Origin of the sequence: Thalassospira sp. A40-3, assembly GCF_015871485.1 — a bacterium.
In the GTDB taxonomy this organism is placed as follows: Bacteria; Pseudomonadota; Alphaproteobacteria; order Rhodospirillales; family Thalassospiraceae; genus Thalassospira; species Thalassospira tepidiphila.
On sequence record NZ_CP065428.1, the window covers coordinates 1,272,672 to 1,503,357 of the forward strand.

The following is a 230,686-nucleotide window of genomic DNA, read 5'->3' on the forward strand; positions in this document are numbered from 1 at the left end:
CGCCGCCCTTCGGCGTATTTTTGAAATCGGCACGCGGCTTCATGCGCGCGATATCAATGTTCTGATGTCAGGTGAAACCGGCAGCGGCAAGGAATATCTGGCCCGCCATATTCATGATGCCACCCTTGGCAAATCAAAGGCATTTGTTGCGATCAACTGTGCCGCCCTTCCCGAAGGTTTGATTGAAAACGAACTGTTTGGTCATGCCGGTGGTGCCTTTACCGGCGCGGCACGCGATGGTTTTGGCGGCCGCATCCGCGAGGCCAATGGCGGCACGCTGTTTCTCGATGAAATCGGCGATATGCCGCTGGCAGCCCAAGGCCGATTGCTGCGTGTCCTTGAAAGCCGCACGGTCGAGCCGCTTGGCAGCACCAAATCCGTGCCGGTCGATTTCCGCCTGATCTGTGCCAGTAATGTCGACCTGAATGCGGCGGTGGCCGAGGGCAAATTCCGCGAAGACCTGCTTTATCGCATCAAGGGCGCGCGCCTTGCGGTGCCGCCGTTACTCGAACGCAGTGATCTGGCTGATCTGATCAAACGGCTATTGGCGGCGTTGTCGGACGACTATGTCGCATGCAGTGATGATGTTCTCGCACTTTTGACGGCTCACCGTTGGCCGGGCAATGTGCGCGAACTGATCAATGTTTTGCAATATGCCGCGGTCTTTGCCGAAGACGGGGTGATTGAACCCCATCATCTGCCTGATGATTTCGTTGCGATGCAGGATGTTGCACCGCCATCGCCGGGCCAGACCATCGCACGGGCAGAGGCCGATGCCCTGCGCCAGGTCCTTGATGATCAGCAATGGCACATCAGCAACACCGCCAAGGCACTGGGCATTGGGCGCAACACGCTTTATCGCCGGATGGCCCGGCTTGGGATCAATCGACGTTAAAAATCGTCGAATTACCCGGCTTTTGCGAATGTTTTCATTGTAGGGCACACCGTTATTGTTTTAAGTAACGGCAGGGCTTTACAGGATATTTTCATGTGTGGAATTGCCGGTTTATGGCTGTCTGAACAAGCTGATGCAACGCGCTTGTGCGATCGTGTGTCGCGCATGAATGATGCGCTGTATCACCGTGGCCCGGATGGCGGTGATGTCTGGCTTGATGAGCAAGAAGGTATTGCTCTTGGACAGCGCCGCCTTGCCATCATTGATCTTTCCGATGCCGGCAAACAGCCGATGCATTCCGCCAATGGCCGTTATGTCATGGTCTATAATGGCGAAATCTATAACGCCCCGGAACTGCGTGAAAAGCTTGCCTCGGCCAACATCACGTGGCGCGGGCATTCCGATACCGAAGTCATCCTTGAATGCATTGCCCATTGGGGCCTGCGCGATACCATCAAGCGCCTGATTGGCATGTTTGCCATCGCCCTTTGGGACCGGCAGAAAAAGAAGCTGTTCCTTGTCCGTGACCGTCTGGGCATCAAGCCGCTTTACTGGTCGCGCTATGACGGCCATATCGGTTTTGCCTCCGAGGTCAAGGGACTGCTGGCAGGCGATGCCATCTCGCGCGAGGTCAATCAGACCGGCCTTGATGCCTATTTGCGCTTTGGTTATGTGCCATCGGGGCTTTCGATTTATGCCCATGCCAAGATGCTCAAACCCGGCCATATTCTTGAAATTTCATCGCATGATCAGGCGACCGAAAATGCCTATTGGTCGGTCGAGGATGCGGTCCTGAACGGTCAGACGCATGCCTGGAGCGGCGATGATCAAAGTGCGATTGACGCGCTTGAAGATTTGCTGCGCGACGCGGTGCAACGCCGTATGGTGGCCGATGTGCCGTTGGGCGCGTTCCTGTCGGGTGGAATTGATTCATCGACCGTCGTTGCCCTGATGCAGTCGGTTTCAGACCGGCCAGTCAAAACATTCTCGGTCGGGTTCGAGGACGAGGCCTTTAACGAGGCCGCCTTTGCCGGTGAAGTCGCCAAGCACCTCAAGACCGACCATACCGAGCTTTATGTCACGCCAAAGGATGCGCTTGATCTGGTGCCGAAGCTTTCGGAAACCTATGACGAGCCGTTCTTTGATAGCTCCGCCATTCCGACCTATCTGATTTCGGCCCTAACCCGCAAACACGTTACCGTGGCCCTTTCGGGCGATGGCGGCGATGAGACTTTTGGCGGCTATAACCGCTATTTGTGGGCCAAGCAGCTCAGTCGCGCGGCTGGCAGCATTCCATTTGGCAGTGGGCTTGTTTCGCGCGGGCTGACCATGCTTTCGCCTGATCATTGGGACAAGCTTATCGGGCTGATGCCGGGCAAAAAATCGACCAGTGCGATTGGCGATAAAATTCACAAGGCGGCACCGCTTCTGGCGATCCGTGATGATATTGATCGTTATCATGCGCTGATTTCGCTGTTTGATCCGGACAAGTTGCGCGGCAAGCATGCATCGAGCAAGAAATTCCGCGTGCCGGGCGAGAAGTTCTGTCGCAACCGTCATCTTGATTATGTGTCCTCCATGCAGGCCATGGATACGATGATGTATATGGTCGATGATGTTCTGACCAAGGTGGACCGGGCATCGATGGCCAATTCGCTTGAAGTGCGCGTGCCGTTCATTGATCACCGCGTGATCGAGTTTGGCTGGCGTTTGCCCGCCCGGCTCAAGATGAATGGATCGGTTGGCAAATATGCCCTGCGCCAGATCCTGTATAAATATGTGCCGCGCGAAATGATTGACCGGCCGAAAACCGGCTTTGGCGTGCCGCTGGCCCAATGGCTGCGCGGGCCGCTTCATGAATGGATGGGCGACCATCTGGCCAATGAAGCGCTTTATACCGACTTCGGTCTGGATCGTCGCCAGATCGAAAAGCTCCGGTCCGAACATATGTCGGGCAAGCGCAATTGGGGCCATCAGCTTTGGACGATTGCCATGCTTTCTGATTGGCAGAAACGCTGGCTGGCCTGATTTAGTCTTACATCTTGGCCTTACATCTTGCGTGTTACGCATTCTTTGAGCCCCGTCTGAACCTCAGGCGGGGTTTTTCATTTTCGTTCACGAATGAACGTTTCCTTTCCTGTGGTTGTTTCGGGTTTATCAGGCATAACTGAAGCATGTGCGTGCAAGTGACTCATGGCTGTGTCGAATAAATGTCACAATTCGAAACTTGAAAATTTTCGAAAATGAACTATTTTGAAGCTTAACGAGTTTCCCTTCTGTGATGAGAGGCCCCGATGGCTGGCACTTCAAACTATGACCTGATCATTATTGGCGGCGGCATTAACGGTGCCGGGATCGCGCGCGATGCGGCGGGCCGGGGCCTTAAAGTGTTGCTGTGTGAAAAGGATGATCTGGCAAGTGCCACCTCGTCGGCCAGTACCAAGCTGATCCATGGCGGGTTGCGCTATCTGGAGCATTACGAGTTCCGTCTGGTGCGCGAAGCGCTGACCGAACGTGAAGTATTGCTGGATAATGCGCCGCATATCATCTGGCCGCTTCGTTTCGTGCTGCCACATCGCAAGGATCTGCGTCCGGCCTGGATGATCCGTCTTGGCCTGTTCCTGTATGATCATCTTGGTGGGCGTAAAAAGCTTCCGGCGTCCGAGGGCATTTCATTTGCCAAGCACGTATCGGGTGCATCGCTGCGTGACGAGATGACCAAGGGCTTTGTCTATTCCGATTGCTGGGTCGATGATGCGCGGCTTGTTGTCCTCAATGCGATGGATGCCAAGGACATGGGGGCCGAGATTTTGACCCGTACCGAATGTGTCGGGGCAAACCGCGCAGGCGATGGTTGGAATGTGACGCTGCGCGATCAGGAAGCCGGCGAAAACCGTACGGTATCAGGGCGCATGTTGATCAATGCCGCCGGTCCGTGGTGTGCTGATCTGATCAATCCGGAAAACGGTGTGGTCAAATCCGACACCAAGGCCAATATCCGTCTGGTCAAGGGCAGCCACATTGTCGTGCCCAAGATGTTTGACCATGATTTCTGCTATATCTTCCAGAACGGTGATGGCCGCATTGTCTTTGCCATTCCCTATCAGGATGACTTCACCCTGATCGGTACCACCGATGTCGATTTCAAGGGCGACCCGGCCAAGGTCAAGATTGATCAGGACGAAATTGATTACCTGTGCAAGCTTGCCAGCGGCTATTTCAAAAAGCCGATCGCATCTGATGATGTCATCTGGACCTATTCCGGCGTGCGCCCGCTTTATGCCGGGGAGGGCGCGGAAGCAAACGCGTCCAAGGTGTCGCGTGACTACACCCTTAAACTGGAAGCCAACGGTGATCAGGCGCCGGCGCTGCATGTGTTTGGTGGCAAAATCACCACCTATCGCAAGCTTGCCGAACACGCGCTTCAGATCATTTCAAAGGAACTGGGCACCAAGGACACCCCGTGGACAGCAAATGCCGTGCTGCCGGGTGGGGATTTCCCCAATGCGTCCTATGAGGCGGCCTTTTCCGATTATGCCGCACGCTATGACTGGATGGATGCGGTGATGCTCAAACGTCTGCTGCGCGCTTATGGCACGCGGATCGACCAGATTGTTGGCGATGCCAAAACTGTTGGTGATCTTGGCAAATGTTACGGTCATGACCTGTACGAGGCCGAAGTCCGCTATTTGATCGAAAACGAATGGGTGCGTGATCTTGATGACCTGATCTGGCGTCGTTCCAAGCTTGGTCTGCGGTTGTCTGGTGATCAGGTTGCGGTCCTGCGCGAACGTCTGGCACAGGAAAAACCAGATCATAAATCGGTTGCCGCCGAATAAGCCATTGATCGCCTGCGAGCTGTCTGGCCTGATCGTCGGCTCGTTGGCCGGGCGCGGCAATGGGCTAGGCTCGGCTGGTGGAATGTCTGCCACCTCACAGTTTGGCAAGGGGCTAAACATCCGATTGGGTTTAGTCCCCAAACTGCGCTATGGTCGGTTTGTTTTCAACCGATTACCTCGACCGGTGCCCAATGCCACCCATCCTGAAATCCATCCTTGCAAGCACGCTCTTGCTCCTTGTGACCAACTCGGCTGCATGGGCGGCGGACGACGCGCCTTCGCTTGATACCTGGTCGATGGCCATCGGTTTGGTTGGCGGGTTGGCCCTGTTTTTATACGGGATGGATCACCTTGCCGGCGCGCTTAAAACCCTTGCCGGGGCAAGGCTACGCCGCGTTTTGTCTGGCATGACGCGCAATCGCATTTGGGCGGCAGTTTCGGGTGCGGTCATTACCGGGTTGGTACAATCTTCAAGTGTTACGACCGTGCTGGTGGTCGGGTTTGTATCGGCCGGACTGATGCCGTTTGCGCAATCGATTGCCGTGATCATGGGCGCCAATGTCGGCAGTACCCTGACCGCGCAAATCATCGCCTTTCGGATTGATGCCATTGCGCCGCTTGTCATCGCGATTGGCTTTGCCATGACAATGTTGGCCGATCGCAAGCGGTTTACGCTGATCGGCAAGGCAGTGCTGGGCATGGGGATGCTGTTCTTTGGCATGGGCATGATGAGTGATGCCATGGAACCGCTTCGGACCTATGGCCCGTTCATCGATGTGATGGGCCAGATGCGCAATCCGTTTCTCGCCATGCTGGTTGCGGCGGCGTTCACTGCGCTGGTGCAATCAAGTGCGGCGACCATGGGGATTGTCATTGTTCTGGCCGGGCAGGGGTTGGTGCCGCTTGATAGCGGGATCGCGCTTATTTTCGGGGCCAATATCGGTACCTGTGTTACGGCCCTGTTGGTGACGATTGGCAAGAACCGCGATGCGTTCCGAACCGCCCTTGGCCATATCCTGTTTAATGTGGTCGGGGTTTTGATCTGGCTGCCATTTATTGATCATCTGGTGACGCTTGTGGAGTTCATCACCACCGGGCGCACCGCCGAAACCGTCGATATTGCACGTGAAATTGCCAACGCGCACACCATTTTCAACGTCGCCAACGTCATCCTGATGATCGGCTTTGTCCCCGCAATAGCACGCCTGATTGAAAAGCTGGTCCCGGCCGAAATCGATACCGAACCGCGCCTCAGCCCGGAGCCGAAATACGTCATCCACGAACTGACCATAGCCCCGGCAGCAGCCCTTAGTTTGTTGCGTAATGAAGTCATGCATATGGGCGATGTGGTGATTGATGTCGTGCGCCGTGGGCGTGAAAACCTGCGCAACCCGACACGCCCGAAGCTTAAAAAGCTTGGCGAATTGGATGACGGGGTCGATAGCCTGCAAGACGCGATTGCGCTGTTTGCGGCGAAACTGCCGCGTGCGGAACTGCTGGCAGCTGACCTCAACCGCATGCAGAACGAGCTTGCGGTCAGCAACCATCTTGAAGCTGTTGGCGATCTGATCAGCGAGGAAATGGTCAAGCTGGTCGGCGAGTGGCTTGATATTCGCCACATGCCGTCAGACGAAAACCGCCAGAAAATGGCAGAGCTTTACGAGATCGCCGAAGATTGCCTGAAACAGGCGATGACCGCCTTTTCCGCCGAGGATCTGGAGGCCGCCAATCGTGTGCTGGGCCGCAAGGCGGAGTTCACCACCAAGCTTGATACGACCCTTCGCAAGGTCAGCGATGAAATCGGCCCGCGCGATCTTGATATTCGCCGGTATCGGATTGAGGTCGCAATGGTCGAACGTATCAACCGCCTGTATGAGCGCGCACGCCGGATTGCCCATGCGACAATCGCGATTAAAAATCAGCAGGAACCAGCGCCGACCGAACAGAACGCGGCATCGACCATTGCCGATGCCATGTAATGTTCTGGTGCCTTAACGGTCGGCAGGCGGGGTGTTGATGTCTTTTTGCATCACGGTGACGTCGCAGGCGCGATAGCCAAGATGGCGATAGAAATCCTGCGTCGCATGGTTATCTGCACGCACCATCAATTGCATGCGCCAGACACCCTGATCGCGCAGCCAGTTTTCCCCGACTTCCATCAGGCGGCGACCCAGTCCTGATTTCTGCAAACTTGGTGTGACGGCCATATAATAGACCCAGCCACGGTGCCCATCATGACCCGCCATGATGGAGCCGATAATGTTATCGCTGTTATCTTCCCAAACGAAAAGGGTGGCTTCGCTGCTTTCAAGCGCGAAGCGCACATCCCATTCCGGCGGATTATACGGGCGGTAAAGCCCGGTTTCCTGCCAAAGGGCTGTCAGTGCGGGGATATCATCAAGGGTCGCGGTTCTGGGGGCGGGTTTTGGGGCGTTGGTCGTCATGGTGCTTCTTTCATGGGGCGCGTTGCAGAAGCGCGTAACAATGCTTGGATTACGCAAAGCCGTCAAACCCAATTGCATGACAAGTCGATGAAGTTAAACGCCAAAACGCAAAACGCCCCCAAGGGGAGCCTTGGGGGCGCAGGCGGGTCCGGGGTATCGGTTGGGATGGGGGAAGTCCCCGGACCGGGGAAGGTCAGGTTTTGACGGAATTATCAGATGATCGGGCGACCGGTCACGCTGCTCAGTTCCATTTCGCGGACAATGTCGCCGGCCTGATTGGTGACGGTGGCGGTATAAGTACCGCGCGGGGTTTCGGTGATGTCGCCCAGTTTAAGCTCACCATTGCCAAACCGGATCACCATCGCATTGGCCAAAAGCATCATCTGATCGGCGGTGAATTTGCGATCAAAACGTGCGGCCTTGTCTTTGTTCGGTTTGCCGATCAGTTTGCGCAGGTCATGATGGGTGCCGCGATCCATGCGGCCGGTTTTTTCATCAAATTTCAAAACCTCGACCACATCGCCACTGGCATTGAGCAAGACAACATCAATCTTGCCAGCCTGTTCGGACACCTTGGCATCACCGGTCTTGAGGTTGGATTCACCCATCTTCAAAAGCATCGCATCAACCAGCGTGCGGGCTTCATCGGTGGTCAATGGCACGGCGCGTGCGCGGACTTCGCCATGGAACATGCCGCCTTTGCCGTGTTTGCCATGTTCGCCGTATTCACCGTGTTCACCGCGCATATATTCGCCTTTATGTTCGCGTTCGCCAGGCGATGCATATGTCGCTGCAAACGGGGTTGCGATCATGGTGGTGGCAATCAGGGCCGCAGCAAGTTTAAGGGTGGTTTTGCGTTTCATCGGGGACCTCATCAGGTTTGTGGGGGATCAATGTGTTGAAGCCCGTTATCGCCTATGATTGTCGCGAAATGATCCCGGCGAACGGGCAAAATGGTCGCAAGCTTTGCCAAAAGGCCGTTTTGCGACAATCTGATACAAATTGCCGTTTCTGCCGGAACTGACGACGCGTTAGGTTAGGCTTCACAGACGATTTTGATTTCAGGACCGCATATGAGCGACCAGCCCCACATTCTTGTTGTCGATGACCATCGTGATATCCGTGACCTTTTGGGGCGGTATCTGCGTCAACATGAATATCGTGTGACACTGGCATCTGACGGGCGCGAGTTGCGCAAGCTGATGGCGGATAACATCGCACCCGACCTGATCGTGCTCGATCTGATGATGCCGGGCGAAGACGGGCTGAGTTTGTGTCGCTGGCTGCGTGAAAACTATGATGTGCCAGTCGTGATGCTGACAGCCCTTGGCGAGGAAACCGATCGCATCATCGGTCTTGAGATGGGCGCGGATGATTATCTGGCCAAGCCGTTTAATCCGCGCGAATTGCTGGCCCGGATCAAGGCCGTGATGCGGCGTGCGCAAAGTCTTCCGGTCGGGCGCAAGGGGCCGCTTCCGGGCGGGCAGGTGCATTTTGACCGTTGGGTGCTGGATCGTACCCGCCATGAATTGCGCGATGCCAATGATGTGGTCGTGCCACTCAGTGCCGGGGAATATGGCCTGCTTTGTGCCTTTGTCGAACATCCCAACATGGTGCTTAACCGCGATCAGTTGCTTGATCTAACCCGTGGGCGCGAAGCCGTGCCGTTTGATCGCAGCATCGATAATCAGGTCAGCCGCCTGCGCAAGAAAATTGAACATGATGCCAAGAACCCGACCCTGATCAAGACCGTCTGGGGCGGGGGATACATGTTCACCTGCGAGGTGACCGAAAAATGACCAAGCGCCGCCTGATCAAACGCCTTTGGCCGCAAAGTCTGACCGCGCAGCTTGTCTGTCTGCTGTTGGGCGCAATCATCCTGACCCACATCGTCCTTGGTGTCATGCTGGCCGAAGAACGCCGGGATGCGGTGGCGTCTGAGCGGCGCGGTTATGCCCTGTCACGGGTGGCGGCAATTTCGCGCATTCTGACAACAACCCCGCGTGATAACTGGGCCGATGTGTTGCGCGTGGCGCAATCACCGCAAAACCGCCTGCGGCTGGTGCCGGAAAGTGATGTGGTTTCCGGTGACGGATTTACCTCGGACACGCTGAGCCAGCGTTTGAACGAGGCACTGGACCTTGAAACCGGGGTTCCGGCGCGGGTTGAAATCCTGTCCGAGGATGAATGCTGGACGGAACGTAAAACACTCCGGCGTGAAAAGGATGCGTTTCTGGAACGTGACCGTATGGAGCGATCCGGCCACGACGATGATCATCATGATCGCGATGATGACCGTGATGATGATCGCCGAGCCCCTTGGTCGTTGCGCTACCTTGACCGGTTTGATTGCGATACCTCGCCGGTGATGCGCCTTGTTGTGCCGATCAGGATCCTTGGTCCGGACGGGGAGCCAACCGGCACAGCGCCCGATGTCTGGCTGGAAGCCATGATTGGCGGGGTCGTCTCGCCGCCGTGGTTTGTGTTCGACAATCTTTTGCGTGTTCTGGCGTCCGGGCTTGTCATTGCCGTGATTGCCTTTTTCCTGGCGCGCCGAATTTCCCGGTCGTGGGACGTTTTGACAAAGGCAGCCGATCGTGTCGGGCGCGGGGATTATCCCGAACCGGTGCCTGAAACCGGTCCGATTGAAATCAGACGCGCCACAAGGGCCTTTAACCGGATGACTGCCCGCCTCAAACGCTTTGTCGAGGATCGCACAAGGATGCTGGCCGCCATTTCGCATGATCTGCGTACGCCAATTACGTCGCTGCGCCTGCGCGCCGAATTTGTCGATGATCCGGAAAACCGTGCGCGCATCATCGAAACCCTTGATGAAATGGAACAGATGGTCGAAGCGGCAATGACCTTTGCCCGCGAAGAAACCGCGAATGAGGAAACCCGCAAGATCGATCTGACTGCCCTTGTTGAATCCGCGGTCGAGGATCTGGCAGAAACCGGACGCCCAATCAGATATATTGGCGAGGTCGATACCCGGGTTTATCCGTGCCGGCCGCTTTCGATCAAGCGCGCCTTTGGCAATCTGGTGTCCAATGCCCTTAACTTCGGCGATACGGTCGAGGTCGCGGTGCGCGATGCCGATGATGGCGGCCTGTGGATCGAAATTGCCGATGACGGGCCGGGGATACCGGTCGAACAGCGCGAACAGGTGTTTGAGCCATTCTTCAGGATTGAAGCGTCACGCAATCGTGATACTGGCGGTATTGGTCTTGGGATGGCAATCGCACGCACCGCCGTCCGGGCGCATGGTGGCGAAATATACCTTGAAGACTCCCAGAAAGGCGGGCTTCTGGCGCGTATTTACCTGCCGCCGGCACAGCCGCAATAACGTTGAATTCAGTCGTTTTGAGACTGCGTAATTCCGGTGCCGGCAAAGTGCGACAGTTTTTTGACAGATAGCCCTTGCGCTTTAAGTGACCAATAGTCATTTGTTTGCCGGAAAATAACTGTTTCCAAATCAATAATTGCTAAATTGCATTGCTGTTCTATTTAGGGTCTGGATTTGAACCAACGGCAGTGCGACAATCAAGCAGACGAACGGACGGAGCGTGCCCATGACCAATAACCAGTCTTCATCCGGCGTGGTAACCCCGCTTCCCGGAACCAATAACGCGCAAGCCGCGCGTGGATTTGTGCGCTCTGTTAACGACTGGCTGATGGAATGTGCGCTTGATGATACCGACATCAGCGAACTTTTGTCTGGCATGGCCAGTCGTCTGGTCGCATCGGGAATCCCGATTGATCGCGTCATGGTCGCGTTCAAGACCCTGCACCCGCTGTATGAAGGTGTTTCCTATATCTGGACCAAGGAAAACGGCCAGGTTGTGCGTACCACCCACATGGGCGATGATGAAAAGGACCGCGATTGGGCTGAAAGCCCGATGAAATGGATGCTTGATAGCGATGTCAGCTTCATGCGCCGTCATCTTATTGGCCCCAGTGCGGTTGTCGACTTCCCGATCCTTGAAACTTTCCGCCGCCAACGGGGCACAGACTATTACGCCCTGATGACCCCGTTCGTGACCGATAGCGACAGCACGCTCAATAGCAACCGCATCTTCATGACCTATCTGACGCGGCGTCCCAGTGGCTTCTCGGACGAGGATCTGGCGATCCTGTCAGGTATTCAGCGCCGCTTTGCCGTGTCGTGCAAAATGCGCATCAACCATGAAGAAACCCGCACCATTCTGGAAACCTATCTTGGCACCGACGCCGGGCAACGTGTCCGCAATGGTCAGATCAAGCTGGGCGACAGTACCAAAACCCGTGCAGTGATCTGGTTTTCGGATATGCGCAACTCGACCTCGGTTGCGACCCATGTCGGTGATGATGCGTTCCTGGGCGAAATGAATGATTTCTTTGGTGCAACAGCCGGTGCCGTGCTTAAGCACGGTGGGCAGGTTTTGCGCTATATCGGGGATGCGACGCTTGCGATTTTCCCGATTGATGAAGACGAAACCAATCTTGAAACCGCCTGTTACGCAGCACTTTATGCCGCGGCCGAGGCCCAGTTGAACATCGATGCGCTGAATGCGCGGCGCGAAGAAGTCGGAAAACTGCCATTCGATTACGGCCTTGGCATGCATGTCGGGGAAGTGATTTACGGCAATGTCGGCGTTTCGGAGCGTGTTGATTTTACCGTGGTCGGGCAGGCGGCAAACGAAGCAGCCCGCATCGAACAACTTACCAAGCAACTTGGTCGGCGTGTTCTGGTCAGTTCGACCGTGGCCCGGTTCATTTCCTGCCCGACAGAGGAAATGGGCGCCTATGAGCTTCAGGGGACGGGTGTCAGTCTTAAACTGTTTGCCCCGGATTTCTCGGAGACCTGCCACCGTATCGAGCTGATGCGCAGCGCCTGAGCCTGATCAGGCGAGGCTGTCAAAATCCTTCACCACCGAACTGGCTGACGTGCCGACCTTGGAGAAGGTTGTCTGGGCGTCACTGACGGCATCGGTCGCAGCCTTGATGATCTTGGAATAAGGGTCGACTTCCTTGGTAGCCAGCATCTGTTGCATGGCGACGCCGGTGGTGGCGGATGCCATCGACATGATATTGCGCAGATAATCCGTCGAATCCTGCACCGCATAGGCGGCGGCCTGCGCAACCTTTTGATAGGCCACACCATTGGCACCGGGGATCGCACCGTTCAGAACCGCATGGTTGGTCGTGCCGACAGCCTGCACGATCTGCGGGTTCAATGCCGTGCTGAGCGGCGGGGTGCCCGGCGGATTGTCCGGGGCTGCAGGATCAGACGGCGATGCCGGTTTGTTTGCATCATCCTTGTCATCGGCCTTCTTATCGCCTTTTGCGTCGCCACCATCTTTCGCGTCTTTGGTGTCTGCGGCGTTTTTGTCGCCGTCACCATCCTTGTCGGCGGGGGACGCGGCTTTGTCCGGCTCATTGCCCTGATCTTTGTTTTCAGCTTTCGGATCTTCGTTCTGTTTTGCGTCGTCGTCTGCCATCGAAAACCTCATATGCAACGGGTCAAAAGACCGGTTTGATTATCTCTGTCGGGACGGGTCAGGAGCCATAAAATCTGCGGGCGCGTTATTCGCCGCTTTTGCCGCCGCCCATGCCACCGCCAGTACTTTCCAGGATCATACGGCAGGCGCTTGATGTGACGGCGTTGCCGATCTGCTGCAGGCCGCCTTGGGTCTGCATGGCGTTTTGCATCGACAAACTGATGGAATGTGCCATCGTCTGATACACAAGCCCCATGGCATGTGCCGGTGCTTCGCCCAGAACCTTGACGTTGTTCTGGGTCACTGCATCGGTGATTTGTGAGTTTACAGGGGTGTTGTCTGCCATTTCACGCCCTCATGTTTTGACCGTATTTGGTCCGGGCAGGACCAGACGGATCATGTGCCTAGCGGCGGGTTGCTGCCAAAATTACGAGTAGTGTCAAAAGCGCATCGCTGTTGTCAGACCGGCCGAGTTTGGCTGTTGCCTGCGCACCCGCCATGGTGTTGACGGAATAAAGCTGCATCACGCCCTGATTGGTGGCGGCTTGCGAACACATCGATGCCTGTTGCTGTGCCTGAACAGCGTTCTGGAACAGGATCGATGTTGAATGGGCCGCACTTTGGTAAATCGCACCCATCGCATTCGCAGGCGCGGAACCAAGAACACTGACCGCACTCTGGGTCACAGAGTCTGTAATCTGACCATTCACCGGGGTTGGAATTGCCATGTTATCCTCCGAAAAAGCGATCGGTCTGACCGCACATCTCTAGACGTCGCACGGACGTGATTGTGATCAATTAGAGTCTGTTGCGCCTAGCCCGCCTGGGCGGTGATCAGGGCAACAAGCTTTGACGTTGCTGTATTGGCAACCTGTTGCATGTTGCCTTGTGTCAGGGTTGCGTTTTCCATGGCAAGGCCGGTGGCATGTGAATGCGACTGCATGGCCATGGAAACCGCCTGTGCCGGGCTTTCACCCAGAATTTTGACGTTGGTCTGGGTGACAGCATCGGTAACTTGCGGGTTTACGATATCACTCATGTTACGTCCTTTGTCTGTTCGCCCTGGGCGCTGGCGGCGTAGTCAAACTTTTCCTTGTAGTCCGATCCATCCCCCATAAACATTGGGTCGGCCTGGCCAAGCCACGAACTGGTTTCGGTGTTATCTTGACCTTCACCTTTCTGATCGCCGGATTCTTGTGAATCTGCGTCTTCGAGGGACACGGTATCCGAATCCCCTGTCGCATCGAGGCCGTCGTAAGATGCTATTTCCCCTTCGTCCCAGTCTGCTGTGTCGTAAAAAAATTTGGCTTGTTGTCCTGGACCGACAGGGTGGCCTTTGCACATTCCATGGTGGTTGCAAGGCTTGCGACCGCCTGTTGCTGCTGTTCATTGACCATGTTGGCAAACAGGATCCCCTGTGCCTGGGCCTGCGACAGATAGGTCTGCATCGCGCCCATCGCCGGGCCATTGGCAATGACCGATGTGTTGGTTTGGGTGACGCTGTCGGTAATTTGTTCATCGACTTCGTTCGGATTGCTCATCGGGGTGATCCTTATTAACTACGACGTTTCATCATTTGCAGAATGCTCTGGGTCATGGTCGTCATGCCGATCATGGCATTTTGCTTTTGGGCCGAGACCATGTTCGCCATCAGGATGTTCTGCGATTGCGCCTGACCCATCATGGATTGCAACGCGGCGAAGCCTGGACCGGCCCCCATCGTGGCAACATTGGTCTGGGCAACGCTGTCAGTGATCTGATCTGAAACCGAGCACTGATGATCATCTTCATGGTGACTGGCGGGGTGGTGCTGGGATTTCTTGCCGTCTTGCTCAGGTGGTGCCGATGGCATGTCCGTCTCCTTGTCTGGAGGAATGGGCTGGCGGAAGTGCTACGTATCGGTTTGACGCCGAGCGCGGGCATTTGTGAAAGAAAAAGCCCGGCAAGCGCATGCATGCCGGGCGGGGTTGGCGGCGAAACCAGTGGGGATGTTTAGGACACGGCCGTACCGGTCGTGGCTTTAAGAGCCGACAACAGCGAAAGCATATTGTCGGGAACGTCGCTTGCGGCGAGTTTCGAGGTCGCAACGGCCCCCGCCATGGTGTTGACAGAGTAGACCTGGATGACGCCCTGATTGGTGGCCGCCTGAGAGGAAATGCCCACCTGATGCTGGCTGCTGACAGCGTTCTCATAGAGAATGCCATGAGAATGCGCCAGCGACTGGTAAAGCGAGCCCATGGCCATTGCCGGCGCATCACCCATGACCTCGACATTGGCTTGGGTGACGGCGTCGGTAATCATACCATTGACCGGAGTGTTATCAGCCATTGTGTATCTCCTGGTTACCTAAAGAAGTGCCGGAAGGAACGTAAGGCCCCGAACCGACCCTTTCCGCATGTCCTGCGGTCAGACAGATGACGGGGGACTTGGTGTCTTGTGACGATGGGCTGGCAAAAACTTGGATTGCTTGCAGAACCGTTGCCACAATGAAAACGGGCGGTCGCAGATCAATACGACCGCCCGGTGTGATACTGGCTGGACGGGCCGAAACCCGGATCAAAATCAGTTTCTGGTTGCCTGAAGCGTCGTCAGAAGCGTCAGCATATTGTCGGGCACATCGCTTTTGGCGATCTTGGAGGTCGCAACGGCGTCAGCCATGGTGTCGACCGAATAGATCTGCAGGATGCCCTGATTGGTCGCGGCCTGCGAGGTGATGCCGTTCTGCTGCTGGGCGCTGACGGCGTTCTGATACAGGATGCCCGTCGAATGTGCGAGGGACTGGAAGATTGAACCCATCGCCATTGCCGGGGCGTCGCCCAGAACTTTCACGTTCGCCTGGGTCACGGCATCTGTGATCTGACCATTTAGCGGAGTGTTATCAGCCACTGTTTATCTCCTGTTTGCCTAGGGAAATGCTGGAAGGAAGAGATGTTCCAAACCAGCCACTTTGCGTGTGTTGCGGTCAGACAGATGACGGGGGGCTTGGCGTCTTGTGACGCAGGGCTTTGCAAAAGAACGGATTGTTTTGCAAAGCCCTGATCAAATGAAATCGGGCGATCGCTGATGATTGCGACCGCCCGATTTGAAACTGGCTTTGGGGCCAAAGATGTTTTGAAAATCAGCCCTTGGTTGCCTGAAGAGCGGTAAGAAGCGACAGCATGTTGTCGGGTACGTCGCTTTTGGCAATTTTGGAGGTCGCAACAGAGTCTGCCATCGTGTCGACCGAATAGATCTGGATGACGCCCTGGTTGGTTGCGGCCTGCGAGGTGATGCCGATCTGCTGCTGTGCGCTGACGGCGTTTTCATAAAGAATGCCGGTGGAATGAGCGAGGGACTGGAAGATCGAGCCCATTGCCATTGCCGGGGCGTCGCCCAGAACTTTCACGTTAGCCTGGGTGACTGCATCAGTGATCTGACCATTTACCGGGGTCGGAATCGCCATTGTAAAGTCTCCTTCGTTACGCTTTGCGGTGTGCTGCTTGCTGTTGTGTTTCTGTCGGGGTTTCGCCGTCCCGTTTTCAGTCTATCGACGCTGGTGGTGTATCGTTGTGACGCGTCTTTTTTGCGAGTTGGTCGTTTTTTTTACGCACGTATTCTTATTGAATGCCCGAAGCCCTGAGATGTTCGCGGGCCAGCTGAACACGTTTGCGCACCGCGCAGTTGCTTAAGCCCAGGGCCGCTGCAATCTCGTCATAGGTGCGGTCCTGGACACAGCGCATCAAAAGCGGCTTGCGCAGTTTTTCCTGCATCTCAAGAAGGGCCGCTTCGAGCTGATCCAGTTTTTCACCAGCGAGATAAGATTCCTCGGGGCTCGGTGTGATCGGCGCTGTCATCGGGGAGGCCGGTGTGTCGGCAGCCCCATGGGTTTCTTCGCGGTATTCCGCCTTGCGCCGGTTTTGCCTGTGCAAATCAATGCAGGCGTTATGGACAATGCGCGATAACCAGGCGCGATGGTTGCGGATTTCATCCATGGATTCTTCGAATTTGGTCGATGCCTTGACCATCGCCTCGGACAGCGCATCTTGCGCGTCATCCATATTGCCCGACATCAGTTTCAGGCATTGCTTCAAAAGCGTGTCTTGCTGATCAATCCACAGCGGCCAGAAATTCGGTGCCGCCGGGCCCAAATCGGCATCCGTTTGCGGATGGGTTTGCGGCGTGGATTGCGGGGAGGAATATTGTCCGTCATCGGGGGCATTTGGTGCGGTCGGTGCCACCGGTGCTTGCGGGACCGGCACATGTGGCACCGGTTGGCGCAATGTCGGGCTTTCTGCCCCCGGCACAAGACCGCGCAGGATATCAAGCGGGTCGGTCGGTGTGCCGCCAGGCGTGCCAAGCGCACCGGCAATGATGTCTTCGGGGCTCGGGCCGCTGCGTGATGGTTCAAGACCCGGGAAGCCTGCCAGCGGGTTGAAGTCTGCCGGGTAACCGGGCGGCGGGCTGTATCGTGGCTGGACCTGGTCTGTTGCCGAGCCGGGGTTTGCGGTTGCGGCGGGGCGGGTGTCTGCCGGTTTTGCTGCTGGCGTCATCGATTGCATGATGGTGCGTGCATCAAGGGCGCTACTTGCCGGGGGCGTCAATCTGTCGTGACCGGCCTTTTGATCGGCTTCTTGATCTCCGGGGTCGTCGGCTGCGGCAAGCTTTGCCAGATAATCTTCGGCAATGCGCGCCCTTTGTTCGGGTTTTAACCGGGACCAGATTGACGTCACCTTGTCATCATCACCCAACGCCAGCGACAGGCTTTGTTCAAGACTTTTGGCAAAGCTGATCTCGGCTTCTGTCAGGGTTGCCTCATCCTGCGGACTGTTCTTTTCGTTCTGCACTATGGACCCCTCCGGTTGATTGAATGCAACCATAGGCTGATTAAGTTTTGCGGTAATCATTATGACGTAGCCGCAAAAGAATTGTGAATAAAAGTTTATATACATCCTATAGTTGTGTTTTCGTGCGCAACGGCGCAGCCGTCGCGATGCGGGCTGAGGATAGGTTGGGGACAGATCGTCGCGCTTTGATGCGCTTGTTATTGCCGTTCCTGTTCCGGGCGTTGCCCGGTTGCAGACATCAAGCTAGGTCTTTTTGCCGGATGTCTTTTGCTGGGGCGCGGGACCTGAAGATTGGGGGGCTTGTTCCTTTTTCGGATCCCTTGGCGGGAAGGCTTCGGCAAGGGCGGTTTCCACCTTCTCGGACAAGGCCTGCATGCGCAAGTCAATCTCGCGTGCGATGATGTTGCGGATTTCATTTGCGATATCGAACATGACCTGCTGGCCGTTCTGCATGTTTGGATCCGATGCCATATGCGGTGCCCCTTGTTGTGCCGCCTGAGGATGTGGGGTGGCTTGCCCTGTCTGCTGGCTGCCGATTGCGGGCTGCGGGGCCTGGGCGCCGGATTTCACGTTTTCGGCATGATTGGAAATGGTCTGTTTTTGATCAAGAACCTGGGCGCGGGCCCGTTCGGCGGCTTGCGCCATGGCCTGCTGGGTTGCCAGATATTCCTGATTGAACGCCTTCCGGACCGCGTCCTTGCGATCACTTGCCGTGGTTACATCGTTTTGCGCCTGCCCAGACATCAGGTGCCTCCTTTGCTGCTGCCAGTGCTGCCAGAGTTGTCACTGTTGTCACTATTGCCGTTCTTGCCTTTGCTTGTGCCCGTTGACGATTTGGCATTGCTGCTGCTGGTTTTGCTGCTGTCGCTGTTGTCGGTGTCACCATCATCGCCCGGGTCGGATGTTTTTGCCGCTGCGCCAGATTTCGCCGGCGTGGGTGTGGGCGCAGCTTTCGCCGCTGCTGGTGTCGACGCCGCTGCTGATGCCGATGCGCTTATATCTGCATCAAGCATAAAGGCCGGTGGGATGAACCCGTATTTTTCAAGATCGGCAGCATTGGGATCGGTTGGCAGACCGGTCAACCCGGTTTCAAGCCGTCCTCTGCTATCTGAGATCATGCTGGCAGCCCGGCAGGCCGACTGATCATGCTGGGCATTGCAGCTCAGGATCGCGGTTGGGGTGCTGGTTCTGGCCTGGGTCATCAGCTGGGCGGTGACATCAAAGCTGGTCTCGGCTTCATAGCGCACCAGAACAACAAGACCGGCCCCCTTGTCGCCTTCGCTGGGCGGGGTGATCTGCACCCAAAACGGGACGCTGGAATTGGGGGCGACCATCACATTGCCCGCAACGATGGGGCTGGGCAGGGTACCGACATATTCCAGATGGATCGGCACCGGTGCACGATCAGCAAAGATCAGACGGATCAACGCCACATCTGGGGTTGCTTCACTGCCCGTCGCGCCAACCGTCTGTTCAAGATGGATGGCATGCGGTGCGCCGCCATAAATCGGTACTTCGGACATCTGGGGGGCGGCGCCATCGGCATCGATTGCATCAAACAAAAGCGCGCGTAATTGTGACGGGGCCGCATTCGGTGCCGTAACCGAAAGTTCGGACTGCGCATCTGTTGATGCGCCGACATGCAAGGACCATTTGCACAAGGATTTTGGCACATCCGGTGCCAGCATTTTCGCAAGAATCGCTGTTTGCGCACTGGTCTTGGTCGGCGACAGGGGATAGCCCTGTTCCATGCTGATCGCCCAGTCCGGCGTATCGGCGGTGGTGTCTGCCTTTCCCTGAAGGGTCGGCATGGCGGTGCGGAACATGTCATCGCGGATGACGGGCCCCGTCATGTCGGTTGTGCTGCCGTCCGCATGGATCGTGGTTACGCCCCATTGCGCGTCCGTGGTGCCAGACTGGGTATTGGTGGCAGCCGAACCACTGTCAGTACTATACCAAGGGTCCATGTTTTCAAGCGGGCTGGTGTAGCCTTCCGTCGGCGCACTTGCGGTTATTGGGGTTGGCGATGACGTCCCGCCATCAAGCAGATAACGTTGAATGATCTGAAACGCGGTTTCCATTGGCTGTGGCTGCTGTGACGGCTGAGCCTGACTGCCTGATGCAGCTTGCTCAAAGCCCGGCAGGCCAAAGTCACGGCAAAGGGCTGCCATCATATCAACGGCGGCCTGTTCGGAGCTGATCGTGTCCGGGGCTTCGGTTGGTTCGCGCAGATTGTTTTCGGCGTCTGCCGCACCGGCCTCGGATGACGGTTGCCCGTTATCGGAATTGTCGCTGGATTTGGTCGAAGCCTTGGCTGGTTTGGGCGCGTCACTATCGGTCATGCCTGCACTCCCCAATGGTGTCTTGCAACACTCAAAAGGGCCGCCATCATGCCGCCCCTGATCTGCAAGAAGTTATAACGGTTCCTTGCAAACAGACGCATCGGGTAGGGGGAATGTGAAAAGATTGCGCTGCAATCCCCCATTGCACAGTCACAAACAAGCCCAGAAAACACAAAACCCGCCAAAGATGCAGCAGGCTGCGTCTTGGCGGGTCTTTGTTTTACAAAATGGTGCTGGTGATAGGATTTGAACCTACGACCTACGCATTACGAATGCGCCGCTCTACCAGCTGAGCTACACCAGCACGATTCATTTTGTGGCGCGGAAAATACGGACAATCACCCGCCTTGGCAAGAGGTTTGTTGTTCTTTTTGCCAACAAGTGCCGGACTTTCAGCCATGTCCTGAAATCAGGACAGAGACACACAATATCACATTGACCATGCTGTGATTATCCGGCTTAGATGTGCGCGATCAAAATTCATGTGCGGGGGCAAATCATGTGTCGTTGGCTGAGCTACATCGGGGATCCGGTTTATCTGGAAAAGCTGGTCTTTGAGCCGCGCCATTCACTGGTCGAACAAAGCCTGCACGCCGAACAGGCCAAAACACCGACCAATGGCGATGGCTTTGGCCTTGGCTGGTATGACGAACGCCCGACACCGGGGCTTTATCGCGAAATCCTGCCGGCCTGGAATGATCCGAACCTGCGATCCCTTGCCCATCACATTCGGTCCGGCCTTTTCTTTGCCCATGTCCGCGCCTCGACCGGCACCCACACCAGCCGCACCAACTGCCACCCGTTTTCCAACGGCCAGTATCTTTTCATGCATAACGGCCAGATTGGCGATTACCCGCTGGTGCGCCGATCCCTGGAAATGATGATCGAGGATGAGTTTTACGAAGGCCGACAGGGCTCCACCGATAGCGAGCTGATCTTTTGCCTGATGTTGACACTCGGCCTGCGCGATGACCCGCACCGTGCGATCCGCCGCACGATCGAGGTGGTCGAAAACGAAATGAAGGTGCGCGGTGCGACCTCACCGTTCCGTTTCACTGCCTGCCTGTCAAACGGCAAAAGCGTCTGCGCCATCCGCCACGCCAGCGACGATAAGCCGCCATCACTTTACTGGCGCAAACGCGATGATCACGTGATTGTCGTCTCTGAGCCGCTTGATACCGAAAGCGATAGCTGGAAGGCGGTTGCACCCAACCACACCCTGCATGTCGAAGGTGATCTGACCATCAGCGAAGAAGCCACGCTTGTTTGCTGATTAAGACACCACAACAATCTGACTGCGCGCCTTGACCAGCGCGCGTTGCAGGGCGTCGCTTGGCGCGGTGTTGAGTAATACAGTCTGAAAATCGCTGGCGTGGCCGTCGCGGCAGAGCGCTTTGCGGCCGACTTTCTTCTCGTCGATCATCAGGATCGCGTGATCGCAGCACGATACCAGTGCGCGACGGGCGCGGACTTCGTCCATGTTGAAGTCCAGCAAATCACCTTCGTCACTCATCCCGCCAACACTGACTATCCCGAAATCGGCGCGCATGCTGCCGAAAAAGTCCGCGCTATCGGCACCGATGATATCCAAGTCACGCGTACGCACCGTGCCACCGGCAAGGCGCAGCGTGACATTTGGCGCGTTTTGCAGCGCCATCACCACATGCAGGTTGTTTGTGAGAACCGTTAAGTTGCGATGCGACGCCAGATGCTGGGCGGCAAGTTCGGCGGTGGTGCCGGTGCCAATCGCAATCGTGCAGCCCTCCGGGATCAGATCGGCCACCTTGGCGGCAATCGCCATCTTGCCCGTGCGGTTCCAGACTTCGCGTTTTTCATAGGCCGAGTTATCCGGATCGGGGGCCGGGCCCGCCAGACCATGACGGCGAAACACACGGCCCTGTTCGTGCAGATCGCGCAAATCGGTGCGGATCGTCTGGACCGAGACGTTAAACCGGCGTGCCAGTTCCTCAACCGCCATGAAGCCGGTTGATTTGACAAGGGCGACGATGCGGTCGCGTCGGCGGTCAAGGGGCACTGCATCAGACGTTTTAGTCACAGCATTTCTTTCGTTCGAAAGTTGTTATTTCGCTTGTGATCCCAGTATAGACAGGCCGAAACGCTGCTGCATAGCCCGGTTTTCCTGTTGAAACATTTAATTCTTGGTGTTGTCACACAACTGAAATCGAAATCCCGATAGCTTCCGGATCGAAACATTTTCGAACGAAACCTTTTTTTCGATCTAAGGGATGCCGATCATGCGTAACGTTCTTCTTGCTGCGGTTGCCTCTGCCGCGATGATGCTGCCAGTTGTGGGTCAGGCTGCTGAAAAGCTGGTTCTTTATACCAGCCAGCCGAACAAGGATGCCCAGACCACTGTTGATGCCTTTATGGCTGCCAACCCGGATATTGAAGTTGAGTGGGTCCGTGACGGCACCACCAAACTGATGGCGAAACTGCGTGCGGAAATCGCTGCTGGCGACCCGCGCCCGGATGTTCTTCTGATTGCCGATACCGTAACGCTTGAAGGTCTCAAGCAGGAAGGTCAGCTGCAGGCCTATAAATCCGGCGAAGCAAGTGCCTATGAAGACGGTCTTTATGACGGTGAAGGCTATTACTATTCGACCAAGCTGATCACCAGCGGCATCGTTTACAACACCGCCGTCAAAGCGCCGACATCGTGGAAAGACCTTGCTGATCCGGCGGTGAAAAACCAGATCGCAATGCCAAGCCCGCTTTATTCCGGTGCGGCCCTTATTCACCTCTCCACCCTGACCGAGAACAAGGATCTGGGCTGGGATTACTATCAGGCACTGGCAGCCAACGAAGCACGCGCCAAGGGTGGTAATGGCGGTACTTTCAAGGCCGTTGCGTCGGGTGAAAAGCCTTATGGTGTGGTTGTCGACTTCCTTGCCATCCGTGGCAAAGCTGATGGATCGCCGGTTGATTTCGTCTTCCCGTCTGAGGGTGTGACCTATGTGACCGAGCCGGTCGCGATCATGAAAGATGCCAAGAACGTTGATGCCGCGCACAAGTTCGTTGATTTCCTTCTGTCCGAACAGGGTCAGGAACTGGTGCTTGATATGGGCTACATCCCGGCACGTAACGACATGGCGCTTCCGGCCGGTTTCCCGGCACGCAGCGAAATCAAGTTGATGGACTTCAATCCGGCCATCGCGCTGGAACAGGCCGAAGCCAACAAACAGAAATTCGCAGACATGTTCGGGGCTGAATAATGCAGGCTACAGGTCGCCTTCGCGGCGTTCTGCCTGGCATAATCGCCAAACCAAATGGCAACCGGTCTTCGGACCGGTTGCTGATTTGGTTGGTGGTGCCGGTATTTATTATTTCGATTTTGCCGATCCTGCGCCTTGGGTTTGAAGGCGTGATGGTCGGTGGTGTGCCTTCGTTTGATTATTTTCACGACGTGCTGGGCAATTCATCAACTTGGCGGGCCACGGCAAACAGTCTTTATACCGCCGGTCTGGGAACGATTATCTCCCTTTTGATCGGGGGTGCCTTTGCCTTTCTGGTGGCACTGACCGATATACGTGCCAAGGCGGCATTGGTGTTCTGTTTCATGATCCCGATGATGATCCCGCCACAGATTACGGCGCTCAGCTGGGTGCAACTGACCGGGCCCAGCAGTGCGCTTTTAAATGCCATTGGCATGGCCCCGCCGCTGGGATCGCCCCAGCCGCTTTATTCCGCCGAGGGCATCGCCCTTTTGTTGGGGATCCAGCATGCCTCCATCGTGTTTCTGACGCTGCGCGCCAATTTGCGCATGTTGCCACGCGAACAGATCGAAGCCGCCCGTCTGGCGGGTGCACGCGGCGGGCGTTTGTGGTGGCAGATCATTTTGCCGCTGACCAGTCCGGGCCTTATTGCCGGAACCGCCATGGCCTTTGTCACCGCGCTTGGCAACTTTGGCATTCCGGCGATGCTGGGCATTCCGGCAGGCTACCAGACGCTGCCGACATTGATTTATCAAAAGCTTGCCGGGTTTGGCCCGTCCGTTCTGGGCGAGGTTTCCGTCCTTGCCATGCTGATCGGGGCGATTGCGATTTGTGGCGTGGCGTTGCATCACCGCTTGCTGTCCAAACGTGACTATCGTCTGATGGGCATGGTCGGGCGTCCTTTGGATGTCAAACTCGGTGCGCGCCGAAGCTTGGTTGAAATGGTCCTTTGGGCGGTGTTGGTCGCCATTCTGGTCATTCCGCTTCTAGCACTCTTTACCACCGCACTGGTGCCGGCCTTTGGCGTCAAACTCACATTCGCCAATGCGACGTTCGAGGCGTTCCATGAAGTCATGTTCGTGCAGCCTTCCACCATTCGCGCGTTCCAGAACAGCTTTCTTCTTTCCGTGGGGGCGGCGGTGACGCTTGTTCTGATGTGCCTGCCACTGGCTTATGTGATGGTGCGCAGGCCATCGAACCTGACCAAGCTGATCAATCTTCTGGTTGAAGTGCCCTATGCGCTTCCGGGTGTGGTGTTGGCGATTGCGTGTATCTTGTTGTTCATCCGCATTCCGCTGATTGATGTCAGTTTGTATGGCACGCTTGCGATTATTTTCGTCGCGTATCTCGCACGTTTTCTGGTGATCGCGTTGCGTCCGGTGATGAACAGCTTTACCCAGCTTGACCCGGCCCTTGAAGAAGCCGCCCAGGCCTGTGGCGCCGGGTTGTCGCGACGCTTGCGCGATATCTTGTTGCCGCTTGCCGCCCCCTCTGCTGCGGCCGGGGCGCTTTTGGTTTTCCTGACCGCCTTTAACGAACTGACCGTTTCGGCCCTTTTGTGGTCGGCCGGGAACGAGACGTTGGGCGTTCTGATTTTCAATCTTGATGACAGTGGCGATACCGTTCTGGCTTCGGCCGTGGCGGTTCTGGTCGTGCTGGTGGTGATCGCGTTGATGAGCTGTTTTCAGCTTGCCGCGCGTCGTTTGCCCAAAGGAGTTGTACCGTGGCAGACATAAATCTTTCGCGCATTACCAAATGCTTTGGCGATTATCGGGCGGTCAATCAGGTCTCGCTTGATATTGCCGACGGTGAATTCGTGGCTCTGCTGGGCCCGTCCGGCTGCGGCAAGACAACGCTTCTACGCTTGCTCGCCGGGTTCGAGGAACCCGATCACGGCCAGATTTCACTCGGCGGGCAGGTCATGGCAAGTCCTGAAAACAACATCATGATCAGTCCCGAGGACCGCAATCTTGGCATCGTGTTTCAGTCCTATGCCCTGTGGCCGCATATGTCGGTCGCGCGCAATGTTGGCTATCCGCTTGAGGTGCGCGGGCTCAACCGGGCCGATCAGGATCGCAAGATTGCCGAGGCACTCGATATCGTCGCCCTTGGCCCCTATGCCGATCGCAGCCCGTCGGAACTATCGGGCGGGCAGCGTCAACGTGTGGCACTGGCGCGCTGCCTTGTCATGGAACCACGCGCGGTGTTGCTCGATGAACCGCTTGCGAACTTGGACGTCCATTTGCGTGAAACCATGCAGCAGGCGTTTCTGGATTTTCATCGCCGCACCGGGGCGACGATGATTTACGTCACCCATGACCAGGCCGAAGCCATGGCGATGGCGGATCGGATTGCGGTGATGGACAAGGGCCATATTCGCCAGATGGCAGCGCCCGAAACGCTTTATCGCGAACCGGCCGATCTGATGGTGGCGGGCTTTGTCGGGGCAGGGGCGGTCCTGCCAGTGCAAGGTGTTACGGTCGGAAGTAACGGCAATTGCTCCGTCCAGTTGGGGCAAAGCAGCATTACCGCGCGCATCTGCCCGAAACTGGCCGATGGCCTCGCGACGGTGAATACGGCTAATGCCGGTCTTTGCCTGCGGCCAGAAGACGTCTGGGTCACCGATGATGCGCCGTTGCGCGGCCAGGTCGATGATTGCGTTTATCTCGGTGGGCGTTTCCGCCTTTCGGTTCGGATTGGCGCGGATCAGACCTTACCGGTCTATGCCAACCGCCGGGCACGCATTGGCGAACAGGTCGGCCTTCAGGTAAATGACGGCTGGGTGTTTGACCGCATGTCGGGTGAGGCCGCCTGATGTCAGCCCGTATGCGTGTTCTTTCCGGTCTTGGCGAAAAGGGACCGGCCTGTTTGCGACTGGAATTCTTTAACCGCCGCTGGCTGCTTGATTGCGGGGTGGGGCCCGAAAGTGATCAGGGTTTTGATCCGGCGTGGCTCAATAAAGTTAACGCTGTTTTCATTACCCACGACCATATCGACCATATCGGGGCGGCGGGCGAAATCGTTGATGCCGGTTTGCCGATCTATTGCACCGAAGTCACCGCGCGCTCCCTTCCCAAGGGGGCCAATGTTATCCCGCTGCCGCCTTATGGGGAAATTCAGGTTGATGGCGTGACCGTGACCACCGGACGCACCGGCCATTCATTTGGCGGGGTGTGGCTGCATTTCGAACTGGGGGGCGGGGTGCTGTATTCCGGCGATTTCTGTCAGGAATCTGATTATTTCCTCTATGACACGCCACCCGACGCGGCAACAGTCCTACTCGATGCGTCCTATGGCATGGAACAACTGACCCAGCAGGTCCGCATTGACAGCCTTTTGACCACCATGACCAAGCTGGATGGGCAGATCCTGTTTCCCGTACCGCCCAGTGGCCGGGCGGCGGAAATGGCGTTGTTGTTTGAACGTCATGGCCTGACCGACTGGTCGATGGATGATCGTTGTTACGGGCAGGTCAAGCAGGTGCTTGATGCCCATGGATCGGATTACGTTGCAGGTGACGCCATCCGCCAGTTGCGCAGCCTTAAGGACAAGGCAAAGCATTTCAATCCGGATGCACGGTTGCTTTTGTGTCATGCGCCGTGCGCGACCTTTGGCAAGGCGCGTGAACTGATTGATCAATGGCAGGACTCTGGTCGCATGGGGGCAAGTGCGCATGTGATCTTCACCGGTTTCATGCCAATCGAGGCGCGCAAGATGGTCGAAAAGGGCCATGCCCATTTCCGGCGTTGGAACGTGCACCCGCTTGCCAGCCACGTGATTGATCTCGCCAATCAGTGCCATGCCATGCAGGTCGTGCCATTATTCACCAGCCGGCCAGAGGATTTTGGGCTTGTCGATGGGTTTGACGGGCGGCTACAGCTTGCAGATCGGTTCTATTTGTAATGCATGCGTTCTCCAACAAAGGTGATGTCCGGTCATGATCTATGCCGCTGAAAAGTTCGATTTTCCCAAGCTGCCGTTTGTCTTCATCCGGCACGGGGAAACCGATGCCAACCGGGCGGGCATCATTGCCGGGTCCAATGAACCGCCGCTGAATGAAACCGGGCGCGAACAGGCGATGGCGATTGCACCATTAATGGCGATGGCGAAATGGCATGCGGTTTATGTCAGTCCGCAGGACCGGGCACGCACGACGGCCAATCTGGTGTTGCCGGGTTATGACGCCAAGGTGCTTGATGGCCTGCGTGAACGTCATTGGGGTGATCTGGAAGGTCGCCCGATTGCGGAATTGTGCCCGCGCTTTGACACCCCGCCCAATGGCGAGGGGTTTGATGCCATGTGCCAACGCGTATCCTTTGCCATGCAACAGGCCCTGGCCGAGGTCAGTGATAACCTGACCGTGATCGTCGCCCATTCCGGTGTGGCGCGCTGCATTCTTTACATGACCGGGTTTGAGGCCGATGGCCCACGCGTGCCCAACGCCACCCCGATCCTGTTCCGCCCGATGGAAATCGGCTGGGAGTATGAAAATTTGACCGAAAACCTGATTAAGGAGATTTCTGCGTGACTGAACCCAAAGCCCGTGATGCGCGTGATGCAGTCGTGTTTGATATGGATGGCACGCTGGCGCATTTTGATGCCGATGCTTTGGGGCATCTGGTTCATGGTGTGGAAAAACAGTGGGATGCGTTCTTTGACGCCATGGACCACGCCAAACCGATTGAAAATATCGAACGCCTGCTGCGCATTCTGCATGCATCTGGCCATGCGATCCTGATCTGTTCGGGCCGCCCGGCGGGCTGGCAACACCGATCAGAAGCCTGGCTGCGTGCGCATGATATCCCGTTTGATGGCATGTATCTGCGCCCCATGGATGCCGATCACCGCACCGATGAAGAGGTCAAGGAAGACCTGCTGGCCAAAATCATCGAGGACGGTTTCAATCCGTGGCTTGTGGTCGATGATCGCAGACGGGTGGTCGATAAATGGCGCGATATGGGGCTGACTTGCCTGCAATGTGCACCCGGTGATTTTTGAGTGTGATTTCTAATCATCATACAAATAAAAAGACCGGCTTCGCGCCGGTCTTTTTTGTCTAACTATTCGAATAAGTGGCGATACTCGCCGTATCCTTCGGCCTCAAGATCCTCGATCGCAATAAAGCGAAGGGACGCCGAGTTGATGCAATAACGCAATCCACCGCGATCCTGAGGGCCGTCGGGGAATACGTGGCCCAGATGGCTGTCGCCATGTTTGGATCGGACCTCGATCCGGCGCATGCCATGGGTGTTGTCTTCCTTGGCGATAACATTGTCGGTTTCGACCGGCTTCACAAAACTTGGCCAGCCACAGCCGCTATCGAACTTGTCGCGCGATGTAAAAAGCGGCTCGCCCGAGACGATATCGACATAAAGCCCGTCTTCCTTGTGATCCCAGAAATCATTGCGAAATGGCGGTTCGGTACCGCTTTCCTGTGTCACATAATACTGTTCAGGCGACAGGTCGCGGATGGCATCCGGGTCTTTGTGATATTTGCTCATATTTCGTCACTTAGCCTTCTGAACTTCGGTCTGGCGATTTCCTGTTTGCAAAGATGGTTGGAATATCGCCGTTGTCCAGTGACTTCACACCGAAGTGACATCAAAGGCTGATCTGATCAGCCCTGATACTCAACCTTGGCACCAGGGCTGACGTTTGGTTTTGCCATCATAGGGGCGGGCAAGGCCGTTTTCGATCAGCTCAAGATCAAGCGGGCTGCCATCGATCCGCACCGACGCCACCACACGCCCGCCATAACGCCCCCATTCCGGTTCGCAGAATTGAACCGATGTCGCGGTTTTCAGGCGTTGGCGGGCATAGTCGCGGGCCTTTTGCGCCAGTTGCTTTTCGCTGTCGCATTGGCCGCGCATTTCAGGCGTGTCGACCCCGCGCACGCGCACCGACATATTGGCGATCTCATCAGGCAGGCCGGGAATGGCGACATAGATGGTGTCACCGTCATAAGCATAATTGCCGCGATGTTCGCGCAGCGGCCAGTCATAGCAGGCGGCAATGGCCGGCAGGCTGGTGATCATCGTTACGGCGGCTGTGCATGCCATGACGGCGCGCTTGGTAAATCGGGATGCGGGTTTTTTTGGCGTCATCTTGGGGCGTGTTTCTTAGAGTTTGAGGCGGGCAAGGATCTGGGCGGCGCGCTGTTCGACCGGGCCTTTGCGAATTTCGACCAGTTCATAGCCGCATTCATGATAGGTCCGGCACAGCACGACATATGTTCTGACGGCCTCGGAGAAGCTTTGTGTCCGTGCCGCATCGTTTTTGTAGATTTCCGACCAGGGCGGCAGGACAAACGCCACCCGGTGATAGCGATAGGTATTGATCGCGCGGATCAGATCGGGATTTTCCGGAAGGCCGCTTAGTCTTCGATGCGCCAAGGTGTCGGGCAGGCCGCGGTCACAGAAAACCGTGCGCGGATGATTTTGGATGTCTTCTTGCCAGGCACGGATGGAGCGTCGGAACATCAGCCCGGCATAGGCATCATTATCCTCCCACGGCAAGGCGGTGCCGCCGCGTTCAAGCTGCTCTTCGATGATGGCACGCGCCACCTCGGGGCGGGTGTCAAAGCCCCGGTCATCAAGATGATTGATCAATGTGGTTTTGCCCGTACCGGGACCGCCGGTAAGGACAACAAGGTTGGACGTTATGGGTGTTTGCATTCGTGTTCGTGTCTCCGCAAGCACGCCGTTCTGGTCGGGCTTTGCGGCAAGGGGATGGCAATATTGTTGTTGGTTTTGGGTAGTGGCGAGATCTGTATGATTTGCGCAAGACGCGCTTTTACCGCCTTGGCATGGCAAGTCAACGGCAAAGAAAATACGGTGCTGCTTGGTTGTCGGGGATTAGACGCAGCCTTCGATCAATGTGATTGCATCGCTGCCAGCATGAATGGCGATGACCGTGCCGTTTTCATCAATCTCAAAGCGGATGCCGTGCGTTTTGGCCTCATCCTGCCACCATGTGACATACCGCCCGTCCGGGCCAAGATATTCGTTTTCTTCCTCGATTAATGTCTGACCGGCAAAGGCGGCATAAACGTCTTCCTTGGTCGATCCGATGGAAAGGCCATTGCGGGTGCGCACGAGGCTTGTGGCAACGTCATGTTCGTCACCATAAAGCGACACCCGGGCAAGTTTGCCATCAAGAACCATGTACCCCAGTCCCGACGGATCCAGATCGCGTTGCAGATAGGTGCAGCTTTCATCATCACCGGCAATAAAGGTATCGAGGTTCGGGCCGATGACGTCGCGCAGTTCATCATCACTCATGCCGATTTTGGCCGGGCCATAGCCCTGTTCAGACAGGTTGGCAATGCCCGTAGCGATGGCATCGGTAATCACAAGGTCAATGATCGCCGTGTTGCCGTCATGGCGGATTTTGCGCGGTGTCACGGTCTGGTGCAGATGGACTTGTGGCCAGCCGTTGCCAGCAATCCAGTCATCGGGGAAAAGCAGGTTGCTTTGCGGTTGCAGGCACAGAAGGTCGGCCTTTTTCAAAACGTCCTTGTGGCGCGCCTTAAGCACGAGCGGAATATCCATGCAGATGGTTTGCGGGACATCCTCCATCCAGCTGACCGGGGCGCCCGGACCATCGCAATTCTCGGGATCGGGACGGAGTTCGCAATAGGACGGAACGATATTGTCCATGACGAAATCAAGCCGCATCGGCCCTTTGCCCGCTGAAAACACAAGCGTTTCAAGTGCTTCTTCGTTCGGGTCCAGCCATTCAAAGTGATTGATCGCCCATGCGCTGCTGGCGCGCATGTCCATGACCGCAAAGGCAGCCGGGCGGTCCATATCGGACATTTCCGCCGTGCTGTCATCGGTCGCACTGGCGTGCGCACCTGTTGCGATCAGGGGCGAGACGGCGACGAACAGGGCGCAGAGATATCGAAGGCTTGCGGGCATGTTTTACTCTCGGTCACAACATGTCTTGTTTTGTCTCAGAAGCTTACGCCAGTTTTGGAGAGCTTCACAGTGCAAACAATTGCATGACGATCAGCCTAGCCATGCGGTTTTTCGATGCGTGCAAGAATATGATCGGAAACCAGTTGTGCCGAAGGTGAAAGCCGATGGCCGCGCGCGGTGATCAGACTGTAGGGTTTGATTTCAATCGCGCCATCAAAGGGCAGTTCGGTAATCAGCCCGCCACTGGTCAGAAGGGTTGTGACTTCCTCGGCCATCGGGGCGATGGCGTTGGTGTCGGCAAGGGTCGCCAGCGTCACCAGAAGGGATGCAGAATTCAAACTCGAATGCGGCAAGGGCAGGTGGCGCGAAATAAACACATCCTCGATCGTGCGACGCATCAGGTTGCCGGGTGGCGGCAAGATCCATTCGAACTGGGCAAGGCGTGCCAGCGTGATCGGCTTGTTGCTTTCAAGCAGCGGATGACCGGTGCGCACCATCAGGCGGATTTTCTCGCTCCTGATTTCGCGGATGTTAAACAGGCGGGGGTCCATGTCTTCGGGCACGCGGCCAATGACAAAGTCATGATCACCCGCCAGCAAATCCTTGATCAGCAAATGCGATGGCCCGACGCCAACATGAGCCTCAAGCAAGGAGTTGACGGCCTGAACGCTTCGGATGGCAGGCACCACCAGTTCAACGGCCGCGGCGGTCACGGCCCCGATAAAGACAGTGCCACCGCCATGTTTGATATCCTCGATCTCGCGTTCGGCTTCGCGGATTTCAATCAGCATGCTGCGCGCCCGCCTGGCAAGAGCGCGTCCGGCATTGGTCATCTCGATCCCGCGCGCACTGCGGACGCACAAGCGTGCCTCAAGGATGGTTTCCATCTCAGACAATAGTCTAGAGGCAGCCGGTTGGGATGTCTTGAGCATGTCAGCTGCCAGACTGATCTGACCGGTCTCTTCCATCGCGACAATCATGCGCAGATGACTAAGCTTCAAGCCACGCTGAAACAGGTTTCCAGAGCGGAAAAGCAGGGATTTCGCGGAACTGAGCGGGAGCAGATTGGATGTCTTGGCCATGATGGATTCCTCCGGTATGGCGTGATCTTAGTATATCAATTTTGATATGCAAGTTTCGAAAATGTTTATTTGATTGTTATGTAGGGCGTCTGAATAATGGCGCCGTGTCCTTTGGGAAATAGGATGCAATATCAATTGAAAACAAAGACACGACGTATGCAGGTCACGAATGCCTGTGAAAGTCGGGCGTAAAGAATAATGGCATGTATGCCGTGTCTTTTAGGGAGGATAGCTATGAAACGTCTCGGTGCCGTAATGGCAGGGGTCGCCTTTGGCGCGGCCGCAATGATGAGCCCGATGATTTCCGGCGGTTACGCCCATGCCGATGAAAAAGGCTATGTCGGGATCGCAATGCCCACCAAATCTTCGGCACGCTGGATTTCCGACGGAAATTCCATGGTCGAGCAGTTTGAAGCTGCCGGCTACAAAACCGATCTTCAGTACGCAGAAGACGATATTCCTAACCAGCTGTCCCAGATCGAAAACATGATCGTTAAGGGCGTGGATGTCCTGGTGATCGCGGCGATTGACGGTACCACGCTTTCGAATGCGCTGGAAAACGCAGCAGCAGCAGGCATCAAGGTTTTCGCCTATGACCGCCTGATCGTTGAAAGCCCGAATGTCGATTATTATTCCACCTTCGACAACTTCCAGGTCGGCGTCCAGCAGGCCACCTCGCTGGTTGATGGCCTGATTGAATCGGGTAAGCCGCCCTATAATGTTGAACTGTTCGGTGGTTCGCCGGATGATAACAACGCGTATTTCTTCTATAACGGTGCGATGTCGATCCTGCAGCCGCTGATCGACGAGGGAACCATCGTGATCAAATCCGGCCAGATGGGCATGGACACGGTCGGTACCCTGCGTTGGGACGGTGCGGTTGCACAGGCCCGTATGGATAACCTTCTGTCGGCACATTACACCGATGAAGAAGTCGATGGTGTTCTGTCGCCGTATGACGGGCTGTCGATTGGTATCCTGTCCTCGCTCAAAGGCGTTGGTTACGGTTCCGGCGATATGAAAATGCCGATCGTGACCGGTCAGGATGCGGAACTGCCGTCGGTCAAGTCGATCCTGGCTGGTGAACAGTATTCCACCATCTTCAAGGATACCCGTGAACTTGCACGTGTAACCGTCTCGATGGTGGACAGTGTCCTTGCAGGCGAAAAGCCGACCATCAACGACACCAGCACTTACGACAACGGTGTGAAGGTTGTTCCTTCCTACCTGCTTGAGCCGATCATGGTTGATAAATCCAATTGGGAAGAAATCCTTATTGGTTCAGGCTATTACACCAAAGACGAAGTGCAATAAGCGCTTAGGCATTGAAGGTCCCGGCGTTTGCGCCGGGGCCGCTTTTCTGAACGTGCTCTAGGGCAACTCGCCCGACTGGTTTCCAGGAAAACAAAGACCAAAGCAGACGAAGACGCCGTTGCAGTGTCAATGGCAGTGGGAGGACCGGATGGATACCATCCTGGAAATGAAGAACATCACCAAGACCTTTCCGGGTGTGAAGGCACTGGATGATGTCAGCCTCAAAGTTGAACGCGGGGAAATCCACGCGCTTTGTGGCGAAAACGGTGCAGGTAAATCCACCCTGATGAAGGTGCTGAGCGGTGTTTATCCGCACGGAACCTATGAAGGTGACATCCTTTATGATGGCGGGGTGCAGGAATTCAAGGATATCCGCGACAGTGAAGAACGCGGGATCATCATTATTCACCAGGAACTGGCACTTGTGCCGTTGCTGTCGATTGCCGAAAACATTTTTCTGGGCAACGAAATCAGCGAAAATGGCGTGATCAACTGGCCGGCGACCTTTGCGCGCACCGGTGAGTTGCTGTCAAAAGTCGGTTTGAAAGAAAACCCGGCAACGTTGGTCACCAATATCGGTGTTGGCAAACAGCAACTGGTCGAAATCGCCAAGGCGCTTTCGAAAAAAGTGAAACTGCTGATCCTTGATGAACCGACCGCCAGTCTTCAGGAAAATGACAGCCAGAAGCTGCTCGATCTGTTGCTGGAATTCAAGGCGCAGGGCATTACCTCGATCCTGATTTCGCACAAGCTCAATGAAATCAACCGGGTGGCAGACCGCATCACGGTTATCCGTGATGGCAAGGCGATTTCGACCCTTGATGCGCGCGGTGGCAACATTACCGAAGACCATATCGTCAAGGACATGGTCGGGCGCGATATGGCGCACCGCTATCCGGAACGCACGCCAAGTATCGGTTCAGGAAAGTTGATGGAAGTCCGCAACTGGTCGGCAACCCATCCGCTGCATCCCGAACGCAAGGTCGTCGACAATGTAAGCATTGATGTTGCGGCCGGTGAGGTTGTCGGTATTGCGGGCCTGATGGGGGCTGGTCGGACCGAACTTGCCATGAGCATCTTTGGTCAGTCCTATGGCACCGATATTTCCGGTGAAGTCCTGATCAATGGCACGCCGGTCGATGTATCGACCGTGGAAAAGGCGATTGCATCGGGACTGGCCTATGTCACCGAAGACCGTAAGGAAATGGGTCTGATCCTTGAAGAAAGCATCACGACCAACATTACACTGGCGAACTTGCCGGGTGTTTCGGAAAACGGTGTTCTCAATGACGGGGCGGAGCGATCTGTTGCCGAGGAATACCGGGAAAAAATCAACATTCGAACCCCCAATGTCGCACAGAAGGTGATGAACCTTTCGGGCGGCAACCAGCAGAAAGTCGTTTTGTCAAAATGGCTGTTTGCTGCACCCGAGGTGCTCATTCTTGATGAGCCGACGCGCGGCATCGATGTCGGGGCGAAATACGAGATTTATACGATTATCAACCAACTGGCAGCCGACGGTAAGGGGGTCATCATGATCTCGTCGGAAATGCCGGAGCTTCTGGGCATGTGCGATCGCATCTACGTCATGAACGAAGGTGAGATCAAAGGACAGCTTGCGGCAAAAGACGCAAGCCAGGAAGCAATCATGCGCATGATCCTGAAAGGCTGAGGAACAGACAATGACGGATACTGAAACCAAATCAATCGGCTACTATCTGCGCACCCACATTCGTGAATACGGCATGGTTGTTGCGCTGGTTGCCATTCTGGCCTTCTTCCAGGTCCTGACCGACGGCATCATGCTCAAGCCGGTCAACCTGACCAACCTGTTCCTGCAAAACAGCTATATCATCATCATGGCCGTCGGCATGTTGCTGGTGATTGTTGGCGGCAATATTGACCTTTCGGTCGGTTCTGTCGTTGGCTTCATCGGTGCGCTGGCTGCGGTGATGATCGTCAATTGGGATTTGCCAACCGTTCTGGTCGTGCCGGTCTGCCTGATTGCCGGGGCCATCATTGGTGCGGCCCAAGGGTATTGGGTGGCCTATTGGCGCATTCCGTCCTTCATTGTGACGCTGGCGGGGATGCTGGTGTTCAAGGGCTTGACGCTAGCACTTCTGGGCGGGGCATCGGTTGGTCCGTTCCCCGACAGCTTCCAGGCGATGTCGTCGGGCTTTATCCCGGACTTCTTTGGTGGTCTGATCGAGGGACGCTTTAACGTCTTTTCGATGACGTTGGGTGTGGTCCTGGCGGCATTACTGCCGATCCTTGGTCTGCGTTCGCGCGCCAAGCAGGAGAAGTTTGCCGCAGTCGAAGAACCGATGGCCGTATTTGTCATCAAACATGCGGTGGCGGGGATTGCGATCCTGTTTGTGACCTATCTGCTGTCGACCTATCGCGGATTGCCGAACATTCTGGTGATCATGGCGGTTCTGATTGCGATCTTTACCTTCATCACCAACTCAACCACCCTTGGTCGTCGTATCTATGCGCTCGGCGGGAATGAAAAAGCAGCCAAGCTTTCGGGCATCAATACCAAACGCCTGACCTTCTTCACGTTCGCCAATATGGGCATGTTGGCCGCCCTTGCCGGGCTGGTCTTTGCCGCCCGTCTGAATACGGCAACGCCAAAGGCCGGTCTTGCGTTTGAGCTTGACGTTATTGCCGCTGTCTTTATTGGTGGCGCGTCGATGTCAGGCGGTGTTGGCAAGGTCATTGGTGCCGTCGTTGGCGCATTGATCATGGGTGTCATGAATAACGGGATGTCGATTATCGGTGTCGGTATTGACTGGCAGCAGGTGATCAAGGGCCTCGTGCTTTTGGCGGCTGTGATCCTCGACGTCTACAACAAAAACAAGGCGTAACAACACGATGACGCGGAACGATACGCATCGGGGTCACACCAACCGGTTTCACCATAATTGGTTTATGGCACCGGTTGCTGATGCGTGTCGTTCAAAGTCCTGTGTGCGACCATCCCAACCGCACACCACCGGATCCGTCACGATAATAAGTCAAAAAGGAAAACGGGCATGACGAAGTTCAAACCGGCACCCTGGCCGCGTACCCTCCGCTCGCAAGAGGGATGGTTCGGCGGAACCAGCAAGGACAATATCTATCACCGCAGCTGGATGAAGAACCAGGGTTTGCCATCGGATCTGTTTGACGGACGTCCGGTGATCGGCATTTGTAACACCTGGTCGGAACTGACCCCGTGTAACGCCCATCTGCGCGATTTGGCCGAACGCGTCAAACACGGCATTTACGAGGCCGGTGGTCTCCCGCTTGAATTCCCGGTTTTTTCAACCGGTGAAAGCACGCTGCGCCCGACTGCGATGATGTTCCGTAACCTGGCCTCGATGGATGTCGAGGAAATGCTGCGCGGAACGCCGCTTGATGGCGTTGTCCTGATGGTGGGCTGCGATAAAACCACGCCGTCGCTTCTGATGGGGGCTGCCAGTGTTGATATCCCGGCGATTGTTGTCACCGGTGGGCCGATGCTCAATGGCAAATGGCGTGGCGAGGATATAGGGTCAGGCACATCGCTTTGGCAGCTTTCCGAGGACCGCAAGGCTGGCAAGATCAGCACCGAAGATTTCCTTGAAGCTGAAATTGCCATGTCGCGGTCGCCGGGCTCGTGCAACACCATGGGTACCGCATCGACCATGGCCAGCATGGCCGAGGCGCTTGGCATGGCGCTTTCGGGCAATGCGGCCATTCCGGCCGTCGACAGCCGCCGTCGCGTGATGGCGCACATTACCGGTCGCCGTATCGTTCAGATGGTCAAGGATGACCTGAAACCGTCTGATGTTATGACCAAGGAAGCGTTCGAGAACGCCATTCGGGTCAACGGCGCAATCGGTGGTTCGACCAATGCGGTTATTCACCTGCTTGCCATTGCCGGACGTGTCGGCATCGATCTGTCGCTGGATGACTGGGATCGGTTGGGCCGTGATATCCCGACGATTGTGAACCTGCAGCCGTCTGGTGATTACCTGATGGAGGAATTCTTCTATTCCGGTGGTTTGCCTGTGGTGATCAAGGCGCTGGCCGAGGCTGGCAAGCTTCATAACGATGCCCTGACGGTATCGGGTGAAACCATGTGGGAACAGGTCAAGGATGTCCGCAACTGGAACGAGGACGTTATTCGTCCGTTCGAAAAGGCCCTGACGGCTAGTGGCGGCATCGCCGTTGTCAAAGGCAACCTCGCACCGAATGGTGCGGTCCTGAAACCGTCGGCCGCAACCCCGGAACTTCTGACCCATCGTGGGCGCGCTGTGGTGTTTGAAGACATCGATGATTACAAGGCCAAGATCTATGACGAGGACCTTGATATCGATGAAACCTGCATCATGGTTCTGAAAAACTGCGGTCCGAAAGGCTATCCGGGCATGGCAGAGGTCGGTAATATGGGCCTGCCGCCCAAGGTGCTGCGTAAAGGCATCACCGACATGGTCCGTATTTCAGATGCCCGCATGAGCGGCACGGCCTATGGCACAGTGGTGCTTCATACCTCGCCCGAGGCCGCGGCAGGCGGACCGTTGGCCGTCGTTAAGAATGGCGACATGATCGAGCTTGATGTCCCCAACCGTCGCCTGCATCTCGATATCAGTGATGAAGAGCTGGCCCAGCGCCTGAAAGACTGGAAAAACAGCGTTCCGGTTCCGGAAAGCGGCTATGCCTCGCTCTATTACAAATCGGTCATCGGTGCAGATCGCGGGGCCGACTTCGACTTCCTCGTCGGTCATCGCGGCAAGGCAATCCCCAAAGACAGTCATTGATTGATCCTGTCGGGATTTGATTTCCCAGATCACATGCCGCGGGGGGCGGTATGTGATCCACTCCAGACCGGCCAGTATTGAATTGCTGGCCGGTTTTGCTTTGTCAGGCGCGATTAGCAATACCGTTCATCGCCGATACAAGGTCGGCATAGGCGGTCACAACCGCATCCGCACCAAGCGATTTGGCCCGGGCGTCATCGACTTCCATGGCAGCGGCAATCGCATGAATGCCTGCCGCACGGGCGGCGTTTACATCATTGGCGTGATCGCCGACCATGATGGCGGTGTCGGTTGATTTATCAAAACCAAGCTGCCCCAGCACAAAGCCAAGGAAACGGCCATCAGGCTTTTTGACCTCAAAGCTGTCGCCACCAGCGATGACGCTAAACAGATCGGCAACGCCAAGCTTGGTAAGGATTGCCTTGCACGGCGCTTCGGGTTTGTTCGACGCCAGCGCAATAGTCCAGCCATCTGACTTCAGTTGGCGCAGGACCGTTTCGGCATTTTCAAACAGGCGGGTATAGGCGTAGTCGGTTTCGACATATCGCGCGTTGAAATCGATGTTGAGTTCATCAAGCATCGCGTCAGAGGGCTCTGATCCGCGTGCGGCAAAGGCGCGTTTGGTCAGCATCCATGTGCCATCACCCAGCATGGCTTCAATATCATGACGAACAAGTGGCGCATGCCCGTGGGCCGCCAGCAAATCATTCATCGCAAACAGGATGTCATCGACGCCGTCAATCAGGGTGCCATCAAGGTCGAACAGAATGAATTTGGCCATCGGGTGGGGCTCCTTGGATGTGAATTAGCGGCAGTGGTGACAAGTGCAGCATGGTTTATAGGAACTTAACGGAAACCGTGCCATTAACAATCGGTAACATCTGCTAACAGCTGGTAACAAAACGTGATTCTTTATGGGCTTTTGCTGTCCGGGAATATGTTCTAAGACTTGCTGCGAACGGGAATATTTGCATCACACTTCATCGTGATGGTGCCTGCAAAGGGGATGCTGCGGAATGGCGCAGCCAACAGGGTTATAAATGTCGCTTGAACTGAGTGTTGTTGTTTTGGCCGCCGGGATGGGCACGCGCATGAAAAGCGCAATGCCCAAAGTCATGCACAAGGTCGCGGGCAAGCCGATGGTGGGTCACGTGATTGATACCGCTTCCCACCTGAAGGCCGCAAAGACCATGGTCGTTGTCGGCCCGGATATGCCGGACCTGATCAAGACCGTTGCACCGCATCCAACCTTTGAACAAACAGATCGCCTTGGCACTGCGCACGCCGTTCTTGCTGCCAAGGATGGCTTGAAGGGGCTTACGGGCAATGTTCTGGTGCTCTATGCTGACAGCCCGCTTTTTACCGCCGAAACACTGGCCCGCCTTGTTGCCGCGCGCGAAGAAAATGATCATGCGGTGGCGGTTCTGGGCTTCCGGCCCGAAGACCCGACCGCTTATGGCCGTTTGGTCACAGATCAGAACGGCAACCTGACCGCGATTGTCGAGGACAAGGAATGCGACGACGCGCAGCGTCAGATCAATTTCTGTAATTCCGGTGTGATGTGTTTTAAGGCCGAGGACATGATCACAACCCTTGAGGCGATTGATAACGCCAATGCCAAGGGTGAATATTACCTGACCGATGCGGTCGAAGTGGCGCAAAAGAACGGCCAAAGCTGTGTCGCGGTCGAGGTGGACGAGGCAGAGACACTTGGTGTCAATTCCCGCACCCAGTTGGCCGTCGCCGAAGCCATCCTGCAAAATCGCTTGCGCGAAGCCGCAATGGCTGAGGGCGCGACGTTGGTTGATCCGGCGTCGGTATTTTTCAGTGCCGATACCAAGCTTGGCCGTGACGTCATTGTTGAGCCGAATGTTGTCTTCGGACCCGGTGTGACCGTCGGCGACAATGTCGTGATCAAGGCGTTCAGCCATCTTGAAAGCTGTGTGGTTGGCAATGGTGCCGATATCGGGCCGTATGCCCGTTTGCGTCCGGGGGCTGAAATCGGTGCCGGGGCGCGGGTTGGCAACTTTGTCGAGATCAAGAAGGCCGTGCTTGAGGCCGGGGCCAAGGTCAATCATCTGAGCTATATCGGCGATGCCCGTGTCGGTGCCAAGGCCAATATCGGCGCCGGGACGATCACGTGCAATTATGACGGTTTCCGCAAACAGCATACCGACATCGGGGCAGGGGCGTTTATTGGCTCCAACTCGTCGCTTGTCGCCCCCGTCGAAATTGGCGATGGCGCAATTGTTGGCGCGGGCAGCACGATCACCGGCAAGGTCGAAGCCGACGCATTGACCCTGACCCGGGCCGAGAGGATCGAGAAAAAGGGCTGGGCGGCCAAGTTTCGCGAAAAAATGCGCGAACTGACCGGCAAGAAATAGCCCAAAACAAAGATTTTGAAATTGCCGCCCACATTTACGGGTGGCCAGACGACACGCGATATAAAGCAGGAAGAAAACCAATATGTGCGGCATTATCGGGATTATCGGCAAAGACAGCGTTAGCGATCGCATTCTTGAAGGCCTCAAACGTCTTGAATATCGCGGTTATGACAGTGCCGGGATTGCGACCCTGGTCAATGGCGATATCGAACGCCGCCGCGCAGAAGGCAAGCTGATCAATCTTGCCAACCGTTTGGCGGACCAACCGCTTGCTGGTGATGTTGGTATTGGCCACACCCGCTGGGCAACCCATGGTGTTCCGACCGAAAACAACGCCCATCCGCATACCGATGGCAAGGTTGCCGTTGTTCATAACGGCATCATCGAAAACTTCCAGGAAATCAAGGCGGAGCTTACTGCCAAGGGGCGGGTATTTGCCACCGACACCGATACCGAGGTGGTCGTGCATCTGGTGTCCGATTTCCTTGATCAGGGCAAAAGCCCGCGTGACGCCGTGGCCGCGACCCTGCACCGCATTGAAGGTGCCTTTGCGCTGGTGATCATGATTGCCGGTCAGCATGACGTCATCTTTGGTGCCCGTCGTGGAACGCCGCTTGCCGTTGGTTTGGGCGAGGGCGAGATGTATCTTGGTTCGGACGCGATGGCGCTGTCGCACCTGACCAACAAACTGATCTATCTTGAAGAAGGCGACTGGGTCGAAATGACCCGCGATAGCGTTCAGGTGCGCGATGAAAATGACGAAGACGTCACCCGCGAAACCAAGCTGTCGGCGGTTTCGGGTGCCATGATGGGTAAGGGCAATTACAATCACTTCATGCAGAAGGAAATCTTCGAGCAGCCTGCGGTGATTGGCGATACCCTGCATGCCTTCATCAATCCGGCGACCCAGACCATCAAGCTGCCGGACATGCCGTTTTCCTTTGCCGATGCGTCGCGCCTGACGATTGTCGCTTGCGGCACGTCCTATTACGCCGGTCTGGTGGCAAAGCATTGGGTGGAACGCTATGCCGGTCTTGGTGTCGATGTCGATGTCGCATCCGAGTTCCGCTATCGCTGCCCTCCGCTGCCAAAGGGTGGCGTTGCCCTGTTTATTTCGCAGTCGGGCGAGACGCTTGATACGCTGGCTGCCCTTCGCTACGCCAAATCCAAGGGCCAGAAGATCGTTTCCATCGTCAACGTGCCCGAAAGCACGATTGCGCGCGAAAGTGACGTGGTGCTTCTGACCTATGCCGGCCCGGAAATCGGGGTGGCGTCGACCAAGGCGTTCACCACGCAGCTGACTGTCCTGGCTTGCCTCGCGGTGACCATCGGACGCGAAAACGGCACCCTTGCCAAGGACGAGGAAGCAGCAATCGTAACCGCACTCACCGAGGTGCCGAAACATGCTGCCGAGGTCCTGCATCATGATGAAGCGCTCAAGCAGCTTGCCCTTGATGTCGCCGATGCGCGCGATGTGCTTTATCTCGGTCGTGGTCTTGGCTATCCGATCGCGATGGAAGGGGCGCTCAAGCTCAAGGAAATTTCCTATATCCACGCCGAAGGTTATGCAGCGGGTGAAATGAAGCACGGCCCGATTGCCCTGATTGACCAGTCGGTTCCGATCATTGTCATTGCGCCGTCTGACGAGCTGTTTGAAAAAACCGCATCCAACATGCAGGAAGCGGCGGCACGTGGCGGACGGGTGATCTTTATCTCGGATGCGCCGGGGCTTGCCAAGCTGGGTGATATGGCCTCTGCCACGGTTGAGCTGCCCAAGGTCGCCGACTTCGTCGCACCGATCCTTTACACCATCCCGGTTCAGATGCTGGCCTATCATGTTGCAGTCCACAAAGGCACCGATGTCGATCAGCCACGCAACCTTGCGAAATCAGTAACGGTTGAATAATCACCGCGATTATTCAAAATTATCAAAAAATGCCGGATGCAATCGCGTCCGGCATTTTGTTTGCGCTTTATGGGATGGCGACACGAAAGGTGCACAAAAGTAACATTTCTTTGCAATAAGTTAACCGAAGGTTCGACACTATCGTTTGCGCAATGTAATCTCGTAGTGACGACGTCGGTTCCAAGCCACAAATTTTCAATGAGAGCAAAATGAAAGTTATCGTGACGGGCGGTGCAGGTTTTATCGGGTCTGCTGTTTGTCGGCTGATGACCGGGTTGAAGGGCTATGAAGTCCTTAATATCGATAAACTGACCTATGCGGGTGATCTGCGGACGTTGGCGTCAATTTCCGCACGCGATAACTACCATTTTGCCCATCAGGATATCTGCAACCGGGACGCCATTGCCAAACTGTTTGATGAATTCCAGCCCGATGCGGTGATGCATCTGGCGGCGGAAAGTCATGTTGATCGTTCGATCGACGGACCGGCTGATTTCATTCAGACCAATGTGGTTGGCACCTTTACCCTGCTTGACGTCGCACGCGCCTATTTTGAGAAGCTGTCGGCAGGCAGGCGAGCGACATTCCGGTTCCACCATATTTCGACAGACGAGGTTTATGGATCGCTTGGCAGCGAAGGGCTGTTCACCGAAGAAACGGCTTATGCGCCGACCTCACCTTATTCTGCCAGCAAGGCAAGTTCGGATCATCTGGTGCAGGCGTGGCACCATACCTATGGATTGCCCATCGTCATCAGCAATTGTTCCAACAATTACGGGCCGTTTCAGTTCCCGGAAAAGCTGATCCCGTTGATGGTGCTGAACCTGCTGCATGGCAGGAAGCTTCCGGTTTATGGCGAGGGTTTGAATACGCGCGACTGGCTGCATGTTGAAGATCATGCAGAGGCACTGGTCAAGATCCTGACCGAAGGCCGCATTGGCGAGAAATACAATGTTGGCGGCTGTAACGAACTGACCAATATCGATGTCGTGAAACGGATATTCGATACAGTCCGCGCGATCATACCGGACATCGCATTCGACAGTTTTGATGGCGCGGTGACATATGTAAAGGACCGTCCCGGTCACGATTGGCGCTATGCCATCGATCCAACCAAAATGCAGAATGAGTTGGGTTGGAAGCCGAAATACGATTTCGAAACCGGCCTGCGGCAAACCATTGAGTGGTATGTGAACAATCGCGCATGGTGGGAGCCGATTTTACAGAACAAATATGCCGGAGAACGTCTGGGAAGTGCCAAGGGGCAAGCCGATGCCTAGAATACTGGTCTTTGGCAAAAATGGTCAGCTTGCCAGGTGTCTGGCTGCATCCGCGCATGAATTTCCCAAAGCCCAACTGACCTTTGTTGGTCGGGAAGAATGTGATCTTGAGGATGCGTCCCAAATCGAGCCCGTTATCGACAGCGTGCACCCGGATATTGTTGTCAATGCAGCGGCCTACACTGCGGTCGATTTGGCTGAGCAGCAGGAAAATATCGCGTTCAAGGTTAACGGCGATGCGGTTCGCGCAATGGCGCAGGCCCTTGCCAAACGCTCCGTCTCGCTGATCCATGTCTCATCGGATTATGTTTTCGACGGGAAGGGAACAAAGCCTTATCGCGAGGAAGATGCTGTCTCGCCCTTGGGTGTTTACGGCAACAGCAAGCTTGCGGGTGAAGTTGCCGTAAAAGAGACACTCCAAAACTATCTGATTTTGCGCACATCTTGGGTCTATAGCCAGTTTGGGAAAAACTTCGTCAAAACCATGCTTAATCTGATGGCGCAAAGGGATGAAGTTCGAATTGTCGATGATCAGACCGGATGCCCGACAAGCGCCCATGATCTGGCACATGCGATTCTGGAGCTTTGTTGTGTGGCGATCTCTGCCGAGTTTGATAAATTCGGCACCTATCACCTGACCTCAGATCAAGAAATGACATGGTTTGAGTTTGGCAAAAGCATTCACAAGATCGCTTTGCAGGAGTGGGGTGAGGATTGGAAAGGCAAAGATTGTGTGGTTTTGCCAATCAAGTCCTCGGAATTTCCAACGGCGGCAAAAAGGCCAGAATACTCTGTAATGTCTTGCAGGCTTATCAATGATACGTTTGGTATCAAGTTGCCAAATGTAGAGGACAGCCTGACGGCTGTTATTAGAGGGCTTGGGAAGGAAAATTCGGATGCGTAAAGGGATCATACTGGCAGGCGGTACAGGATCGCGTTTGCACCCTTCGACACTGGTTGTCTCCAAGCAGCTGCAGCCCGTCTATGACAAGCCGATGATCTATTATCCGCTGACCACATTGATGCTGGCGGGAATCACAGACATCCTGATTATCAGCACGCCCCGCGATGTGCCGCTGTTCAAAGATCTGCTCGGTGATGGTTCGAAATGGGGGATCAGCCTTCAATATGCGGTTCAGCCTGAACCCCGCGGCCTTGCCGATGCGTTTATTGTCGGTGCGGATTTTGTTGGGAACGATCCGTGCTGTTTGATTTTGGGTGACAATATCTATTTTGGGCACGACCTGACGAAATTGTTGGGCAACGCCATGGCCCAATCCGATGGGGCGAGCGTGTTTGCCTATTACGTTCAGGATCCCGAAAGGTATGGCGTGGTCGAGTTTGACCGCAATGGTGTGGCCCTGGATATCGAGGAAAAACCGGCCAACCCCAAATCGAATTTCGCCGTGACGGGGTTGTATTTTTACGACTCAGATGTTGTCGACATTGCCAAATCGATCAAGCCGTCCAAGCGTGGTGAGCTTGAAATTACCGATGTTAACAAGGCTTACCTTAAGCGTGGCACGCTTAAGGTCGAGAAGATGGGCAGGGGCTATGCCTGGTTGGATACGGGAACGCACGCTGCGATGCTTGAGGCCGCCAATTTTGTCCGTACCGTCGAGAGCCGCCAAAGCCTCAAGATTGCCTGTCCTGAAGAAATCGCGCTGAGAAAGGGCATGATCACGGTCGAACAGTTTGAAAAGCTTGCGAGTGAGTTTGGCGCAAGCTCTTACAAGGCATATCTTCAGACGGTTCTGCGAACCTACGATATCCTGTGAGCGGAACTAGAATACCGGGTTCTCTCGATAGCTCGCAAAACTCATGGCTTTCTCGTCTTTTGCCGACAGCGTGACCTGGTTTTCGTCAAACGGCCAGTCGATGCCAAGGTCCGGATCATTCCACATGATCGCGCGTTCGCTTTCCGGAGCATAAGGTGCTGATACCTTGTAGTTCACTTCCGTGTTCGGCTCGAGCGTGACAAAGCCGTGGGCGAAACCGGCGGGAATGAATATCTGGTTCCAGTCTTCTGCGCTGATTTCAGTCGATACCCATTTCCCGAACGTCTTTGACTTGGCGCGAATGTCGACTGCGACATCCAGAATGCGGCCTCTGATGACCCGAACCAGCTTGTCTTGGGCAAAGGGCGGGCATTGAAAATGCAGTCCTCGCAGCACACCGACATTGCTCGATAAAGAGTGATTGTCCTGCACAAACTGCGGATCGATGCCAGCTTTGGCAAAGGCTTCCAGATTATAGGTTTCAGAGAAAAAACCCCGCTCATCGCCAAATTTCTTCGGGAAGATCAGCTTAACATCGGGAATTTCCAGCTCTTCAAATTGCATCCGTGCTGCCTTGTGCAGGGTAAAATAATTCGTCCAGACTATGGATAGCAGAAGCTTGGCCTTCGTGCATATGCGCATTTTTATAAAATTCTGAGCTTGGCAATTGAATGGGCGGTCGGCTTTATCAAAGCTGCGGCACCCGTCGTTGCGATTACTGATTCTGGTCCTTGCGAAATGGATCCGTTAGCGCGACGAGGGCAGAGAACTTTTTCATGAAGGGGGCGAATTCCGCGCCAAGATAATGATAAAGCGGCAAGACCGAAATTGTTTCCTCGATTACCGGTGCTGGTGTGTTGCCCAGGATGCCCTGTGTCAGCATGTCGTCGATATTGCTATCTGCGGACAGAAAACGCGTGATGCGCCCTTCGGCATAGGCCTGGTGCTTTTCGGTATTATACATCATTGGCTTGTGCGTGATGCCGGTTTTGGCCGTATCGGCATGGACGTACTTTTCCTGCCATATCACGCCGAGCGTAAAGGCAATCGGCGTTGACGGGTCTTGATCGTTCGGATTGCGCCAAAGCCGGTTTGCGATCTCGCGCAGGGCAACCGATGATCTGACAAAGGCGCGCGAATAGTTCTTTTCAGCTGCAACCGCACGCAGCAATTCACCGTCCACCAGACCTTCATTGAAATGCAAGGGGCCGCGACGCCCCGGCAGTTTGACGGCCTGAAGCGGGCAGCCGAGATCAGCATAGAGTTTCTGCAGGATGACAATCGACTTCTGCGACATCGGGTCATTTTCGACATAGGCGATCTTTTTCGGGCATTCGACATCAGCCTCATCGCCCCAGGCATCAGTGCTGATTGTTTGTGAAGAAAACAACCCGACAAGGGCCAGCAACAGAAAAGCGGGAGCGATCAGATCCTGTCGCTTGCCTGAAGGCCCGGACGTCAGGGCCGATGAATTTTTACTGCACGACATTTTTTGCAATCCGGGTGTTTGCGCGGTCATTGGACGTTATTTGTATTCTTTGGTTGGAGCTTAGACGTGAAACCCGCTTTTTCATAGGTGTTTGAACCATGCATCTTCGTCGCCTAAACCGGATCTGCCAAACAGCCCTTTGACAAAAGCAAGTGTGACAGTCCGATATATATTCTTCTGCGGCGTGGTGCGGGGGCTTGTATCCCGGGCATGAAAATGTTTTGATCAGCCCGCTTTAAAACGGGGGCGGATTTTTGCTGCGCTCCGCATGCGGAAATCGCCAAAAATCGTGACATTTCTGCGTCTTTTTACATCTCCCTATTGACTTTGAACTGGTACTCCAATAAATGCTGTTAGCACTCGCCGGGGGTGAGTGCTAATACGGGCTCATCCCGGTTAGTCTTAGTTATTAACGAGCCTTAGCTTAAACACGGAGTTGTCTAAAATGAAGTTCCGTCCGCTGCATGATCGAGTACTGGTACGTCGTGTCGAATCCGACACCAAAACTGCCGGTGGCATCATTATTCCGGATACCGCCAAAGAAAAACCGCAGGAAGGCGAAGTCATCGCTGTTGGTTCTGGCGTTCGCAAAGAAGATGGCTCGGTCGTAGCCCTCGACGTCAAAGCAGGTGACAAAGTCCTGTTTGGCAAATGGTCGGGCACCGAAGTCAAGGTCGACGGCGAAGAGCTGTTGATCATGAAAGAATCCGACATCATGGGCATCATGGACTAAGTCAGCCCGTTTGGGTGATTTGTCCACGTTCATCCGTCTCATAGAGAGGAAAGAATATTATGGCTGCTAAAGAAGTAAAATTCTCCACTGACGCACGTGCCAAAATGCTGCGCGGTGTCGACATCCTGGCAGATGCTGTCAAGGTGACCCTCGGCCCGAAAGGTCGTAACGTTGTTATCGAAAAGTCCTTTGGCGCACCGCGCGTGACCAAGGACGGTGTTTCGGTCGCCAAAGAAATCGAACTGACCGACAAGTTCGAAAACATGGGCGCACAGATGGTTCGCGAAGTCGCGTCGAAAACCGCCGATCTGGCTGGTGACGGCACCACGACCGCAACCGTTCTGGCACAGGCCATCGTTCGTGAAGGCAACAAGTCTGTTGCTGCCGGCATGAACCCGATGGACCTGAAGCGCGGTATCGACCTTGCGACCACCAAAGTGATCGAATCCATCCAGAGCCGTGCACGTAAAGTTGCCGGTCGCGATGAGATCGCACAGGTTGGTAACATTTCTGCTAACGGTGACCGTGAAGTCGGCGACATGATCGCAGAAGCCATGGAAAAAGTTGGCAACGAAGGCGTTATCACCGTTGAGGAAGCCAAAGGCCTGCACACCGAACTCGACGTTGTCGAAGGCATGCAGTTCGACCGTGGTTACCTGTCTCCGTACTTCGTAACCAACCCGGAGAAAATGGTCGCAGAAATGGATGCTCCGTACATCCTGCTGTTCGACAAGAAAATCTCCTCGCTTCAGCCGATCCTTCCGCTGCTTGAGTCGGTCGTTCAGTCCGGCAAGCCGCTTCTGATCATTGCTGAAGACATCGAAGGCGAAGCACTGGCAACCCTGGTTGTCAACAAGCTGCGCGGTGGTCTGAAAATCGCTGCTGTCAAAGCACCGGGCTTCGGCGACCGTCGTAAAGCCATGCTCGAAGACATCGCCATCCTTACCGGTGGTCAGGTTGTCTCCGAAGATCTCGGCATCAAGCTGGAAAGCGTCACCCTCGATATGCTTGGTACCGCGAAATCGGTTACCATCACCAAAGAAGAAACCACCATCATTGATGGTGCCGGTGAGAAAGCACAGATCGAAGCACGCGTTGGCCAGATCCGCGCCCAGATCGAAGAAACCACCTCTGACTACGATCGTGAAAAACTGCAGGAACGTCTCGCGAAACTCGCAGGCGGCGTTGCAGTGATCAAAATCGGTGGCGCTTCGGAAATCGAAGTGAAAGAACGCAAAGACCGCGTTGACGATGCCCTGCACGCGACCCGCGCTGCTGTTGAAGAAGGCATTGTTGCTGGTGGTGGTACGGCTCTGCTGTACTCCGTCAAGGCGCTCGAAGGCCTTGAAGGTGAAAACCACGACCAGACCATCGGTGTTGACATCGTTCGCCGTGCCCTGCAGGCACCGGTTCGCCAGATCGCACAGAACGCTGGCGTAGACGGCGCTGTTGTTGCTGGCAAACTGCTTGAGCAGGACGACGTAGAGTTCGGTTACGACGCTCAGAAGGGCGAATACACCAACCTCGTCAAAGCTGGCATCATCGACCCGGCCAAAGTTGTTCGTACTGCTCTGCAGGACGCAGCATCGGTCGCTGGTCTGCTTATCACCACCGAATGCATGATCGCCGAGAAAGCCGAAGACAAACCGGCTGGCGGTGCGCCTGACATGGGCGGCATGGGTGGTATGGGCGGCATGGGTGGCATGGGCTTCTAAGTCTTACCCAACCGACCTATCGCATAAGGGAAGGGGCTCGCCATTGGCGGGCCCCTTTTTTTTGTATAAGTGGCAATAAAAAAGAGCCCGCACACTGGCGGGCTCTTTGCTGAATTCAAAAGGTGTCAGCCAAACAGCTTTTTAAGCGTGCGGGGCTGACAGCGCAGATATTGCGGGGCGGCCTTGACTTCGGCGCCCAGCGTTGCGGCGGCATGCCACGGCCAGCGTGGGTCATAGAGAATGCCGCGCGCAAGGGCGATGGCATCGGCCTGACCGGTAAAGGTGATGGCTTCTGCCTGTTCGGCCTCGGTGATCAGGCCGACCGCAATTGTGGTCATGCCGGTTTCGGCCTTGATGCGGGCGGCAAACGGGACCTGATAATTGGGGCCGAGCGGGATTTGCTGATCGATATGCAGGCCGCCCGATGAAACGTCGATAAAATCGCATCCGCGGTCCTTGAGGAGTTTTGCCAGCGCGACGCTTTGATCGATATCCCAGCCTCCGTCGACCCAGTCGGTTGCCGAAATACGGATGCCGAGCGGATAGTCCGTGCCAACGGCCTTGCGGATGGCGTCATAGATTTCGATCACGATGCGCGTGCGGTTTTCAAAGGAACCGCCATATTCATCGTCACGCTTGTTGGCGTGCGGTGACAGGAATTGATGGAGCAAATAACCATGCGCGCCATGAATTTCAATCGCGTCAAAACCCAACCGGACGGACCGTTCAGCCGCCTCGACAAAGGCTTGGATGATTTCTGCAATGCGTGATTTTGTCATTGCCTCGGGGATTGGGTCGCCGTCACGGAATGGTACGGCAGAGGGGGCTGAGACCTGCCAGCCATTTTCATGGTCCGGGGAAAGGGCATGGCCCCCGAGCCACGGTTTTTCACAAGATGCCTTTCGCCCGGCATGGGCCAGCTGAACCGCAATCGGCATGTTGGAATGGCTGCGCACAGCTTTAAGCGTTTTACCAAGTGCTGCCTCGGTTTCGTCATCCCACAGGCCGACATCGCCATAGGTAATGCGTCCTTCGGGTTGGACGGCGGTGGCTTCGATAATCAGAAGACCGGCACCCGATTGCGCCAGATTGCCCAGATGCATGTCATGCCAATGGGTAACCTTGCCGTTATCGGCGGAATACTGACACATCGGTGCAATGATAATGCGGTTATCAAGGGATAGCTTGCCCAGTGAAAGCGGGGTGAAAAGAGTGCTCATATGCGTTCCTTTAACTCGGACGGTGGCGCGCGTGCGCCAATCAATGGGATGAAGCTAATCCGAGGGCGGGGCGGGCGCCAGCGTCATGTTGAATTTTTCCAGGGAATGGAATGCCAGAAGGAATTTGTTCAAGCAGGCGATCAGAAAAAATCAAAAATTCGCAAAAAAATGCATCGACCCACTTGCGGAAATTTTCACCCGATCTATCTCAAGATCGGAAAGGGGCATGGTGCCCCGATACGCGTCAAGGTTGCAGCCTGGTCTGGACTGATGGCGCAAGAATACTCGTCTGTAATGGAGGGTACTACAATGACTGGTCTTCAGACTCTTAATGGATCCCGTCGTCCGTCTTCTGCACCGACTTACGGTGATCCTTTCACTCTTATTTCCCGTGACGTTGACCGCATGATCGGTTCGATCTTTGGTCACCGTGCAGCCCCGTCGGCACAGGTATCTTCCGAAGAAGGCGAAGCGACCCAACCGTTGCTGAGCCCACGGATCGACATCTATGACGGCGAAGATCATTTTGAGCTTTCCGCCGAACTCCCGGGCGTTGAACAGGATGACGTCAATGTCGAAGTGCTTGACGGTGTTCTGACCATCACCGGCGAGAAGAAATTCAGCCGTGAAAGCAAGGATGGCGCCCATGTTGTCGAGCGCAGCTATGGCAGCTTCAAGCGGTCCTTCCGCCTGAATGACACCATTGATGCCGACAATATCACCGCATCCTTCAAGAACGGTGTTCTGTTGCTTACTCTTCCAAAGGTAGCAGAACAGAAGCCCGAACCGCGCAAGATTGCGGTAACCGGCTAAGGACTGTCTCTCCTCCCTGAGAAGCTTCCCCTGATAAGACTGACGGGCGGTTTAACCGCCCGTCTTTTTTTGTGTTCGCAGATTGGTGAGGCTTAGGTTGCTTAACGCCCGGCATAGCCGCTGCAATGATCAAGCGGCATGTCAAACAGACCTGTTTCATCAAAACGGTCGAGTGCATCTGTCCACGGTGTCAGGTCGATGTTCTGCGCCTTGAGCCAGTCGGGATTGTAATAGGTATCGCAATAGCGATCCCCGCCATCACAGAGCAAGGTCACGACCGACCCGGTTTGACCGGCTTTCTTCATTTCCGAGATCAGCGACAGGGTCGCGATCAGGTTGGTGCCCGTCGATCCGCCGCAGCGCCGCCCAAGATGCTTTTTCAGGTAATAGAGGGCCGCAAAGCTTGCTGCGTCGGGGATGCGGTACATGCGATCAACCACGGTCGGGTTAAAGCTGGGTTCGACCCGCGGACGACCGATGCCTTCGACGCGCGATCCCTTGCTGTTGGTGACCGAACAGTCGCCGGTTTCATACCCATCATAGAAAACCGAGTTTTCCGGGTCAGCCACGCAAAGCTCGCAGCCCTGACCAAGGCTTCGGCCATAACGGATATAGCGCCCGATGGTCGATGACGTGCCGCCCGTTCCGGCACCAACAATGATCCAGCGTGGAATGGGGTGGGGTTCGCGTTTGAGCTGATCAAAGATGCTTTCGGCGATGTTGTTGTTGCCGCGCCAGTCGGTCGCGCGTTCGGCATAGGTGAACTGGTCCATGTAATGGCCACCCAATTCGCGCGCCAGACGTTGTGATTCTTCATAAATCTGGCCGCTGTGATCAACCAGATGGCTTTCGCCGCCATAAAAGGCGATCTGATCGATTTTTTGCTGTGATGTGGATTTCGGCATCACCGCAATAAAGCGCAGGCCAAGAAGGCGGGCGAAATAGGCCTCTGACACGGCGGTCGAGCCACTGGATGCCTCGATGATCGGGGTGTCCTTGTTGATCCAGCCATTGCACAGCCCATAGAGAAACAGCGACCGGGCCAGACGATGTTTGAGGCTGCCGGATGGATGGGTCGACTCATCTTTTAGGTACAGGCCAATGTCACCAAGCTTTGGCAGATCAAGGCGGATCAGATGGGTATCGGCAGACCGGTTGAAATCGGCTTCAATCGTGCTGATGGCGTCGGCCACCCATTGGCGGTCATAAGGCATGAAACATCCTGACGTCTGGTTGGATCACTTTTGGCCAAGTTTGGCCCGGAATCGTCATCTGTTTAGGGCAATATAATACAAAAAACGACAGTAAAATTGTGCCGATACATTTTCAGAACCGATCAGCAATCGTCGATTTTATCAGATTGGGCTTGCTAACACTTTTTTCAAAGCTCACCTTTAAGATACAAGCTTCACGATTCTTTCGATTTGACGGGATGGCGCGAGATCATGGCTGACGACGATAAGGACCCGTTTAGCGTACGTATGGGGGCCTCTGACATTGGGGCGGCCTATGACGTGCCTGTGCGTGTGTCAACGGTGATTGGCAAAAGCCAGATCCAGGTCGCGCAATTGATGCGCCTGACCCGTGGTGCCGTGCTCGAGCTGGACCGTCGCGTGGGGGAGCCGGTTGATATCTACGTCAACAACCGACTGGTCGCCCGCGGGGAACTGGTTGTCGTCGACGAAAATCTGGGTGTGACGATTACCGAGGTTGTCAAAAGCGGCATGGTCATCGAAACCCACCACTAATTGCGAACGCACCGCAATCAACACATCCCACCGGCTCATGGCTGACGGTGGGATTTTTTTGTCCTCGGTGGAACTTGCAAGGTTTTCAGGCGTTTGTGGTTAAACCTCTTTGAAGACTCAAGTTCCGGTCCACTGTCTTTGATGACGGTTGGCGACCTCATTTAGCCGAGGGTTACCCCATGATTAATCTAGTGACATCAGGCCTTCTGGCTTTGATCGGTCTTGCGCTTGCTGTTGGCGGTGCATGGCTGATTGCGGTCGGCGGGAGCTTCTATTACGCGCTTGCCGGATTGGCGTTCCTGTTTGCAAGCTTTCTGGCCTTTTCGCGCAAGCCGGTTCTGTTGCCGTTTTATAGTGCCTTTACACTCGCAAGCCTGGTCTGGGCTGTGTGGGAGGCCGGGTTTGACTGGTGGCAACTGGCACCACGCGGCGGCCTGATCATTGTTGTCGGGCTTTGGCTTATGACGCCTGTTTTCCGCAGAACCCTGATCCGGGCGCCGCAGGATGAGGATGGCGCAACAGAGAATACGACACCGGTTCGGTCCTTTGTGCTTGAAGGCAGCGTCGTTATCGCCGTGATCGCTGCGGTCTATTCGATGATGAATAATCCCAATGCAATTGAGGGCACCCTGCCAACCAGTACGGTTGTCGAGAACCCGCAATATGGCGGCTCCGTGCCCGATGGCGATTGGCATCATTATGGTCGGACGACCTATGGGCAGCGCTATTCACCGCTTGATCAGATCAATACCGATAATGTTGCATCGCTTGAACAGGCCTGGGTCTATCAGACCGGTGATCTGAAACGCGAAAGTGACGTGCCTGAAACCACCTATCAGGTCACACCGCTTAAGATCGGCGAGACGCTGTATCTTTGTACCCCACACAGTTGGGCGATTGCGATTGATGCCAAAACCGGACAGGAAAAGTGGAAGTTCGATCCGGGCATTCCGCAAAATCCGGACCGTCAGCATCAGACATGCCGGGGTGTTACCTATTATAAAGATGCGGCCACCAACGAAACCGGCCCCTGCACCGAACGTGTGTTCCTGCCGACATCGGATGCACGCCTGATTGCCCTGGATGCGACAACGGGTGAAATTTGCCCGTCATTCGGGGACGAGGGTATCGTGCATCTCGAAACCAACATGCCCTATAACCCGGCAGGCTATTATTATTCAACATCGCCGCCGGTGGCCGCTGATGGCAAAATCATCATTGGCGGGGCAGTCAATGACAACAATTCCACCAAATCGCAGTCGGGCGTTATTCGGGCCTATGACATCAATACCGGCGAGCTGATCTGGAACTGGGATTCCGGCAATCCGGAACAAACCGAACCGATCCCCGATGATCAGACCTATGCTGCCAACTCGCCCAACAGTTGGTCTGTATCCAGTGCGGATGAGGCGCTCGGCATGATCTATGTGCCGTTGGGCAACAAGGTCCCTGATCAGTTGGGCATGAACCGCGATGAAAATGTGGAAACTTATTCCTCGTCGATCGTGGCACTTAGCCTTGAGACCGGTCAGGTCCAGTGGGTGCGCCAGACGGTGCATCATGATCTTTGGGATATGGATGTACCGGCACAGCCAGCCCTGCTTGATATCACCAACGCCGATGGGGAAACCGTTCCGGCACTGGTTGGCCCTACCAAACAGGGCGATATCTATGTTCTGGACCGCCGTACCGGTGAGCCGATCATTTCGGTGAACGAAGTGCCCGCACCCGGTGGTGCAATCCCCGAGGATCATACCGCCCCGACCCAGCCGGTTTCAGACCTGACATTTATGCCAGAGCCGCTTACCGGCAAGGACATGTGGGGCATTACCCTGTTTGATCAGATGGCATGCCGTATTGCGTTCCATCTGTTGAAATACGAAGGCCGCTATACGCCGCCATCTCTGGAAGGGACTCTGGTGTATCCGGGTAACTTCGGGACGTTCAACTGGGGCAGTGTTGCGGTTGATCCGGAACGCCAGATCATGTTTGGCATGCCGACCTATCTTGCCTTTACTTCGCGCCTGATCCCGCGGGCGGAGGTGCCGCCACGTGGTAGTGAAAAGGCCAGTGAAATGGGGATTAACCGGAACGAAGGTGCGCCTTATGCCGTTGAAATGGGGCCGTTCCTGTCGCCGCTTGGCATCCCTTGCCAGGCCCCGCCATGGGGATATGTTGCCGGTGCCGATCTGCGCACGGGCGAGATTGCCTATATGCATAAAAACGGTACGGTCGAAGACATGACCCCGTTGCCGTTGCCTTTCGAACTGGGTGTGCCGGGCATCGGTGGCCCGATCCTGACCAAGGGTGGCGTGGCGTTCCTTGGCGCGGCGGTCGATAACTATTTCCGTGCCTATGACGCCACGACCGGCGAGAAGATTTGGGAAACACGTCTTCCAGCCGGTGGTCAATCGACACCAATGACCTATGAAACCGATGACGGGACGCAATATGTGCTGATCGTCGCCGGTGGTCATGGATCAATTGGCACCAAGCCGGGCGATTATGTGATTGCCTATAAGCTTGCCGAGTAAGATCGGCCAAAACAGACCTTAAAGCGCACGGGCATCTGAGAGAAATCAGGTGCCCGTGTCATATCTGGCGCTTGCGACCCTATCCCGTTGCATCAAGGGCAAGGCGCTTTTCAACCCGTTGAATTTCCTCAGGCCGGAGCCTTGGTTCCAGCGCATCCAGTGCGGCCTGCGGGTCCAGTGGTTCTGCCTCGTTGGCACCTTCGGGAAAGGTGATCGGGCCGCGTGCAGCACGCCTTAGCCAGTAATAGGCGTCGGCGTAATTCTGTTTCACGCCCCAGCCACGTTCAAGCAGGGCACCGAACATGAACTGTGCGGCGTGCATGTTTTCGTTTGCGGCAATTTCAAAGTAATGGGCGGCTTCGACAAAGTTCTGGCGACCCCCGCGACCATGGAAATACTGCGCGCCGATCATATAGGCGGCATTGGCATTGTGCGGATCAATGCGCAGTGCCCGCTTGAAGTATTTCGTGGCCTGAAAATGATCGTAGGGCAGGCCAAATCCGTTGAAATGCATCAGGCCAAGATAATAGGTCGCCCCGCCGTGGTTGGTCTTTGCAGCCTTGCCAAACCAATTAGCCGCCATTTCGTATTCAGGCGCCCCCAGATCACCGCGAAAATACAGCAGGCCCAGCGCATATTGCGCATACGGGTCGTTTTCCTGTGCCGCCAGATGCCAGAAGGACTGCGCGCGCACGTAATCCCCAGCCTGATAGGCATAATAACCTGTCTGGTATTCCTTGCTCATACCTGCTGTGTTTCCCGCTGTTGGCAACAGCAGGCAGGCCAGCACGGCAAGCGCGAATAGGGGGTGTCGGCCCGAAGGGCTGGCCGATGAGGGGCTGGTCACGTGTGGGAACCGTCAGGAGTTTGTTTTAAACAGGGGTACGACCTTGCGGGCGCGTTTTTCGATGGCTTCAAGCACATTGACGATTTCAGCGCTTTGTTTGATGCGCTCACCGCTATGCAGGGCAACATATTGTCCGGCATTTTTGTGCTCGTTACCGAGCTTGATGACCGTGAAAAGAGGGGTTTCGTGGGTTGAACGGAAAATCGAAAACATCGCCATCCCGTCCAGATGATCAATGGCATAATCCTTCCAGGCGCCGCTGGCAACCTGTCGGGAATATGTGTTCATGAGTTTCATCAGTTCAGCCCGGTCAAAATGAACAAAGCTTTTGGCTTTGCGGTATTTGGCCAAATCGAACAATGTTCCCATGTGGTACTCCGGCAGCGTGTGTTCGGGGTTGTCCTTTGCCACAACGGGAAAATGACAGCCTGATGACACGGTAGCGCGGATTGACCGATGCCTCAAGTTTCAATGGATGAAAAACAGAGCAGGTTTTAGAGGCTGCGTGAACGGGTTGGCGGCCAATCAACGGTTTGCGATCCGGTGTTATAGGGATCCGGTGTGCGATAGCAACTGACCGCCGCAAGCGAGCGATAGCAATAAAGCGGCGGTTCAGGCACCGGTTCCTTTTTGCAATAGGACTTGCCGTCAATCTTGCGGATGGTCGAGCAATCCTGACCGGTCGATAGCGAAACCGCATGGTCAATCAGCGTCTTGTCGGAATTGATGATGCTGACCACGTCAAAGGCAATATACCATTCGCCGCCGGTAAACAGGCTGGTGCCGACAACATCGGACATCGTTGTTCCACAGCCCGACACAGTGGACCCCATCAAGGCTGCAAACAGCCCGGCAAGGATACGCTGTCGGATAAGGCGCCGTTTTGCGGGCTTGGTGTGTGCAGTCTCGCGACGTTTCATTGTGGTCTCCGTCCGCTCACCGGGCAAATATGACCGATGACAAGTTCAAATCTGTTCCCTTGGCATTTACCAAAGCAAGCCCTGTGCCGAACTGTGTTTTTGCCCCCGGTAAAACGACATGTGGCACTGATCTTGGGCGTTTTCAGCCCTCTGTATCACCGTCAAAAAGCATCCGGGTGCGTTGATGGTGGCGTTCAAACATTTCAAAGCCGTTTAAAACCGGCGATGTCGCGGGGAAAATGTGTATCTGGCAGGCAATTCTTTCCCGTTGGGTTTGCTGTGCCCGAATTGGGCCACATGGCGCTGATATCAGCCATGAAACGGTTATTGCGATCCCGCTTAATCCGAGGGCGGGGCAAAATAATCGTCGGAATAACCGGAATGGTGTCGAGCAGACTTGACCCTGTACCCGCTGGCGCGTTAAATCCTTGCCAGAAATTTTTCAGATAAGCGGGCAGGTTGCCCGCTTTATTGTGACCGGATTGGAGCCGTTTTCGTGGTTGATATTTTCCAGGAAGTCGAAGAAGACCTTAAGCGTGAACGCAGCGAAGAGCTGTGGCGCAAATACGGGAAATACGTGATCGGCGTTGCAGCGGCCATCGTGCTGGGTGTTGCCGGTCGTGAAGGCTGGAAAACCTATGAAACCAGCACAAGCATCGAAAACGGAACCCGTCTTGCCAATGCCGTCGAACTGGCACAGGACAGCGCAACCGACGAAGACGCTGCATTGGCCGCCCTTGATGCGATCATCGCTGATGGCAATGCCGATTTTGTCGCGCTTGGTCACTTCCAGAAGGCAGCCGTTTACCTTCGCGCGGATGCAACGCCGTCTGCAATCAGCGAACTCGAAGCGATCGCCGGAAATTCCGACATTGATCAGGTTTATCGCGATCTTGCGGTGGTTCAGATCGCAATGAACAGTGCCAGTGCCGAAAACGCACAGGACCTGATCGCGCGTCTTGAGCCGATCGCAGTGCCCGAGAATGCGTGGTACTACTCCGCACGTGAAATGATTGCACTTCTGCATATCGCGGGTGGTGAGGTCGAAGCCGCCAAACCGCTTCTGACCGAGATTGCTGATGATAACAGTGCGCCGGCCGGAATGCGCGCACGGGCAAGTGAAATTCTCAAGGCTGTTGGTGCCTGAGGTTCTTCGGGCATCAGTGGATCGCAAGCCGCGATCCATATGACGTGAGTTTTTTCAGGGGATACGGTTTTGACCACACGCGGTATTAAGTCACTTCTTTGCGTAATGGGCCTGACGGGCCTTTTGGCAGGGTGTTCAAGCTGGCTTGGCGAGGCAGAAGATCCGCCGCTTCCCGGCGAGCGTATTTCGGTCCTTGCCCTGCAAAGCACGGTTCAGCCCGACATTGAACTGACCGACCAACGCGTGATCTTGCCTGAACCGGAACCAATGGTCGACTGGCCGCAAAATGGCGGCTATCCGAGCCACGCACTCCATCACGTTGCGCTTGATAACGAAGTCCTCGAACAGGACTGGTCGATTGATATCGGCGAAGGGTCGATGGATGACAACCTTCTGCTTAATCAGGCGATTGTCGCGCGCGGTGTGATCTTTACCATCGATGCCAGCGCCGAAGTCCGTGCCTTTGCCGCATCTTCGGGCAAGCGCATCTGGTCGCTTGAACTAGCACCTGAGGACGAAGAAGACAGCACCCTTTTGGGCGGTGGTCTGGCCTATGAGGCCGGTGTCATCTATGCCACCACGGGCTTTGCCGAAATCATTGCCATTGATGCGCCAAGCGCCACGATCCTTTGGCGTCAACAGGTCACAGCACCTATGCGTTCTGCGCCGACTGTGCGCGGTGGCCGTGTGTTTGCCATTACCATCGATAACCAGACCGTCGCACTGAATGCGCGCACCGGTGAAACGCTTTGGAACCATCGTGGTGCGTCCGAAGGCGCGTCCTTTATCGGTGGTGCCAGCCCGGCGGTGGATCAGGGTGTTGTCATTTCGGCCTATTCGACGGGCGAGCTTTATGCCCTTCGCGTTGAAAACGGTCAGGTGATCTGGTCGGATGCGCTGGCGGCGGCCGGCCGTACCGATGCGGTGTCGGCGATTGCCGATATTCGCGGGCTGCCGGTGATTGATAATGATCTGGTGATTGCGACAAGCAACTCCGGTTTGACGACCGCGATTGACCTTCGCACCGGGGTTCGTGTCTGGGAACTTGAAGCCGGTGGCATCCAGTCACCGTGGGTGGCCGGCGAATATGTATACCTGCTAACCAATACAAATGACTTGATTGCCTTGCGTCGACGCACTGGACAGGTTAAATGGGTGACCGTTCTGCCCCGTTTTACCGATCCCGAGGATCAGGAAGGCCCGATTGTCTGGACAGGGCCGGTACTGGCCGGTGACAGGTTGATCGTTGGTAACGAGCAGGGCGAAGTAATGACTGTTTCCCCTTATAGCGGTGACATTCTTGGTGAGGACGAAGTTTCCGGGCCAATTACCCTGCCGCCATCTGTTGCCGGTGACAGCCTTTATTTCCTGACTGCGGATGCCGATCTAATCGCATATCGCTGATCAGGATACAGTTTTAGGCAAGGCGATTTGCCTTGCAGGATTTGCGATGCGCCGTGGGTCAATGTGCCCACGGCGCATAACGCCTTTTATTACGAGAGTCTGAAAATCAGATGTCGCTGAAAGTTGCCATTATCGGTCGCCCCAATGTTGGGAAGTCGACCCTGTTTAACCGTCTGGTCGGCAAAAAGCTGGCGCTTGTGGACGATCAGCCCGGTGTGACCCGTGACCGCCGTTATGGCAAGGCACGCCTGGGCGATATGTCTTTTGACATTATCGATACCGCCGGTCTGGAAGAAGCGTTTGATAATTCCGTTGAAGGCATGATGCGCCAGCAAAGTGAAAAGGCGTTTGAGGAATGCGATGTTGCGCTGTTCCTGATTGACGCCCGTGCCGGTTTGACGCCGCTTGATAACCATTTTGCCGATTGGCTGCGCAAACGCGAGAAGCCGGTCTATGTCATTGCCAACAAGCACGAAGGCCGTGATCAGGATCCGGGGCTTTATGAGGCCTATGGGCTTGGCCTAGGCGATGTCGCGCCGATCTCGGCCGAGCATGGCCTTGGGATCGAGTTGCTCTATGACATGCTTGAGCCGCACTGGAAAGAATGGAAAGACCGCGAACGCGTCGCCAGACAGCATGCGCGCGAAGCCGCACAAGAAGCGTTGAATGGGGCCCGTGCGGACAGCCTTGCAGATGAAGATTTCGACGATGAAGACGGTTTTGCCGATGACGAAGGTGAAGTCTTCCCGTCCTACGAGATTGAATTCAGCGAGGACGACGAAGACGAAGATGGCGAACTGATTGTCGAAGGCGCACGTGACAATTCGAAAATCCAGTTGGCGATTGTCGGCCGTCCGAATGCCGGTAAATCAACCCTTCTGAACCAGTTGCTTGGCGAAGAGCGCGTCATGACCGGGCCGCAGGCCGGGCTCACCCGTGACTCGATCGCGGTCGACTGGTCCTATGAAGGCCGCCCGATCCGTCTGGTCGATACCGCCGGTATGCGCCGCAAGAAGAAGATCGATGACCGCGTTGAAAAGCTGTCGGTTGCCGATACGCTGCGCGTGATCCGCTATGCGCAGGTTGTGGTCCTGATGCTTGATGCGACCAACACGCTTGATAAGCAGGACCTGACGATTGCGCGTATGGTGCTTGAAGAAGGCCGTGCACTGATCATTGCGGTCAACAAGTGGGATGCGATCATCGACAAAAAGGGCGTCATGCAGGAACTGCGTGACAAGCTTGATACGTCCTTTGCCCAGGCCAAGGGTATTCCGGTTCTGACCTTCTCGGCCCTGACCGGTCGTGGCACGGACCGCCTGATGCCGACTGTTCTTGATATCCACGATATCTGGAGCCGCCGCATCCCGACCTCGCAGTTGAACCGCTGGCTTGAAGCAACCACCGAACGCCATTTACCGCCGGTCATTTCCGGGCGTCGTATTCGCCTGCGTTATATGACCCAGGCGAAATCGCGTCCGCCAAGCTTCTTTATCAACTGCTCCAAGGCAGCCGAACTGCCCGAAAGCTATACGCGCTATCTGATCAATGGTCTGCGCGAAGATTTCGACATGCCGGGCGTTCCGATCCGTATTTACCTGCGCAGCAGTGACAACCCTTATGCCAACAAGAAAAAGAAACGCTAGTTTCGACTTGTTGCCAAACACAACAAAGCCGCCCGTCGGAAACGAGGGCGGCTTTTTCGTGCCGGGTTGCTGCGCAAGGCCTTATTCGAACGCGGCAGACGGACCGTTATCAATGATTTCCTTGATATGGTCGGGAAGGTCCTGTTCGGTGAAGCCCTCCTGAATTTCGCGGCTTTGGACAAAGGCGAAAATGTCGGCGATGTCCTGGCCGGAAAAATCAATCTGATAGCCGAGGTCAGCTTGCTGCAGGGCCAGCATCTGCGGTGCGCCGCGCCACATGCGGGCAAAGAACTCGAACGGTTCGCGCGCGATATTCATGTTTGACGCATCAAGGCTGGTGGCGACATCGCTGCCGACATTGTTGACCGAATGACAAATTACGCATCCACGCTCCGCAAAAAGGGTCTTGCCGCGTTCGGCATCCATTTGTGGCATCACGGGGCTGCTGTTTTCAGCAGCTGTGGCGTCTTTTGCGATTGTTGTAGTGGCAAAGGTCGCCAAACTCACCGTGACGCCAAGTGCGGCAATAAAGCGGGAAGGGGTGAACGAATTCATGTAATGCCGTGCTCCGATGCCGGTGGCGGGATAATTCCTGCATGCTATCGGGCAAACACCAAGTATGGCAATGGTTTGATCTGAATTTTATGCGTGATGCCGGTGTTCATTTGACGCATACGGAAAAGGGCCCGCTTGGGGCCCTTTGATTTTTTGGTTTTTCGGTCGCAATCACTAAGCGTCAACCACTTCGCCGTGCGTGGTGCAGCTGGTGTCTGCCAGATCGACAAACACGTCGGTGATGCTTTCGGGTGTCGGAAGCGTTTGCGGATCTTCGCCCGGATAGGCTTCTGCACGCATTTTGGTGCGGATGCGGCCCGGATTGACCAGATTGACCTTGACCTTGGTCTGTTCGAGTTCCTGCGCATAGGACAGAACCAGGCTTTCCAGCGCTGCCTTGGTCGACGCATAAAGGCCCCAGAAGGCACGACCCTTGGCCGATGCGTTCGATGTCACGAAGATTGCCCGGCCGGCCTCAGACAGCTGCAGAAGCTTATCTGTCGTGCGGATCAGGTGGAAGTTTGCCGTGACGTTGGTGGCATAGGTGTTCTGGAACACCTGCGCATCAATGTGACCCACCGGGGCGATTTCGCCCAGAAGGCCGGCATTGCCAACCACGATATCGAGCTTACCAAACCGCTCATAGATCGTCGGACCCAGCATGTCGATCTTGTCGAACATGGTCAGGTCAAGCGGCAGCAAGGTAATCTTGCCACCGGCATCGGTCACTTCGTCACTGAGTTCTTCAAGTGCGCCGACATTACGACCAATCGCAATCACATGCGCGCCTTCGGCAGCAAAGCGTTTGGCAATCGCACATCCGATCCCGTGCGAAGCCCCGGTGATCAGGGCAACGCGACCTTCAAGCCGCTTGGTATCGGTCATGCAGACTGCCTTTCAACCAACTGGCTGAGCTTGCGGTCCTTGTTTTCGGCATTGTGATCGGTGAGCTTGATCGGGTAATCGCCGGTGAAGCACGCATCACAGAAGGCCGGGTTGTCGTTGTCACGGCCTTCAAGGCCGGTGGCACGATACAGGCCATCAATGGTGACGAAGGCCAGGCTGTCGACACCGATAATCTTTGCCATGCTTTCGATGTCATGATTGGCCGCCATCAGTTTATCTTTCGACGGGGTATCAACGCCATAGAAGCACGGGTTCATGGTCGGGGGGCTGGTGATGCGCATATGGACTTCGGCCGCACCGGCCTGACGGACCAGATCAACAATCTTGGTCGAGGTGGTACCACGCACGATCGAGTCATCAACCAGAATAACGCGCTTGCCCTTAAGCTTGCCCGGGTTGGCGTTATGTTTCAGCTTCACGCCAAGGTGGCGGATCTGATCGGTCGGCTCGATAAAGGTACGCCCGACATAGTGGTTGCGGATGATCCCCAGTTCGAACGGAATACCGCTTTCCTCGGCATAACCAAGGGCGGACGGCACGCCGGAATCCGGGATCGGCACGACAACGTCGGCATCCACAGCAGATTCACGAGCCAGTTCACGACCGATATGCTTGCGCACGTCGTAGACGCTTGTGCCTTCGACGATGCTGTCGGGGCGGGCGAAATAGACATGCTCGAAAATGCAGAAGCGCGATTTTTGCGGCTTGAACGGCTTGATGGAGCGCAGGCCATCATCGGTAATTTCAACGATTTCACCCGGTTCGACGTCGCGGATAAATTCCGCGCCAACGATATCAAGGCCAACCGTTTCCGATGACAGGATATAGGCGTCATTGAGCTTGCCCAGAACCAGCGGACGGACACCCAGCGGGTCCCGCACACCGATCAGTTTCTTCTGGGTCATGACGACCAGCGAATAAGCGCCTTCAACCTGACGGACCGCATCGATCAGGCGATCGACGATCTTTTCATACAGGCTGGTCGCGATCAGGTGAATGAAGGTCTCGGTATCCGAGGTCGACTGGAAGATCGAGCCGCGTTTCACAAGGCGTTCACGCACCGCAAGCGAGTTGGTTAGGTTGCCGTTATGGGCAATCGCCAGACCACCGAATTCAAAGTCGGCAAAAAGCGGCTGCACGTTGCGAAGGCCCTTGCCACCCGCTGTCGAGTAGCGGACATGGCCGACCGCACGGTGGCCGGGCAGGCTTTTGATGACATCTTCGGAGCCGAAGATATCACCAACCTGGCCGGATGCCCGGTGTGCCGGAAAATCTTCGCCGTCATAGGACACAATGCCTGCGGCTTCCTGTCCGCGATGCTGCAGCGCATGCAGGCCAAGGGCCGTTAATGCCGTTGCATCGGGGGAGCCAAAAACGCCAAAGACGCCACATTCTTCACGTAGCTTGTCGTCATCAAATGGATTGGTGGTCAGCATGAGTGGGTTCCGCTCTCTCGCCGGTGGCGCACGGAGTTCGTTATTAGTACGAAACCCACACGCCTCACTCGTTAGTGGTCGCCTCAATCAGGCGATCCAAATCATCGCGCGAGGGCCTTGTATACCCGTTTAGGGGCGCGGGTCCAGTCCCTTTTGGTTCCGGACCAAGAAGTTGGCGATAGGTTTTTTCGTTCGCATCGGCCTCACGCTGAGCGCGCTCAAGCTCTTGCGCCGTGGTATCGAAAATTTCGTCAGGTGCCATGCGCATAATGAGGAAGGCACCTTCTTCCAGAACCGGGCGGGTACGGGCATCACGGACCCAGTCGGGCTGCGAATCTGCTGGCAGCAACCAGGACAGCGCCAGGAAGCCGATACAGACGATCAGGGCCCCGCGCAAGAGGCCGAATACAAAGCCAAGCGTGCTGTCGAGACTATCGAGGCCGGAATTCTGAACCGCCCGGCCAATGCGCCCGCTGATGAACGAGAAAATCAAAAACGAAATCAGAAACAGGCCAACCCCGGTTGCCAGATCGGCAATCAGTTCGGACGGGATCAAATCCCGCACATAAGGCCGCGCAACCGGATAGCCATAAAGCGCGACAAGCCCGGCGCCGACCCAGCCCATCATCGACAGGGTTTCGTGGATAAAACCGCGGAAAAAGGCAAAGATCCCCGATATCAGCAAAATGCCGACAACAATCAGATCAAACACATCACGTGCGCCAAGATCGGGAAGGGCGGAGAAATCCATTTATGCGTAAACCTTATTCGTCAGTCCGGGTGGCGGGCGAGGTCGCGGTAAAGGCGCTTAATACATGCCTTCACGCGGACGCACCTTGTCGCGGACATCGTCGCCGAAGAGGTTTACCAAATCCTGAAGATGGCCGATTTCGGTCTGATTGAGGCCCTTGATCGACATCTTCTTCTTGCCCTGGGTGCCATTCTTGGGGGTATAGGCATTGCCAAAGCCAAGTTTGGTGGCTTCTTTGAGCCGCGATTCGAGTTGTCCGACCGGGCGGACTTCCCCCGAAAGGCCGATTTCCCCGACAATCACCGTCTCGCCCGGAACCGGCGCATCGGCGACCGCTGAAATCAGTGCCGCCGCAACCGCCATGTCGGCGGCGGGTTCACCCACCCGCAAACCACCGGCGACGTTAAGGTAAACATCAAACTGGCTGAGCGGTAGGCCACAACGAGCATCCAGGACGGCCAAAATCATGTTCATGCGCGCAGAGTCCCAGCCAACGACCGCACGACGCGGGGTGGCAAGGGCCGACTGCGCGACAAGCGCCTGAATTTCGACCAGCATCGGGCGTGTGCCCTCAAGCCCGGCAAAGACCGCCGTGCCACTGACCGGGGAATCGCGATCTGCCAGAAACAGTGCGGACGGGTTGGGGACTTCGACAAGGCCCGCATCACCCATTTCAAACACACCGATTTCATCGGTCGCGCCGAAACGGTTTTTGACTGCGCGCAGGATGCGGAACTGATGACCACGTTCGCCTTCGAAATACAGAACCGTATCGACCATATGTTCCAGCACACGCGGACCGGCGATCTGGCCTTCCTTGGTGACGTGACCGACAAGCAGCACAGCAAATCCCTTGCGCTTGGCAAGGCGGATCAGTTCCAGCGCACAGGCGCGGACCTGTGAAACCGTGCCCGGCGCACTATCAAGGGTGTCGGCATACATGGTCTGGATCGAGTCAATCACCACCACATCGTGGCTGCTGGCTTCAAGGGTGGTGATGATGTCGCGCAGACTGGTGGCGGCGGCAAAATCGACCTTGGACTTTTCAAGGCCCAGACGGGCGGCGCGCATGCGGACCTGATCAACCGCTTCCTCGCCCGAGATATAGGCGCATTTATGTTTGGCGGCCATGGCCCCGACAGCTTGCAAAAGGATGGTTGATTTACCAATCCCCGGATCCCCGCCGACCAACAGGGCCGAACCCGGTACAAGCCCGCCGCCGCACGCACGATCAAGTTCGGTGATGCCGCTTATGATGCGTTTCGGGCTGGCGCTTTCGCCTTCAAGGGCGACGAATTCGATGGTCTTGCCCTTGGTACCCCCGGCAATGCCGCCAGTGGCCTTGGGGCCGCTTTCAACGCGCTCTTCCTCAATACTGTTCCATTCACCGCATGCGTCGCAACGCCCGGTCCATTTGCGGTATTCGGCACCGCAGTTCTGGCAGATGAAACGGCTTTGGGTTTTGGCCACAGAATGCTCCGCAGATCAAAGAAGTGTCAGTAAGGGCGTATGTCGGTCAGGTAACGCTCAGAGATGCTTGAGATCAAGTTCAAGCGGACCTTCGATATCACCGGCAACGAATTGTTGCAAATAGGGGTTATCGGACGTGTCGATATCGGCAACCGGCCCATCCCAGATGATCTTGCCCTGATAAAGCATGGCAACCCGATCAGCGATCTTGCGGGCACTGGCCATATCATGGGTGATGGTCATCGCACTGGCCCCGAGTTCGCGGGTGCATTTGACAATCAGATCATTGATGACATCGCCCATGATCGGGTCAATGCCGGTGGTCGGTTCGTCAAAGAACAGGATTTCCGGCTCCGTCGCGATGGCACGCGCGAGGCCGACACGTTTTTGCATACCGCCCGAAAGGGATGCCGGGGACATTTTGGCGATATCAGCCGACAGACCGACATCCTCAAGCCGGGCAATGGCAAGATCGCGGGCCTTGGCGGGTTTCATGCCCTGACCTTCTATCAGGCCAAAGGCGACATTTTCCCAAACGGTGAGCGAGTCAAAAAGGGCAGCCCCCTGAAACAGCATGCCGGTCTTTGCCAGCATGGCATCGCGTTCGGCCTGTGATGCGGTGGTCATTTCGACCCCGTCCACCTTGATCGATCCCTGATCCGGGGTAAGGAGGCCCAGAACGCATTTCAGCGTAACCGATTTGCCGGTGCCCGATCCGCCAATGATGGCAACCGATTCACCCTTGGCGACATCAAGGTCGACACCCTGGAGTACCTTTTTCGGGCCAAAGCCCTTGTGAACGTTGCGAAGCGATATCTTGGCTGTGTTGCTCATGATCCTGTCAACTGGCCCTTATCGCGTGAAGAACAGTTCGGTGACGATATAGTTCGAAATCAGGATCAGGATGGAGCTTGAAACAACCGCATTGGTCGTTGCCTGACCAACACCCTGCGCACCACCCCGGGAATGATACCCGTGATAGCACCCCATCAGCGTGATGATAAAGCCAAACACCGCGGCCTTCACCAGGCCCGAAACGACATCAAGCTGTTCGAGATACTGGAACGTGTTGCGGATATAGGAGCCGTCATTGAAGCCAAGCTTGTTCACGCCCACCAGATAACCGCCCATAACCCCGATGATATCGCCGATCAGAACCAGAACGGGCAGGGTGATCAAACCGGCAATCACACGCGGCACAACCAGATATTTGAACGGATTGGTCGACAGGGTCACCAGCGCGTCGATCTGTTCGGTGACACGCATGGTGCCGATTTCTGCGGCAATCGCCGCACCAACACGGCCCGCGACCATGAGGCCCGCCAAAACCGGGCCCAATTCGCGGGTCATGGAAATGACAACCACGGTCGCAACCGCACTTTCGGCCGAAAAACGCGAAAACCCGGAATAGGATTGCAGCGCCAGAACCATCCCGGCAAACAGGGTGGTCATGGCGACAACCGGCAACGAGAAATAGCCGATTTCACGCATCTGTTTGAAAATCAGGCGGAAATAGATCGGCGGTGTGACCATGTGGCCGATGGTGCGACCCGCAAATACCGTGACGCGACCGACAAGGGCCAAAAAGGTCAGAAACATATGGCCAACCGGCGCAAAGATCGGCATCTGTACTTCGAAGTCCCCTGTTATCGACCTGCCGGAATTGTCTGGCTGGCTATTATGATTTAGCTCTCTGTATAAACCCGCCGGTAGCGATGTCCAAGAGAAGTTAGAATTTCATAACCGATTGTACCAGCAGCAGATGCAACGTCGTCAACCGTCATCTTGTCATCAAGAAGCGACACCATATCCCCGGCCTTAAGCGTTTTGCCCGGAAGGTCGGTGATATCAACCGTAATCGCATCCATTGAAACGCGCCCGACATAGGGAACTTCGTGCCCCTTGATGATCAGCTTGCCGGAATTGGACAATGAACGCAGCCAGCCATCAGCATACCCGACTGCAAGGGTGGCGATTTTCGATTTGCGTTTTGCCTGCCATGTGCCGCCATAACCAACCCTCTGAGGTTCATCGATTTCGCGCACCTGAAGGACTTTGACCTTAAGGTCCACGACAGAACGCATCGGGTTGGTGGTTTCCGGCGTCGGGTTTCCGCCCCAAAGGGCGATGCCCGGACGGCAGAATTCCAGATGGTAGTCATCGTTGCGGAAAATCGCCGACGAGTTACAGAACCCGCGCGGGGCCGGCGGCAGACGACGATACCATTTCATGAACAGGTCGTACTGTTCCTTGGTGACCGGGTTTCCGGCCTCATCAGCCGCAACCGGATGGGTCATGTAACCGGCCTTTTCAAACCCGTAGAGCAGGGATGAATAGCGGTCGACCAGGTTGCTGACATCAAGTGGCGTCAGGCCAAGACGGCTCATGCCGGTATCAAGATGGATAAAGGCCGGGGCCGGACGTTCATATTCGCGGCACAGGTTTGACCAGCGTTCGATCTGTTCCAGATCGTTCAGAACCGGGATGACGTCATTTTCAATGAAGAATTCCTCGTCACCGGGCAGGACACCGTTCAGAACCGCAATGCGACCACCACCACGCAACACCGGGAACAGCTCGGCGGCTTCGTTGGCTTGTGCCACAAAGAACAGCCGGCATCCCTGCTTTTTCAGGACCGGGACAATGGTTTCGGCGCCAAGACCATAGGCATTCGCCTTTACCACAGCCGCACAGGTGCGCCCGGTATAACGTTTGGTCAGGGTTTTGTAGTTGTCGGCAACTGCTTTCAGATTGATTTGCAGTTCCGCGCACTCGGCAGCACGGCCGACGGCGGGAAGAACGGTCATTCGTAATACCCCGTGGAATCCGTTGGTGGATGGGTGGTTGCCCTATCCTCTATTCATATTCTTCTTCTGTGTGATCAAGATCACCAAACTTGGTGTAGTTCCCGTCAAAGAACAGGCGCACGTTGCCCACCGGGCCGTGACGCTGCTTGGCAACGATAACTTCGGCAGTGTTGTAAACGTGGTTCAGACGTTCCTGCCACTGCGAGTAACGTTCCCCGAACTTGTCGGTGGCTTCTTCCGGGCGTTGGGCCGGTTCGGCACGTTCGAGATAGTATTGTTCGCGATAAATGAACATCACGACGTCGGCGTCCTGCTCGATCGAGCCGGATTCACGAAGGTCGGAAAGCTGCGGACGTTTGTCTTCGCGCTGTTCGACCGCACGTGAAAGCTGCGACAGGGCCAGTACCGGAACTTCGAGCTCCTTGGCAATCGCCTTGAGCATACGGGTAATTTCCGAGACTTCCTGCACGCGGCCATCGCCGCGGAAGTTGGTCGGCGGTGCCAGAAGCTGCAGGTAATCGACGACGATCATCGCAAGGCCGTGCTGACGCTTTAGACGGCGGCAACGTGTGCGAAGTGTCGATACCGGAAGGGCCGGCGTATCATCGATATAAAGCGGAACGGTATTGAGTTCCTGGGTGGCCAGCAACAGACGTTCGAAATCCTGTTCGTTCAGATCACCACGGCGCATGTTATCGCCCGAAACCTCGGCCGCCTGCGACAAAAGGCGCCCGGCAAGCTGTTCTGCCGCCATCTCAAGCGAGAATACGGCAATCGCCCCGGTTCGGGTTTCATCGCGGGTGTCTTCGCCCGCTGCGCGGTTCTGATGCGATGCGATGGCAGCGTTAAACGCGATGTTCATCGCAAGGGCTGTTTTACCCATCGACGGACGACCGGCAAGGATCAGCAAGTCAGACGGGTGCAAACCACCCAGTTTGCGGTCGATATCGCGCAAGCCCGTGGTCACACCGACAACGCGCCCGGCGTTTTTATAGGCGTGATCGATATTCTCATAGGCCTTGGCAAGGGCCGGGCCAAACGCGACAAAGCCCGATTCCGCAGAACCGGCTGTTGCCAGCGAGAACAGTTTCTGTTCGGCTCTTTCGATCTGGTTGGTGGCGTCGGTATCAAGTTCGTACTGATAGGCTTCGTTGACGACTTCCTCGCCAAGCTCGATCAGTTCGCGCCGCAGATACAGGTCATAGACCAGCTTGCCATAGTCGCTGGCATTGATCACCGAAACGAGGTTGTTTGACAGTTCGGCCAGATATTGCGCACCACCGATTTCGGCAAGATGTTCATCCTGCTTGAAATAGGCTTTGAGCGTGACCGGGTTGGCCAGTTGGCCACGTTCGATCAGCTTGCCGCAAGCCTCAAAGATGCGGCCGTGACGCCCATCAGCGAAATGTTCCGGGCGCAGAATATCAGACACGCGCTCGTAGGCGGCGTTGTTATTGAGGATCGCGCCAAGAAGGGCAGCCTCCGCTTCAAAATTGTGCGGCGCCATGCGATCGAGCACCATTTCGGTGTCGGCGCCATGGTCCGGTTCAAGCGGGGCAAAAAGGGCATCTAAATTGGGATCTGTCATGGGCCGAAAAGGTAGCAGGCATCAGCAAGACCGCAAAGAGCTAATCGGTATAACTCATAGCCGGTATTCCGCCAGCGCAGAGGTCGCAAATGCCGCAGGCTCCTGAAATGCTTTGAAAAAATTCACGGGCTTTGGCGTTAAGGCAAAAGAAAACGGCACATCCCTGCGGATGTGCCGTTTTCAAATCGTTCGAAGAACCTGCGATTAAGCGTTGGTTTCTTCTTCGTCAGCTTCGATTGCTTCTGCAAGGTCAGCCGGAACTTCTTCTTCGAAGAGTTCTTCAGCGGCTTCGAGGGCTTCCTCTTCTTCCGCTTCCATTTCTTCGATGGTGCCAAGAACAGCAGCACCCTTACGGAGCTGTTCAGCGGCATCTTCTTCGGAACGTGCAACGTTGGCGGTTACCTCAATGATAACTTCCGGGTGCAGGTTGATACGGACCTGATGCAGACCAAGGGTCTTGATCGGCTGATCAAGAACGACCTGGGTACGGGCAACAGTGAAGCCTGCTTCGGTTACTGCGTTTGCGATATCGCGGGCAGTGACCGAACCATAAAGCTGGCCAACGTCGGATGCCTGACGAACGACGGTGACTGCGAGTTCACCCATCTTCTCGGAAACAGCTTCTGCTTCCTTACGGCGTTCCAGGTTGTCAGCTTCAAGCTGTGCTTTCTGTGCTTCGAACACAGAGATGTTTGCTTTGGTTGCACGAAGGGCCATGCCCTGCGGCAGCAAGCGGTTGCGGGCGTGGCCCGGCTTGACAGTGACTACGTCACCCATCTGACCGAGTTTTTCTACCCGCTGGAGCAGAATAACTTCCATCACCGATCCTCCTCATTGCTACGGGTCATCGGTTCTTTCCCCCGCAGCCTGATTAAATGCTCAACAATTCCAAGTCCGGTGATCGCGATAAACGACCAGGTGGACAGAACCGCGACGATGTAAAACACCGTCAGAATTACACGTTTTTGCGGCCATCGGGCTGCCTGCCCATGCACCAGCGCCAATCCCTGAAACAGGAACGGCACTGCCAGTACCACCGCGACGTTGCGCGCCACATAAGCCAGCGAACCATCGGCAAAGCCGACCGTAAACCCGGCCAGGGCAAACACAAACAGTGACCAGCCAGGCAAGGCAAAGGTTGCCATACTTGGTGTCGGACGCAGGTTTTTGCCTGCACGCACCAAAATTGCCTGTGCGATTGCGGCATTGGCGAACAGCATCAAAAGCCAGCTCACCGCTGCAATCGCCGGGAAGTAAGTCTGGAACATACCAATCAGACCCTGAACATCGGATGTCATAGGGACACCCATTTCCGAGTACATCTGGCTCAGGAACTTCGCGATGAAGTCCTGAATGTCCACACCTTCCGCCGTCAGTGTTCCGGTAACGAAGATCATTACCGTCGCGACCATGACGGCCATGGCACTTACGACAATTCCGGAAGGCAGAAAGGCAAGATTGCCATTTTGATCTTTCCGGACGACCAGCGCCATGCGGGTCAACAACATCGCCGGTCCGGCAAACACGACCATAAAGACCGTGAAAGGCAGTAATCCCCCCATAAGAATGAGGGCAATACATGCGGCAAATGCCGCAACCAGCAGGCGTTTGGGCCCTTGCCACAATCCCGTAAGGAAAAGCGGCAGATGCCCGAAGTATGAAAGCAAAAGAGCAAACGGATTTCCTGATAGAACCAGCAGGAACAGAACGGCACTGCCAAGTCCGGTCCCAATCGCTATGAGGGTGTCACGTTGCATCATTTACTCCCGGCCCGAGACCTCAAAAGGGTCTCTTGCCGACTGCCTCAGACCTGGTCTGCGTAGGGCAGCAGCGCCAGGAAGCGTGCACGCTTGATGGCTTTCGCCAGTTCGCGCTGCTTCTTGGCCGAAACCGCAGTGATACGGCTCGGAACGATTTTGCCGCGTTCGGAAACGAAACGCTGCAGCAGTTTGACATCTTTGTAGTCAATCTTCGGCGCATCATCACCCGAGAACGGGCAGGTTTTACGACGACGGAAAAACAGACGACGTCCAGCCATGATATTATCTCCTCGCTATCTGTTAGCCGTTCTGACGGGGACCGCCACGGCGATTACCGCCACGACCGCCGCGCTCGTCGCGGTTGCGCAGAATGGCAGACTGTTCTTCTTCGAACTCGTCAACCTTGACAGTCATCTGACGCAGAACGTCTTCGTTCAGGCGCATCTGACGCTCGTATTCCGCGATCGCGTCTTTGTCAGCTTCGATCTGGAAGAGAGTATAGTGGCCTTTGCGGTTCTTTTTGACACGGTATGCCAGGGAACGCAGACCCCAATATTCGGTTTTGGCGATTTTGCCGCCGAGACCTTCGATGGTCTGGGTCAGCTTTTCGTTCAGACTTTCGACCTGTGCGGTCGAGAAGTCCTGACGTGCGATAAACACGCTTTCGTATTTGCTCATAATACTCCTATTACTCCTTTTGGCTTATCTCTTCCTGCATGACCTCGTGCCATGCAGGCATAGCCGGACAATCCCGGCAAGGAGCCGTGAGACGGCGGAATATACACTTTTCGCCCATGAGTGCAACGCCAAATGCAGCTTTTTGCCGATTACGGGATAGCGCGATGGCTTTGACAGTATCGGCAGAAACCTGCGTGTTTCTGACATCGATCTGTCACGGCGTGAGCATTGCGGTTTCGGGATAACCGACATGCACGCGATTGTGAAGGCGGTGTTTGTCCCTGCATTCAATGTATCTTCGGACTTAAAGCGACAGCAGGCCTTGGTTTTCCATATGGTTTCGGCGGTGGAGCTTGTGGATGCGGGGCGCCGGGGATTGTGCGCTGCGCAACAGCCAGTCCTTCGTAAATGACGCAAAATATGCCATAAACGCGCAAATCGGGTGTCAAACCCGAAAGTCACACTATTGTTATCGTGTGATCGCGACGTGCAGTTTTCGGGCGTAAAAAAATCAAACCAACTGCGCCCATCAGGTTTCAGTTCTTGACAGTGCGCTTGCGCACGCTATCAAGGGTGGCTCAATTTCAAGGGGCCGGATTTCGGCACAGTCTTCGTAGAAGCGGACAAGGGTTTATTTGATATAATGACACGCGCACTCGTTTTCCCCGGACAGGGGTCGCAAGCGGTAGGTATGGGCAAGGAACTGGCAGACGCATTCCCGGTTGCCCGCGAAGTTTTCCAGGAAGTTGATGATGCGCTTTCGCAAAAGCTTAGCGCGCTGATGTTCGAAGGTCCGGAAAACGAATTGACCCTGACCGAAAACGCGCAGCCGGCTTTGATGGCGGTCAGCCTTGCGGTGACCCGTGTTCTGGAAAAAGAAGGCGGCTTTACCCTGACCGACAAGTGCGACCTTGTTGCCGGTCATTCCCTTGGCGAATATTCCGCCCTTGCAGCAGCTGGCACCTTTGCCATTTCCGATGCCGCGCGCCTTTTGAAAATCCGTGGTCAGGCAATGCAGGCCGCCGTTCCGGTCGGTGTTGGCGCGATGGCAGCCCTTCTTGGTCTTGATTATGTCGATGCGGTTGCGGTTGCCGAAGAAGCAGCACAAGGTGAGGTTTGCACCGCCGCCAATGATAATGCCAGCGGGCAGGTTGTTGTTTCCGGTCACAAGGCTGCTGTGGAACGCGCGATTGAGATCGCCAAGGAAAAGGGCGCAAAGCGCGCTGTGTTGTTGCCGGTATCGGCACCGTTCCATTGTGCCCTGATGCAGTCGGCAGCTGATCGCATGGCAGAGGCGCTTGGCGCTGTGACCATGAATGCACCGGGCAAGCCGGTCGTTGCCAACGTGACCGCAGAAAAAACTGACGATCCGGAAACCATTCGTAAACTCCTTGTAGAGCAGGTTTGCGGCACCGTGCGCTGGCGTGAGTCGGTTCTTTATATGAAAGAACAGGGCATCACCGATCTGGTAGAGATCGGCGCAGGCAAAGTTTTGACCGGCATGGTACGTCGTATTGACCGCGATCTGAGCGGTACGGCTGTGAATGGTCCGGCAGATATCGAAGCATTCCTCGGCGCTCTGTAAGAGTGTCCGGAACACGAACGAACCCAAAGGGAACGAAAATTTATGTTTGATCTTGCAGGGAAAACAGCACTCGTAACCGGTGCGACCGGCGGTATCGGTGGCGAAATCGCCAAGGTTCTGGCGGGCGCCGGTGCGAAGGTTGCTCTGTCGGGGACCCGTCAGGAACGCCTCGAAGCGGTTGCTGCCGAAATCGGTGGCAACGCGGTTGTTGTTCCGGCCAACCTTTCGGATAAAGAATCGGTCGATGGCCTGATCAAAAATGCCGAGGAAGCCCTCGGTGGTCAGCTTGATATTCTGGTCAACAATGCCGGGATTACCCGTGATCAGCTTGCCATGCGTCTTAAGGACGAAGACTGGCAGGCGGTTCTTGATGTGAACTTGACCTCTGCCTTCAAGCTTGCGCGCAATTCGCTGCGCGGCATGATGAAACGCCGCCACGGCCGTATTATCAACATCACCTCGATCGTTGGTGTGACCGGCAACCCGGGCCAGACCAACTATGCCGCAGCCAAGGCCGGGATGATCGGTTGGTCAAAATCGCTGGCGCAAGAGGTTGCGGCGCGCGGAATTACGGTTAACTGTGTGGCACCGGGCTTTATTACCACGGCCATGACCGAAGAACTCGGAGATGCCCAGAAAGAAAAGCTTTTGGGCGGTATTCCGGCAGGTCGCATGGGCGACAGCAAAGAGATCGCGGCAGCGGTTCTGTATCTTGCAAGTGACGAAGCAGCTTATGTCACAGGACAGACCTTGCATGTGAATGGCGGAATGGCGATGATTTAACCCGTTGCGGGTTGCCTTCTTTTCTGTTTAAAAGAGGCCGCTATACCAAATATTGAAACTGGCGATTGTTCGTTGCCGGTTTCCGGTTCCCGGGAACTCCTTCAATAGGGGGACACAACGGGTACCACGTGTAAACTAACTGACAGAAAACCTATTGAAGGATTTGAGCTATGAGTGATGTCGCAGATCGCGTGAAGAAGATCGTTGTCGAGCACCTCGGTGTTGAAGAAGACAAGGTCACTGAAAACGCAAGCTTCATCGACGATCTGGGCGCAGACAGCCTGGACACCGTTGAGCTGGTTATGGCGTTTGAAGAAGAATTCGGTTGTGAAATTCCGGATGACGCGGCTGAAAAAATTCTGACCGTTAAAGACGCGATCGACTTCATCGAAAAGGCGGACAGCTAAGTTTGCTGTTAGACATGGGCGCCTAGAGGGCATCCTCAGGCGCCCTTTTCGTCTTTGCTGGATTCATAGAATAAAGGCGTAATGCGGGATGAGACGCGTAGTTGTTACCGGTATTGGTGCTGTTACTCCGCTTGCTAGCGGGGCACAGAATACTTGGCAGAAACTGCTGAACAGCCAATCCGGGATCAAAAGCATCGATACGTTTGACGTGTCGGATATCCCTGCCAAAATCGCAGGCCTCGTGCCGCGCGGTGAGGGTGACGGACTTTTCAACGCTGAAGATCATGTCTCGATCAAAGACATGAAGAAAATGGACGATTTCATCGTCTATGGGATTGCTGCTGCTGATCAGGCGATTGCGGATTCTGGCTGGAAGCCGGAAACCGACGAAGATCAGGAAGCAACCGGCGTTTTGATCGGTTCGGGGATCGGTGGGTTGCCCAAGATTTCCGAGGCAACTGATCTGGTCAATAACGGCAAGACCCGTCGTGTCAGTCCGTTCTTCATTCCGTCTTGTCTGATTAACCTGGTTTCAGGTCAGGTTTCGATCAAACACGGTCTTAAAGGTCCGAACCATGCGGTGGTTACCGCCTGTTCGACCGGTGCACACGCCGTTGGCGACGCATCGCGCATGATTATGCTTGGCGATGCCGATGTCATGGTTGCGGGTGGTGCCGAAGCTGCTGTTTGCCGTCTTGGCATGGCGGGCTTTGCTGCTGCACGTGCGCTTTCGACCAGTTACAATGACACACCGACCGAAGCATCCCGTCCGTGGGATGAAGGCCGTGACGGTTTCGTCATGGGCGAAGGTGCGGGCTGTGTTGTTCTTGAAGAATACGAACACGCCAAGGCGCGTGGTGCCAAGATTTACGCCGAAGTTGCTGGCTACGGCATGTCGGGTGATGCTTATCACATCACCGCACCGGCCGAAGACGGCAATGGCGGCTTCCGTTCGATGCGCAATGCCATCCGCAATGCGGGTCTGAACCCGGAAGATGTTGATTACGTCAACGCACACGGTACCTCGACTCCGCTGGGTGATGAAATCGAACTGGGTGCGGTCAAACGCCTGTTTGGTGATCATGCCCAGAAAATGTCGATGTCTTCGACCAAATCGGCAACCGGTCACCTTCTGGGTGCGGCCGGTGCGATTGAAGCAGTGTTCTCGATCCTTGCGATCCACGAAGGCGTTGTTCCGCCGACGTTGAACCTGCGCAATCCGTCCGAGGCATGCAAAGGCATCGATCTGGTTCCGCTTGAAGCCAAACAGCGTAAAGTCAATGTCGCTCTGTCGAACTCGTTCGGCTTTGGCGGCACCAACGCATCGCTTGTTTTCAAGGCCGTTTAAACAGCAGAGCAACCCCCGGGAGCATTCCCTTGAAGCGTTTTCTGCTTTTTATTGGCTTTCTGATCATCACCGCTGCTCTCGCCACAGGTGGGGCAGCGGTGTATGTTTATGTGCAATACACATCGCCCAGCAATTTGGCGCAGGAGCGTGACATCATCATCCCGCAGGGGACCGGTGTCCGCGGTATTGCCGAGATTTTCCAACGTGAAAACATCATCACCGAACCGCTGATCTTCCTTGCCGGGGTTCGCGTCAGTCAGCTTGACCGGTCACTGCGTGCGGGGGAATACCACTTCCCGGCCCGGGTCAGCCCGAAACAGGCTGCTGAAATTCTGGCCTTTGGGGATACGGTCAAACGGTTTGTCACCATCCCGGAAGGTCTTCGTTCGGGCGAAATCGTCGATCGGATCAATCTGGTTGACGGATTAAGTGGCGAGATCGCTGATATTCCGGCCGATGGCACCTTGTTGCCCGAAACCTATCAGTTCTCGTTTGGGGATACGAAGCAAAGCATCATTGATCGTATGCGCGCAGCCCACGATGAAATGGTCAAACAGCTTTGGCCGGGCCGTCAGGACGGATTGCCGTTCGACACCATTGAAGAGGCGGTTATTCTGGCATCCATCGTGGAACGCGAAACCGGTGTTGCTGGTGAACGGGCGCGGGTTGCAGGCGTGTTCATCAATCGCCTGCGACGCGATATGCGTCTGCAGTCTGATCCGACAGTTGCCTATGCGCTCAGCCCGGACAAGCGTCTTGAACGTCCTTTGACACGCAAGGACTGGCGTTTTGAGAGCCCCTATAACACCTATGTCACCAGCGGCCTGCCGCCCGGACCGATTACCAATCCGGGGCGCGATGCGTTTTATGCCGTGCTGCATCCGGCTGCGACCGAAGATCTGTACTTCGTCGCAGACGGGACGGGTGGGCATGCCTTTGCCAGAACCCTTGATGAGCATAATCGCAACGTTGCCAAGTGGCGGCGCATCCGCGACGGGCAGTGATCACGACGAAGAGTTTGGACCAAATGATAAAGGCGGCATCAATCGGATGCCGCCTTTATGCTTGCTAGTGTTTGCCGTGGCTATCGGGCGATGATGTTTTCTTCGGGATCTGGGATGCCGCAAGATCCATCAACCATTGCGGTGTCATCTTAAGCATTCCGATGATCAGGTTCATTTGCCACGGGAAGGCGATCATGCCCTTGTTGCGTTCAAGGCCCCGCACGATCTTCTTTGCGGCCTTGTCGGCCTGCATGAAGAAGGGCATCGGGAAATCATTGGCATCAGTGATGCGGCTTTTAACAAAGCCCGGGCAGATAACATTGACCTTCACCCCATCGGGCGCCAATGCACCACGCAATCCCTCGCCGTAAACCCGGACAGCCGCCTTGCTGGCGCAATAGGCCGGGGCAGAGGGCAATCCACGCCAGGATGCCTGGGAGGCGACCAATGCGACCTGACCGCGTCTGCGCGCACGCATGACCTTGATCGCCGGATCAACCGTGTTCAGGACACCGGCAACGTTGGTGGCAAAGATATCGCGAACCTGTTCGGGGCTTTCGCCAAGGCCACCCGTACCTGCCGAAATGCCGGCATTGGCAATAACGAGGCTGAGCTGCGCAATTTCATCGCAATGGGTGACATAGGCGTCCATGGTTTCGCGAGACGTCACATCGAGAACATCGGCATAAACATTGGCCCCGGCGGCGCGGCAATCATTTTCCACCAGTTGCAAGCGTGTTTGATTGCGACCGCTGATAAAAAGGGTCACGCCGGTGCGCGCGAAATGGCGGGCCAGGGCAGCGCCAATACCCGAACTGGCACCGGTGATCAGAATGGCATCGTACTGAAAGGACATTGTTGCTCGTACTGGGTTTTGAAATAAGGAAATTGATTTTTGCGGAACATGCTGCAGCAATAGGGCAGCATTATGAAATACGGCTTATGTTTACCATATTGTCGTTATCGCGTGATGATCGGTGTTCACCCTTGGCGGGACACGGGCCAATGGTTATAAACGCCCAAACACAAAAGCGAACTGGATGAAAAGATGACCGTTTCAAGCATGACCGGATTTGCGCGCGTTGATGGCGCGGCCGATGGTTTCGGCTGGACCTGGGAACTGCGCAGCGTCAATGGCAAGGGGCTTGATGTGCGCCTGCGTCTGAATGGCGGGTTTGAGCGTCTTGAGGCCAAGGTGCGCGATGCGGTTTCCAAGCGGTTCAAGCGCGGCAATATGGGCGTGACCCTGAATGTTACGCGTTCCGGCGATAGCAATGCTTATTCGGTGAACCGTGAATTGCTTGCTGAACTGGTCCAGATTGCCGAGGAGTTTGATAATACCAGCAGCCTGTCGGCAGGCACCATTGCAGATTTGATGAATGTGCGCGGCGTGCTTGAGGCCTATGAGCCACAGGAAGACGAAGCAACCCGGGACGCCAATGATGCCGCCGTGCTGGCAAACCTGAATGAGGCGATTGATCAGATGGCCGCCCACCGGGCAGAAGAAGGCGAAAAACTTGACGCGATGCTGCGTGGCCATGTCGATAAAATCGAGGCAACTGTTACACGTGCTGAAAATTGCGAATCAGCGCGCGCAGACGCCATCAAGGATCGTCTGAAACGCCAGGTCGAAGAATTGATGGATGCGGGCAAGTTCGATCCCGAACGTCTGCATCAGGAAGCGGCGATCTTGGCAACCAAGGCCGATATCCGCGAAGAGATTGATCGTCTGAAAGCCCATATCAGCGCAGCACGCGATATGTTGACCAAGGGGGGCGCAATCGGGCGCAAGCTTGACTTCCTGTGTCAGGAGTTCAATCGCGAGGCCAACACGCTTTGCTCAAAGGCCAATGATATTGAACTGACCAATTGCGGTATGGAGCTTAAAGTGATCATTGATCAGCTCCGCGAGCAGGTTCAGAACGTCGAATAAGCGGCAGGGAAGGAAACATCATGATCGATCCGCATAACCGCCGTGGCGTGATGCTGGTGTTCTGTGCGCCGTCCGGTGCCGGCAAAACGACCATCACCCGTCAGTTGCTTGAAAACGATGACAAGATCTCCTTGTCTGTGTCGGCAACAACGCGTTCGGCCCGCCCCGGTGAACAAGAAGGTACCCACTACTTTTTCAAATCGGTTGATGAATTCAAACATATGATCGCCGATGACGAACTGCTTGAATGGGCAGAAGTGTTTGGCAACTACTATGGCACGCCGATTGGACCGGTCGAAAAGGCACTGTCGGAAGGCCGCGATGTGTTGTTTGACATCGACTGGCAGGGTGCCCGCCAACTGCGTGACAAGGGCGGTGATGACTTTGTATCGGTCTTTATCCTGCCACCGTCATCGGGTGAGTTGGAGCGCCGCCTGCGTGATCGCGGACAGGACGCCGATGACGTGATTATGAAACGCATGGCCAAGGCCGGTGCGGAAATCAGCCATTGGGAAGAATTTGACTATGTGCTGATCAATGATGATCTCGATCGCTGCATCGCCGATGTTCAACACATTATCGGTGCCGAACGGATCAAGCGCGAACGCCAGACAGGCTTGCCGGGCTTTGTCAAAAAGCTTCTGACAGACTGATACCAAGATAGGAAAATGGCTGCTTTACGAAGCGGCCATTTCATCATGAACCTGTGTCAGGCGGACAAAATCCGCAACACTAAGCTCCTCGGCCCGGACGGTTTCGGTAATCCCGGACTTAGCAAGCAATTCACCCACATTGATGTTCAGGGTCTTAAGGCTTGCGCGCAGCATCTTGCGACGTTGACCAAACGCGGCCTGGGTAATTTTGGCAAGGCTATCAAGACTGATGTCTGTGCCGCGATCCGCCTTTGGACGAAGTTGCACGACGGCCGAGGTTACCTTCGGCGGTGGGGTAAAAGCACTGCGATGGACATCAAACAGGATATCGCAGTCACACAGATACTGACACAGGACCGACAGACGCCCATAAGCCTTGGTCTTCGGGCGGGCGACGACACGTTCGGCCACTTCCTTTTGAAACATCAGGGTCAGGCTAGCGAACTGATCAATCTGCATCAGCCAGCCCAGCAATAGTTGCGTGCCGACATTATAGGGCAGGTTGGCGACGATCTTGCGCGGGGCCGGGCCCAATGTTGTGACATTGACCTCAAGCGCATCGCCATCAATGACGTGCAGCGCACCGGGATAATGATTGCTGATCTGTTCCAAAACCGGTTGGCAGCGCGGATCACGCTCGATCACGGTCAGGTTCTTTGCACCGTTAAACAGCAATGCACGCGTCAGGCCGCCGGGCCCCGGACCGATTTCAATCACGGTGGCATCATCAAGCGGTGCGGCCGCACGGGCAATGCGCCCGGTCAGGTTCAAATCAAACAGGAAGTTCTGGCCGAATTTCTTTTGCGCGGAAAGATCATGAGTTGCGATCACTTCGCGCAGCGGCGGAAGGCCATCATTGGCAAGCTTGCCAGTATTGTCATTGTCTTCTGACACGTCGGTCAGGCTCCTGTCGCAAGGCGTTTTGTCGCCATTTCTGATGCCATTTTCAGGGCCGCAATCAGGCTATCAGGGCGCGCGATGCCTTTGCCGGCAATATCAAGCGCGGTGCCATGATCGGGCGATGTTCTGATAAATGGCAATCCCAGCGTGACATTCACACCACCATGGAAATCAAGCGTCTTGACCGGTATCAGAGCCTGATCATGATAGGGGCAGAGCGCCACATCGTAATTGGCCCGTGCCTCTTCATGGAACATGGTATCCGCCGGAAGGGGACCGATGACATCCACGCCCTCATCACGCAGTTGTTTGACGGCCGGGGCCATGATGGTTTTTTCTTCGGTACCCATCGTGCCATCTTCGCCCGCATGCGGGTTCAGCCCAGCAATGGCAAGGCGCGGCTTGGCGATCCCGAAAGCATTTTGCAGGGACTGATGCGTGATCCGGCAACGCTCGACAATCAGCTCAGTTGTCAACTGCGTCGGAACATCCTTGAGCGGGATATGGATGGTTAGCGGCACCACGCGCAGTTTGCTATTGGCCAGCATCATGACGGGGATTGTGCCCGGTCCTGCGAGCTCTGCCAAAAACTCTGTATGACCGGGATGGCAGAAGCCCGCTTCATACAATGCGCTTTTCTGGATCGGGTTGGTGACGACGGCACTTGCCTTGCCCGTTCTCGCCAGTTCGACGGCCTTTGTGATGCTTTCAATCACGACGCTTGCGGTTTTTGGTGATGCTACACCTGAAACAACTTCGGTTGCGCTATCTGTGATTTCCAGAACCGGCAGGGCATCCTTAAAAACGGACGTGGCTTCGTCGATTGTCTGGATCACGCGCAGTGGAACATCAGTACCACTTCGGGCGATTGCTTGAGTGATCATGCTGACAGGCGAGATCAGGCAAAATGGTGCTATCTCATCTTGCGCACGACGCAGCCATGCCTTGATGGCAAGCTCGGGGCCAATGCCACCTGGCTCGCCGATCGTCAATGCGATGGGTGCGCGTTCTGTCATCTTGCTATCGAGGTCCTGTCGACCGGATCAGATCCGGATATCAATAAATGCCTGACGGCGCAGTTCACGAAGTTTGCGACGTGCCAGGATATCAAGACGTTCCAACCGCAGACGGTTTTCAATGTCCTGACGGCTGGGCAGGTTGCTTTCTTCCGTGACGTTACAAATCATCACCATCAATGCACCGCCATCAACCCGGATAATGTTGGATGGTGTTCCTTCATCAAGATTGGTGACAGCTTGGCGGATTGGCCCAGAAAGTTCGCCGGGCGAAATGCCTTCCATCTTGCCGCTCAGATCAGATCCAAGGTCGACAGCGACATTCGCCATGGCGTCACAGGTATTTGCCGTTTCACGGGTGTTTTGCAGGACTGCGATTTTGGCGTCAATCTGGTCTTGGGGCATGTCACCGCTAATCGGGACAAACAGTTGATAAAGGTCCAGTCTGGTGTCGGTGACAGCGTCGGTGTCACCAACGCGACGGTCCAGCAGTTTGACGATGTAATAACCGCGGACGGTCTGGACCGGCGCACTTACGTCACCGGGTTGCAGCTGGTTGACGGCCTGCTGCAAGTCAGCCGACATTTCACCGGCATAAAGCCAACCAAGGTCACCACCATTTGCGGCACTTGCACTGGCTGAAAACTGTCGCGCCAGACCTGCGAAATCCGCGCCCTTGTTCAGGGCATCACGGATTTCTTGCGCAGTTTGGTAAACGCGTGTGCTGTCCTGCGGATTGTCGACAGGCAGGAAGATTTCCTGAACGCGGTTACGCGGCTTGTTCTGGTTGCTGATGATGCGCTCAAGCGTGTCGTCAATCTCGGCTTCGGAGATCTGAACTTCACCGCGCATACTGCCGAGAACTTTTTGCCAGGCGACCTGCGGGCGGATTTGATTTTCAATCGTTCCGGACGCGATTTTCCGTTGCGACAGATACCTGTCGAGCATGCCGTCCGGAAGGCCGGCATTCTGTTCGATCATTGACTTGCCGCGCGCGATGTCTTCATCGGTCACTTCGATGCCGCGACGCTCGGCTTCTTGGAGTTGCAGCTTTTCATTGATCAGTTGCTGCAAAATCTGCGGCGCCATCTCGTTGCTGCGCTGAGGTGTCATCTCGATGTTGGAGGAGACGGCAACAAGCTTGATGCGTTCAACCAGATCGATGATCGAAATCGGTTCGTCATTGACAACCGCAGCGACGCCAACTGGCGACTGGGCGCGGACAGGGATCGCATACGTTAGAAGCACAATAGCAGTGAGTAGGGCGACGAGTTTTGCGTTATTGAGCATCGAAAGTTTAAAAAACATCTTTGGTTACAACCCGGCTGCAGATTCGAATTCGCCCAGTGTCTTAAATACAAGACGGAAAATAAAGTCGTCGGACTCTCCTAGGTCCTGATCACGATAGAAGGTTCGGCGGATGCGTCCATCAAATATGAAACACTCGTCCTCATAGACGAATCCGACACCGTATTCTAGCGGGTCTGATTGATCGATGTCGTATCGCCCATATGCACGCCCAGACCAATACTCGCTGAATTGCCGTTGCGCCTGAAAATAGAACTCTTCACGTTCATCAAATTCTTCACTGCCAGCGTCGTCGGTGAAATGAACATAAGTAGTATTGATACGCAAGGTGTCCATTGAACCGGCACTTGCCGTTACCTGATTTCTGCGAGCCGAAAAATCCTCGTTTGAAAGACGATAACGGTAAGTGAGATCAAGGTACCGGTTAGGCGCCACAGTTACGCGCCCGACATAGTCTGAAAGATGTTCATCTAGTCCGGAGCCTGCTGCGAAAGTATCATTTTCATTTGCGCGGTAGCTTTGGCCAAACATCGCGCTGGTATAGCCGCCCTGAGGTCCGTAGATACCCCACTCAAGGCCATAACTTGCCCTGAAACCGTCCTCTGCGCGATCCAGACCGCCAAACCTGTCATGGGAGAACAAGTTGATGTCATCCAGTTCAAATGATTGCGAATCCTCGTTCGGGATCTCATCCGGATTACCGCCGTTCGGAGACCAAGCTGCCATGGCGATTGGGGTTATGACTTGTTGGTACTGCCCTTGGTTGCTTACGAACGGCATCTGCCAGTCAATTGCAGCCAGTGGCAGCAGGCGTCCCGTATATCCACTGTAGTTTTCTCTATTAGTGCGAGATACGTCTGATACGAGGTAGTTGTCACTTCGGACGGAGAGACTAAGCTTGGTGACATCCCCCATTGTGCCGACGTGAGGGAGCTCCCAACCGGCTTTGGCAGACACACGATGCGAATTGGTACCCTCATCGCGGGTCAAGGAGAGGCCATCCAAGTCCAAGGTTGTTATACTACCGTATTTTGCTGGCGCGGATTGTCCGTGAAACTGCAGATGCGGCAAAACAATGGGGGTCGTGTCCCGGTCATCATCACTCTTCAGCCCTTGGAAGTAGTATGCATCAGCGCGCGTGTAGCTGGCGCCGCGAAACCCCTCGGAAAATAGATTCGAAGTCAGGACGGAAGGTGAGCCAAACCCATACCGTGAAAGATATGTTTTTTCTGATGCTTGTTCGGCGTCAAAGCCCCAACGCCACGTCGGATCGATATCAAACCGTCCTTTGGCATCAATATGGCCTTGCCAGTCATCCTCACTGTCTCTTGTGACGCTGTTGACGACGTCGAATTCTCCAATGTCCAGACGCTGTCTGTACTCGGTTGCGAGGACAGGACCTTCATCGGTTGTGTAGGTCGGCGTGAAAGTCATGTCCTTGCTTTCGTCGATCGACCAGTAATAGGGTTGGCTGAAGTAGCTTCCAACGTGGCTGGTGCTGCCGAATGACGGTGCAAGCAAACCTGACTGCCGTTTTACGGTGGGGTCTGGATGCTGAAAATATGGGGTGTAGAGAACAGGAATACCTGCGACTTCAAGACGAGCGTCTTCGTATTCCACGGTTTTACTATCTGAATCATGCAGCACGCGCGCCGCGCGAATGCGCCAAAGCGGTATTGAACCACTTCCATTGTCTTCGCAAACGTTGCAGGGGGAATAAACTGCTTTGGCAATTTCGGTAAAGTTCCCGCCGCTGCGGCGGGCACCTGCACCGGCGATCCGGGTGTTCTCATCCAACAGGACATAAATGTCCTGAACGATCCCTTCCTTGAAATCGCCGCTCAGTTCGACGTAGCTAGCGAAGGTGACTTCGCCCGTCGGTTCAGTGATACTGACATTTCCCGAAGCCGTGAGAACATCCTGTGTTCGGTCATAACTCACCGTATCCGCAAGCAATATACGTCCCTCCCGGGAAATTTCGACATTCCCACGCGTGGTGACAGTTTGGAGTTCCTGATTGTAATCGACCTCGTCGGCACTGAACAAAATGGCTGGTTCCGGCGTAGGAACTTCTGAGCCAGTTGTTTGTGCAGTGGCAGAATGCAAGCTCGCAAGACCACCAGCAAGGAAAATCCCACAGCCCAGAATGGTGCTGGTCACAAGTTTTTTTATCATTCCCCCCGCCATGACCATAGGCTAGCCATCCTCAAGATGTAGCAATGTTGTAACCCCGAGCAACAGAGAAATTCCAGCTGGCGCCCACGCCGACAAAATCGGAGGAATTCCGCCGGAAACGCCCAAAGCTGAAATCACATCCGTGCAAAAATACAGAATGAAGCCGGTTGCTACCCCCCCTCCGATAACAAGGGATGCGCGCCGACGTCGAGAAAATTTAAGGCAAAATGCAGCCGCGATCAAAACCATGGCACATAAAAGTAAAGGTCTCGACAACAGGCTGTGAAAATGGATGCGGTGACGGGTGGCATTAAAACCAGCGCGTTCAAGCAGTGTGATGAAGGGCTTCAGATCCCAGAATGACATCGTTTCCGGTGAAGCGAAACTGTCCTGTATCTTCCGCGCAGTCAGGTTCGTTGGCAGCATCATTTCTTCTGCAAACGTGCTGGCCTGACCAGGGACGAAGCTCCATGAATCATAGAAACGCCAAGTTCCCGGTTCGAGAACAGCCCGACCGGCATCGACCCGCATCGTGAAATCATCCGCATCTTCAAAACGGAAGATTGTCACGTTTCGAAGATCAAGTTGGTCGCCCTGCTGGTTGCTGACCGATCGTGCAAAAATAACTGCCTGACCATCTTGGGTGCCTTGACGTAACCAGAGACCGCTTGAAGACAGGTTCATGACACTTGCGTTGTTCTGCAAATAACGTGCTTCGAGCGTTTCGTATTTCTGTAGCAGAATCGAAGATAGAGGATTGAGTGCACCTACCTGAATGCTGCCGAGAATTAGAGCGCACAGAATTGGTGGGAGCATGAATTGCCATGCTGAAACACCCGCCGCGCGCGTCACTACAAGCTCCTGATTGCCGGTCAGTTTCCAGAATGAAAACATCGAACCGAACAGGACGGCAAAAGGAAGGACCTTCTCTGTCATGAACGGGATTCGACTGGTTGCCATTTGCAGTACAATGCCGACTGTGGCGTCGGGCTTGTTGCCCGCCCGCCGGAGCAGTTCAATGGTGTCACCGATCAGGATTAAACCGATCAGGAGGGCAAGAATAGCCAGAACTGAAATCAGGACATGCTTGCCGAAATACCATGTCAGAAGCGGTGAAATCCTCATGCTTCTGCCTCTTGGCTTATTGCGCGCCGCGCCTTGATCACTGGGCCGCGGAATGTCCAATACAGCCCCAATGCAATTGGGATTGCTGCATTCATGTACATCAATGGAACGAGAGCAGGATTCTTGGCAGCCAAATTTTTCACCGCAATGCCTGTTGCCTGACAAACGACCATCACACCAATCGCAACCAACAGTCTTCCCGTTTGGCCGCGTCGCGAGAAACTGCTTGAAACAAGAACGGCCAACGCGATGCTGGCAAAGGAAATGGCATTCAGGGGAGAGATCAGGCGATCATGTCCCTCTGCTCGGAAAGAACCCAAGTCGTGTTGTGCAATATCCGGTGGTGTTCCCGTTAAAAGATTATACACACTGCGCTCGCGGGCTTCCTGATAACGCAGTCCTTCTTCCGCAGAACCTTGCGCAATATCAACCGCATAGCGATCGAAATAAAGAATCGACATGGTGCCATCCTCGGCATTGACTTCTTGGCGGTTGCCATCGAGCAGTACAATACGTGGACCCTCGTCAGTCCTCAGCAAGGCGCCATGTTTGGCCATCATGGTCGTTTGGGCATCGGGCTCACGTGCGTCATGCACCAGAATGCCCAGCAATTCGTTATCGCGACCGACCTCGCGAACGTAAATGGTCAGGCCGTCAATGTCGGTGAAGCTGCCTTCCTGCAACAGCACCGATGAGAAATCATTGCGGATCGAGAATTGCAGTTCCTTGAACTGTGTGTAGCTGTAGGGAAGGTAAAACAGTGTCAGGAAATAGCAGACTGCCGTCGACAGAAGTGCGACAATCAGTGCCGGCTTGGCGAGTGCCCACTGGCTCAATCCCGCCGAGCGCATGACGATGAGTTCGCGGTCCTGTATCAGTTTGTTGTAGGTAAAGACAATAACGAAAAACAGGGCGATCGGAATAATGATCGTCAGAAAGCTTGGCAGCAGCAGGGATGTCAGCTGCAAAAAGACCGAGATCGACAAGCCCCGATTCACAATCATTTCAACAAAGCGCAAGCTTTGTGAAAGCCAGATCACACACAGAAGCCCCAGTGTGACAAAGACCATCATGATCAATTGCTGTTTGAGCATATATCGGGTTAAGCGATTCATTGGGCGGATTATAGAGAAGCAATCAAAAACCGAAACAGGAAATTGTCGTCAAACCCGTTCAAATCTTGCGGGATTTCCGAATGTTGGTCGGTCGACGTGGTTAAGATCGGATGGGTTGAATAGGTGCACTAAAAAAGTCGCACCACCGTTCTGCATTTGCGGAGATGGTGCGACGTTGTGATGGTTAAAAAGCGCGGCAAAATTATGACTGCGGTTAAAGCAATTCCGTTTCCGTACAATTCCTGATCTGTGCCGCCATGAAAGCAGCCTCTGGCAGGAGTTGAGTGAAAAAGAACATACAGCTTTTTTTCTTTGCCTTGCGCAGGTCTTCTGGTGTTTCGGTGTCGTTCAGAGCGCCAAGAGAGCGCAGCATCAGCCATCCGGAAATGCACAGGGCAGCCTGACGCAAATATGGTGTGGCAAGCACTTGTGCCATATCAGCATCCGCAGCACAGCGTTCCAACACGCACTCCGTTGAATTTTCGAGATCGACGATTGCGTGATCCAGTTCACGGCGTGCCTTGGCGAGGTCGCTTGTTTCATCGATATCTTTCAGGCTGCGGATCGCCTCCTTGATATCTGCAAGCATTGCCGTCAGCGCAGTCGCCTTATCCCTAAGCACCTTGCGTCCGATGAAATCAAGCGCCTGAATGCCGTTGGTGCCCTCATAGATCGGGGCAATACGGGCGTCGCGAAGGTGCTGGGCTGCCCCGGTTTCCTCGATAAAGCCCATGCCGCCGTGGATCTGCACACCAAGCGATGCATTGTCGACGCCAATATCCGTTGCCCAACCTTTGACCAGCGGAATCAAAAGGTCGGCACGCGCCTGTGCTGCCGCACGATCCTGTTTGTCAGAAAGATGGTGAGCAAGATCAAGCTGCGCGGCGGCATAAAGCGAAAGTGCGCGCGCGGCATCGGTCGAGGACCTTATGCGCATCAACATGCGCTGTACATCGCCGTGGACTGCGATCGGCGCCTCTTCGCCGGTTTTGGCATCCCGTCCCTGTTTGCGCGTGTTGGCATAATCAAGCGCCTGCTGATAGGAGCGTTCGGAAATGGCGACACCCTGTTGGCCAACGGCAAGCCTTGCGTTGTTCATCATGGTGAACATATAGGCCAGTCCCTTGCCTTCTTCGCCAACCAAAAAGCCGGTCGCACCGCCTTTGTCGCCAAACTGCAGAACCGCCGTCGGGCTGCCATGAATGCCAAGCTTGTGTTCAAGCGACACACAGGTGACGTCGTTGCGTGCGCCGATTTTACCACTGTCCGAGACCAGATATTTGGGAACGATAAACAGTGAAATGCCTTTGACACCGGCCGGGGCATCGGGCGTTCGGGCCAGAACAAGATGCACGATGTTCTCGGTCATCTCGTGATCGCCATAGGTAATGAAGATCTTTTGGCCGGAAATTTTGTAGCTGCCATCCTCTTGCAAAACGGCTGTACTGCGCACTTTCGAGAGGTCCGATCCGGCTTGTGGTTCGGTCAGGTTCATGGTGCCAGTCCATTCACCTGATATCATGCGCGAAAGATACAGTTCACGCTGTTGGTCCGATCCATGGGCAATAAGGGCCTCAATCGCGCCGGATGTCAGCATCGGGCAAAGCGCAAACGCCATGTTTGCCGCCTGCCACATTTCGGCAACTGCAGCGCCAAGCAATATTGGCAAGCCCATGCCGCCCTCGCTTTCCGGCGCGGATATGCCTTGCCAACCGCCTTCACAGAATTGCGCATAGGCCTCGTTCCAGCCCGTCGGTGTGCGAACAGTACCGTCCTCACGAAGTTTTGCGCCTTCCTTGTCGCCGGCGCGATTGAGCGGGGCGAGGACGGAGGCTGCAAATTTCCCAGCTTCTTCAAGGATTGCGTCAACCAGATCCGCACTGGTTTCACCATAGGGCGGCAGGTTGGAAACCGTATCCAGCCCAATCACGTCATGGATCAGAAAACGGATATCTGAAATGGGGGGCGTAAAGTCGCTCATGAAAAAAGACGTCTCCCTGAAATGTGAGCCGCCCGCTCGGAACAGTCGGCTTTTTGCCAACCTTGTTTTATTGCCTCGTAGCATAACGACCCGATCCCGCAAGATCGAGTCTGATTCGTGCAGTCGGGCAAAAGGACACATTCAACATTGGTTTAAGTCACGCTTTGTGGCTTTCACACTGGCGAAATGACAAAAGACTACCGATATGTTCCCAAGACCCGAGTTTGATGCCTTAAACAGGTAAAAGTTGCGTGATCTGGCATCTATTATTTGCCAAGGGGTCGCCAATCGAAAAAAGGCAGGCTAGACTTGTCGTTGTTCAAGGCCAATTGATGTTCAATATGCATTTGGTCGAAAAAATCGAAGGACAGGAGCAAGCTGTTGCTGCGTAAAGGAATATTGCCAATTTTGTTTGCGGTGGTGATTTCGTTCGCCGGGACAAGACTGGTGGCCTGTGCCGGACCGGCATGGCCAAGCGATGAAGAACGCAGATTTCTGGACGCTTACCGCACCAGCGTGACCGCTGGCGCCAGCGAAGAACAGTTTGCCCATGCCGACAAGCTTTACGTCGAAGCACTTCAGGTCCTGTCGGAAACTTATGTCGAGCAAATTGATCGCGTGGCGTTTGTCGATAACAGCATTGCGATGTTGGGCGACCTTGAAACCGATGACACATCGCCGATCGGTGTGGTTGGTGCGGTGCTTGATGACAGTCTGCATGACCTTGATCCGCACAGTGCGTATATGACCGACGATATGTTCCGTCGCCTTCAGGAAAGTACAGAAGGCAGCTTTGCCGGTGTCGGGATCGTCATTGCCCTTGATGATGAAAAGCGCATCCGGATTGTCTCGCCGATTGATGATACACCTGCGGCACGCGCCGGTTTGCGTCCGGATGACCGGATTACCCACATTGATGGCTACCAGATGGTCGGCGAACCGATTTCAGAGGCCGTGCGTCGGATGCGTGGCCGGGTCGGGGATCCGGTGACCCTGACCATCCAGCGTGTCGAAGACAGTTTTGATGTCACGGTAAAGCGTGCCCGGATTGAGGTGCCCTCGGTCACGGCAAGTATCATTGATCAGGATATCGGTTATATCCGGGTGTCGCGGTTTGATGCGACCACACTCGACCAGACTCAGGAATATTTGCGGGAACTCGAAGACCGGATCGCATCGCCACGCGGCATTATTGTCGATTTGCGCCGTAATCCGGGTGGGCTTCTCGATAGTGCGGCAGATATCGCCGATCAGTTCCTGACAGAAGGTCTGATCGTTGCCACCGAAGGACGCGGTGAGCGCAAACTGAGGAGCTACGAAGCCGACCGGTCCGATTTCTTTGAGAAAGTGCCGATGGCAATCCTGCTTGATCGTGGTTCGGCATCCGGTGCAGAGCTGATGGCAGCGGCCCTCCGTGAAAACGGTCGCGGCATCATCATCGGAGAGCGGTCCTTTGGCAAAGGGTCGATGCAGCGCATCATGCCGCTGACTTCGGGCGGCGGGCTTAAAATCACCACCGGTTACTACACCACACCTGAGAACCACATTGTGCAGGGCCATGGTGTGATCCCGGATATCGAAATTACGCTTGCTGATGCCGAGGAATTCGAACGCGAGATTGATCTTGAGCACGCACTGCCTTCGCGCCGTCGCGATCCGCGTCAGTCATTGGCAACCCTTGAGGCCACCAGCTGCGAGCAGGATATCGAGATCGAACGCCTTGGCAAATCGAGCCGCGAGAATCTAGAGGAAAATCTGGCAGACGGTGAGGGTGAGAAACCCCTTCGCGATTCCGTTCTTGAATGCGCGGTGGGCTATTTCGATAAAGGCCCGCTGGCAAACTACCGCAATCAGATGGAGCCGCTGCTGCGCGCAGGTCTCTGATCGGTATCGCCTGATATCGTATCAAAAAAGCGCGACCTTAACGGGTCGCGCTTTTTGTTTTGTCGGTCTGATGCCAGGCGGCAGTTTAACCGCGTGCCAGCAAATCAATCAGGCTTGAGGTGTCCCAACGGTTGCCGCCGCGTTCCTGCACCTGGGCATAGAACTGGTCAACCAGGGCCGTGACCGGTAAACGGGCGCCATTGCGTTTGGATTCTTCAAGGCAAATGCCCAAATCCTTGCGCATCCAGTCAACGGCAAAGCCGAAATCAAACTTGTTCTCGACCATGGTGCTGCCGCGGTTTTCCATCTGCCAACTGCCAGCGGCACCCTTGGAAATAACATCGAGGACCTTTTCCATATCAAGGCCGGCCTTAACGCCGAAATTGACACCTTCGGAAAGGCCCTGAACCAGACCGGCGATGCAAATCTGGTTGACCATTTTGGTCAGTTGGCCGGAACCGCTTTCACCCATCAGCTTGCAAGATTTGGCAAAGGCATCAATGACCGGGGCAGCGCGATCAAACGCATCCTGATCGCCGCCACACATGACGGTCAGAACGCCATTCTCGGCACCTGCCTGACCACCGGAAACCGGGGCATCGATGAATGAAATGCCCATATCCTTGGCCGCAGCATAAAGTTCGCGGGCGACATCGGCCGATGCGGTGGTGTTGTCGATCAGGACAGAACCCTTGTCCATACCGGCGAACATGCCGCCATCGTCCAGCATGACGCTGCGCAGATCGTCGTCATTGCCGACACAGGAAAAGACGAATTCCGCACCCTTTGCCGCCTCGGCCGGAGTGGGGGCGGACGATCCGCCAAACTCGGCCACCCATTTTTCTGCTTTGGCTGAAGTACGGTTGTAAACGGTAACGTCGTGACCTGCTTTTTGCAGGTGACCGGCCATCGGATATCCCATGACACCCAGACCGATAAATGCACATTTTGCCATTGTTTGCCTCCCGAAGGTTTATATGCCTCCAGTAAAGGTTGCAGCGCGGGCAATGTCAATGAACGCAAATGTTACCGCGACAATGTTTTCACCATCCGGAAGACCAGAGACTGAGCGATCTCGTCAATCCTCATCAAGTTCCTCGGCGACGCTATGAATGATCCGGCGGTCATATACAAGGATTTCCGGCCGTTTTCCGGGGTATTCAAACTGCGACAGATAGAACCGGATGGCGTTGATGCGCGCACGTTTCTTATCATCTGACTTGACGATCACCCACGGGCTGTCGGTGGTGGAGGTATGGAAGAACATGTCGCGTTTGGCCTCGGTATAGGAATCCCAAAGGTTCTGGGAGGCCAGATCAACCGGGCTGAGTTTCCATTGTTTGAGCGGATCGCTTTGGCGCTGTTTAAAGCGTCGTGCCTGTTCTTTTTTGCTGACCGAGAAATAGAACTTGGTCATGTGGATGCCGGATCGGATCAACATGCGTTCAAGTTCCGGGACGGATTGCAAAAACTCGCTGACGTCAAACATGCTGCAAAAGCCCATCACACGTTCGACCATCGCACGGTTGTACCAGGACCGGTCAAACAGGGCGATCTCGCCGCCGCTGGGCAGATGTTCGATATAGCGTTGGAAATACCATTGCGTCAGTTCGCGGTCGTTGGGTTTGCCAAGGGCGACGATCCGCGCACCACGCGGATTAAGGTGTTCGGTAAAACGTTTGATCGTGCCGCCCTTGCCAGCGGCATCGCGCCCTTCAAAAATGATCAGCGATTTGAGGTTCTCTGCCTTGATCCAGTTTTGTAGCTTCAAAAGCTCGATATGAAGCGAGGCAATCAGTTCCAGATATTGCTTCCCCTGCATCTTTTTTGCCCGTGCCTTCGGGTTCAGGTCGATGTCGGGTGGAAGCTGATCTTCCGGAATGTTGCGCAGGTTCTGGCTGGTTGTTTTATTTGGGCCGGAAGGATGATCGTCAATCCGGTCCATGGTCAGATTTTCGGAGTCCAGCAAGAAGTGGTCCTTTGCCTCAGTATCAAGTTTTGAAAGCGCATCGGTACGGTTGGCCGCAGATCGGCTTTTACCCGTGCGCCGTGTTGCGTCACCGAGCACATCATTGCTGTCCTGCTTGGCTGTTTTCACGGTTTTCTTTGACGTTTTCTTTTCCGAGGTCATGCGCCCGATTCCGCCGGTTGTGGTCAGATGTAGCCATAACTTTGCGGGATTATTGAACTCATCGCAATGCAATGGATCAAATTACGACCAGTTGCGCGCTGTATGAATGTGACGCACGAAAAAGCCCGGTCAATGTGAGGGCATTGACCGGGCCAAGGGTGGGGTGTGCGGTGGCACGAAGGGTGGATCTGTCTTGCGCTGTGTTCCGTGGGGGCGGGGTAATGCAGGACAGATACCGCGCAGGGTTATCGCAGCGGGAAAGACTGCCGGTATTCTTCTTCAGCCTGGGCACGGGTGATCCCGATGTCCGCAAGCTGCTGATCTGACATTCTGAGCAACATCCGACGTTCTTCACGAACCGCAAGCAACCGTGCAAAGCGGTTTGAAAGATCATTGAGGCGGCTAACAAGGGTGCTGACGAACGTACGGATACTTGCTTTGGGCGGGCGCTCCACGGCAGACGGAGCAGGGCTAAGTGAATAAGCCATCATTCTCTCCATGAGTTAATATTGCTAATGCAATGTTTGCTGTTGAAGCCATATTGCGGCTATATTTCGAGCGCGACAAACGAGTATTTCTGATCGGACGGATTAGGAATTCTAATTCATGATATTGGAGTGATATCCATGCGGCTTCCGCCTTTGCAGTCCGTGCGCGCCTTTGATGCCGCTGCCCGCCATCTGAGCTTTACCAAGGCTGCCGAGGAGTTGTTTGTCACGCAGGGTGCGATCAGCCAGCAGGTCCGCCAGCTTGAGGAATATCTTGGTTTCAAGCTGTTTCATCGGTTGCCGCGTCAGATCCATCTGACCGAAGAGGGCGCGCAACTGGCCCAGGCAACCACAGCAGGCTTTTCATGCATTGCCGAGGAGATCGAACGCCTGACCACGATTGAGGAAGCCGGTGTGGTAACGGTCAGTGTGTTGCAAAGTTTTGCGGTGAAATGGCTGGTGCCGCGTCTGGGGCATTTCCGCGATGCGTATCCTGATATTGATGTCCGCATTCATGCCGATGACCGGCTTGTCAATCTACGGACCGAGGGCATTGATCTCGCCGTTCGGTTCGGCAGTGGCAATTATCCGGGGCTGGTGTGCGAAATGCTGATGCGAGACGAGTCTTTCCCGGTGTGCAGCCCGGCCTATCTTGCCGCCAATCCGGAACTGAAAGAACCGGCCGATGTCGCCGGGCACCAATTGCTTCATGATGCCACCACCTTTATGGATCACCCGCATGCCGCCGATTGGGAATTCTGGCTCAACGGTGTCGGTGCCGAAGGTGTCGATGTCAGCCGCGGTCTTCGATTTAACTCCGGCGACATGGTCATTCAGGCCGCCCTGATGGGGCAGGGGATTGCCATGGCGCGCACAAGTCTGGCCGCCCTTGATCTGGCGGCGGGAAATCTGGTGCGACCGTTTGCGCAAAGCGTTGCCTCAAGCGGGGCCTATTATCTGGTGTATCCGGAGGAGCACCTGAGACGCCCACGCGTAAAGGCATTTGTCAGCTGGCTTAAAAATGAAGTGGCTGAAACCTTGCGCGAAATTGATCCCGATGAGGCGGACGCCCCTGTCGAGGGCTGAGCTCAGATTAACCCAAGGTCACGTAATTCGTCGGCCATGTCATCGGGCAGGGCGTCAGTGCCGCCGCCCTGTTTTTCATCCGGCGGGCATTTGTCATCGGGGAAATAGCGCCATCCCTGAAACGCGCGGTGCGGATAGGGACGGGTGGCGATCAATTCCTCGTCCAGAACGATGCGGCAATATTTCGTGCCTTCTTCATTGACGTATTCTTCAAGATCAATGACCTGCTGGCGGCAGCGCACCGCCCCCTTGATCACCCAATAAATTGATCCGCCATCAAGAATCTCTGCCTTGCGTTTGGGTGTCATGCGTGTGGTGTGGAAAATACGCCCGTGCATGGCCTGAAAATAGGTCTGCCATTCCTTCAGGCTTTCGGGGCTTTCTGTACCGACGCTCAGTTTGATGATGTTCAAAGGCATATCAGGAGGGTTTCTTGTGCGGTGGTGTTCAATGACTGATGAGGTAGAACCCGTACGCCGAGCGGTCAATAGTGGATTATTAAAACACAAAAATAAGTGTAATATATGATATTTCACAAAAAAACTTGACCAATAAGGGGTAATCAGCCAAATTCTGGTGCAGAAAAGGTCCGATACAGGACCAAACCCGAGAGATTTACAGGCTGAGAGAACCGAATGTCCCTGCAAGTTGTCACGGCAAACCGTCTGGAAGACGGGTTGGTGGTGTTCCTGACCAGCGATGGTAGCTGGAGCGAAAACATCAACGATGCCCGCATCGCTGACGGCAAAGAGGCCGCAGATGCGCTTTTGGCTGAAGCCAGTGCACCCGAACTCGATATCGTGATTGTCGGGCCGTATCTGATTGATGTCGAACAGCAGGGAGCGGATATCGTGCCGACAAAATACCGCGAAGTTCTGCGCACCAAAGGTCCGAGTGTCCGCGAAGACCTCGGCTATCAGGCGGTATAAGGAGAGCCCCATGTATCGTTATGACGATTTTGACCGCCAGCTTGTCCATGAACGGACTGAACAGTTCCGCGAACAGGTAAAACGCCGCCTTGCCGGTGACATTACCGAGGAACAGTTCCGTCCGCTGCGTCTGATGAACGGTGTGTATCTGCAACTGCATGCCTATATGCTGCGCGTTGCCGTTCCGTACGGCACGCTGCGCGCTGATCAGCTGCGTCAGCTTGGCATGATTGCGCGGGTCTATGACAAGGGCTATGGCCATTTCACCACCCGCCAGAACATCCAGTATAATTGGCCGAAACTTGATGAAATCCCTGATGCGTTGCTCGACCTTGCCAAGGTCGAAATGCACGCCATCCAGACATCAGGCAACTGCATCCGTAACACTACGACCGACCAGTATGCCGGTGCTGCGGCCGATGAAATCGAAGATCCGCGTCCCTATTGCGAACTGATCCGTCAGTGGTCGACCTTCCATCCGGAATTCACTTATCTGCCGCGCAAGTTCAAGATCGCCGTGACCGGATCGCCAAATGACCGTGCCGCGGTGAAGGTGCATGATATCGGTCTTCGCATGCATCAGAACGATGCGGGTGAAACCGGCTTTGAAGTCATGGTTGGTGGTGGCCTTGGTCGTACGCCGTTTGTTGGCAAGACCATCCGCGAGTTTATCGGCAAGAACGATTTGTTCTCCTATCTCGAAGCCATTCTGCGCGTTTATAACCGCTTTGGCCGCCGTGATAACAAGTACAAGGCGCGTATCAAGATCCTCGTTCATGAGGAAGGCATTGATAAAATCCGCGAGCTCGTCGAAGAGGAATGGGCCCAGATCAAGGACGGGTCGCTGCGCGTTGATGATGCGGAAATCGCCCATTACATCGAACAGTTTGCACCGCCGGCGTTTGAAGCCCTTTCTGACGACGATGCCGATTTCGAACGTCACAAGTCGGAAAACCGTCGTTTTGCCAACTGGGTGCGTTCGAACGTCATCGAACATAAACAGCCGGGCTATACGATTGCCAACGTATCGCTGAAACCGATTGGCGGCATTCCGGGCGATGCGACCGATACCCAGATGGAACTGGTTGCCGATCTTTCGGAAAAATACAGCTTTGGCGATGTGCGTGTGACTCACGAACAGAACCTTGTTCTGCCGCATGTCAAAAAGGCCGACCTGTTCGCGGTTTGGAGCGAACTGGACAAGGCCAACCTTGGTACGGCGAACCTTGGCTATGTCACCGATATCATTTCCTGCCCAGGCCTTGATTATTGCGCCTTGGCAACCGCGCGTTCGATCCCGCTGTCACAGCGGATTTCCGAACGTTTCGGGGATCTGGATCGTCAACATGACATTGGCGAGCTCAAGATCAAGATTTCCGGCTGCATCAATGCCTGCGGGCATCACCATGTTGGTCACATCGGTATTCTTGGCCTCGATAAGCGCGGCAAGGAGTTCTATCAGATCACGCTTGGCGGCGATGCCAGCCAGGATGCCTCGATCGGCAAGATCGCCGGTGCCGGTTTCTCCGAAGCCGAAGTGGTCGATGCGATCGAAAGCCTTGTGACCAAATATATTGATATCCGCGAAAGCGGCGAACGTTTCATCGACACCTACCGTCGTGTCGGCATGGATCCGTTCAAGGAGGTGCTTTATGGCGATCGTTAAGAATGACAGCGTGATCGAACAGGAATGGATCACGGTTGACGCCGAAGGCGACCTTCCGGCAAGTGACGAAAACCTGATCGTGCCGCTCGCCCGTTTCAAGGAAGAACGTGACAGCCTTCTGGGCCGCAATGGCGGTCTGGGTGTGCAGTTGAACCCGGGCGATGCGCCCGAAGATCTGGCAGATGATCTTGATCGTCTGTCGATCATCACGGTCAATTTCCCGGCCTACACCGATGGCCGTGGATATTCCTATGGCCGGGTGTTGCGTGAACGCATGGGCTTCACCGGCGAACTTCGCGCGGTTGGCGATGTCCTGCGTGACCAGATCCTTTATATGCACCGCTGTGGTTTTGACGCCTATGATCTTAAGGTCGAAGGCGAAGTCGCCCTGAACAAGGTGCGCGCCGCACTTAAGGAAATGTCGGTCTATTATCAGCCGACCGGTGATGGCCGCGTCACGGCACAATCTTTGCGCGAACGTCGTCGCGCCGCTTTGCAGTAACCGGCGAAAAGCATCCGGCCTTCGACCATTGTCGAATAAGCCTGAGCCATTTAATCAAGGGTCCCCGAACAGGGGGCCCTTTTTCTTTTTCCCACATGGCTCAATACATTGGAAAGCCTCTAATAAGTGAAATTACATCATTGATTTCACGATAATCTTTCGCCAAATCAAACGTATATATAAGATTATTCTTAAGTTTTATGCTTATACGCAAGGTGCCCTTACAATGAATAGGCCGATATCACCTAACGCATAGTGACGTAATCACGCGTATATCACGTAATGATTGTAAAAATATAATATGATGAATGAGGTGACAGAGTAATTGGGAGAACCTCGTTCATGTCGATGTTTAATCGTCTCAAAATTTCAACAAAAGTATATGGCGGCTTTGGCGTTGTGCTGGTTTTGCTCGTACTTGCCTCTCTCTGGTCGGAGTTCTCGATCAGCAGTGTCGGGGATGACTTTGTGCGGTATCGCCATATCGCATTGCAGTCCAACCAAGCAGGCAGGGTGCAGGCCAACCTGCTTGAAGCACGCGTCTCGGTTAAACACTATCTGCTGACAGGGGACAGCGCTGCGGCAGACAATGTCGATGAGCGTCTGGCGACAGCAATAAAGTTGAATGACGAACTTGTGGCCCTGCTTGATGAACCGCAAATGATTGAAACGGCGCAATCTGCCGGGGCAAACCTGATCATCTATCGCGATACTTTCGACAAGGTTGTATCACTGCCCGTGGGGGATCCGGCGCGTGATCAGCTGGTGGCTGATACGCTAGATGAAGTTGGCCCGGTGGTTGCCGAAAATCTCGAAGACCTGAAACTGTCGGTCAAGGCAGAACAGGATCAAATCGGTCCGCGCGCGACCAAGGCGGCGTCACAGGCGGTGATCGTTACCGCCATTGTCGGCGGTGTCGCGGTGATCCTTGGCGGGTTTGCCGCCTGGATCATTGGTACGGGTATTTCGCGTCCGATCCGTCAGATCACCCAGGTGATGAAGGAACTGGCCGGCGGCAACAAGCAGATTGATATTCCAGGCCAGGATCGCCGCGATGAAATCGGCGATATGTCCAAGGCGGTGCTGGTCTTTAAGGAAAACATGATCCGCGCCGATGAACTTGCCGGACAGGAAGCCGAGGCGGCAAAACGCCGGGAACAGCGTGCTGGAAAAATCAGCGAGCTAACCACGGGCTTCGATCAGGAGATTTCCGTCGTTCTCAAAACCCTGGCCTCTGCCGCGACCGAGATGCAGTCAACCGCAACCGGCATGAGCAGCACGGCCGAGGAAACAAGTCGTCAGTCGGGCATCGTCGCGGCCGCCGCCGAACAGGCGTCGACCAACGTTCAGACCGTTGCCAGTGCGACCGAACAACTCAGCGCCTCGATTGCTGAAATCACCCAGCAGGTCAGCCAGTCATCGACAGTCGCCAATCGCGCAGTCGAAGATGCCGAGAAAACCAACATCCAGATCCGTGGCCTTGCCGAGGCCGCACAAAAGATCGGTGATGTGGTCGGTCTGATCAGCGACATCGCCGAACAAACCAACCTGCTGGCCCTGAATGCCACCATCGAAGCAGCCCGTGCGGGCGATGCCGGCAAAGGCTTTGCCGTTGTCGCAGCAGAGGTCAAAAACCTTGCGACAGCGACGTCACGTGCGACCGAGGATATCACCAACCAGATCACTGGTATTCAGAATGAAACCGATGGGGCGGTGACGGCGATTGGCACGATTTCGTCGACTATTACCGAGATCAGCGAAATATCAGCCGCCATCGCAAGTGCCGTCGAAGAACAGGGTGCCGCCACCCTTGAAATCACGCGTAACGTTCAGGAAGCCTCCGTCGGTACGACCGAGGTAACATCGAACATCGTAAGTGTTAACGAGGCGGCCGGGTCCACCGGCGCTGCTGCCGAACAGGTGCTTAGTGCCGCGTCAGAATTGTCGCGGGAGTCTGAAAGCCTGCGCCACAAGGTTGAAGCATTCCTGAGCGCAGTACGCGCTGTGTAATCCTATACATTCGAACATGGCAAATATGTTCTGACTGAGGGGCACTCGTTCGGGTGCCCCTTTTTCTGTCTGCATGGCGGGCAGAAAACTTTAGAAAGTTATTATTTTAGAGTTACTTGAATTGTGCTTCCCGCGAAACCGAGTATCAGCGCCATATTAATCTTTGGTAATATGGATAAGTATAGTTTTCGCCAAAAGGGTAGCGTCAGGTCGCAATATCCTGTATGCAATTAATAGCTGTTTATGTCGGTGTTTGAGACAACCTTTGAGGTTTTAGGTAGCTGTTCCTTGCGTGACGATAGCAGCCCTTAAGGGGATTTCTGACCGACATCCGTACTTTTCGATATGTGCCATCTTTTGGGCAAAGAAGGTGGTTCTAATCACAGACAGCCGTTCTCTTGATCAAGCGAGGTGGCCGGAACCATAGATGACTACTGTATCGGGACTTGCTCATTCGGTTGACGGATGCGTGATTACGCGGGATTTCGCCCGCTATGACCGTGCCTATCACGACAAAGTACAAAGATATAACGATCATCTTGGTGCCATGGCCGGGGTTTTGCGCCGGTTCAGCGAATATAGCCGCACCATGCTTGCGTCCCAGCAGCTCTATATCTATGCCAAGTGGCTTGCACGTTACACGGCCTATTGGCCGCGGCTGGATGATCTTGTAACGCGCCTTGAAAGCAGCTTTGCCGAAACCGATCAAAGTTATGTTGCGCGCCAATCATCGGTCGATGGATCTTGGGGCTGGCAATATACCGAGTTTCATCACAAGTTTGATGCGACCATTGTCCGTCTGCATGAACTGGCAACGGAAAAACGCGCACCGCGCCATCCGCTTCATTTTCTAGAGCCGGTATCAACCATACCGAAAATGCGCGCTTATCTCGAAGATCTTCTGGTGTCTGATATTGCCGCAACCGGGCGCAACAAGCGTGATGAATTGGGGTCGGTCCTGTGTTGTCTGGCGCAGTTGTGCTTCAAGCCGCGCCTGCGCAATTTCGCCCGCGAACATGTGCGCGGGATCGCGCTTGATGATGCCTATATCAAGGCCTTTACCGATTTCCTTGACGACATTCAGAACCCTGAAACCGGTTACTGGGGACCATGGTATTCATCAGATGGTACAACCCATCGCTATGACGATCTGAGTTTTACGTTCCATATCGTGTCCTATCGCAAGGGGGATGTTCGCCATTGGCCAAGCCTGATCCGCACGACCCTTGAGCGGCGGGGTGAAGAGTATCCTGTTGGCTGGCGGAGCCGCGGCAATTTCAATAACCACAACAATTACGATGTCGCGAAGATATTTCGTCATGGCTGGTCGCATATGACATCAGCCCAGCGCGATTTCGCATCAAGGCAGCTTGACGAGATGTTGGACTGGTGTCTGACCCATTCGATGCGCAAGGATGGCAGTTTTGTCTTTGACGAACATTTCTACAATTCGCTTGAATCCTGTCACTATTTTGGCGTTTCGTTTCTTGATGAGGTCGGCTATTTCAGGCCGCGCAAACGGTTCTGGACGGACCGGAAATTCCCCGAGGCCAGCCGTGTGCAGCATCATGTGATAGCCCGCTTGAATGAGTTCTGCCCGCAAAATCCAAGCGTCATTGCCGCGAAATGGAAGGCTGGAACGGATCTGAACCTTGCGGCGAAACAGCCGGTATCGACGGCAGAAACAGAACATCTTTCAAGGCGGCAGCGGCACAAGTTCCTTATCAGTGCCGATACATCTGCAAGCTCTTTCAAAAACGATTGATGCCTCGCTTTTCCAACCGTGACGGATCAAACCTAAAATGGCGTTGCAGCAGCAGTATTTTATCGGCGGGTCGGTTCTGCGCCATATCCTGAGCATGGCTTCGACAAGCATGCTTGCACTTGTTGCAATGGTGGCCGTCGATGCGCTTGATCTGTTCTTCCTGAGCCTTCTGGGTGATGTCGATATCGTTGCCGCACTTGGCTTTGCCTGGCCCCTGATATTTTTCACGCTGGCGATATCGCTTGGGGTGTCGACATCAATGACGGCGTTGGTAGCACGGGCCGAGGGGCTCGGCGACCGTGACCGCGCGCGCGTGATGGCAACGCATATTCTGCTTTTTGGTATCGGTCTTTCGGTGCTGATGACGGCGGCGATTTGGTGGGGCGCGCCAACTATGCTTGCCTGGCTCGGCGCATCAGGCCGCGTTCACGAGCTTGGTACAAGTTATCTGCAGATCGTCATGCTTTGCCTGCCCATTCTGGTGCTCAGCATGGCATCCGGGGCGCTTTTAAGGGTGATCGGGGCCAAACAACGGTCGATGTGGGCCAAGATCGCAGGGGCGGTCACCAACGGTGTGCTGGATCCGATCTTTATCTTTGGTTTTGGCTGGGGCGTTGAGGGGGCTGCATGGGCCACCGTGATTTCGCGCGTCGTGATCATGGTGATTGCGTTTTATGGCGTGCGCAATGTGCATAACATGCTGGGCCGTTTCAATCGTGCTGTCTTCGCGCAAGATGTTCGCGAAATTGCCAGGGTCACCGCGCCGGTTGGGCTGGCCAAAGCCGGCCCGCCAATTGCCAGCGGCTTTATCATGGCATCAATGGCAAAGTTTGGGTCAGACGCCGTCGCGGCGATGGCGATCATTGAACGTATCGCGCCATTTGCCTTTGTCGGTTACATGGCCTTGCCGCAGGCTATCGGGCCAATCTTTGGACAGAATTTTTCCGCCAAACGCACGGATCGGATGCGTGCCATCTGGCATTCGGTCTGGGGGCTGATTGTTGTCTATGGTCTGGTGGTGTCAGCACTGTTGTTTGTTTTATCTGACCAATTGGCTGAACTGTTTCGCACCACACCGGAAACCGCAAACCTGCTGGGCCTGTTCTGTACGGCGATTGCGCCGCTTTACATGTTCCTGGGCCTGCAGTTTTCATCCCATACCTTCTTTAACGTCACCGGGCGGCCAAATCTTGCGATGCTTGCCGATCTTGCCAAGGAGTTTCTTGGCGTGATCCCGCTCGTCTGGTTGGGCAGCATCTATTTCGGGGCCGTCGGGGTTTTGTGGGGGCAGGTCGCAGGGATTGTGTTGTTTGGTGCCTTGACCGGCATCGTCAGCTACAGGCTGACGTGCCAGAAACCGGGCTCAGACCAATTGTTGCAATCGGGCGCACACAAGCCCGTGGTTGGTGGCGGGAACGCAGGTTGATGTGCGATCAGAAAATCAGCTTTGTTTCTGATCGCGGGCATCCAGCGTCATCAAAAGACACGGGCCCTTGGCGGTGTCATATTCCCGCCCGGCGACAAACCCGATGGCCTCATAACACCTAATCGCGCGTTCGTTTTCCGGATCGGGGTCGATCCCGATCATGGGCGCGCCGCGTTCAAACAGCTGGCGTGTCAGCATCTTTAAGAACATTTGCCCATGCCCGCAGCCCATCATGTCGGGGACACCAATAAAGGCGTCCAGACAGCGGGTATGTTCAGGCAGGGGATCAAAATGTGCCTGTGGCCATTGATGGGCATCGTAATGCTGGACAAAGGCAAACGGCCGATTGCGGTATGACACAATCAGGGTCGCCATTTCGGCCAGTTCGACATCTTCGGAAATCAGTTCAAGCTGTTCGGCCGGTTCGCCCCACCAGCGGATAACTTCGGGCACATGCAGCCAGCGGCCAATCATCGGCAGATCATTTGGGGTGGCCCGTCTGAAGCTGTATTTTGACGGGCCCATCCATTAGTCCCCGGTCGTTGATCTTTTTGCTGCCAAGGCCAGATTGACCTTTGATGCGCTTGATTTTGCTATCTGATCACAAATCCAGCTTCCTGTCTCGGCAAGCTTTTCAAGATCGATACCGGTTTTGATGCCAAGCCCGTTCAGCATATAGACAACATCCTCGGTCGCGACATTGCCACTGGCCCCTTTGGCATAGGGGCAGCCACCAAGACCGGCGACGGAACTGTCAATTACGGCCACACCCATTTGCAGCACAGCAAGCAAATTGGCGAGTGCCTGACCATAGGTGTCATGGAAGTGGGCGGCGAGCTTTTCGGTCGGTACATGTTTGGCAACAGCGGCGATCATCGCCTGTGCCTTGGCGGGCGTCCCGGTGCCGATGGTATCGCCCAGACTGATTTCGTAACAGCCCATGTCATAAAGCGCCTTTGCGACCTCGGCGACCTTTTCAGGCGCAATGTTGCCTTCATAGGGGCAGCCCAGCACGCAGGAAACATATCCGCGTACTGCAAGACCTGCCTCGCGTGCCGCGTCGGCCACCGGGCGGAAGCGATCAAGGCTTTCTGCGATGGAGCAATTTATGTTCTTTTGCGAGAAACTTTCCGATGCCGCGCCAAATACCGCAACCTCGGTCGCGCCCGCGGCAATCGCGGCCTCAAGGCCCTTCATGTTCGGGGCCAGAACAGGGTATGTCACACCGGGCTTACGGGTGATCTGGGTCATGACATCTGGCGCATCTGCCATTTGTGGCACCCATTTCGGGCTGACAAAGGCGGTGGCCTCGATCACCGATAAACCGGCATCATTCAGGCGATGGATCAGCTCGACCTTGGTTGCAGTCGGGACCATCGCCTTTTCGTTCTGAAGCCCGTCGCGCGGACCGACTTCGACAATCTTGACGTGACTTGGCAGATCGGAAAGCAGGGCCATTATTCGGCCTCCTCAATCGCGATCAGTTCTGCGCCATCATCGACCTGATCACCGACGCCAAAGAACACTTCCTTGATCGTGCCGGTGACAGGGGCGGAAATGGTGTGTTCCATTTTCATCGCTTCCATCACGACAAGCTTGTCACCCGCTGTGACCGATTGACCGGCCTTTGCCATAACAGCGATGATCTTGCCCGGCATCGGTGCGGTCAGTCCACCACCCGTACCTTCGTTGCCACCAGCCGCGGCCAGCGGATCAAAGATGTCGAGACGGTCCGAGCGACCATCACGGAATATCATCAGACGATTGCCGTCACGAAGCACCGAAGCACGTTTGCGGACGTTATTCAGGCTGGCAACGATGGCACCATTTTCATCATGCTCGGCACCGGCGATGATAGCGCTACCATCAGGCATATCGATGACATAGCCCTGATCACGGTAATGCACCTTGACCAGCAGGTCCGACCCGTCATGACGCAGGATCAGGTCATGGTGGTTATCGTCATTCAGCCGGAAACCCGCCGTGCTGTGCCAGGGCGAATAGGGATCGTTGCTTTGGGCTGCATAACGGGCGGCCTCGGCATCGCGGGTCAGCAGGATATCAAGGGCGGCGAATGCCAGCGCCTCGTTATCGGGCGTGGTAGGAGCGGGGATCAGATCATCCTGATAGTTCGGGATGAAACCGGTTTCGACCTCGCCCCGTTCAAAGGCCGGATGACGAGCGATATTGCCAAGAAAGCCGGTGTTGGTGGTGACACCAACAATCTGAACATCGTTTAATGCGGTCGCCATGCGACGCAAGGCCGATGTGCGGTCCACATCCCAGGTGATCAGCTTGGCGATCATCGGGTCATAATGGATGGAAACTTCGCCGCCCTCATAAACGCCGGTATCAACCCGCACATGATCGGTTTCGCGCGGCATGCGCATATGGACAAGCTTGCCGGTTGCCGGCAGGAAATCATTCTGCGGGTCTTCGGCATAGATGCGCACTTCAAATGCGTGCCCGTTGATCGAAAGGTCTTCCTGCGCCTTTGGCAGTTTTTCGCCATCGGCCACACGCAATTGCCATTCCACCAGATCTTCGCCGGTGATTTTTTCCGTCACCGGATGTTCGACCTGAAGGCGGGTGTTCATTTCCATGAAATAGAACGCACCCGACGCATCAAGCAGGAATTCAACTGTTCCAGCCCCCTGATAGCCAATCGCCTTGGCGGCATCTACGGCGGCCTTGCCCATCTGCGCACGGAGGTCCTCGGTCATACCCGGTGCAGGGGCCTCTTCAATCACCTTCTGATGGCGACGCTGCAGGGAGCAATCGCGTTCAAACAGATAGACCGCGTTGCCATGGCTGTCGGCAAAGACCTGAATTTCCACATGGCGCGGTTTGACGATCAGTTTTTCAATCAGGCAATGGTCATCGCCAAAGCTGCTTGCGGCTTCGCGTTTGCAGCTGATCAGCGCGTCCTTGAAATCGGATGCCTTTTCAACCGCACGCATGCCTTTGCCGCCACCCCCGGCGGATGCCTTGATCAATACCGGATAGCCGATCTTGTCGGCCTCAACTGCAAAAAGATCAGGGTCCTGATCTTCGCCGTGATAGCCCGGCACCAGCGGAACGCCAGCCTTGCCCATGATTTTCTTGGCTTCAGATTTTGATCCCATCGCGCGGATCGCACTGGCCGGTGGCCCGACAAAGATGCAACCAGCTTTTTCCAGCGCATCAGCAAAACCGGCATTTTCCGACAGGAACCCATAGCCCGGATGAACCGCGTCAGCACCTGATTGTGCGATGACTTCAAGCAGCCGGTCAGTGCGCAGATAGCTGTCCTTGGGGGCAGGCGCGCCAATGTGATAGGCCTCGTCGGCGTGTTTGACATGCAGGGCATTGGCGTCGGCATCGGAATAAACGGCGACCGTGGTAATTCCCATGCGACGGGCGGTCTTGATCACGCGGCAGGCGATCTCACCGCGGTTGGCGATCAGAAGTTTGCGCGGCATGTTATTTCTTGCTCCAGTTCGCAGGACGTTTTTCCAGAAAGGCACCGACACCTTCGCGGCCCTCGTCGCTTGCGCGTTGATCGGCAATGCGTTGGGCGGTGTCATCAATCACGGCATCTGAAATCGGTTTGTTGGCGACCGCGTAAATCAAGTTCTTGGCGGCATGCATTGCGTCTGACCCATTGGCAAGAAGGAGTTTTGCCATTTCCTGCCCACGGGCAGCCAATTCATCGCCAGAAACAATCTCATGCACCAGCCCGATCTGTTGGGCGGTCTGGGCATTAAATCGTTCGGCAGTCAGGAAGTAACGTCGTGCCTGATTAACCCCGATGGCCTCAACCACATAGGGCGAAATCACCGCCGGGATCAGGCCCAGCTTGACTTCCGACAGGCAGAAGCTTGCGCGGTCTGACGCAATCACAATGTCACAGCACGCTGCCAGACCAACCCCGCCGCCAAAGGCAGCCCCGTTGACCAGTGCGATGGTCGGTTTTGAGGCAAAGTTCAAAACCTTCATCAGTTTGGCGAGCGCACGGGAATCAGCCAGGTTTTCGGCATGGCTGTAGCCCGCCATGCGCTTCATCCAATTCAGATCCGCACCGGCCGAAAAACTTTTGCCAGCCCCGGTCAGGATGATCACCCGAACAGCTGGATCGGCATCAAGGGCTTCGATCTTGGCGGTCAGATCGTTGATCAGGACATCATCAAATGCATTGTGAATTTCGGGCCGGTTCAACGTGATGGTCGCAACACCATTGGCGGCGATTTCACGCAGGGCGGCATCAGAAATGTTATCGATGTTTACATTTCTCATGATCACCTCACATTCTGAACACGCCAAACCGGGTTTCTTCGACCGGTTTGTTGAGTGCAGCAGACAGGCCAAGGCCAAGCACCATGCGGGTGTCAGCAGGGTCAATCACGCCATCATCCCAAAGGCGGGCGGACGCGTAATAGGGGTGGCCTTGTTCCTCGTATTGATCGCGGATCGGGGCCTTGAAGGCCTCTTGCTCGGCTTCCGGCCAGTGTTCGCCGCGCTTTTCGGCGGCATCGGCGCGAATTTGCGTCAGAACGTTCGCTGCCTGTTCACCGCCCATGACCGAAATACGGGCATTTGGCCACATCCACAAGAAGCGCGGGCTGTATGCGCGACCACACATGCCATAGTTGCCAGCCCCAAAGGATCCACCGATAAGAACGGTGAATTTCGGTACATTGGCGGTGGCAACTGCGGTGACAAGCTTCGCGCCATCCTTGGCAATGCCGCCGCTTTCATATTTGCGGCCAATCATGAAGCCGGTGATGTTTTGCAGGAACACCAGCGGAATGCCGCGTTGTGCGCAAAGCTCGATGAAATGCGCCCCCTTAAGCGCGCTTTCGGAAAACAGGATGCCATTATTGGCAATGATGCCGACCGGATAGCCAAAGATGCGGGCAAAGCCGGTGACCAACGTCGTACCGTACTGTGCCTTGAACTCATCAAAGTCGGAGCCATCAACGATGCGGGCGATGATTTCGCGCACGTCATAGGGCTTTTTGGTGTCGGTCGGGACCACGCCATAAATCTCGCGCGGGTCATAGGCCGGGGCGCGCGGCTCGGTCAAAGTCAGGCCAGGGTTCTTCGTCCAATTGAGGTTCTTGACGATATCGCGCGCAATCGACAATGCGTGGCTGTCATCCTGTGCATAATGGTCGGTTACACCGGACGTTTTGCAGTGAACATCAGCCCCGCCAAGATCCTCGGCCGAGACGACTTCACCGGTAGCGGCCTTCACCAGCGGCGGACCGCCGAGGAAGATCGTGCCTTGTTTGCGGACAATAATGCTTTCATCCGACATCGCCGGGACGTAAGCACCACCCGCGGTGCAGGACCCCATGACAACCGCGATTTGCGGGATGCCTTTGGACGACATGGTTGCCTGGTTAAAGAAGATGCGTCCGAAATGGTCGCGATCCGGGAACACATCATCCTGACGGGGCAGGTTGGCCCCGCCGCTATCGACCAGATAGATGCAGGGCAGATTGTTTTCGAGTGCGATTTCCTGTGCGCGAAGATGCTTCTTCACCGTCATCGGATAGTAGGAACCACCCTTGACCGTGGCGTCATTGGCGACAATCACGCATTCAACGCCTGAAACACGGCCAATGCCGGTAATGATGCCGGCTGCCGGAACGTCTTCATCGCCATACATGCCATGTGCGGCAAGTTGGGAGAGTTCCAGAAACGGGGAGCCGACATCAAGAAGCTGGCGAATACGTTCACGCGGCAGCAATTTGCCCCGCCCGGTATGACGATCACGGGCGCGTTCACCGCCGCCCAGTTTGACCGCAGCGATTTGATCGCGCAAATCCGCAACCAGCTTTTCCATATGTTCGGCATTGTTGCGGAATTCTTCGGAACGGGCGTTCACCGCAGATTTCAGTACCGTCATCGTCCGTTTTCACCGTTTTTTTGTTATGGGCAAATCGGCCCGCGTGCAGGGTGTTTATGGCTGTTGTTATCGGTGAAGTTTACGTAAACGTCAATATTAAATCGGTATTTCAGTACCGAAATTAACTATATGCTATCAAATCACCCATAGCGTTTAGCGCATATGGGTTGTTTGCAGATGACCAGTGGTCGCCATAAAATCGCAGCCGATCCTTATTTTGATCGATCGTGTCTTGGGAATGCGGGCGAAAAAATAATGTCATACCGGACTTTGATCTGTTTGGTTTTTTGTTCATGTGTTGCTGTGGTTTTCGGACAAAGGTCCGCGCATGCGCAAGATACGCTTCATGAAATTCATTGGCTTAAGGCAGATGTGCCGCCGATTGGTATTGGCAGCGGGCCGTTGGCGGGCAAGGGGCTTCATGGCGGGATCCTTGATATATTGTTCGGTGCGTCGCTTGATCCCGACATGGTGAAGGGGCATGCCAATATGGCGCGTTTGTTTGCCTTGATGAAAACTGGAAACTACTGCGTACCTGGACTGATCCGGACCGCTGAGCGCGAAGAGGTTGTCTATTTTTCCGAGCAGCCAAGCGCGGTTCTTGAGAGCAGTCACCTGGTGTATTCGCCGGATAACCGAAAGCTTCGTGAAGCGATTGATGACAAGGTCTCGCTGGCGCAGTTGCTTGACGCGGGCTTTGTCGTCGGAATCGGGGCGGGCATTTCGTATGGCGAAGAAACAGACAGGATCATTCAGCGCTATTCAAACTCAGACAGCGTCATTCGACATCCCACGCCCAATTTCCTGGCGCCGATGTTGTCGATGATTGAAATAAAACGTGTGGACTTTTCGCTGGCGCCACCTTGGGCATTGACGTGGTTTCTGGTCAATCAAAAGAACGGTCTTGGTGGTGATAGCGCCCCGATGATCGTTACCCACCCATTCCGCGAGGCATCAGAAAAAATCAACTACCACGTAGTTTGCACCAAGAATGCTTGGGGCAAGAAAGCGGTCGCCATGATCGATGAAGTGCTTGCACGCGATGATATCCGCCAAGCTCTTGCACGCAATGCGCAAATCTGGTTGTCCACCACGAAAGTGCAAGAAAAAGTCGTTAAGTAGAAAGGCTGATCTGCTCCTTCCAGAAGAGCTTGTTCTGCATTCAACGGCGACGTTTGACGGGTGCTACTGCCCGGGCTTGTCTGTTGTGCTGCCAAGTGTGAGTTTGCGCAGTGAAATCCACTGGGCGAGCTGATCGATGCGGTCATTCCCGAAGAAAGGTTCGTCCTCGTAGAAGAAGAAGGGCGATCCAAAGGCACCCATCTTGATCGCGTCCTCGGTAACAGCGCGGACATGGTCTTTCCATTTCTGGGATTCGACGGCGGCACGCATTTCGGATGCATTGATGGAATGGCGGGTTGCGGCGGCAAAGACGTTTTCCGGGTTGGACATATCAAGCCCGTCGGCAAAATAGCCGCGATAGATATCCTTGGCGAACTTGCGCGCCAGCATCGGAGATCGCGATTCAAGCCAGTAATAAGCCCGGGTCGGAACCAGTGCCGCGTAGGGGAAGTTATTGGGGATTTGGAAGGGAATGTTTTGCAGGCGTGCGCAGCGTTCCATGTCGTGACGGAAGTAAGTACCGCGGATCGGCTGATCCAGAAGCGGGCTTTGTCCTGTCTGTTTGAAGGCAGCCCCAATCATGAAGGGGCGCCAGACGACCGTGACGCCATGGCGTTTTTCGAAGTCTTCCATCCGCTCGGCCGCAAGATAGCCGTAAGGTGACGAGAAATCGAAGTAGAAGCTGACTTCAGACATGTTCCTGCACCCGTTTTCCGTTTTGTTTTAACCAACAACTTTTCCAGCAGATCTGATGTCTGCTTTGATGGATGCGATTTTGATCTATTAAGTTGTTGCGAATCAACAAAAAAAAGAAAATCAGGGAATGACGATGCCGGGCCGAACTTTTACTTCTTCCATCACGACATATGTATGAGTCTGACCGACACCCTGAACAGAAGACAGCCGTTCAAGGAACTCGCGATAGGCATACATGTCCTCGACCCGAAGTTTCGCGAGATAGTCAAAACCACCGGCGACCATATGGCATTCTTCGATTTCAGGGAGCTTCTTGATCGCAGCGGCGAATACGTCAAAGACGTCAGGTGTGGTACGATCAAGAGTGATTTCAACGAAGACCACAAGTGACTGGTTGAGCTTGCGCGGGTCCAGTGTCGCCATATAGCCGGTGATAAAACCGTTTTGCTCAAGGCGGCGCACGCGTTCCAGACAGGGTGTCGGGCTCAGATTGACCCGGCGTGATAGCTCCACATTGGACATGCGGCCATCGTTCTGAAGTTCGCGGAGGATCTGTTTGTCGATCTTGTCCAGGCTCTTGTGGTTCTTCTGCATTTTAAGCGTCCAGCCAGTATTTGTGACTATGTGAATGTAAAAATCGTGGATGATATATCGTATTTTAGCCAAAAATGGCAGCACATTTTTCGGATGAAATAATATTGTCTGTCGCCATAGAGGTGCAAAAGGCCCCGAAGCGCCTGAAATAATGTGCGTTCTTCGGGATCGGCAAAGTCCAACATCAGGGAGAGGCTTTTAAACATGTTCCGTACCGAACTGCCGCAACCGAATGAAATCCGCCAGACGATCCGTGACACATATCGCGCCGATGAAGAGGCCGTTGTTGAACGCCTGATCGAAACAGCGCGTCTTTCCCCGGAACAGACCGCGCGCGTTCAGAACCGCGCCTATCAACTGGTCGCCCGCGTGCGCAGTGCCGATAACGGCAAAAGTGGCATCGATGCCCTGCTGCATGAATACGAGCTGTCGAGCAAGGAAGGCGTCATCCTGATGTGCCTGGCCGAAGCACTGCTGCGTGTGCCCGATGCGGTGACTGCCGACAAGCTTATTCAGGACAAACTGTTTGATGCCGATTGGCAAAGCCATCTCGGCCATTCCGACAGCTTCTTTGTCAATGCGTCGACCTGGGGGCTGATGCTGACCGGGCGGGTGATCAAGTTCGGCAAGGCGGAAAAGGCCGATCCGGGCCGCCTGATTAAACGCATGATCGGTCGGTCGGGGGAACCGGTCATTCGCAAGGCATTCAACCATGCGATGCGGATCATGGGCCGCCAGTTCGTGATGGGTCGCACCATTGACGAGGCTGCCGAGCGCGCCAAGGCGAATGAAGAAAAAGGCTATCGCTATTCCTATGACATGCTGGGCGAAGCCGCCCGGACGATGAAGGATGCCGATCGCTATTATAAGGCATATGAAACTGCCATTCATGATATCGGGCGCGTTGCCAATGGCCGTGGGCCGATTGATAGTCCGGGCATCTCGGTCAAGCTTTCAGCGATCCATCCGCGCTATGACTTTGCCAACTATGATCGCGTGATGAACGAACTGACTCCGCGGCTTAAGGAATTGGCTCTTCTGGCAAAAAAGTACGATATCGGCTTTACCGTCGATGCCGAGGAAGCCAACCGTCTTGACCTGTCGCTTGATGTCATCGGCACTGTCTTTGCCGATCCGGACCTTGATGGCTGGGAAGGCTATGGTTTGGCAGTTCAGGCCTATCAGAAACGTGCCTATCACGTTCTGGAATGGCTGGCCGATCTGTCGACCAAGGTCGGGCGCAAGATGATGGTCCGCCTCGTGAAGGGGGCCTATTGGGATACCGAAGTCAAATTCAGTCAGGAAAACGGTTTTGACGGCTATCCGGTCTTTACCCGCAAGGCATCGACCGACGTGTCCTATCTGGCGTGTGCAAAATATATGCTGTCGCGCCGCGATGCATTCTATTGCCAGTTTGCCAGCCACAATGCCCACACGGTCGCATCGGTTCTGGAAATGGCAGGCAATGACCGCACCTTTGAATTCCAGCGTCTGCATGGCATGGGCGAAGCGCTGTATGAGCAGATCGTCGACAAGAACGGCGAAAACGTTCCGTGCCGTGTCTATGCGCCGGTTGGCACCCATGAAGACCTTTTGGCCTATCTGGTGCGTCGTCTGTTGGAAAACGGCGCAAACACAAGCTTTGTGAACCGTATTCAGGATGAACAACTGCCGATCGAGGAAATGATCGCCGATCCCATCGAAAAGATGGCGGCCCTTCCGCGCAAAGGCCATCCGAAGATTCCAGCACCGATTGACCTTTATGGTGCAAGTCGCGTCAACTCGCGCGGGCTTGACCTGACCGATACGCAAAAGCTGTTGCCGCTTAGTGCCAAGCTTGCCGAGATCAAGAACAAGACCTGGAACGCGGCCCCGCTGATTGATGGCAAACTTGTTTCGGGCACCCCGATTGATGTCATCAACCCGGCCAAGCTTGATGAGAAGGTCGGTGATCTTGTGCAGGCGACCGAGGCTGATATTGACGCCGCCGTTGTGGCAGCGCTCAAGGGCTATGAGACCTGGAACAAGACACCGGCAAGTGAACGCGCGACGGCACTCCGCCGTCTGGGTGATCTGCTTGAAGAAAACTTGGACGAGTTCATTGCGCTCTGTCAGCGCGAAGCCGGCAAGCTTTATTCCGATGGTGTTGCCGAAGTCCGAGAGGCCGTCGATTTCTGTCGTTATTATGCCAACCGGGCCGAGGAAACCTTCCGCGAAGGCAGCCCGCTTGAAGGCCGGGGTGTGATTGTTTGCATCAGCCCTTGGAACTTCCCGTTGGCAATCTTCCTGGGTCAGGTAACCGCAGCCCTTGCAGCAGGAAATGCTGTGATTGCCAAACCGGCAGAGCAGACTTCACTGATTGCTGCCCGTGCGGCAGAACTGATCCTTGAATCCGGTGTTCCGGGCTCGGCATTCCAACTGGTTCCGGGGCCGGGGCGTGTGATTGGTAATCAGCTGATCAATGATCCGCGCATTGCCGGTGTCGCCTTTACCGGGTCAACCGAAACCGCACAGGTGATCAACCAGGCGCTGGCGAAACGCCCGGGTGTTCCATTGCCACTGATTGCCGAGACCGGTGGTCAGAACGCGATGATTGTGGACTCGACCGCACTGCCCGAACAGGTCGTGCAGGACGCAATCATTTCCGGTTTCCAGTCGGCCGGTCAGCGTTGCTCGGCCCTGCGCGTGCTGTTTGTTCAGGAAGACATTGCCGACAAGCTTTGTGAAATGCTGGTCGGTGCGATGAAGGAATTGCGCGTTGGTGATCCGAAATTCCTTGATATTGATGTCGGTCCGGTGATTGACGAAAAATCGCGCAAGGTGCTTGAAGCCCATGCCGAACGCATGAAGAAAGAAGCCAAGCTTCTGCATGCTTGTGACATGCTTCCGGAATGCGAAGGGGGCAATTTCTTTGCGCCGCATTGCTTTGAAATTCCATCGATCAATGTGCTTGAACGCGAAGTGTTCGGCCCGGTTGTGCATGTGGTGCGTTATAAGGCGCGCGATCTGCCCAAGATCCTTGATCAGATCAATGCATCGGGTTATGGCCTGACCCTTGGTATCCATTCCCGTATTGATACCACCGTGCGCGAAATTTCCCAGAAACTGCGTGTTGGCAACTGCTATGTGAACCGTAACCAGATCGGTGCGGTGGTCGGTGTCCAGCCGTTCGGCGGGCAGGGTAAATCGGGGACCGGTCCAAAGGCCGGTGGTCCGCATTATGTGGAACGTTTTGCCAAACCGATTGCGAAGGCAAATACCATTTCCAATGATGACGTGTCAGACGATCGTTCACCGATCATCGTCAAGGATGTCATTGCGACCAGCGAATATGCCGCGATGTTGACTGCCCAGGAAGAATGGCAGGCAACCGATGGAAATGCGCGTGTGACCATCCTTGAAAAGCTGTCGGCCAAGATGGATGCATCGGGCAATGATGCCCTGATGGCGGGGGCGGATCATGTCGCGAACTTTGCCGCACTTTCGGAAAACGGCTTTGTAGCACCGACCCGGATGCCTGGACCGACCGGTGAAACCAACGACCTGTATTGTCAGGGCCGCGGTGTTTACCTGATCCAGGCGGACAAGGACGCCGAACCGGCAAAAATCATCCGCCATCTGGGGGCCGCCCTTGCCGCGGGCAATGCGGTGATCCTTGCGGGCGATCAGAAATGGCTTGCCGATATTCCAACATTGGCACAGCAGGCGGGCCTTCCGGAGAAGCTGGTCAAGGCGGTTGGCACCAATACCGGTCTGGGTGCGATGTATGATGGCGATATCGCCGGGGTATCGTGCGTGGCATCGCTTGATCGTGTGACGTCGTTCAAGCAGCTTCTGGCCAAGCGCGATGGCGCGATCCTGTCGCTGATTTCCGATAGCGGGGCCGAGGATGATGGTGCGCTGCCTGATGAGGCGTTCCTGCATCGATTTGCCACTGAAAAGACAATCACGATCAACACCACGGCGGCGGGCGGTAACGCATCGCTGATGTCGATGGAAGAAGATTGATCTGCAAGATGGGCATGTCAGATGGACCGGGACGAAATTCCCGGTCCATTTTTCTTTCTTTTATTCGTGATCTCTGATGTAGGATGTGCTCGCCTGAACGCGGTCGGGCTTTTTTTCGTCAAAATTGGCTGCAATAGCTATTGGTCGGAACAGTTGACGTCCTGCGGCGTTTGAACTGACGCAAGAAGATTGACCCCCAAATTGACTCGTGTCAGGCAGGCATGAACAAGGAGAACAGGAATGATCAAGGTAAACTGCGGCATTGGCCGTGTTCTGAAAACGGTATCGGTATGTGCGTTGCTGGCGGTGCCGCTGGCGGCCTGCGGACCGCTGCAAATGCCGTTGGAAGACCGCACCGGCAATGACCAGTGGCAAGATACCCAGATCAAGTCCGGCATCCTTGGCGAGTTCTCCAAGGTCGATCACACCTATCTGATGGATGTGAATATCGACATCTGGGAACAGAATGTCATGGTCACCGGCATGGTGGACTCCAAGGGCAAATATTATGACGTCATGTCGCTGGTCAAACAGGATAACCGGATCAAAACGGTCTATGACCATCTGGTGATCGCCGATCAGGAAACGATTGATGCCTATCACCGGGCCGAAGATGAATATGGCAAGAACGCCGTTCCGACCGATTCGGCGACCCAGTCCGTGTCCGACGTCTGGATCGAAAGCCAGATCAAGGCATTGTTATTGGCCGAAAAAGGTGTGAGTTCCGTCAACTATCGTTGGCAGTCGGTGCAGAATGTCGTCTACATCATGGGCGAGGCACAAAGCGATGCAGAGCTTGAAAAGGTGCTTTCCATCGTGCGCCGGATCAAAGGTGTGACCAAGGTGGTTAGCCACATCGCAAAGGCCTGATTACTTTTATCGCCTTGTGATAAAACAGTTTTTCGAAAATTCCCTGCAGGCGTTCGGCCTTGCGGGGAATTTTTTTGTCCGGGTTTGTTGCAAAAGTGTTTGAAAACCATTCGCATTTGTCTTAGAGGTGGCGATACGTAATTAATAATTGATTGCAATCGCACCATGTATGTCTGCATTTGTAATGCGCTCAAGGAAAAAGACGTCCGCCGTGCCGCCGAGCAGGGCGGGGCGACACGTCCGGCGGAAGTTTTCCGTTTCCATGGTTGCGCGCCGCAATGTGGCAAATGCGCCTGTCACATGCGCGCAGAACTGCTGCAAGCCAAGACCTGTGGCAATTGCGATTGCGATGATGCAGCGGCCGTGACGGCAAATATTGAACCGATTGCCGCCGAGTAACCTACTTCCAGGCATTCATACAAAACGAAAAAGGCGAAGCCGCATGGGCCTCGCCTTTGTTGTTTGTGGCTGATGCTGCTTGATCAGCACCGTTACTTTTTCAAGCCAAAGCGTTCCTCGGCCAGGCGATCGGCAACAAAGCCGGTCGACAGGTTCTGTTGCTTGGCGCGTTCAAAAATCTCGCGCACGGTTTCACCAATGCCTTCGATATGCATGTTGGTTTCGGCAACCGTTTTGCCTTCGCGGCAATAATAAACTTCGATAACACCGCCGGCATTGATCACGTAATCCGGGGCATACAAAATCCCGGCTTCGCGCAACATCTCGCCGTGGCGATCATCTTCAAGCTGGTTATTGGCTGCACCGGCAATCACGCCAACCTTAAGGTCCTCGATCGACTTGTCATTGATCACCCCGCCAAGGGCACAAGGGGCAAGGATATCGGCATCAACCGACAGGATTTTATCAACCGGAACCGCGGTTGCGCCAAATTCCATGGCGGCGGCCTTCATGCTGGCGGCATTCAGGTCCGCAACAATCAGCTTGGCCCCGGCCGCATGCAGCATCCGGCACAAGTGATAGCCGACATGCCCCAGACCCTGCACTGCGACCCGCATGCCCGTAAGGTCGTCGCTGCCATGTTTGAAGCGCACCGCTTCCTTAAGCCCGATGAAAACGCCATAGGCGGTAAAGGGGGACGGATCACCGGTGCGTTCCGGGTCCTTGCCATCATTGATGCCACCGACATGCTTGGTCTGGCTTGCGATATATTCCATATCTTCGGGGCTGGTGCCGACATCCTCGGCAACGATATAGCGCCCGCCAAGTTGCTCGACCGCGCGGCCCATTGCGCGGAAGAATTCTGGCGTCTTCTGACTGCGCGGATCACCGATGATGACCGACTTGCCGCCGCCAAGCGGAAGGTTGGCGAGGGCGGATTTGTAAGTCATGCCGCGCGACAGGCGCAAAACATCATGAATGGCGTCCTGTTCGCTGGCATAGGGCCACATGCGACAGCCGCCCAGTGACGGGCCAAGGTTGGTGTTGTGAACCGCGATGATGGTTTTCAGGCCGGTGGTTTTGTCGCTGGCAAAGACGACCTGTTCGTGGTCGTCAAAGGCGATATCGGAAAAGACGTTCATCCTCTTGCAGCCTCCTGGCAGCATCATTTTTCTGGTGCAGGCTGTTTCCTGCTTATCCCTTTATGTTTGATGCATCCGGCGTTGGATCAATTTCTAATTCCGCGAATGTGCAAAAAAGATCGTTTCGGTTGAGGGGCTGCTTTGGTGTGGAATTATTCGGAGTTTGCCAAAGCTGCATTGTAATTTTATTGCGCGCAATGTGCGCTGCAGCATCTTCGCTGTTTGAAGGCAGGCGGCATTTTCGATCCGACCAAGATTCTTTTGTGGTCGAAATTGGCCCGTTTCAGCCTGGCTTTTATGGTGCAGTGCACTTGCGGCGATTTGTCCTGAATCAGAGCATTCGTCATGCGCCTATGCCAAATTCGCACTTGAAACCGGAGCAATTAATCTGGAAATATCAATTAACCGGATAATTTACGGCTCGTTAAGGTGCGAAACGTAGACTCACGGTTGGGTGTCTTGTGATTGAGATTCCCGGTTCAGGACAGGTTGGCGTCTGGGCGGCGCCAGCGAACAAAATATAAGGAGAGCGGCGGATATGTCTGCATTCACAGGCCATCGCCAAACCGTATATGAAGTTGAACTGCACAATCAGGCTGTGCGCGAATGTGTCAAAGAGAACCGATCCCACGACCTCTTTGATGACCGCTGGGCTGATGTTCAAACTCATGAAGTTGCGGCCAGCGACGAAACCAAGGCCCTTGCCATGATCGAAAATAGCTATCCGTCAGAAGATGGTTTCGTTGTCGATCACGTCAAACGCCTAGGATAACAGTCACCAAACATATTCGAAAAAAAAGCGTGGTCAGCTTTGCTGCCACGCTTTTTTTCTGAGCCGAACCTTCAAAACAAACCAGGTTTCATCGAGGCGATTTGGCCTATGACCTGAGCTTGCCCAGCATTTCCCGCCCCTTGGCAACGGCAAATTTCTGTGCCTGCGAGAAGGTCGGGTTTGGCGGCATGATCAGGGCGTCAGGGTCAACCGGGACCTGAATGACGGTTGGCTTCTTGCTTGCAAACGCTTGAGACAGCGCGCTTGAAAGCTCCTTGATGTTTTCCGCACGCAGGCCAAGACAGCCACAGGCCTGGGCAATGGCCGCCATATCCGGGTTCTTAAAGGCGATTGCATGTTCCGGCAGACCTTTGGCTTCTTGTTCCAGTGCGATGAAGCCAAGCTTGCTGTTGTCAAAAACAACCGCCGTAATCGGCAGATCGTATTCGGCTGCGGTCAAAAGCTCACCCATCAGCATGTTGAATGCGCCGTCACCCGCAATGGCGATGACCTGACGATCAGGATAGGCAAGCTGCGCGCCATTGGCCCCGGAAAGGGCAAAAGCCATTGTGCCGAGCCCGGATGACAGGGTGAAACGCTGGTTGCGTTTTACCCGCAAATGCCGCGCGGCCCAGGCCGTGGTCGTTCCGGTATCAACCAGGAAAATGGCATTGTCGGCGGCATGGTCACCGATTGCGGACATGACGCTTGCGGGGTGAAGCGGGCTTTTGTCGGACTTCTCGATCTTTGACCAATCGTCTTGCTGATCCTTGACCTTATCGATCCAGTGTTTGCGCTGTGTTTCAGTGTCTTTGGGGGGGACGCGATCCAGAATACCCTGCACCGATAGCTTGGCACTACCGATCAACGGGGCATCAATATCAAGCCGTTTGCCGATCTGGCTGCGATTGCTATCGATCTGGATGGTTTTGGCGTCTTTGGGGAAAAATTCCTGATAGGGGAAATCGGCGCCAATGATGCACAGCAAATCGCAATCTTCGACAGAATCCTGACCCGGTTTGCCACCCAGAAGGCCCAGCCCACCAATGCAAATGGGATCGTCGTCATCAAGCCAGTCTTTGGCGCGCAGGGTTCTGACGATCGGTGCATCAATCCGGTGCGCCAGATCAAAGATCTCTTGGGCTGCTTCGGCACCACCGATACCAGCAAGAATGACGGGCTTCGATGCCTGATCAATCAGTTTGGCAGCGTGATCAAGGTTGTCGCTGGACGGAGAAACTTCACGGGTTGCCAGCAAGGTTGCAATATTGATCGGATCACCGGCGCAATCGGCACTGGCGATATTGTTCGGGATACAGACATGGGCGGGCGCACGATTTTCAATCGCGGCCTTGCAGGCTTCTTTGAGGATACGCGGGGCCTGTGCCGGATCCATGATTGTCTCGGAATAGACGGTGACGTCTTCGAACAGCTTTTTCAGGTCAACTTCCTGATGATACTCGGTGCCGATAAATTCCGAATCAACTTGGCCTGTGATGGCAAGAACCGGGGCATGGTCGTGACGGGCATCATAAAGGCCGTTCAGAAGATGGATGGCACCGCCACCCGCGGTGCCGACACAGCATGAAAGATTGCCAGTCAGTTTTGCCTGTGCGGATGCGGCAAAAGCACCACCTTCTTCATGCCGGACAAGGACGAAATCAATTTCATCCCTGTTTTCAAGGGCAAATGTAATGTCATTGATGGCGTCACCTGGGATGCCAAACACATGTTTGACGCCAAGATCACTCAGTAAATTGATTGCGATATCGGCAACTTTCATGGGGAAACTCCTTGGTTTCAGTCGTGAGAGAGCCGCAAACTACAATCGTATCAACGGCCGGGTTTGATTACGAAAGCCAGAATGCATTCATGGTTTCTGCTATGCGTTTGAACGAAGCAAGATTGGCACCATCGCGATAATTGATGATTTTTCCGTCCGGACTGTTTTCGATGCAGTCCTTGTGAATTTTGGACATGATCTCACGAAGGCGTTTGTCGACGTTTTCCGTATCCCAACTCAGACGTTGCGCATTCTGGCTCTGTTCAAGGCCGCTTACTGCAACGCCGCCGGCATTGGATGCTTTGCCAGGGGCATGCGGGACATTGGCGTTGATGAATACTTCCTGTGCCTTTGCCGTCAGCGGCATGTTCGCGCCGTCACAGAGCATCATCACCTTGTTTTCAACAAGCTGCTTGGCGTCTTGTTCATCAAGCTCGTTTTGGGTCGCGCAGGGCAGGGCAATATCGCACTCAAGCCCCCAGGGGTTCTTGTCTTCAAGGAACTCGGAATTCTTGCCGCCGTCAAATTCTGCCAGCGATTTGCGTTGGTTGTTTTTCCAGTCATCAACCTGATCAAGAAGGTCATTTGTCAGGCTATCGGCAAAGTACATGGTGCCGGAGCTGTCACTCAGACTTATGACCTTGGCTTCAAGTTCTATGGCCTTGCGCGCGGCGTGAAGCGCAACATTGCCTGCACCACTGATCGCAATGCGTTTGTCTTTGATTTCCTTGTTTTCCTGATCAAGCATGTGACCAAGGAAATAGATGCAGCCATAGCCGGTTGCTTCTGTGCGGCCGGCACTGCCGCCAAAGTGGCATCCTTTCCCGGTCAGCGCACCGGTCCACTTTTGCGTCAGCTTGATATAGTGACCAAAAAGGATGCTGATTTCACGTCTGCCAACACCGATGTCCCCGGCGGGCACATCGGTATCTGGCCCGATATGGCGATATAGTTCCTGCATGAATGCCTGACAGAAACGGGCGATTTCCTGCGGGGATTTGTCCTTTGGCGAAAAGTCGGCACCACCTTTTGCCCCGCCCATCGGCAAGCCGGTCAGGCTGTTTTTCAGGGTTTGTTCAAACCCGAGAAACTTGAAGATACTGGTGCTGACCGTCGGGGCAAACCGAAGGCCGCCTTTATAGGGGCCCATCGATTGATTGAACTGAATGCGCCAACCGCGATTGACCTGTATCTGTTGGTCGTCATTTTCCCATGCCACGCGAAATTGCAGCACGCGATCCGGTTCGGTGCAGCGTTCAAGAACCGCATTTTTGCGCATCTCGGTTTGATCAAGATACCAACCGGCAATGGAGCCGACGACTTCCTCCACTGCCTGGTGAAATTCCGGCTCGTTCGGTGTCTTGTCCTCAAGCCGGCTCAGGAAGTCTTTTTGAAAATCAGATGCGCTTTGTGTCATTTAAATGCGGGCTTTTTTACTGTTTCTGCTGCTCTGGTTAACGTGCCAGAGGCGAAAAAGTGCCCGCATAATATTTTGTTTTGGTGGTTTTTAAGGTGCTATGGCGCGCTTGATCAGGGGTTCAGTTGAAGCGTTCGTTCAACAAAATCAAGGCGGTCCTGCCCCCAGAACATCTCGTTGCCGATGAAATAGGTCGGCACACCAAAGATGTTACGATCACGTGCGGACTGGCAGTTCTCGTCATAGATTTTGGCGATCTCTGGCAAGTCGGCATGTTCGAGATATTCCGTCGACAGGCCAGTTGATATCAGGGCCTCGCGCACGGTCGCGGGCAGCGAAACATCACGTTCACGCAGCCAGATATCCCCCATCAGGGTTTCAGTCAAAGTACTGACGTCCTTGCCATCGTCCTGAACGGCGATGATGGTGCGCGCGGCAAGTGTTTCATCGACCGGGAAATGGGTCGGATGCAGATTGATCGGAATGCCGAGATAATCCGACCAGCGTTTCAGTTCAACAAGTCGGTATTCTTGACGCGGTTTCGGGCGTTTTGCCAAAGGCACGCCACCACCATGTTCCCAGACATCGGCAGCCCGACAGGGTTTATGGATAATTTCCACGCCATGTTTTTTGGCGATGTCGACAACGCGGCGAAACCCGAAAAAAGACCACGGTGATTGCACGAAGAAATAGTGGATGATGGGTTCGGACATATGGGCCTCCTGGCGCCGCGATGCAGATTATGTTTTTGAATTGCCGACATTCGACACCCACCACACTGCCCAAACAGGGGTGCTGCGTCAAATGTCCTTGGCGTAATCACGTACAGGTTCAGGTCATATGTTTGTGATGATGGAATGCGAAATGTCTGCGCGGCCTAGTAGTCAAGCCACCAGGAATATTCATCAATACCCGCCATCAGAACACCGTCAAAGCCGAGCTTCATGATGTTGCCAAGATAGCTGTTTTCGCTGCCAAAGATGATGCTTTGCCATTCGCGTGACCAATAATGCACGTGGTTTTCCTGTCCCCAGCGTGCCATCAGGTTGCCTTCACTGATGAAATCGGGACTTCCGGCACGCCATCCGCTTTGCCAGTAATAGCGATATGTCTCGGCCGTCGCGATATTGAGGTACGAAATCAGGATCCGTGGTGTTCCGGTCTTCTTGTAACGAAGCCGCTTCATATCATCATAGGTCAGCGGAATGGTCCCGCGATGGAACGGATCAATGATCAACGTGTCGTAGTTGGTCGCAACCAGCGCATCGACATAGGCGTCCTTGGTGCCATAGGGCGAACTATCAAGCACCAGGGCAAAGTTCTTTGCCTCGCGGATATTGTCGATCACATGCGGATTTGCCCCGAAAGGTGTGCTTGGAACCTTTGCCAGCGATGAAAGCTGCATGCCAGGCGGTGGGGCTGCGTAATAAAGTGCATCCAGCCCCCGAAGCTGCGCGCGCGCCTTGTCCATGTCGGATCGATTTTCGGTGTAGTCGACCGCAAGATATTGCAGGCCTTCAAGTTTAAGCCGTTCCAGATAACCAAGGATGTATTTGGTTTCTTCGGCGTTGGTGGCTTCACCGTATTTCTCAAAGCCGTAAAATGGGGCTTCGACCAAAATGCCGTCAAGTGCCCGCAAATAGTTTCTGGCCGGTTCAGCGACGCCGCGTGTCGCAAACAGGGTTTTTTCAAGGAACTCGGTCAGTTCCAGGCCATTCATTGCAATGATCGAAAAGTCACTGCGATAGCTTTTTGCCCACCGACTGATCGCGATGACGTAATCGCGCATTTCCTCGACGAAGTCTTTTTCGGGCTTTCCGGTGTCTGTCAGGCCGGGGAGGCCCTCGGTCAGGCTGTTGGGGGCGGGGATAAAAGGTTCAAGCTGCTGTGCAACTGCAACAATCGGTGTTGATGCCAGTAATGCCCCGCCAAGCCCCGTCGCACCAGCGCCAAGGAAATGTCGGCGCGAGATGGATTTGGGCGCAGCGTTTCCGCCAGACGCATTTTGCGCCTTTTGTTGGATCCGCCCTGACGTGCTGTAAGGTTGCTTGGCCATGCCTTTATCCATCGCTGATGATATGGGCGATCTTATGATGCTGCCTTCATTGCGCCTTGCTGTGTGATCAACTCAGTCACCCGGTTTCCAATTGCAAGGGATGCAGTAAGACCCGGTGATTCAATACCATAGAGCATTACAAGACCATTAAGCCCGTGGTGTTTTTCATCAGCAATCATGAAGTCACGCGCAGCTTCACCCGGGGCCTGGATTTTTGGTCGCACCCCGGCATAGCCGGTCTGAAGCGCACTTTCGTCAAGATCGGGATAGTATTTGCGGATGGCTTCGGCAAAGTCGGCCCGACGTTCTTCGGGGACGTCATAGTTTGGTGCATCAACCCATGTCACGTCCGGGCCAAAGCGCGCCTGTCCCCCCATATCAAGGGTGAGGTGAATGCCAAGGCCTGCCTGTTCGGGTGCCGGATAGATCAGGGTGGAAAACGGTGCCTTGCCCGATAGCGTGAAATAACAGCCACGCGCATAATGTTGTGGCGGGACAGATGCCTGTGGCAGGCCGGTAAAGTTCCGGCCCAAGGTCTGGCTGTGCAGGCCACCGGCAACGATCAGTTCCGCGCAGGTCAGGCTCATTTCTTCGCCGTCGGCATCGGTGGTGCTGACGGTATAAAGCCCGTTTTCAAAACTGACGGCTGTGACCTTGGTGTTGATCGCAAGTGTTGCGCCGTTGTTTTCCGCCTCACCCAGCAGGGTGACCATCAACTGGTGGCTATCGACAATACCGGTGGACGGGCTTTCTAGGGCGCCGACACAATGAAGGGCCGGTTCGCGTTCAAGGGCCTCTTCGCGGGACAGCCAGACAAGGTCGGTGACCCCGTTTTCATATGCCTTGTCCTTGATCCCGGCCAGTGCTGCCATTTGGTCTTCGGCTGTGGCGACAATCAGTTTGCCGGTGCGTTTGTGTTCGATGCCGTTTTCTTCGCAATAACGATACAGCATCTCTCGCCCGGTGACGCAAAGCTCGGCCTTCAGGCTGCCTTTCGGGTAATAGATCCCGGCATGAATGACTTCGCTGTTGCGTGCGCTGGTCTCTGTGCCAATTGCATCATGCTGTTCAATGATCAGGACTTCGCGGCCGGTTCGCGCAAGTGAACGGGCACAGGCCAGGCCGACAACGCCGGCCCCGATGACGATGGTTTGGATATCTGCAGTCATGATCACGTGTATCTTGGTTAGGGTGGTGAGTTAGTTTGCCTGGCGGAAATAGACAGCCTGTCCTTGGTTGTCCTTGCCATTACCGGTGACAACAGCTGGTGATTCGCTGGTGTAAATACCGCGCGCAAAGCTGCTGTCGTTACAATAGACATACCAAGTCCCGAACGGAAGCGTATCACTTTGATAGGCGCCGCCTTCATGGCGCCAGATGCCCTCGCAGTGACGTTGGTCATCATCAAGGATCATTGTGCCTTCGCCTGATGGCTGATCAAAGCGCAGCGTGCCGGTTCCGCGCACCGATTGCCAGTTGGTGATGATATCAATGCCATCAATCGGCGGCGGGGTGGTTTCGCCTTCAGGCTGCTGAAGCAGGGTGTCATCTGCTGGTGCGACAACAGCGGCGGCAATTGCCGAATTTTCCGCGAGCTCAATGTTCAATCGGCCAAAGAAACCGGCGGCGAATTCCTGGGCATCAATCATTGGCAGGCCACTGAGTGGCGCACTGCTGCTACTTGTGGCCTGAACCTGTGTCGGGGTGCAGTAATAGCCCAGCAGGCGACTGCCACGTTGGGCCGGTGTTTGCGGATCCCATTGCCCGACAAAGGAAACGCATTGCGACCCGTTGCGGGTAAAGGGCGACAGGGCAATCGGGCCATATCGGGTTTCCTGTACGAAGCTTGCACCATTCAGGCTGGTGCGGCCGCGAAGCGCGTCAAACATATCAAGCAACTGCTCGGACGCCATGGCGGTGCTGAACCGGAAGCCGGGCGCGGAGGTCGTATAGACCGTTTCAAGGTAAAGGTCACTTGCAGCGGCAGGGGATTCGCTTACCGAACGCGGCGCATACCAGCGGCCAACAAAGACCGTACTGTTATCGCGATACTGACGCAGGAAGGTGTTCTGACCCTCGACGTCCGGGGCAAAGACAACCGGGCTCTGGTCTTGCGGGATTTGTTCGAACCCGCCGGTTTGCTGTGCGACGGCCATCTGTGGTGTTGCCACCAGAAGGCTTGCAAACATGCTGCCGATCAAAGCCGCCCGATACCTCACATTGCGTCCTTTCTATATGTTTTCAGGCGCATTTTTGTATTGCGCTACCCTTATCTTTACCTTTGTGCATCTAGATTGGCTAGGGGGCAGTCAACCGATGCCTGTTAACGTGATCTCTTTTACCTTGATTTTTGGGTGCAAACGGGCTCATTGGGGAGGTTGGCCTTGGGGACAAAGTCAAAAAGCCTGAAGATACGGAGCATTTTATCATGACGGTGCAACAGACCGGCGCGAACGGGGACAGCGCGGGCCAGCAGACGGCAACGGACAAACAGCCGCCGTCCAATCGCGCCCATGTAATCGTGATCGGCAATGAAAAGGGCGGGTCAGGCAAATCGACAACGGCGATGCATCTGATCGTTTCCCTGATGAAGATGGGGTTCAAGGTCGGATCGCTTGATATCGACGCCCGTCAGGGGACACTGACACGCTATGTTGAAAACCGGAACGCCTTTAACGACCGCAAGGGTCTTAAGCTTCCGGTGCCCGATCATCGGCCGATTTATCGCAGTGAATTACCGGACGCCAACCAAGCCAAGCTGGACGAGCGCGAACGCTTTACGACCGCACTTGGTGAAATGGTGATCGGTTGCAATTTCATCGTCATGGATTGCCCGGGCAGTGACAACTATCTTTCGCGTTTGGCCCATGCCTGTGCCGATACGCTGATTACCCCGATCAATGACAGCTTTATCGACCTTGATATGTTGGCGCGGATTGACCCGGACAGCCTTGATATTAAGGGACCCAGCATCTATGCCGAGATGGTCTGGGATGCGCGCAAGCGTCGGGCGGCGATTGATGGTGGAACGATTGACTGGATCGTCATGCGTAACCGTCTTTCACATCTTGATGCGCGCAACAAACGCGACATTGCCGAAATCGTCGACAAGTTGGCCGATCGCATCCGCTTCCGTCAGGCGCCAGGTTTTGGCGAACGCGTGATTTACCGCGAACTTTTCCTCAAAGGTCTGACGCTGCTTGATCTGCGTGAAAAGGGTGTCGGCATCCCGATGAGCATGTCGCACATGGCCGCCCGTCAGGAAGTCAGATCGCTTCTGGAAGTGATCGGCTTCAAACCGGCTGACGGCGAGGAGTTGCCGATCTGACTGCATCCGGCCTATATCTTGTGGGACGACAAATTGTCCAACCGGAATATGAAGCAGGCAGGTCTCCTTGACGCGCAAAGACATCATTCCAGAGACATCCGACGCCAACGAAGTGGCAGACTTCTTGGGCAAGGCGCGGCAGATGGCGGTCCACGCGCCATCATCCGGGCCGGCACAGGGGCGACTGATTTTTGCCATGGATGCAACTGCCAGCCGCCAGCCAAGCTGGGACACGGCGGCTGAAATTCAGGCGGAAATGTTTGAGGCGGTCGATGGTGTCGGCGCCCTTGATGTGCAGCTTGTGTTCTTTCGCGGGCTTTCGGAATGCAAATCAAGTGGCTGGTGCCGCAACGCAAAATCATTCCGCGATTATATCACCAAGGTTACTTGTCGCGCCGGACATACACAGATCGAACGCGTTCTGGCCCATGTCGAACGCGAAGCGGGTGATAAAAAAATCGATGCCTTGATTTATGTCGGCGACTGTATCGAGGAAAATCCAGATCATCTGGCCCCGATTGCTGGGAAACTGGCGCTTAAGGGGGTAAAGGCATTCATGTTTCAGGAAGGCCACGATCGGGATGCGGCATTTGCCTTTGGCGAAATTGCGCGGATAACCGGTGGTGCCTTCATGCAGTTTGATGCCAGTGCGGCCGGTAAGCTTCGTGATTTGCTGGGTGCAGTGGCAAGTTATGCCGTGGGCGGGCAGTCCGGACTTTCGATCTATCAAAAGAAAACCGGGTCCGAGGAAGTGCTTAGGCTTGGTCATCAATTGCGAAAGCCGCGTTGATGCAGTGGCTTTTGATCGGCATCGCAGCATTTATCGGGGTTGGCTTCTTCATTCGCTGGATGACAGAGGCCGAGCCCAAAGAAATCCGTAAAATTGTCTTATTTATGATCATCTTGGTGTTGATCATGCTTGCGGGCTGGTTGTTGCTCACAGGCAAGATTGCCGCGATGGGCGCGGCTTTGGCGGCGACTGTGCCGTTCTTGTTTCGGATGATGAAGCTTGGATTTCTGTGGCCAATTTTTCGCAGGATCTTTGCAGCGTCCCGAAAACGCGCCCAGCCGGGAAGTTTTGGCAACCGCACATCCGGTGCGGGACCAAGTTCGGAAATTCGCACTGAATTTCTGCATATGGTGCTTGATCTTGAAACCGGGCAAATGCGCGGTGGCGTTGTCAGCGGTCCCTTTGCCGGGGCCGATCTTGACAGCTTGGGACTTGACGACCTGCAGTCGCTTTATGTTGACTGTTGCAGTGCAACCGACCAAAGCTGGGCGGTACTGGAAGCCTATCTTGAACGCCGTCCTGATTGTGCGGGATGGCAAAGCTGGCGCCAGAAAGACAACGGCGAAGACGGAGCACAAAACGGAGGAAGCGACCGCAACCATAACGAGCAAGGCCAAGGTGACAAAAGGAGTTCAAGTGCGTCTGGCATGACGGCGAAAGAGGCCCGAGAAATCCTGGGTGTGGCGGATAATGCCTCCCGCGAGGAAATCAACCGGGCCTATAAAAAGCAGATCAAGGCGGTCCACCCGGATCATGGTGGATCGGACTATCTGGCCTCAAAGATCAATGCCGCGCGGAGCCTTTTGTTACGGCTATGTAAAGATTAGCGTCAATAATACGTGCGCTTGCTTGATCCGTGTTCTGGAATTGTGGCAGAAGCATATATGCGGGCAATTCCAATACGGACTGGCATGCAGCGGTTGAAAAAGGAAAGTATTGAATGTCAAAAAGAATCAAGAAGGCAGTTTTTCCGGTCGCAGGCATGGGAACCCGTTTTTTGCCCGCTACCAAGGCAATGCCAAAAGAAATGCTGCCGGTCGTTGACAAGCCGCTTATTCAATACGCTGTCGAAGAAGCCATTGCGGCCGGTATCGAAGAATTCATTTTTGTGACTGGTCGCGGCAAAACCGCGATTGAGGACCATTTTGATCGCTCTGCCGAGCTGGAGGCGATCCTGACCGAGCGGGGCAAGGAAGAAGCACTGTCCAAAGCGCTTGAAATGATCCCGGAAAACGGTCGTGTGACCTATACCCGTCAGGGCAACCCGCTTGGCCTCGGGCACGCTGTTCTGTGCGCCAAGTCGCTGGTCGGTGACGAGCCGTTTGTCGTGCTGCTGGCCGATGACCTTATCCAGTCAAAAGTCCCCTGCATGAAGCAGATGGTCGATAGTTATGGTCGTACGGGTGGCAACATGGTTGCCGTGATGGATGTCCCGCGCGATGAAGTTCATCGTTATGGTGTGCTGGAAATCGAAGGCACCAACGGCCGCCTTGTCAGTGCATGCGGCATGGTGGAAAAGCCAAAACCCGAAGAAGCCCCGTCGACCTTGTCCGCCATCGGGCGTTACATCCTTGATCCTGGCATTTTCGAGGTGCTTGAAAACATTCCGCGCGGCGCTGGTAATGAAATCCAGCTGACCGATGCGTTGGCCGCAATGATCGGCAAGGTGCCGTTCTATGGCTATAATTTCGAAGGCCGTCGTTTTGATTGCGGCAACAAGATCGGCTTCCTGAAAGCCACAATGTCATTTGCCCTTGCCCGTGAAGATATGCGCGACGATGTCCGCAAGCTTATTCACGAATTCGCCGAAGGCGAAGCGGCAGAATAATCATTCATGTCAACAATGTCCGACCGGAATAGCGATGTGATCTGTTCCGGTCGGGATTTACTTACCAGGATAAAACCTCCATGCGCGTAGCTATGATCGGGACCGGATATGTTGGACTTGTTTCCGGTGCCTGCTTTTCCGAGTTTGGTACGGACGTTGTTTGTGTCGACAAGGATGTAGAAAAAATCGCCCGTCTCGAAGACGGTATCATGCCAATCTACGAGCCCGGGCTGGATGTTCTGGTCGAAAATAACGTCAAGGCAGGCCGCCTGACCTTTACCACCGACCTCAAGGAAGGGGTCAAGGATGCGGACGCTGTCTTTATTGCCGTTGGCACGCCGACCCGACGCGGCGATGGTCATGCCGATCTGAGTTACGTTTATGCTGCGGCCGAGGAAATTGCCGAAGCCATGGACGGCTTCACCGTCATCGTTACCAAATCAACCGTCCCGGTTGGAACCGGTCGTGAGGTCGAACGCATCATTCGTGAAAAGCGCCCGGATGCAGAATTTGCTGTGGTCTCGAACCCGGAATTCCTGCGCGAAGGATCGGCGATTGGCGATTTCATGCGCCCGGACCGCGTCGTCATCGGCACCAGTGATGAGCGCGCCCGCGAAGTGATGTCGGATCTGTATCGTCCGCTGTATCTGATCGAAACCCCGATTGTCTTCACCACCCGTGAAACGTCGGAAATGATCAAATATGCGGCCAACACCTTCCTTGCCGCCAAGATCACCTTCATCAACGAAATTGCCGATCTTTGTGAAAAGGTCGGTGCGGATGTCCATGATGTTGCACGCGGCATCGGCCTTGATGGCCGTATTGGCAAGAAGTTCCTGCATCCCGGTCCGGGCTATGGCGGGTCCTGCTTCCCGAAAGATACCATCGCACTTGTGCGCACCGCACAGGAATATAACAGTCCGCTTCGCATCATCGAGACGGTTGTCGATGTCAACGCCAAGCGTAAAAAGGCGATGGCAGATCGCGTGATCTCGGCATGCGGTGGCTCTGTTGCGGGCAAGACCATCGGTATTCTTGGTCTGGCTTTCAAACCCAATACCGATGACATGCGCGATGCACCGAGCCTTGATATCGTGCCAGCCCTGATCGCGGCAGGGGCGAGTGTCAAGGCCTATGACCCCGAAGCCATGGAAGAAGCCAAGAAGCTTCTCGATGGCATTTCATATTGCGACAACGCTTACGATACGGTCGAAGGCGCTGATGCAATGGTGGTTCTGACCGAGTGGAACGAATTCCGCGGTATGGACCTTGATCGCATCAAGGACGCGCTGAAACACCCGATCGTCGTTGATCTGCGTAACGTTTATGATCCGAACGAGATGGCTGAAAACGGTTTCAGCTATTCCTGTGTCGGTCGTGCATCTATCGGAGGCAAATCCTAACCATGACGAATTCCGCCGGACACAAGTTTGATAGCTCTGTTTTGCGCGAATATGACGTGCGTGGCGTTGTTGGCGAAACCCTGCATGCGGCAGACGCCAATGCGCTGGGTAAAGCCTTCGGCACCATGGTGCGCAGATCTGGCGGAAAGCGCGTCGCCCTGGGGCGCGATGGTCGTCTGAGCTCGCCGGAACTGGCGGCTGCATTGGCCGAAGGCATTCTGTCGACCGGTTGTGACGTGGTGCGCATTGGTCGCGGGCCAACCCCGATGCTGTATTTCACGGTTTATGATCAAAAAACCGATGCCGGCATCATGGTCACCGGTTCGCATAACCCGTCGAACTATAATGGCTTCAAGATGCTTAATGCTGGCAAGTCGGTATTTGGCGACGCCATTCAGCAACTGGGCAAAATTGCCGCCAGCGGTGATTTCGAAACCGGGCAGGGCACGGCAAGCGACATTGATATCGAGGATCGCTTTGTCGAACGCCTTGTGGCCGAGCTTGACTGTGATGTTCCCAATCCGATGACGATTGTCTGGGATTGCGGCAATGGTTCTGCCGGTGACGTAGTTCGCAAACTGACGGCCAAGCTGCCCGGTACGCATCATCTGTTGTTTGATGACATCGATGGCAATTTCCCCAACCATCACCCTGATCCGACGGTTGAGGCCAACCTTGTGGACCTCAAGGCGGCCGTTGCCAAACATAATGCCGACTGGGGTGTTGCCTTTGACGGCGACGGTGACCGGATTGGCGTGATTGATGGCAAGGGCAACGTCCTTTGGGGCGATCAGCTGCTGCAGATCTATGCCGCAGACGTTTTGCAGCGTCAGCCAGGCGCTGCGATCATTGCCGATGTTAAGGCCAGCCAGACCCTGTTTGACGAGGTCAACCGGATTGGTGGCAAGGCGATCATGTGGAAGACCGGTCATTCCCTGATCAAAACCAAGATGATCGAGGAAAAGGCACCGATCGCCGGTGAAATGAGCGGCCATATCTTCTTTGCCGAACGCTATTACGGCTATGACGATGCGACCTATGCCGCCGTGCGCCTATATCGCATTCTGGTTCAAAGCGGCAAAAGCCTTGCCGAATGGCGGGCCGCGATGCCGGTTGCAGTCAATACGCCGGAAACCCGTATCGACTGCCCGGATGACCGCAAGTTCGCGCTGATTGAAGAAGTCCGTGCCCGCTTGGCTGAAGCCGGTGCCGAGGTCAGCGGCATTGATGGTGTGCGTGTCAGCACCGATGATGGTTGGTGGTTGCTGCGTGCATCCAACACCCAGCCTGCCATCGTGGCCCGTTGTGAGGCCGCCGACGATGCCGGACTTGAACGTTTGAAGGGGCAGGTGACCAATCAGTTGGTCAAAAGCGGTCTGTCTTCGGATGACTTCTTTGCCCCGGGTGGCGGTCACTAATTAAGACGTTCACCGAAGACAAAATGAAAAAGGCCCGTCAGAAAATCTGACGGGCCTTTTTGTATCTCTGTTTGATTTGGCTTTTAGCCAGCATCACCTGCATTGACCGGGATGCACGCCACATTTTCACGCTTGAGCGCGTCACACGCAGCGCGTGCTTCGTTCTCGCCATCAAAGCCCAGCAGACGGGCACGATAGACAACACCGGTACCGCTGGCTTGCTGCTCTACCGCAGCACGGGTCAGGCGCAGAACATCCGGGGCTGTGCGTGCCGCGGCAAGGACCGCTTCTTGTGCCCGGCGCTGATCGCTAAAGGCGCCAACCTGAATGCCCCAGCCTGCACCGGTTTCCGGCTTCAGGCGGGTGACAACGGTTTGGGTGTCAATACGGCCCGGCTGTTCTGCTTCGCGAAGCGTGCTGCGCTTGGCAATCAGCAACTGGGCATCTGCGGGCAGGATCTTGTCTTCCGGGCTGATGCGCGGACGCGGAACAACGATTTCACCGTCCTTGGTCAGCTTCATATAGGCCTGATCAAGAAGCTTTTTCATCTGGTCATCACGGGTGCGGGCCGTGCGGCCCCCAAACACAACGCCAATCAGGCGTTTGCCATTACGATTGACCGAGGCGACAAGGTTGAAGCCCGATGCGTTGATATAGCCGGTCTTGATCCCGTCGGTACCATAGTAGGACGCCAGAAGGTTGTTGTGGTTGCCATAGGTGCGGTTGCCAAAGCGGAACTTCTGGGTCGCGAAGTAATGATAGTAGCTGCCATAATTCTTGCGCAGCGCCACAGCCAGTTTGATCATGTCACGTGCGGTGGTCATCTGCCCCCGGTTGGGCAGGCCAGATGCATTGCGGAAGGTGGTGCGCGACATGCCAAGGCGACGTGCCTCGGACGTCATCATCTGGGCAAACTTGATTTCGGTGCCACCAAGGTGTTCGGCAACAACAACTGCAATGTCGTTGGCCGATTTGGTGACCAGCGCCAAAATGGCGTCCTTGACGGAAATGGTTTCGCCCGGCTGAAGACCAAGTTTGGAGGGGGCCTGGCCCCAGGCGCGTTTGGAAACCTTCATCCGAGTCGAGAGCGATACCTTGCCATGTTCCAAGGCATCAAAGACCATGTAAAGGGTCATGATCTTGGTCAGCGACGCCGGATAGACCTTGTGATCCGCCCGATATTCATGAAGCGTTTCGCCAGTGTCGCCGTCAATAATCATCGCCGTGTAAGTCCGCGCCTGCGCAGCGGAGGGCGAGAGAACTGTGAATGAAATAGTCGCAACCAGACACAAAAGCACAACAACAACGCCACGCATGCTCAGCGAGCGCGTCACGGACAGAGCTTTGGCCATTGCAGTTGGCCCGGAAAGGGTCATTAAACGCATTATATCGGGCTCGGCTTTGAGGTTTCCCCAAGAACTAAATAAGTTCACTGTCGCATCACAGCCTTAAACAAATGTTTAAGAGCATCGAATTTCGGTGGTCGTCACTCGGGCCTTGAGATGGCCATTTTTATTCGCAAGACTGTATTTTATATCTCCAGATTAGCAAAAAATCGAGGATCGAATGTCAGAAAAGACGGCTCCAGTTCACACCAATACGGGGACCCGCAGCGCCAGCTGGGCCAAAGCAGGTCTTGCCGCACTGGTGATTGCAGGCCTTACCGGTTGTACCTTTACCCAAACCAGTGACGTCAGTAATCCGCTTGTCCGCAAGGCATCATGGTTTTCTTATCTTAATGCCGATGATCTTCGTCAGGCTTGTGCAGCAGGCGATGCAGAAGGACAAATTCGCATTATTTATAATGCCGAATATTACAAGGAAGTCCGCGTCTTTGAATTAACGCCGTATCCCGGCTTTGAGGAATTCAATCTGACCACCCGTGTCTTCGGGCCGATACAGGTCAAGGAAATCAATGTCGAGGTCAATGCACCGCTTGGTGCCTTTGGGGGCGAAGAGGCGGTTGATCGTATTGACCGCGATTCTTATCTTGCCATCACCGATGCGCTGCAGGCCGAAGGTTTCGGAACGCAAAACCGTGATGGTCTGCGTCTGTATTCCGATGATTTTTACTGGGTCGCCATAGGATGCTCTTCGGGTGGCATCACGCTGGGTACATGGGCATCAGGTGTGGATGATTTGCGTGCCCTTAAGTTCCCGGAAGTTCTGGCAAACCTTTCTTCGGTTGAAAAAGATCTTCCAGAGCCGCCTGTCGCTGAAAACGCACGATCACAATCGGCGGCACAGATGCATCATGTCCAGAACAGCGACTCCGGTGAGTTTTACAGAACCGTGCGCGGAAATATGCTTCGTTAGGGTTCCAATATCTTGCAACCGGGCGATGGCGTGACGTGTTCATGTTATTGCCCGGCTTGCTAGATTTATTGCAACGCAGCAAAACTTCGGGCTAATGCCTTGATCAAGTTGCTGTTTTAAAAATTTCTTGGAATTCCGGCGTTTTCTGGTGGAGGCGTACCGGGAAATATGGCGTTTTTGTCACTAAACCGTACTTGACGCGACGGGGTAATTCCATCTAGGGTTATGTTGCAATGCAACATTGATCCGGATGGATATTCCGGTGATCAGGAGGTTGAGGCAATGGCTGATTCCAAAAAGAAACTAGCCGGGAAAACTGCAACCAAGCAGGCTTCCGCGTCGTCACCCAAAACTGTAGCAGCTTCAGTCCCGTCGGCAGCGCAGTCTGCGCCTGCCAAGCGCAAGGTAATGACATCTTCCGAGATAGAAGCCGCAGCTCAGCAGCCGTCGGCGGAAGCACAAAAGGCATCGCCTTCACCATCGCCCGATAAGGCAAAGACGCCGAGTGACGGTGCGTCGACCAAAGCTGCCGGTCAGGCTGCTTCGTCTGAGACGGTCGTGAAGGTTGATGCATCTGCGTCTGCTGCCAAAACGCCGGTCAAAGATGCTGCGCCGGCTGGTGCTTCCGAAAAAAATGCAGAGTCCCCGAAACCTGCCAAGGCTGATGCATCTTCGCCATCTGCGCCGGCATCAAAGCAGGCTGAATCTGCCGCGAAACCTTCCGTTGCGACTTCCGGGGCCGCGCGACCTAATGGCGATATGACGCCGCCAGCAATCAAGTCGACAGCGCCCAAATCCCCCACCAAAAGCGAAAAGGCCAATACTGTGAGCACGAAACCCAAAACTACGGCAACCAGCAAGTCTGCCGCTTCCGCCGCCCCGAAAAAGAAAACCGTTGCCAAGTCGGCGCCGAAAAAGGCTGCTGCTGCACCAGCAAGTACGGCATCAAAATCTGCGCCTGCACCGAAGGCCGCGGCACCGGCGACGTCCGAGAAATCGGCTGCACCGGCAACCGTGGCGGCTGAGTCTGCTGTCTCCAAGCCTGCGGCAACACCGGCCGCGACCCAAACCCCAGCCAAGCCCGCTGCAACCGCAAAGCCGGTTGATGCGAAACCGAAGGCCGAACCAAAGCAGGGCGACGTTTTTGGCTTTGGTGCGTTGTTCATCGACGGAACGGGCATGGAGCCCTATTTCGAACTTTGGAAGACGCCAGAGGTCGAAGCAATGGTTGCCGCTGGCAATGAGGCATTCGAAGAAAGTGTTTCTGCTGCCAATGAGGCATTCGGCAAGATCTTTGAAACCATGACCGGTCAGGCCGATGTTTTTTCCGGTGCCGGGTCGCGTGTTGCTGCTCAGTATGAAGAGCTGCTTGATACCCAGAAGAAAAGCTTCGAGGAAGTTTGGCAGGCAACCATGGCGATGTTTGAAAAGACCGGTGGCATTGGCACCGAGCTTTCGACCTGGATGCAAAAAGAATTTGAAGCATCGCAAGATGATCTTGATGAGCTGACCAAGGTTGAAAGCCTTGCAGACCTTCAGGAGCTGCATTCACGCATCGTCAATCGCTGCTATGAAAGCAGTTTGGCCGAAGGTGAAAAGATGCAGGAACTGATGTTTTCGGCCTTTTCGGACGGCTTGAATGCCATTAGCAAGGCAACGAATGTTGCACTGAAATGAGGCAATGGATGCATGTTGGATATCCCAGCACCTTCCAGTCCCAAGCGGGTATGGCTTTTAGCCATGCCCGTTTTTTTATGTGTCTTTTCGCGTCCCGGATAATTTTGGAGTGACAATAATCACGAAGTTTGTCGCCTGATCTTGCAGTGCGTTATTCGCAGCCTAAATGAATCGAAGATGGACAACGAACGAAACTCGGATGCACAATAAATTCCTAGTGAGAACCGCGTAGCGGACTTTGAAAGAGTTTGGCAATGACCTATCATGGAGATCATGCAGGAAATAAGGGTTCCGGTAAGTAGACGATGACTGAACAGGATAATGACGGCACTGATCTGCCGAACACGGGGATCGTAACAAAGACACGGCCCAAGACCAAAAAGCCGTCCATGTACAAGGTGCTGTTGCTGAATGACGACTATACTCCGATGGAGTTCGTCGTTCACGTACTGGAACGGTTTTTTGAAAAAGGACGTGAAGAAGCCACCGAGATAATGCTTCAGGTGCACCGCAAGGGTGTCGGAGTGTGCGGTGTATTCACCTACGAAATCGCAGAGACCAAAGTAAACCAGGTCATGGACCTGGCCCGCCAGAACCAGCATCCGCTGCAGTGTACCTTAGAGAAGGAGTGACATATGCTATCGCGCAATCTTGAGGAAAGCCTGCACCGTGCGCTCGCATATGCGTCGGAGCGCAGGCATGAATATGCCACTCTTGAACATCTTCTGTTATCGCTGACCGAAGATCAGGATGCGCTGGCAGTGCTGAAGGCCTGCCGGGTTGATATTGATCGGCTGCGCTCCGATCTGCTGGAATTCGCCGATAGCGAGCTTTCCGGCCTGATCAGTGCGCGTCTGGTGGACCCCAAACCGACCGCCGGTTTCCAGCGCGTGATCCAACGCGCTGCGATCCACGTCCAGTCTTCTGGCCGCGAGGAAGTGACCGGTGCCAACGTGCTTGTTGCCCTGTTCTCTGAACGGGAATCGCACGCGGTTTACTATCTGCAACTCCAGGATATGACGCGTCTTGACGCGGTAAACTACATTTCACACGGTATCGCCAAGGCGACCGAACTCAATGAACGTCGCATTCCGCGCGGTGCCGATGAAGAGCCGGTTGCAGGCATGTCGCCAGAGAGCGACGAAAGCGGCCCGGCCGAGGGCGAGGCGCTTAAAGCCTATTGTGTGAACCTTAATGTCAAGGCGCAGAGCGGCAAGATCGATCCGCTGATTGGTCGCCAGAACGAGATTGACCGCACCATTCAGGTTCTGTGCCGTCGTACCAAAAACAACCCGCTTTATGTCGGTGATCCCGGCGTTGGTAAAACCGCCATCGCCGAAGGGCTGGCGCGCCGTATCAATGATGGCGATGTGCCAGAGGTTCTTGAAAACGCAACGATCTTTGCCCTTGATATGGGCGCGCTTCTGGCCGGAACCCGTTATCGCGGGGACTTCGAAGAACGCCTGAAGGCGGTGGTCAAGGAACTTGAAGAGTACGAAGGTGCTGTTCTGTTCATTGATGAAATCCACACCGTGATCGGTGCTGGTGCGACGTCTGGCGGGGCAATGGATGCCTCCAACCTGCTGAAGCCGGCACTGGCAAGCGGGTCGCTGCGTTGCATCGGCTCAACCACCTACAAGGAATTCCGGGGTCACTTTGAAAAGGACCGCGCCCTTGTGCGTCGTTTCCAGAAAATCGATGTCGAGGAACCGTCAGAAGCCGATACCGTCAAGATCCTCAAGGGTCTCAAGCCCTATTACGAGGAGCACCATCAGGTCAAATACACCAACGAAGCCCTGCGTTCGGCGGTTGAATTGGCATCGCGTTACATCAGTGACCGCAAGCGGCCAGATAGTGCAATTGACGTGATTGATGAGGTTGGCGCATCGCGCATGCTGGTCGCGCCAAGCAAACGCAAACGCACGGTGAGCAAACGTGATGTCGAGGAAATCGTCGCCAAGATCGCCCGCATCCCACCAAAATCGGTTTCGACCGATGACCGCAAGGCGCTGGCAAATCTTGAGCGTGATCTGAAAACGGTTGTGTTTGGTCAGGACAAGGCAATTGAAGCAGTTGCCAGTGCGATCAAGCTGGCCCGTGCAGGTCTGCGTGAACCGGAAAAACCGATTGGCAGTTATCTGTTCTCGGGCCCGACCGGCGTTGGTAAGACCGAGGTCACCAAGCAGTTGGCAACGGTCATGGGGATTGAGTTCATCCGCTTTGACATGTCCGAGTACATGGAGCGCCACAGCGTGTCACGCCTGATTGGTGCGCCTCCCGGCTATGTCGGGTTTGACCAGGGTGGTCTTTTGACCGATGCCGTTGATCAGCATCCGCATGCGGTTGTGCTGCTTGACGAGATCGAGAAGGCCCATCCGGACCTGTTCAATATTCTTCTGCAGGTCATGGATCACGGCAAGCTGACCGATAACAACGGCAAAACGGTCGATTTCCGTAATGTCGTGCTGGTCATGACGACCAATGCCGGTGCATCTGACATGGCCAAGCCGCCGATCGGCTTCAAACGTGAAATGCGTGTTGGCGAAGATGAAGAGGCGATCAAGCGCACCTTCTCGCCGGAATTCCGTAACCGTCTGGATGCGATTATTCCGTTCGCCAACCTGCAGCCAGAAGTCGTCAAGATGGTTGTTGACAAGTTCATCCTGCAGCTTGAAGCACAGCTGGCGGACCGCAATGTTTCGATCGAGCTGACCGAAGCAGCGCGGGCCTGGATGGCCGAGCGCGGCTACGATGCGGCATTCGGGGCGCGTCCGTTGGGTCGTGTCATTCAGGAACACGTCAAAAAACCGCTCGCCGAAGAGTTGCTGTTTGGCAAGCTTTCGAAGGGTGGGGCTGTGCTGGTCGATATCGAAGACGATGCTGTCACCTTCCGTTATCCGGAAGATGAGAATGGCGAGAAACAACAGAAAAAAGATCCGGAAATGGCCGGTTAAAATGGACCTTTTTCGGTTTTCAGGTTGTTGTTAATGATTGGCAGTATAGATTGGTGCCCGGGGATATCGTTCCCCGGGCATAATCATATAAAGAACGCCAGAATATCATGAGCCAGGCTGCACAACGAAAATTTCGGAACGAAGTCGAGGAGTTCCTATCCAGACTTGAGCTGCGTGCGCGAAAGTTGATCGCGCTGGCCAATACGCTTGAAAAGAACGCCGACAAGTCCGACGTCACCGGTTATCGACCGTTTCGTGAGGAAGTCGACAACTTCAAGGCGTTGTCTCTGGTGATTATGGAGCGGATGAACAAGCTCGAATCCCATCCTAAAAAAGAAGAACTGGAAAAACAGTTTCACAAGCTTCAGGTCGTCATGCTCAGGATTGTCATCAAGACGAGCCTGAAATTCTTCTTTGTCATGAGTGCAAAGGAAAACCTGCCGCTTGGTGCGCGCGAAATGTTCCAAAGTGAACTCAGGACCCTTTATGAGGCAGAGCGGATGATCTCCGATCCGCGCTATATCAGTCAGCTCGACGACTCTGCAAAGGACGATCTTGAGATCGCGAAATCCATTCTCGAGGAAATCATCGAGAAGGCGCCAGCGCTTCTGAACTTCAATAGTCGGACGAAGAAGAAACGCGCTAAGTAGGTGTATAAGCTTACTGAAAATTAAGCGGTTCTAATTCTCTCCAGCATATTTTTGCAAAATGCAAACTTATTAATTCGCATTTTGCAATCTTTGCATTTTGAAATGCAAAGATTATCAGGTAACGTATTTCAGTCATGTGGGATGGCGACCGGAATTTCCCGAAAAACCACGGTTTTTTGAGGGGTTTATAAAGTTGGCACGCATCCTGCTTATGACAGCATGGACAGTTGTTCTTTGCAGGGGCGCGTCTCGCGCCTGGAACAACGTAATCTTCTGCAGTTTGCTCGTGTCCCAACCAAACTCAGCGGCGGTTTTTACCGCCGCTTTTTTCTTGCCTGATTTCAGTCGCCCATTTTCCCGCATATCCCAAGGTCGCAGTGTTGTTTCTTTGCGCGCAATCCACATATAGCTTATGTGGAAGCTCCTCTCGTGCGGTTCCACATCGCTATAGATTCTAAAAAAGGTTGTATTTGTTTTTTACCTTTTGTATAAGAATCTATACTAATAGATAGTCTTGATCTGCCATTGGCATAGACTGGGGAGTAAGCGAATGAAATTCAAAAGTGGTGTGGCTTTGGCCGGTATGCTCGCAGCGACAGTTTTTGTTCTGCCACATGCTGCTTTTGCCAAGGCAGAGTTGCCGGGGGACCCCAATGCACTGATCACGGATGAAGTGATTAGAAACATTCGGGAATGGTTGGCAAATCCGGTTGTTGAGCTGTCCATTAGTTCGCAGAACAAGCTGCGCAAGGACATGACACAAGAACAGATTGATGCGGCAGACCTTCAGTGGCGCGCTGAACGCGAAGCAGAAGATCAGCCGTTGGTTGCAGCAATTCTGACCAATCCGCTGTCGAGCTACCTGACACAAGTCCAGGCACGCTCCGGTGGTATGTTTGCCGAGATATTTGTGATGGACGCCGTTGGCCTGAATGTAGGGCAAAGCTCCATCACGTCCGACTTCTGGCAGGGGGATGAAGCGAAGTTTCAGAATACCTATCCGAATGGTCCCGACGCTGTGTTTATCGACGAGGCCGAATATAACGAGGGTTCTGACGCCTGGCTTGCCCAGCTCAACATGACCATGAGCAACGCAGATCGTCAGCCGATCGGGGCCGTGACCGTTGAGGTCAATCTCAATGAACTCGCGCGTCGCAGCGGTCTGTAGGGAGAAATACAATGAAATTCTTTGAGAACCTCTCTATCCCGGCAAAGCTGATGAGCTGCTTTGCTATTATGATCGCGGTAATCTTGATGGTGGCTGGCGCAGGCGTTTTTTCGACCATGCAGGTCAGCAACGCCAACGATCAGCGCGATTATCTCTCGAAATTTGAACGCGACTATCGCGACCTTGATCGCGCCTATCTTGTCGCACGTCAGGAACTTATCTACTTCCTGACGACCGGCGACCGCGCTGGCTTGGCTGGGTATGAAACAGCGCGCGAAGAAATCGACATTCGTACGGATGTGCTCAAGACATATGCTTCAGTCAGCCCAGAGATCGCTGCCCTGATTGAAGAAATGGACGGCGCTATCGACCGTTGGGAAGAAATTGCAGCGCAACAAGCACAACTGATGCGCCACTATCTGACGGTTAACCATGCTCGTGCGATTGAAGCATCGGGTGAGCCGCGTGAACTATCAGACCAGGTCACTACGGTTGCAAGCGAGCTTGCCAAGAATATCGATCAAATGATTCTTGATGTTGAGGCAGAAGTCGCCCAAGCCATGCAGATCTTCCAAGTCACGCTTGGTGTTGGCGTCGTTCTACTTATCATCATGGCCGTGCTGTTTGGTGGTACCTTGTCGCGGATGATTGCGACCCCGATTCGTAAGATGACCGACGCTATGGGTAAACTGGCTGCTGGTAATCTTGACATCGAAACGCTTGACATGAAACGTGCCGATGAAGTGGGCGCCATGGCCAAATCGCTTGAAGTCTTCCGGGAAAACGCACGTGAACGTGCCCGCATGGCCGAACAGGAAAAAGTCGAGGCCCAGCGTCAGGTTGAACGTAGCCAGCGCATGGGAACTCTTACCAAGGGCTTTGACGAAAAAATCCAGGATGTTCTGCATGCGGTGAACGCCGCCCTTGATGATGTCCGTTCCGCATCCGAGACGCTGACGTCACACGCCCAACGCGCCAACCAGGATGCGCAGGACGTGGCCGAACAGGCGCAAGAATCCTCGACCAATATCGAAACCGTGGCATCTGCAACCGCTCAGTTGTCGGCCTCTATCTCCGAGATTTCCTCGCAGATTGCCCGCGTGACCGAAATCACGCAGGAAGCGGTCGGTCAGACAGAACGCACCAACGAGCGTGTTGAAAAACTCAATGAAGCGGCACAAAGCGTTGGCGAGGTGGTCAATCTGATCAGTGATATTGCCGATCAGACCAACCTGTTGGCCTTGAACGCAACCATCGAGTCCGCTCGTGCGGGTGAAGCCGGCAAAGGCTTTGCCGTGGTTGCCGGTGAAGTCAAAAACCTTGCATCCCAGACGGTCAAGGCAACCGAACAGATCACGGCCAAGATTGCCGAGATGCAAAGCGAAACCGGTGCTGCTGCCGAGGCTGTGCGTGGCTTTGCCGACACCATCAACAAGATTGATGAACTGATGTCGGTTGTCGCCAGTGCGGTGGAAGAGCAGGGCGCTGCAACCGAGGAAATCTCGCGCAGTGTCGAAGGTGCTGCGAACGGTAACGTTGCCATCACCAATGCTGTTAAAAGCGTTGCCAGTGCAACCACCGAAAGTGGTGACCTTTCCAGTGGCCAGCTTGACAGTGTCGGGCGATTGGCGGCCGCCAATGACGAACTTCGCAGTCACGTTAACGGCTTCCTCAATGACGTCCGTACTGTCTGACGCCTAAGACATATCAATGCCAAAAGGCGCGGGAATTTCCCGCGCCTTTTTTGTTTGGGGTATCCGGGCTGGGTTACGACCCTGATGGTTCTTTGCGATAGGGGCTGTGTTCGGAAAGGATGTAATCGCGGTCCTGACTGATGTGATTGCGTTCCTGGGTCAAAAATTGCGCGACCGCGCGTTTCAGTCCCGGATCAGCAATCAGATGGGCGGAATGGGTTATTACCGGTTCATAGCCGCGCTGGATTTTATGTTCGCCCTGTGCGCCCGCCTCGACGGTTTTAAGGCCATGCTCAATCGCGATATCAATCGCCTGATAGTAACAGGTTTCGAAATGCAGAAGCGGCGTACGGTCGATCGTACCCCAGTTGCGGCCATAAAGGGTTTCAGACCCGATCAAGTTAAGAGCACCGGCCACCATTTCTCCGTCATTGAACGCACATACAAGAACCGTGCGATCACGCATACGGTCATGCAGCAGATCGAAGAATTCCCGCGTCAGATAAGCCTGGCCCCATTTGCGGTCAGATGTGTCGCGATAGAAATGATAAAACCGGTCCCAATGGTCGGATTTCAAATCATCCCCACGCAGTGCCTTGAAACTGTAACCAGCTTCAAGAACTTGCTTGCGTTCCTTGCGCAGGTTTTTGCGTTTGCGCGAATTCAGTGCGCCCAGAAAATCATCGAAATTCTGATAGTCGCGATTGCGCCAGTGATACTGCATGCCCGTGCGCGCGAGAAAACCTGCCTGTTCCATCAACTGGCTTTCATCGCCGCTGCAAAACGTGACATGCAACGTCGCCATGCCAAGTTTTTCCGGCAGGATCGTCATGCCGCTGATTAAGGCGTTGCGCACGCTGTCGGGATCGGGATGATCCTTGGCGACAAGCAGCCGCGGGCCCGGCACCGGGGAAAATGGCACAGCCGATTGCAGTTTGGGGTAATAGCGTCCACCAGCACGTTCATAGGCCTCTGCCCATGACCAGTCGAAAACATATTCGCCGTAAGAATGGCCTTTTACATAAAGCGGCACAATCCCGATGACATCACCAGTCTCATCCTCTGCCACAAGGTGAAACGGCTGCCAGCCGGTTTCGGCGGTTGTTGATCCGCTGTCTTCCATGGCGGACAGGAAGGCAAAGCTGACAAACGGGTTGTCAAACCCGGCGCACTTGTCCCACTGGGCCTGCCCGATTTGATGAATATCGGTGACGGTTTTGATTTCGACAGCCAAATTTGAATTCCTGCAGATGGTCCCCATGGCGCCCGGTTTAACTCCCGAGGCCTTATTTTTATACGCATTAGCCGGTATATGCGTTCAGAAGATAGGCGCAATGCGCATTTACGCAAGGGAAAGCCTTTGACGGAAGCGCATCTAAGTCCTATTTCATTGTGCCACAGGCCATTTGGAATTGGTCTGAAAACGGCTCGGGGATTTTCCCGTGTCGCCCTCGCGAAGAAAAGGATGGTGCGCCGTGAACAGCAAACTTTCGTTGGAGAAGGACAAGATCAAGGTTGTCCTGCTCGAAGGTATCCATGAAAACGCTGTAAAGATGTTCAAAGAGGCCGGCTACTCAAATGTCGACCATTACCCTGCTGCGCTCGACGCGGACGAACTTAAGTCCGTTGTCTCCGAAGCGCACTTTTTGGGCATTCGTTCCCGTACCAAACTGACCGAAGACGTTATCGAAGCTGCGTCCAAGCTGACCTCGATCGGCTGTTTCTGCATCGGCACAAACCAGGTTGACCTGCAGGCTGCCGCGATGCGCGGTATCCCGGTGTTTAACGCACCGTATTCCAACACCCGTTCGGTTGCCGAACTGGTGCTGGGCCAGATCATCATGTTGCTGCGTGGTATTCCCAAACGTAACGCAGCCGCCCATGAAGGCGACTGGCTGAAAAATGCCCATGGCTCGTACGAGGCACGTGGCAAGACGCTTGGTATCATCGGCTATGGCCATATCGGTTCGCAGCTTTCGGTGCTGGCAGAATCGCTTGGCATGAATGTCATCTATTTTGATGTTATCAATAAGCTTGCCATGGGCAATGCCAATTCCTGTTCGTCGATGGATGAACTGCTTGCCAGATCGGATGTGGTATCGCTGCATGTTCCGGCCAACGAGCAGACCAAGAACATGATCACGGCGACTGAGCTCGCCAAGATGAAAAAGGGCGCACACCTGATCAATGCGGCACGTGGCAATGTCATCGTGATCGAAGATCTGGCCGCTGCCCTTGAAAGCGGTCATTTGGCCGGTGCGGCGATTGACGTGTTCCCGGTCGAGCCGGCAGGCAAGGACGAGCAGTTCGAGAGCCCGCTGCGCGGTATGAGCAACGTCATCCTGACCCCGCATATCGGTGGTTCGACCCAGGAGGCACAGGAAAATATCGGGATCGAGGTCGCTGACAAGCTGATCACCTATTCCGATAACGGCTCGACCCTGGGGGCTGTGAACTTCCCGGAAGTATCGCTTCCGGTCAAGGATCGCACCCATACCCGCTTCATGCACATTCACCGCAACGTTCCGGGCGTGCTGCTTAAGATCAACGATGTGTTTGCCCGTCGCGGCATCAACATCAGCGGCCAGTATCTGCGCTCAGAAGGCGGTGTCGGCTATGTGGTGGTTGAAGTCGACGAGGAAATCAAACCGGGCGAGGGCGTTCGCAAGGAACTCTCGGCAATCGAAGGCACCCTTCGCGTCCGCTTCCTGTTCTGATCTGAACAGATTTTAGAGAACAAAGAAGGGCGGGTGCCAGATGGTGCCCGCCCTTTTTCCGTTTTGTGGTATCTGTGTTGCTTAAAGCTTGCGATACATTACCAGTGCATCGGTTTCGCCCAATGTCGGGTGCATGAAGGCACCGGGCAGGCGCCCGACAATCTCAAACCCAAGCTTTGGCCAAAGATGTACTGCGGCGGCGTTACTGGCGATGACGAAATTGAACTGCATCGCGCGGTATCCAAGATCCTTGGCACGGACCAGCGAATCTTCACACATGCGCCGCGCAATGCCCCGGCCACTTGCCGCAGGGGATGTCATGTAGCCGCAATTACAAACATGCGATCCGCCGCCGCCCTGATTTTGGCGGATGTAATAGGTGCCAACGATCTTGCCGTCTTCCTCGGCAACCAGTGTGACCTTGTCCTTTCCCATCCAGTAGGCGATGAAGTCGTCGTCACTTAGATTGCTATCAATGGCGTAGGTATCCCCGGTCCGAAGGATGGGGGCGACAATTTCCAGAATGGCGGGAATGTCGTTGTCGGTGGCGGGGCGAATTTGCATGGGGTGCTCGTCTTGGCGTGAAGGTCAATCGGCTCGGCTGAACTCAGGAGGGCGCGTGTGGCTTACTATCGCCGCCTGTCAGCGTTTCTTCAAGGATTTCGGGATCGACTTCAAACGGAAGGTTGGCGCGCCCCGTCAATGCCTTTGCCAGTTCGTTGCGATAGCGTTCGCGCGGAATTTCCTCGACCCCGAACTGTTTGAGGTGATCATTGACGAACTGCGTATCAAGCAGGCTGTAGCCCCCCTGACGCATCAGCGCGACCAGATGGACGAGGGCGACTTTTGACGCATTGGTCGCGCGTGAAAACATGCTTTCACCAAAGAACGCCTTGCCCAGACTGACACCGTACAAGCCACCAACCAGCTCGCCGTCTTTCCATGCCTCGATCGAATGCGCGCAGCCCATCTTGTGAAGCGCACAATATGCATCAAGGATGTTGCTGTTAATCCAGGTGTCGTCGCGGGTATCGGTGGGCTCCGCACAGGCGCGGATGACCTCGGGAAAGGCCCGGTCGACATGGATCTTATAGGTGCCCTTGCGCACAGCCTTGCGCAGGCTGCGCGGGACATGAAACCCGTCAAGCGGCAAGACGCCGCGCCACTCCGGATCAATCCAGTACAGGGTTGGATCATCATGGCTTTCGGCCATTGGAAACAGGCCGACGGAATAGGCGCGGATCAAAAGATCAGGGGTCAGCTGGTTTGACATGATCGCAGTGATAATTGCTTTGGTCCTGTTTTTCTGGTGGTTGTTTACATATGAGTGACCCGGTCGCATGCGACAAGGTTGTTACCATTTCCAGTTTGAACCGGTCCCTTATAATAGGGAAGCGCGATTAAATTTTTGATTTAAATCTCAAACGAAAAACGGGAACCCGAAGGTTCCCGTTTGAAATCATCTTAGGCGCTGATCACAACGTTTTGTTAATGCCCATGAACTTTTCCAGCCAGTGGATGTCGTAATCCCCTTTCTGGATGTCCGGGTTGGCAAGAAGTGTTTGATGCAACGGAATGGTGGTTTTGATGCCGCCAATCGCGTATTCCGCCAGCGCACGACGCAGACGCATCATGCATTCCTCACGGTCGCGACCATGAACAATCAACTTTGCGATCATGCTGTCATAATAAGGCGGGATCGAATAACCGGTGTAAATACCGCTATCGACACGAACGCCCAGACCGCCAGGTGCATGATATTCCTTGATCTTGCCCGGTGACGGGACAAAGGTCTGCGGGTCTTCGGCGTTGATGCGGCATTCAATGGCGTGACCATGAATTTCAAGGTCTTCCTGCTTGAATGACAGCTCAAGTCCCGCTGCAACCCGGATCTGTTCGCGCACAAGGTCAACACCGGAAATCATTTCGGTGACCGGGTGTTCCACCTGAAGGCGGGTGTTCATTTCGATGAAATAGAACTCGCCATTTTCATAGAGGAACTCGATGGTGCCGGCATTGCGATACCCCATGCCGATCATGGCATTGGCAACCGTGGAACCGATCCGTTCGCGTTCTTCGGGCGTCAGGGTCGGAGACGGGGCTTCTTCAAGCACCTTCTGGTGGCGGCGCTGCAACGAGCAATCGCGTTCAAACAGGTGAACGGCGTTGCCGTGCGTATCCCCGATGACCTGCAATTCGATGTGGCGCGGTTTGCCAAGGTACTTTTCCATGTAAACGGCGGCATTGCCAAAGTTCTGCAATGCTTCCTTACGGGTCATGGAAAATGCTTCGGCAAGATCTTCTTCGCGCTCGACCACTTTCATACCACGACCACCGCCGCCGCCTGATGCCTTGATCAGGACCGGGAAGCCGATCTCTTTGGCGCATTTGCGGGCTTCATCAACGCTGGTGATTTCACCATCAGATCCCGGAACACACGGAATGCCAAGCTTTTCGGCCGTCTGCTTTGCCGTGATCTTGTCACCCATCATGCGGATATGTTCCGGCGTCGGGCCGATAAAGGCAAAGCCGTGCTCTTCGACCATGGAGGCGAAATCAGCGTTTTCCGACAGGAAGCCGTAGCCCGGATGGATGGCCTCGGCCCCGGTGATTTCAGCAGCCGAAAGAATGGCCGGAATATTCAGATAGCTGTCTTTGGATGCTGCCGGGCCGATGCAGACCGATTCGTCGGCCAGACGCACATGCATGGCGTCCGCATCAGCAGTGGAATGCACCGCGACAGTTTTGATGCCCATTTCGCGGCAGGCGCGCTGAATACGAAGCGCGATTTCGCCACGGTTGGCAATCAGGATTTTGTCGAACATGCGGTTGATACCCCGGCTTATTCAATAATGACTAGCGGCTCGTCATATTCGACCGGATGGCCGTCGGTCGCGATAATCTGGGTGATCTTGCCAGATTTTGGTGCGCGGATCGGGTTGAAGGTTTTCATCGCTTCGATCAGCATCAGGGTCTGGCCTTCGGCAATGCTTGCGCCGACCGAGATGAACGGAGCCGCACCGGGTTCCGGTGCAAAATAGACAACGCCGACCATCGGCGATTTGACCGCACCCGGATGGGAGGCGGCATCAGACGGCGCCGCAACAGCCGGCGCGGACGCAACCGGAGCAGCCGGCGCCACAGCCGGAGCAGCAGCAACCATGGTGCCCTGACGGGCGACGCGAATACGGTTGTCACCTGCGGCAACTTCAATTTCGGTCAGATTGGTGTCGTCCAGCAGCTCGGCGAGCTGGCGAATGGCGTCATTGTCGATGTTGAACTTGCTCATTTCGATATCTTTATGATGGTGTGTGGATCAATCCGCGCATGGCATCCAGGGCGTTCTTGGTGCTCCGGGAGCCAAAGCCGTAGATCATGCCGTTTGCAGCTTTCGAGACGTTAAAATCGTGTCTGAATGCATTCCGCTTTTGAATATTGGACAGATGAATCCCGAATTTCGCCATGAACAATGCGGCGAAAGCTTCAAGGATCGCAACCGATGTGTGCGTATATGCCTTAGCATTGCCAAGAATGCCAGAGTCTTCTTGTCGGTTTTGCTTAAAACCAGTCAACTCGTTCACTTCCATTCTTGTATCACAGCATCCATCGCGCATCAGTCCGCAGGGTGTCTCGACCGTTCAGGAATGCCCGAACCGCGAAGCAATCCGCTTCTGAATGCCCAACATTTGGAGTTGCGTTTATAACACGACCAAAGTCTGACGCAACTTTGCATTGGCCTTTGCAACGCGGCCTTGATGCTTACGGGGTGTATGATTGGTCAGCAAGGCGAGCTTGCCGGGCCATCAACACCAAAAAGCCATGCAAGACGGCTTGCTTCGGGCGAGCGTGCTGCGCATACTGCGCGGCAATTGTGAATAATTTGATACCACATGGATGAAACGGAAAGATGCGTCTTACGATCAACGGTGAAGACCGCACCATCGAAAATGCTGGAAACGTTGCCGAACTTCTTGGCGAGCTTGGAATCGCCCAGACCAAGGTCGCGGTCGAACGCAATCTGGAAATCGTTCCCAAAACGGCCTATGGCGAAACCCGGCTGGCCGATGGCGACAAACTTGAAATCGTGCATTTTATCGGCGGTGGGTCACATGAAGCAGGCCTGGCTGCGGCAGATGACGACGGTTTCGTTGTTGCAGGCAAGAAATTCTCGTCCCGCTTGCTGGTGGGCACCGGCAAGTACAAGGATTTTGAGGAAACCAAAATCGCGATCGAGGCATCCGGTGCCGAAATTGTTACGGTTGCCGTGCGCCGCGTAAACCTGACCGACCCGAACCAGCCGATGCTGGTCGATTATGTCGATCCGAAAAAATACACCTATCTGCCCAATACGGCCGGCTGCTTTACCGCCGATGATGCTGTACGCACCCTGCGCCTTGCACGCGAAGCAGGCGGCTGGAATCTGGTGAAACTCGAAGTGCTGGGCGATCAGGCCACACTGTATCCCAATATGCCCGAAACGCTTAAGGCGGCCGAAGCCCTGATCAAGGATGGCTTTGATGTCATGGTGTATTGCAGCGACGATCCTATTCAGGCCAAGATGCTCGAAGATATGGGCTGCTGCGCGATCATGCCGTTGGGCTCTCTGATCGGTTCTGGCATGGGCATTTTGAACCCGGTCAATATCGCGCTGATCAAGGAAAACGCCAATGTGCCGGTTCTGGTTGATGCGGGCGTTGGCAGTGCATCCGATGCCGCCGTTGCCATGGAACTGGGCTGTGACGGTGTCTTGATGAATACCGCAATCGCCGGGGCAAAGGACCCGATCCGGATGGCGCGCGCCATGAAACATGCCATCATTGCCGGGCGTGAGTCCTTCCTGGCTGGCCGCATGCCCAAAAAGAAATATGCCGATCCGTCCTCGCCACTGGCGGGGATTATCTAGGCGATATCCTTGCGATAAGCTGTAATGAGAAAGGCCGTTTCACTATCGAAACGGCCTTTTGCTTTTCATTGAGACGGCGAAACAACAAAACTGCACATGTGGGTGTTTTGCTTTTGGTCAGCTCGTCTTGATCAGGACGCGTCTTTCAGTCCGGCATCGACCAGCGCGTTCACACGCTCCATATCCGCACCCGAAACCAGCGTGCCATTGATCAGGAAGGCCGGGGTGCCGGAAATGCCAACGGCGCGCGCCATGCTTGAATACTGTGCCAGCATGCCGGTGATTTCGGGCGCCTTCATGTCTTCAAGCATCTGTTCAACGTCGATGCCAACACCTGCGGCCAGTTCATTGATACGTTCCTGATCAAGCAGGCCACGGTTGGTCATGAAGGCTTCGTGGGCTTCCATGTATTTGTCCTGCTTGTCGGCGGCGAGTGCGGCACGCGCGGCAAGGGTGCTTTCCTCGCTCAGGATCGGGAATTCGACAAAGATGGTGCGAACCTTGCCATCACTGTTTTCGGCAATTTCCTTCACGCCATCAAAGGCGCGCTTGCAGTAACCGCAGTGGTAATCAAAAAACTCGATCACGGTTACCGGCGCATCAACCGGCCCGACCGAAGGAACGGAACTGTCGGCAACCAGCGCATCCCAGACAGGGGTGATGGCCGCAGCCTGCTGGCGGGACTGCTCAGCGGCCTGCCAGGATTGGACATTCTGGATCGCGTGCAAAAGAACATCCGGGTTATCAAGCAGGTATTGTTCAATAACGCCTTCGATTTCGGTTTTCTGTTCAGCGCTCAGGCTATCCTGCGCGAAGGCAGCCGGCGCGCCAAACAGCATGCCGATACCAAGTGCTGTGCCAGCAAGAAAGCGTTTTGCGATATGGGAGTTCATTGGACGTCCTTTTGTCTCTGGCCAGTTGTAGTGCTGTGGTCCTGACCCTGATGAAATGTGATGGTTTTTGATACGTGATCTCGTTGCTAACGTGAAAGTAAAATATGCGTTAGATGTATCACACTATTCTGTGCGGCGTTGTGATCATCGCCCGAAACAATGCCGATCCATACAAGGCGCACCTCGTCGGCCTGGGCATCGGGCCAATATCGCCGATAAAGTGTCGCCAGATCAAAATATTCGCGGTGCCATTCACCGTACCGCACTTGATATTGGCCAACGGCGATGCGGACTTCCTGATCCATGGTTGGTTTGCCGGATCCAAGATCACTTTCCGTCCAGCTTCCCTGTGCCTGCCGTCGGAAACCAAGCACCAGTTCAACATCCCCGACTTGGGCGGCGCTGTTGAATTGCCAGTCAAAAGACAAAAACGGTGAGGCCAGCACGATTACATTTGTCCGCCGACCGATTTCAAATGCCCCCATCCCGGGGTGAGCGGCAAGCGCAATGCGTCCGTCCTTGTCCTCCCAGCCAAGCGGGGCCGGATTCACGTCAGACTTTTGATTGACCTGCCAATAGCGCGGCGGGTTGGATAATGAAAAAGGCGCATACAGAAGTTTCAGGTCACCACTGACATCCACACCAGCACCGGGCAGGCTGCAACTTGCCATGCCGAGCGATCCCAGCACGACCATTACAGACGCCAAAACCCTTCTGGACGTGAAGGCGCGCGGTGTCCGTGGCTTGGCACGCAGTGCGGGCGAAGACGTCAATTGGCGGCGTCCTTGCCCGGTACACCATCAGGATTGGTCGCCTGAAGAATGTCCTGCGCACGAACCCATGTGGCCGTGCCCTTTTCAAGCTTCCGGTCGGCCTGAACCGCATGATAGCTCGCCGCTTGCCGGTCACCGGTCAAAAGGCTGTATTCCGCCTGTGACAGGGATGCTTCGCCTTCATTACCCAGACGGTTTTCAACAATCGCACGGAACCGCCATGCCGATGCATTGCCGCGTTCGCGCGACAATACCCCGATCAGGTTTTCCTTGGCCGGGGCGAGATACGCCTCATCGCCGGTTTCGATCATCGCATGCGCCAGAAGAAGTCGGATCAGCGGCGCACCGTTTGAAAGTTCAGCCGATTTTTGCAGTGGTGGAATGGCATCGCGCGCACGCCCGAATTCCAGAAGAATCTGGCCTTTCAGTTCTTCGAAATATGGATTGGATGGTTCCTCGGCTATCAGGCCTTCGATAATCTCAAGCGCGGGCTCAAGCTGTGAGTCCCGGTAATAGGCGATCGAGCGGGCATAACGTGCGGCAATGCTCGTATCGCTTTCGGGATAGGTGCGCATCGTATTTTGAATATGGTTGGTAAAGGCAAACAGTTTGGCGCGCATGCGGGCGTGGCGCTCATACAGATCAGTGCTGACCTTGGCATCCTTGAGCGACGAGTTGGATACATAATTTTCAAGGAAATCGACACGTTCGACGGTCAGCGGGTGGCTGCGCAGATACGGGTCCTGGCTTGCCGTGCTCAGCAGTTCCTGACCTTCAAGGGTCTGCATGAACTCCAGCATCCCGCGCGATGAAATGCCTGCCTCTGTTAAATACTTCACACCGGCCTGATCTGCACTGCTTTCCTGGGTCCGCGAATAGGCAAGGAAGTTACGAGTGGCCACGTTCTGACCGCCCAGAATGGCGGCAGTACCGACATCAGATCGGCCGGCAGCCACACCGGCGGCAACACCGGCAATTGTGGAAAGAATCGAAATCGCAGACGCATTGCGCAACTGGTCATGAACGCGTGAAAGATGGCCACCGGAGATGTGGCCGGTCTCGTGGGCAACAACGCCGATAACCTGTTCGGGAGTCTCTGCTTTTAACAACAGCCCAGTATTGATAAAAAGCTTTTGGCCCCCGGCAACAAATGCGTTCAAGCTGTTGTCGGAAACGATATAAATGGACACGCCATTCGGATCGAGGCCCGCTGCCCTGAAAATGGGCGTGGCATACATCCGGAGGGTTTCCTCGATCTCTGTATCGCGGATAAAAGAACGACCCTGCGCGAAAACCGTGCTAGGCAGGGCAACAAGGAAAATGGCAGTGAGAGTAATAATGCGTCTGAGCAAAATGTGCGTTCCATATTTTCGTTCGACTGATGTCGGTTCCGTGCCGACGCGCAAGCCATCATGGCGGATCGCGGTCGCAATCGCAATGACTGCCGGTCTTGCCGCATGTAGTGCTAATGAAACAGAAAATCTTGGTCAAATAGGGGCAGTGTCCGGTTATTTCGGTGGTGTGGTCGCTGATGAGCCACGTGCCGTCCGGAATGCGCGGGATGTTTTGTCGGCCGGTGGGACGGCTGCGGACGCTGCTGTGGCGCTTTACGCCACAATGACCGTGACCAAGCCATCCGTTGCCGGAATTGGCGGTGGTGGGGTTTGTGTTGTGCATGATCGCGCGACGAAAAAGGTCGAAGTTCTTGATTTCTGGCCACGTCCGGGCACACGGACCGGTTCCGATCAGACGCCAACCACCATCCCGACTGTTCCGCGCGGCCTTTATGCGTTGAGCGCACGTTATGGCCGTTTGCAGTGGGGCTCGCTGATCAGTGCGGCCGAACAATATGCCCGCCTTGGCGTGCCGGTATCGCGTTCGCTGGTCAAGGATATCGAGGCAAACCGTGCCCGGATTGAGGCCAGCCCGGCATTGCGCGCGACCTTTATGCCAGATGGCAAGATGCTTGAAGTCGGTGACCGTATCCGTGCGGTTAATCTGGCAGCCCTTCTGACGTCACTGCGCGTCAAGGGACCGGGCGAGTTTTATAGCGGTGCGTTGGGGGCTGATATCGCCAATGCCGTCACCGCAGCGGGCGGTACATTGACAGCTGATGACATGCGCACCTATCGCCCGCAGTGGAAAACCGCGACCGAGGTCAAGGTTGGCAATGAAACGCTTTATCTGGCCTATCCGCCGCGATCCAATTCTGGTGCTTCGGTCATCACCGAGGGCGGTGAACTTGCCGATATCCTGAACCGTTATCTGGCGGATATCGCATCGGGTTCTGAAGCCGCACAGGCCAATGCCGGACGTAGTGGCTTTGTTGTTGTGGATCGTGCCGCCAATGCGGTTGCCTGTGTCACCACCATGAACAAGCCGTTTGGTGCGGGGCTTGGTGCGGATGCGTTTGGCCTTAATCTGGCTGCGGGGGATGCAAACATGATTTCAACCCCGCTGATGGGGCCGGCATTGATGGTGAACCCGTTTGTCTGGGAATACTATTACGGCATTGCTGGCACGGGCACGCCGGCCGGTGCGACCAAACAGATCGCCACCATGGCCGAAGACCTGATTGGTACTGGTGCTGCATCGGGTATTTCGATGAATTCCGACGGGGCGTCTTCGGTCAATGTCATCAAGTGCCTTGAAGGCACGCCACCTCATCCGGAAAGCTGCCAGTTCCTTGCCGACCCGGCAGGCGGCGGCATGGCCGGAACCCGATAATCATAGACCACCCAACAGGGCAGGGGACATCCTGCCCTGTTGCTCTTAAACACATGTCAGGACCCCACAAATGGCATTGAAGCAATCCCTTCGTGGTGCAATTTCGCCCTTTATCGTGATGGATGTGATGCGTGCGGCCAATGCGCGCGAAAAGGAAGGCAAGGCTGTCTTTCATCTTGAAGTCGGCCAACCCGGAACCCCGGCACCGCGCAAGGTGCGCGAAGCTGCTGCTAAGGCGCTTGAGTCTGATTTGATCGGCTATACCAACGCCATGGGCATTGATCCGCTGCGCGAAGCCATCGCCGGGCATTACAAAACCAAGTTTGGCGTTTCGGTCGATCCGGCGCGGGTTTGTGTTGCCAGTGGCTCTTCATCGATCTTTGTGCTGGCGTTTTTGGCGGCCTTCGACGCCGGTGATCGTGTTGCGATGGCAGCCCCCGGTTACCCGGCCTATCACAACATTCTAAGTGCGCTGGGTATTGATACGATCAACCTGCCCGCCGGGCCGGAAACCCATTATCAGCCGACGGTTCAGATGCTGCGTGATCTGGATGAACCGGTTGATGGCCTGATCGTTGCCAGCCCGTCCAATCCGGCTGGCAGCATGATTGATGTTGAAACCTATCGCGAACTGGCAACCTATTGCCGCGAAAACGGTATTCGCCTGATCAGTGACGAGATCTATCAGGGGATTTCGTTTGGCGATGTGGCCGAATGCACCGCGCTTGAATTCGGTGATGAAGCCATCATCATCAACAGTTTCTCGAAATACTTTTCCATGACCGGATGGCGTCTGGGTTGGGCGATTGTCCCGCCCGATCTGATGCGTGCGGTCGAATGTCTGCAACAGAACCTGTTCATCTCGGCCCCGGCGTTGTCACAGTTGGCGGCGGTGGCGGCCTTCGATTGCGAGGATGAGCTGCAAGCCAACATCTCGGCCTATGCGCGCAATCGTGAAATCCTGCTGGATGGATTGCCGAAGGCGGGCTTCACCAAATTTGCCCCGGCGGATGGTGCGTTTTACCTCTATGCCGATGTGCGCGACCTGACCAATGACAGCGAAGCGTTCTGCAAGCAGATGCTTGAAGAAACCGGCGTTGCCACGACACCGGGGACGGATTTCGACCGCATGCGCGGCAAGGGCTATGTGCGCTTCTCGTTCGCTCATAGCGAAGACACCATGGTCGGTGCGGTCAAGGCGCTTCAGAACTGGAAACGCTGATCGTTCATTAAATCACCACGAAAAAAGGGCTGCCCGATGGGCAGCCCTTTTTGTTTGTTCAGATGCCCGATCTTAACGACCGAGGCTCCACCAGCCGCGTTTCTTTGGCTTCGGTTTTTCGTCTTTTGCCGGCGCAGGCGCCGGTTCAGCTTTCTCAGCCTTGGCAGGCTCAGCGGCTTTCGGCTCGGCCGGTTTCTCTACAGGCTTCTCGGCAGGTTTTTCTGCCGTATTTTCGACAGGGGCTTCTGCCTTTGGCGTTTCTTTCTTCGGTGCCGGTGCGCTGACTTCTGCCGGGGCAGATGCCGGTGCGCTTGCGGCCTCCGGTTTTGCTTCCGCCTGGGTTTCAGGTTTTGCTTCCGGGGCCGGGCCCGACTGGATCGGGATGTTTTTCACATCACCCCGATCTTCATCACCGTCAGTGCGATCAGAACGGCTGTTGCGATCACGGCGATTGCGGCGATTGTCATTGCGATCACGGCGCGGACGGGCCGGGGCCGGGGCAGTGGTGCTGCGGGTACGACCGGCGCGAACGCCTTCCTGATCAAAGCTGTCGGCATCCTGACCTTCGCTGTCGGCGTCGATCACGGTGTTTTCATCCGTGCCGTCCGGTGCTTCGTGATCACGATTGCGGCGTGCAGCCGTCAGGGCCGGATCATCAGCCGGTGAACGGGTGCGGTTGCCATCAAAGTCCTGACGACGCGAACGACGGCGACCACCACGCTTGCCACGACGGCGGCGCTTGCGATTGCTTTCGTCATCATCGTCGTCATTATTGTTGCCATCTGCATTATCAGATGCGCCATCGCTGTCGTCTGATGCTTCCTGCGGCTGATCATTGTTGCGATCATCGCGGTCATCATTACGGCCACGGCGACGACGACGGCGACGACGGCGCTTGCCGCCCTGATCGTCGTCTTCGTTGCGTTCGATTTCGTCTTCTTCTTCTTCGAGATCAACCGGGTTTTCGATCGCAGTCAGCGATACACTGTCGGTATTGAGAACCGCAGAAACCTCTTCGACCTCGTCACCTTTTTTCGCGCGTGTACGCTCGATACGGTGATCAGGTGAAATCAGGCTGTCATCGCCAAAGATCATGACGCTGAAACCGTAACGGCTTTCGATCTCGCCAAGCGAGTCACGTTTGCGGTTCAGGATATAAAGCGCAACTTCACTGGCAACATGGACGGTCAGCGCGCCCGAACGGCGACGCATGCCTTCTTCCTCGATCACGCGCAGCAGGTGAAGGGCTGCACTTTCAATCGAACGGACAAGGCCGACACCACGGCAGTGGGTGCAAACTTCAAACGCGCTTTCGACCAGCGACGGGCGCAGGCGTTGACGCGACATTTCAAGCAGACCAAACGGGCTGATACGGCCGATCTGAAGACGTGCACGGTCGTTGCGCATTGCTTCCTTAAGCTTGCGTTCGACAGATGCCTGATTGCGGTGGTCTTCCATGTCGATAAAGTCGACAACGATCAGACCGGCAAGGTCACGCAGGCGCAGCTGGCGCGCGAGTTCTTCGGCCGCTTCAAGGTTGGTCTTGTAAGCGGTTTCTTCGATGTTGCGTTCGCGGGTCGAACGGCCGGAGTTAACGTCAACCGCGACCAGTGCCTCGGTCGGGTTGATAACCAGATAACCACCGGATTTAAGCTGTACGACCGGGTTGAGCATCGCATCAAGCTGGCTTTCCACCTGGAAACGGTGGAACAGCGGCACGCCCTGATCTTTGTAGGGCTGCACGCGTTTGGCATGCGACGGCATCAGCATCTTCATGAAGTCTTTGGCAACCCGGTAACCATCATCACCTTCAACCAGAACTTCATCAACATCACGTGCATAAAGGTCACGGATGGAACGCTTGATAAGGTCGGCTTCTTCGTAAATCAGGCACGGTGCCTGGCTCTGAAGGGTGGTTTCGCGGATACGATCCCACAGGCGCATCAAATAATCGAAGTCGCGTTTGATTTCGGCTTTGGTCCGTTCTGAACCAGCGGTACGAACGATCACCGCCATGCCGTCCGGAATCTCAAGCTCGGCCAGAATGGATTTCAGGCGCTTGCGATCCTTGGCATTGGTGATCTTGCGCGAAATGCCGCCACCACGCGGGGTGTTTGGCATCAGAACGCAATACCGACCGGCCAGCGACAGGAAGGTCGAAAGAGCCGCACCCTTGTTGCCGCGTTCTTCCTTGACGACCTGAACCAGAATGATCTGGCGGCGTTTGATCACTTCCTGAATTTTGTAGCGTTTCTGAAGCTGACGGCTGTGTGACTCAACGAACTCGTCACCGTCGTCATCACCACCCATATCCTCGATGTCTTCTTCAACATCGGCGGTCGCGTCAAGTGCGGTTACTTCGTTGGCGTCGTCATCGACATCAACTTCAAGCTCGGCGATTTCCGCAGACATGGCGGCATTGCCACCAGTCGGGGTATCGTCACCGTCCGAGCCGTTGTCATCGTTGCCGTCAGAGGATGCTTCTGCGTCGGTGCCAGATGCTTCGACATCATCGCTTTTCTTGCGACGATTGCGCGGGCGACGGCGACGCGGCTTGGCTTCTTCTTCCTCGCCTGAACCGGCATTGTCGGTTGCGGCATCTGACGGGGCAGCGGCCTCGGCCGATGCGGCCGCGTCGGTGTTTTCTGCCTCTGGCGCGTCGGATGCTTCGTCCTTGCTCTGGGCGCGCGGTTTGCGGCGCGAGCGGGAACGCGACGGTTTCTTGTCTTTTTTCGGGCTGTCTTCGGTATCGCCGATATTGTCTTCGACGATTTCGGCGTCCTTGACCTGTGTGTTGCTCTGCTGGGCAAGAGCTTCACGGTCGGCAACCGGAATTTGATAATAGTCGGAATGGATTTCGCTGAACGCAAGGAAACCATGACGGTTTCCGCCATAGTCAACAAAGGCCGCCTGAAGCGACGGTTCTACCCGCGTGACTTTCGCGAGATAGATATTACCCTTGATTTGCTTTTTTGTCGAAGTTTCGACGTCGTATTCTTCTAGGCGATTTCCGTGAATAACAACGACGCGGCTTTCTTCCGCGTGCGTTGCATCGATAAGCATACGTTTGACCATTCGGAACCTGTTCCTGGAGGCCCCGCCAGTTCAATGCTATGGGCGCAATTGCGCTGATATGCAAACAAACCGGCGTGTCCGGAGGCGCCAACCATAAAGGTCGCGATATGTCCTGTATGTATCTGGGTCATCGCGTGTCGGCTGCTCTTCCGGTTGGACCTGGTTTTGGTGTTGAAACAAAAAGAATTAGATTGCGTGTCTTCGAGCGCGCCAAGACAGCCTTTTTAAGGAGGGCTCTATCGGGAGCGGGAATTGCCGCGTCACCGAGACACCGACCGTAAGAACTGCACTCGTCGCGTCCTCAGCCTGGTGGCATTTTGGTTGCTTACCACAAAGCATAGGAATCTCGGGTGCAACATATCCCTTTTATGCGTATGCTACAAACAGTTTTGTTGCGTGATGTGACGACTTTCTGACAGTAACGTGTAAAAACACACAGAAATCCGCGCGATTTTCCTTTGGATGATTTGGTTCGGGCAAATATATGAAAACACACTGTTTTTACAGTTTTGTCCCATGCCATGCCTATCGCGGAAAGTTGAAAGGTCTGTCATGCAAGTTCTGTCGTTGGTCAATTGCCCGTTAACCAACGCATTGCTATAAGCGCTTAACAGATGCTCTTGCAGGGTAACAGGCGCTGAAACGACAGATGTATTCACAGCACGCGACTTCATTTTCCACGCCGAAAAACGCACCATCGCGATCATTGCTGGTTAAAATTGCCAGAACGATGATGGTGGTGTTTGCGCTGTTGTGTGCCTCCCAGATCATCGTATCAGGGGCGTCTGCCCAAACGGCCAAGGTGCTTGGCGCGCGGCTCGGGGTTTATCCCGATTACACGCGCTTTGTGATCGATCTCGATCAGGAAGTCGACTTTACCTATTTCCTGCTGCCCGATCCGTACCGCATCATCATTGATATGCCAGAAATTGACTGGAACGCCCCGCCGGGCAAGGTGACTTCGGGTGGTGGGCTTATTTCCGGTCTGCGGTATGGCCTGTTTAAACCGGGCACGTTCCGTGTGGTGCTTGATGTTGCCCAACCATCGCTGGTTTCAAAGATTTTCTCGTTGCCGCCCGGCGGCGGGAAGCCCAACCGTCTGGTGGTTGATCTTAAACCGACACAGCGCGATGCGTTTCTGACCGCGTCGCGCCAGAGTATGGAAGCCTATTCTGCGCGCAGCCGTAACGATACCAGTGCGACCGAACAAAGTGTCGATGTCGCGGTGCAATCGGGCCGGGGGGGCGAAGAAAAGCCGCTGATCGCGATTGATGCCGGACATGGCGGGGTGGACCCGGGCGCAATTGGTGTTGGCAATGTCTATGAAAAGGACCTGACGCTTGCGGCTGCACGCCAGTTGGCCGAAACCCTGACAGCATCGGGGCGCTATCGCGTTTTGTTGACGCGCGACAAGGACGTGTTCCTGAAACTGCGTCAACGCGTGGACATCGCACGCAAGGCCGGGGCAGATTTATTCATATCCCTGCATGCGGATTCAATTGGCAATCCCAAGCATCGAGGCGCATCGGTCTATACCCTGTCTGAAAACGCGTCGGACAAAGAGGCCGCGGCACTGGCATCCAAGGAAAACAAGGCCGACGTCATCGCCGGTATTGATCTTTCCGATGAAAACACGCTGGTGCAAAGCATTCTGATCGATCTTGCGCAACGTGAAACCATGAACCTGTCGGCGACCCTTGCGGCCAACATGGTCAGTCAGCTTGCCCAAAGCATCGAACTGCAACGTCGCACTCATCGCTTTGCCGGTTTTGCGGTTCTGAAGGCACCGGATATTCCTTCGGCCTTGTTTGAAATGGGATATCTTTCGAATGCGACCGACGCCAAGTTGTTGCAAAGTCCGGCTCATCGCAAAAAGATTGCCGATGCGGTCTTGCGGGCAATTGATATCTATTTCGAGAAACACAAATTCTAATACTCGGGCGTGATGCCGATGATTTCGCTGGGGCCTAAACGGTCAGCGAAATCATTGTGTGGTGTTTGCGCGAACAAATGCTGTCTGGCGTGGCGGCTGTCACAACCTTGTCATTATTTTGCCGCTATAATGCGGATACATCCGTTTTTTCGGCACAGACAGGCGAAATGTCTGCCGGGACATTGCATTTCCGGTAAGAGTGCATGAATATGCGCCCCTACCGGATCAGGCCAACAAAATGAAAAAGACCTGCTTACATGCGAATTTTACTTAGTATTTTCGGCTTTCTGTTCTTGATGGCGGTTGCGGGCGGCGCCGGTATGCTGGCGATCTTCTGGCACTTTGGCCAAGGACTGCCCGATTACACCCAGCTTGAAAATTACGAGCCCGAGGTCATGACACGTGTTCATGCATCCGACGGTGCGCTGATTGCCGAATATGCGCGTGAAAAGCGTGTTTTTGTGCCGATTTCGGCCATCCCGCCCAAGGTGGTTGATGCCTTTGTCGCGGCCGAGGACAAAAACTTCTTCTCCCACCCGGGGATCGATTTTGCCTCTGTCTTGCGTGCAGCTGTGACCAACGTGGTTAATATGGGCACGGGTAAACGCCCGGTCGGTGCATCTACCATTACCCAGCAGGTCGCCAAGAACTTCCTTTTGACCAACGAAGTTTCCTATGAGCGCAAGATCAAGGAAGCCATTCTGTCCTTCCGGATCGAGCGCGCCTTCTCCAAGGAACACATCCTCGAACTTTATCTGAACGAGATTTACCTTGGCAGTGGCAGCTATGGCGTCGCCGCCGCAGCCTTGCGTTACTTCGACAAGTCACTTGATGAACTTAATATCGAAGAAGCTGCCTATCTTGCAGCCCTGCCAAAGGCGCCTTCGAACTATCACCCGGTCCGTAACCACGACGAAGCCAAGGCGCGTCGTAACTGGGTAATCGGCCGGATGCTGGAAGAAAATTACATCACCGAGGCCGAAGCACAGGCGGCATGGTCGGCCCCGCTTCAGGGCAAAAGCCGTGAATCGGTTGATACCTATCAGGCTGATTTCTTTGCCGAGGAAGTCCGTCGCCAGCTTGTTGATCGTTACGGCGAGGGCATGCTGTATGACGGTGGCCTTTCGGTACGTTCGACCGTGGTCCCGCGTTTGCAGGATATCGCCGACAAGGCGCTGTTTGACGGCTTGGTCGAATATGATCGCCGTCACGGCTGGCGCGGCCCGATCACCAACATTGATCTGTCGGGCAACTGGCAGCAGGCCTTGCGCGAAGTTGAAACGCCCGCCGATATCCCGTGGGATCGTGCGGTTGTTCTTGATACCGACGCCAACGAGGCAAAACTGGGCCTGATGAATGGCGAGCAGGGCCGCATTCCGCTGCGCTTCCTGACATGGGCGCGCCCGTGGCAAAAGGGCCAGACATTGGGTGCGGTCGTTAACCGCCCGTCAGATGTCCTGAAACCCGGCGACGTCATTTACGTCAAACATTTCGCCGAACTTGATGGCGAAAAACTGCCGCCCAATACCTATGGCCTGCGTCAGATCCCGAACGTCAATGGTGGTTTGGTGGCGATGGATCCGCATACCGGCCGCGTACTGGCGATGTCGGGTGGTTTTTCGCATGATCTGTCGAAATTCAACCGCGCGACACAGGCCCGCCGTCAGCCGGGTTCGGCCTTCAAGCCGTTTATTTATCTGGCTGCCCTGGACCAGGGCTTTACCCCGTCCACACTGGTGCTTGATGCGCCGTTTGTGATTGATCAGGGGCCGGGGCTTGGAAAATGGAAACCGGGCAACTATAGCGGCCAGTTCTATGGTCCTTCGACCATGCGCCTTGGTATCGAAAAATCGCGAAACCTGATGACGGTGCGTCTGGCACAGACCATCGGCATGCCGACGGTTGTCGATTATGCCGAACGGTTTGGCATTGTTGATGAAATGCCAGATGTCCTGTCGATGTCGCTTGGCGCGGCTGAAACGACGGTGATGCGTTTGACCGCGGCCTATGCAGAACTGGTCAATGGTGGCAAGAAAATCACCCCGACCCTGATCGACCGTATTCAGGATCGTCGCGGCAATGTGATTTATCGTCGTGACGAACGCGAATGCACCCTGTGTCAGGACGTGGAATTCCGCAATCAGATGCCGCCTGATTTGCCTGATACCCGTGAACAACTGACCGATCCGGCCAGTGCGTTCCAGATGGTTCACATTATGGAAGGCGTCATTTCACGCGGTACCGGCCGGACAATCGCCGAGCTTGGTTATCCGCTGGCCGGTAAAACCGGCACGACCAATGATTCGCGTGATGCATGGTTTGTCGGCTTCTCGCCGGATTTGGCCGTGGGCGTTTATGTCGGCTTTGATGACAACCGATCCCTTGGTGACAAGGAGCAGGGCGCAAGTGCCGCAGCCCCGATCTGGAAGGAGTTCATGCGCGGTGCGCTTGAAGGCACCAAAGCCATTCCGTTCCGGACACCGCCGGGCATTCGCATGGTCCGTGTTGAATCGCGTACCGGCCTTCCGGCTGGCCCGGGTGCTCAGGATGTGATCTGGGAGGCCTTTAAACCCGGCACCATCCCGGCATCAAACGACAACGTGATTGATGGCGGTTATAGCGGATCCGGAAATTCGGATAACAGTGCAGGCGCTGTGTCCGGGCCGGGTGGCATTTACTAGGCCGTATTTCGCGGACCTTTGAGTTCGTCCGAAAAAGACATTAACCCGGCACAAATTCTGTGTCGGGTTTTTGCATGGTTGCAGGGGTTTCAAGCCGGACAAAAACTGTTATAAGCCACGCCGACATTGCTACATCTTTGATGTGGCAAAACAGATTTTCAGACGAATAACGGAGACATCAATGCGCGCCGAAGCACAGGCATTGGTCGATGAAATCAAGCAGTCGATGGCACTGCTGAGGAGGCATCTTTGACTGGGATAACGCTCTTAGACGCCTCGACGAACTGAACGCACTTGCCGAAGACCCGACCCTTTGGGACGATGCGGCAAACGCGCAGAAAGTCATGCGTGAACGTACCCAGCTTGATGACGCCATCAATGGTTATAAAAAGCTCGCCCAGGAGCTTGAAGACAGTGTTGGTCTGATCGAACTCGGCGAAGCCGAAGGAGACAACGAAACCGTTGAAGAGGCCGAAGAGGTTCTGCGCTCGATCCGCGACATCGCGGCAAAGCGTGAACTTGAAAGCCTGCTTTCTGGCGAAGCTGATGGAAATGACGCCTATCTTGAAATTCATGCCGGTGCTGGCGGGACCGAGGCCCAGGATTGGGCATCGATGCTGGCGCGCATGTATTATCGTTGGGCGGAGTCCAAAGGCTACAAGCTTGAGATGCTTGAAGAAAGTGATGGTGAGGAAGCCGGTATCAAATCGGTGACCTACAAGATCACCGGCCATAATGCCTATGGCTGGCTCAAGAACGAGGTAGGTGTGCATCGTCTGGTGCGTATTTCGCCCTATGACAGTTCGGCACGTCGCCATACCAGCTTCTCGTCGGTTTGGGTTTATCCGGTGATTGACGACGATATCGAAATTGAAATCCTTGATAAGGATCTTCGTGTCGATACCTATCGCGCATCGGGTGCCGGTGGTCAGCACGTTAACAGAACCGATTCTGCTGTGCGTATCACCCATATCCCGACCGGCATCGTTGCCCAGTGTCAGAACGACCGTTCGCAGCACAAAAACCGCGATACGGCGATGAAGATGCTGAAAGCCCGCCTGTATGAGGCAGAGCTGCAAAAACGCGAAGCCGAGGCACAGGCTGTCGAAGACAGCAAAACCGATATCGGTTGGGGCCATCAGATCAGATCGTACGTCCTGCAGCCTTATCAGATGATCAAGGACCTGCGCACGGGTACGGAAACGTCTGATACCCAGGGCGTTCTGAACGGCGATCTTGATGCCTTCATGGCCGCGGCCCTTGCTGCCAAGGTCACAGGGTCGGCCGGGGAAATCGAAGATATCGACTGATCGGCTATCCTGAACCACCTGCATTTGAAAACACCCCGTCCGGATCTGGCGGGGTGTTTTTTGTTTTGCGATGGTCAAACCGGCAGAAAATCGCAAATCGAGCGCAAATATCCCATTTCTGTCACAGAATTGCCGGATAGCTCTGCAACAGTGTGGTCAAGCGCGATCTGTCGCATACAACAAAACACCCGGGTAATACGGGACACGGGCAGGTCGTGCGGAGCAAACATCCATACTCTCACGGGAAGATCCAAATGGCCCATCAGTCCCATGGTCCGGTCGCGGTCGGCGACCAGTTCAAACTCGCTACACCCAACGGTCCGATTTTCGAAGTCATCAAAATCCGCGAAATGGCCCCGGTTGATCATGCGCTGATCACCAAGGTACGGGATCAGAAATCCCCGACGCTGATTGCGATCACCACCTTGCTTGATCGTGATTTCTATATTCCGGTTCCGCCGGAAAGGCGCCAGATGCCTGATAATGACGGCATATTGCGCGGTCTTTGATTGTAAAGCGTATCGATAGGCTGTTTAGCGCCTGTTGATATGAAAAACAGGTTGGCTTGGCGGCCCGGACGCGATGAAATAGCAGCATGTAAAATCACCGCCATCCGGGACCGCCAACATGACCGATACCAACGCTGATCAGAATATCCTCGCCCGCCTGTTTTCCGTGCTAGAGGACGACATTCTGCCCAAAACCCGTGCCGGCGTATCGGGCGGCAACAAGCTGTTTGGTGCGGCGATCCTGCGCAAGGATGACCTTTCGCTGGTCATTGCCGAAACCAACAATGAAACCGAAAATCCGCTCTGGCATGGCGAGGTCCATTGCCTGAAGCGGTTCTATGAAATGCCCTCTGATCAGCGCCCGGCAACGTCGGAGCTGATTTTTCTTTCGACGCATGAGCCGTGCTCCATGTGCCTGTCGGCTATCACCTGGGCCGGGTTTGATAATTTCTATTATTTCTTCTCGTATGAAGATTCGCGTGATGCCTTTGCCATTCCCCATGATCTGAAAATCATGAAGGAGGTCTTCACCCTTGAGGACGGCGAATACAACAAATCCAATGCCTTCTGGGATAGCCATTCCATGATGGGCATGGTTGCCGATCTGCCCGGCGATCAGAAGGCCGCCTATCTGACACGCGCCAAGGCAATTTCGGATGAATATGACCGATTGTCGGCCCAATATCAGGACAGCAAATCTGATAACGACATCCCGCTGAACTAAGCCCGACGCAAAGCTTTAAACGCACGAAAAACGCGCCCCACCTTCAAGCGGGGCGCGTTTTGGCGTTTCCGGGCAGTTTGATCAGGCGGCGCGAACCGTTGCGATGAAACTGTCGACTTCTTTGCCAAGGCGGGCGGCCGATTTTGAAAGCTCTTGCGCGCTGGCCAGGACCTGGGTCGCGGAATGGCTTCCTTCATTTGCGGCCTTGGTGACATCGCCAATCGCATTGGTCACTTCCTGTGTGCCGTTGGCCGCCAGTGCAATGTTATGGCTAATCTCGTTCGTGGCGGCGTCCTGCTGTTCAACTGCTGCCGAAATCACGGTCGAGCTTTGCTTGTTGTTTTCGATGACATCGCTGATTTCATCAACCGCGGTGACCATTGTGTTGGTAATGCCCTGTACCTTTTCGATCTGGGCGGTGATGTTTTCGGTCGCACGCGCCGTCTGGTTGGCCAGATTTTTGACTTCCTGTGCGACAACGACAAACCCCTTGCCGGCATCCCCTGCACGTGCTGCCTCAATGGTGGCGTTCAGAGCCAGCAGATTGGTTTGTTCCGCAATGTCCTGAATCAGTTCCACCACGCTGGAAATTTCGCGTACAGCACCTGCAAGCCCGTTTGCCGTTTCGCGGGTCGAGCTTGCCGTTTCTGTGGCCCGAGTGGTTATGTTGGTTGCGTTCTGGACCTGCGCGCTGATTTCGCGAATGGATGCGGCCATCTCTTCGCAGGCAGATGCCACCGTTTCGACATTGGTACTGGCAAGGCCAGACGCATTTGAAACAGATGTTGCCTGTGCATTGGTCTGTTCCATGATCGCGGTAAGGCCTTGGGCGGTTGCCTCAAGTTCGGTTGCCGCCGACGCCACAACTTTGACAATCGTGCCGACATTGTCCTGAAACGCATCGGCCAACTTGTTCATTTGTTCGCGCTTTTCTGCCGCGGCCTGCACCTTGGCTTGCTCGGCTTCGGCCTCAAGTTCCTTGGCGCGGATCATGTTCTTTTTAAAGACTTCGGTTGCCTTGGCGATGTCGCCAATCTCATCGGGACGATCTGTACCAAAGACTTTGGTATCAAGCTTGCCATCGGCAAGGGTGCCAAGGTTGCCGACTTTTTTTTTGATCGGTTGGGTCACTGAACGGGCAAAGAGGATACTCGCCCCGATGCCAAGCACTGCCACAAGGCCGACAATCACCGCCGCAATCATCAGGGCACGATAAACCGGGGAAAATGCCTCGGCAGTGTCAATCTCGCCCAGAACAATCCAGTCGACGCCATTGAACTGGATCGGCGTATAAACTGAAATGACCGGGACGCCGCGGTAATCAACAATTTCGTGAATGCCGCTATTGCCCGCCAATGCATCGCGGGTTGCATCCTCGTTCACACGGTTTTTAAGGATCGTGCTTTCTTCGGAAAACCGGGAGTCACTTCGCATCAACCCGTCTTCACCAACGATATAGGTTTCACCACTTTCGCCCATACCAACCGATGCATTCATGATGCTGTTGATGCGTGAAATCGGCATCTGGAAGGCAATCACACCAAGTAATTCGCCTGCTTCAGACCGGACTTGATGGGCGATGAAACTGGCCGGGGCATCGGCACTGGGTGCATAGGGGCTGAAATCGGTAAAGGCGATGTCCTTGGGGGAGTTCAGCGCCAATGTATCGCGAAATACCCGGCCCAGATCGGTCTCCGCCCATTCGCCTGTTTTGAGGTTGGTGGCAAAGTCCGCTTCCTTGAAGACAGAATAGACAAGCTCCCCATCGGCGCGGATCAGGAAGATGTCGTAATAGCCTTTGAGTTCAAGAAACTCGCGAAAATGCGGGTGATAGGTCCGGTGGGCCTGGCTCCAGTCCGATCCATCCCCGGCATCGGTCAGCAGATGCTTTTCGCCAAGCGGGTAGCTGTTCTCGGTGATGTAAAGATTTTGCAGGGTGGCCATCGGATTGCCATCCAGCTGTTCCCAGCTTCGGGAAAAAGCGTTTAGCGCATCGCGGGTAAAGCCACTGTCAGCCTCGATGATCAGGTCTTCTTCAATCGATGTCAGGTAGGACTGGATCGACTCTTTGCGCGCATCCGTAAGCGCCAGAAGCTTGTTCTGCACCTCGGTTTTCTGGGTCACCCAAAGTTCAAAGGATAAAATTCCGCCAGCGCTCAGCGCTGTCAGCAGGATCAGGCCTGCAATGATCGTCGGTAGCTTCACCGAAATACGTTTCATGACATTTCCTCTCGCATTGCCGTTGCCCTGTTCCAGAGTTCTGGTCGGCTTGCACCCATGGTTTAAAAGCAACAAAATGTGCCGCGGGTTTCTTTATTCGCTTTTTTGACGACGCGAAAACATCCCCATTTAGGGACAATACTTGCTTCTTGAGTATTTAATCATTAAACGCAAAAGTTGAAGTGTGATTAATTATATTCTCAAAAAAGTTTTAAAACGTCTGAGTCCGAATCTGGCGAGTTTTATCGTGCGGTTCTGCTAAACTGCGCGGCATGGAACAGCTCAATAACGATATTTGCTATCAGGCACTCAAAACCCGCGACCGTCGGTTTGACGGGCGGTTTTATACCGCTGTGCGGACGACCGGGATTTTCTGTCGCCCGATTTGCCCGGCGGTCACGCCCAAGCGCGACAATGTGGAATTCTATCCCAGTGCCGAGGCCGCAATTGCGCATGGTTTTCGCCCATGCCTGCGCTGCCGCCCCGAAGCCGCCCCGGGCAGCCCGGCAAGTACCGGTGTGCATGCCACGGTCGTCCGTGCGGTACGTCTGATTGATCAGGGCGTGCTTGAAAATGGCTCGATCACTGATCTGGCCGACCGGCTTGGTGTCGGGGACCGGCATTTGCGGCGTATTTTCAAGGAACACACCGGTGTCACGCCGCAAGAACACGCCAAGGCACGCCGTCTGTTGCGGGCACGGCAGTTGATTGTCGATAGCAACCTGACCATGACCGAAATCGCCGACATTGCTGGCTTCGGGAGTTTGCGTCGCTTTAACGATGCGATGAAACAGGCCTATGGGCAGGCCCCAACAGCCTTTCGCCGCGGTGTCGAAACTGTGAGCCCGGAAAAACTGGGCTCGGATGATCCGTTTGCTGCGCGCAATGATGATTTGATTTTACGTCTGCGTGCCCGACAACCCTTTGATGCCGAATATCTTCTGAGCTTTTTCCGCGCACGTGCCATTCCGGGCTTGGAAACCGTCCGTGAACGCACCTATGCGCGCGGTTTCAAAATTGATGGCAAGCTCGGCTTGATGATCTGTCATTTCAGCGCCGACCAAGCCGGCGTGGATGTCATCCTCCGTGGTCCGGCCCGGGAGGCGGTGCTTGAAATCGGTGCAAGGGTGCGCAGACTTTTTGATCTTGATGCCGATGTGCCGTCCATCACAGCACAGTTTTCCGACGATGCCTTGCTGGCGCCGTTGGTGCAAAAACGACCCGGTCTGCGCGTGCCTGGATGCTGGGATCGGTTTGAACTCGCCCTTCGGGCCGTTTTGGGCCAACAGGTTTCGGTCGCGGCGGCACGTACCTTGGCCTGGCGACTTGTGGCCCGGTTTGGCGATGTCTTGCCCGATGATCTGATCACTGGGACGGGGATCACGCATGTCTTCCCGTCACCCCAAAGTCTGATCGGGCAGGAACTGATCCCGATTGGTTTGACCACGCGCCGGGCTCAGACCCTTGCCGACGTGATTGATCTGTTTGCCAGACCGGATTGTGATCAGATGTCAGGGCATGAGCTGATTGCCGCCATGACCGCGATCAAGGGCATTGGCCCCTGGACATTGAACTATTTTGGCCTGCGCGGGCTTGGTGACCCGGATGCCTTCCCGGCGGCCGATCTTGGCATCCTGAAGGCATCTGGCATGGGCGGTGGGCCGGACAAGGCCAAGGCACTGGAAAGCATTTCGGAAAACTGGCGGCCATGGCGGGCATATGCCGCGCAATATCTTTGGTCCGCATTGGAAGGAGAATGACGATGTCCACCCAAATCAACGTCGTGCGTTATGCCAGCCCGATCGGGAAACTCTCGCTCGCCTCGATTGATGGCGAACTGGTGCATCTTGATTTCGAAGACAACGATGATCGCCTTAAAACCATTCAGACACGACGGTTCAAGAACCTTGAATGGAAAGAGGGCGGCGCGGTACCAGCACCGATCACTGACTGGCTGGATGGCTATTTCTCCGGATCCGTCGGCGTGCTGCCGATGGATGCGATCAACATGGTCGGGACGGCGTTTCAGAAATCGGTTTGGGATGCCTTGGTCAATATCCCGAGTGGAAAAAGCGTTTCATACGCCGGGCTGGCAGATCAGCTTGGCAACCCCAAGGCTGTTCGGGCGGTGGCACGTGCCAATGCGTTGAACCCAATATCGATCATTGTGCCGTGCCATCGGGTGATCGGATCGAACGGCACATTGACCGGCTATGCCGGTGGGCTTGTGCGCAAGAAATGGCTGCTCGATCATGAGGCCGCGATGCGGGCCAAAGCGGCCTGAACCCAAAAGAAAAGGCTGCCGAATGGCAGCCTTTTTGCAGTCGAAATAGTGCCTTAGTCGATCAGATCGACATAACAATACGGCCATCGATCTTGCCATCGCGCATGCGGTCAAAGATCGAGTTGATGTTTTCCATCGGCTCGGTCGTGAAGTGGGAATGCACCTTACCGTCACCGGCGAAATCAAGGGCTTCCTGAAGGTCGGCACGGGTGCCGACAATCGATCCACGGATGGTCTTGCGTGACAGGACCGTATCGAAAATATCAAGCTCGAACGTTCCGGGCGGCAGGCCGCACAGTGCCATAGTCCCACCACGGCCCAGCATGCCTACACCCTGTTTGAAGGCAGCGCGCGAAACGGCGGTGACAAGCACGCCATTGGCACCGCCCATCTGTTTCTGAACTTCGGAAACAACGTCTGTTTCGGCCGCGTTCATCGTCCAGTCCGCACCAAGGTCTTTGGCGAGTTGAAGTTTCTCGTCGGCAATGTCAACGGCGATAACTTTCATGCCCATCGCCTTGGCGTATTGAACCGCCATATGGCCAAGCCCGCCGACGCCGGAAATCACCACGGTCTCGCCGGGCTTGCATTCGGTTTCCTTAAGCCCCTTATAGACCGTGACACCAGCGCACAGCACCGGGGCTGCATTGCCAAATTCAAGCGGATCGGGCAGGTGGCCAACATAGTTCGGGTCGGCCAGGACATATTCGGCAAAGCCGCCATTCACCGAATAGCCGGTATTGAGCTGTTCGCCGCAAAGTGTTTCCCAACCCGTAACGCAGTGATGGCAATGCCCGCAGGCGGAATGCAGCCACGGGACACCAACACGGTCGCCTTCCTTGACGGATGTCACGCCTTCGCCAACTTCGGCAACGATGCCGACACCCTCGTGGCCCGGAATAAAGGGCGGGTTCGGTTTGACCGGCCAGTCGCCTTCGGCCGCGTGAAGGTCGGTATGGCAGACACCGGACGCTTCGATCTTGACCAGGATTTTCCCCGGCGTGACCTTGGGTACGGTGACTTCTTCAATCGACAGCGGCTTGCCAAACGCCCGAACGACGGCGGCTTTCATGGTGGAGGGCATGGTGACATCTCCTTGCTGATGATACGGAAAAGAACGTCTTTTCTTCAAATATCGCGAAGGGGAGTGTCGTTGATTTCAGATTGCACCACCATGAGGTGTATCAATTTTTTGATGAATTCTTATCAGGCGCGCAAAAGCCTTATGCGCTATCACCGTCAATGTCAGGTAGTTCAAGGACATAGTCCTGATAATAGTCCGGCGGCATGCCGGCTTCATAGCGCGCTTCGTCATTAAACGGTGGTTTGAGCGGTCCGCGGAAATGCTTGCGCAGCATATCATGCCATGTGGTGTAGTAGGGCAGGTCGCGCTGATCACAGACATATTCGTAATATTTTCGGCCCGCGGCGACATGGGCGATTTCGTCATGTGCAATGATTTTAAGGATGCGGGCACTTTCCGTATCCCCATGCGCCAGAAGCCGTTCAATGGTCGGCGGCGTGGCATCAAGGCCGCGTGCCTCAAACACCATCGGCACGACCGCCAGACGCGGCAGAATGTCATAGGCCGTATCCATCGATGTCTGCCAAAGCCCGTCGTGTGCGGGAAGGTCACCATATGCCGCGCCCAGTTCCCCAAGGCGTTTGTTGATCATTTTGAAATGGCGCGCTTCGTCATCGGCGACCTGAACCCAGGCATCGTGAAAATCACGCGGCATGTCTGCCTCGGGAAAGCGCACACACAAATCCCATGCGAGATCGATGGCATTGAGTTCGATGTGGGCCAGCGCATGCAGAAGGCCAATACGTCCCTGAACGCTGCCTTTTTTGCGCTTGGGCATCTTGTTGGGCGGCAGCAATTCCGGCTTTGCCGGACGACCGGGACGATCGGGCAGATCAGTTGAGCCCACTTCACTGATCTGGCCATTGCGCCACATCGCTGCCATTTCGGCAGTGACATCGGCCTTCTCTGTGGCGTCTTCTGTCAGAAGGGCACGTTTGGCAGCATCAGCAAGGGTCAGTTTGGTCATGATCGTCCGGGTATGGGGTTTGGGTTCAGTTGCGCTTTGTCTGCCACTTGGTGGCCATAGGGTCAATTGGCAAACAAAAAGGGCGGCCCACCATCAAGGTTCGGACCGCCCTTTGAAATCGTTTGGCGCTTGCGCAATCAGGTAATGTTAAAGCGCGCCAGTGCCTCTGCCAGATCCTCGCCAAAGGCATTGCCCTTGCGGATGATCGCGGTCCGGCACGGCAAATCCTGAAGCGACGGATGGTTCGGTGCATCCGAGGTCAGAACTGCGGTCGGAATGCCGCGTGTTTTCGGCATCGCCTGCAGGGCATTGGCCAGATCAACACCGGTCAATTCATCAATGGTCTTGGCGACAATGATGAAATCCGGGCGGGTGCGCACGGCAAGTTCGATCGCCTCGAATGATGTTTGTGTGACCGAACTGCGATAACCACAAGCGGCTAGTTCGCGTTCCAGAATGGTTGCCAGGGAGCGTTGCGGAATGACCAGCAAGGCTTCGACATTGGCCTGTTTCAGCCATGCCGGGTCAATATCAGGGGTCCGTTTGGACGGCAGTTCGCGCACGAATTCGGCGGTGTCGGTCCCGCCAGCCGTCATGTCACCATCAAGCAGGGACTGGATCTTGTCGACGAAGGCCTGGATATCTTCAATTGCGCCTTCGTTCAGTTCCTTGCAGGTCGTGACGTAATCCGCAAGACGATGGCTGGTCAGGTTGATCAGCGGCGCTGATACTGACTTGCCCTTGTATCGCAGATTGAATATTTCGCGCTGGATGGCGGTCAGATGGGCGGGATCTTTTTTGCCGCGTGCGTTTTGCAGATGAACGTCAATCGAATTGATGATGTCATGTGCTTCGTCGCGAAAATCCGCCAGCATTTGATCGTCGAGATCAACAACATTGTTATTCATTTGATTACCCGCTTTGCCGGCATGCCGGTGAGTTTTCATCGAACAGGCGAGAATTAGACCTCACCCATCACTCCCATATCCGAATTGTTAGCCCGACAAACAAGGGATGGCAACAAAATCAGCAAAACGCAATACGGCCAGCCGTCTGAAAGAAAACGATTTTACCGCCAAAAAAACAAAGGCCCGGCAACTGATCGCCGGGCCTTGATACGGGAAAAATCTAAATTCAAAGGGCTTTGACAGCCTCAAGAACCTCGGCAACGTGGCCTTTGACCTTTACCTTGCGCCAGGCATTGCGAATGACACCGTTGCCATCAATGACAAAGGTCGACCGCTCGATACCCATGAATTTTTTGCCATACATGCTTTTTTCTTTCCAGACACCGTAATCCTCGCACGTAGTGCCGTTCTCGTCGGAGGCGAGAATGAAGTTCAGGTCATGCTTGGCCTTGAATTTGTCGTGCCGGTCCGCACTGTCCTTGGAAATGCCGATGATCTGCGCATTCACAGCGCTGAAATCGGGTTCGGCATCGCGGAATTCGCAGGACTCGGTCGTGCAACCGGGCGTCATGTCCTTGGGATAGAAATAGATCACCACCGGTTTGCCTGCCAGATCCGACAGTTTCACGCTGCCATTGCCATCGGTTGGCAATTCGAAATCCGGGGCCTTGTCACCAACATCAACTGTCATGGTCTATCCTTTAATCTTTTGGGACCGCATAGCGGCATGTTGCAACCGTGAAAATACAAAGCCTTATAAGGATGGCAAGGGGGCTTGGATCATTGCGGTGCATCTGTTGGCGCAATCTTTTCCGCGGGGGCTGCAACCACGCGATCATAGATCTCCTTGATGCGGGTTGCCGTCATTTCCATTTTGTCCTGAAGGCTTGCGAAATCATCACATTTTCCGGCATTTGCCAGCATTTTTTGCAAATCCTCGCTGGCTTTTTCCGGATCAAACGGGCCCTCTGTCGTCAGGCGTAACATCGCCTGCAACGCCAGCCAGAACGATGCGGAATTGGCCAGAAACTCGGCCTCTTCGTCATCAAGGATCCCCACCGTCGCCAGATTTTTGAAAACCTCGCGGGTTGTCGGTGACAGGACCTCCGGGTGGTCATGGGCATGGCGCAGTTGTAGATATTGCGCAATGAATTCCAGATCGACCAAACCGCCGCGGCGCATCTTGATCGCCCATGGGTGGTTGTCGCCTTTGCCGGCCTCCATGCGGTTGCGCATATCATAGACTTCGCGCACCAGTTTGTCCGGATCGCGTTGCTTGCACAGCACGTCATTGGTCGTGGCCAATACCTTGTCACACAGTGCCTTTGGGCCATAAACCGCACGCAATCGCGTTAGCGCCATGTGCTCCCACGTCCAGGCTTCGTTGTTTTGATAAGTCTCGAAACTTTTGAAATGGGTGGCAAGCGGCCCTTTGGATCCGCTGGGGCGCAGGCGAAGATCGGTTTCAAACAGAACCCCTTCGGCGGTCGGGGCCGACAGGGCGTTGATATAACGCTGGCTTAGCCGGATGAAATAGTGGCCCGGCGACAATGGTTTTTCGCCGTCTGATTCTTCGGCATCTTCGGGCACCTCATAGATAAACACCATATCAAGGTCGGACCCGGGTGAAAGTTCCTGCCCGCCATGCTTGCCCAATGCAAACACCGCAAGCCCGCCATCTGCAAACGAGCCATGTTTGGCAGCAAAATCGTCGGCAATTCGCGGGAACAGTGCGCGAATGGCAACGTCGGCAACATCGGCCAATGCACGGCCTGCTTCGTGCGGGGTGTGACGGTTCTGGATGGTTTGCACATCAATCTGGAACTTCTGGTCATTGGCCCATCGCCGCGCGGCATCAAGCCAGTCTTCAACCATGTCTTCGCGCGACAGGCGGGCATCAAGCTCCGCCAGCATCGCATCCGCATCAGGCAGTTCTTCGTGGAAGCCCGACATCAATACGTAATCAAGCACCGCGGCATTACGCCCGATATATTTCGCCATGCGCGGCGCGGTCCCGGCAATCTGGGCCAGCAGTTCAAGCAACTGCGGATGGGCGGTGAACAGCGAAAACAACTGCACGCCGGCCGGCAGACCTTTGAGGAAGTCGTCAAAGGCACGAAATGCCATGTCCGGGTTGGTTGTTTTACCAAGTGCTGCCAAAAGGGTCGGCATCAGTTCGGTCAGGATTTCACGCGCCCGGCGTGATCGGGTTGCCCGGTAACGGCCATGATGCCAGCCCCGCACCGTGACCGATACGTTTTCGGCATTTTCAAAGCCCATCTCGCGCAGATTGACCAGGGTTTCCGGATCGTCTTCGGTGCCCGTGAAGACAAGGTTGCCACTGGCACCGGCAAGGGTCGTGTCGTCTTCAAACAGTTCGGCATAATTGTTTTCGACATTGCGCAGATGAAGCAGCAAATCCGCCTTGAAGGCATCAAGCGTCTCATAGCCAAGGAAGGTCGCCAGTGCCAATAATCCCTGATCGGTATCGGGCAGAGTTTGGGTTTGCTGATCATTGATCATTTGCAGCCGGTGTTCGACCGTGCGCAGGAAATCATAGGCGGCCAGCATTTCGTCGCGCACTTCCTCGGACACCTGGCCGAACTTGGTCAGGGTGCGCAAGGTGTCGCAGGTTGCCTTGCCACGCAGCGCAATTTCACGACCGCCCCAAATCAGTTGCTGGGTCTGGGCAAAAAATTCGATCTCGCGGATGCCGCCACGACCAAGCTTGATATTGTGACCGGGGATATTGATCTTGCTGCCGCCCTTGTGGGCATTGATTTGGCGCTTGATCGAATGAATGTCCTGAATGGCAATGAAATCAAGATGCTTGCGCCAGACAAAGGGTCGCAGGATTTCAAGGAATTCATTGCCCGAAACGCGGTCGCCACCAACAATGCGGGCCTTGATCATGGCCGCACGTTCCCAGTTCTGGCCGACGGTTTCATAGTATGTTTCAGCCGCAATCATCGAAAGAATTGGCGGGGTTGATGCCGGGTCCGGACGCAGGCGCAAATCAGTGCGGAAAACATATCCGTCGCCGGTGCGTTCTTCCATGATCCGGGTGATGTCGCGCACCATCCGCACCAGATCCTGATGAATGCGATCAGGGTCGATATAGGTCACCACATCCTGATCATAGAGGAAGATCAGGTCGATATCCGATGAATAATTCAGTTCCCCGGCACCGAGTTTCCCCATGCCAATGGCAAAGATCCCGGATCCCTCAAGCGGATTTTCCGGGTTGGGCAGGTCATATTTACGCAGCCGCGCCATGGCGGACAGGCAATGTGCCATGGTGAAATCAAGGGTGTACTCGGCCGTTTTGCTGATCGCCGATGTGACCTGATCAAGTTTCCAGGCCTTGCAGATATCGGCAATCGCGATCACCAGCGCCGCGCGGCGTTTGGCGTGACGGACAGTCGCCATGGTGGTCGTCTGATCAAGATCGCGTGCATTCGCACTGACTTTCACGGGCTCAAGCGCGTTGGCAAATGCCTGATCAAGGCCGCTGTCAAACACGTCACAGACCGTATCGGGATCACGCAGGCAAAGATTGGTCAGATAGGGGCTGTTACCAAAAAGTGCTTCAAGAACCGCACGTTTTTGGGGATTGGACGCAATCTCGCCAATTTTGTCTGACAGGCTTTCAAACGCTGGTCGACCCGCCAATGTGTTCCAGCGTTCGAGCGCATTGGTCACACGGTCGGCGTCAAAGGCTTTGGGCAGGTCCTGTGAAATCCAGGAAAGAGACACTTTTTGCGTTCCTTGTATTGCGAAATGGTCACAAACCGCGCTATGCAAAGGATTGAGCCTGATTGCATAATCTCTGCAAGGAGTAGGACGTCCTGATCAACAGGATGACTTATATGTTTCTAGCTTTTCTGTGATCGGACAAAAAGGGGTATAGATCAATAACTGTCTGGTATTTTAGGATCCAATGATCCATCGACAACCATGCCAGACAAGAGAAGTTATTGATATCACTGCATATGACATCGGGAACACAAGGTAAAATGAGTGCGCCACGTTAAGACCTTTGCCGGATGGCTGGCGCTGACTTTATCAGCCATCGTCCTGTTTGTCGGCGTATTTGCAGCAGTCACGATCTGGCGGCTGTCTCAGGAACCTGTGTCCCTGCATCGTCTGACCCCGTATCTGGTTGATCATCTCAACAAATCGATGGGCAATAATCGGCTGGCAATAGGCGACGTCGTTCTGCGCTGGCGCGGCTGGGACGAAAAATTTGATGTCGGTTTGCGCGACGTCAGCATCTTTGGCCCCGATGATCAGGAAATGCTTCACGTCCCCGAAGCCGATGTCGTGTTTTCCAGCAAGGCGCTTTTTGAAGGCGTGCTTGCCCTGCGCGAGCTTAATCTGATCGGCCCGCGCATTCGCCTTGAACGGCGGGCCGATGGCACGATTGATGTCGGCTATGTCGCCGAAGAAACCGCCGCAGATGGCACGAACCCTTCGGAAAACACGCGCAACGATGATGGTGCGGCAACAGGCCAAATTTACGACAAGGGGCGCGGGGCCTCAGTTACGATTGAACTCCCTGATGCACCGGACGTGAATGCCGATCAACTTCCGGCTGAACCTGAAAACGCCGCGGGTGACACCGAAACTGTTGAACGTTCCGGCAATACGGTCCTGCAGGATGTGTTTGCCATTCTTTCGGGCGAACGCACCGATATTCCAGCCGCGGCCTATTTCGAAAGTTTCGGGGTGGTGAATGCCGATCTTGAAGTGCGCGATGATAAAATCGGCATTATCTGGGCGGCACCGCAGGCTGATATTTTGTTGACACGCCGGGCCTTCGGGATCGGCGCGGAAGCCTCGATGCAGGTCAGTGCCGGGGATATATCCACCCAGGTACGTGTCACGGGCGATTACAGTATCGAAACCGATCAGGTCGATCTTGAAGCTGAAATTGGCGAGGTGCAGCTTGCTGATCTTGTCAGCATCTCGGACCTGTTTGAACAATTGCGCGATGCCTATGTCCCGGTTTCGGGAAAGCTGCGCGCAAGCTTTGACGCGAAGGGTGAATTGCTTACGGCGGCCACCGACCTGTCGGTTGGAAGTGGCGTGATCACCTTCCCCGACGAAATACGGGCGACCTATCGGGTTTCGGACGGACAGATTGTCACAAGCTATGTGCCCGGTCGCTTCAGCATTGATGATGTCGTGCTGAATGTTGGTGATGCATCCGCCAAACTTCAGGGGGTCGTGCTTGACCCGTTCGGGCAGTGGCAAGTCAATCTTGATGCGTCCGCCAAGAACGTCGCAACCAACGATCTGGATCGTCTCTGGCCCGAAGGGGTCGGTGTGGATGCGCGGACCTGGGTCGTCACCAACCTGTCCGAGGGGATTGTTCATCAGGCAACCTTGCACACCGAACTGCGCCTGGACGATGCGGGCGAGGTCATTGTTGATGATCTTGGTGGTCAGATGACCATGTCGGGTGTGACCGTGCATTATCTTGGTGAAATGCCGGAAGTGCATAATTCCGCCGGGCGTGCCGAATTTGATGAAACCAGTTTCAGCATCTTTGTAAATACCGGCGAGGCCGATGGCATTCAGGTAACCGATGCCAGCATCATTTTCACCAAACTTGATGAACCGACCCCCTATGCCGATATCGAAATCGTCGCACAGGGCAGTGCGCGCAAGGCACTGGAACTGATTGAGGCAAAACCACTTGGCTTTGCCACCCGGCTTGGCATCGACCCGGCCCAGATCAGTGGTGAACAGGCAACCCGTGTGCGCCTACATTTCCCGTTGCTTCGCGATGTGACGTTTGACGATGTCGATGTCGCGGCAGCCTCGCGGATTGAAAAGGCCGGGATCGTTGGTGCGTTCCGCGGCATGGATGTCACCGCGGGCAGCTTTGAATTGCAGGTTAACACCAAGGGGCTTGAACTTGGCGGCACGGCCACGATTGGCAACGGCAAAACCAACATCAACTGGGTCGAAACCTTTGCGCAAGAGGCTGAGGTCCGAAGCCGCTACAAACTATCGGGCGATCTTGATCTTGCCGTTTTGCCCGATATCGAACTTGATCCCGGCCCGTACCTGAACGGGATGGCGAAGGGGGAGCTGGATATCCGCGTCGGCTCTGATCAGGTCCGTGTGGTCGGTGACCTTGATTTGACCAATTCGGCGATTTCGGTTCCGATCGAAAAAGTGGGATATCGCAAGGAGCCCGGCGCAAATGCTGCGGCGAAGTTTGATGTTGCCGTAATGTTTGATGGCGGTGGGGTGCTTGACAGTTTCTCACTGATTGCACCAGCGCTTGAGGCAACAGGCCGTGGCAACTGGCGCGGTGACAACGCCATGGCCGACAAATGGTTTGTCGAGCTGCAAGACACCCGTTTTCGCGAAAATATTGATCTTGCTGGCACCATTCGCATGGAAGAAGGCAATCGATTGCTGGTCGATCTGCGGGGTGCGCAATTCGATTTGCGTCCGTTCCTTGAGGATGACGCATCCGGTGAAGCGCCTGCGGACGGCGAGCCGGATGAGCAGAGCTATCTTGTGACGCTGGAAGCTGGCGGTTTCCTGCTTAAGGGGGCTGAGCCATTGCTAAATGATGGCAAGATCACCTTGCGTCAGGAAACCGACAAGCGCGAGCTGGAAATCTCGGCGCGTCAATTGATCGCGACCCCATGGATCGTCGATGACGAACAAAGCAATGACGACGCAGGCAAAGCCGCGTCGGAAACGAATACCGGTGGCATTGGCGAGCGTGCCGAGCGAACCGGCGGCACCACCGAAGTGTTCCTGAATATCGAACAGATGGTTATGGCCAACGGTGAACTTCTGGCCGATCTGCGCGGATCGATCCATACGGTCGGGCAGGAATGGGACCGTCTTGTTCTGAACGGTGCATTTGGTGACCGGGCCAATGTGTTTGTGCAAGTCGTCCGCGAAGACTTCCAGACCCGCAAGGTCACAATGACCAGCGAGGATGCGGGGCGTTTCCTGCGTGCGGTTGATATGTATGAAAATCTTCTGGGCGGACGCCTGACGATTGAAGGCACGGTTGATGAACGCGACATTGCCCAACCCTTCACCGGTAAGGTCACGGTCAATGAATTCCGCGTGGTCAATGCGCCGATTGCGGCCCGCGTGCTCAGTGCGGCGTCGCTGACCGGGCTTGGCGATGTGTTGCAAGGCAATGGCATCGCCTTTAGCGAAATGAACGGCGACTTCACCTATGTCAATGATGTGCTGTCGCTGTCAAAGGTGGCGGCAAACGGCGCAGCCGTCGGGGTAACGGCAAATGGCTCGATTGATTTGGCCAAATCGGAAATCCGACTGGCCGGGTCGATCGTGCCGATTTACGCACTGAATTCCGCGCTGGGTGCCATTCCGATCCTGGGCGACATTCTGGTCGGCGAAGAGGGTGGTGGCATATTTGCCCCGACCTACACGGTGGAGGGCGATCTGAGCGACCCCAGCATTACGGTCAATCCGCTATCGACCTTTGTGCCTGGCGTGTTCCGCAACCTGATCACCGGTGCCGAGCCGGGCTAAGTCGGCAACCAGTTACGAAAAAAGCCCCGCACGATCACTCGGCGGGGCTTTTGTTTTTCTGCGGGTCTTCTTTGATCAGACCGGCTTGATCAGGATGTGGCGTTTCTTGCCGGCAGACACCTTGATCACGCCATCTGCATTAACCGCATCGGCGGTGATATTGGCGTTTTCGTCGCTGACTTTTTCGTCGTTGATCTTGGCGCCGCCACCCTTGATCAGACGACGTGCGTCACCGCCCGATTTGGCAAGGTCGGCACGGCGGAACAGATCAAAGGCCGGGATACCGGCATCAAGATCGGCCTTGGCGACTTCCACGGTCGGAAGATCGTCTGCCAGAACACCTTCTTCAAAGGTCTTGCGCGCCGTTTCAGCCGCCGCAAGGGCTGCTTCTTCGCCGCGGCACAGTTTGACCGCCTCGAACGCCAGAACTTTCTTGGCTTCGTTGATCTGCGATCCTTCAAGCTTGGCGTATTCTTCGATCTGATCGAGCGACATCTCGGTGAACAGACGCATGAACTTGATCACGTCGGCATCTTCGGTGTTCCGCCAGAACTGGTAGTAGTCATAAGACGACAGGCGTTCTTCATTCAGCCAGACAGCCCCGGCCGCAGTCTTGCCCATCTTGGCACCCGATGCGGTGGTCATCAGCGGGGTCGTCAGGCCAAACAGCGATTTCTCATCAACGCGGCGACCAAGCTCAACACCATTGACGATGTTGCCCCACTGATCCGATCCGCCCATCTGAAGCGTGCAGCCATAGTTGCGGTTCAGTTCGACAAAGTCGTAGGCTTGCAGGATCATGTAGTTGAATTCAAGGAAGCTCAGCGACTGTTCACGTTCCAGACGCAGCTTGACCGAGTCAAATGCCAGCATCCGGTTGACCGAGAAGTGGCGACCGAAATCACGCAGGAATTCGATGTAGTTCAGCTTGTCCAGCCAATCGGCATTGTTGACCATGACCGCATCGGTCGGGCCATCGCCAAACGTCAGGAACTGCTGAAACACCTTTTTGATGCCAGCCATGTTGGCTTCGATGATTTCATCGGTCAGAACCGGACGTGCATCATCGCGGCCCGTCGGGTCCCCAACGCGGGTAGTGCCGCCGCCCATAAGGACGATTGGTTTGTGGCCGGTCTTCTGCAGCCAGCGCAACATCATGATCGACACAAGTGATCCGACATGCAGGCTGTCTGCAGTGCAATCATAACCCACATAGCACACCACCGTATTTTCCGATGCATAGGCATCAAGGCCTTCAAGATCAGTACATTGGTGGATGTAACCGCGGTCATTCATGACGCGGAGAAAATCAGACTTCAGTTCAGTCATGGTTTTTGCGCTATGTTGGTTGTGATAGAAAATTTGATCCGCCATTCGGTGCGGAGGCGATGATCTAGCACAGAAAACATCCGCTCGGCAACGCATCGGCGAACAGATCTGCCATACGGGTAACGAATTCGCGATAAATTCCTTTTAGGCTGCTCAAAACCAACAGCGATCGCGCACGGAGCACGACATGAGACACGGCTGGATAACAGCAATCGGCATGATGAGCGGCACCTCTCTTGATGGGGTGGACGCAGCACTGATTGAAACCGATGGCATCGAAGTGCGCCGCACCGGGCAATCGGTTTTTGTGCCTTACGCGCCGGAATTGCGTGAACGGATGCGGGCCTGCTTTGGCAATCGCAGCGCGACCAACACCGAACATGTCGTTGCCGATGATCTGACACAGGTGCATGTTGATGCTGTTAACATGCTGATGGATAAATCCGGTATGTTGGCTGCCGATATTGGTGTCATCGGCTTTCATGGGCAGACCGTGTTTCATGAACCGGCATCGGGGCTTACACGCCAGATCGGAACGCCGCATATGCTGGCGGAAAAAACCGGTATCCCGGTGGTGGCCGATTTCAGATTGGCCGATGTCGCCGCCGGTGGGGAGGGTGCGCCACTGGCACCTGTTTATCACGCAGCCCTGATCAAAAGTGCCGGTGTTGAGCTGCCCGTGGCAGTTCTAAATATCGGCGGGGTTTCCAACGTTACCTATATCGACGGCGACGATGCATTGTTGGCCTTTGATTGTGGGCCGGGCAATGCGCGGATTGATGACTGGATGTTGCGCCATACCGGCAATCCGGTTGATTTGAACGGCGCAACGGCGGCCTCGGGCACTGGTGACCCAATGGTCGAGGTCAAATTCCTTGAAGACCCGTATTTTGACCGCATTCCGCCGAAATCATTGGACCGCGAAGATATGGCGGCACGGATCGACGGGCTGGTGGTTGAGGCCAAGCTTAATGTATCCGACGGGGCGGCAACGCTTGCCAATTGCACGGTGGCGGCCATCGTTGCCGGTGTGAACCATCTGCCTGCTGCGCCCAAAGGCTGGTTTGTCTGCGGTGGCGGGCGTCATAACGATTATATCATGGAAACACTCGCCACCCGCCTTGGGGTGCCGGTGCAATCTGTTGACGTGCTTGATTGGGATGGTGATGCGGTCGAGGCTGAATGTTTTGGCTTCCTGGCTGTGCGCCATTTACGCGACTTGCCGCTCAGCTTCCCGGGGACCACGGGCGTGCCAGAGCCCTGTTGTGGCGGCAAGCTGTATCCAACAAAAAAGGCCGCCTGATCAGGCGGCCTTTTATTTGTGTGGTCAGGCTGCGGGCGGTTTAAGCGCCGCGCTTGTCCAGATAGGCAATTGAATGCTTGATCACTTCGTCTTGCTGTTTGGCGAAATAGTGATCGGCACCGTCAATCGCGCACATGTCAACTTCAATGCCTTTCTGGGCATTAAGCTTGTCGGCAAGCTTGTTGACCGAGGCGACCGGAATGTTGGTGTCCTGCGTGCCGTGGATCAGAATGCCGGATGACGGGCAGGGGGCAAGGAAGGTGAAGTCATGTTCACTTGCCGGGGCTGCGACCGAAATAAATCCGTCAATTTCCGGACGGCGCATCAAAAGCTGCATGCCGATCCACGAACCGAACGAATAACCGGCAACCCAGGTTGCACGTGCATTGGCGTTATAGGTCTGCATCCAGTCAAGTGCGGATGCCGCATCAGACAGTTCGCCGATCCCCTGATCGAATACGCCCTGCGAGCGGCCGACGCCACGGAAGTTGAACCGCATGACGGAATAGCCGCGATCCTTGAACATGTTGAACATGTTGAAGCACAACTTGTTATTCATTGTGCCACCCTGTTGCGGGTTCGGATGGAGGATAAGTGCGATGGGCGAATCGTCAGCGCCGTTATGGTGGTAGCGACCTTCAAGGCGACCTTCGGGGCCGTTAAAAATGACCTCAGGCATGGATCAGACTGCTCCTGTCCACGAATGGAAAGATGTGTGTAACAAAAATATCCGAGTGTTTTTGTAAGTTTTTTCGTGTTTGCGCATAAATTGCTTTGGGCAAATACTTGACCAAGTTACTCGGTTATCCTATATTCCGGCTAACCCGATGGTGCCTGTCGAACCCGACAATTGCTTATGTGCAAGGACGGGGCTGGGCGTGGCTGCCGGGAATCGAAGGTACTAATTACACAGTGGACCGCCCCATGTTCAAGCTAATTCGTCAGGAAATTGACGCGATGATCGCCCGTGACCCTGCGGCGCGATCCCGTTGGGAAGTCGTGATCAGCTATCCGGCGTTTCATGCGATCATGGGCTATCGCGGGACACATTGGCTGTGGCAGCGCGGTTTCCGCCTGACGGCACGCTTCCTGTCGCAGATTTTGCGCTGGTTGACCGGGATCGAAATTCACCCGGGTGCGACGATTGGCAAGCGCTTCTTTATTGACCATGGCATGGGTGTCGTGATCGGCGAAACCGCCGAGATCGGCGATGATGTCACACTGTATCAAGGCGTTACCCTTGGCGGGACTTCGCCAAGTGTGAATAGCGACGGCCAGCGCGGCCTGAAACGTCACCCGACCCTTGAGGATGGTGTGATTGTCGGGTCCGGCGCGCAAATCCTTGGACCGTTCACCGTGCGCAAAAATGCACGTGTTGGCGGCAACGCCGTGGTCCTGGGTGAAGTGCCCGAGGGTGCCACGGTTGTTGGTATCCCAGCCAAGATCGTCCGCCGTGAACAGGATGATCGGTTCTGTGCCTATGGGACGCCGCTTGGCGATCTGCCTGATCCGGTTGCCCGCGCACTTGAAGAACTTGGCCGCGAGGTCGAAACGCTGCGCAACAAGGTGGTCGCCCTTGAGGGTGAAAAGGCCGCATCTGATGCCGCACCGGAAAAGCCGCGTATCGTCGCATCATCGGAATAGAATACGCGCCACCGCGCAACATGAATGAAAAGCCCGCTCGGGGTTAACCCCAAAGCAAGGCAGGAGGACGCACCGTGAAGCTGAGTACCAAAGGCCGCTATGCCGTTATGGCGATGGTCGATCTCGCTGAAAGCAGCAAGGACCGACCGGTCGCGCTGGCAGATATTGCGGACCGCCAGGAAATTTCACTTTCTTATCTTGAACAGCTGTTTGGCAAATTGCGCAAGGGCGGTCTGGTCCGTTCGGTGCGCGGCCCGGGTGGCGGATATTTGCTGGCACGCAATGCCACTGAAACCCGTGTTGCCGATGTCATTCTTGCGGTTGATGAACCAATCCGTGCAACCCGTTGCAAGTCCGGTTCTCCCAAGGGCTGCAAGACCAACAAGGGCCGTTGTCTGACTCACGAACTGTGGGAAGAGCTCGGCAACCAGATTTATCTTTATCTGGCCTCTGTCAGTCTTGCCGATGTGGTGGATCGCAACGTGGCGGGGACGCTTCGGACGTTCCCGGGTAAAACGACCCAGATCGAAGAGCCGTCACAGGTTGCGGCACAGTAGTTGGTCCTCTATATCGAGGGCAGGTGCGAATAAGGATGATTTTAAACTGATGACCGACCAGGTTTATCTCGACTACAACGCCAGCGCGCCGCTTTGCGAAGATGCAAAGCAGGCCATGATCGCTGCGATGGATGTTGCAGGTAATCCGTCTTCGGTTCATGCCAGTGGCCGTGCGGCCCGCAAGATCGTTGATCATGCCAGGCGCACCATTGCCGATCTGCTGGGCGGTGATTCAGAACGGATCATCTTCACCAGCGGCGGCACAGAGGCCAACAATCTGGCACTGAACGGGTTGGAAGATGTCACCGTATTTACCAGTGCGGTCGAACATCCTTCGGTCATCGAAGCAAGACCGGACGCCAAACGCATCCCGGTGGATGAAAATGGCCTGATTGACCTGAATGCCCTAGAAGCGATGCTCAAAGACGCATCTGACGCCGGGCAAAAGGTTCTGGTTTCGGTCATGCTGGCCAATAACGAAACCGGCGTCATTCAGCCGGTTGCCAAGGTTGGTCTGCTGGCGCGTGAATATGGTGCCAAGGTCCATTGCGACGCTGTTCAGGCGCTGGGCCGGTTGCCGGTCGATATGGGGCGCTTGCTGGTCGATATGGTGTCGATCTCGGCCCACAAGATCGGCGGTCCAAAAGGAATTGGCGCGCTGGCGATTGCGCCGGGCGTGATGCTGGTCCCCCAGATCCGGGGCGGCGGGCAGGAAAAATACCGCCGTGGTGGTACGGAAAACGTTGTCGGGATTGCGGGCTTTGACGCCGCAGCCAAACGTGCCGAGGCCAACATGGCAAGGATGGCGGATATCGCGAAAATGCGCGATCGCCTGGAAACGGAATTGGCATCAGAGGCGCCTGAGCTTCTGATCGCCGGCAAGGGAACGGAGCGACTGAGCAATACAAGTTGCCTGATCCTGCCAGGAATGCCCGGGGAAACCCAGGTCATGGCAATGGATCTGGCAGGTGTTGCCATCAGTTCGGGATCAGCCTGTTCATCAGGCAAGGTACGTGAAAGCCACGTGCTTAGGGAAATGGGTGTTACCGAGCCCGGATCGGCCATTCGGGTCAGTCTGGGACTGGATAGCACCAACGAAGACATTGATACATTTATCCGCGTTTGGAGCAGGATGAGGGGTAATGCAGCGCGCAAGAAAGCGCGTCACGCTGCCTGAGAAAGAGTGAGTGAGGAAGCCTTTAAAATGAACGAGCTTAAAGCAAAGCCGATCTATCTGGACTATCAGGCGACGACGCCGACCGACCCGCGGGTTGTCGAGGCAATGCTGCCGTACTTCACCGAGAAATTCGGTAACCCGCATTCGCGCAACCACAGCTTTGGCTGGGAAGCCGAGGACGCGGTTGAAGTTGCACGCGGTCAGGTTGCCAAGATCATCGGTGCGTCGGCAAAGGAAATCATCTTTACCTCGGGTGCGACGGAGTCAAACAACCTCGCCCTCAAAGGCGTGATGAAGTTCTATGGCAAGAAAAAGCCGCACCTGATCACGGTTGTCACCGAGCATAAATGCGTGCTCGACAGTGCCCGCCACCTTGAGCAGGAAGGTTACAAAGTGACCTATCTTGGCGTTAAGGAAAACGGCCTGATCGACCTTGAAGAACTCAAGGCTGCCATCACCGATGAAACCGCACTCGTGTCCGTCATGGGTGTAAACAACGAAATCGGTGTCATTCAGCCGCTCAAGGAAATCGGTGAAATCTGCCGCGAACGCAAAGTCTTCTTCCATACCGACTGTGCGCAGGCGGTTGGTAAGATCGACCTTGATGTTGATGACATGAAGATCGACCTGATGTCGATTTCCGGTCACAAGATCTATGGCCCCAAAGGCATCGGTGCGCTGTATGTTCGCCGTCGTCCGCGCGTTCGTGTTATCGCACAGATCACCGGTGGTGGTCAGGAACGCGGCATGCGTTCCGGTACGCTTCCGACCCCGCTGATCGTTGGTCTTGGCAAGGCGTGCGACATTCTTAGCAACGAAATGGCCGAAGAAAACGCACGTATCGAAAAGCTGCGTGACTACACGCTTCAGCGTTTCCGCGACCGTCTCGAAGACATCTATGTCAATGGTGACGAACACGTCCGTGTCAGCGGCAACCTGAACATTTCGTTTGCCTATGTCGAAGGTGAAAGCCTTCTGATGGACATCAAGAACATTGCCGTATCGTCGGGCTCTGCCTGCACCTCGGCGTCGCTGGAACCGTCTTACGTTCTGCGTGCTCTTGGTGTTGACGAAGAATTGGCCCATACATCCCTTCGTATTGGCATTGGTCGCTACACCACCAAGGAAGAGCTCGACGAAGCCGTTGATGCCATCTGCACCGCAGTTGAGCGTCTGCGCGAAATGAGCCCGCTTTGGGAAATGGCGCAGGAAGGCATCGACATCAAGTCGATCGAATGGGCTGAACACTAAGAACGACAACGACCGAAAACGTACTATCGACATATTCGATATGTATTCTGTCTCGTGAGAGAGACTCAGGACTTTTTAGGAGGATTCCTATCATGGCTTATAGTGAAAAGCTGATCGACCATTACGAAAACCCGCGCAATGTCGGCTCCATGGACAAGAACGAAACCTCTGTCGGGACCGGCCTTGTCGGCGCACCGGCATGTGGTGACGTCATGAAGCTGCAGATCAAGGTGACCCCGGAAGGGATCATTGAAGATGCGAAGTTCAAGACCTTTGGCTGTGGTTCGGCGATTGCTTCAAGCTCGCTGATCACCGAATGGGTCAAGGGCAAGTCGCTTGACGAAGCGGGTGCGATCAAAAACTCGCAGATTGCCGAGGAACTTGCACTTCCGCCGGTCAAGATCCACTGCTCGATCCTGGCTGAAGACGCGATCAAAGCCGCAATCAGCGACTACAAAACCAAAAACGGCGCAGCGGAAGTGGATGCTGCTGAATAAGCAGCGCCCACTCCCCATCGTTTTCGGAATCTTGGGAGAATAAAATGGCTCTACCGTCACCAATTTCTGTCACACCGGTCGCTCTTGATCACATCAAGGCGCTGCTTGATAGCCGCGGGAAACCCTCGCACGGCATTCGGCTTGGTGTGCGCAGCAAAGGGTGCTCGGGCCTGTCCTACACGCTGGAATATGCCGATGGTGCCGATGGCTTCGAAGAAGTTGTCGAACTTGACGACGGCGTGAGAATCCTGATCGACCCCAAAGCCATCATGTTCGTGCTTGGCACAGAGATGGATTACGAGGTCAACACGATGGAGGAAGGCTTTGTTTTCCGGAACCCCAACGAAAAAGGTCGTTGCGGTTGCGGGGAATCCTTCCACGTTTGATCAGGCCGGGCTTTCCCTGCTTTCTGAATGGTTATGGCCCTGGCGAGATCGCCGGGGCCATCGCCTGAAAAAGGGTGACGTGACCAAAGCTATGGTCACGCATCGCCTTTTGAACTGATTTGTTTTTGTCTTTTAATCCTCGGAAGTGCATCGCGTGAGCAACACCGAACAATCTGCGCACAAGGTTTGCTGGTCCTGCAAGGGGCCGGTCGAAGCAAGCGCACTGTTTTGCGAAACCTGCAACGCCATTCAGGCCCCCGGCCAGCTGGATCATTTTACCCGCTTTGGTCTGGAGCGTTCCTTTGACGTTGATGTCGATGCGATGGAAGCGACTTACCTTAAGCAGCAACAAAAGCTCCATCCCGACCGGTTCGCGTCCAAGTCGGGCCGCGAACAGGCCCTGTCATCGCAACAGGCCGCCAGCCTGAACGAAGCTTTCGAGACGCTGAAAAATCCGGTCGCGCGCGCACATTATATGCTGCGTCAGGCCGGGCACGAGCCAGAAGGCGGCGAAGGCCATACCGTCAATGATCCGGAACTTCTGATGGAAGCGATGGAAATGCGTGAAGCCCTTGACGATGCCAAGGATAAAATCACCATCGATGCCATCATCAAGGATACCCGCAAACAGGCACGTGCCTGTGAAAATGATCTGGGTGCCGCCTTTGACAGCCAATCCTTTGACGCGGCCAAGAAACTGGCCACCCGTTTAAGATATCTGATGAAAATGACCGAGGAAGCGCGCGCGAAGAAATCGCGCCTTGCCGCTGCCTGATCATAGAAAAAACTGGACGTAAGAATGGCTCTGCTAAAAATCCACGAACCGGGCGAAACACCCCTCCCGCACGAGGACGAACGCCAGATCGCTGTCGGGATCGATCTTGGAACCACCAACTCGGTGGTTGCAATCTCGAACTCGGAAAAGCCTGAAGTTCTGCGCGATAAATCCGGTGGCAATGCGATTGTGCCCTCTGTCGTCTATTACGGCGATGACACGCCGGTTGTCGGCGAAGCCGCCCGTGATCAGATCAACTCAGACGCCAGCCGTGTGGTGTCATCGGTCAAACGTCTGATGGGCCGTGGTCTGGAAGACGTCAAATCGGTTGCCGGCACGCTGCCTTATCACGTCGAAATCCCGGAAAAATCCGAAACCGAAAACGGCGAACCGATGATGGTGCGCCTCAATGTCGGTAATCGGGTTTTAACCCCGGTCGAGGTTTCGGCAGATATCCTGCGCGCACTGCGAGCGCGCGCCGAAGAAAGCCTTGATAAGCCTGTCGAAAAGGCCGTGATCACGGTCCCGGCCTATTTCGATGACGGCGCACGTACCGCGACCAAGGATGCGGCCAAGCTGGCCGGTCTGGAAGTCCTGCGTCTGGTCAATGAACCGACCGCAGCCGCCCTTGCCTATGGCCTTGATAACGGGGCAGAGGGTCTTTATGCCGTCTATGACCTTGGCGGCGGGACCTTTGATATCTCGCTTCTGAAAATGCAAAAGGGCGTCTTCCAGGTGAAGGCGACCGGCGGGGATGCCGCCCTTGGTGGCGATGATTTTGATCATGCGATTGCCGAACATCTTCTGGCGGAACGCAAGGATGGCGGTGCGACCGATGATCTTGATGCATCGGATGCCAAGCGCCTGCTAAAGGCCGCCCGCACGGTTAAGGAAAGCCTGACCGATCAGGACAGTGTAGAAGTCACCGTGGCACTCAATGGCACGGACACCAAACACACCGTAACGCGCGATCAGTTTGATGCCATGATCGCCAAGCTGGTTGCCCGCACGGCCGCCATCACCGAACAGGTGCTTGATGACGCCGACGTCTTGCCCGAAGACGTCAAGGGTGTCGTGTTGGTCGGCGGCTCTACCCGCGTGCCAGCCGTGCGCAAGGCGGTGGCCGATCTGTTTGAACAGGAACCGCTGTCGGATATCGACCCGGACGAGGTTGTCGCCCTTGGTGCGGCCCTTCAGGCAGAGGCTTTGACAGGCGGCTCGGACAACCTTCTTCTGGATGTCACGCCGCTGTCGCTGGGGCTTGAAACCATGGGCGGGATTGTTGAAAAGGTCATTGACCGCAACACCCCGATCCCGGTGACCAAGGCACAGGAATTTACCACCTATCAGGATGGTCAGTCGGCCATGATGATCCATGTGGTGCAGGGCGAACGCGAAATGGTTGATCAGTGCCGCTCGCTTGCGCGCTTTGCGCTGACCGGTATTCCGTCGATGGCAGCTGGCGCTGCGCGCATCCGCGTTCAGTTCAATGTCGACGCCGACGGCCTTCTGACCGTCTCGGCCCGCGAGGAAACCACCGGGACTGAACAGGAAGTCGCGGTCAAGCCGACCTATGGCATCAATGAGTCTGATATGGCGACCATGCTGCGCGATAGCATGGTCCATGCTCGCGAAGACATGGAAATGCGCGTCCTGACCGAGGCCCGCGTCGAAGCACGTCGCAACATTCTGGCGGTCAATGCCGCAATGAATGCCGACCGTGCGCTTCTGACCAAGGAAGACGAGGCCAACATCAAGCACGCCATTGCCAATCTTGAAACGGCCGCCGCAGGCGACAACCGCGATGCGATCAATTACGCTGCCGAGGCGCTTGAAAATGCATCCCGCCCGTTTGCCGAGGCCCGTATGGATAGCCGGATCCGCCAGGCACTTGCCGGGCAAAATGTCGATGAAGTTCACTAGGAAGTGAATTAATCGACACCGGTGGAATTGACAAACCGGCGAACTGCGGCGATTGTCCCCGACAACCGCCAAGGTCAGGCCGGATAAGCGACCCGTATCGCGGGGCGCATAAACAGAGATCGAACGAAAAGTATTACCGAGGAGAAAGGCACAAATGCCTAAGATCGTTTTTGTCGAGCCGGATGGCACCGAAAAGGAATTCGAAGTCGCCGACGGCCTGTCTGTTCTGGAAGCTGCCCACAAGAACGGCATTGACCTTGAAGGTGCTTGCGAAGGTTCGCTGGCATGTTCGACCTGCCACGTAATTCTTGAAGATGACTGGTTTGACAAGCTTGATGAACCGTCCGAAGACGAAGAAGACATGCTTGACCTTGCCTTTGGCCTGACCGAGACCTCGCGTCTTGGCTGCCAGATCATCATGAGCGACGAGCTCGACGGTCTGCGTGTCAAACTTCCGTCCGCGACCCGCAACATGATGGTCGACAAGTAAGTTTCACCTTCTGCTGACCGGGCGGATTGCCGCCCGGTGTCAAAGGAGACGGATATGCGTTGGACAGACATTCAGGACATCGCGATCGAGCTTGAGGAAGCCCATCCGGACAAGGATAACCTCAACCTTCGCTTCACCGACCTGCACAAATGGGTCACCGAGCTTGAAGGTTTTGAAGACGATCCTTCGAAGTCGAACGAGAAGATTCTCGAAGCCATCCAGATGGCCTGGATCGACGAGCGCGACGACTGATTTCGATGAGTGTGATGTGCGCCAGACGGCCTGCACCCTGATCACGAAAATGCGGACCAGCCTGCAACATGCGGGCTGGTCCGTTTTTGTTTGAGCCACCATGAATAAAAAGGGAAGGGACCAGCATGAGCAAACCCGCCACCTTCACCGACATCATCCCCGTCGACAGTCTGTTTGGCAAATTGCGCACCTGCGCGCCCGAAGCCTGGCAAAGCTATGTCTGCCATGACTTCGTCAAACAGCTTGGCAACGGCACATTGCCCGAGGCCGCGTTCAAGCATTACCTCATTCAGGATTACCTGTTCCTGATCCAGTTTGCGCGCGCCTATGCGCTGGCGGCCTATAAGGCCGAAGACCTGCATGCCATGCGCCAGTTTTCTGGCACCGTGCATGCCATCCTTGATATGGAAATGAGCCTGCATTTGGACTTCTGCAAAGGCTGGGGCCTGTCCGAGGCCGATATCGTCGCAGAGGCAGAGGCACGGGCGTGCATCACCTATACCCGCTATGTGCTTGATAGGGGTCATCAGGGGGACGTGGTGGACCTGCAGGTGGCCCTGATGCCCTGTATGGTGGGCTATGCCGAAATCGCAAACCGCCTGATGGCAAGTTCTGATACTGTGCTTGACGGCAATCCGTATCGGGCGTGGATTGAAATGTATGCGTCCGACGAATTCCAGGACGTGGCAAAGGCCGAGATCGAGTTGCTTGAACACACAGTTGCCACGCGCGGCGGGCATCGCCGCCTCGAAGGGCTGGTGGAAACCTTTACCATGGCAAGCCGCCTTGAAGCCGATTTTTGGCAGATGGGACTTGATCTGGCAAAATAGGCCAAGATCGCCTATATAAGCCCGAACGATATTTTGCGGGTGGCGGATGCGCCGCCCGTTGCCATTTTGGATTAACCTCTTGTCGCCGTGGCCTTGACCCACGGATGGGTGAGAAACATGAACTCTCTTGGCTTTGATAAAGCCCCGGAAGATACCCGCGTGGTTGTTGCCATGTCGGGCGGGGTTGATAGCTCTGCCGTTGCAGCCCTTCTGAAATCAGAAGGCTATGACGTGGTGGGCATCACGCTTCAGCTTTATGATATGGGGGCCAATGCGCCCACCCGTGCGAAATCCTGTTGTGCCGGGCGCGATATTTATGATGCGCGTAAAGTGGCCGAGGACATCGACATTCCCTATTACGTTCTGGACTACGAATCACGCTTCCGCGAAGAAGTGATCGATGATTTCGCCGACAGCTACATGCGCGGCGAAACCCCGATCCCGTGCGTGAAATGCAATCAGACCGTCAAGTTCCGCGATCTGCTGGAAACGTCTTATGACCTAGGTGCCGATTGCATGGCGACCGGCCATTACGTGCAGCGGAAACTGGGTGCTAATGGCCGTGCCGAATTGCACCGTGCCGCCGATCCCAACCGCGATCAAAGCTACTTCCTGTTCACCACGACCCAGGAACAGCTTGATTTCCTGCGCTTCCCGTTGGGTCATTTGATGAGCAAGGCGGAAACCCGTGCGCTTGCCGCCAATTTCGGCCTTGAAGTCGCCGATAAGCCCGACAGTCAGGACATATGCTTTGTCCCGGATGGCAAATATGCCCGTCTGGTCGAAAAGCTGCGTCCAGAGGCAGGCGAACCGGGCGAGATCGTTGATCTTGATGGCAATGTGCTGGGCGATCATCGCGGCCTGATCCATTACACGGTCGGGCAACGGCGTGGGCTTAATATCGGGGGCACGGCAGAACCGCTTTATGTCGTCAAACTCTCGCCCGAAAAGCGTCAGGTCATTGTCGGGCCGAAGGCAGCCCTTGCCAAGAAACTGGTCTATGTCCGTGAACTTAACTGGCTTGACGGCGATCAGATCGATGAAAACGGGGTTGAGGTCGAAGTCAAACTGCGCTCGGCCATGCAGCCGACCACGGCAACCGTCTACCCCGAAGCATCCGGCGAAGCCCGCATTGAACTGCACGATGCCCAGTTCGGCATCGCGCCGGGGCAGGCCGGTGTGTTCTATCAGGGCGAACGCGTCCTTGGTGGGGGCTGGATCACCCGCGAAGAGCTGATCGGCAACACTGCAAGTGCCGCCTGATCGGGATTGCCCGATTAACGAATAGGACGGGCGAGGGCGCATGTTCCTCGCCCGCCAGTTTCACTAGGGGTTTTACTAAGATGTTTTTTGACAAAATCGTCAAAAAGGCGCTTGACGGGGACGGCTCCCTGACTTAAAAACCGCCTCGTTCCAAGCGCACCGGAACACCACAAAATTCCTTGTGGCCGAGTAGCTCAGCTGGTTAGAGCAGCGGAATCATAATCCGCGTGTCGGGGGTTCAAGTCCCTCCTCGGCTACCAATTAAAAACCCCCTCATGGCTCCGCCTGAGGGGGTTTTTAATTGATCGCCTTGGATCGGGCTTGCCCCCGTGGGTTCACGAGAAAGCGAGGCACGCAGCTTTCGAGAGACGTTGCGCGAAGCGCGCAACGGTCCGCCGGGCTTTGCCCAAGGATAAAAAGCAGCTAAAGGCTGGTTCTTTACTTCCTACTAAGACGCGGAGCTTCTCCGATCTCGCAAAAAAACCGTCATTGTCTTTTACTTATCGTCTGCAAGTGTGATCAGGTGCTCAGAGACAGTTTGCAGTTCTTTCAAGATGTTTGAAATGTGTCCGTCTTTTGGATGGATACTGGAAGTTGAGCTATGCCAGATCTCCTCAGAAGTTAAGTAGGGTTCGTAGGCGTTCATAAATACAATTGCTTCGCGCTTCAGGCTTTGCAAACGCGTTATATTCTGAATCAACTCATCATTTGAATACATTGGGGGTTCAGGAATTAAGACGCTTTCGAGCTGGACCTTCACCATTAGTATGGTCCCTTTGGGAAAGGCAAATTCTTGGAAGCCTTGAAGACCTGAACTTGCCGCCGCCGCTAAGGTGACACAAATTTCAGTTAGTTGAATATTGTACCGCCGTTTACTAGCTGAAACACTTGTCGCTAAATCATCGCGCTGTGCTTGAATTTGTTTGACCACGCCAATCCAAGCAAATGCCCCTCCACCTAGACCGAGCAAGCCAGCCAAGACGGTTTCCCATTGGAATCTCAGCCAAAGGTGGCAAAATCGATTGGAGACGGGTTGGCAAGCGTTATCAACAGCCAAAAGAGCAGCGACAAGCATGAATATAAGTGAGATGGCGATAGCGGCTGCAGTTTTAGCTCTAGAGAAATTCACATTAGTGTCCTGAATTGTTGCGTTGCACTCTTACAAAAAGGGACTGATTTATTTTCTAGAGGTTCGTCTGGAAGCTCGTTGCTTAAGCCGCTTCTACCACGACAGAAATCCGCCGCCCCAACAACGCCAGTGCTGCTTCTAACCGCCCGATCTTCGTCGCATGACGTGGATCAAGCATGCGGCGGACTTCCGTTTCGGCAAGGCCCATCTTGGCGGCAAGCGCGGTGTTGCTCGTACCGGTTTCGCGCATGGTGATGTAAAGGGCGGCCTTGGTTGCCATAAGCGTTCCCAGCGTCACTGTCGGGCGGCCCTTGGCGGAGGAGGGCGTCGGAATATCTTCCTTGGCGATCATGGCCGCCGCGAGCGCTTCCTCAAGCGCATCGGCGATCTCGCGCAAGACTTCGTGCTCTGTCGCGCCATCGGTCGCGCAGCCGGTGACATCCGGCACAATGGCAAGATAACCATCCGCGCCATCATCACTTAAATCTACGGGATAAATAAACCGCATCTCTGTTGCTCCGTTCTGAGTGGGGTATCACCTGATATCAAATATCCTTGGGATCAACGCCCAAATCTTTCAGCGTACTGTTCAGAAGACCGGGGCTTATTTCCTTTTTGCGGTCTTTCAGGGTGGTGCGATGACTTCCCAGATACAACGTACCGTGCGATCCCTTGCCGCGATGTGCCTCGAATGCGAGGTCCAGCCCATGCGCCTTGGCGTATTTCCTGAGCTTGCGCATCAGTTCATTGCCATTCATTCAGCCTTCCCCCGAACGTGCTGATAGGGCTATATTCGAACAAATTTGTTCGAATGTCAACTTTTGGTGTACAATTTTAAAATTGGTAGCCGGGGAGGGACTTGAACCCCCATCTGATGAAGCGACTGCTTTAAGAGTCCCGTGTCGCTGCTAAACTGGAATAACCCCTCGGCGCACAGCCCATCACCCTTTTGAAAGCCGTGCTAAACGCACTTTCAGACTCATAACCGAGCGACAGTGAAATCTGCGAGATCGGTGCGCGCGAATGCAAAAGCTTTTCGCCCGCCAGCATCATCCGCCAGTGCGTGAGGTAAGCCATCGGGCTTTGCCCGACCTTGTCCTTGAAGCGTGCGGCAAAGGCGGATCGGGACATGCCTGAGCATTTTGCAAGGCTTTCCACCGTCCAGTTTTGGGCCGGATCGGCATGGATGGCGGATATGGCCTTGCTGATTTGCGGGTCGGCAAGGGCGAAGAACCAGCCAACCCCCATGGCGTCGTCATTCATGTACATGCGCAACACCTGGATCAGCATCATGTGCGCCAGATGTTGCAATACCAGTTTGCTGCCAGGATCGTTTTTGCGCATCTCCGTCATGGTGCGTTCAATGCAATGGCGAAGTGCTTCGCTTTCATCGCGATTACGAATGACCACAAGCGGCGGCAACATCGCCAGCAACAAGTCGGCCTGTGGCCCGTGAAGGCCAAACCGGCTGCTGGCCACCACGCAATCCCCGCCACCATTCAGTGTGCGAATGACGCCATAGCCGCTTGGCTTGAACGTTGTTCCGGCCAGCATCGGCGGCACATCAAGATCGCTTCCCATCAAGAACGCCTTGCCGTGCGGCAACAAGACGCAGTCGCCTGTTTGCAGATGCACCGGGTCCGCCACCCCATCGACCGAAATCCAGCAGTCGCCCTCAACCACGGCGGCGGTTTTGATGTTTTGCCCCTGATCGGGAAACTGGATCGCCCAGGGCGCGCCGATATCGAACCCGGCCGAAAGGTAGTTTTCCGGGCGGAGCAGGGCGAGGATATCGGAAAGCGGATCCATGGTTGGCCTGTTTGTGGACGAATGAGAATATATATTGGACTCATACGCATAGATCGTCCAGATCGCAAGCGATATCGTGCTTGGGATCGGAGCATGATGTGTTCCAGTTTTTCCAGATGTGATGTAAGGACGGAGTGACGATGCGTGTGTTTGTAACAGGTGCGACGGGATTTGTCGGATCAGCTGTGGTGCAGGAACTTATTGATCACGGGCATTCGGTCTTAGGCCTGACGCGTTCCGAAGCGGGGGCCGAAAAGCTTGCCGCACTCGGGGCGAACGCCTTTCACGGTGATCTTGAGGACGTGGGCAAACTTCAAAGCGGGGCGGCTTCCTGTGATGCCGTGATCCATACTGCCTTTGATCATGATTTTTCCCGCTATGTCGAAAATTGCGAAAAGGACCGCCGCGTGATCAAGGCAATGGGATCGGTTCTGGCCGGATCGGATCGTCCGATGATTGTGACATCGGGTATCGCGCTTCTGCGTGCTGATCGGCCTTTGGTTGAAAGCGATACGGTCAGCGGAGATATCCCGCGTAAGGCCTCAGAAGAGGCTGCAGCCGAAATAGCAGCATATGGCGTGAATGTCTCGGTTATGCGGTTGCCGCCGTCAGTGCACGGGGCGGGCGATCATGGCTTTGTACCGCTTCTGATCAATCTGGCGCGCGAAAAGGGATTTGCCGCCTGTATCGAGGATGGCGAGAACCTGTGGCCTGCGGTGCACCGCTTCGATGCAGCACGGGCCTATCGCCTCGCCATCGAGGATAACGCCAGCCAAACCGCCTATCATGCCGTGGCTGAAGAAGGTGTTGCCTTCGCCGATATTGCCCACACCATCAGCATTGGGCTTGGCGTTCCGCTTAAGTCCCTGACGGTCGAGCAGGCTGACGACTATTTCGGTTGGTTCAGCCATTTCGCGGCTATCGATTGCTGCGCCTCCAGCGGCCGAACGCAGCAGGTGCTTGGTTGGACGCCGCGTGAGATTGGCCTGATTGAGGATATGCAGACTGCTGGATATTTTAATGATTGAGCTTCAAAGGAAAGGCCGGAAAATCCGGCCTTTCTTATTTAGTTGGCGTGACGGACTGAGCTGCCTTGGGACGGGATAAAATCCGCCCGTCAATAACAAGCAAGCCAAGTCCGATAACCGCCATTCCGATCGTGTGCTGCCCCAAAAGGACCTCGCCCAGAAAGCCGACCCCCAGCAGAATCGCACTGACCGGGATCAGGAAGGTGACAAGCAGAAGGTTGCTTGCCCCAGCACGCTTGAGGATGGCGAAGTAAAGGATATAGGCGAGTGCTGTGCTGAGTGTGGCAAAGCCCAGCACGGCAAGGATGGTGCTGGTGGTGGGAACCGGCAGGTGCCAGGGCTGATCAATCAGGATTGATAAGGGCAGGAGCATCAGGCTTGATGCGCTGGTCATGCCGGCCGCGGTCAGGATTGGCGGGGTGGTGGCAAAACGTCTGCCAAACACCCCGGCGCAGCCATAACTGAACGCAGCGAACAGAACCGCCGCCGGGGCAAGCAGACCAACCTCCGTGCCAGATGTCGGTACGCCAAAAATCACGATTACGCCGCCAAACCCGATCAGGACACCGATGGTTTTGCGCAAGGTGAGCTTTTCGCTGTCGGTTGCGATATGGGCAATCAGCAGGGTGAAAAGCGGGGTGGTGGCATTCAGGATTGCGGCAAGGCTGCTGGTGATTTGTGTCTGGCTCCAGACAATCAGGCAAAAGGGTATCAGGTTGTTAAGCCCGCCCATCACGGCAACGCCCGCCCAGAATTTCGGATCACGCGGGATGGCGATATCGCGCAACAATACCACCCACCACAGAACCATGGTCGCAATCGACACCCGGCACAGCACAAGCGTCAGGGGCGGCAAATCGACAAGCGCGATCTCCGTAAAGAAAAACGACCCACCCCACAGGACCGATAGCGAGATCAGCATTAACCAACTGATGCGGTCCATCGGCTGGGTGGGCAGTTGTTTGGGTTGTAAGCCACCAGCGGATGAGAGGTTTCTCGGGCCATTAATGCCGCGAAGTTTCGGGCGGCAAGCCAGTTCCATATCAAGCGATATCAAACGTGTGGTGTTTTCATGGGGCAGCATCGCGGGCTCCGTCGATCTGTTGGTGACCAACGAAGGTTAGGCGGATTGGTTTTTGGCTGCTCGCCAGTTTCGGACCTGAAGGTGGGATCAAAAAACGGGGCCCAAGCGGCCCCGTTTTAATCATCAGACAATCAGGTGTCCTATTCCGCCGCGAGGGTTTTATTCCTCATACCAATGAACTTCGGAAGCCGCGCAAAGATCGTGATGTTGCCAAGTAACACCATTGCAAGCCCGGTTGCCCCGATCGGTGTCCAGACATAGCCTTCAAGGAAGGTTGAAACCGTGAGCGCCACAACAGGGAACAGGACGGTGACATAGGCCGCTCGTCCTGCTCCAACCCGGTTGATCAGTGCGAGATAGGCTATGAAGGCCACGACCGAGCCCGGAATGGCGAGATACAGCAAGCCACCGATATAGATCGGATCGGTCGGCATGACCGGGGTCTGGCCGCGTAAGGTCGCAAAGATAAACAGCAATACCGTGCCGTAGATCATGCCACGCGCGACCGCATCACGGTTGGGAATGCCCATGCGGTTGAGTTTAACCGACACCATATTGCCACAGCTAAACACCGCCGTGCCGCCAAGCGCAAGCAGCATGCCGGTGATGGCATTGGCGTTGTGCGACAGGGCATAGATCTGGTTGGCAAACAGACAGGCGATGCCAGCAAGCCCGAATGCCGCACCAAAGACAAAGCGCAGGCCCGGGCGATTGCCGTAAAAGGCCCAGTTGCCCAGCGCATTGAAAATGGTCGAGGTGGTGAAAATCACCGCGACAATGCCGCTGGCGATATAGCCGGTCGCCGAATACATCAGGATAAAGTTGATGCCAAACAGCCCGCAGCCCAAAAGCACGATCCATGGATGCGCGTGCCATGGCACAGGGCGCCATTTGCGCGTTATCAACAGGAAGCCGCACAAAACGACCGCGGCCAGCGCAAAGCGATAAAAGATCGAGATTTCGACCGGGATTGGTCCGATCTGAAGTTTGATCGCATACCAGGTAAATCCCCAGCAGGCGGTGACGATCACGAATAAGAGGGCTGTCATCATCGGGGCTTTCAAAACAGCACGTGCGCGAGGGGCGGTGGCACGAAGGGTGACGGGTGATGCAGAACTGGTCACGCAGGTTGGCAGCGCGCGGGGACCAATCAGGGCTTTTGCGAATATATGGGGCATATCCGCAAACCAATAATAGGCCACAGTCAGCCTCGCGTGGCTTTCACGTTCTTGCGGTATTTTCGGATTTTTGCGGAGGGTTCGCCGCATAAAAAAACGGGGCGGATACTGCATTGTATCCGCCCCGCTTTTGAATGTTTGGTCAGGAAGACCGCGTCATTGCTGTTGATCGGTTGGTGGCCTCGGGGATCAGTCCCTTTGGCGCAAACCGCATAACGATCAAAAGGATCGCCCCCATCATCAGATAGCGCATATAGGCCGCACCGGCGACCAGGTGCTGGGCAAGCTCCGATCCTTCGCCAAGCGGGGCGGTGATCGTTGACATGAACCAGTTGCCAAACGGCTCTGCCTCGACCCAAAGGAACCAGATGATAAAGCCACCCAGGATCGAGCCCCAGTTGTTGCCAGACCCACCGAGGATCACCATCACCCAGATCAGGAAGGTGTAGCGCAGCGGAATGTAACTGGTTGGCGTTAACTGACCATCAAGCGTAGTTAGCATCGCACCGGCAATCCCGCACACCGCACAGCCCAGAACAAAGGTCTGAAGGTGACGACGTTTGACATCCTTGCCCATCGCGGCTGCCGCATCGCGGTTGTCACGAATGGCACGCATCATGCGGCCCCACGGCGACTTCAATGCGCGTTCGGCAAACCACATTATGATCGCAAGCACGATGACAAACAGCACCGCATAGCACAGTTTGACAAACAGGCTGGCGGCATCGGAAATCTCGGTTGCACCAAAGAAGTTGGCCAGGCTGATGAACCATTCGCTTTCGATCAGGTCGACTTCATAGGGCACCGGGCGTGGAATGCCGGTGACGTTCTTGACCCCGCGCGACAGCCATTCTTCGTACTTGATGATCGCAATGATGATCTCGGAAATGCCTAGGGTGGCAATCGCCAGATAATCGGCCCGCAGGCCAAGCGCGATCCGCCCGATCAGCCAACCGCCACCAGCGGCCACCAGACCGGCAAGCGGCCACGCAACAAGCACGGGCAAGCCGGCACCACCCAGATAACCACTGAGCGCCGGGTCAATGCTTTCAATCGCATCGGTCGCCGGTCCAAAGAACACGCCAATCAGGAAATAACCCGCCAGCAAAAGAGCAAGCGTGACCGGAAGCTTCAATGCCGGGTGAACAAATCGGCGGGCGTAGATGACCGCAACGATGGTCGCAGCAAGGCTCAGCAAGGAAAGGGCAATATCCCCACCGGCAGCGGCCCAGGCTTCGCCCACAGGCGGCATTGAGACCAGAACGGCGGTAAGGCCACCAAGGGCGGTAAAGCCCATCACACCGACATTAAACAGGCCGGCATAGCCCCACTGCATATTGACGCCGAGCGCCATCACCGCGGAGATCACACAAAGATTGAAGATGCCAAAGGCGACGTTCCAGCTTTGAAGAAAGCCGATCGCGATCAACACCAGGCACATCAAGCCATATAGGAGCGCAACTCTCTTCGTCATATCACTTTCCCACGAATAATACCGGTTGGCCGGATCAGAAGAACCGCGACCAGAATGATGAAGGAGACTGCAAACTTGTAGTCCGTCGACAGAAGTTGCACGAGCCCGTCCGGCGCCCAATCCGTCGGGCCGAGATAGGTCAGGAACTTCTTGAAGGCATAGGTCACCGTCACCTCGGAGAAGGCAACAATGAACGCGCCCAAAATCGCGCCGACCGGTTGCCCGATGCCGCCCAGAATGGTGGCGGCAAAGATCGGAAGCAGGATCTGCAAGAAGATGAACGGCTTATAGGTCTTATCAAGGCCATAAAGCGTGCCGGCGATGGCCGCCAGTGCCGCGGCGATAACCCAGCAGATCATCACCACACGTTCCGGGTTGATCCCCGAAAGCAGTGCCAGATCCTCGTCATCGGAATAGGCGCGCATGGCCTTGCCCGACCGGGTTTTCTGCAAGAACCAGAACAGCCAGGCAACGACAATGGCGGTGACAACCACCGTGATCAACTGGCTTTGCTTGATCGCAATACCTTCATCAAGGCCCAAGGCACGGCGTGAATCAATCGCTCCAATGATAAAACGCTCCCCATCGGCAAAGCTTTGATCGGCCGGGCCGATGACGATGCGGATAATACCGGCAATCAGGAACATGACGCCGACTGAAACAATGGCAAAGACAATCGGGTTTGAGCGCTGCTTGCGATAAAACCGGAACACCATCCGATCCATGACAAGCGCCATGCTGATGGCGGCCAATACCCCAATCGGCAACGCCAGAAGGGCGGTCGGGAAGGGGTCGATAGAAACGCCCATATTTTGCAGGAACCATGTGACCAAAATCGTGATCATGGTGCCAAATGACATCAACTCGCCATGCGCAAAGTTCGCAAAGCGCAGGATGCCGAAAATAAGTGTGACGCCAAGCGCCCCAAGGGCGAGCTGTGCACCATAGGCAGTCGCCGGAACGACCACAAAATTGGTAAACAGCGCGAGTGCGTTAAGAATTTCCATTCAAGTCCCCACTTAGCCGCCCAGGAAGGAGCGGCGAACTTCTTCGTTGGCGAGAAGGGCTTCGCCCGTATCGGTGAACCGGTTGCGTCCCTGCACCAGGACAAAACCATGATCGGCGATCTCAAGCGCCTGACGGGCATTTTGTTCAACCATCAGAATGGCGACGCCGGTTCTGGCGACTTCGACGATCTTGTCGAACAATTCATCCATAACGATTGGCGAAACACCCGCAGTCGGTTCATCAAGCATAAGCAGCTTTGGCTGGGTCATAAGTGCCCGGCCAACCGCGACTTGTTGGCGTTGACCACCGGAAAGCTCGCCTGCGGGCTGATTGCGTTTTTCGCCAAGGATCGGGAACAGATCGAAAATCTGTTGTTTGGTTTCCTCGATCTTGTCGTCCTTGCGGATGAAGGCCCCCATATCGAGGTTTTCCTCGACCGTCATCGAAACGAACACGTTGCGGTTCTGGGGCACAAAGCCCATGCCCTCGGGCACGCGTTCCTGCGGGGCAAGGTTGGTGATATCCTTGCCATCCAGAACCACCGATCCTTCACGCAGGTTCAGCATGCCGAACACTGCCTTCATCGCGGTTGATTTACCGGCACCGTTGGGGCCGACGACAACGGCGATCTCGCCCTTTTCAACGGTAATCGTGCAGTCATGAAGGATATCACTGCCGCCATAGCCGCCGGTCATGCCGGTTGCGCTTAAGAAACTCATGACGGCACCTTCCGTTCATGCTTGCGACCTGTGCCGAGATAGGCCTCGATGACCTCTTCGTTATTCTTGACCTCTTCGATCGTCCCCTGGGTAAGGACTTTGCCCTCGGCCATGACGATCACGGGATCACACAGGCTGGCAATGAAATCCATGTCATGTTCGATCAGGCAGAAGGTATAGCCGCGCTCTTCATTGAGGCGCTTGATCGAGGTCGCAATGGTATTAAGCAGCGTACGGTTCACGCCGGCACCAACTTCATCAAGAAAGACGATCTTTGGTTCGACCATCATGGTACGGCCCAGTTCCAGCAGTTTCTTCTGCCCGCCGGAAAGATTGCCCGCCAGCTCGTGCTTGATATGGTCAATCTCAAGGAAATCGATCACCTCAAGCGCGCGCTCGTAATTTTGGGCTTCGATTTCTTTGACGCGGGAATAGTTAAACCAGCTATGGCGCAATTGTTCGCCCGGCTGGTTGCCCGGAACCACCATCAGATTGTCCAGCACACTCAGTGTCGAGAATTCGTGCGCAATCTGGAAGGTTCGCAAAAGGCCCTTGTGGAAAAGTTCGTGCGGTTCAAGGTGGGTTACGTCTTCGTCATCAAGGAATATTTTCCCCGAGGACGGCGGAAAGACGCCCGCAATAATATTGAACAATGTTGTTTTACCGGCACCATTCGGCCCGATCAGGCCGGTGATGGAACCTTTTTCAATGGATAGCGATACGCCATCGACTGCCTGAATGCCGCCGAAATTCTTGGCGATGTTTTCGACCCGTATCATTGGGAGTTTTTGACCCTTGTCATGCGTTCTGTACCGGGGAGATCAACCAAGTATTGCGGTGACGGCCCGGTAATAGAGGAACTGCCAGAAACCGAAGTCTCTGACAGTTCCAGCGTCGTTAGCGATCAAAGGATGACCGGCTTAGTGGTACATCTCCGTTTCCCACTTGCCGCCCTTGATTTCCGTTTCGCGGAAGCTACCAGCGGACTCGCCCGGCTCGATCAGTTCGAGCGCGGTACCACCGACATAGTCGATGTCACCACCATCAGCGAGGATCTGAAGCGCCTTGGCCAGTTCACCCGGATAGATTTTCTCACCCGGTGCATTGGCGACTTTCAGGATGTGGTCTTTGTAGACAGCACTATCCGTCGAGCCAGCCGACTGCATGGCCAGCAGAAGCAGGGCAGATGCATCATATGCTTCCGGGACATAAGGGTCATCACCCTTGAAGCCCTTGCCCGAAGCCAGTTCGGCCAGCATGGACGCGCCCGGGCTGTCAGTACCCGGGTTGGTGCCGATCGATCCATCAAGCATATCACCGAAGTTGTCGGTCAGTGCTTCACCAACCATGCCGTCCGGCAGGACGAACTTGTCGAACGCACCGGTATCAAGCGATGCCTGGATGATGCCTTTACCGCCCTGGTCAAGGTAACCGGCAACAATCAGAACTTCACCACCGGCAGATGCCAGGGTGCCGATTTCAGCAGAATAGTCGGCTTTGCCGTCTTCATGGGCTGCAACGGCGGTGATTTTGCCGCCTTTTGCTTCGTATGCCGCCTGAATGGCCTCAGCAAGACCCTTGCCATAGTCGTTGTTGGTGTAGGTCAGCGCAGCCGATTTGATGCCGCGACGATCAAGGATTTCAGCAATGATTTGGCCCTGACGTGCGTCCGACGGTGCGGTACGGAAGAAGTAACCGTCATCTTCGATTTCGGTCAGCGCCGGCGAGGTTGCCGACGGCGAAATCATCACGATGCCGTTTGCGCGGACAACGTTGTTCAGGATGGCCGTGGTCGCGCCAGAGCAGGTCGCACCGTTAATGCCATGGACGCCATCAGACGTCACAAGACGATCAGCCGCCGCGGTGGCTGCTGCTGCGTCGATACAGGTACTGTCACCGCGTACCGAAACAACTTCACGCCCGCCAAGCAGCAGGCCGCTGTCGGAAACTTCCTTAATGGCCAATTCGCCGCCAAGTGCCATCGGCTTGACGAGTGATTCCGTCGGGCCGGTGAAGCCTTGCAGCATGCCGATCTTTACCTGTTCCTGTGCAGATGCGCCTGCGACGACAGCCGTCGAAAGTGCTGCCGAGAAGAGGAGGGTAGAGAGTTTTCCCATAGTGTAGCCTTCCCTGTTTTATTGGGCCTTTATATTCGTGGGGCAGTATACAGAAAACACAACGCGTTTCCAGTTTCTTAACTTTAAGTTACAAAATCGCTCTTGCATATGGGGCGGGTGGCGGCAGGTTTCGCGACCAAACGGAAGGACGCAGGTGTGGCTGAGTTCACACCTATGATTGCGTGAGTTTCGTGATGTCACGGCGGGCAATGAGCGCCGTATATGGGGCACAACAGGGGCTTTGATGCCCGGGTGATCAGGCAAACACCCGCATGCCGCGTTCGGAAATCTTGCGGAACCCGGCAATGACATGTTCGGCCAATGCCTCCTCGACCGCGCCATGGCCGTCACGCTTGGCCAGGGTCATGCGGTATTCACCGATTTCCGGCAGGCCGTGCGACGGGCCAAGATGCACAAGATCATCTGAAATCACACTGATCGGAAGCGGCGCAATCGCCAGATCGGCCCGCACGGCGGCAATCTGTGCCTGGCAAAACTCGCTGGTATAGGCGATGCGGTAATTTACCCCCGCATCATCAAGCGCCTTAAGTGCCATGGTCCGCCAGTAACAACCGGGTTCGGCCATCGATACCGGCAGGGGGCGTTTGTCAATCGCGCTGCCATGACGCGCGCCCAGCCAGACCAGCGGTTCGGCGTGGATCGGTGGTTGGCGATCAAGCTCCGCATCAAAACTGAAGACTGCGATATCAAGATCGCCCTTATGGATGGCCTGACGCAGGGTGCGTGTCGGACCCAGATTGACGTCGATATCAACATGCGGGTGGGTTTGCGCAAACCGTTTGAGGATCTCGGGAATGGCAACGATGCCGGTGTCATTCGGGACGCCAAGCCGCACGGTGCCGGCAAATTCCGGGGCATGAAAATGCGACATCGCCTCGTCATTGAGTTTAAGCAAACGCCGCGCATAACCCAGCAAAACCTCGCCATCCTCGGTCATGGTTACCTTGCGGGTTTCGCGTTTGAACAATTCCCGCCCGACCATGGTTTCAAGCTTTTTGACCTGAAGGCTGATCGCCGAGGCACTGCGATGAACCTTCTCGGCCGCGCGTGAAAAATTGCCAGTCTCGCAGATCGCGACAAACGTTCTGGCAAGATCGAGATCAAGATTGTGAACAACGCTTGTCGGGGAATTCATGATCGGCCTCTTGGTAAAAGGAACGCGATGGGTGCGTTTCGCAACAATAGCGCGAAACTTATGCTGTGAGTTTTTCTAATAGATAAGATTAGATCTTCTCGTTTGATTAATCAATGAGGAATCCTCAATCTTGGATAAACACAGATTGGAGATTCTCATCATGAAAGCGATCACATCTTTCGAACATGCCCCGCTGGGCCTTGTCGGTCACCTGCGTGCGGCCATCGAAGCCTGGCAAAATGAACGCGCGATCCGGAAAGCCTCTGCCGCCAAAACTTTGCGTGATGTAGCAACTGCTACCAGCATGTCTCACCTGAGTGCGGCGGAACTGCATGAGGGCCGCCGCACACATGGCACGTACATCACCGAACCGGGGGATGTCCTGTCGGGACTGGTTCTGAATTGGCCATCCCCGTCGCGCAAGGATCATTGATCTTGGAAAATCCGTTGTTCAGACCGTTGGAGCTTCCAAATGGTGTCATCCTCAAGAACCGGATTGCGAAATCGGCAATGTCGGACTCGCTTGGGGATGGCACCGGCCACCCGACCAAGGCCCAGAATCGGCTTTACCGCCGCTGGGCCGAGGGTGGGGTGGGGGTGTCGATCATCGGTGAAGTACAGGCGCAACCGGGATATGCCGAAAAGCCCGGTAATCTTGTGCTCGATGATAATGCGGACCTTGACCGGTTCCGCACGCTTGCCCGGCAGGGCTCGGTAAAGGGCAGTAACCTTTGGCTACAACTTGGTCATGCCGGCGCACTTGCCTATGCCCCGACCAGCACGCCAAAGGGGCCGAGTGCGCTTGATCTTCCGGACCTGAAATGTGCGGCACTGACAGATGATGAAATCCGTAAAATCCCGGCCCAATTTGCAAGAACTGCCAAACTTGCTGAGCATGCCGGGTTTGGCGGGGTGCAAATTCACGCGGCCCATGGCTTCTTGCTTAGTCAGTTTCTTTCACCGCTGTTTAACAAGCGCTGCGACGACTACGGCGGGCCGATTGCCAATCGCATGCGGTTGCTACTTGAAACCATTGGTGCCGTGCGCGCAGCCGTCGGGCCCGGTTTCGTCGTGGCAGTCAAACTGAATGCCACCGATCAGCTTGAAGGTGGCCTAAGCGAAGATGATGCCTTGGCTGTCGTCGCCACGCTTGATCAGACCAAAATCGATCTGATTGATATCAGTGGCAGCACTTATTTTCCGGGGGCAAAGGCGGCCTCTGATGGTGCTGGCGGCGGGCCTTATTTCATGAATTTCGCCAAGCGGGCCCGCAAGGTTACCACCAAGCCCTTGATGTTGACCGGTGGCTTTAAGACCCGCGCACAGGCAGAGCAGGCGCTGAATAGCGGCGTCATCGATATCGTCGGACTGGCGCGCGCACTGGTTATCGAGCCCGCCCTGCCAGATATCTGGCAATGCGATGATTACCATGATCCGGTCTTTCCCCGTTTTGATCATGCGCCGACTGGTGGCATTACGGCATGGTACACCATGCGACTGACGGCGCTGGCAGGGCGGATGGAAATGCCGGAATTTGATGATCTGGATCAGGTCCTTGCCGCCTACGAAGCGCGGGATGCGGACCGGGCGCGGATTTGGTTGCGGCATTTCGGCATTTGATCGTTACGCGGATGGGCGGCGTTTTCACATTCTTGCGCAAAACAGGTCAGGGTTGCATGCGCATTGCTTTGCAAATCCAGATCACAATGCGATGATGTGGTCTTCATGTCAGGAACAGAAAATGGCAGAGACCGCATCATCCTTTCAGCCCAACGGGCGCTATCAGAAGTTTGAAGTCTTCAATCAATTGATTGGGGATGCGAACCTGTTGCGCGCGGGTGATTTCGGCGAAAGCATCTCGGCGGCCCACTGGCGGCGCAAGGCAGATGTCCTGACCCGCTATACCGATCCTGATCACCACACCATCAGTCTCTATGTCAATGGCGGTACGGGCATTCAGCGCAAGATCGGCGCAGACCCGATGAGTGGCGGTGGTCCCGGTCGGTGTTGTTTGATGCCGGCCTATCTGACATCGGACTGGCTGGTGCATGGCGAGGTGGAGCTGTTTCACGTTTATATTCCGCATGCCGCCTGGGAACGCGCCGTGGTCGAGGCCTTTGACATTGAACCCAATGCGGTCGAAGTCCCGGAAAAGACGTTTTTCCTTGATCCGCTGATCGAACAGACTGTGCGGCAGGCAATGTTGCCACTTGATTGGGAGGTGCCCGCCGATCGGATGGCAATGTCGAATGCCGGGCAGCTTTTGATGGGCCATATGCTGCGCAGTTACTCAACGCGCCGTGATCTTGGTTTCAAGGTCCGCGGTGGGTTGTCGCCTGTGATCAAACGCCGGGTGTTTGATTTTGTCGATGCCAACCTTGATCAACCGCTAACCATCGAAGAACTGGCAGACGTTGCTGATTTGTCGGCTTATCACTTTGCCCGCATGTTCCGCAAAACCGTCGGCGAGGCACCGCACCAATTCGTTCTGCGTCGGCGGATCGAACGCGCAATGCATATGTTGCGTGATGGCAACGCCCCGGTTGCCGAAATCGCGCTTGAAACCGGCTTTTCCAGTCAGGCCCATCTGACCACGCGGTTTAGCCGCTTTACCGGGCTGACACCTGCGAAATATCGCAGCATTTCCCAATAACATCTCCCGTCTTTCTATTGGCCGCCTGATCCAACCATCTGATCAGGTGGCTTTTTGCTGTCGCGTCCTCTGACCGAGCTCGCTGAGCAGGGCGTCTGATTGGTGTGCTTTCGGGCGCGTTTGTCTGCGGTGATCATTGTCCGGTCACTGACAAGTTGCCCGGTGGCAAGGGATGATTTTTATTCAAGTTATTGAAAATAAACAAATTTACAGGCTTGAGAAATTCGTTGACAAGATAGAGGCGAGATATCTAGAATTTCAAAGCAACTAAAATATCAATTTTGGTAAAAGCCAATCCATCGGGAGGATGTCTCTAATGAAACTCACTATGAAATCACTCGGACTGTGTGCAGTCGTCGCAGGCGCACTGGCCGCTGTCATGCCGGCAAACGCGGCAACAACCCTTCGGATCGGGACCGTTCTGGCCCCGAATGATCCGATGGGACAGGGACTTGAAAAGTTTAAAACGGATGTGGAAAAGGCAACCAACGGCGATGTGGAGATCGAGATTTTCCACAACTCGCAGCTTGGTGACACCACTGAAATGATCGATCAGGCGCGTGCGGGTGCTGCTGTCGGTACCGTGACCGATGTCGCCCGTTTGTCCAGTTTCGTGCCGTCACTTGCTATCATGTCGGCACCGTTCCTGTTCGATACCTATGAACAGGCTGACAAATTTGCCCTTTCGGATGAATACATTTCCTGGGGTGAAGAATTGCGTGAAAAATCCGGCCTCGTGATGATTGCCTCGAACTGGTATCAGGGCGCGCGCCATGCCCTGACGCAGAAGCCGATTTCAAGCCCGGCCGATCTTTCGGGTGTTCGTATGCGTACCATCGGTGCACCGGTCTGGATTGAAACCATCCGTGCGATGGGTGCAGAACCGACCCCGATTGCCTGGGGCGAAGTCTACAGCGCCCTTCAGCTTGGCACGATTGACGCCGCCGAAGCACAGCCGACCGCGATCTGGAACGCCAAGCTTTATGAAGTGATCAAGAACGTCACCAAAACCGGCCATATCCAGCTTGTCACCGCACTGGTTGTCGGTGCCGAAGCCTGGGACGAAATTTCACCGGAAAACCAGAAAATCGTTCGTGATCTGGCCGTGGAAAATGGTCGTTATGCCTCGGCCCTGACCATCGAGCTCGGTGAAAAGGCGCTTGAAGACGTTGCTGCAAGTGGCGTTGAGGTCAGCGAAGTTGATCTGGCACCGTTCAAGGAAGCCGTCAAACCGGTTTACCAGATGCTCGAACTCGAAGCAGAAGCCGCTGTTGTTAACAAGGTTCTTGGTCGCTAAGACCACGAACCTTCTGGTAGCCTAGCGAAAGTGCGTTGCTTTTATACCGGGCAACGCACTTCAAACTTCACAATGGAAATTGAATTGATGCTCAAGCGGATTGAGTTTGCCTGTGGCGGCATATTGCTTGTCGCTGTGGTCATTCTTGTGGCGGTGGCCTCTGTGGCGCGCGCCATGGGATCGCCGATCATCTGGTCAGTCGAAATGGCGCAACTGATCTTTGCCTGGCTTTGCATGTTGGCTGCCGACATTGCCATGCAGGAAGACCGGCATTTCGGTCTTCAGATATTGCGTGAAATCCTGTCCAAACGGGCAAGCGCATGGGTGGAAATCATCAATATTCTGGTGATTATCGGATTTCTTGCGTTCCTTCTGAACTATGCGTGGACAAACATGATTTTGATGCATCCGCGCCTGGTCGGGGCCGCGCAGATCAATGCTTCTTATATTCATGCTTCGATGGTTGTCGGCATTCTGTTGATGATCCGAACCATGGTTGCCCAACTTATTCGACGCATTCGCAACAGGGAGATCAACTGATGCTGTTGTTGATTGCAGGTTTGTTTACAGTCTTCCTCATCTGCGGGATGCCGGTTGCCTTTGCACTTGGCCTTGCCTCCATTCCGGTCTTTGTTATGACGGGTGCTATGCCGCCGACGGTTGTGATCCAGAAAATGGTCACCGCCACACAAAGCTTCCCGCTTCTGGCGGTGCCGTTCTTTATTCTGGCCGGCAATCTGATGAACGTGACGGGGATCACCCATCGCCTTGTTAAGTTTGCAAGTCTTCTGACCGGCTGGATGGCAGGCGGTCTGGCACAGGTTTCAATTGTGCTGAGTTTCATGATGGGGGGTATTTCGGGATCAGCCGTGGCTGATGCCTCGATGGAGTCCCGCCTGCTGGGCCCCAGCATGATCAAGAAAGGCTATTCCAAGGCCAATACGGCGGCGGTTCTGGCCTTTGGGTCGATCATTACCGCAACCATCCCGCCCAGCATCGGGTTGATCCTGTTTGGCTTTGTCAACGAAGTTTCCATCGGGCGGCTGTTCCTAGCCGGTGTTTTGCCGGGCATTTTCCTGACCATCGTTTTGATGATCACATCCTGGCTTGTTGCGCGCAAAAACGGCTACACGCCGGATTTGCCGGAACTTCCCAAGGCCAAGGAACTGACGGCCAGCTTCTTTGAAAGCATCTGGGCACTGGCCTTTCCGGTTATCCTGATTGTCGGGTTCCGCTTTGGTATCTTTACCGCGACAGAGGCCGGGGCGTTTCTGGTGTTCTATGCGCTGGCCGTCGGGTTGTTCGTCTATCGCGAGCTGAACTTTGCCCGGCTCAAGGAAGCCATCTTTGGGTCGATCTCTGATCTTGGCATGGTGATGTTGCTGATCATCATGGCAGCAGTGCTTGGCTATGCCATGACGATTGAACGCGCGCCGCAACAGATCACCGAATTTGTCACCACGCTGACTGAAAACAGAACCGCAATCCTGATCCTGGTTGTCGGGGTGCTGGTGGTCAGTGGCATGTTCCTTGAAGGTGCGGCCAATATCCTTCTGGTAACCCCGATCGTCATGCCGGTTCTGGTCAGTGCCGGTTATGATCCGGTGCATATGGGCATTCTGATTGTCACCCTGATCAACTTTGGCGGTTTGACGCCGCCAGTCGGCGTGATCATGTTTACGGTCTGCGGCATTTTGGGGGTTAAAACCGGGGAATACACACGTGCATCCATTCCGTTCTTTGTTGCCATGGCGCTGTTCTTCGTTCTGCTGGCAGCAATACCCGCTTTGACATTGCTGTTGCCCAATACATTGATGTAATGACAATTTCAGTCCAACAGGGGCATGTAGGCAAATGCCAGGGAGACACAAAAACATGAACACACCAACGGGCGGACTGATTTCGATGCATGACGGATCGGTGAAAACCAGCATGCATGTTCCGGCATCTGCGCTGGTCTACGAAGAAGTCCGTAACCAGATTGTTTCTCTGTCCCTGCTTCCGGAAACCACGCTTGTCCGGGCGGAATTGGCTGAAAGCTTCAATGTCAGCCAATCCCCCGTACGAGAAGCCATTTTGCGCCTTGAACAAGATGGTCTGGTGGTGTCCTATCCGCAGTCGCGCACCGTGGTAACCAAGATTGATGTTGCCCGCATCCGCGAAGAACATTTTCTTCGGGTTGCTGCGGAGTGCGAGGTCGTCCGCCAATTGGCCGAGGCCAAGGACTCCCCAGCCGTCGTCAAGGCCAAGGGCATTGTCAAAATGCAGGAAGCACTGGTTGGCGATATCGAACAGATCGACCTGTTCAAACAACTTGATGAAACCTTCCACGCGGCCTTGTTTAACGGGGTGAACCAGTCAAACCTGCATTTGCAGATCACGGCACGCAGCGGTCATCTGGCGCGGGTGCGAACCCTTGATCTGCCACGTGCGGGTAAAATGGTCTCGGTGCTTGAAGGTCACAAGGCGATTATTGACGCCGTCCAGTCGGGTGATGGCGCATTGGCAAGCTTGGAAATGCGCAAGCACCTTTCGGGCACCATGGAACGTCTTCCTCAGATCATCGAAGAAAACAAAACACTGTTTTCCTGATCTTTGCGCGGCGGTGAGGAATAGGGCCGTCCGGCAAGTAGGCATAAGATAAACCAAACGGCGCGCAGCATGATTGCAGCGCGCCGTTTGCGTTGTATCAGGCGCGTTTGGCCACGTCCCAGATGCCGGTTTTCGCAGCTTCTTCGACGAAGTTGCGCAGGCTGTTGGGTTGACGGCCAAGAATTTCATATATATCGCTGGTCGGTTGGCTGTTGCGGCCATCAAGGACTTCGGAAAATAGATAGCGGATCAGGCCACGGACTTCGTCGGGCATACCGTCTGCTTCAAGTCCGGCATCCAGTTCATCAACGGTGATGGCCACGAAACTGACCGGGTGGTTGGCAACACTGGAAATCATTTCAGTGACGTCGGCAAAGGTTACGGCACTCGGCCCCGAAAGCTCATAGGTCTTGCCGATATGGACCTGATCAAGCAGGCAAGCAACCGCGCATTCGGCAATGTCATTGGCATCAACAAACGGTTCGGGCGTGTCACCTGCGGGCAGGGCCAGGGTGCCTTGCTGGATGTAAGGCAGGAACAGGTCTTCGTTGAAATTCTGGAAGAACCAGTTGGCACGAAGCACCGTGGCATCCGCCCCGGAATGGCGCAGGGCGTCTTCAGCGCGGTGGGCGGCTTCTTCACCGCGGCCAGATAGCATCACAATGCGTTTTGCGCCGTGCATCAGCGCGCGCTTGGCAAAGCTTGCGGTGATGTCATCTGATCCCGGAACGGCAAGATCGGGCTGGAAGGTGACATAGACCGCATCGCGATCACGCAGGACATCATCCCAGGTTGTCGGATCGGTCCAGTCAAAGGCGGGTGTCGTGCTGCGTGAAACAGCACGCACATCATGACCAAGGGCAATGAGTTTTTCGGCAACGCGGCGGCCGGTTTTCGCCGTCGCACCAAGAACAAGAAAGCGGGGATTGGTTGGCATCAAATTGGCTCCTGAGTAAGGTTTTTAAAATGTGAGGAATCCTCACATTTGCCAAATGTGATAAATCCTCATATTTTGATCGTCAAGAGCTTTGGCCCATCACAAGCCTGTGAAACCTGCGCAGCGATGCCGGGATATTTCGAGGATAAAGGATCTAACGCGTTGTCTGATAACGTGAAAAAAATGCGCCGCGCACCGACCCAAAAAAGAAGTCGCGAACGGGTCGACACCATCCTGAAAGTCGCCTGCGAGCTGATTTCAGCCCAAGGCAGTGATGCCATCAAGATGGGGGAGGTCGCGGAAAAGGCGGGGATTTCCATCGGATCGCTCTATCAGTATTTCCCCGATAAGACGTCGATCATTCATGCGCTTGCCGATCGCTATAATGCCGAATCCTTGCATTGCATCGAAGAGGCGCTGGCAGAAGTGAATTCGCCAGATGCCTTGCTCGCCGCCTTTGATCGGTTGATTGATACCTATTACGAGCTGTTTTTGGCCGAACCGGTGATTTGCGATATCTGGACCGGAACGCAAGCCGACAAGACGCTGCGCGATATGGAAATGGAGGTCAGCCGTGCCAATGCGGACCTTCTGGCCAAGGCGATCTTGCGGGTTCGTGGCAATGATGGTGATTTCAAAATAATTGCCGCACGGTGTTTGCTGATCATGTATTCCGGCGAAGCCACCATGCGGCTTGCCATCGCTGTCCCGCGCAGTGAGGGCAAAGAGATCGTGGCAAGCTACAAGCGGATGGTCGGCCGCGAACTGGCGGAAATGGCCCGGGTTTAGGCGTTTCGGGCGTGGTTAGCCTGCCTTGGCAGCAAACGGTGTTGGGGCAGGGCGGCCAAGAAGGAAGCCCTGCACATAGTCAACATCGTGATCACGCAGGAAATCGAGTTCTTCCTGGCGTTCTATGCCTTCGGCGATGACTTCGATATCAAGCTGCTTGGCCAGCGCGATCAGCTTGCTGACAATTGCCTGTTTGAACTTGTCATGATCGACGTGATCGACCAGTTCACGGTCGATCTTGATGATATCGGGACGCAGTTCCGGCAACATGTTCAGCGTCGAATAGCCTGATCCGACATCATCGAGCGCAACCCGGAAACCCGAATCACGATAGGACTGAAGGATGGCGCTCAGATGTGCCGTGCTGCGGACCTTTTCGGTTTCAATCACCTCGAACACAACATTGCTGCGATCAAGATTGCATTCCTCAACGACTTCGATGGTCGAACGCAGGCAAGAATCCGGATCATAGATCGAGCTTGGGGTGAAATTGATAAACAGATTGCCTTTCACGCCTGCCTTGTGGGCATTGCGGACATTGGCCGCACGTGCCGCGCGATCAAGCTGAAACAGCAAGGTCGCGGACTGGGCTGCATCAAAAAGCTGGCCCGGGTTGATTACATCGCCGGTCGCACTTTCGCCGCGGACAAGGCATTCGTGGGCATAGGGTTTACCAAGGTCGTTGATGTCAAAAATCGGCTGAAATACCGAATTCAGCCGGTTGTCGCGCAACAGGTCACCCAGCCATTCTGCCCCGATTGCTGCACGGATCGCGCCAAGGCTTGTGATCTGGGCGATGTCATCGATTTCGGGACGCCGAACGCCTGGCATGATCAGTGCCTTGGTGTCTGACAGTTCTTCGGGAAGGAGACTGTTCGATATGGCATCAATCAGCGCTCGCAGACCCGGACGGGTGTAGTGAATGGAAAGTGTTGCAACAGACGTTGTTTTTTCGACCTCTATGCCGATTGATTTCGCACCGGCCAGGATTTTACCGGTGGTATGGGCAACTGGCGGCCAGAGAAAGAGTGTCCCGTTTGCAGGTGCGATTTCAGGAACCGCATCACATTTTTCACAATAGGTCACCTCAATCTCCCCGTCTGGTCCTTATTCGTGCCGGTGGCTTTTCCTGATCGGCAATTCTTCTGATTAACATACTGTAACATATGGTGCGCAGTGACAATAAATCCTGCATCAATCAATACATTCCTACGGCACTTTATCCTGTACGGCGATGTTTGGCGCAGGCGATCAATCAAGACGCTGCGCGAAAGGATTTATCATTGCGAAAAGCACTGATAAACTTTGCCCGTCATTCTGCGAGACGGAGGATCCGATGCAGTACAGCATGCGGCAATACCGCCCCGAAGCACAAAGCCACAGCCACGGCGATTTCCATCAGATCATCATCTCCGAGCTCGGCAAGCTTGAGATGGAGGTCGAAGGGCGTGGGGGTGAGGTGTGCGGTCGCCAACTGGCCTTTGTCGAGGCGGGCAAAACCCATGCCTATCGTGCGGAGGGGCTAAACCGCTTCCTTGTGCTTGATGTCGACGCCGATCTGGCCCATCGCACCGGTCTTGAGGCACTTTGGCATCGCCATGGCAGTGCTGCGACGTATCTTGAAGTGGGACTGGGGCATCAGAGGGGATTAGTCGCGCTGTTGCAGGCTATTGCACCGCTACACGATCAAGAATCCCAGACAGATATGCTCGATTGCCTGAAAACGCTTTTATTGCGCAGCCGTCAGAGCCGTGGCGGGAATGCCTTTGGCATGGCCGCACTGCCATCACGGCTCGTCCGTGCCATGGCATGGGCGGAGGCCCGGTTGGGCGAAGACATCACGATTAGTGATTTGGCAACCATTGCCGCCCAATCGGAGAGCAGCCTGTTTAGTGCCTTCCAAAAACATGTCGGGACAAGCCCGATGCGTTGGCTAACCGAGCAACGCCTGCAAATGGCCATGGCGCTTTTGCGTGATCCCGAAATTCGCCTTTCGATGTCCGATCTGGCAAATGCGGTCGGGTTTGCCGATCAAAGCGCCTTTTCACGTGCGTTTTCCCGCCGGTTTGGCTGCGCGCCCAGGTCGGTCCGCCGCGATCCGGCGGGCTTTTAGGGCTATACTTCCCACCAGGTCCTTGTCGCAAACTTCCGGAGTTTGGGCAAAGACCGGATCGTCAAACAGGTGCATCTTCCAGTTTGCATAATCAGCAAACTCGGATGGGCGCGATGAATGAAAAACGTAAGGCAACCTTGATCGGTTCGGTTGCCGTAATTCTTTGGGCCATGCTTGCCCTGTTCACGACCGAAGTGGCCGACATCCCGCCGTTTCAACTGGTCAGTTTGTGCTTTGGTATTGCGAGCATTTTCAGTGCGCTCTGGATCACGTTCCGCGGTGGTGATGTGGTTCGGGCCTTGCGTCAACCGCTTGGTGCCTGGGCGCTTGGTGTGGTGGGGCTGTTTGGCTATCACTTTTTCTATTTTGTCGCGCTGGCAAACGCGCCTGCGGTCGAAGCCAGCCTGATTGCCTATCTCTGGCCGCTGCTGATTGTTTTGTTTTCCGCACTTTTGCCCGGCGAACGCCTGAAATGGCAGCATATCGGGGGTGCTGTTCTGGGGGTGTTTGGTGCCGTTCTTCTGGTGGGGAAGGGGCAAGCCCTGACCTTTGATCCGGCATTCGCGCTGGGATACGGGGCGGCAATTATCTGTTCATTGCTGTGGTCAGGGTATTCTGTCGTGAACCGGCGCTATCGCAATGTTCCGGTGGGGGCAGTCTGCGGGTTTTGCGCAGGTGCCGCCATTCTTGGCCTTGTTACGCATGCTATGATCGAAGACTGGGTAATGCCTAATGCCAGACAATGGCTTGCTATTCTCGGGCTCGGACTGGGGCCGGTCGGGGCCGCATTCTTCGTCTGGGACCATGGCACCAAACACGGTGATATTCAGATACTCGGTGTTCTGGCCTATGGCGCGCCGTTGCTCAGCACCTGCTTGTTGATTGCGTTCGGCAAGGCGATTGCAACGCCGGCTATTATCGCTGGATGCACCTTGATCGTTGGCGGCGCTGTTCTGGCGTCAGCAAGCTTGAAGTCGCCCAAGGACAAGCACCAACTTCCCGTTGAGTGAGTCGATAGCCAAATCCTGTGTCACATATTGGTCACGTTTACGTGATTTTACGTAAATTCATCAATGTTTGTGCTGTGCACTATCCTGTAAATGACCTATAGTCGCTCTGTACTTGGGGAGGGGGCGTAGAACAACAATTACGCATCCAAGGACAGATGAATGACGCAGTCAAATAAAGACATTGCGCACGAAATGAAGCAGGCAATGTCAGTCGGCCAATTTGACAGGGCGGCCAAAATCGGTGCGCGGCTGTTGCGTTTGCATCCGAAAAGAACAGATATCGAAATCATGACAGCAGTCAGCGAGTTGCAAGGTAGTTATCTTGCGAACGCTGGTAGACGATTGAAGAAACTGTTTAATTCTCTCTCGCTGGATGATCGGTACTGGGGCCCCGTGGCCCAAAATTTTCTTCGATATGCATATCAGGCAAATGACTTTGGCTCATTGGAAGCCGCAGTCAGAAAGCGTATTCATGCTGCGCCGCAGAACGATTTGTTGCCCTATGTGTTGGCCGACGTATTATTCCAAGCAGAGGTTTACAAGAGTCCGGGCCTAAGCGTAGCGCCAAGCTTGTCGGAAGCGATTGAAATTTTGCGTGCTATCACCCCTGAAAACCCCAAGTTTGAAGATAGTCAGTCTTTGCTCGCACGCATTTATCTGCATCAGGAGCAGCATGCACAGGCATTTGATTTGCTTGAAGAGTATGTCGCACGCAACGCCGAAAACATGTCAGTCCGAATGTTGTTGGCATCTTCATATGCCTTGGCGGGTGAGGCTGAAAAGGCTGTTGCGGCCTGCCATCGAATCATTGAACTGGATCCTTCCTTCAGTGCCCAGCCATACCTGATCATTTCCTTTATGCGCCCGCAATCCATGCCCGAAGGTGCGAGTGGTGTTCTTGATGCAATGCTTGATAAGGCGGATATCGCAAAAGGGGAGCGTTACAAGGCGGCCTTTGCGCGGGCAAAGATCGAGGAGATGAAAGGCAACATGAAAGAGGCCTTTGATTTCTATCGGTTGGGGCATAGTGCAAACCGGTCGGAGCGGCCGTTTGATATGCCGCGCGAACTCAGGGAACTTGCACGTTTGCGTGATATGGCGGGATCGGTCCCGGTTCTGGAAGATGTCAGCTCAGAAAACGAAGATGGCCCGCGCCCGATCTTCATCGTCGGGATGCCGCGATCCGGAACAACCCTGACCGAGCGTATTCTTGGCGCCCATCCCGATGTGCATGCCGCCGGCGAAATCGGCGATTTTGCCAAGGCGGTGATTGATGTTGTCGGACGTGGCCAGATTTCTGATCAATTGGCGCGCATCGATGCCAAGGCAGCGAAGAAAATTCGCCAACAGTATCTTGCGGCACTTAAGGCCTATGCGCCCGAAAAGCGGTTTGTCACCAACAAGACACCGGCCAATTTCCTGCGTGTTGAGATGATCCGGCGCGTTTTTCCTGATGCGCCAATCATTCACACCCATCGTCATCCACTTGCGACCTGTCTTTCAATCTACACAACACCGTTTTCAATCCCGATGCGCTATTCCGACGATCTGGGGGAATTGGCCGATTACTACCGCGGCTATGTCGGTCTGATGAATGCCAGTTTTGAAGCAGATCAAAATGGCCAGTTGTATGATCTTTCGTACGAAGATCTGGTGTCTGATCCGGAAGCTGTTGCACAGGATTATTTGGCCCATTGCGGACTGGATTGGCATCCGGGATGTCTTGAATTTTATCGTGCCGGCAAAGTTGCTGCGACGGCCAGCATGATCCAGGTTCGTCGCCCGATCAATCAGGACTCCGTTGAGAAATGGCAACGGTTTGAGCCGTTTATCGGGCCGTTGGCATCCTTGGCCGATGATCCGTACGTTCAGCAAAGGAGTGCTGCGCGCAAATCATCGCGTCGTGCGGTTGCTGCGTGACCAAGCGGGTTGGTTTGGGTTAGAAGGTATCGGTTATAAGATGATGCCGACAAACCGGGAGCACCGCGATGAGCACGACCATTCCAAAGGCAGAACTGCACCTGCATCTTGAAGGGGCGATGACACCATCGCTTGTCCGCAGCTTTGCCAAGCGCAATGGTCTGACATTGCCGGGTGATATCTATGATGCGCAGGATCGTTATATTTGGCGTGATTTTCCCGAGTTCCTCAACAGTTTTGACAAAGCGAGTGCCGCCATCCGCACCAAGCAGGATTATTCCGACCTGACCTGTTCCTATCTGGTCGAGCAGGCAAAGGTCGGCACGCTTTATGTCGAGCTTTTCTGTTCGCCGACCCATGCGGCCAGTTGCGGACTGTCGTTTGACGCGCATCTTGAGGCAGTCGTTGATGGTATTGACCGTGCTGAAAAGGAAACCGGGATCATCGGCCGGATTGTCATGACCTGTGTGCGCCACATTGGGCCGGATGTTGCGGTCAAGGTCGCGCGTGAAACGGTTGATTGTCGTCACCCTTACATTGTCGGTTTTGGCATGGGCGGCAATGAAAGCATGTTCACGCAGGAAGATTTCTATCCGGCGTTCAAGATCGCCCGCGATGCCGGTCTTGGCTGCACCACCCATGCCGGGGAGGTCGAAGGACCGCAAAGTGTCTGGGATGCGATTGAAAAACTTCCTGTGACGCGGATCGGGCATGGGGTGCGGTCCATCGAAGACCCCAAACTGGTCGAAACACTGGCCAAGCGCGATATCGTTCTGGAAGTGTGTCCGGGATCGAATATCGCGCTTTCGGTGTTCCCGGATTACACATCCCACCCCTTGCGCAAATTCTACGATGCGGGGGTCAAGGTGACCCTTGGCTCTGACGATCCGCCGTTTTTCTTTACCTCGCTTGCAGCCGAATATCAGCGTGCCGAGGAGGTGTTTGGTTTTAGCCCCGAAGAGCTTGGTGGTTTGACCCGCACCGCCATCGAAGCAGCCTTTGTTGATGATGCGACCAAGGCGAAACTTCTGGCAAAGCTTTAGGGTCAAAACGCATTCAAATCACCGCCCACGTCTCCCGGGTTCACTTTTTTTGGGTGCGTGCGATGTGCGCATCAAAAAATTGCCAGAACCTGTTTCGATAAATGTCACGTTCCTGAAGAATTTCGTGGCGGGCTTCGGGGATCTCCGCGATGGTGATCGACGGTACGTTGCCAAACAGATCTTCCGTCGTCTGGTTGGAAACAACCTGATCGTTCCCGGCCAGAACAATGGTGATGGGGGGCAGGGACCGTGTGCCGGACTTCATCTGTTCGATCCGGGTGGTCAGCGATGCTTGCGCCTTGAAACAGGCATCAAGCCAGCCGGCAGAAACGCCACCAACCACAAGGTTCGGACTGTTTTGCAAGATGGCAACATTTCGCGCATAGCGGACCGGATCGGAAGTCAGAATGTTTTCAGCCTCAAACCCGGCAAGCGGGCTTAGTTTGCGTTGACCAGGCAGGTACTGTTTGTCAAATCCATACCGACACATACTGTCGGCGACAAATTGCGCCGCCAATGACAACCAGTCAGGGCCGCCCAGTCCAAAAAATGGCGCGACCATCACCACGCTTTCCCACAGATCCGGTTGATCGAGCATCATCGCCATCGCAACCAGCCCGCCGGTCGAGTGCGTTATCAGAAGCGGGCAGGAAATCCCGTAGACGTTTTTGACATGGTCAATAACATGGCGTGTATCGGCGATATATTGCGCAACATCATGGACATACCCCATGACCGGATCATTCGTTGCGCGGGACGAGCCACCGTGGCCGCGAAAATCAAAAGTTACACAGCCAAAACCACGTTCGGCAAGCTCGTCCGCCGTTTCCTGATAGCGTTCAATATACTCCCCGCGCCCCTGCAGGATCAGGACATGCTGGCGCGCGTTTTCGGGCGTCTGAACACCAAAGCGCAGATGTATCCCGTCCGGTGTTTGGAAAATGTCGGTCGCAAAAGTCATGGGGCGGCTTCAGTTCCTAGTCCTGTTCGGTGATTGCCTTTGCGATAAAGGCGGCCATTTTGTCCATCATACCCGGGAAATCGGGATTGAATGTGCCACGGCGCATTGTGCCGGGGGGCGCGTCGTCAAAAAGATTGCGTTCACCATACAGAACATCGGTGCCGGACTGGCAGTTTGAGCGGGCAGTTTCGACATCATAATGCCCGCAATCGGGGACCGCGCCATCAAGGCCATAAATGGGGTCCTTGGGGCTCATGGTAATTGCGGTGTGGGCATGGTTGAGTGTGCGCATCTCGTCGTCTTCCGAGCGGACAATTTCAATGTCGTCACAATTTGCGCTGCTAGTCGGCGGGTCAATTTTGCCTTGATACCAGATCAGGTGTTTTTGCGGGCTTTTAACCTTGTTGCAGAAGAAGTCACGCATCAGGTCGGGGTTGATGGTCTGATCGTCCGAACTGACAACGCCGAAAACCGGCACATCGAAATCGGCCAACTTTCCATGGCCAAAGGGCTTGGTCAGCAAATAAAACTCCGCTGCTGCGTTCATGGCCATCGAACCATATTTGCCCGGATCATTATTCCCGCCCTGACCGACCCAGTCTTTGACATATCGGACATAGGGGGTAAGCCAGGCCTGTTCGCTTTTGGCGGCAAGACCGGGCGACAGCATAATAAGCGCACTGACCAAATCACTGTTTGCCTGTTGTTCGCTATAGACTCGCCCAATCAAGGCGGCCCCGGTCGAAAAGCCCATCGGGATGATGTGATCGATCTCATCCCCAAAGCTGTTCATGCCGAAACGAACGGTTTCAAGCCAGTCTTCATATTCGACATCAAGCAAGTCACCCGGCACCGTGCCATGCCCCGGAAGAAGAACACCGTGAAACGTTGCACAGGGAAAACGTTGGCGCAGATTATCACGGATGTCACTTAACCAATAAGGGCTGTCGGTCAGGCCATGTACCATCAGGAAGCCAACACCATTTCCCTGCGTCCGGTCGGTTTCGTCGGTGGTGCAGGTGTTGCTCACCGGTCCAAGTGCGAAAGGTGCACGCATATCGACAACCTGATCAAGGGTATGAATGCCAAACGGTTTTTCTTCATGCGCAAATCGCGTCGCGGCAAGGACGTCGCGGAGTTGCTGGCGTGTGGAGCGGACATAATCTTCAAACGGCAGTCCTTCAGCGGGCGGAGCAATTGCGGCACCGGATGGTGAAAGCGGGTCGGCTGACTTTGCGCAGGCACCTGTCGTCAAAAGTCCCAGCAGGGCAAGGGATGCCAAACCAGTCTGAAATATGCGGGACGTACCCATGATGATTGCTCCGTTCGGTTCCCGGGATTGGACGTGGTTTTTCTATTTTTGTCAGAAGATGTTAACGCGGGAAGTCGCATGGTGCGAGAAACAAAAAAGCGATCTGGGAACAGATCGCTTTTTCATCAATATCGCCGCTATGAGTAACCGGATTATTCCACCAGTTCCCAGCTGTGGGTGACCTCTGCGGCCTTTGACAGCATGATCGATGCCGAGCAGTATTTTTCTGCCGAAAGTTCGACGGCGCGGCCGACCTTTGTTTCATTAAGGTTTTCACCCTTTACCTTGAAGTGCAGGTGGATTTTGGTGAAGACTTTCGGGTCGGTTTCTGCGCGTTCGGCCTTAACGTCTGTTTCAACATCAAGGACGTTTTCACGACCCTTTTTGAGGATATGAACAACGTCAATCGACGAACAGCCACCGATACCAAGCAGAAGCATCTCCATCGGGCTCGGGCCAAATCCGTTATCCCTGTCGCCATCCATGACGACACCATGTCCGGTACCACTCATTCCGGTGAAGGTCAGGTTTTCAAGCCACTTTACACGCGCTTCCATCTTCGCATTCCCATATGTGAACAATTGTTATCTTAACCTCTAGCCCGCCTTGCGCTTACCTGCAAGGTGCGATCATGGAAAGTCTGCCGGGCTGTGGTCGGAAATGCGACCATGAGTGGTAAGTTGTTATAGGAGTTTTTACTTTCCGGATGGATACTGGTGTAATTATTCAGATCCCTATGGTGCAGGAGTATCAGTCATGACAGAGGATCCGACGCGCAGCAAAAGCCGTTTCATGATGGGCATGGAGCATGTCCTGCGTGAGATCAATCACGAAATCATCAGCCCGGCCATTCCGGATATGTCGGTTGAAAATGCCGTGCCGCTGATGATCACCGTTGCACGGCTTCGGGCGGATTATCTGAAATTTGCCTTTCATCTTTGCGATGATCGCGCAGAGGAACACCCGACGGTGGACGAGTTGGCAAAGCTCAAGCATCTGAGAGAGAGCTTTCAGGAAATGCTGGCCGTCGCCAAGGAACTCGAACACTGCATTGATCGCGGTTACATCGATCTTCCGGCGAAAAAATAACGATATTCTGACCTGCACCCGTGTTTGATGTCCTGCTATTCAAAAAAATAATGACTTATTCTCCAGTATATGCAATGGGTTGCGCATATAAATACACAAGGCCGTCTTAAAAGGTCTGATCTGGGACATCACATAAAACACGAATAAAGGGAGAGCGCTGTTTTGCAGCGCGCCGGGTGTCTTGTCAGTCAGTGCGGATGTTGTGGCAACTGCGGCGTTGTCACGCGACAGTCTTATTTTTCTGGATCCGGACGGCCTTACCGTCGTCTATGTCAACGCGGCTGCGGAAAAGCAGCTTGGCGATGCAAAATCTGTTTTGCGTAAAGGCACAGAGGTCAAACAGCTTCTGGCCTATCTTGCCAAAAACGGTGAATTTACCGATGGCGACGCGGTAGCAGCAGTTCGCAACGCCCTTGCATCGATTTCGTCGGGCAAACATGCCGAACTTCCGGCCTTTCGTCTGGGCAAAACGCCGTTTAACTGGCATTGCGATGTCGGACCGTCCGGAACATTCGCGCTGGTGTTACGTGATGCCGGGCGGGCCCAGGAACTTGCCAAGGCACTGTCAGAACACAAGACGTTCATTCAGCACCTGATCGATGTTTTGCCAACCCCGGTTTATCTCAAAAACCGCGAAGGGGTTCTGACTCGTTGCAACGGCGCCTTTGCCGAACTGTTTGGTACGGATGTCGAAACGGCAATTGGCAAGAGAATGGCGGATTTCGCGCCCAAATCACTTGCCAAAACCGTCGGTGAACTCGAAGCCCCATTACGCGATGCCGAGGGGCAGGTACGTGACGAGATTACCTTTGCGATTGATGACAAGGAATGCACGGCCCTGTTTGCCGCCGCCACCCTCAGGGGCCCAAGTGGCGCGATTGCGGGCACCATCGGGTCATTGATTGACGTGACCAGCCTTAAGAAGGCGCAGGCCGAGGTCGCCGAGGCATCCCAGCGTCTGACCGGGCTGCTTGAAAGTGCACCGATCGGGGTCGGGATTTCCAACCGGGAAAGCGGCGTTTTCAAATTCTTCAACAGCACATTTTCCAAAATGCTCGGAATTGAAGACGAAAGCAAAGCAACGGATTCCATTCTTCTTTCCGAACGTTATCGCGAGAAGTCGCTTGAGGATATGGATGCGCTGGGCGAACTTCAGGACGTCGAGATCCGGTTGCGCCGATCTGATATGCCCGAGGCACGCTGGCTTAAAACATCGATCGAACCGCTTTCGTTCCAGGGGGAGGAAAGCGTGCTTTGGTGGACCAGCGACATCACCAAGCAAAAGCATGCCGCGCGCGAATTGCAGAACAAGGCCAATAATGATGAGCTGACCGGGTTGGCTAACCGTGCGCGCTTCATGCAGAAACTTGATCAGTGTGAAACCGTATTGCGCGGAACCGATACGCCCGCCGCGATCTTTATCCTTGATCTTGATGGTTTCAAACAGCTGAACGACACGCAAGGTCATGCCGCCGGGGACTGGGTACTTGTTGAAACCGGCAAACGCCTGAAACGTGCAGCCCGCCGTGCAGAGGAGGTGGCACGCCTTGGTGGGGACGAGTTTACCTTGCTGTTCTTGAACAAGGGCGCTGAGAAGGAAATGGCGGAGGCCGCCGAAGCCATTCTTGCCGAAATGAGCCGTCCATTTGTCTGGGAAGGACATGATTGCGATATTTCCGCCTCGATCGGCTTGGCTGTGTTCGATGGCGGCAATTGCGATATGAGCGAGCAACTCCGCCGGGCCGACAAGGCAATGTATGAAGCCAAGGCGGCAGGCAAAGCGCAGTATCGCCTCTATACCCCGGATATGGAACCCGATCTGCATACTGACGACTGAGCCGACGGGAATTCTTTTCCACGAAGTATCAGCGCGCTTGGTTCAATCGGGTTTAATGCCCAGGGCTTTCAAGAGCGGTTTGATATAGGGTGCATACGGTTTCCAGCGTTCAACACTGGTCTGATAAAGGCCCTGTCGGACCTGTGCAGCACTCGCAGTACGGACAGAGCGCTCTGTTTTGTGGAAATCCAGCATCGCGTCATCCCAGGGCAGGCCGAGAAAGTCGATCAGCCTGCGGGCTTCGGGCTCGATATTGGTGACCAGATCTTCGTAATTGATCTCGATAAACCGATCCTTTGGCAGGACGGCGCGCCAATGCGCCATCAGGTCCTCATAGGCGCGGTAAAACTCGCCCAGTTCTGTCTGGTTGCAGGTATAGACCTGCAGATTGGCAAAACGCTTGGAATAGCAAGACAGACATGTATCGACCGGATTGCGGCGACAATGAATGATCTTGGCGCCCGGCACGGAAAGCAGGATCAAGCCAACCCAGGAAAAGTTCCCCAGCATCTTGTCGATGATCAGCTTTGTCGCCGGGGTGGACGGATACATCGCGTGGACTTCTTCGCGATAGGCGTTCCCAAGTTCCGCGAGCAGCGCAGAATTACCGATTTTGTCATGGTCTTCCGGCTGACTGGGGAAAAGTGTGCCAAACAGGCGATCTTTGAATTTCGGGAATGTCCGCAACTCACCCGTTGCCAATGTTTCTGGATGACTGCCAAGAATTTGTTCAGTTAGTGTGCTGCCACAGCGCGGCATGCCAACGATAAAGGCATGAGATGGGCCGTTGTCGTCTTGTTGCGGCAGGTCTTTGAATAACTCTGCCGGAAAATAATCGGCAATCGCGCGAACCCGCCCGCAGGCAATTTTTGAATCATAGGCCTTTTGCGTCGGCGTGTTTTCGGCGAAGTCCTGACGGCGCAGCGCATTGGCGGCATCAAGATGGTGGATGGCCTGCTTTGGGTCTTTGCTGTCGATATAGGCCTTGCCAAGTGCAAAGCCGATCATCTCCCGATCAACCTTTTGCAGTACGATGTCAGCATCGTTGAGGATATCGTTCATCATTTTGATTTCGGGACTATCAGGCTTGAACTTCATGACATCGGCCAGATCATGCCAAGCACGCCCTGATGTAGGGTTTTGGGCGATGACTTTCCGGAAGCATTCCTGCGCACCTTCCAGATCGCCCATGTGGCGTTTCGCTTCGCCGAGTTGTAGCAGATTGCTTGTTCGGCGTTCTGGATCATCCGGGCCGATCTCTTCTGCGCGGGCAAGGTATTCCAGTGCTTCTTTTTCGCGCCCGACCTTAAGCAATGCTGCCCCAAGATTGTTCAATGCCTGCCAGTTATCGGGGCTGAAGCTGACGGCTTTTTCAAGGATGGTGATGCCTTGGGTGATGTGTTCGCTCTGAATAAGG

At 55.1% G+C, this 230,686-nt stretch carries 209 protein-coding genes and 2 tRNA genes (2 of these 211 only partly in view); 105 read left to right on the forward strand and 106 right to left on the reverse strand.

Translation table 11 applies throughout. The annotated features are described in order from the left end of the window. From IT893_RS05670 to IT893_RS05685, 4 genes are all read left to right on the forward strand, one after another. Positions 1-895 carry the final stretch of a sigma-54-dependent Fis family transcriptional regulator gene (locus IT893_RS05670; protein WP_197147141.1) on the forward strand. The gene continues 1,007 nt to the left of window position 1, outside the view, so 895 of the gene's 1,902 nt are visible here — the last part of the coding sequence; its start codon lies off the left edge, out of view; it ends in the stop codon at positions 893-895. 93 nt (positions 896-988) lie between these two features. Continuing rightward, positions 989-2,923, forward strand: coding sequence for an asparagine synthase (glutamine-hydrolyzing) (gene asnB, locus IT893_RS05675; RefSeq protein WP_197147142.1), 1,935 nt, complete (start codon positions 989-991; stop codon positions 2,921-2,923). 266 nt (positions 2,924-3,189) lie between these two features. Further along, positions 3,190-4,734, forward strand: coding sequence for a glycerol-3-phosphate dehydrogenase (gene glpD, locus IT893_RS05680; protein WP_197147143.1), 1,545 nt, complete (start codon positions 3,190-3,192; stop codon positions 4,732-4,734). Positions 4,735-4,925: 191 nt separating this feature from the next. After that, on the forward strand, positions 4,926-6,713 hold the full coding sequence (locus IT893_RS05685; protein WP_197147144.1) for a Na/Pi cotransporter family protein: 1,788 nt from the start codon (positions 4,926-4,928) through the stop codon (positions 6,711-6,713). A gap of 12 nt (positions 6,714-6,725) precedes the next feature. Here IT893_RS05685 and IT893_RS05690 read toward each other — a convergent pair whose 3' ends face one another. Both IT893_RS05690 and IT893_RS05695 read right to left on the reverse strand, forming a co-directional pair. Next, the gene (locus IT893_RS05690; RefSeq protein ID WP_197147145.1) at positions 6,726-7,178 is read right to left on the reverse strand and encodes a GNAT family acetyltransferase; all 453 of its coding nucleotides are present in this window, start codon (positions 7,176-7,178) and stop codon (positions 6,726-6,728) included. A gap of 212 nt (positions 7,179-7,390) precedes the next feature. Further along, the gene (locus tag IT893_RS05695) at positions 7,391-8,041 is read right to left on the reverse strand and encodes a hypothetical protein (protein ID WP_197147146.1); all 651 of its coding nucleotides are present in this window, start codon (positions 8,039-8,041) and stop codon (positions 7,391-7,393) included. Positions 8,042-8,251: 210 nt separating this feature from the next. On the opposite strand from IT893_RS05695, the gene IT893_RS05700 reads away from it, so the two are divergent. From IT893_RS05700 to IT893_RS05710, 3 genes are all read left to right on the forward strand, one after another. Next, positions 8,252-8,977 carry a response regulator gene (locus IT893_RS05700; RefSeq protein ID WP_063088408.1) on the forward strand — a complete coding sequence of 242 codons (726 nt, stop codon included), beginning with the start codon at positions 8,252-8,254 and terminating at the stop codon, positions 8,975-8,977. Next, positions 8,974-10,524: an ATP-binding protein gene (locus tag IT893_RS05705; RefSeq protein ID WP_197147147.1), complete on the forward strand. Its 1,551-nt coding sequence runs from the start codon at positions 8,974-8,976 to the stop codon at positions 10,522-10,524. The genes IT893_RS05700 and IT893_RS05705 overlap by 4 nt, the downstream gene beginning before the upstream one ends. A gap of 226 nt (positions 10,525-10,750) precedes the next feature. Then, positions 10,751-12,055: an adenylate/guanylate cyclase domain-containing protein gene (locus tag IT893_RS05710; protein ID WP_008890478.1), complete on the forward strand. Its 1,305-nt coding sequence runs from the start codon at positions 10,751-10,753 to the stop codon at positions 12,053-12,055. A 6-nt stretch (positions 12,056-12,061) separates the two neighbouring features. On the opposite strand, the gene IT893_RS05715 is transcribed toward IT893_RS05710, so the two are convergent. The 14 genes from IT893_RS05715 to IT893_RS05780 all read right to left on the reverse strand — a co-directional run bounded on the left by IT893_RS05715 (position 12,062) and on the right by IT893_RS05780 (position 20,127). After that, the gene (locus tag IT893_RS05715; RefSeq protein ID WP_197147148.1) at positions 12,062-12,658 is read right to left on the reverse strand and encodes a hypothetical protein; all 597 of its coding nucleotides are present in this window, start codon (positions 12,656-12,658) and stop codon (positions 12,062-12,064) included. 85 nt (positions 12,659-12,743) lie between these two features. Further along, complete coding sequence (locus IT893_RS05720; protein WP_008890480.1) at positions 12,744-13,004, reverse strand: RebB family R body protein; 261 nt, start codon at positions 13,002-13,004, stop codon at positions 12,744-12,746. A gap of 58 nt (positions 13,005-13,062) precedes the next feature. Beyond that, entirely contained in the window at positions 13,063-13,386 is a 324-nt protein-coding gene (locus IT893_RS05725; RefSeq protein ID WP_008890481.1) for a RebB family R body protein, read from the reverse strand. 86 nt (positions 13,387-13,472) lie between these two features. Continuing rightward, positions 13,473-13,697, reverse strand: coding sequence for a RebB family R body protein (locus IT893_RS05730; RefSeq protein WP_008890482.1), 225 nt, complete (start codon positions 13,695-13,697; stop codon positions 13,473-13,475). Further along, positions 13,694-13,879 carry a hypothetical protein gene (locus IT893_RS05735; RefSeq protein ID WP_063088406.1) on the reverse strand — a complete coding sequence of 62 codons (186 nt, stop codon included), beginning with the start codon at positions 13,877-13,879 and terminating at the stop codon, positions 13,694-13,696. Before IT893_RS05735 ends, IT893_RS05730 begins: the two co-directional genes overlap by 4 nt. A gap of 41 nt (positions 13,880-13,920) precedes the next feature. Continuing rightward, entirely contained in the window at positions 13,921-14,199 is a 279-nt protein-coding gene (locus IT893_RS05740) for a RebB family R body protein (protein ID WP_008890484.1), read from the reverse strand. A gap of 14 nt (positions 14,200-14,213) precedes the next feature. Continuing rightward, positions 14,214-14,510 (reverse strand): RebB family R body protein, encoded by a 297-nt coding sequence (locus IT893_RS05745; RefSeq protein ID WP_008890485.1) that lies wholly within the window; start codon positions 14,508-14,510, stop codon positions 14,214-14,216. Positions 14,511-14,650: 140 nt separating this feature from the next. Next, a complete protein-coding gene (locus IT893_RS05750) occupies positions 14,651-14,986 on the reverse strand; it encodes a RebB family R body protein (protein WP_008890486.1) in 336 nt (111 codons plus the stop codon). 234 nt (positions 14,987-15,220) lie between these two features. Further along, the gene (locus IT893_RS05755; RefSeq protein ID WP_008890487.1) at positions 15,221-15,544 is read right to left on the reverse strand and encodes a RebB family R body protein; all 324 of its coding nucleotides are present in this window, start codon (positions 15,542-15,544) and stop codon (positions 15,221-15,223) included. A gap of 232 nt (positions 15,545-15,776) precedes the next feature. Then, complete coding sequence (locus IT893_RS05760) at positions 15,777-16,100, reverse strand: RebB family R body protein (protein WP_008890488.1); 324 nt, start codon at positions 16,098-16,100, stop codon at positions 15,777-15,779. Positions 16,101-16,254: 154 nt separating this feature from the next. Further along, complete coding sequence (locus IT893_RS05765; protein WP_197147149.1) at positions 16,255-17,481, reverse strand: RNA polymerase sigma factor; 1,227 nt, start codon at positions 17,479-17,481, stop codon at positions 16,255-16,257. A gap of 243 nt (positions 17,482-17,724) precedes the next feature. After that, positions 17,725-18,225, reverse strand: coding sequence for a hypothetical protein (locus tag IT893_RS05770; protein WP_197147150.1), 501 nt, complete (start codon positions 18,223-18,225; stop codon positions 17,725-17,727). Beyond that, positions 18,225-19,823 (reverse strand): hypothetical protein, encoded by a 1,599-nt coding sequence (locus tag IT893_RS05775; RefSeq protein WP_197147151.1) that lies wholly within the window; start codon positions 19,821-19,823, stop codon positions 18,225-18,227. Before IT893_RS05775 ends, IT893_RS05770 begins: the two co-directional genes overlap by 1 nt. A 228-nt stretch (positions 19,824-20,051) precedes the next feature. Then, positions 20,052-20,127: transfer RNA gene (locus IT893_RS05780), tRNA-Thr, on the reverse strand. Positions 20,128-20,322: 195 nt separating this feature from the next. On the opposite strand from IT893_RS05780, the gene IT893_RS05785 reads away from it, so the two are divergent. Next, complete coding sequence (locus tag IT893_RS05785; RefSeq protein WP_064781706.1) at positions 20,323-21,096, forward strand: class II glutamine amidotransferase; 774 nt, start codon at positions 20,323-20,325, stop codon at positions 21,094-21,096. Here IT893_RS05785 and IT893_RS05790 read toward each other — a convergent pair whose 3' ends face one another. Then, on the reverse strand, positions 21,097-21,879 hold the full coding sequence (locus IT893_RS05790; RefSeq protein ID WP_197147152.1) for a DeoR/GlpR family DNA-binding transcription regulator: 783 nt from the start codon (positions 21,877-21,879) through the stop codon (positions 21,097-21,099). 199 nt (positions 21,880-22,078) lie between these two features. Here IT893_RS05790 and IT893_RS05795 point away from each other — a divergent pair, with 199 nt between their 5' ends. From IT893_RS05795 to IT893_RS05820, 6 genes are read left to right on the forward strand one after another with little or no spacing between them, the layout of a single operon-like run. Then, positions 22,079-23,056 carry an ABC transporter substrate-binding protein gene (locus IT893_RS05795; protein ID WP_197147153.1) on the forward strand — a complete coding sequence of 326 codons (978 nt, stop codon included), beginning with the start codon at positions 22,079-22,081 and terminating at the stop codon, positions 23,054-23,056. Further along, positions 23,056-24,792: an iron ABC transporter permease gene (locus IT893_RS05800; protein ID WP_197147154.1), complete on the forward strand. Its 1,737-nt coding sequence runs from the start codon at positions 23,056-23,058 to the stop codon at positions 24,790-24,792. Before IT893_RS05795 ends, IT893_RS05800 begins: the two co-directional genes overlap by 1 nt. Then, complete coding sequence (locus tag IT893_RS05805; RefSeq protein WP_197147155.1) at positions 24,780-25,871, forward strand: ABC transporter ATP-binding protein; 1,092 nt, start codon at positions 24,780-24,782, stop codon at positions 25,869-25,871. The genes IT893_RS05800 and IT893_RS05805 overlap by 13 nt, the downstream gene beginning before the upstream one ends. Further along, complete coding sequence (locus tag IT893_RS05810) at positions 25,871-26,959, forward strand: MBL fold metallo-hydrolase (RefSeq protein WP_197147156.1); 1,089 nt, start codon at positions 25,871-25,873, stop codon at positions 26,957-26,959. Before IT893_RS05805 ends, IT893_RS05810 begins: the two co-directional genes overlap by 1 nt. 34 nt (positions 26,960-26,993) lie before the next feature. After that, positions 26,994-27,584 (forward strand): histidine phosphatase family protein, encoded by a 591-nt coding sequence (locus tag IT893_RS05815; RefSeq protein ID WP_197147157.1) that lies wholly within the window; start codon positions 26,994-26,996, stop codon positions 27,582-27,584. Continuing rightward, positions 27,581-28,054, forward strand: coding sequence for a polynucleotide kinase (locus IT893_RS05820; protein WP_197147158.1), 474 nt, complete (start codon positions 27,581-27,583; stop codon positions 28,052-28,054). Before IT893_RS05815 ends, IT893_RS05820 begins: the two co-directional genes overlap by 4 nt. 62 nt (positions 28,055-28,116) lie before the next feature. On the opposite strand, the gene msrB is transcribed toward IT893_RS05820, so the two are convergent. The 5 genes from msrB to IT893_RS05845 form a co-directional block, all read right to left on the reverse strand. Beyond that, positions 28,117-28,557, reverse strand: a complete 441-nt coding sequence (msrB, locus tag IT893_RS05825; protein WP_197147159.1) for a peptide-methionine (R)-S-oxide reductase MsrB — start codon at positions 28,555-28,557, stop codon at positions 28,117-28,119. 129 nt (positions 28,558-28,686) lie between these two features. Continuing rightward, entirely contained in the window at positions 28,687-29,160 is a 474-nt protein-coding gene (locus tag IT893_RS05830; protein ID WP_197147160.1) for a thermonuclease family protein, read from the reverse strand. 15 nt (positions 29,161-29,175) lie between these two features. Beyond that, on the reverse strand, positions 29,176-29,730 hold the full coding sequence (locus IT893_RS05835; protein WP_197147161.1) for an AAA family ATPase: 555 nt from the start codon (positions 29,728-29,730) through the stop codon (positions 29,176-29,178). A gap of 180 nt (positions 29,731-29,910) precedes the next feature. Then, entirely contained in the window at positions 29,911-30,975 is a 1,065-nt protein-coding gene (locus IT893_RS05840) for a hypothetical protein (protein ID WP_197147162.1), read from the reverse strand. A 95-nt stretch (positions 30,976-31,070) separates the two neighbouring features. Beyond that, positions 31,071-32,057 (reverse strand): LysR family transcriptional regulator, encoded by a 987-nt coding sequence (locus tag IT893_RS05845; protein ID WP_008890505.1) that lies wholly within the window; start codon positions 32,055-32,057, stop codon positions 31,071-31,073. A gap of 234 nt (positions 32,058-32,291) precedes the next feature. Here IT893_RS05845 and chvE point away from each other — a divergent pair, with 234 nt between their 5' ends. From chvE to araD, 4 genes are all read left to right on the forward strand, one after another. After that, positions 32,292-33,371: a multiple monosaccharide ABC transporter substrate-binding protein gene (gene chvE / locus IT893_RS05850; RefSeq protein ID WP_197147163.1), complete on the forward strand. Its 1,080-nt coding sequence runs from the start codon at positions 32,292-32,294 to the stop codon at positions 33,369-33,371. A gap of 148 nt (positions 33,372-33,519) precedes the next feature. Next, positions 33,520-35,043: a multiple monosaccharide ABC transporter ATP-binding protein gene (gene mmsA, locus IT893_RS05855; protein WP_063088393.1), complete on the forward strand. Its 1,524-nt coding sequence runs from the start codon at positions 33,520-33,522 to the stop codon at positions 35,041-35,043. A 10-nt stretch (positions 35,044-35,053) separates the two neighbouring features. Continuing rightward, positions 35,054-36,238, forward strand: a complete 1,185-nt coding sequence (gene mmsB / locus IT893_RS05860) for a multiple monosaccharide ABC transporter permease (RefSeq protein WP_008890508.1) — start codon at positions 35,054-35,056, stop codon at positions 36,236-36,238. Between the two features lie 168 nt (positions 36,239-36,406). Further along, positions 36,407-38,155 carry an L-arabinonate dehydratase gene (araD, locus tag IT893_RS05865; protein WP_008890509.1) on the forward strand — a complete coding sequence of 583 codons (1,749 nt, stop codon included), beginning with the start codon at positions 36,407-36,409 and terminating at the stop codon, positions 38,153-38,155. A 103-nt stretch (positions 38,156-38,258) separates the two neighbouring features. Here araD and IT893_RS05870 read toward each other — a convergent pair whose 3' ends face one another. Further along, positions 38,259-38,936 carry an HAD hydrolase-like protein gene (locus IT893_RS05870; protein ID WP_197147164.1) on the reverse strand — a complete coding sequence of 226 codons (678 nt, stop codon included), beginning with the start codon at positions 38,934-38,936 and terminating at the stop codon, positions 38,259-38,261. Between the two features lie 259 nt (positions 38,937-39,195). Here IT893_RS05870 and glmU point away from each other — a divergent pair, with 259 nt between their 5' ends. The 5 genes from glmU to rfbA all read left to right on the forward strand — a co-directional run bounded on the left by glmU (position 39,196) and on the right by rfbA (position 45,503). Beyond that, a complete protein-coding gene (gene glmU / locus IT893_RS05875) occupies positions 39,196-40,539 on the forward strand; it encodes a bifunctional UDP-N-acetylglucosamine diphosphorylase/glucosamine-1-phosphate N-acetyltransferase GlmU (RefSeq protein ID WP_197147165.1) in 1,344 nt (447 codons plus the stop codon). Between the two features lie 82 nt (positions 40,540-40,621). After that, positions 40,622-42,445 carry a glutamine--fructose-6-phosphate transaminase (isomerizing) gene (gene glmS, locus IT893_RS05880; RefSeq protein WP_197147166.1) on the forward strand — a complete coding sequence of 608 codons (1,824 nt, stop codon included), beginning with the start codon at positions 40,622-40,624 and terminating at the stop codon, positions 42,443-42,445. Between the two features lie 209 nt (positions 42,446-42,654). Next, positions 42,655-43,725: a dTDP-glucose 4,6-dehydratase gene (gene rfbB / locus IT893_RS05885; protein ID WP_197147167.1), complete on the forward strand. Its 1,071-nt coding sequence runs from the start codon at positions 42,655-42,657 to the stop codon at positions 43,723-43,725. Continuing rightward, positions 43,718-44,629: a dTDP-4-dehydrorhamnose reductase gene (gene rfbD, locus IT893_RS05890; RefSeq protein ID WP_197147168.1), complete on the forward strand. Its 912-nt coding sequence runs from the start codon at positions 43,718-43,720 to the stop codon at positions 44,627-44,629. The genes rfbB and rfbD overlap by 8 nt, the downstream gene beginning before the upstream one ends. Then, a complete protein-coding gene (rfbA, locus tag IT893_RS05895) occupies positions 44,622-45,503 on the forward strand; it encodes a glucose-1-phosphate thymidylyltransferase RfbA (protein ID WP_197147169.1) in 882 nt (293 codons plus the stop codon). The genes rfbD and rfbA overlap by 8 nt, the downstream gene beginning before the upstream one ends. Before the next feature lie 6 nt (positions 45,504-45,509). On the opposite strand, the gene rfbC is transcribed toward rfbA, so the two are convergent. Together rfbC and IT893_RS05905 are read right to left on the reverse strand one after the other, a co-directional pair. Beyond that, positions 45,510-46,067, reverse strand: coding sequence for a dTDP-4-dehydrorhamnose 3,5-epimerase (rfbC, locus tag IT893_RS05900; RefSeq protein WP_064781647.1), 558 nt, complete (start codon positions 46,065-46,067; stop codon positions 45,510-45,512). Positions 46,068-46,218: 151 nt separating this feature from the next. After that, positions 46,219-46,992, reverse strand: a complete 774-nt coding sequence (locus IT893_RS05905) for a hypothetical protein (protein ID WP_197147170.1) — start codon at positions 46,990-46,992, stop codon at positions 46,219-46,221. A 445-nt stretch (positions 46,993-47,437) separates the two neighbouring features. On the opposite strand from IT893_RS05905, the gene groES reads away from it, so the two are divergent. Then, complete coding sequence (gene groES / locus IT893_RS05910; protein WP_008890518.1) at positions 47,438-47,725, forward strand: co-chaperone GroES; 288 nt, start codon at positions 47,438-47,440, stop codon at positions 47,723-47,725. A 59-nt stretch (positions 47,726-47,784) separates the two neighbouring features. Beyond that, a complete protein-coding gene (gene groL, locus IT893_RS05915; RefSeq protein ID WP_064790843.1) occupies positions 47,785-49,440 on the forward strand; it encodes a chaperonin GroEL in 1,656 nt (551 codons plus the stop codon). A 125-nt stretch (positions 49,441-49,565) separates the two neighbouring features. Here groL and IT893_RS05920 read toward each other — a convergent pair whose 3' ends face one another. Beyond that, complete coding sequence (locus IT893_RS05920; protein ID WP_197147171.1) at positions 49,566-50,660, reverse strand: NADH:flavin oxidoreductase/NADH oxidase; 1,095 nt, start codon at positions 50,658-50,660, stop codon at positions 49,566-49,568. Positions 50,661-50,969: 309 nt separating this feature from the next. Between IT893_RS05920 and IT893_RS05925 the strand changes: the two genes are divergently transcribed. Next, on the forward strand, positions 50,970-51,473 hold the full coding sequence (locus tag IT893_RS05925) for an Hsp20/alpha crystallin family protein (RefSeq protein WP_064790846.1): 504 nt from the start codon (positions 50,970-50,972) through the stop codon (positions 51,471-51,473). Positions 51,474-51,574: 101 nt separating this feature from the next. Here the strand turns inward: IT893_RS05925 and IT893_RS05930 are convergent, their stop codons facing one another. Then, a complete protein-coding gene (locus IT893_RS05930) occupies positions 51,575-52,687 on the reverse strand; it encodes a PLP-dependent cysteine synthase family protein (RefSeq protein WP_064790841.1) in 1,113 nt (370 codons plus the stop codon). A gap of 231 nt (positions 52,688-52,918) precedes the next feature. Here IT893_RS05930 and fliN point away from each other — a divergent pair, with 231 nt between their 5' ends. Together fliN and IT893_RS05940 are read left to right on the forward strand one after the other, a co-directional pair. Further along, positions 52,919-53,221 carry a flagellar motor switch protein FliN gene (gene fliN / locus IT893_RS05935; protein ID WP_040823589.1) on the forward strand — a complete coding sequence of 101 codons (303 nt, stop codon included), beginning with the start codon at positions 52,919-52,921 and terminating at the stop codon, positions 53,219-53,221. Between the two features lie 179 nt (positions 53,222-53,400). After that, a complete protein-coding gene (locus IT893_RS05940; protein ID WP_197147172.1) occupies positions 53,401-55,755 on the forward strand; it encodes a glucose/quinate/shikimate family membrane-bound PQQ-dependent dehydrogenase in 2,355 nt (784 codons plus the stop codon). A 79-nt stretch (positions 55,756-55,834) separates the two neighbouring features. Here the strand turns inward: IT893_RS05940 and IT893_RS05945 are convergent, their stop codons facing one another. The 3 genes from IT893_RS05945 to IT893_RS05955 all read right to left on the reverse strand — a co-directional run bounded on the left by IT893_RS05945 (position 55,835) and on the right by IT893_RS05955 (position 57,522). Further along, the gene (locus IT893_RS05945) at positions 55,835-56,500 is read right to left on the reverse strand and encodes a tetratricopeptide repeat protein (RefSeq protein WP_197147173.1); all 666 of its coding nucleotides are present in this window, start codon (positions 56,498-56,500) and stop codon (positions 55,835-55,837) included. 114 nt (positions 56,501-56,614) lie between these two features. Next, on the reverse strand, positions 56,615-56,971 hold the full coding sequence (locus IT893_RS05950; RefSeq protein ID WP_008890526.1) for a DUF2794 domain-containing protein: 357 nt from the start codon (positions 56,969-56,971) through the stop codon (positions 56,615-56,617). Positions 56,972-57,096: 125 nt separating this feature from the next. Then, on the reverse strand, positions 57,097-57,522 hold the full coding sequence (locus tag IT893_RS05955) for a hypothetical protein (RefSeq protein ID WP_008890527.1): 426 nt from the start codon (positions 57,520-57,522) through the stop codon (positions 57,097-57,099). A gap of 496 nt (positions 57,523-58,018) precedes the next feature. Between IT893_RS05955 and IT893_RS05960 the strand changes: the two genes are divergently transcribed. From IT893_RS05960 to der, 3 genes are all read left to right on the forward strand, one after another. After that, positions 58,019-58,669 carry a tetratricopeptide repeat protein gene (locus IT893_RS05960; protein ID WP_120226194.1) on the forward strand — a complete coding sequence of 217 codons (651 nt, stop codon included), beginning with the start codon at positions 58,019-58,021 and terminating at the stop codon, positions 58,667-58,669. A gap of 69 nt (positions 58,670-58,738) precedes the next feature. After that, entirely contained in the window at positions 58,739-60,073 is a 1,335-nt protein-coding gene (locus tag IT893_RS05965) for a PQQ-like beta-propeller repeat protein (RefSeq protein ID WP_252724090.1), read from the forward strand. 110 nt (positions 60,074-60,183) lie between these two features. After that, positions 60,184-61,719, forward strand: coding sequence for a ribosome biogenesis GTPase Der (gene der / locus IT893_RS05970; protein WP_197147174.1), 1,536 nt, complete (start codon positions 60,184-60,186; stop codon positions 61,717-61,719). A gap of 81 nt (positions 61,720-61,800) precedes the next feature. Here the strand turns inward: der and IT893_RS05975 are convergent, their stop codons facing one another. From IT893_RS05975 to rpsF, 13 genes are all read right to left on the reverse strand, one after another. Next, positions 61,801-62,274, reverse strand: coding sequence for a c-type cytochrome (locus IT893_RS05975; protein ID WP_252724091.1), 474 nt, complete (start codon positions 62,272-62,274; stop codon positions 61,801-61,803). Positions 62,275-62,448: 174 nt separating this feature from the next. Continuing rightward, entirely contained in the window at positions 62,449-63,159 is a 711-nt protein-coding gene (locus IT893_RS05980) for an SDR family NAD(P)-dependent oxidoreductase (RefSeq protein WP_197147175.1), read from the reverse strand. After that, on the reverse strand, positions 63,156-64,616 hold the full coding sequence (purF, locus tag IT893_RS05985) for an amidophosphoribosyltransferase (protein ID WP_063088372.1): 1,461 nt from the start codon (positions 64,614-64,616) through the stop codon (positions 63,156-63,158). The genes IT893_RS05980 and purF overlap by 4 nt, the downstream gene beginning before the upstream one ends. 64 nt (positions 64,617-64,680) lie before the next feature. Next, positions 64,681-65,367, reverse strand: a complete 687-nt coding sequence (locus tag IT893_RS05990) for a CvpA family protein (protein ID WP_008890535.1) — start codon at positions 65,365-65,367, stop codon at positions 64,681-64,683. A 57-nt stretch (positions 65,368-65,424) separates the two neighbouring features. Next, a complete protein-coding gene (gene radA, locus IT893_RS05995) occupies positions 65,425-66,837 on the reverse strand; it encodes a DNA repair protein RadA (protein WP_197147176.1) in 1,413 nt (470 codons plus the stop codon). A gap of 57 nt (positions 66,838-66,894) precedes the next feature. Continuing rightward, complete coding sequence (locus IT893_RS06000) at positions 66,895-67,671, reverse strand: ABC transporter ATP-binding protein (RefSeq protein WP_197147177.1); 777 nt, start codon at positions 67,669-67,671, stop codon at positions 66,895-66,897. Positions 67,672-67,689: 18 nt separating this feature from the next. Continuing rightward, positions 67,690-68,463: an ABC transporter permease gene (locus IT893_RS06005; RefSeq protein ID WP_008890538.1), complete on the reverse strand. Its 774-nt coding sequence runs from the start codon at positions 68,461-68,463 to the stop codon at positions 67,690-67,692. 59 nt (positions 68,464-68,522) lie between these two features. Continuing rightward, positions 68,523-69,644 (reverse strand): alanine racemase, encoded by a 1,122-nt coding sequence (gene alr, locus IT893_RS06010; RefSeq protein WP_197147178.1) that lies wholly within the window; start codon positions 69,642-69,644, stop codon positions 68,523-68,525. A 49-nt stretch (positions 69,645-69,693) separates the two neighbouring features. Then, positions 69,694-71,232: a replicative DNA helicase gene (locus IT893_RS06015; RefSeq protein ID WP_008890540.1), complete on the reverse strand. Its 1,539-nt coding sequence runs from the start codon at positions 71,230-71,232 to the stop codon at positions 69,694-69,696. Between the two features lie 204 nt (positions 71,233-71,436). Continuing rightward, positions 71,437-72,051, reverse strand: a complete 615-nt coding sequence (gene rplI, locus IT893_RS06020) for a 50S ribosomal protein L9 (RefSeq protein WP_197147179.1) — start codon at positions 72,049-72,051, stop codon at positions 71,437-71,439. After that, on the reverse strand, positions 72,051-72,992 hold the full coding sequence (locus tag IT893_RS06025) for a DUF2232 domain-containing protein (RefSeq protein ID WP_245960854.1): 942 nt from the start codon (positions 72,990-72,992) through the stop codon (positions 72,051-72,053). Before IT893_RS06025 ends, rplI begins: the two co-directional genes overlap by 1 nt. A 44-nt stretch (positions 72,993-73,036) precedes the next feature. Further along, positions 73,037-73,270, reverse strand: a complete 234-nt coding sequence (rpsR, locus tag IT893_RS06030; protein ID WP_008890543.1) for a 30S ribosomal protein S18 — start codon at positions 73,268-73,270, stop codon at positions 73,037-73,039. Between the two features lie 22 nt (positions 73,271-73,292). Then, complete coding sequence (gene rpsF / locus IT893_RS06035; RefSeq protein WP_008890544.1) at positions 73,293-73,670, reverse strand: 30S ribosomal protein S6; 378 nt, start codon at positions 73,668-73,670, stop codon at positions 73,293-73,295. Between the two features lie 643 nt (positions 73,671-74,313). Here rpsF and fabD point away from each other — a divergent pair. From fabD to mltG, 5 genes are all read left to right on the forward strand, one after another. Continuing rightward, entirely contained in the window at positions 74,314-75,255 is a 942-nt protein-coding gene (gene fabD, locus IT893_RS06040; RefSeq protein WP_197147180.1) for an ACP S-malonyltransferase, read from the forward strand. Between the two features lie 42 nt (positions 75,256-75,297). Continuing rightward, the gene (gene fabG / locus IT893_RS06045; protein WP_197147181.1) at positions 75,298-76,038 is read left to right on the forward strand and encodes a 3-oxoacyl-[acyl-carrier-protein] reductase; all 741 of its coding nucleotides are present in this window, start codon (positions 75,298-75,300) and stop codon (positions 76,036-76,038) included. A gap of 170 nt (positions 76,039-76,208) precedes the next feature. After that, positions 76,209-76,445, forward strand: a complete 237-nt coding sequence (locus tag IT893_RS06050) for an acyl carrier protein (protein WP_008890547.1) — start codon at positions 76,209-76,211, stop codon at positions 76,443-76,445. A gap of 88 nt (positions 76,446-76,533) precedes the next feature. After that, the gene (fabF, locus tag IT893_RS06055) at positions 76,534-77,793 is read left to right on the forward strand and encodes a beta-ketoacyl-ACP synthase II (protein ID WP_064781619.1); all 1,260 of its coding nucleotides are present in this window, start codon (positions 76,534-76,536) and stop codon (positions 77,791-77,793) included. Positions 77,794-77,822: 29 nt separating this feature from the next. After that, the gene (mltG, locus tag IT893_RS06060) at positions 77,823-78,797 is read left to right on the forward strand and encodes an endolytic transglycosylase MltG (protein WP_197147182.1); all 975 of its coding nucleotides are present in this window, start codon (positions 77,823-77,825) and stop codon (positions 78,795-78,797) included. Between the two features lie 64 nt (positions 78,798-78,861). Here the strand turns inward: mltG and IT893_RS06065 are convergent, their stop codons facing one another. After that, complete coding sequence (locus tag IT893_RS06065; RefSeq protein WP_197147183.1) at positions 78,862-79,653, reverse strand: SDR family oxidoreductase; 792 nt, start codon at positions 79,651-79,653, stop codon at positions 78,862-78,864. A 192-nt stretch (positions 79,654-79,845) separates the two neighbouring features. Here IT893_RS06065 and IT893_RS06070 point away from each other — a divergent pair, with 192 nt between their 5' ends. Both IT893_RS06070 and gmk read left to right on the forward strand, forming a co-directional pair. Continuing rightward, positions 79,846-80,730, forward strand: coding sequence for a YicC/YloC family endoribonuclease (locus IT893_RS06070; protein ID WP_197147184.1), 885 nt, complete (start codon positions 79,846-79,848; stop codon positions 80,728-80,730). 20 nt (positions 80,731-80,750) lie between these two features. Then, complete coding sequence (gmk, locus tag IT893_RS06075) at positions 80,751-81,383, forward strand: guanylate kinase (RefSeq protein WP_197147185.1); 633 nt, start codon at positions 80,751-80,753, stop codon at positions 81,381-81,383. 24 nt (positions 81,384-81,407) lie between these two features. On the opposite strand, the gene rsmA is transcribed toward gmk, so the two are convergent. From rsmA to IT893_RS06110, 7 genes are all read right to left on the reverse strand, one after another. After that, positions 81,408-82,277 carry a 16S rRNA (adenine(1518)-N(6)/adenine(1519)-N(6))-dimethyltransferase RsmA gene (gene rsmA, locus IT893_RS06080; protein WP_197147186.1) on the reverse strand — a complete coding sequence of 290 codons (870 nt, stop codon included), beginning with the start codon at positions 82,275-82,277 and terminating at the stop codon, positions 81,408-81,410. Between the two features lie 5 nt (positions 82,278-82,282). Further along, a complete protein-coding gene (gene pdxA, locus IT893_RS06085; protein ID WP_197147187.1) occupies positions 82,283-83,299 on the reverse strand; it encodes a 4-hydroxythreonine-4-phosphate dehydrogenase PdxA in 1,017 nt (338 codons plus the stop codon). 27 nt (positions 83,300-83,326) lie between these two features. Further along, entirely contained in the window at positions 83,327-84,607 is a 1,281-nt protein-coding gene (locus tag IT893_RS06090; protein ID WP_197147188.1) for a peptidylprolyl isomerase, read from the reverse strand. Between the two features lie 6 nt (positions 84,608-84,613). Next, positions 84,614-86,782, reverse strand: coding sequence for an LPS-assembly protein LptD (locus IT893_RS06095; RefSeq protein ID WP_252724092.1), 2,169 nt, complete (start codon positions 86,780-86,782; stop codon positions 84,614-84,616). A gap of 21 nt (positions 86,783-86,803) precedes the next feature. After that, positions 86,804-87,907 (reverse strand): LPS export ABC transporter permease LptG, encoded by a 1,104-nt coding sequence (gene lptG, locus IT893_RS06100; protein WP_064781610.1) that lies wholly within the window; start codon positions 87,905-87,907, stop codon positions 86,804-86,806. Then, positions 87,904-89,022, reverse strand: a complete 1,119-nt coding sequence (gene lptF / locus IT893_RS06105; RefSeq protein WP_287450890.1) for an LPS export ABC transporter permease LptF — start codon at positions 89,020-89,022, stop codon at positions 87,904-87,906. The genes lptG and lptF overlap by 4 nt, the downstream gene beginning before the upstream one ends. 214 nt (positions 89,023-89,236) lie before the next feature. Continuing rightward, positions 89,237-91,003: an acyl-CoA dehydrogenase gene (locus tag IT893_RS06110; protein WP_197147190.1), complete on the reverse strand. Its 1,767-nt coding sequence runs from the start codon at positions 91,001-91,003 to the stop codon at positions 89,237-89,239. A gap of 381 nt (positions 91,004-91,384) precedes the next feature. On the opposite strand from IT893_RS06110, the gene IT893_RS06115 reads away from it, so the two are divergent. Continuing rightward, complete coding sequence (locus tag IT893_RS06115) at positions 91,385-92,887, forward strand: S41 family peptidase (protein ID WP_252724093.1); 1,503 nt, start codon at positions 91,385-91,387, stop codon at positions 92,885-92,887. An 85-nt stretch (positions 92,888-92,972) separates the two neighbouring features. On the opposite strand, the gene IT893_RS06120 is transcribed toward IT893_RS06115, so the two are convergent. The 3 genes from IT893_RS06120 to IT893_RS06130 all read right to left on the reverse strand — a co-directional run bounded on the left by IT893_RS06120 (position 92,973) and on the right by IT893_RS06130 (position 95,506). Continuing rightward, positions 92,973-93,842, reverse strand: a complete 870-nt coding sequence (locus IT893_RS06120; RefSeq protein ID WP_197147191.1) for an NAD(P)-dependent oxidoreductase — start codon at positions 93,840-93,842, stop codon at positions 92,973-92,975. A gap of 123 nt (positions 93,843-93,965) precedes the next feature. Beyond that, on the reverse strand, positions 93,966-95,018 hold the full coding sequence (gene ppk2, locus IT893_RS06125) for a polyphosphate kinase 2 (protein WP_197147192.1): 1,053 nt from the start codon (positions 95,016-95,018) through the stop codon (positions 93,966-93,968). A 245-nt stretch (positions 95,019-95,263) separates the two neighbouring features. Continuing rightward, positions 95,264-95,506: a DUF1127 domain-containing protein gene (locus tag IT893_RS06130; protein WP_197147193.1), complete on the reverse strand. Its 243-nt coding sequence runs from the start codon at positions 95,504-95,506 to the stop codon at positions 95,264-95,266. 138 nt (positions 95,507-95,644) lie between these two features. Here IT893_RS06130 and gcvA point away from each other — a divergent pair, with 138 nt between their 5' ends. Further along, positions 95,645-96,592: a transcriptional regulator GcvA gene (gene gcvA / locus IT893_RS06135; protein ID WP_197147194.1), complete on the forward strand. Its 948-nt coding sequence runs from the start codon at positions 95,645-95,647 to the stop codon at positions 96,590-96,592. A gap of 2 nt (positions 96,593-96,594) precedes the next feature. Here the strand turns inward: gcvA and IT893_RS06140 are convergent, their stop codons facing one another. Beyond that, a complete protein-coding gene (locus IT893_RS06140) occupies positions 96,595-97,011 on the reverse strand; it encodes a DUF1489 family protein (protein WP_064781603.1) in 417 nt (138 codons plus the stop codon). 216 nt (positions 97,012-97,227) lie between these two features. Between IT893_RS06140 and IT893_RS06145 the strand changes: the two genes are divergently transcribed. The 6 genes from IT893_RS06145 to IT893_RS06170 all read left to right on the forward strand — a co-directional run bounded on the left by IT893_RS06145 (position 97,228) and on the right by IT893_RS06170 (position 104,890). Then, positions 97,228-97,521, forward strand: coding sequence for a DUF2849 domain-containing protein (locus IT893_RS06145; protein WP_008890566.1), 294 nt, complete (start codon positions 97,228-97,230; stop codon positions 97,519-97,521). A gap of 10 nt (positions 97,522-97,531) precedes the next feature. Further along, positions 97,532-99,187, forward strand: coding sequence for a nitrite/sulfite reductase (locus tag IT893_RS06150; RefSeq protein WP_197147195.1), 1,656 nt, complete (start codon positions 97,532-97,534; stop codon positions 99,185-99,187). Continuing rightward, positions 99,174-99,689: a DUF934 domain-containing protein gene (locus IT893_RS06155; RefSeq protein WP_008890568.1), complete on the forward strand. Its 516-nt coding sequence runs from the start codon at positions 99,174-99,176 to the stop codon at positions 99,687-99,689. Before IT893_RS06150 ends, IT893_RS06155 begins: the two co-directional genes overlap by 14 nt. Positions 99,690-100,031: 342 nt before the next feature. Next, the gene (locus IT893_RS06160; RefSeq protein ID WP_197147196.1) at positions 100,032-101,699 is read left to right on the forward strand and encodes a methyl-accepting chemotaxis protein; all 1,668 of its coding nucleotides are present in this window, start codon (positions 100,032-100,034) and stop codon (positions 101,697-101,699) included. A gap of 427 nt (positions 101,700-102,126) precedes the next feature. Then, positions 102,127-103,464: a hypothetical protein gene (locus IT893_RS06165; protein ID WP_197147197.1), complete on the forward strand. Its 1,338-nt coding sequence runs from the start codon at positions 102,127-102,129 to the stop codon at positions 103,462-103,464. A gap of 37 nt (positions 103,465-103,501) precedes the next feature. Continuing rightward, positions 103,502-104,890, forward strand: a complete 1,389-nt coding sequence (locus IT893_RS06170; protein ID WP_197147198.1) for an MATE family efflux transporter — start codon at positions 103,502-103,504, stop codon at positions 104,888-104,890. A 15-nt stretch (positions 104,891-104,905) separates the two neighbouring features. Here the strand turns inward: IT893_RS06170 and IT893_RS06175 are convergent, their stop codons facing one another. From IT893_RS06175 to IT893_RS06195, 5 genes are read right to left on the reverse strand one after another with little or no spacing between them, the layout of a single operon-like run. Continuing rightward, positions 104,906-105,415 carry a GNAT family N-acetyltransferase gene (locus tag IT893_RS06175; RefSeq protein ID WP_197147199.1) on the reverse strand — a complete coding sequence of 170 codons (510 nt, stop codon included), beginning with the start codon at positions 105,413-105,415 and terminating at the stop codon, positions 104,906-104,908. A gap of 3 nt (positions 105,416-105,418) precedes the next feature. Continuing rightward, the gene (locus IT893_RS06180) at positions 105,419-106,348 is read right to left on the reverse strand and encodes a hydroxymethylglutaryl-CoA lyase (protein ID WP_197147200.1); all 930 of its coding nucleotides are present in this window, start codon (positions 106,346-106,348) and stop codon (positions 105,419-105,421) included. Beyond that, entirely contained in the window at positions 106,348-108,351 is a 2,004-nt protein-coding gene (locus IT893_RS06185) for an acetyl/propionyl/methylcrotonyl-CoA carboxylase subunit alpha (protein WP_197147201.1), read from the reverse strand. Before IT893_RS06185 ends, IT893_RS06180 begins: the two co-directional genes overlap by 1 nt. 1 nt (position 108,352) lies before the next feature. Continuing rightward, positions 108,353-109,165, reverse strand: a complete 813-nt coding sequence (locus tag IT893_RS06190; protein WP_197147202.1) for an enoyl-CoA hydratase/isomerase family protein — start codon at positions 109,163-109,165, stop codon at positions 108,353-108,355. 7 nt (positions 109,166-109,172) lie between these two features. After that, positions 109,173-110,783 (reverse strand): carboxyl transferase domain-containing protein, encoded by a 1,611-nt coding sequence (locus IT893_RS06195; RefSeq protein WP_197147203.1) that lies wholly within the window; start codon positions 110,781-110,783, stop codon positions 109,173-109,175. A gap of 441 nt (positions 110,784-111,224) precedes the next feature. Here IT893_RS06195 and IT893_RS06200 point away from each other — a divergent pair, with 441 nt between their 5' ends. Continuing rightward, complete coding sequence (locus IT893_RS06200; protein WP_197147204.1) at positions 111,225-111,905, forward strand: hypothetical protein; 681 nt, start codon at positions 111,225-111,227, stop codon at positions 111,903-111,905. A 63-nt stretch (positions 111,906-111,968) separates the two neighbouring features. On the opposite strand, the gene IT893_RS06205 is transcribed toward IT893_RS06200, so the two are convergent. Both IT893_RS06205 and IT893_RS06210 read right to left on the reverse strand, forming a co-directional pair. Continuing rightward, on the reverse strand, positions 111,969-112,601 hold the full coding sequence (locus tag IT893_RS06205) for a 2-hydroxychromene-2-carboxylate isomerase (RefSeq protein WP_197147205.1): 633 nt from the start codon (positions 112,599-112,601) through the stop codon (positions 111,969-111,971). Between the two features lie 120 nt (positions 112,602-112,721). Next, positions 112,722-113,195: an Lrp/AsnC ligand binding domain-containing protein gene (locus IT893_RS06210; protein WP_008890579.1), complete on the reverse strand. Its 474-nt coding sequence runs from the start codon at positions 113,193-113,195 to the stop codon at positions 112,722-112,724. A gap of 204 nt (positions 113,196-113,399) precedes the next feature. Here IT893_RS06210 and putA point away from each other — a divergent pair, with 204 nt between their 5' ends. The 3 genes from putA to IT893_RS06225 all read left to right on the forward strand — a co-directional run bounded on the left by putA (position 113,400) and on the right by IT893_RS06225 (position 118,472). Next, on the forward strand, positions 113,400-117,203 hold the full coding sequence (gene putA, locus IT893_RS06215) for a bifunctional proline dehydrogenase/L-glutamate gamma-semialdehyde dehydrogenase PutA (protein WP_197147206.1): 3,804 nt from the start codon (positions 113,400-113,402) through the stop codon (positions 117,201-117,203). A gap of 240 nt (positions 117,204-117,443) precedes the next feature. Further along, positions 117,444-118,073 (forward strand): BON domain-containing protein, encoded by a 630-nt coding sequence (locus IT893_RS06220; protein WP_197147207.1) that lies wholly within the window; start codon positions 117,444-117,446, stop codon positions 118,071-118,073. A 165-nt stretch (positions 118,074-118,238) separates the two neighbouring features. Continuing rightward, positions 118,239-118,472 carry a bacterioferritin-associated ferredoxin gene (locus IT893_RS06225; protein WP_063088336.1) on the forward strand — a complete coding sequence of 78 codons (234 nt, stop codon included), beginning with the start codon at positions 118,239-118,241 and terminating at the stop codon, positions 118,470-118,472. Between the two features lie 92 nt (positions 118,473-118,564). On the opposite strand, the gene IT893_RS06230 is transcribed toward IT893_RS06225, so the two are convergent. Beyond that, positions 118,565-119,614: a Glu/Leu/Phe/Val dehydrogenase gene (locus tag IT893_RS06230; protein WP_197147208.1), complete on the reverse strand. Its 1,050-nt coding sequence runs from the start codon at positions 119,612-119,614 to the stop codon at positions 118,565-118,567. 538 nt (positions 119,615-120,152) lie between these two features. On the opposite strand from IT893_RS06230, the gene IT893_RS06235 reads away from it, so the two are divergent. After that, a complete protein-coding gene (locus IT893_RS06235) occupies positions 120,153-120,386 on the forward strand; it encodes a hypothetical protein (protein WP_008890584.1) in 234 nt (77 codons plus the stop codon). Between the two features lie 106 nt (positions 120,387-120,492). Here IT893_RS06235 and IT893_RS06240 read toward each other — a convergent pair whose 3' ends face one another. From IT893_RS06240 to IT893_RS06265, 6 genes are all read right to left on the reverse strand, one after another. Then, positions 120,493-122,169 (reverse strand): thiamine pyrophosphate-binding protein, encoded by a 1,677-nt coding sequence (locus tag IT893_RS06240; RefSeq protein WP_197147209.1) that lies wholly within the window; start codon positions 122,167-122,169, stop codon positions 120,493-120,495. A gap of 67 nt (positions 122,170-122,236) precedes the next feature. Further along, positions 122,237-123,586, reverse strand: coding sequence for an NADP-specific glutamate dehydrogenase (gdhA, locus tag IT893_RS06245; protein ID WP_197147210.1), 1,350 nt, complete (start codon positions 123,584-123,586; stop codon positions 122,237-122,239). A gap of 113 nt (positions 123,587-123,699) precedes the next feature. Continuing rightward, positions 123,700-124,299, reverse strand: coding sequence for a 2-hydroxychromene-2-carboxylate isomerase (locus tag IT893_RS06250; protein WP_197147211.1), 600 nt, complete (start codon positions 124,297-124,299; stop codon positions 123,700-123,702). 164 nt (positions 124,300-124,463) lie between these two features. Continuing rightward, positions 124,464-125,642 (reverse strand): endo alpha-1,4 polygalactosaminidase, encoded by a 1,179-nt coding sequence (locus IT893_RS06255; protein WP_197147212.1) that lies wholly within the window; start codon positions 125,640-125,642, stop codon positions 124,464-124,466. A 32-nt stretch (positions 125,643-125,674) separates the two neighbouring features. Next, on the reverse strand, positions 125,675-126,811 hold the full coding sequence (locus IT893_RS06260; protein WP_197147213.1) for an NAD(P)/FAD-dependent oxidoreductase: 1,137 nt from the start codon (positions 126,809-126,811) through the stop codon (positions 125,675-125,677). Positions 126,812-126,841: 30 nt separating this feature from the next. After that, on the reverse strand, positions 126,842-127,831 hold the full coding sequence (locus tag IT893_RS06265; RefSeq protein ID WP_252724094.1) for a hypothetical protein: 990 nt from the start codon (positions 127,829-127,831) through the stop codon (positions 126,842-126,844). Between the two features lie 239 nt (positions 127,832-128,070). On the opposite strand from IT893_RS06265, the gene IT893_RS06270 reads away from it, so the two are divergent. From IT893_RS06270 to pgmG, 6 genes are all read left to right on the forward strand, one after another. Then, positions 128,071-128,970, forward strand: a complete 900-nt coding sequence (locus IT893_RS06270; protein WP_008890591.1) for a division plane positioning ATPase MipZ — start codon at positions 128,071-128,073, stop codon at positions 128,968-128,970. Positions 128,971-129,037: 67 nt separating this feature from the next. Then, on the forward strand, positions 129,038-129,760 hold the full coding sequence (locus IT893_RS06275; RefSeq protein ID WP_197147214.1) for a VWA domain-containing protein: 723 nt from the start codon (positions 129,038-129,040) through the stop codon (positions 129,758-129,760). Then, the gene (locus IT893_RS06280; RefSeq protein WP_197147215.1) at positions 129,760-130,587 is read left to right on the forward strand and encodes a DnaJ domain-containing protein; all 828 of its coding nucleotides are present in this window, start codon (positions 129,760-129,762) and stop codon (positions 130,585-130,587) included. The genes IT893_RS06275 and IT893_RS06280 overlap by 1 nt, the downstream gene beginning before the upstream one ends. Positions 130,588-130,700: 113 nt before the next feature. Continuing rightward, complete coding sequence (gene galU, locus IT893_RS06285; protein WP_197147216.1) at positions 130,701-131,588, forward strand: UTP--glucose-1-phosphate uridylyltransferase GalU; 888 nt, start codon at positions 130,701-130,703, stop codon at positions 131,586-131,588. 80 nt (positions 131,589-131,668) lie between these two features. Next, positions 131,669-132,991 (forward strand): UDP-glucose/GDP-mannose dehydrogenase family protein, encoded by a 1,323-nt coding sequence (locus IT893_RS06290; RefSeq protein ID WP_197147217.1) that lies wholly within the window; start codon positions 131,669-131,671, stop codon positions 132,989-132,991. 2 nt (positions 132,992-132,993) lie between these two features. Beyond that, entirely contained in the window at positions 132,994-134,409 is a 1,416-nt protein-coding gene (gene pgmG, locus IT893_RS06295) for a phosphoglucomutase/phosphomannomutase PgmG (protein ID WP_197147218.1), read from the forward strand. 83 nt (positions 134,410-134,492) lie between these two features. Here pgmG and IT893_RS06300 read toward each other — a convergent pair whose 3' ends face one another. Further along, positions 134,493-135,761 carry a D-alanyl-D-alanine carboxypeptidase gene (locus tag IT893_RS06300; protein ID WP_197147219.1) on the reverse strand — a complete coding sequence of 423 codons (1,269 nt, stop codon included), beginning with the start codon at positions 135,759-135,761 and terminating at the stop codon, positions 134,493-134,495. Between the two features lie 214 nt (positions 135,762-135,975). Between IT893_RS06300 and IT893_RS06305 the strand changes: the two genes are divergently transcribed. From IT893_RS06305 to IT893_RS06335, 7 genes are all read left to right on the forward strand, one after another. Continuing rightward, positions 135,976-136,725, forward strand: coding sequence for a hypothetical protein (locus IT893_RS06305; protein ID WP_197147220.1), 750 nt, complete (start codon positions 135,976-135,978; stop codon positions 136,723-136,725). Between the two features lie 282 nt (positions 136,726-137,007). Continuing rightward, the gene (locus tag IT893_RS06310) at positions 137,008-138,402 is read left to right on the forward strand and encodes a phasin family protein (RefSeq protein ID WP_197147221.1); all 1,395 of its coding nucleotides are present in this window, start codon (positions 137,008-137,010) and stop codon (positions 138,400-138,402) included. A gap of 305 nt (positions 138,403-138,707) precedes the next feature. Further along, positions 138,708-139,034 carry an ATP-dependent Clp protease adapter ClpS gene (clpS, locus tag IT893_RS06315; RefSeq protein WP_008890601.1) on the forward strand — a complete coding sequence of 109 codons (327 nt, stop codon included), beginning with the start codon at positions 138,708-138,710 and terminating at the stop codon, positions 139,032-139,034. Between the two features lie 3 nt (positions 139,035-139,037). Continuing rightward, entirely contained in the window at positions 139,038-141,356 is a 2,319-nt protein-coding gene (gene clpA / locus IT893_RS06320; RefSeq protein ID WP_197147222.1) for an ATP-dependent Clp protease ATP-binding subunit ClpA, read from the forward strand. Positions 141,357-141,463: 107 nt separating this feature from the next. Further along, on the forward strand, positions 141,464-142,006 hold the full coding sequence (locus IT893_RS06325; RefSeq protein WP_008890603.1) for a hypothetical protein: 543 nt from the start codon (positions 141,464-141,466) through the stop codon (positions 142,004-142,006). 550 nt (positions 142,007-142,556) lie between these two features. After that, the gene (locus tag IT893_RS06330; RefSeq protein WP_064781557.1) at positions 142,557-143,174 is read left to right on the forward strand and encodes a hypothetical protein; all 618 of its coding nucleotides are present in this window, start codon (positions 142,557-142,559) and stop codon (positions 143,172-143,174) included. Positions 143,175-143,185: 11 nt separating this feature from the next. After that, a complete protein-coding gene (locus tag IT893_RS06335) occupies positions 143,186-144,868 on the forward strand; it encodes a methyl-accepting chemotaxis protein (RefSeq protein ID WP_197147223.1) in 1,683 nt (560 codons plus the stop codon). A gap of 73 nt (positions 144,869-144,941) precedes the next feature. Here IT893_RS06335 and IT893_RS06340 read toward each other — a convergent pair whose 3' ends face one another. Next, positions 144,942-146,102 (reverse strand): GNAT family N-acetyltransferase, encoded by a 1,161-nt coding sequence (locus IT893_RS06340; protein WP_252724095.1) that lies wholly within the window; start codon positions 146,100-146,102, stop codon positions 144,942-144,944. A 241-nt stretch (positions 146,103-146,343) separates the two neighbouring features. On the opposite strand from IT893_RS06340, the gene serA reads away from it, so the two are divergent. Then, entirely contained in the window at positions 146,344-147,585 is a 1,242-nt protein-coding gene (gene serA, locus IT893_RS06345; protein WP_063088315.1) for a phosphoglycerate dehydrogenase, read from the forward strand. An 81-nt stretch (positions 147,586-147,666) separates the two neighbouring features. On the opposite strand, the gene IT893_RS06350 is transcribed toward serA, so the two are convergent. The 5 genes from IT893_RS06350 to IT893_RS06370 form a co-directional block, all read right to left on the reverse strand. Then, positions 147,667-148,149 carry a GNAT family N-acetyltransferase gene (locus IT893_RS06350; protein WP_197147225.1) on the reverse strand — a complete coding sequence of 161 codons (483 nt, stop codon included), beginning with the start codon at positions 148,147-148,149 and terminating at the stop codon, positions 147,667-147,669. A gap of 43 nt (positions 148,150-148,192) precedes the next feature. Then, complete coding sequence (aat, locus tag IT893_RS06355) at positions 148,193-148,858, reverse strand: leucyl/phenylalanyl-tRNA--protein transferase (RefSeq protein ID WP_008890610.1); 666 nt, start codon at positions 148,856-148,858, stop codon at positions 148,193-148,195. A 202-nt stretch (positions 148,859-149,060) separates the two neighbouring features. Then, positions 149,061-150,410, reverse strand: coding sequence for an acetyl-CoA carboxylase biotin carboxylase subunit (gene accC, locus IT893_RS06360; RefSeq protein ID WP_197147226.1), 1,350 nt, complete (start codon positions 150,408-150,410; stop codon positions 149,061-149,063). A 17-nt stretch (positions 150,411-150,427) separates the two neighbouring features. Continuing rightward, entirely contained in the window at positions 150,428-150,874 is a 447-nt protein-coding gene (locus IT893_RS06365; RefSeq protein WP_197147227.1) for an acetyl-CoA carboxylase biotin carboxyl carrier protein subunit, read from the reverse strand. Between the two features lie 10 nt (positions 150,875-150,884). Then, positions 150,885-151,172 (reverse strand): type II 3-dehydroquinate dehydratase, encoded by a 288-nt coding sequence (locus IT893_RS06370; protein WP_197147228.1) that lies wholly within the window; start codon positions 151,170-151,172, stop codon positions 150,885-150,887. Positions 151,173-151,492: 320 nt separating this feature from the next. Between IT893_RS06370 and thiS the strand changes: the two genes are divergently transcribed. Then, entirely contained in the window at positions 151,493-152,488 is a 996-nt protein-coding gene (thiS, locus tag IT893_RS06375) for a sulfur carrier protein ThiS (protein ID WP_064781543.1), read from the forward strand. Positions 152,489-152,619: 131 nt separating this feature from the next. Here thiS and IT893_RS06380 read toward each other — a convergent pair whose 3' ends face one another. The 3 genes from IT893_RS06380 to IT893_RS06390 form a co-directional block, all read right to left on the reverse strand. After that, entirely contained in the window at positions 152,620-153,381 is a 762-nt protein-coding gene (locus tag IT893_RS06380; RefSeq protein ID WP_197147229.1) for a DsbA family protein, read from the reverse strand. Positions 153,382-153,467: 86 nt separating this feature from the next. Beyond that, a complete protein-coding gene (locus IT893_RS06385) occupies positions 153,468-154,154 on the reverse strand; it encodes a hypothetical protein (RefSeq protein ID WP_252724096.1) in 687 nt (228 codons plus the stop codon). Further along, positions 154,151-155,560, reverse strand: coding sequence for a M48 family metalloprotease (locus IT893_RS06390; RefSeq protein ID WP_348638993.1), 1,410 nt, complete (start codon positions 155,558-155,560; stop codon positions 154,151-154,153). Before IT893_RS06390 ends, IT893_RS06385 begins: the two co-directional genes overlap by 4 nt. On the opposite strand from IT893_RS06390, the gene IT893_RS06395 reads away from it, so the two are divergent. Then, positions 155,493-156,881 (forward strand): gamma-glutamyltransferase, encoded by a 1,389-nt coding sequence (locus tag IT893_RS06395; protein WP_063088307.1) that lies wholly within the window; start codon positions 155,493-155,495, stop codon positions 156,879-156,881. The genes IT893_RS06390 and IT893_RS06395 overlap by 68 nt on opposite strands. 70 nt (positions 156,882-156,951) lie before the next feature. Beyond that, the gene (locus IT893_RS06400) at positions 156,952-158,103 is read left to right on the forward strand and encodes a pyridoxal phosphate-dependent aminotransferase (protein WP_063088306.1); all 1,152 of its coding nucleotides are present in this window, start codon (positions 156,952-156,954) and stop codon (positions 158,101-158,103) included. 72 nt (positions 158,104-158,175) lie between these two features. Here IT893_RS06400 and IT893_RS06405 read toward each other — a convergent pair whose 3' ends face one another. Then, positions 158,176-161,178, reverse strand: coding sequence for a ribonuclease E/G (locus IT893_RS06405; protein ID WP_197147230.1), 3,003 nt, complete (start codon positions 161,176-161,178; stop codon positions 158,176-158,178). A 649-nt stretch (positions 161,179-161,827) separates the two neighbouring features. On the opposite strand from IT893_RS06405, the gene IT893_RS06410 reads away from it, so the two are divergent. From IT893_RS06410 to IT893_RS06430, 5 genes are all read left to right on the forward strand, one after another. Then, positions 161,828-163,111, forward strand: coding sequence for an N-acetylmuramoyl-L-alanine amidase (locus IT893_RS06410; RefSeq protein WP_143588773.1), 1,284 nt, complete (start codon positions 161,828-161,830; stop codon positions 163,109-163,111). A gap of 257 nt (positions 163,112-163,368) precedes the next feature. After that, entirely contained in the window at positions 163,369-165,792 is a 2,424-nt protein-coding gene (locus tag IT893_RS06415) for a penicillin-binding protein 1A (RefSeq protein WP_197147231.1), read from the forward strand. A gap of 181 nt (positions 165,793-165,973) precedes the next feature. Continuing rightward, positions 165,974-167,102 (forward strand): peptide chain release factor 2 gene (gene prfB, locus IT893_RS06420; RefSeq protein ID WP_120226253.1). Its coding sequence is split into 2 segments (ribosomal slippage): positions 165,974-166,042 and positions 166,044-167,102, totalling 1,128 coding nucleotides; the frame shifts between segments, so codons are not numbered across the junction. 254 nt (positions 167,103-167,356) lie between these two features. Beyond that, positions 167,357-167,611: a hypothetical protein gene (locus tag IT893_RS06425; RefSeq protein WP_008890625.1), complete on the forward strand. Its 255-nt coding sequence runs from the start codon at positions 167,357-167,359 to the stop codon at positions 167,609-167,611. A 118-nt stretch (positions 167,612-167,729) separates the two neighbouring features. Then, on the forward strand, positions 167,730-168,335 hold the full coding sequence (locus tag IT893_RS06430) for a nucleoside deaminase (protein WP_197147232.1): 606 nt from the start codon (positions 167,730-167,732) through the stop codon (positions 168,333-168,335). An 81-nt stretch (positions 168,336-168,416) separates the two neighbouring features. On the opposite strand, the gene IT893_RS06435 is transcribed toward IT893_RS06430, so the two are convergent. Further along, entirely contained in the window at positions 168,417-170,555 is a 2,139-nt protein-coding gene (locus tag IT893_RS06435) for a methyl-accepting chemotaxis protein (protein ID WP_197147233.1), read from the reverse strand. A gap of 272 nt (positions 170,556-170,827) precedes the next feature. Between IT893_RS06435 and IT893_RS06440 the strand changes: the two genes are divergently transcribed. Together IT893_RS06440 and IT893_RS06445 are read left to right on the forward strand one after the other, a co-directional pair. Continuing rightward, complete coding sequence (locus IT893_RS06440; protein ID WP_197147234.1) at positions 170,828-172,315, forward strand: DNA-3-methyladenine glycosylase 2 family protein; 1,488 nt, start codon at positions 170,828-170,830, stop codon at positions 172,313-172,315. A gap of 2 nt (positions 172,316-172,317) precedes the next feature. Next, positions 172,318-172,839, forward strand: coding sequence for a methylated-DNA--[protein]-cysteine S-methyltransferase (locus IT893_RS06445; RefSeq protein ID WP_286792291.1), 522 nt, complete (start codon positions 172,318-172,320; stop codon positions 172,837-172,839). A gap of 61 nt (positions 172,840-172,900) precedes the next feature. On the opposite strand, the gene adhP is transcribed toward IT893_RS06445, so the two are convergent. The 5 genes from adhP to IT893_RS06470 all read right to left on the reverse strand — a co-directional run bounded on the left by adhP (position 172,901) and on the right by IT893_RS06470 (position 179,554). Continuing rightward, entirely contained in the window at positions 172,901-173,923 is a 1,023-nt protein-coding gene (adhP, locus tag IT893_RS06450; protein ID WP_197147236.1) for an alcohol dehydrogenase AdhP, read from the reverse strand. A gap of 139 nt (positions 173,924-174,062) precedes the next feature. After that, on the reverse strand, positions 174,063-174,890 hold the full coding sequence (locus IT893_RS06455; RefSeq protein ID WP_197147237.1) for a ferritin-like domain-containing protein: 828 nt from the start codon (positions 174,888-174,890) through the stop codon (positions 174,063-174,065). Positions 174,891-175,027: 137 nt separating this feature from the next. Further along, entirely contained in the window at positions 175,028-175,798 is a 771-nt protein-coding gene (locus tag IT893_RS06460) for a response regulator (RefSeq protein ID WP_008890637.1), read from the reverse strand. Between the two features lie 226 nt (positions 175,799-176,024). Next, positions 176,025-176,489: a thioredoxin-dependent thiol peroxidase gene (bcp, locus tag IT893_RS06465; protein WP_063088296.1), complete on the reverse strand. Its 465-nt coding sequence runs from the start codon at positions 176,487-176,489 to the stop codon at positions 176,025-176,027. Positions 176,490-176,578: 89 nt separating this feature from the next. Beyond that, the gene (locus IT893_RS06470) at positions 176,579-179,554 is read right to left on the reverse strand and encodes a bifunctional [glutamine synthetase] adenylyltransferase/[glutamine synthetase]-adenylyl-L-tyrosine phosphorylase (RefSeq protein WP_197147238.1); all 2,976 of its coding nucleotides are present in this window, start codon (positions 179,552-179,554) and stop codon (positions 176,579-176,581) included. Positions 179,555-179,818: 264 nt separating this feature from the next. Between IT893_RS06470 and IT893_RS06475 the strand changes: the two genes are divergently transcribed. Continuing rightward, positions 179,819-183,337, forward strand: coding sequence for an AsmA-like C-terminal domain-containing protein (locus tag IT893_RS06475; RefSeq protein ID WP_197147239.1), 3,519 nt, complete (start codon positions 179,819-179,821; stop codon positions 183,335-183,337). A 75-nt stretch (positions 183,338-183,412) separates the two neighbouring features. Here the strand turns inward: IT893_RS06475 and tyrS are convergent, their stop codons facing one another. Next, positions 183,413-184,666: a tyrosine--tRNA ligase gene (tyrS, locus tag IT893_RS06480; RefSeq protein WP_197147240.1), complete on the reverse strand. Its 1,254-nt coding sequence runs from the start codon at positions 184,664-184,666 to the stop codon at positions 183,413-183,415. 187 nt (positions 184,667-184,853) lie between these two features. Here tyrS and IT893_RS06485 point away from each other — a divergent pair, with 187 nt between their 5' ends. After that, the gene (locus tag IT893_RS06485; protein WP_197147241.1) at positions 184,854-185,969 is read left to right on the forward strand and encodes an anhydro-N-acetylmuramic acid kinase; all 1,116 of its coding nucleotides are present in this window, start codon (positions 184,854-184,856) and stop codon (positions 185,967-185,969) included. 40 nt (positions 185,970-186,009) lie between these two features. Here the strand turns inward: IT893_RS06485 and IT893_RS06490 are convergent, their stop codons facing one another. Then, a complete protein-coding gene (locus tag IT893_RS06490; RefSeq protein ID WP_008890643.1) occupies positions 186,010-186,648 on the reverse strand; it encodes an alpha/beta hydrolase in 639 nt (212 codons plus the stop codon). Positions 186,649-186,893: 245 nt separating this feature from the next. Between IT893_RS06490 and cysE the strand changes: the two genes are divergently transcribed. The 13 genes from cysE to IT893_RS06555 all read left to right on the forward strand — a co-directional run bounded on the left by cysE (position 186,894) and on the right by IT893_RS06555 (position 197,274). After that, positions 186,894-187,613, forward strand: coding sequence for a serine O-acetyltransferase (gene cysE, locus IT893_RS06495; protein ID WP_197147242.1), 720 nt, complete (start codon positions 186,894-186,896; stop codon positions 187,611-187,613). A gap of 74 nt (positions 187,614-187,687) precedes the next feature. Continuing rightward, positions 187,688-188,170, forward strand: a complete 483-nt coding sequence (locus IT893_RS06500; protein ID WP_008890645.1) for an Rrf2 family transcriptional regulator — start codon at positions 187,688-187,690, stop codon at positions 188,168-188,170. Positions 188,171-188,219: 49 nt separating this feature from the next. Continuing rightward, positions 188,220-189,347: a cysteine desulfurase family protein gene (locus IT893_RS06505; RefSeq protein WP_197147243.1), complete on the forward strand. Its 1,128-nt coding sequence runs from the start codon at positions 188,220-188,222 to the stop codon at positions 189,345-189,347. Positions 189,348-189,374: 27 nt separating this feature from the next. After that, positions 189,375-190,598 carry an IscS subfamily cysteine desulfurase gene (locus IT893_RS06510; protein ID WP_063088290.1) on the forward strand — a complete coding sequence of 408 codons (1,224 nt, stop codon included), beginning with the start codon at positions 189,375-189,377 and terminating at the stop codon, positions 190,596-190,598. A gap of 92 nt (positions 190,599-190,690) precedes the next feature. After that, a complete protein-coding gene (gene iscU, locus IT893_RS06515; protein WP_197147244.1) occupies positions 190,691-191,095 on the forward strand; it encodes a Fe-S cluster assembly scaffold IscU in 405 nt (134 codons plus the stop codon). 44 nt (positions 191,096-191,139) lie between these two features. Continuing rightward, positions 191,140-191,481, forward strand: coding sequence for an iron-sulfur cluster assembly accessory protein (locus tag IT893_RS06520; RefSeq protein WP_008890649.1), 342 nt, complete (start codon positions 191,140-191,142; stop codon positions 191,479-191,481). A gap of 154 nt (positions 191,482-191,635) precedes the next feature. Further along, on the forward strand, positions 191,636-192,256 hold the full coding sequence (gene hscB, locus IT893_RS06525; protein ID WP_197147245.1) for a Fe-S protein assembly co-chaperone HscB: 621 nt from the start codon (positions 191,636-191,638) through the stop codon (positions 192,254-192,256). A 24-nt stretch (positions 192,257-192,280) separates the two neighbouring features. After that, a complete protein-coding gene (hscA, locus tag IT893_RS06530) occupies positions 192,281-194,179 on the forward strand; it encodes a Fe-S protein assembly chaperone HscA (protein ID WP_197147246.1) in 1,899 nt (632 codons plus the stop codon). Between the two features lie 154 nt (positions 194,180-194,333). Next, positions 194,334-194,669, forward strand: coding sequence for a ferredoxin family 2Fe-2S iron-sulfur cluster binding protein (locus IT893_RS06535; protein ID WP_008890652.1), 336 nt, complete (start codon positions 194,334-194,336; stop codon positions 194,667-194,669). A gap of 54 nt (positions 194,670-194,723) precedes the next feature. Further along, positions 194,724-194,921 (forward strand): Fe-S cluster assembly protein IscX, encoded by a 198-nt coding sequence (iscX, locus tag IT893_RS06540; RefSeq protein ID WP_008890653.1) that lies wholly within the window; start codon positions 194,724-194,726, stop codon positions 194,919-194,921. Positions 194,922-195,046: 125 nt separating this feature from the next. Beyond that, entirely contained in the window at positions 195,047-195,751 is a 705-nt protein-coding gene (gene tenA / locus IT893_RS06545) for a thiaminase II (protein WP_063088287.1), read from the forward strand. 117 nt (positions 195,752-195,868) lie between these two features. Further along, on the forward strand, positions 195,869-197,014 hold the full coding sequence (mnmA, locus tag IT893_RS06550; RefSeq protein WP_197147247.1) for a tRNA 2-thiouridine(34) synthase MnmA: 1,146 nt from the start codon (positions 195,869-195,871) through the stop codon (positions 197,012-197,014). Between the two features lie 183 nt (positions 197,015-197,197). After that, positions 197,198-197,274: transfer RNA gene (locus IT893_RS06555), tRNA-Met, on the forward strand. 236 nt (positions 197,275-197,510) lie between these two features. On the opposite strand, the gene IT893_RS06560 is transcribed toward IT893_RS06555, so the two are convergent. From IT893_RS06560 to IT893_RS06575, 4 genes are all read right to left on the reverse strand, one after another. Continuing rightward, positions 197,511-198,143: a hypothetical protein gene (locus IT893_RS06560; protein WP_197147248.1), complete on the reverse strand. Its 633-nt coding sequence runs from the start codon at positions 198,141-198,143 to the stop codon at positions 197,511-197,513. A gap of 82 nt (positions 198,144-198,225) precedes the next feature. After that, positions 198,226-198,651, reverse strand: coding sequence for a type II toxin-antitoxin system HicB family antitoxin (locus tag IT893_RS06565; RefSeq protein WP_197147249.1), 426 nt, complete (start codon positions 198,649-198,651; stop codon positions 198,226-198,228). 37 nt (positions 198,652-198,688) lie between these two features. Continuing rightward, on the reverse strand, positions 198,689-198,901 hold the full coding sequence (locus tag IT893_RS06570; protein ID WP_197147250.1) for a type II toxin-antitoxin system HicA family toxin: 213 nt from the start codon (positions 198,899-198,901) through the stop codon (positions 198,689-198,691). Positions 198,902-199,031: 130 nt separating this feature from the next. Then, positions 199,032-199,952 carry an AraC family transcriptional regulator gene (locus IT893_RS06575; RefSeq protein WP_197147251.1) on the reverse strand — a complete coding sequence of 307 codons (921 nt, stop codon included), beginning with the start codon at positions 199,950-199,952 and terminating at the stop codon, positions 199,032-199,034. A 140-nt stretch (positions 199,953-200,092) separates the two neighbouring features. On the opposite strand from IT893_RS06575, the gene IT893_RS06580 reads away from it, so the two are divergent. Next, positions 200,093-200,980, forward strand: coding sequence for an SDR family oxidoreductase (locus tag IT893_RS06580; RefSeq protein ID WP_197147252.1), 888 nt, complete (start codon positions 200,093-200,095; stop codon positions 200,978-200,980). A 34-nt stretch (positions 200,981-201,014) separates the two neighbouring features. Here the strand turns inward: IT893_RS06580 and IT893_RS06585 are convergent, their stop codons facing one another. From IT893_RS06585 to IT893_RS06620, 8 genes are all read right to left on the reverse strand, one after another. Continuing rightward, positions 201,015-202,064, reverse strand: coding sequence for a DMT family transporter (locus IT893_RS06585; RefSeq protein WP_197147253.1), 1,050 nt, complete (start codon positions 202,062-202,064; stop codon positions 201,015-201,017). A 140-nt stretch (positions 202,065-202,204) separates the two neighbouring features. Beyond that, entirely contained in the window at positions 202,205-203,116 is a 912-nt protein-coding gene (locus tag IT893_RS06590; protein WP_252724097.1) for a DMT family transporter, read from the reverse strand. Between the two features lie 268 nt (positions 203,117-203,384). Next, a complete protein-coding gene (locus IT893_RS06595) occupies positions 203,385-204,716 on the reverse strand; it encodes a branched-chain amino acid ABC transporter permease (protein WP_252724098.1) in 1,332 nt (443 codons plus the stop codon). After that, positions 204,713-205,723: a branched-chain amino acid ABC transporter permease gene (locus IT893_RS06600; RefSeq protein WP_063088161.1), complete on the reverse strand. Its 1,011-nt coding sequence runs from the start codon at positions 205,721-205,723 to the stop codon at positions 204,713-204,715. Before IT893_RS06600 ends, IT893_RS06595 begins: the two co-directional genes overlap by 4 nt. A gap of 12 nt (positions 205,724-205,735) precedes the next feature. Beyond that, positions 205,736-206,443 (reverse strand): ABC transporter ATP-binding protein, encoded by a 708-nt coding sequence (locus IT893_RS06605; RefSeq protein WP_008890664.1) that lies wholly within the window; start codon positions 206,441-206,443, stop codon positions 205,736-205,738. Continuing rightward, positions 206,440-207,222, reverse strand: a complete 783-nt coding sequence (locus IT893_RS06610; protein ID WP_063088159.1) for an ABC transporter ATP-binding protein — start codon at positions 207,220-207,222, stop codon at positions 206,440-206,442. The genes IT893_RS06605 and IT893_RS06610 overlap by 4 nt, the downstream gene beginning before the upstream one ends. A gap of 141 nt (positions 207,223-207,363) precedes the next feature. Continuing rightward, positions 207,364-208,560 (reverse strand): ABC transporter substrate-binding protein, encoded by a 1,197-nt coding sequence (locus tag IT893_RS06615; RefSeq protein WP_197147254.1) that lies wholly within the window; start codon positions 208,558-208,560, stop codon positions 207,364-207,366. Between the two features lie 256 nt (positions 208,561-208,816). After that, positions 208,817-209,716 carry a LysR substrate-binding domain-containing protein gene (locus IT893_RS06620; protein WP_063088155.1) on the reverse strand — a complete coding sequence of 300 codons (900 nt, stop codon included), beginning with the start codon at positions 209,714-209,716 and terminating at the stop codon, positions 208,817-208,819. 160 nt (positions 209,717-209,876) lie between these two features. Between IT893_RS06620 and IT893_RS06625 the strand changes: the two genes are divergently transcribed. The 7 genes from IT893_RS06625 to IT893_RS06655 all read left to right on the forward strand — a co-directional run bounded on the left by IT893_RS06625 (position 209,877) and on the right by IT893_RS06655 (position 216,258). After that, on the forward strand, positions 209,877-210,149 hold the full coding sequence (locus IT893_RS06625) for a hypothetical protein (RefSeq protein ID WP_197147255.1): 273 nt from the start codon (positions 209,877-209,879) through the stop codon (positions 210,147-210,149). A 2-nt stretch (positions 210,150-210,151) separates the two neighbouring features. Further along, positions 210,152-211,336, forward strand: a complete 1,185-nt coding sequence (locus IT893_RS06630) for an NADH:flavin oxidoreductase/NADH oxidase family protein (protein ID WP_197147256.1) — start codon at positions 210,152-210,154, stop codon at positions 211,334-211,336. A 121-nt stretch (positions 211,337-211,457) separates the two neighbouring features. Beyond that, positions 211,458-212,369, forward strand: coding sequence for an AraC family transcriptional regulator (locus tag IT893_RS06635; RefSeq protein WP_197147257.1), 912 nt, complete (start codon positions 211,458-211,460; stop codon positions 212,367-212,369). Positions 212,370-212,685: 316 nt separating this feature from the next. Continuing rightward, positions 212,686-213,666 (forward strand): C4-dicarboxylate TRAP transporter substrate-binding protein, encoded by a 981-nt coding sequence (locus IT893_RS06640; protein WP_063088149.1) that lies wholly within the window; start codon positions 212,686-212,688, stop codon positions 213,664-213,666. 87 nt (positions 213,667-213,753) lie between these two features. Beyond that, positions 213,754-214,206, forward strand: coding sequence for a TRAP transporter small permease (locus IT893_RS06645; protein ID WP_120226337.1), 453 nt, complete (start codon positions 213,754-213,756; stop codon positions 214,204-214,206). After that, positions 214,206-215,486, forward strand: coding sequence for a TRAP transporter large permease (locus tag IT893_RS06650; protein WP_197147258.1), 1,281 nt, complete (start codon positions 214,206-214,208; stop codon positions 215,484-215,486). The genes IT893_RS06645 and IT893_RS06650 overlap by 1 nt, the downstream gene beginning before the upstream one ends. Before the next feature lie 55 nt (positions 215,487-215,541). Continuing rightward, a complete protein-coding gene (locus IT893_RS06655) occupies positions 215,542-216,258 on the forward strand; it encodes a GntR family transcriptional regulator (protein ID WP_197147259.1) in 717 nt (238 codons plus the stop codon). Between the two features lie 97 nt (positions 216,259-216,355). On the opposite strand, the gene IT893_RS06660 is transcribed toward IT893_RS06655, so the two are convergent. Continuing rightward, a complete protein-coding gene (locus IT893_RS06660) occupies positions 216,356-217,195 on the reverse strand; it encodes an NAD(P)H-binding protein (RefSeq protein WP_197147260.1) in 840 nt (279 codons plus the stop codon). Between the two features lie 162 nt (positions 217,196-217,357). Between IT893_RS06660 and IT893_RS06665 the strand changes: the two genes are divergently transcribed. Further along, positions 217,358-217,984, forward strand: a complete 627-nt coding sequence (locus IT893_RS06665; RefSeq protein WP_197147261.1) for a TetR/AcrR family transcriptional regulator — start codon at positions 217,358-217,360, stop codon at positions 217,982-217,984. A 15-nt stretch (positions 217,985-217,999) separates the two neighbouring features. Here IT893_RS06665 and IT893_RS06670 read toward each other — a convergent pair whose 3' ends face one another. After that, positions 218,000-219,070, reverse strand: a complete 1,071-nt coding sequence (locus IT893_RS06670; RefSeq protein ID WP_197147262.1) for an EAL domain-containing protein — start codon at positions 219,068-219,070, stop codon at positions 218,000-218,002. 250 nt (positions 219,071-219,320) lie between these two features. On the opposite strand from IT893_RS06670, the gene IT893_RS06675 reads away from it, so the two are divergent. The 4 genes from IT893_RS06675 (at position 219,321) to IT893_RS06690 (ending at position 224,070) form a co-directional block, all read left to right on the forward strand. Further along, complete coding sequence (locus IT893_RS06675) at positions 219,321-220,097, forward strand: AraC family transcriptional regulator (RefSeq protein WP_252724099.1); 777 nt, start codon at positions 219,321-219,323, stop codon at positions 220,095-220,097. A gap of 113 nt (positions 220,098-220,210) precedes the next feature. After that, positions 220,211-221,107 (forward strand): DMT family transporter, encoded by an 897-nt coding sequence (locus tag IT893_RS06680; RefSeq protein ID WP_197147264.1) that lies wholly within the window; start codon positions 220,211-220,213, stop codon positions 221,105-221,107. Positions 221,108-221,698: 591 nt separating this feature from the next. After that, positions 221,699-223,027, forward strand: coding sequence for a sulfotransferase (locus tag IT893_RS06685; RefSeq protein WP_197147265.1), 1,329 nt, complete (start codon positions 221,699-221,701; stop codon positions 223,025-223,027). 68 nt (positions 223,028-223,095) lie between these two features. Then, positions 223,096-224,070: an adenosine deaminase gene (locus IT893_RS06690; protein WP_197147266.1), complete on the forward strand. Its 975-nt coding sequence runs from the start codon at positions 223,096-223,098 to the stop codon at positions 224,068-224,070. A 40-nt stretch (positions 224,071-224,110) separates the two neighbouring features. On the opposite strand, the gene IT893_RS06695 is transcribed toward IT893_RS06690, so the two are convergent. The 3 genes from IT893_RS06695 to IT893_RS06705 form a co-directional block, all read right to left on the reverse strand. After that, a complete protein-coding gene (locus tag IT893_RS06695; RefSeq protein WP_197147267.1) occupies positions 224,111-225,031 on the reverse strand; it encodes an alpha/beta fold hydrolase in 921 nt (306 codons plus the stop codon). A 16-nt stretch (positions 225,032-225,047) separates the two neighbouring features. Further along, complete coding sequence (locus IT893_RS06700) at positions 225,048-226,343, reverse strand: carboxylesterase (RefSeq protein ID WP_197147268.1); 1,296 nt, start codon at positions 226,341-226,343, stop codon at positions 225,048-225,050. Positions 226,344-226,495: 152 nt separating this feature from the next. Next, positions 226,496-226,900, reverse strand: coding sequence for an OsmC family protein (locus IT893_RS06705; protein ID WP_063088127.1), 405 nt, complete (start codon positions 226,898-226,900; stop codon positions 226,496-226,498). Between the two features lie 199 nt (positions 226,901-227,099). Between IT893_RS06705 and IT893_RS06710 the strand changes: the two genes are divergently transcribed. Together IT893_RS06710 and IT893_RS06715 are read left to right on the forward strand one after the other, a co-directional pair. Then, positions 227,100-227,432, forward strand: coding sequence for a hypothetical protein (locus IT893_RS06710; RefSeq protein ID WP_008890686.1), 333 nt, complete (start codon positions 227,100-227,102; stop codon positions 227,430-227,432). A 181-nt stretch (positions 227,433-227,613) separates the two neighbouring features. After that, complete coding sequence (locus IT893_RS06715; protein WP_252724100.1) at positions 227,614-229,269, forward strand: diguanylate cyclase domain-containing protein; 1,656 nt, start codon at positions 227,614-227,616, stop codon at positions 229,267-229,269. Positions 229,270-229,311: 42 nt separating this feature from the next. On the opposite strand, the gene IT893_RS06720 is transcribed toward IT893_RS06715, so the two are convergent. After that, positions 229,312-230,686 carry the 3' portion of a tetratricopeptide repeat-containing sulfotransferase family protein gene (locus tag IT893_RS06720; protein ID WP_197147269.1) on the reverse strand. The gene runs 389 nt beyond the window's last position, so 1,375 of the gene's 1,764 nt are visible here — the last part of the coding sequence; its start codon lies beyond the right edge, outside the window; its stop codon occupies positions 229,312-229,314.

What these genes read in the sequence shown, in the direction of transcription:
- asnB (WP_197147142.1), top strand. Translation starts at nt 989, where the DNA reads ATGTGTGGAATTGCCGGTTTATGGCTGTCTGAACAAGCTGATGCAACG.
- glpD (WP_197147143.1), top strand. Translation starts at nt 3,190, where the DNA reads ATGGCTGGCACTTCAAACTATGACCTGATCATTATTGGCGGCGGCATT.
- IT893_RS05685 (WP_197147144.1), top strand. Translation starts at nt 4,926, where the DNA reads ATGCCACCCATCCTGAAATCCATCCTTGCAAGCACGCTCTTGCTCCTT.
- IT893_RS05690 (WP_197147145.1), bottom strand. Translation starts at nt 7,178, where the DNA reads ATGACGACCAACGCCCCAAAACCCGCCCCCAGAACCGCGACCCTTGAT.
- IT893_RS05695 (WP_197147146.1), bottom strand. Translation starts at nt 8,041, where the DNA reads ATGAAACGCAAAACCACCCTTAAACTTGCTGCGGCCCTGATTGCCACC.
- IT893_RS05700 (WP_063088408.1), top strand. Translation starts at nt 8,252, where the DNA reads ATGAGCGACCAGCCCCACATTCTTGTTGTCGATGACCATCGTGATATC.
- IT893_RS05705 (WP_197147147.1), top strand. Translation starts at nt 8,974, where the DNA reads ATGACCAAGCGCCGCCTGATCAAACGCCTTTGGCCGCAAAGTCTGACC.
- IT893_RS05710 (WP_008890478.1), top strand. Translation starts at nt 10,751, where the DNA reads ATGACCAATAACCAGTCTTCATCCGGCGTGGTAACCCCGCTTCCCGGA.
- IT893_RS05715 (WP_197147148.1), bottom strand. Translation starts at nt 12,658, where the DNA reads ATGGCAGACGACGACGCAAAACAGAACGAAGATCCGAAAGCTGAAAAC.
- IT893_RS05720 (WP_008890480.1), bottom strand. Translation starts at nt 13,004, where the DNA reads ATGGCAGACAACACCCCTGTAAACTCACAAATCACCGATGCAGTGACC.
- IT893_RS05725 (WP_008890481.1), bottom strand. Translation starts at nt 13,386, where the DNA reads ATGGCAATTCCAACCCCGGTGAATGGTCAGATTACAGACTCTGTGACC.
- IT893_RS05730 (WP_008890482.1), bottom strand. Translation starts at nt 13,697, where the DNA reads ATGAGTGATATCGTAAACCCGCAAGTTACCGATGCTGTCACCCAGACC.
- IT893_RS05740 (WP_008890484.1), bottom strand. Translation starts at nt 14,199, where the DNA reads ATGAGCAATCCGAACGAAGTCGATGAACAAATTACCGACAGCGTCACC.
- IT893_RS05745 (WP_008890485.1), bottom strand. Translation starts at nt 14,510, where the DNA reads ATGCCATCGGCACCACCTGAGCAAGACGGCAAGAAATCCCAGCACCAC.
- IT893_RS05750 (WP_008890486.1), bottom strand. Translation starts at nt 14,986, where the DNA reads ATGGCTGATAACACTCCGGTCAATGGTATGATTACCGACGCCGTCACC.
- IT893_RS05760 (WP_008890488.1), bottom strand. Translation starts at nt 16,100, where the DNA reads ATGGCGATTCCGACCCCGGTAAATGGTCAGATCACTGATGCAGTCACC.
- IT893_RS05770 (WP_197147150.1), bottom strand. Translation starts at nt 18,225, where the DNA reads ATGTCTGGGCAGGCGCAAAACGATGTAACCACGGCAAGTGATCGCAAG.
- IT893_RS05775 (WP_197147151.1), bottom strand. Translation starts at nt 19,823, where the DNA reads ATGACCGATAGTGACGCGCCCAAACCAGCCAAGGCTTCGACCAAATCC.
- IT893_RS05785 (WP_064781706.1), top strand. Translation starts at nt 20,323, where the DNA reads ATGTGTCGTTGGCTGAGCTACATCGGGGATCCGGTTTATCTGGAAAAG.
- IT893_RS05795 (WP_197147153.1), top strand. Translation starts at nt 22,079, where the DNA reads ATGCGTAACGTTCTTCTTGCTGCGGTTGCCTCTGCCGCGATGATGCTG.
- IT893_RS05800 (WP_197147154.1), top strand. Translation starts at nt 23,056, where the DNA reads ATGCAGGCTACAGGTCGCCTTCGCGGCGTTCTGCCTGGCATAATCGCC.
- IT893_RS05810 (WP_197147156.1), top strand. Translation starts at nt 25,871, where the DNA reads ATGTCAGCCCGTATGCGTGTTCTTTCCGGTCTTGGCGAAAAGGGACCG.
- IT893_RS05815 (WP_197147157.1), top strand. Translation starts at nt 26,994, where the DNA reads ATGATCTATGCCGCTGAAAAGTTCGATTTTCCCAAGCTGCCGTTTGTC.
- msrB (WP_197147159.1), bottom strand. Translation starts at nt 28,557, where the DNA reads ATGAGCAAATATCACAAAGACCCGGATGCCATCCGCGACCTGTCGCCT.
- IT893_RS05830 (WP_197147160.1), bottom strand. Translation starts at nt 29,160, where the DNA reads ATGACGCCAAAAAAACCCGCATCCCGATTTACCAAGCGCGCCGTCATG.
- IT893_RS05835 (WP_197147161.1), bottom strand. Translation starts at nt 29,730, where the DNA reads ATGCAAACACCCATAACGTCCAACCTTGTTGTCCTTACCGGCGGTCCC.
- IT893_RS05840 (WP_197147162.1), bottom strand. Translation starts at nt 30,975, where the DNA reads ATGCCCGCAAGCCTTCGATATCTCTGCGCCCTGTTCGTCGCCGTCTCG.
- IT893_RS05845 (WP_008890505.1), bottom strand. Translation starts at nt 32,057, where the DNA reads ATGGCCAAGACATCCAATCTGCTCCCGCTCAGTTCCGCGAAATCCCTG.
- chvE (WP_197147163.1), top strand. Translation starts at nt 32,292, where the DNA reads ATGAAACGTCTCGGTGCCGTAATGGCAGGGGTCGCCTTTGGCGCGGCC.
- mmsA (WP_063088393.1), top strand. Translation starts at nt 33,520, where the DNA reads ATGGATACCATCCTGGAAATGAAGAACATCACCAAGACCTTTCCGGGT.
- mmsB (WP_008890508.1), top strand. Translation starts at nt 35,054, where the DNA reads ATGACGGATACTGAAACCAAATCAATCGGCTACTATCTGCGCACCCAC.
- araD (WP_008890509.1), top strand. Translation starts at nt 36,407, where the DNA reads ATGACGAAGTTCAAACCGGCACCCTGGCCGCGTACCCTCCGCTCGCAA.
- IT893_RS05870 (WP_197147164.1), bottom strand. Translation starts at nt 38,936, where the DNA reads ATGGCCAAATTCATTCTGTTCGACCTTGATGGCACCCTGATTGACGGC.
- glmU (WP_197147165.1), top strand. Translation starts at nt 39,196, where the DNA reads ATGTCGCTTGAACTGAGTGTTGTTGTTTTGGCCGCCGGGATGGGCACG.
- glmS (WP_197147166.1), top strand. Translation starts at nt 40,622, where the DNA reads ATGTGCGGCATTATCGGGATTATCGGCAAAGACAGCGTTAGCGATCGC.
- rfbB (WP_197147167.1), top strand. Translation starts at nt 42,655, where the DNA reads ATGAAAGTTATCGTGACGGGCGGTGCAGGTTTTATCGGGTCTGCTGTT.
- rfbD (WP_197147168.1), top strand. Translation starts at nt 43,718, where the DNA reads ATGCCTAGAATACTGGTCTTTGGCAAAAATGGTCAGCTTGCCAGGTGT.
- rfbA (WP_197147169.1), top strand. Translation starts at nt 44,622, where the DNA reads ATGCGTAAAGGGATCATACTGGCAGGCGGTACAGGATCGCGTTTGCAC.
- rfbC (WP_064781647.1), bottom strand. Translation starts at nt 46,067, where the DNA reads ATGCAATTTGAAGAGCTGGAAATTCCCGATGTTAAGCTGATCTTCCCG.
- IT893_RS05905 (WP_197147170.1), bottom strand. Translation starts at nt 46,992, where the DNA reads ATGTCGTGCAGTAAAAATTCATCGGCCCTGACGTCCGGGCCTTCAGGC.
- groES (WP_008890518.1), top strand. Translation starts at nt 47,438, where the DNA reads ATGAAGTTCCGTCCGCTGCATGATCGAGTACTGGTACGTCGTGTCGAA.
- groL (WP_064790843.1), top strand. Translation starts at nt 47,785, where the DNA reads ATGGCTGCTAAAGAAGTAAAATTCTCCACTGACGCACGTGCCAAAATG.
- IT893_RS05920 (WP_197147171.1), bottom strand. Translation starts at nt 50,660, where the DNA reads ATGAGCACTCTTTTCACCCCGCTTTCACTGGGCAAGCTATCCCTTGAT.
- IT893_RS05925 (WP_064790846.1), top strand. Translation starts at nt 50,970, where the DNA reads ATGACTGGTCTTCAGACTCTTAATGGATCCCGTCGTCCGTCTTCTGCA.
- IT893_RS05930 (WP_064790841.1), bottom strand. Translation starts at nt 52,687, where the DNA reads ATGCCTTATGACCGCCAATGGGTGGCCGACGCCATCAGCACGATTGAA.
- fliN (WP_040823589.1), top strand. Translation starts at nt 52,919, where the DNA reads ATGGCTGACGACGATAAGGACCCGTTTAGCGTACGTATGGGGGCCTCT.
- IT893_RS05940 (WP_197147172.1), top strand. Translation starts at nt 53,401, where the DNA reads ATGATTAATCTAGTGACATCAGGCCTTCTGGCTTTGATCGGTCTTGCG.
- IT893_RS05945 (WP_197147173.1), bottom strand. Translation starts at nt 56,500, where the DNA reads ATGAGCAAGGAATACCAGACAGGTTATTATGCCTATCAGGCTGGGGAT.
- IT893_RS05950 (WP_008890526.1), bottom strand. Translation starts at nt 56,971, where the DNA reads ATGGGAACATTGTTCGATTTGGCCAAATACCGCAAAGCCAAAAGCTTT.
- IT893_RS05955 (WP_008890527.1), bottom strand. Translation starts at nt 57,522, where the DNA reads ATGAAACGTCGCGAGACTGCACACACCAAGCCCGCAAAACGGCGCCTT.
- der (WP_197147174.1), top strand. Translation starts at nt 60,184, where the DNA reads ATGTCGCTGAAAGTTGCCATTATCGGTCGCCCCAATGTTGGGAAGTCG.
- IT893_RS05975 (WP_252724091.1), bottom strand. Translation starts at nt 62,274, where the DNA reads ATGAATTCGTTCACCCCTTCCCGCTTTATTGCCGCACTTGGCGTCACG.
- IT893_RS05980 (WP_197147175.1), bottom strand. Translation starts at nt 63,159, where the DNA reads ATGACCGATACCAAGCGGCTTGAAGGTCGCGTTGCCCTGATCACCGGG.
- purF (WP_063088372.1), bottom strand. Translation starts at nt 64,616, where the DNA reads ATGCTGACCACCAATCCATTTGATGACGACAAGCTACGTGAAGAATGT.
- IT893_RS05990 (WP_008890535.1), bottom strand. Translation starts at nt 65,367, where the DNA reads ATGGATTTCTCCGCCCTTCCCGATCTTGGCGCACGTGATGTGTTTGAT.
- IT893_RS06000 (WP_197147177.1), bottom strand. Translation starts at nt 67,671, where the DNA reads ATGAGCAACACAGCCAAGATATCGCTTCGCAACGTTCACAAGGGCTTT.
- IT893_RS06005 (WP_008890538.1), bottom strand. Translation starts at nt 68,463, where the DNA reads ATGCCGATCTTTGCGCCGGTTGGCCATATGTTTCTGACCTTTTTGGCC.
- alr (WP_197147178.1), bottom strand. Translation starts at nt 69,644, where the DNA reads ATGACCGTTCTTCCCGCCGTCGGCCGTGCTGCCGAGTGCGCGGAACTG.
- IT893_RS06015 (WP_008890540.1), bottom strand. Translation starts at nt 71,232, where the DNA reads ATGACAGATCCCAATTTAGATGCCCTTTTTGCCCCGCTTGAACCGGAC.
- rplI (WP_197147179.1), bottom strand. Translation starts at nt 72,051, where the DNA reads ATGGAAGTTATTCTGCTCCAGCGGGTAGAAAAACTCGGTCAGATGGGT.
- IT893_RS06025 (WP_245960854.1), bottom strand. Translation starts at nt 72,992, where the DNA reads ATGATGCAACGTGACACCCTCATAGCGATTGGGACCGGACTTGGCAGT.
- rpsR (WP_008890543.1), bottom strand. Translation starts at nt 73,270, where the DNA reads ATGGCTGGACGTCGTCTGTTTTTCCGTCGTCGTAAAACCTGCCCGTTC.
- rpsF (WP_008890544.1), bottom strand. Translation starts at nt 73,670, where the DNA reads ATGAGCAAATACGAAAGCGTGTTTATCGCACGTCAGGACTTCTCGACC.
- fabD (WP_197147180.1), top strand. Translation starts at nt 74,314, where the DNA reads ATGACACGCGCACTCGTTTTCCCCGGACAGGGGTCGCAAGCGGTAGGT.
- fabG (WP_197147181.1), top strand. Translation starts at nt 75,298, where the DNA reads ATGTTTGATCTTGCAGGGAAAACAGCACTCGTAACCGGTGCGACCGGC.
- IT893_RS06050 (WP_008890547.1), top strand. Translation starts at nt 76,209, where the DNA reads ATGAGTGATGTCGCAGATCGCGTGAAGAAGATCGTTGTCGAGCACCTC.
- fabF (WP_064781619.1), top strand. Translation starts at nt 76,534, where the DNA reads ATGAGACGCGTAGTTGTTACCGGTATTGGTGCTGTTACTCCGCTTGCT.
- IT893_RS06065 (WP_197147183.1), bottom strand. Translation starts at nt 79,653, where the DNA reads ATGTCCTTTCAGTACGATGCCATTCTGATCACCGGTGCCAGTTCGGGT.
- IT893_RS06070 (WP_197147184.1), top strand. Translation starts at nt 79,846, where the DNA reads ATGACCGTTTCAAGCATGACCGGATTTGCGCGCGTTGATGGCGCGGCC.
- gmk (WP_197147185.1), top strand. Translation starts at nt 80,751, where the DNA reads ATGATCGATCCGCATAACCGCCGTGGCGTGATGCTGGTGTTCTGTGCG.
- pdxA (WP_197147187.1), bottom strand. Translation starts at nt 83,299, where the DNA reads ATGACAGAACGCGCACCCATCGCATTGACGATCGGCGAGCCAGGTGGC.
- IT893_RS06090 (WP_197147188.1), bottom strand. Translation starts at nt 84,607, where the DNA reads ATGTTTTTTAAACTTTCGATGCTCAATAACGCAAAACTCGTCGCCCTA.
- IT893_RS06095 (WP_252724092.1), bottom strand. Translation starts at nt 86,782, where the DNA reads ATGATAAAAAAACTTGTGACCAGCACCATTCTGGGCTGTGGGATTTTC.
- lptG (WP_064781610.1), bottom strand. Translation starts at nt 87,907, where the DNA reads ATGAGGATTTCACCGCTTCTGACATGGTATTTCGGCAAGCATGTCCTG.
- lptF (WP_287450890.1), bottom strand. Translation starts at nt 89,022, where the DNA reads ATGAATCGCTTAACCCGATATATGCTCAAACAGCAATTGATCATGATG.
- IT893_RS06110 (WP_197147190.1), bottom strand. Translation starts at nt 91,003, where the DNA reads ATGAGCGACTTTACGCCCCCCATTTCAGATATCCGTTTTCTGATCCAT.
- IT893_RS06120 (WP_197147191.1), bottom strand. Translation starts at nt 93,842, where the DNA reads ATGGCAAAATGTGCATTTATCGGTCTGGGTGTCATGGGATATCCGATG.
- ppk2 (WP_197147192.1), bottom strand. Translation starts at nt 95,018, where the DNA reads ATGACCTCGGAAAAGAAAACGTCAAAGAAAACCGTGAAAACAGCCAAG.
- IT893_RS06130 (WP_197147193.1), bottom strand. Translation starts at nt 95,506, where the DNA reads ATGGCTTATTCACTTAGCCCTGCTCCGTCTGCCGTGGAGCGCCCGCCC.
- gcvA (WP_197147194.1), top strand. Translation starts at nt 95,645, where the DNA reads ATGCGGCTTCCGCCTTTGCAGTCCGTGCGCGCCTTTGATGCCGCTGCC.
- IT893_RS06140 (WP_064781603.1), bottom strand. Translation starts at nt 97,011, where the DNA reads ATGCCTTTGAACATCATCAAACTGAGCGTCGGTACAGAAAGCCCCGAA.
- IT893_RS06145 (WP_008890566.1), top strand. Translation starts at nt 97,228, where the DNA reads ATGTCCCTGCAAGTTGTCACGGCAAACCGTCTGGAAGACGGGTTGGTG.
- IT893_RS06150 (WP_197147195.1), top strand. Translation starts at nt 97,532, where the DNA reads ATGTATCGTTATGACGATTTTGACCGCCAGCTTGTCCATGAACGGACT.
- IT893_RS06155 (WP_008890568.1), top strand. Translation starts at nt 99,174, where the DNA reads ATGGCGATCGTTAAGAATGACAGCGTGATCGAACAGGAATGGATCACG.
- IT893_RS06160 (WP_197147196.1), top strand. Translation starts at nt 100,032, where the DNA reads ATGTCGATGTTTAATCGTCTCAAAATTTCAACAAAAGTATATGGCGGC.
- IT893_RS06165 (WP_197147197.1), top strand. Translation starts at nt 102,127, where the DNA reads ATGACTACTGTATCGGGACTTGCTCATTCGGTTGACGGATGCGTGATT.
- IT893_RS06170 (WP_197147198.1), top strand. Translation starts at nt 103,502, where the DNA reads ATGGCGTTGCAGCAGCAGTATTTTATCGGCGGGTCGGTTCTGCGCCAT.
- IT893_RS06175 (WP_197147199.1), bottom strand. Translation starts at nt 105,415, where the DNA reads ATGGGCCCGTCAAAATACAGCTTCAGACGGGCCACCCCAAATGATCTG.
- IT893_RS06180 (WP_197147200.1), bottom strand. Translation starts at nt 106,348, where the DNA reads ATGGCCCTGCTTTCCGATCTGCCAAGTCACGTCAAGATTGTCGAAGTC.
- IT893_RS06185 (WP_197147201.1), bottom strand. Translation starts at nt 108,351, where the DNA reads ATGCCGCGCAAACTTCTGATCGCCAACCGCGGTGAGATCGCCTGCCGC.
- IT893_RS06190 (WP_197147202.1), bottom strand. Translation starts at nt 109,165, where the DNA reads ATGAGAAATGTAAACATCGATAACATTTCTGATGCCGCCCTGCGTGAA.
- IT893_RS06195 (WP_197147203.1), bottom strand. Translation starts at nt 110,783, where the DNA reads ATGACGGTACTGAAATCTGCGGTGAACGCCCGTTCCGAAGAATTCCGC.
- IT893_RS06205 (WP_197147205.1), bottom strand. Translation starts at nt 112,601, where the DNA reads ATGTCTGAAGTCAGCTTCTACTTCGATTTCTCGTCACCTTACGGCTAT.
- IT893_RS06210 (WP_008890579.1), bottom strand. Translation starts at nt 113,195, where the DNA reads ATGCAGAAGAACCACAAGAGCCTGGACAAGATCGACAAACAGATCCTC.
- putA (WP_197147206.1), top strand. Translation starts at nt 113,400, where the DNA reads ATGTTCCGTACCGAACTGCCGCAACCGAATGAAATCCGCCAGACGATC.
- IT893_RS06220 (WP_197147207.1), top strand. Translation starts at nt 117,444, where the DNA reads ATGATCAAGGTAAACTGCGGCATTGGCCGTGTTCTGAAAACGGTATCG.
- IT893_RS06225 (WP_063088336.1), top strand. Translation starts at nt 118,239, where the DNA reads ATGTATGTCTGCATTTGTAATGCGCTCAAGGAAAAAGACGTCCGCCGT.
- IT893_RS06230 (WP_197147208.1), bottom strand. Translation starts at nt 119,614, where the DNA reads ATGAACGTCTTTTCCGATATCGCCTTTGACGACCACGAACAGGTCGTC.
- IT893_RS06235 (WP_008890584.1), top strand. Translation starts at nt 120,153, where the DNA reads ATGTCTGCATTCACAGGCCATCGCCAAACCGTATATGAAGTTGAACTG.
- IT893_RS06240 (WP_197147209.1), bottom strand. Translation starts at nt 122,169, where the DNA reads ATGAAAGTTGCCGATATCGCAATCAATTTACTGAGTGATCTTGGCGTC.
- gdhA (WP_197147210.1), bottom strand. Translation starts at nt 123,586, where the DNA reads ATGACACAAAGCGCATCTGATTTTCAAAAAGACTTCCTGAGCCGGCTT.
- IT893_RS06250 (WP_197147211.1), bottom strand. Translation starts at nt 124,299, where the DNA reads ATGTCCGAACCCATCATCCACTATTTCTTCGTGCAATCACCGTGGTCT.
- IT893_RS06255 (WP_197147212.1), bottom strand. Translation starts at nt 125,642, where the DNA reads ATGGCCAAGCAACCTTACAGCACGTCAGGGCGGATCCAACAAAAGGCG.
- IT893_RS06260 (WP_197147213.1), bottom strand. Translation starts at nt 126,811, where the DNA reads ATGACTGCAGATATCCAAACCATCGTCATCGGGGCCGGCGTTGTCGGC.
- IT893_RS06265 (WP_252724094.1), bottom strand. Translation starts at nt 127,831, where the DNA reads ATGTTTGCAAGCCTTCTGGTGGCAACACCACAGATGGCCGTCGCACAG.
- IT893_RS06270 (WP_008890591.1), top strand. Translation starts at nt 128,071, where the DNA reads ATGACGGTGCAACAGACCGGCGCGAACGGGGACAGCGCGGGCCAGCAG.
- IT893_RS06280 (WP_197147215.1), top strand. Translation starts at nt 129,760, where the DNA reads ATGCAGTGGCTTTTGATCGGCATCGCAGCATTTATCGGGGTTGGCTTC.
- galU (WP_197147216.1), top strand. Translation starts at nt 130,701, where the DNA reads ATGTCAAAAAGAATCAAGAAGGCAGTTTTTCCGGTCGCAGGCATGGGA.
- IT893_RS06290 (WP_197147217.1), top strand. Translation starts at nt 131,669, where the DNA reads ATGCGCGTAGCTATGATCGGGACCGGATATGTTGGACTTGTTTCCGGT.
- pgmG (WP_197147218.1), top strand. Translation starts at nt 132,994, where the DNA reads ATGACGAATTCCGCCGGACACAAGTTTGATAGCTCTGTTTTGCGCGAA.
- IT893_RS06300 (WP_197147219.1), bottom strand. Translation starts at nt 135,761, where the DNA reads ATGGCCAAAGCTCTGTCCGTGACGCGCTCGCTGAGCATGCGTGGCGTT.
- IT893_RS06305 (WP_197147220.1), top strand. Translation starts at nt 135,976, where the DNA reads ATGTCAGAAAAGACGGCTCCAGTTCACACCAATACGGGGACCCGCAGC.
- IT893_RS06310 (WP_197147221.1), top strand. Translation starts at nt 137,008, where the DNA reads ATGGCTGATTCCAAAAAGAAACTAGCCGGGAAAACTGCAACCAAGCAG.
- clpS (WP_008890601.1), top strand. Translation starts at nt 138,708, where the DNA reads ATGACTGAACAGGATAATGACGGCACTGATCTGCCGAACACGGGGATC.
- clpA (WP_197147222.1), top strand. Translation starts at nt 139,038, where the DNA reads ATGCTATCGCGCAATCTTGAGGAAAGCCTGCACCGTGCGCTCGCATAT.
- IT893_RS06325 (WP_008890603.1), top strand. Translation starts at nt 141,464, where the DNA reads ATGAGCCAGGCTGCACAACGAAAATTTCGGAACGAAGTCGAGGAGTTC.
- IT893_RS06330 (WP_064781557.1), top strand. Translation starts at nt 142,557, where the DNA reads ATGAAATTCAAAAGTGGTGTGGCTTTGGCCGGTATGCTCGCAGCGACA.
- IT893_RS06335 (WP_197147223.1), top strand. Translation starts at nt 143,186, where the DNA reads ATGAAATTCTTTGAGAACCTCTCTATCCCGGCAAAGCTGATGAGCTGC.
- IT893_RS06350 (WP_197147225.1), bottom strand. Translation starts at nt 148,149, where the DNA reads ATGCAAATTCGCCCCGCCACCGACAACGACATTCCCGCCATTCTGGAA.
- aat (WP_008890610.1), bottom strand. Translation starts at nt 148,858, where the DNA reads ATGTCAAACCAGCTGACCCCTGATCTTTTGATCCGCGCCTATTCCGTC.
- accC (WP_197147226.1), bottom strand. Translation starts at nt 150,410, where the DNA reads ATGTTCGACAAAATCCTGATTGCCAACCGTGGCGAAATCGCGCTTCGT.
- IT893_RS06365 (WP_197147227.1), bottom strand. Translation starts at nt 150,874, where the DNA reads ATGAGCAAGTTCAACATCGACAATGACGCCATTCGCCAGCTCGCCGAG.
- IT893_RS06370 (WP_197147228.1), bottom strand. Translation starts at nt 151,172, where the DNA reads ATGGAAGTGAACGAGTTGACTGGTTTTAAGCAAAACCGACAAGAAGAC.
- thiS (WP_064781543.1), top strand. Translation starts at nt 151,493, where the DNA reads ATGCGTCTTACGATCAACGGTGAAGACCGCACCATCGAAAATGCTGGA.
- IT893_RS06380 (WP_197147229.1), bottom strand. Translation starts at nt 153,381, where the DNA reads ATGAACTCCCATATCGCAAAACGCTTTCTTGCTGGCACAGCACTTGGT.
- IT893_RS06395 (WP_063088307.1), top strand. Translation starts at nt 155,493, where the DNA reads ATGCGTCTGAGCAAAATGTGCGTTCCATATTTTCGTTCGACTGATGTC.
- IT893_RS06400 (WP_063088306.1), top strand. Translation starts at nt 156,952, where the DNA reads ATGGCATTGAAGCAATCCCTTCGTGGTGCAATTTCGCCCTTTATCGTG.
- IT893_RS06405 (WP_197147230.1), bottom strand. Translation starts at nt 161,178, where the DNA reads ATGGTCAAACGTATGCTTATCGATGCAACGCACGCGGAAGAAAGCCGC.
- IT893_RS06410 (WP_143588773.1), top strand. Translation starts at nt 161,828, where the DNA reads ATGTATTCACAGCACGCGACTTCATTTTCCACGCCGAAAAACGCACCA.
- IT893_RS06415 (WP_197147231.1), top strand. Translation starts at nt 163,369, where the DNA reads ATGCGAATTTTACTTAGTATTTTCGGCTTTCTGTTCTTGATGGCGGTT.
- IT893_RS06425 (WP_008890625.1), top strand. Translation starts at nt 167,357, where the DNA reads ATGGCCCATCAGTCCCATGGTCCGGTCGCGGTCGGCGACCAGTTCAAA.
- IT893_RS06430 (WP_197147232.1), top strand. Translation starts at nt 167,730, where the DNA reads ATGACCGATACCAACGCTGATCAGAATATCCTCGCCCGCCTGTTTTCC.
- IT893_RS06435 (WP_197147233.1), bottom strand. Translation starts at nt 170,555, where the DNA reads ATGAAACGTATTTCGGTGAAGCTACCGACGATCATTGCAGGCCTGATC.
- IT893_RS06440 (WP_197147234.1), top strand. Translation starts at nt 170,828, where the DNA reads ATGGAACAGCTCAATAACGATATTTGCTATCAGGCACTCAAAACCCGC.
- IT893_RS06445 (WP_286792291.1), top strand. Translation starts at nt 172,318, where the DNA reads ATGTCCACCCAAATCAACGTCGTGCGTTATGCCAGCCCGATCGGGAAA.
- adhP (WP_197147236.1), bottom strand. Translation starts at nt 173,923, where the DNA reads ATGCCCTCCACCATGAAAGCCGCCGTCGTTCGGGCGTTTGGCAAGCCG.
- IT893_RS06455 (WP_197147237.1), bottom strand. Translation starts at nt 174,890, where the DNA reads ATGACCAAACTGACCCTTGCTGATGCTGCCAAACGTGCCCTTCTGACA.
- IT893_RS06460 (WP_008890637.1), bottom strand. Translation starts at nt 175,798, where the DNA reads ATGAATAACAATGTTGTTGATCTCGACGATCAAATGCTGGCGGATTTT.
- bcp (WP_063088296.1), bottom strand. Translation starts at nt 176,489, where the DNA reads ATGACAGTTGATGTTGGTGACAAGGCCCCGGATTTCGAATTGCCAACC.
- tyrS (WP_197147240.1), bottom strand. Translation starts at nt 184,666, where the DNA reads ATGACTGAACTGAAGTCTGATTTTCTCCGCGTCATGAATGACCGCGGT.
- IT893_RS06485 (WP_197147241.1), top strand. Translation starts at nt 184,854, where the DNA reads ATGAGACACGGCTGGATAACAGCAATCGGCATGATGAGCGGCACCTCT.
- IT893_RS06490 (WP_008890643.1), bottom strand. Translation starts at nt 186,648, where the DNA reads ATGCCTGAGGTCATTTTTAACGGCCCCGAAGGTCGCCTTGAAGGTCGC.
- cysE (WP_197147242.1), top strand. Translation starts at nt 186,894, where the DNA reads ATGTTCAAGCTAATTCGTCAGGAAATTGACGCGATGATCGCCCGTGAC.
- IT893_RS06505 (WP_197147243.1), top strand. Translation starts at nt 188,220, where the DNA reads ATGACCGACCAGGTTTATCTCGACTACAACGCCAGCGCGCCGCTTTGC.
- IT893_RS06510 (WP_063088290.1), top strand. Translation starts at nt 189,375, where the DNA reads ATGAACGAGCTTAAAGCAAAGCCGATCTATCTGGACTATCAGGCGACG.
- iscU (WP_197147244.1), top strand. Translation starts at nt 190,691, where the DNA reads ATGGCTTATAGTGAAAAGCTGATCGACCATTACGAAAACCCGCGCAAT.
- IT893_RS06520 (WP_008890649.1), top strand. Translation starts at nt 191,140, where the DNA reads ATGGCTCTACCGTCACCAATTTCTGTCACACCGGTCGCTCTTGATCAC.
- hscA (WP_197147246.1), top strand. Translation starts at nt 192,281, where the DNA reads ATGGCTCTGCTAAAAATCCACGAACCGGGCGAAACACCCCTCCCGCAC.
- IT893_RS06535 (WP_008890652.1), top strand. Translation starts at nt 194,334, where the DNA reads ATGCCTAAGATCGTTTTTGTCGAGCCGGATGGCACCGAAAAGGAATTC.
- iscX (WP_008890653.1), top strand. Translation starts at nt 194,724, where the DNA reads ATGCGTTGGACAGACATTCAGGACATCGCGATCGAGCTTGAGGAAGCC.
- tenA (WP_063088287.1), top strand. Translation starts at nt 195,047, where the DNA reads ATGAGCAAACCCGCCACCTTCACCGACATCATCCCCGTCGACAGTCTG.
- mnmA (WP_197147247.1), top strand. Translation starts at nt 195,869, where the DNA reads ATGAACTCTCTTGGCTTTGATAAAGCCCCGGAAGATACCCGCGTGGTT.
- IT893_RS06565 (WP_197147249.1), bottom strand. Translation starts at nt 198,651, where the DNA reads ATGCGGTTTATTTATCCCGTAGATTTAAGTGATGATGGCGCGGATGGT.
- IT893_RS06570 (WP_197147250.1), bottom strand. Translation starts at nt 198,901, where the DNA reads ATGAATGGCAATGAACTGATGCGCAAGCTCAGGAAATACGCCAAGGCG.
- IT893_RS06575 (WP_197147251.1), bottom strand. Translation starts at nt 199,952, where the DNA reads ATGGATCCGCTTTCCGATATCCTCGCCCTGCTCCGCCCGGAAAACTAC.
- IT893_RS06580 (WP_197147252.1), top strand. Translation starts at nt 200,093, where the DNA reads ATGCGTGTGTTTGTAACAGGTGCGACGGGATTTGTCGGATCAGCTGTG.
- IT893_RS06585 (WP_197147253.1), bottom strand. Translation starts at nt 202,064, where the DNA reads ATGCTGCCCCATGAAAACACCACACGTTTGATATCGCTTGATATGGAA.
- IT893_RS06590 (WP_252724097.1), bottom strand. Translation starts at nt 203,116, where the DNA reads ATGATGACAGCCCTCTTATTCGTGATCGTCACCGCCTGCTGGGGATTT.
- IT893_RS06595 (WP_252724098.1), bottom strand. Translation starts at nt 204,716, where the DNA reads ATGACGAAGAGAGTTGCGCTCCTATATGGCTTGATGTGCCTGGTGTTG.
- IT893_RS06600 (WP_063088161.1), bottom strand. Translation starts at nt 205,723, where the DNA reads ATGGAAATTCTTAACGCACTCGCGCTGTTTACCAATTTTGTGGTCGTT.
- IT893_RS06605 (WP_008890664.1), bottom strand. Translation starts at nt 206,443, where the DNA reads ATGAGTTTCTTAAGCGCAACCGGCATGACCGGCGGCTATGGCGGCAGT.
- IT893_RS06610 (WP_063088159.1), bottom strand. Translation starts at nt 207,222, where the DNA reads ATGATACGGGTCGAAAACATCGCCAAGAATTTCGGCGGCATTCAGGCA.
- IT893_RS06615 (WP_197147254.1), bottom strand. Translation starts at nt 208,560, where the DNA reads ATGGGAAAACTCTCTACCCTCCTCTTCTCGGCAGCACTTTCGACGGCT.
- IT893_RS06620 (WP_063088155.1), bottom strand. Translation starts at nt 209,716, where the DNA reads ATGAATTCCCCGACAAGCGTTGTTCACAATCTTGATCTCGATCTTGCC.
- IT893_RS06625 (WP_197147255.1), top strand. Translation starts at nt 209,877, where the DNA reads ATGAAAGCGATCACATCTTTCGAACATGCCCCGCTGGGCCTTGTCGGT.
- IT893_RS06635 (WP_197147257.1), top strand. Translation starts at nt 211,458, where the DNA reads ATGGCAGAGACCGCATCATCCTTTCAGCCCAACGGGCGCTATCAGAAG.
- IT893_RS06640 (WP_063088149.1), top strand. Translation starts at nt 212,686, where the DNA reads ATGAAACTCACTATGAAATCACTCGGACTGTGTGCAGTCGTCGCAGGC.
- IT893_RS06645 (WP_120226337.1), top strand. Translation starts at nt 213,754, where the DNA reads ATGCTCAAGCGGATTGAGTTTGCCTGTGGCGGCATATTGCTTGTCGCT.
- IT893_RS06650 (WP_197147258.1), top strand. Translation starts at nt 214,206, where the DNA reads ATGCTGTTGTTGATTGCAGGTTTGTTTACAGTCTTCCTCATCTGCGGG.
- IT893_RS06655 (WP_197147259.1), top strand. Translation starts at nt 215,542, where the DNA reads ATGAACACACCAACGGGCGGACTGATTTCGATGCATGACGGATCGGTG.
- IT893_RS06660 (WP_197147260.1), bottom strand. Translation starts at nt 217,195, where the DNA reads ATGCCAACCAATCCCCGCTTTCTTGTTCTTGGTGCGACGGCGAAAACC.
- IT893_RS06675 (WP_252724099.1), top strand. Translation starts at nt 219,321, where the DNA reads ATGCAGTACAGCATGCGGCAATACCGCCCCGAAGCACAAAGCCACAGC.
- IT893_RS06680 (WP_197147264.1), top strand. Translation starts at nt 220,211, where the DNA reads ATGAATGAAAAACGTAAGGCAACCTTGATCGGTTCGGTTGCCGTAATT.
- IT893_RS06690 (WP_197147266.1), top strand. Translation starts at nt 223,096, where the DNA reads ATGAGCACGACCATTCCAAAGGCAGAACTGCACCTGCATCTTGAAGGG.
- IT893_RS06695 (WP_197147267.1), bottom strand. Translation starts at nt 225,031, where the DNA reads ATGACTTTTGCGACCGACATTTTCCAAACACCGGACGGGATACATCTG.
- IT893_RS06700 (WP_197147268.1), bottom strand. Translation starts at nt 226,343, where the DNA reads ATGGGTACGTCCCGCATATTTCAGACTGGTTTGGCATCCCTTGCCCTG.
- IT893_RS06705 (WP_063088127.1), bottom strand. Translation starts at nt 226,900, where the DNA reads ATGGAAGCGCGTGTAAAGTGGCTTGAAAACCTGACCTTCACCGGAATG.
- IT893_RS06710 (WP_008890686.1), top strand. Translation starts at nt 227,100, where the DNA reads ATGACAGAGGATCCGACGCGCAGCAAAAGCCGTTTCATGATGGGCATG.